Annotated in this window: 209 protein-coding genes, 2 tRNA genes and 1 other RNA gene (2 of these 212 only partly in view); 127 read left to right on the top strand and 85 right to left on the bottom strand. The window is 62.5% G+C overall.

Annotation, left to right across the window (positions count from 1 at the left end):
* The 3 genes in view from mltG to VGM51_16820 are tightly spaced (at most 1 nt apart) and all read left to right on the top strand, a layout consistent with a single transcriptional unit that may run on beyond the window.
* A protein-coding gene (mltG, locus tag VGM51_16830; GenBank protein ID HEY3414705.1) for an endolytic transglycosylase MltG crosses the window boundary here: on the top strand, window positions 1-389 show its 3' portion. 631 nt of this gene lie to the left of the window's left edge; 389 of the gene's 1,020 nt are visible here — the last part of the coding sequence; its start codon lies off the left edge, out of view; the stop codon is at window positions 387-389.
* A 1-nt stretch (window position 390) separates the two neighbouring features.
* Window positions 391-939, top strand: coding sequence for a YqeG family HAD IIIA-type phosphatase (locus tag VGM51_16825; GenBank protein HEY3414704.1), 549 nt, complete (start codon window positions 391-393; stop codon window positions 937-939).
* The gene (locus tag VGM51_16820) at window positions 932-1,663 is read left to right on the top strand and encodes an SDR family oxidoreductase (protein ID HEY3414703.1); all 732 of its coding nucleotides are present in this window, start codon (window positions 932-934) and stop codon (window positions 1,661-1,663) included. Before VGM51_16825 ends, VGM51_16820 begins: the two co-directional genes overlap by 8 nt.
* A gap of 267 nt (window positions 1,664-1,930) precedes the next feature.
* On the opposite strand, the gene VGM51_16815 is transcribed toward VGM51_16820, so the two are convergent.
* The 7 genes from VGM51_16815 to rsmH all read right to left on the bottom strand — a co-directional run bounded on the left by VGM51_16815 (window position 1,931) and on the right by rsmH (window position 10,115).
* Window positions 1,931-2,248 (bottom strand): Fe-S cluster assembly protein IscX, encoded by a 318-nt coding sequence (locus VGM51_16815; protein ID HEY3414702.1) that lies wholly within the window; start codon window positions 2,246-2,248, stop codon window positions 1,931-1,933.
* 21 nt (window positions 2,249-2,269) lie between these two features.
* Window positions 2,270-4,705 carry a sodium-translocating pyrophosphatase gene (locus VGM51_16810; protein HEY3414701.1) on the bottom strand — a complete coding sequence of 812 codons (2,436 nt, stop codon included), beginning with the start codon at window positions 4,703-4,705 and terminating at the stop codon, window positions 2,270-2,272.
* 168 nt (window positions 4,706-4,873) lie between these two features.
* A complete protein-coding gene (locus VGM51_16805; GenBank protein HEY3414700.1) occupies window positions 4,874-5,581 on the bottom strand; it encodes a PIG-L family deacetylase in 708 nt (235 codons plus the stop codon).
* A gap of 79 nt (window positions 5,582-5,660) precedes the next feature.
* The gene (locus tag VGM51_16800) at window positions 5,661-6,569 is read right to left on the bottom strand and encodes a DMT family transporter (protein ID HEY3414699.1); all 909 of its coding nucleotides are present in this window, start codon (window positions 6,567-6,569) and stop codon (window positions 5,661-5,663) included.
* Between the two features lie 78 nt (window positions 6,570-6,647).
* Entirely contained in the window at window positions 6,648-8,543 is a 1,896-nt protein-coding gene (locus VGM51_16795; protein HEY3414698.1) for a penicillin-binding protein 2, read from the bottom strand.
* Window positions 8,544-8,552: 9 nt separating this feature from the next.
* A complete protein-coding gene (locus VGM51_16790) occupies window positions 8,553-8,966 on the bottom strand; it encodes a hypothetical protein (protein ID HEY3414697.1) in 414 nt (137 codons plus the stop codon).
* Window positions 8,967-9,152: 186 nt separating this feature from the next.
* Entirely contained in the window at window positions 9,153-10,115 is a 963-nt protein-coding gene (gene rsmH, locus VGM51_16785; protein ID HEY3414696.1) for a 16S rRNA (cytosine(1402)-N(4))-methyltransferase RsmH, read from the bottom strand.
* Window positions 10,116-10,404: 289 nt separating this feature from the next.
* On the opposite strand from rsmH, the gene VGM51_16780 reads away from it, so the two are divergent.
* Complete coding sequence (locus VGM51_16780) at window positions 10,405-12,114, top strand: hypothetical protein (GenBank protein HEY3414695.1); 1,710 nt, start codon at window positions 10,405-10,407, stop codon at window positions 12,112-12,114.
* 83 nt (window positions 12,115-12,197) lie between these two features.
* Here the strand turns inward: VGM51_16780 and VGM51_16775 are convergent, their stop codons facing one another.
* Window positions 12,198-13,391 carry a type IV pilus twitching motility protein PilT gene (locus VGM51_16775; GenBank protein HEY3414694.1) on the bottom strand — a complete coding sequence of 398 codons (1,194 nt, stop codon included), beginning with the start codon at window positions 13,389-13,391 and terminating at the stop codon, window positions 12,198-12,200.
* Window positions 13,392-13,440: 49 nt separating this feature from the next.
* Window positions 13,441-14,619 carry a type IV pilus twitching motility protein PilT gene (locus tag VGM51_16770; protein HEY3414693.1) on the bottom strand — a complete coding sequence of 393 codons (1,179 nt, stop codon included), beginning with the start codon at window positions 14,617-14,619 and terminating at the stop codon, window positions 13,441-13,443.
* Window positions 14,620-14,716: 97 nt separating this feature from the next.
* Between VGM51_16770 and VGM51_16765 the strand changes: the two genes are divergently transcribed.
* From VGM51_16765 to VGM51_16755, 3 genes are all read left to right on the top strand, one after another.
* Window positions 14,717-14,814: transfer RNA gene (locus VGM51_16765), tRNA-Sec, on the top strand.
* Between the two features lie 150 nt (window positions 14,815-14,964).
* Window positions 14,965-15,246 (top strand): hypothetical protein, encoded by a 282-nt coding sequence (locus VGM51_16760; GenBank protein ID HEY3414692.1) that lies wholly within the window; start codon window positions 14,965-14,967, stop codon window positions 15,244-15,246.
* Between the two features lie 72 nt (window positions 15,247-15,318).
* Window positions 15,319-16,140 carry a glycoside hydrolase family 19 protein gene (locus tag VGM51_16755; protein ID HEY3414691.1) on the top strand — a complete coding sequence of 274 codons (822 nt, stop codon included), beginning with the start codon at window positions 15,319-15,321 and terminating at the stop codon, window positions 16,138-16,140.
* Window positions 16,141-16,161: 21 nt separating this feature from the next.
* Here VGM51_16755 and leuS read toward each other — a convergent pair whose 3' ends face one another.
* Window positions 16,162-18,627: a leucine--tRNA ligase gene (leuS, locus tag VGM51_16750; GenBank protein ID HEY3414690.1), complete on the bottom strand. Its 2,466-nt coding sequence runs from the start codon at window positions 18,625-18,627 to the stop codon at window positions 16,162-16,164.
* 174 nt (window positions 18,628-18,801) lie between these two features.
* Here leuS and VGM51_16745 point away from each other — a divergent pair, with 174 nt between their 5' ends.
* On the top strand, window positions 18,802-19,146 hold the full coding sequence (locus VGM51_16745; protein HEY3414689.1) for a hypothetical protein: 345 nt from the start codon (window positions 18,802-18,804) through the stop codon (window positions 19,144-19,146).
* 63 nt (window positions 19,147-19,209) lie between these two features.
* Here the strand turns inward: VGM51_16745 and VGM51_16740 are convergent, their stop codons facing one another.
* On the bottom strand, window positions 19,210-20,268 hold the full coding sequence (locus VGM51_16740) for a PilT/PilU family type 4a pilus ATPase (GenBank protein ID HEY3414688.1): 1,059 nt from the start codon (window positions 20,266-20,268) through the stop codon (window positions 19,210-19,212).
* A 226-nt stretch (window positions 20,269-20,494) separates the two neighbouring features.
* On the opposite strand from VGM51_16740, the gene VGM51_16735 reads away from it, so the two are divergent.
* Window positions 20,495-21,463 carry an MraY family glycosyltransferase gene (locus tag VGM51_16735; GenBank protein ID HEY3414687.1) on the top strand — a complete coding sequence of 323 codons (969 nt, stop codon included), beginning with the start codon at window positions 20,495-20,497 and terminating at the stop codon, window positions 21,461-21,463.
* 14 nt (window positions 21,464-21,477) lie between these two features.
* Here the strand turns inward: VGM51_16735 and VGM51_16730 are convergent, their stop codons facing one another.
* Complete coding sequence (locus VGM51_16730; protein HEY3414686.1) at window positions 21,478-22,191, bottom strand: response regulator transcription factor; 714 nt, start codon at window positions 22,189-22,191, stop codon at window positions 21,478-21,480.
* A 102-nt stretch (window positions 22,192-22,293) separates the two neighbouring features.
* Between VGM51_16730 and VGM51_16725 the strand changes: the two genes are divergently transcribed.
* A tRNA-Ser gene (locus tag VGM51_16725) sits at window positions 22,294-22,383 on the top strand.
* A 52-nt stretch (window positions 22,384-22,435) separates the two neighbouring features.
* Here the strand turns inward: VGM51_16725 and VGM51_16720 are convergent.
* The 7 genes from VGM51_16720 to VGM51_16690 all read right to left on the bottom strand — a co-directional run bounded on the left by VGM51_16720 (window position 22,436) and on the right by VGM51_16690 (window position 30,883).
* Complete coding sequence (locus VGM51_16720) at window positions 22,436-25,891, bottom strand: polysaccharide deacetylase family protein (GenBank protein HEY3414685.1); 3,456 nt, start codon at window positions 25,889-25,891, stop codon at window positions 22,436-22,438.
* Between the two features lie 84 nt (window positions 25,892-25,975).
* On the bottom strand, window positions 25,976-26,971 hold the full coding sequence (locus VGM51_16715) for a glycosyltransferase family 9 protein (GenBank protein HEY3414684.1): 996 nt from the start codon (window positions 26,969-26,971) through the stop codon (window positions 25,976-25,978).
* Between the two features lie 33 nt (window positions 26,972-27,004).
* Window positions 27,005-27,541 (bottom strand): ACT domain-containing protein, encoded by a 537-nt coding sequence (locus VGM51_16710; GenBank protein HEY3414683.1) that lies wholly within the window; start codon window positions 27,539-27,541, stop codon window positions 27,005-27,007.
* Window positions 27,542-27,601: 60 nt separating this feature from the next.
* On the bottom strand, window positions 27,602-28,501 hold the full coding sequence (miaA, locus tag VGM51_16705) for a tRNA (adenosine(37)-N6)-dimethylallyltransferase MiaA (GenBank protein HEY3414682.1): 900 nt from the start codon (window positions 28,499-28,501) through the stop codon (window positions 27,602-27,604).
* A gap of 91 nt (window positions 28,502-28,592) precedes the next feature.
* On the bottom strand, window positions 28,593-29,258 hold the full coding sequence (locus VGM51_16700; GenBank protein ID HEY3414681.1) for a hypothetical protein: 666 nt from the start codon (window positions 29,256-29,258) through the stop codon (window positions 28,593-28,595).
* Between the two features lie 93 nt (window positions 29,259-29,351).
* A complete protein-coding gene (ispH, locus tag VGM51_16695; GenBank protein HEY3414680.1) occupies window positions 29,352-30,203 on the bottom strand; it encodes a 4-hydroxy-3-methylbut-2-enyl diphosphate reductase in 852 nt (283 codons plus the stop codon).
* Window positions 30,204-30,283: 80 nt separating this feature from the next.
* Window positions 30,284-30,883 (bottom strand): MarC family protein, encoded by a 600-nt coding sequence (locus VGM51_16690; protein ID HEY3414679.1) that lies wholly within the window; start codon window positions 30,881-30,883, stop codon window positions 30,284-30,286.
* Between the two features lie 99 nt (window positions 30,884-30,982).
* Between VGM51_16690 and VGM51_16685 the strand changes: the two genes are divergently transcribed.
* From VGM51_16685 to VGM51_16650, 8 genes are all read left to right on the top strand, one after another.
* Window positions 30,983-31,501: an HIT domain-containing protein gene (locus VGM51_16685; protein ID HEY3414678.1), complete on the top strand. Its 519-nt coding sequence runs from the start codon at window positions 30,983-30,985 to the stop codon at window positions 31,499-31,501.
* Window positions 31,498-32,148 (top strand): uracil-DNA glycosylase, encoded by a 651-nt coding sequence (locus tag VGM51_16680; protein ID HEY3414677.1) that lies wholly within the window; start codon window positions 31,498-31,500, stop codon window positions 32,146-32,148. The genes VGM51_16685 and VGM51_16680 overlap by 4 nt, the downstream gene beginning before the upstream one ends.
* 200 nt (window positions 32,149-32,348) lie before the next feature.
* Complete coding sequence (locus VGM51_16675; protein HEY3414676.1) at window positions 32,349-32,522, top strand: hypothetical protein; 174 nt, start codon at window positions 32,349-32,351, stop codon at window positions 32,520-32,522.
* Between the two features lie 75 nt (window positions 32,523-32,597).
* Entirely contained in the window at window positions 32,598-33,872 is a 1,275-nt protein-coding gene (locus tag VGM51_16670; GenBank protein ID HEY3414675.1) for a hypothetical protein, read from the top strand.
* 8 nt (window positions 33,873-33,880) lie between these two features.
* Window positions 33,881-34,717 carry a hypothetical protein gene (locus tag VGM51_16665; protein ID HEY3414674.1) on the top strand — a complete coding sequence of 279 codons (837 nt, stop codon included), beginning with the start codon at window positions 33,881-33,883 and terminating at the stop codon, window positions 34,715-34,717.
* A gap of 189 nt (window positions 34,718-34,906) precedes the next feature.
* Window positions 34,907-35,344: a hypothetical protein gene (locus VGM51_16660; protein HEY3414673.1), complete on the top strand. Its 438-nt coding sequence runs from the start codon at window positions 34,907-34,909 to the stop codon at window positions 35,342-35,344.
* Between the two features lie 274 nt (window positions 35,345-35,618).
* Window positions 35,619-36,380 carry a phytanoyl-CoA dioxygenase family protein gene (locus tag VGM51_16655; protein ID HEY3414672.1) on the top strand — a complete coding sequence of 254 codons (762 nt, stop codon included), beginning with the start codon at window positions 35,619-35,621 and terminating at the stop codon, window positions 36,378-36,380.
* A complete protein-coding gene (locus VGM51_16650) occupies window positions 36,371-37,102 on the top strand; it encodes a SprT family zinc-dependent metalloprotease (GenBank protein ID HEY3414671.1) in 732 nt (243 codons plus the stop codon). Before VGM51_16655 ends, VGM51_16650 begins: the two co-directional genes overlap by 10 nt.
* A 39-nt stretch (window positions 37,103-37,141) precedes the next feature.
* Here the strand turns inward: VGM51_16650 and pgl are convergent, their stop codons facing one another.
* From pgl to gnd, 4 genes are read right to left on the bottom strand one after another with little or no spacing between them, the layout of a single operon-like run.
* On the bottom strand, window positions 37,142-37,876 hold the full coding sequence (pgl, locus tag VGM51_16645; protein ID HEY3414670.1) for a 6-phosphogluconolactonase: 735 nt from the start codon (window positions 37,874-37,876) through the stop codon (window positions 37,142-37,144).
* Between the two features lie 6 nt (window positions 37,877-37,882).
* Complete coding sequence (locus VGM51_16640) at window positions 37,883-38,980, bottom strand: glucose-6-phosphate dehydrogenase assembly protein OpcA (protein ID HEY3414669.1); 1,098 nt, start codon at window positions 38,978-38,980, stop codon at window positions 37,883-37,885.
* 3 nt (window positions 38,981-38,983) lie between these two features.
* Window positions 38,984-40,522, bottom strand: a complete 1,539-nt coding sequence (zwf, locus tag VGM51_16635; GenBank protein ID HEY3414668.1) for a glucose-6-phosphate dehydrogenase — start codon at window positions 40,520-40,522, stop codon at window positions 38,984-38,986.
* Entirely contained in the window at window positions 40,522-41,436 is a 915-nt protein-coding gene (gene gnd, locus VGM51_16630; protein ID HEY3414667.1) for a decarboxylating 6-phosphogluconate dehydrogenase, read from the bottom strand. Before gnd ends, zwf begins: the two co-directional genes overlap by 1 nt.
* A gap of 268 nt (window positions 41,437-41,704) precedes the next feature.
* Between gnd and VGM51_16625 the strand changes: the two genes are divergently transcribed.
* Both VGM51_16625 and eno read left to right on the top strand, forming a co-directional pair.
* On the top strand, window positions 41,705-44,263 hold the full coding sequence (locus VGM51_16625) for a choice-of-anchor Q domain-containing protein (GenBank protein ID HEY3414666.1): 2,559 nt from the start codon (window positions 41,705-41,707) through the stop codon (window positions 44,261-44,263).
* Between the two features lie 132 nt (window positions 44,264-44,395).
* Window positions 44,396-45,703: a phosphopyruvate hydratase gene (gene eno / locus VGM51_16620; protein HEY3414665.1), complete on the top strand. Its 1,308-nt coding sequence runs from the start codon at window positions 44,396-44,398 to the stop codon at window positions 45,701-45,703.
* Window positions 45,704-45,824: 121 nt separating this feature from the next.
* On the opposite strand, the gene VGM51_16615 is transcribed toward eno, so the two are convergent.
* The gene (locus VGM51_16615) at window positions 45,825-47,294 is read right to left on the bottom strand and encodes a hypothetical protein (GenBank protein HEY3414664.1); all 1,470 of its coding nucleotides are present in this window, start codon (window positions 47,292-47,294) and stop codon (window positions 45,825-45,827) included.
* Between the two features lie 554 nt (window positions 47,295-47,848).
* Between VGM51_16615 and VGM51_16610 the strand changes: the two genes are divergently transcribed.
* Both VGM51_16610 and VGM51_16605 read left to right on the top strand, forming a co-directional pair.
* Window positions 47,849-49,651, top strand: coding sequence for a 2-oxoacid:acceptor oxidoreductase subunit alpha (locus VGM51_16610; GenBank protein ID HEY3414663.1), 1,803 nt, complete (start codon window positions 47,849-47,851; stop codon window positions 49,649-49,651).
* A gap of 25 nt (window positions 49,652-49,676) precedes the next feature.
* Window positions 49,677-50,561 carry a 2-oxoacid:ferredoxin oxidoreductase subunit beta gene (locus VGM51_16605; protein HEY3414662.1) on the top strand — a complete coding sequence of 295 codons (885 nt, stop codon included), beginning with the start codon at window positions 49,677-49,679 and terminating at the stop codon, window positions 50,559-50,561.
* A 151-nt stretch (window positions 50,562-50,712) separates the two neighbouring features.
* On the opposite strand, the gene VGM51_16600 is transcribed toward VGM51_16605, so the two are convergent.
* The gene (locus VGM51_16600; protein HEY3414661.1) at window positions 50,713-51,351 is read right to left on the bottom strand and encodes a prepilin-type N-terminal cleavage/methylation domain-containing protein; all 639 of its coding nucleotides are present in this window, start codon (window positions 51,349-51,351) and stop codon (window positions 50,713-50,715) included.
* A gap of 105 nt (window positions 51,352-51,456) precedes the next feature.
* The gene (locus VGM51_16595; GenBank protein ID HEY3414660.1) at window positions 51,457-51,936 is read right to left on the bottom strand and encodes a hypothetical protein; all 480 of its coding nucleotides are present in this window, start codon (window positions 51,934-51,936) and stop codon (window positions 51,457-51,459) included.
* A gap of 576 nt (window positions 51,937-52,512) precedes the next feature.
* Here VGM51_16595 and VGM51_16590 point away from each other — a divergent pair.
* From VGM51_16590 to VGM51_16520, 15 genes are all read left to right on the top strand, one after another.
* Window positions 52,513-55,647, top strand: a complete 3,135-nt coding sequence (locus VGM51_16590) for a lamin tail domain-containing protein (protein HEY3414659.1) — start codon at window positions 52,513-52,515, stop codon at window positions 55,645-55,647.
* A gap of 263 nt (window positions 55,648-55,910) precedes the next feature.
* Complete coding sequence (locus tag VGM51_16585) at window positions 55,911-56,675, top strand: prepilin-type N-terminal cleavage/methylation domain-containing protein (protein ID HEY3414658.1); 765 nt, start codon at window positions 55,911-55,913, stop codon at window positions 56,673-56,675.
* Window positions 56,676-56,989: 314 nt separating this feature from the next.
* Window positions 56,990-58,696, top strand: a complete 1,707-nt coding sequence (locus tag VGM51_16580) for an AAA family ATPase (protein HEY3414657.1) — start codon at window positions 56,990-56,992, stop codon at window positions 58,694-58,696.
* 87 nt (window positions 58,697-58,783) lie between these two features.
* Entirely contained in the window at window positions 58,784-59,599 is an 816-nt protein-coding gene (locus VGM51_16575; GenBank protein ID HEY3414656.1) for a carbon-nitrogen hydrolase family protein, read from the top strand.
* Window positions 59,600-59,667: 68 nt separating this feature from the next.
* Window positions 59,668-61,167 (top strand): proteasome accessory factor PafA2 family protein, encoded by a 1,500-nt coding sequence (locus VGM51_16570; GenBank protein ID HEY3414655.1) that lies wholly within the window; start codon window positions 59,668-59,670, stop codon window positions 61,165-61,167.
* Between the two features lie 105 nt (window positions 61,168-61,272).
* Window positions 61,273-61,458, top strand: coding sequence for a ubiquitin-like protein UBact (locus VGM51_16565; protein ID HEY3414654.1), 186 nt, complete (start codon window positions 61,273-61,275; stop codon window positions 61,456-61,458).
* Between the two features lie 26 nt (window positions 61,459-61,484).
* Window positions 61,485-62,303, top strand: a complete 819-nt coding sequence (locus VGM51_16560) for a proteasome subunit alpha (GenBank protein HEY3414653.1) — start codon at window positions 61,485-61,487, stop codon at window positions 62,301-62,303.
* Window positions 62,304-62,346: 43 nt separating this feature from the next.
* Window positions 62,347-63,102 carry a hypothetical protein gene (locus tag VGM51_16555; GenBank protein ID HEY3414652.1) on the top strand — a complete coding sequence of 252 codons (756 nt, stop codon included), beginning with the start codon at window positions 62,347-62,349 and terminating at the stop codon, window positions 63,100-63,102.
* A gap of 165 nt (window positions 63,103-63,267) precedes the next feature.
* Window positions 63,268-64,038: an enoyl-ACP reductase gene (locus tag VGM51_16550; GenBank protein HEY3414651.1), complete on the top strand. Its 771-nt coding sequence runs from the start codon at window positions 63,268-63,270 to the stop codon at window positions 64,036-64,038.
* A gap of 92 nt (window positions 64,039-64,130) precedes the next feature.
* Window positions 64,131-64,445, top strand: a complete 315-nt coding sequence (locus VGM51_16545) for a YbjQ family protein (GenBank protein HEY3414650.1) — start codon at window positions 64,131-64,133, stop codon at window positions 64,443-64,445.
* Window positions 64,446-64,503: 58 nt separating this feature from the next.
* Window positions 64,504-65,973 carry a proteasome accessory factor PafA2 family protein gene (locus VGM51_16540; GenBank protein HEY3414649.1) on the top strand — a complete coding sequence of 490 codons (1,470 nt, stop codon included), beginning with the start codon at window positions 64,504-64,506 and terminating at the stop codon, window positions 65,971-65,973.
* Between the two features lie 140 nt (window positions 65,974-66,113).
* A complete protein-coding gene (locus VGM51_16535) occupies window positions 66,114-66,593 on the top strand; it encodes a hypothetical protein (GenBank protein HEY3414648.1) in 480 nt (159 codons plus the stop codon).
* Window positions 66,594-66,607: 14 nt separating this feature from the next.
* Window positions 66,608-66,820, top strand: a complete 213-nt coding sequence (locus VGM51_16530; protein HEY3414647.1) for a hypothetical protein — start codon at window positions 66,608-66,610, stop codon at window positions 66,818-66,820.
* Between the two features lie 135 nt (window positions 66,821-66,955).
* Window positions 66,956-67,339 carry a proteasome accessory factor PafA2 family protein gene (locus tag VGM51_16525; protein HEY3414646.1) on the top strand — a complete coding sequence of 128 codons (384 nt, stop codon included), beginning with the start codon at window positions 66,956-66,958 and terminating at the stop codon, window positions 67,337-67,339.
* Between the two features lie 203 nt (window positions 67,340-67,542).
* Window positions 67,543-68,790 (top strand): DEAD/DEAH box helicase, encoded by a 1,248-nt coding sequence (locus tag VGM51_16520; GenBank protein HEY3414645.1) that lies wholly within the window; start codon window positions 67,543-67,545, stop codon window positions 68,788-68,790.
* 97 nt (window positions 68,791-68,887) lie between these two features.
* On the opposite strand, the gene VGM51_16515 is transcribed toward VGM51_16520, so the two are convergent.
* Window positions 68,888-69,361 carry a hypothetical protein gene (locus tag VGM51_16515; protein HEY3414644.1) on the bottom strand — a complete coding sequence of 158 codons (474 nt, stop codon included), beginning with the start codon at window positions 69,359-69,361 and terminating at the stop codon, window positions 68,888-68,890.
* A gap of 175 nt (window positions 69,362-69,536) precedes the next feature.
* Window positions 69,537-70,463: a dockerin type I repeat-containing protein gene (locus tag VGM51_16510; GenBank protein ID HEY3414643.1), complete on the bottom strand. Its 927-nt coding sequence runs from the start codon at window positions 70,461-70,463 to the stop codon at window positions 69,537-69,539.
* A gap of 149 nt (window positions 70,464-70,612) precedes the next feature.
* Here VGM51_16510 and VGM51_16505 point away from each other — a divergent pair, with 149 nt between their 5' ends.
* From VGM51_16505 to VGM51_16485, 5 genes are all read left to right on the top strand, one after another.
* Entirely contained in the window at window positions 70,613-70,879 is a 267-nt protein-coding gene (locus VGM51_16505; GenBank protein HEY3414642.1) for a hypothetical protein, read from the top strand.
* A 126-nt stretch (window positions 70,880-71,005) separates the two neighbouring features.
* Entirely contained in the window at window positions 71,006-71,713 is a 708-nt protein-coding gene (locus VGM51_16500) for an ABC transporter ATP-binding protein (protein HEY3414641.1), read from the top strand.
* Window positions 71,707-74,262 carry an FtsX-like permease family protein gene (locus VGM51_16495; GenBank protein ID HEY3414640.1) on the top strand — a complete coding sequence of 852 codons (2,556 nt, stop codon included), beginning with the start codon at window positions 71,707-71,709 and terminating at the stop codon, window positions 74,260-74,262. Before VGM51_16500 ends, VGM51_16495 begins: the two co-directional genes overlap by 7 nt.
* Window positions 74,259-75,410, top strand: coding sequence for a lipocalin-like domain-containing protein (locus VGM51_16490; protein HEY3414639.1), 1,152 nt, complete (start codon window positions 74,259-74,261; stop codon window positions 75,408-75,410). Before VGM51_16495 ends, VGM51_16490 begins: the two co-directional genes overlap by 4 nt.
* A 77-nt stretch (window positions 75,411-75,487) precedes the next feature.
* The gene (locus VGM51_16485; GenBank protein ID HEY3414638.1) at window positions 75,488-75,844 is read left to right on the top strand and encodes a hypothetical protein; all 357 of its coding nucleotides are present in this window, start codon (window positions 75,488-75,490) and stop codon (window positions 75,842-75,844) included.
* Window positions 75,845-76,066: 222 nt separating this feature from the next.
* Here VGM51_16485 and VGM51_16480 read toward each other — a convergent pair whose 3' ends face one another.
* Window positions 76,067-76,648, bottom strand: a complete 582-nt coding sequence (locus tag VGM51_16480) for a Maf family protein (GenBank protein HEY3414637.1) — start codon at window positions 76,646-76,648, stop codon at window positions 76,067-76,069.
* On the bottom strand, window positions 76,645-76,845 hold the full coding sequence (locus VGM51_16475) for a hypothetical protein (GenBank protein ID HEY3414636.1): 201 nt from the start codon (window positions 76,843-76,845) through the stop codon (window positions 76,645-76,647). The genes VGM51_16480 and VGM51_16475 overlap by 4 nt, the downstream gene beginning before the upstream one ends.
* A gap of 154 nt (window positions 76,846-76,999) precedes the next feature.
* Between VGM51_16475 and VGM51_16470 the strand changes: the two genes are divergently transcribed.
* Window positions 77,000-78,496, top strand: coding sequence for a sulfatase (locus tag VGM51_16470; GenBank protein HEY3414635.1), 1,497 nt, complete (start codon window positions 77,000-77,002; stop codon window positions 78,494-78,496).
* A gap of 20 nt (window positions 78,497-78,516) precedes the next feature.
* Here the strand turns inward: VGM51_16470 and VGM51_16465 are convergent, their stop codons facing one another.
* Both VGM51_16465 and VGM51_16460 read right to left on the bottom strand, forming a co-directional pair.
* A complete protein-coding gene (locus VGM51_16465) occupies window positions 78,517-81,516 on the bottom strand; it encodes a family 10 glycosylhydrolase (protein ID HEY3414634.1) in 3,000 nt (999 codons plus the stop codon).
* 27 nt (window positions 81,517-81,543) lie between these two features.
* Entirely contained in the window at window positions 81,544-82,302 is a 759-nt protein-coding gene (locus VGM51_16460) for a class I SAM-dependent methyltransferase (GenBank protein HEY3414633.1), read from the bottom strand.
* A gap of 136 nt (window positions 82,303-82,438) precedes the next feature.
* Between VGM51_16460 and VGM51_16455 the strand changes: the two genes are divergently transcribed.
* The 15 genes from VGM51_16455 to VGM51_16385 all read left to right on the top strand — a co-directional run bounded on the left by VGM51_16455 (window position 82,439) and on the right by VGM51_16385 (window position 95,047).
* The gene (locus VGM51_16455) at window positions 82,439-82,999 is read left to right on the top strand and encodes an HAD family hydrolase (GenBank protein HEY3414632.1); all 561 of its coding nucleotides are present in this window, start codon (window positions 82,439-82,441) and stop codon (window positions 82,997-82,999) included.
* Between the two features lie 219 nt (window positions 83,000-83,218).
* On the top strand, window positions 83,219-83,947 hold the full coding sequence (locus tag VGM51_16450; protein ID HEY3414631.1) for a metallophosphoesterase: 729 nt from the start codon (window positions 83,219-83,221) through the stop codon (window positions 83,945-83,947).
* 2 nt (window positions 83,948-83,949) lie between these two features.
* Window positions 83,950-85,947, top strand: a complete 1,998-nt coding sequence (locus tag VGM51_16445) for a hypothetical protein (GenBank protein ID HEY3414630.1) — start codon at window positions 83,950-83,952, stop codon at window positions 85,945-85,947.
* Between the two features lie 13 nt (window positions 85,948-85,960).
* Window positions 85,961-86,488: an LPS export ABC transporter periplasmic protein LptC gene (gene lptC / locus VGM51_16440; protein ID HEY3414629.1), complete on the top strand. Its 528-nt coding sequence runs from the start codon at window positions 85,961-85,963 to the stop codon at window positions 86,486-86,488.
* A gap of 38 nt (window positions 86,489-86,526) precedes the next feature.
* Entirely contained in the window at window positions 86,527-87,129 is a 603-nt protein-coding gene (locus VGM51_16435) for an LptA/OstA family protein (protein ID HEY3414628.1), read from the top strand.
* The gene (lptB, locus tag VGM51_16430) at window positions 87,129-87,848 is read left to right on the top strand and encodes an LPS export ABC transporter ATP-binding protein (protein HEY3414627.1); all 720 of its coding nucleotides are present in this window, start codon (window positions 87,129-87,131) and stop codon (window positions 87,846-87,848) included. Before VGM51_16435 ends, lptB begins: the two co-directional genes overlap by 1 nt.
* A gap of 80 nt (window positions 87,849-87,928) precedes the next feature.
* Window positions 87,929-89,020 carry an LptF/LptG family permease gene (locus tag VGM51_16425; protein ID HEY3414626.1) on the top strand — a complete coding sequence of 364 codons (1,092 nt, stop codon included), beginning with the start codon at window positions 87,929-87,931 and terminating at the stop codon, window positions 89,018-89,020.
* Window positions 89,021-89,159: 139 nt separating this feature from the next.
* On the top strand, window positions 89,160-90,512 hold the full coding sequence (locus VGM51_16420) for a DUF3084 domain-containing protein (protein ID HEY3414625.1): 1,353 nt from the start codon (window positions 89,160-89,162) through the stop codon (window positions 90,510-90,512).
* 1 nt (window position 90,513) lies between these two features.
* Window positions 90,514-91,326: a peptidoglycan editing factor PgeF gene (gene pgeF, locus VGM51_16415; GenBank protein HEY3414624.1), complete on the top strand. Its 813-nt coding sequence runs from the start codon at window positions 90,514-90,516 to the stop codon at window positions 91,324-91,326.
* Window positions 91,313-91,744, top strand: coding sequence for a pre-16S rRNA-processing nuclease YqgF (locus tag VGM51_16410; protein ID HEY3414623.1), 432 nt, complete (start codon window positions 91,313-91,315; stop codon window positions 91,742-91,744). The genes pgeF and VGM51_16410 overlap by 14 nt, the downstream gene beginning before the upstream one ends.
* Before the next feature lie 97 nt (window positions 91,745-91,841).
* Window positions 91,842-92,519, top strand: coding sequence for a YggS family pyridoxal phosphate-dependent enzyme (locus tag VGM51_16405; protein ID HEY3414622.1), 678 nt, complete (start codon window positions 91,842-91,844; stop codon window positions 92,517-92,519).
* 45 nt (window positions 92,520-92,564) lie between these two features.
* Complete coding sequence (locus VGM51_16400; protein HEY3414621.1) at window positions 92,565-93,020, top strand: cell division protein SepF; 456 nt, start codon at window positions 92,565-92,567, stop codon at window positions 93,018-93,020.
* A gap of 9 nt (window positions 93,021-93,029) precedes the next feature.
* Window positions 93,030-93,326, top strand: a complete 297-nt coding sequence (locus VGM51_16395) for a YggT family protein (protein ID HEY3414620.1) — start codon at window positions 93,030-93,032, stop codon at window positions 93,324-93,326.
* 33 nt (window positions 93,327-93,359) lie between these two features.
* A complete protein-coding gene (locus VGM51_16390; GenBank protein HEY3414619.1) occupies window positions 93,360-94,784 on the top strand; it encodes a CPBP family glutamic-type intramembrane protease in 1,425 nt (474 codons plus the stop codon).
* The gene (locus VGM51_16385; GenBank protein ID HEY3414618.1) at window positions 94,781-95,047 is read left to right on the top strand and encodes a DUF167 domain-containing protein; all 267 of its coding nucleotides are present in this window, start codon (window positions 94,781-94,783) and stop codon (window positions 95,045-95,047) included. Before VGM51_16390 ends, VGM51_16385 begins: the two co-directional genes overlap by 4 nt.
* 183 nt (window positions 95,048-95,230) lie before the next feature.
* Here VGM51_16385 and VGM51_16380 read toward each other — a convergent pair whose 3' ends face one another.
* On the bottom strand, window positions 95,231-95,422 hold the full coding sequence (locus VGM51_16380; protein HEY3414617.1) for a hypothetical protein: 192 nt from the start codon (window positions 95,420-95,422) through the stop codon (window positions 95,231-95,233).
* 318 nt (window positions 95,423-95,740) lie between these two features.
* Between VGM51_16380 and VGM51_16375 the strand changes: the two genes are divergently transcribed.
* The 6 genes from VGM51_16375 (at window position 95,741) to tsaD (ending at window position 102,359) form a co-directional block, all read left to right on the top strand.
* Complete coding sequence (locus VGM51_16375; GenBank protein ID HEY3414616.1) at window positions 95,741-96,202, top strand: hypothetical protein; 462 nt, start codon at window positions 95,741-95,743, stop codon at window positions 96,200-96,202.
* Entirely contained in the window at window positions 96,199-99,051 is a 2,853-nt protein-coding gene (locus VGM51_16370) for a LamG-like jellyroll fold domain-containing protein (protein ID HEY3414615.1), read from the top strand. The genes VGM51_16375 and VGM51_16370 overlap by 4 nt, the downstream gene beginning before the upstream one ends.
* A 297-nt stretch (window positions 99,052-99,348) precedes the next feature.
* On the top strand, window positions 99,349-100,017 hold the full coding sequence (locus tag VGM51_16365; GenBank protein HEY3414614.1) for a winged helix-turn-helix domain-containing protein: 669 nt from the start codon (window positions 99,349-99,351) through the stop codon (window positions 100,015-100,017).
* Between the two features lie 53 nt (window positions 100,018-100,070).
* On the top strand, window positions 100,071-100,724 hold the full coding sequence (locus VGM51_16360) for an L-threonylcarbamoyladenylate synthase (GenBank protein ID HEY3414613.1): 654 nt from the start codon (window positions 100,071-100,073) through the stop codon (window positions 100,722-100,724).
* Between the two features lie 77 nt (window positions 100,725-100,801).
* Window positions 100,802-101,293: a ribosomal protein S18-alanine N-acetyltransferase gene (rimI, locus tag VGM51_16355; GenBank protein HEY3414612.1), complete on the top strand. Its 492-nt coding sequence runs from the start codon at window positions 100,802-100,804 to the stop codon at window positions 101,291-101,293.
* Between the two features lie 64 nt (window positions 101,294-101,357).
* Window positions 101,358-102,359, top strand: a complete 1,002-nt coding sequence (tsaD, locus tag VGM51_16350; protein HEY3414611.1) for a tRNA (adenosine(37)-N6)-threonylcarbamoyltransferase complex transferase subunit TsaD — start codon at window positions 101,358-101,360, stop codon at window positions 102,357-102,359.
* Window positions 102,360-102,402: 43 nt separating this feature from the next.
* Here tsaD and VGM51_16345 read toward each other — a convergent pair whose 3' ends face one another.
* The 20 genes from VGM51_16345 to VGM51_16250 form a co-directional block, all read right to left on the bottom strand.
* A complete protein-coding gene (locus VGM51_16345; protein HEY3414610.1) occupies window positions 102,403-102,873 on the bottom strand; it encodes a hypothetical protein in 471 nt (156 codons plus the stop codon).
* A 167-nt stretch (window positions 102,874-103,040) separates the two neighbouring features.
* Window positions 103,041-104,429, bottom strand: a complete 1,389-nt coding sequence (locus VGM51_16340; protein ID HEY3414609.1) for a CehA/McbA family metallohydrolase — start codon at window positions 104,427-104,429, stop codon at window positions 103,041-103,043.
* Between the two features lie 146 nt (window positions 104,430-104,575).
* Entirely contained in the window at window positions 104,576-106,006 is a 1,431-nt protein-coding gene (locus VGM51_16335; protein ID HEY3414608.1) for an ammonia-forming cytochrome c nitrite reductase subunit c552, read from the bottom strand.
* 31 nt (window positions 106,007-106,037) lie between these two features.
* Window positions 106,038-106,592, bottom strand: a complete 555-nt coding sequence (gene nrfH / locus VGM51_16330; protein HEY3414607.1) for a cytochrome c nitrite reductase small subunit — start codon at window positions 106,590-106,592, stop codon at window positions 106,038-106,040.
* A gap of 60 nt (window positions 106,593-106,652) precedes the next feature.
* Window positions 106,653-107,255: a class I SAM-dependent methyltransferase gene (locus VGM51_16325; GenBank protein ID HEY3414606.1), complete on the bottom strand. Its 603-nt coding sequence runs from the start codon at window positions 107,253-107,255 to the stop codon at window positions 106,653-106,655.
* Window positions 107,245-109,215 carry a RecQ family ATP-dependent DNA helicase gene (locus VGM51_16320; protein HEY3414605.1) on the bottom strand — a complete coding sequence of 657 codons (1,971 nt, stop codon included), beginning with the start codon at window positions 109,213-109,215 and terminating at the stop codon, window positions 107,245-107,247. Before VGM51_16320 ends, VGM51_16325 begins: the two co-directional genes overlap by 11 nt.
* A gap of 6 nt (window positions 109,216-109,221) precedes the next feature.
* Complete coding sequence (locus tag VGM51_16315; protein ID HEY3414604.1) at window positions 109,222-109,584, bottom strand: type II toxin-antitoxin system PemK/MazF family toxin; 363 nt, start codon at window positions 109,582-109,584, stop codon at window positions 109,222-109,224.
* Window positions 109,571-109,825, bottom strand: a complete 255-nt coding sequence (locus tag VGM51_16310; protein HEY3414603.1) for a hypothetical protein — start codon at window positions 109,823-109,825, stop codon at window positions 109,571-109,573. Before VGM51_16310 ends, VGM51_16315 begins: the two co-directional genes overlap by 14 nt.
* Before the next feature lie 75 nt (window positions 109,826-109,900).
* Window positions 109,901-110,860: an NAD-dependent epimerase/dehydratase family protein gene (locus VGM51_16305; protein HEY3414602.1), complete on the bottom strand. Its 960-nt coding sequence runs from the start codon at window positions 110,858-110,860 to the stop codon at window positions 109,901-109,903.
* An 8-nt stretch (window positions 110,861-110,868) separates the two neighbouring features.
* The gene (locus VGM51_16300; GenBank protein HEY3414601.1) at window positions 110,869-111,822 is read right to left on the bottom strand and encodes a glycosidase; all 954 of its coding nucleotides are present in this window, start codon (window positions 111,820-111,822) and stop codon (window positions 110,869-110,871) included.
* Between the two features lie 213 nt (window positions 111,823-112,035).
* A complete protein-coding gene (locus tag VGM51_16295) occupies window positions 112,036-112,665 on the bottom strand; it encodes a cyclase family protein (GenBank protein ID HEY3414600.1) in 630 nt (209 codons plus the stop codon).
* Entirely contained in the window at window positions 112,662-114,260 is a 1,599-nt protein-coding gene (locus tag VGM51_16290; protein ID HEY3414599.1) for a glycosyl hydrolase, read from the bottom strand. Before VGM51_16290 ends, VGM51_16295 begins: the two co-directional genes overlap by 4 nt.
* Window positions 114,257-115,657, bottom strand: a complete 1,401-nt coding sequence (locus tag VGM51_16285) for an amidase (protein ID HEY3414598.1) — start codon at window positions 115,655-115,657, stop codon at window positions 114,257-114,259. The genes VGM51_16290 and VGM51_16285 overlap by 4 nt, the downstream gene beginning before the upstream one ends.
* A complete protein-coding gene (locus VGM51_16280; GenBank protein HEY3414597.1) occupies window positions 115,647-115,991 on the bottom strand; it encodes a hypothetical protein in 345 nt (114 codons plus the stop codon). The genes VGM51_16285 and VGM51_16280 overlap by 11 nt, the downstream gene beginning before the upstream one ends.
* Window positions 115,992-116,120: 129 nt before the next feature.
* Window positions 116,121-116,963 (bottom strand): plastocyanin/azurin family copper-binding protein, encoded by an 843-nt coding sequence (locus VGM51_16275; GenBank protein HEY3414596.1) that lies wholly within the window; start codon window positions 116,961-116,963, stop codon window positions 116,121-116,123.
* Window positions 116,964-117,008: 45 nt separating this feature from the next.
* Complete coding sequence (locus VGM51_16270; protein HEY3414595.1) at window positions 117,009-117,311, bottom strand: hypothetical protein; 303 nt, start codon at window positions 117,309-117,311, stop codon at window positions 117,009-117,011.
* A gap of 8 nt (window positions 117,312-117,319) precedes the next feature.
* Window positions 117,320-118,576, bottom strand: coding sequence for a hypothetical protein (locus VGM51_16265; protein ID HEY3414594.1), 1,257 nt, complete (start codon window positions 118,574-118,576; stop codon window positions 117,320-117,322).
* A gap of 182 nt (window positions 118,577-118,758) precedes the next feature.
* Window positions 118,759-119,043, bottom strand: coding sequence for a zf-HC2 domain-containing protein (locus VGM51_16260; protein HEY3414593.1), 285 nt, complete (start codon window positions 119,041-119,043; stop codon window positions 118,759-118,761).
* A complete protein-coding gene (locus tag VGM51_16255) occupies window positions 119,040-119,555 on the bottom strand; it encodes a sigma-70 family RNA polymerase sigma factor (GenBank protein HEY3414592.1) in 516 nt (171 codons plus the stop codon). The genes VGM51_16260 and VGM51_16255 overlap by 4 nt, the downstream gene beginning before the upstream one ends.
* Before the next feature lie 181 nt (window positions 119,556-119,736).
* The gene (locus VGM51_16250) at window positions 119,737-121,026 is read right to left on the bottom strand and encodes a TldD/PmbA family protein (protein ID HEY3414591.1); all 1,290 of its coding nucleotides are present in this window, start codon (window positions 121,024-121,026) and stop codon (window positions 119,737-119,739) included.
* Window positions 121,027-121,417: 391 nt separating this feature from the next.
* On the opposite strand from VGM51_16250, the gene VGM51_16245 reads away from it, so the two are divergent.
* Entirely contained in the window at window positions 121,418-123,391 is a 1,974-nt protein-coding gene (locus VGM51_16245; protein HEY3414590.1) for a dockerin type I domain-containing protein, read from the top strand.
* A 124-nt stretch (window positions 123,392-123,515) separates the two neighbouring features.
* On the opposite strand, the gene VGM51_16240 is transcribed toward VGM51_16245, so the two are convergent.
* The 3 genes from VGM51_16240 to VGM51_16230 form a co-directional block, all read right to left on the bottom strand.
* Entirely contained in the window at window positions 123,516-124,256 is a 741-nt protein-coding gene (locus VGM51_16240) for a class I SAM-dependent methyltransferase (protein HEY3414589.1), read from the bottom strand.
* Window positions 124,257-124,402: 146 nt separating this feature from the next.
* Entirely contained in the window at window positions 124,403-124,609 is a 207-nt protein-coding gene (locus VGM51_16235) for a heavy-metal-associated domain-containing protein (protein HEY3414588.1), read from the bottom strand.
* 48 nt (window positions 124,610-124,657) lie between these two features.
* A complete protein-coding gene (locus tag VGM51_16230) occupies window positions 124,658-127,075 on the bottom strand; it encodes a heavy metal translocating P-type ATPase (GenBank protein ID HEY3414587.1) in 2,418 nt (805 codons plus the stop codon).
* Window positions 127,076-127,226: 151 nt separating this feature from the next.
* Between VGM51_16230 and VGM51_16225 the strand changes: the two genes are divergently transcribed.
* Both VGM51_16225 and rsmI read left to right on the top strand, forming a co-directional pair.
* Window positions 127,227-128,750, top strand: coding sequence for a peptidylprolyl isomerase (locus VGM51_16225; protein HEY3414586.1), 1,524 nt, complete (start codon window positions 127,227-127,229; stop codon window positions 128,748-128,750).
* Between the two features lie 90 nt (window positions 128,751-128,840).
* The gene (rsmI, locus tag VGM51_16220; protein HEY3414585.1) at window positions 128,841-129,683 is read left to right on the top strand and encodes a 16S rRNA (cytidine(1402)-2'-O)-methyltransferase; all 843 of its coding nucleotides are present in this window, start codon (window positions 128,841-128,843) and stop codon (window positions 129,681-129,683) included.
* A 2-nt stretch (window positions 129,684-129,685) separates the two neighbouring features.
* On the opposite strand, the gene VGM51_16215 is transcribed toward rsmI, so the two are convergent.
* The 4 genes from VGM51_16215 to VGM51_16200 all read right to left on the bottom strand — a co-directional run bounded on the left by VGM51_16215 (window position 129,686) and on the right by VGM51_16200 (window position 134,966).
* Complete coding sequence (locus tag VGM51_16215) at window positions 129,686-131,152, bottom strand: hypothetical protein (protein ID HEY3414584.1); 1,467 nt, start codon at window positions 131,150-131,152, stop codon at window positions 129,686-129,688.
* Window positions 131,153-131,203: 51 nt separating this feature from the next.
* Entirely contained in the window at window positions 131,204-132,385 is a 1,182-nt protein-coding gene (locus tag VGM51_16210) for a glycine C-acetyltransferase (protein HEY3414583.1), read from the bottom strand.
* 81 nt (window positions 132,386-132,466) lie between these two features.
* The gene (tdh, locus tag VGM51_16205) at window positions 132,467-133,513 is read right to left on the bottom strand and encodes an L-threonine 3-dehydrogenase (protein ID HEY3414582.1); all 1,047 of its coding nucleotides are present in this window, start codon (window positions 133,511-133,513) and stop codon (window positions 132,467-132,469) included.
* Window positions 133,514-133,550: 37 nt separating this feature from the next.
* A complete protein-coding gene (locus tag VGM51_16200; GenBank protein ID HEY3414581.1) occupies window positions 133,551-134,966 on the bottom strand; it encodes a sodium:calcium antiporter in 1,416 nt (471 codons plus the stop codon).
* Between the two features lie 333 nt (window positions 134,967-135,299).
* Between VGM51_16200 and VGM51_16195 the strand changes: the two genes are divergently transcribed.
* The 4 genes from VGM51_16195 to VGM51_16180 all read left to right on the top strand — a co-directional run bounded on the left by VGM51_16195 (window position 135,300) and on the right by VGM51_16180 (window position 138,465).
* Window positions 135,300-136,481 (top strand): 1-deoxy-D-xylulose-5-phosphate reductoisomerase, encoded by a 1,182-nt coding sequence (locus VGM51_16195; protein HEY3414580.1) that lies wholly within the window; start codon window positions 135,300-135,302, stop codon window positions 136,479-136,481.
* Between the two features lie 31 nt (window positions 136,482-136,512).
* Window positions 136,513-137,577, top strand: coding sequence for a M50 family metallopeptidase (locus VGM51_16190; protein ID HEY3414579.1), 1,065 nt, complete (start codon window positions 136,513-136,515; stop codon window positions 137,575-137,577).
* 6 nt (window positions 137,578-137,583) lie between these two features.
* Complete coding sequence (locus VGM51_16185; GenBank protein ID HEY3414578.1) at window positions 137,584-137,820, top strand: DUF433 domain-containing protein; 237 nt, start codon at window positions 137,584-137,586, stop codon at window positions 137,818-137,820.
* Window positions 137,821-138,111: 291 nt separating this feature from the next.
* Window positions 138,112-138,465, top strand: a complete 354-nt coding sequence (locus VGM51_16180; protein ID HEY3414577.1) for a KGG domain-containing protein — start codon at window positions 138,112-138,114, stop codon at window positions 138,463-138,465.
* Window positions 138,466-138,558: 93 nt separating this feature from the next.
* On the opposite strand, the gene VGM51_16175 is transcribed toward VGM51_16180, so the two are convergent.
* From VGM51_16175 to VGM51_16165, 3 genes are all read right to left on the bottom strand, one after another.
* Complete coding sequence (locus tag VGM51_16175) at window positions 138,559-139,518, bottom strand: peptidyl-prolyl cis-trans isomerase (protein ID HEY3414576.1); 960 nt, start codon at window positions 139,516-139,518, stop codon at window positions 138,559-138,561.
* 177 nt (window positions 139,519-139,695) lie between these two features.
* A complete protein-coding gene (locus VGM51_16170; protein HEY3414575.1) occupies window positions 139,696-140,463 on the bottom strand; it encodes a FliA/WhiG family RNA polymerase sigma factor in 768 nt (255 codons plus the stop codon).
* 20 nt (window positions 140,464-140,483) lie between these two features.
* On the bottom strand, window positions 140,484-141,635 hold the full coding sequence (locus VGM51_16165) for a polysaccharide biosynthesis/export family protein (GenBank protein ID HEY3414574.1): 1,152 nt from the start codon (window positions 141,633-141,635) through the stop codon (window positions 140,484-140,486).
* 265 nt (window positions 141,636-141,900) lie between these two features.
* Here VGM51_16165 and VGM51_16160 point away from each other — a divergent pair, with 265 nt between their 5' ends.
* The 35 genes from VGM51_16160 to VGM51_15990 all read left to right on the top strand — a co-directional run bounded on the left by VGM51_16160 (window position 141,901) and on the right by VGM51_15990 (window position 186,365).
* A complete protein-coding gene (locus VGM51_16160) occupies window positions 141,901-146,787 on the top strand; it encodes a translocation/assembly module TamB domain-containing protein (protein ID HEY3414573.1) in 4,887 nt (1,628 codons plus the stop codon).
* 208 nt (window positions 146,788-146,995) lie between these two features.
* Complete coding sequence (locus tag VGM51_16155; protein ID HEY3414572.1) at window positions 146,996-148,927, top strand: BamA/TamA family outer membrane protein; 1,932 nt, start codon at window positions 146,996-146,998, stop codon at window positions 148,925-148,927.
* 92 nt (window positions 148,928-149,019) lie between these two features.
* A complete protein-coding gene (locus VGM51_16150; protein ID HEY3414571.1) occupies window positions 149,020-149,685 on the top strand; it encodes an OmpH family outer membrane protein in 666 nt (221 codons plus the stop codon).
* Window positions 149,686-149,701: 16 nt separating this feature from the next.
* Window positions 149,702-150,742 (top strand): hypothetical protein, encoded by a 1,041-nt coding sequence (locus tag VGM51_16145; GenBank protein ID HEY3414570.1) that lies wholly within the window; start codon window positions 149,702-149,704, stop codon window positions 150,740-150,742.
* A complete protein-coding gene (gene lpxD, locus VGM51_16140) occupies window positions 150,739-151,773 on the top strand; it encodes a UDP-3-O-(3-hydroxymyristoyl)glucosamine N-acyltransferase (protein ID HEY3414569.1) in 1,035 nt (344 codons plus the stop codon). Before VGM51_16145 ends, lpxD begins: the two co-directional genes overlap by 4 nt.
* Window positions 151,774-151,809: 36 nt before the next feature.
* Window positions 151,810-152,634, top strand: coding sequence for a UDP-3-O-acyl-N-acetylglucosamine deacetylase (gene lpxC, locus VGM51_16135; protein HEY3414568.1), 825 nt, complete (start codon window positions 151,810-151,812; stop codon window positions 152,632-152,634).
* A gap of 37 nt (window positions 152,635-152,671) precedes the next feature.
* A complete protein-coding gene (fabZ, locus tag VGM51_16130; protein ID HEY3414567.1) occupies window positions 152,672-153,151 on the top strand; it encodes a 3-hydroxyacyl-ACP dehydratase FabZ in 480 nt (159 codons plus the stop codon).
* A gap of 2 nt (window positions 153,152-153,153) precedes the next feature.
* Complete coding sequence (lpxA, locus tag VGM51_16125) at window positions 153,154-153,957, top strand: acyl-ACP--UDP-N-acetylglucosamine O-acyltransferase (GenBank protein HEY3414566.1); 804 nt, start codon at window positions 153,154-153,156, stop codon at window positions 153,955-153,957.
* Between the two features lie 15 nt (window positions 153,958-153,972).
* A complete protein-coding gene (locus VGM51_16120) occupies window positions 153,973-155,109 on the top strand; it encodes a hypothetical protein (protein HEY3414565.1) in 1,137 nt (378 codons plus the stop codon).
* Between the two features lie 38 nt (window positions 155,110-155,147).
* On the top strand, window positions 155,148-155,705 hold the full coding sequence (locus VGM51_16115) for an isoprenylcysteine carboxylmethyltransferase family protein (GenBank protein ID HEY3414564.1): 558 nt from the start codon (window positions 155,148-155,150) through the stop codon (window positions 155,703-155,705).
* Entirely contained in the window at window positions 155,672-157,438 is a 1,767-nt protein-coding gene (locus VGM51_16110; GenBank protein ID HEY3414563.1) for an ABC transporter ATP-binding protein, read from the top strand. The genes VGM51_16115 and VGM51_16110 overlap by 34 nt, the downstream gene beginning before the upstream one ends.
* A gap of 80 nt (window positions 157,439-157,518) precedes the next feature.
* Window positions 157,519-158,187, top strand: coding sequence for a lysophospholipid acyltransferase family protein (locus VGM51_16105; protein HEY3414562.1), 669 nt, complete (start codon window positions 157,519-157,521; stop codon window positions 158,185-158,187).
* A 62-nt stretch (window positions 158,188-158,249) separates the two neighbouring features.
* On the top strand, window positions 158,250-159,515 hold the full coding sequence (locus VGM51_16100; GenBank protein HEY3414561.1) for a 3-deoxy-D-manno-octulosonic acid transferase: 1,266 nt from the start codon (window positions 158,250-158,252) through the stop codon (window positions 159,513-159,515).
* On the top strand, window positions 159,512-160,606 hold the full coding sequence (gene lpxK, locus VGM51_16095) for a tetraacyldisaccharide 4'-kinase (protein ID HEY3414560.1): 1,095 nt from the start codon (window positions 159,512-159,514) through the stop codon (window positions 160,604-160,606). The genes VGM51_16100 and lpxK overlap by 4 nt, the downstream gene beginning before the upstream one ends.
* Window positions 160,576-161,529, top strand: a complete 954-nt coding sequence (locus VGM51_16090; GenBank protein ID HEY3414559.1) for a lysophospholipid acyltransferase family protein — start codon at window positions 160,576-160,578, stop codon at window positions 161,527-161,529. Before lpxK ends, VGM51_16090 begins: the two co-directional genes overlap by 31 nt.
* On the top strand, window positions 161,526-162,602 hold the full coding sequence (locus tag VGM51_16085; protein HEY3414558.1) for a glycosyltransferase family 9 protein: 1,077 nt from the start codon (window positions 161,526-161,528) through the stop codon (window positions 162,600-162,602). The genes VGM51_16090 and VGM51_16085 overlap by 4 nt, the downstream gene beginning before the upstream one ends.
* A complete protein-coding gene (locus VGM51_16080; protein ID HEY3414557.1) occupies window positions 162,599-163,735 on the top strand; it encodes a glycosyltransferase family 4 protein in 1,137 nt (378 codons plus the stop codon). The genes VGM51_16085 and VGM51_16080 overlap by 4 nt, the downstream gene beginning before the upstream one ends.
* Before the next feature lie 32 nt (window positions 163,736-163,767).
* The gene (locus VGM51_16075) at window positions 163,768-166,659 is read left to right on the top strand and encodes a malectin domain-containing carbohydrate-binding protein (protein ID HEY3414556.1); all 2,892 of its coding nucleotides are present in this window, start codon (window positions 163,768-163,770) and stop codon (window positions 166,657-166,659) included.
* 75 nt (window positions 166,660-166,734) lie between these two features.
* Window positions 166,735-167,550, top strand: coding sequence for a M55 family metallopeptidase (locus VGM51_16070; GenBank protein HEY3414555.1), 816 nt, complete (start codon window positions 166,735-166,737; stop codon window positions 167,548-167,550).
* Window positions 167,551-167,574: 24 nt separating this feature from the next.
* A complete protein-coding gene (locus VGM51_16065; GenBank protein HEY3414554.1) occupies window positions 167,575-169,401 on the top strand; it encodes a S9 family peptidase in 1,827 nt (608 codons plus the stop codon).
* 15 nt (window positions 169,402-169,416) lie between these two features.
* Window positions 169,417-171,435 carry a beta-galactosidase gene (locus VGM51_16060; GenBank protein HEY3414553.1) on the top strand — a complete coding sequence of 673 codons (2,019 nt, stop codon included), beginning with the start codon at window positions 169,417-169,419 and terminating at the stop codon, window positions 171,433-171,435.
* Window positions 171,414-172,562 (top strand): cobalt transporter CbiM, encoded by a 1,149-nt coding sequence (cbiM, locus tag VGM51_16055; GenBank protein HEY3414552.1) that lies wholly within the window; start codon window positions 171,414-171,416, stop codon window positions 172,560-172,562. The genes VGM51_16060 and cbiM overlap by 22 nt, the downstream gene beginning before the upstream one ends.
* A complete protein-coding gene (gene cbiQ / locus VGM51_16050; GenBank protein HEY3414551.1) occupies window positions 172,519-173,463 on the top strand; it encodes a cobalt ECF transporter T component CbiQ in 945 nt (314 codons plus the stop codon). Before cbiM ends, cbiQ begins: the two co-directional genes overlap by 44 nt.
* Window positions 173,463-174,284: an ABC transporter ATP-binding protein gene (locus VGM51_16045; GenBank protein ID HEY3414550.1), complete on the top strand. Its 822-nt coding sequence runs from the start codon at window positions 173,463-173,465 to the stop codon at window positions 174,282-174,284. Before cbiQ ends, VGM51_16045 begins: the two co-directional genes overlap by 1 nt.
* Window positions 174,285-174,367: 83 nt before the next feature.
* Window positions 174,368-175,291, top strand: a complete 924-nt coding sequence (locus VGM51_16040) for an NAD-dependent epimerase/dehydratase family protein (protein HEY3414549.1) — start codon at window positions 174,368-174,370, stop codon at window positions 175,289-175,291.
* Window positions 175,292-175,443: 152 nt separating this feature from the next.
* The gene (locus VGM51_16035; protein HEY3414548.1) at window positions 175,444-176,568 is read left to right on the top strand and encodes a sugar-binding protein; all 1,125 of its coding nucleotides are present in this window, start codon (window positions 175,444-175,446) and stop codon (window positions 176,566-176,568) included.
* Between the two features lie 127 nt (window positions 176,569-176,695).
* Window positions 176,696-177,736, top strand: a complete 1,041-nt coding sequence (locus VGM51_16030; protein HEY3414547.1) for an ABC transporter permease — start codon at window positions 176,696-176,698, stop codon at window positions 177,734-177,736.
* Between the two features lie 650 nt (window positions 177,737-178,386).
* Entirely contained in the window at window positions 178,387-180,114 is a 1,728-nt protein-coding gene (gene ilvB, locus VGM51_16025; GenBank protein ID HEY3414546.1) for a biosynthetic-type acetolactate synthase large subunit, read from the top strand.
* Window positions 180,115-180,117: 3 nt separating this feature from the next.
* The gene (locus VGM51_16020) at window positions 180,118-180,729 is read left to right on the top strand and encodes a hypothetical protein (protein ID HEY3414545.1); all 612 of its coding nucleotides are present in this window, start codon (window positions 180,118-180,120) and stop codon (window positions 180,727-180,729) included.
* Window positions 180,730-180,794: 65 nt separating this feature from the next.
* Window positions 180,795-181,325, top strand: a complete 531-nt coding sequence (gene ilvN, locus VGM51_16015; protein HEY3414544.1) for an acetolactate synthase small subunit — start codon at window positions 180,795-180,797, stop codon at window positions 181,323-181,325.
* Complete coding sequence (locus tag VGM51_16010; protein HEY3414543.1) at window positions 181,326-181,535, top strand: hypothetical protein; 210 nt, start codon at window positions 181,326-181,328, stop codon at window positions 181,533-181,535.
* A gap of 45 nt (window positions 181,536-181,580) precedes the next feature.
* The gene (gene ilvC, locus VGM51_16005) at window positions 181,581-182,603 is read left to right on the top strand and encodes a ketol-acid reductoisomerase (GenBank protein ID HEY3414542.1); all 1,023 of its coding nucleotides are present in this window, start codon (window positions 181,581-181,583) and stop codon (window positions 182,601-182,603) included.
* A 267-nt stretch (window positions 182,604-182,870) separates the two neighbouring features.
* The gene (locus tag VGM51_16000; protein HEY3414541.1) at window positions 182,871-184,424 is read left to right on the top strand and encodes a 2-isopropylmalate synthase; all 1,554 of its coding nucleotides are present in this window, start codon (window positions 182,871-182,873) and stop codon (window positions 184,422-184,424) included.
* A 52-nt stretch (window positions 184,425-184,476) separates the two neighbouring features.
* Entirely contained in the window at window positions 184,477-185,787 is a 1,311-nt protein-coding gene (locus VGM51_15995) for a 3-isopropylmalate dehydratase large subunit (GenBank protein ID HEY3414540.1), read from the top strand.
* Entirely contained in the window at window positions 185,784-186,365 is a 582-nt protein-coding gene (locus VGM51_15990; protein ID HEY3414539.1) for a hypothetical protein, read from the top strand. The genes VGM51_15995 and VGM51_15990 overlap by 4 nt, the downstream gene beginning before the upstream one ends.
* Before the next feature lie 21 nt (window positions 186,366-186,386).
* Here the strand turns inward: VGM51_15990 and VGM51_15985 are convergent, their stop codons facing one another.
* Window positions 186,387-187,301 (bottom strand): DNA-formamidopyrimidine glycosylase family protein, encoded by a 915-nt coding sequence (locus tag VGM51_15985; protein ID HEY3414538.1) that lies wholly within the window; start codon window positions 187,299-187,301, stop codon window positions 186,387-186,389.
* 100 nt (window positions 187,302-187,401) lie between these two features.
* Between VGM51_15985 and VGM51_15980 the strand changes: the two genes are divergently transcribed.
* From VGM51_15980 to leuB, 4 genes are read left to right on the top strand one after another with little or no spacing between them, the layout of a single operon-like run.
* Window positions 187,402-188,307, top strand: a complete 906-nt coding sequence (locus VGM51_15980) for an ATP-binding protein (protein ID HEY3414537.1) — start codon at window positions 187,402-187,404, stop codon at window positions 188,305-188,307.
* 3 nt (window positions 188,308-188,310) lie between these two features.
* Complete coding sequence (locus tag VGM51_15975) at window positions 188,311-188,874, top strand: 3-isopropylmalate dehydratase (GenBank protein ID HEY3414536.1); 564 nt, start codon at window positions 188,311-188,313, stop codon at window positions 188,872-188,874.
* 9 nt (window positions 188,875-188,883) lie between these two features.
* A complete protein-coding gene (locus tag VGM51_15970; protein HEY3414535.1) occupies window positions 188,884-189,375 on the top strand; it encodes a GNAT family N-acetyltransferase in 492 nt (163 codons plus the stop codon).
* 15 nt (window positions 189,376-189,390) lie between these two features.
* Window positions 189,391-190,464: a 3-isopropylmalate dehydrogenase gene (gene leuB, locus VGM51_15965; GenBank protein HEY3414534.1), complete on the top strand. Its 1,074-nt coding sequence runs from the start codon at window positions 189,391-189,393 to the stop codon at window positions 190,462-190,464.
* Window positions 190,465-190,527: 63 nt separating this feature from the next.
* Here the strand turns inward: leuB and VGM51_15960 are convergent, their stop codons facing one another.
* The 3 genes from VGM51_15960 to radC all read right to left on the bottom strand — a co-directional run bounded on the left by VGM51_15960 (window position 190,528) and on the right by radC (window position 193,314).
* The gene (locus VGM51_15960) at window positions 190,528-191,259 is read right to left on the bottom strand and encodes a helix-turn-helix domain-containing protein (protein HEY3414533.1); all 732 of its coding nucleotides are present in this window, start codon (window positions 191,257-191,259) and stop codon (window positions 190,528-190,530) included.
* A gap of 136 nt (window positions 191,260-191,395) precedes the next feature.
* On the bottom strand, window positions 191,396-192,550 hold the full coding sequence (locus VGM51_15955; GenBank protein ID HEY3414532.1) for a C39 family peptidase: 1,155 nt from the start codon (window positions 192,548-192,550) through the stop codon (window positions 191,396-191,398).
* A gap of 38 nt (window positions 192,551-192,588) precedes the next feature.
* Window positions 192,589-193,314, bottom strand: a complete 726-nt coding sequence (radC, locus tag VGM51_15950; GenBank protein ID HEY3414531.1) for a DNA repair protein RadC — start codon at window positions 193,312-193,314, stop codon at window positions 192,589-192,591.
* 381 nt (window positions 193,315-193,695) lie between these two features.
* Here radC and VGM51_15945 point away from each other — a divergent pair, with 381 nt between their 5' ends.
* Complete coding sequence (locus tag VGM51_15945) at window positions 193,696-194,514, top strand: PEP-CTERM sorting domain-containing protein (protein HEY3414530.1); 819 nt, start codon at window positions 193,696-193,698, stop codon at window positions 194,512-194,514.
* Window positions 194,515-194,524: 10 nt separating this feature from the next.
* On the opposite strand, the gene mutL is transcribed toward VGM51_15945, so the two are convergent.
* From mutL to smpB, 8 genes are all read right to left on the bottom strand, one after another.
* Window positions 194,525-196,363 carry a DNA mismatch repair endonuclease MutL gene (gene mutL / locus VGM51_15940; protein ID HEY3414529.1) on the bottom strand — a complete coding sequence of 613 codons (1,839 nt, stop codon included), beginning with the start codon at window positions 196,361-196,363 and terminating at the stop codon, window positions 194,525-194,527.
* Window positions 196,364-196,467: 104 nt separating this feature from the next.
* Window positions 196,468-196,962 carry a CAP domain-containing protein gene (locus VGM51_15935; protein ID HEY3414528.1) on the bottom strand — a complete coding sequence of 165 codons (495 nt, stop codon included), beginning with the start codon at window positions 196,960-196,962 and terminating at the stop codon, window positions 196,468-196,470.
* Between the two features lie 395 nt (window positions 196,963-197,357).
* Window positions 197,358-198,029 (bottom strand): glycerophosphodiester phosphodiesterase, encoded by a 672-nt coding sequence (locus VGM51_15930; protein ID HEY3414527.1) that lies wholly within the window; start codon window positions 198,027-198,029, stop codon window positions 197,358-197,360.
* Window positions 198,023-198,850 (bottom strand): glutamate racemase, encoded by an 828-nt coding sequence (murI, locus tag VGM51_15925; protein ID HEY3414526.1) that lies wholly within the window; start codon window positions 198,848-198,850, stop codon window positions 198,023-198,025. Before murI ends, VGM51_15930 begins: the two co-directional genes overlap by 7 nt.
* Window positions 198,847-199,476 (bottom strand): GerMN domain-containing protein, encoded by a 630-nt coding sequence (locus tag VGM51_15920; GenBank protein ID HEY3414525.1) that lies wholly within the window; start codon window positions 199,474-199,476, stop codon window positions 198,847-198,849. The genes murI and VGM51_15920 overlap by 4 nt, the downstream gene beginning before the upstream one ends.
* The gene (locus VGM51_15915; GenBank protein ID HEY3414524.1) at window positions 199,476-200,924 is read right to left on the bottom strand and encodes an N-acetylmuramoyl-L-alanine amidase; all 1,449 of its coding nucleotides are present in this window, start codon (window positions 200,922-200,924) and stop codon (window positions 199,476-199,478) included. The genes VGM51_15920 and VGM51_15915 overlap by 1 nt, the downstream gene beginning before the upstream one ends.
* 498 nt (window positions 200,925-201,422) lie before the next feature.
* Window positions 201,423-201,859: a transfer-messenger RNA gene (ssrA, locus tag VGM51_15910) on the bottom strand.
* A 131-nt stretch (window positions 201,860-201,990) separates the two neighbouring features.
* Entirely contained in the window at window positions 201,991-202,458 is a 468-nt protein-coding gene (gene smpB, locus VGM51_15905) for an SsrA-binding protein SmpB (GenBank protein ID HEY3414523.1), read from the bottom strand.
* 95 nt (window positions 202,459-202,553) lie between these two features.
* Here smpB and folK point away from each other — a divergent pair, with 95 nt between their 5' ends.
* From folK to VGM51_15835, 14 genes are all read left to right on the top strand, one after another.
* The gene (gene folK, locus VGM51_15900) at window positions 202,554-202,994 is read left to right on the top strand and encodes a 2-amino-4-hydroxy-6-hydroxymethyldihydropteridine diphosphokinase (protein HEY3414522.1); all 441 of its coding nucleotides are present in this window, start codon (window positions 202,554-202,556) and stop codon (window positions 202,992-202,994) included.
* A gap of 24 nt (window positions 202,995-203,018) precedes the next feature.
* On the top strand, window positions 203,019-204,281 hold the full coding sequence (locus VGM51_15895; protein HEY3414521.1) for a type II secretion system F family protein: 1,263 nt from the start codon (window positions 203,019-203,021) through the stop codon (window positions 204,279-204,281).
* A 7-nt stretch (window positions 204,282-204,288) separates the two neighbouring features.
* Window positions 204,289-205,413 carry a DnaJ domain-containing protein gene (locus tag VGM51_15890; GenBank protein ID HEY3414520.1) on the top strand — a complete coding sequence of 375 codons (1,125 nt, stop codon included), beginning with the start codon at window positions 204,289-204,291 and terminating at the stop codon, window positions 205,411-205,413.
* A complete protein-coding gene (gene panB, locus VGM51_15885; GenBank protein ID HEY3414519.1) occupies window positions 205,410-206,318 on the top strand; it encodes a 3-methyl-2-oxobutanoate hydroxymethyltransferase in 909 nt (302 codons plus the stop codon). Before VGM51_15890 ends, panB begins: the two co-directional genes overlap by 4 nt.
* Entirely contained in the window at window positions 206,315-207,181 is an 867-nt protein-coding gene (panC, locus tag VGM51_15880) for a pantoate--beta-alanine ligase (GenBank protein HEY3414518.1), read from the top strand. Before panB ends, panC begins: the two co-directional genes overlap by 4 nt.
* Complete coding sequence (gene nadC, locus VGM51_15875; GenBank protein ID HEY3414517.1) at window positions 207,178-208,029, top strand: carboxylating nicotinate-nucleotide diphosphorylase; 852 nt, start codon at window positions 207,178-207,180, stop codon at window positions 208,027-208,029. The genes panC and nadC overlap by 4 nt, the downstream gene beginning before the upstream one ends.
* Before the next feature lie 9 nt (window positions 208,030-208,038).
* Window positions 208,039-209,109, top strand: a complete 1,071-nt coding sequence (locus VGM51_15870) for a hypothetical protein (GenBank protein ID HEY3414516.1) — start codon at window positions 208,039-208,041, stop codon at window positions 209,107-209,109.
* A complete protein-coding gene (locus tag VGM51_15865) occupies window positions 209,106-209,678 on the top strand; it encodes a DNA-3-methyladenine glycosylase (GenBank protein ID HEY3414515.1) in 573 nt (190 codons plus the stop codon). The genes VGM51_15870 and VGM51_15865 overlap by 4 nt, the downstream gene beginning before the upstream one ends.
* A 13-nt stretch (window positions 209,679-209,691) precedes the next feature.
* Window positions 209,692-210,912 (top strand): DegT/DnrJ/EryC1/StrS family aminotransferase, encoded by a 1,221-nt coding sequence (locus tag VGM51_15860; protein ID HEY3414514.1) that lies wholly within the window; start codon window positions 209,692-209,694, stop codon window positions 210,910-210,912.
* Entirely contained in the window at window positions 210,909-212,129 is a 1,221-nt protein-coding gene (locus VGM51_15855) for a neutral/alkaline non-lysosomal ceramidase N-terminal domain-containing protein (protein ID HEY3414513.1), read from the top strand. Before VGM51_15860 ends, VGM51_15855 begins: the two co-directional genes overlap by 4 nt.
* A gap of 22 nt (window positions 212,130-212,151) precedes the next feature.
* Window positions 212,152-214,239, top strand: coding sequence for a CARDB domain-containing protein (locus VGM51_15850; GenBank protein HEY3414512.1), 2,088 nt, complete (start codon window positions 212,152-212,154; stop codon window positions 214,237-214,239).
* Window positions 214,236-214,718 carry an SAM-dependent methyltransferase gene (locus VGM51_15845; protein HEY3414511.1) on the top strand — a complete coding sequence of 161 codons (483 nt, stop codon included), beginning with the start codon at window positions 214,236-214,238 and terminating at the stop codon, window positions 214,716-214,718. The genes VGM51_15850 and VGM51_15845 overlap by 4 nt, the downstream gene beginning before the upstream one ends.
* 64 nt (window positions 214,719-214,782) lie before the next feature.
* On the top strand, window positions 214,783-215,733 hold the full coding sequence (locus tag VGM51_15840; protein HEY3414510.1) for a GNAT family N-acetyltransferase: 951 nt from the start codon (window positions 214,783-214,785) through the stop codon (window positions 215,731-215,733).
* 157 nt (window positions 215,734-215,890) lie between these two features.
* Window positions 215,891-216,574 carry a hypothetical protein gene (locus tag VGM51_15835; GenBank protein ID HEY3414509.1) on the top strand — a complete coding sequence of 228 codons (684 nt, stop codon included), beginning with the start codon at window positions 215,891-215,893 and terminating at the stop codon, window positions 216,572-216,574.
* 71 nt (window positions 216,575-216,645) lie between these two features.
* On the opposite strand, the gene VGM51_15830 is transcribed toward VGM51_15835, so the two are convergent.
* The 9 genes from VGM51_15830 to VGM51_15790 all read right to left on the bottom strand — a co-directional run bounded on the left by VGM51_15830 (window position 216,646) and on the right by VGM51_15790 (window position 227,772).
* Entirely contained in the window at window positions 216,646-217,350 is a 705-nt protein-coding gene (locus tag VGM51_15830) for a hypothetical protein (protein HEY3414508.1), read from the bottom strand.
* Between the two features lie 219 nt (window positions 217,351-217,569).
* Window positions 217,570-218,688, bottom strand: a complete 1,119-nt coding sequence (locus tag VGM51_15825) for a M20/M25/M40 family metallo-hydrolase (GenBank protein HEY3414507.1) — start codon at window positions 218,686-218,688, stop codon at window positions 217,570-217,572.
* A 163-nt stretch (window positions 218,689-218,851) separates the two neighbouring features.
* The gene (locus tag VGM51_15820) at window positions 218,852-219,874 is read right to left on the bottom strand and encodes a Gfo/Idh/MocA family oxidoreductase (protein HEY3414506.1); all 1,023 of its coding nucleotides are present in this window, start codon (window positions 219,872-219,874) and stop codon (window positions 218,852-218,854) included.
* A gap of 108 nt (window positions 219,875-219,982) precedes the next feature.
* Window positions 219,983-221,101 carry a DegT/DnrJ/EryC1/StrS family aminotransferase gene (locus VGM51_15815; GenBank protein HEY3414505.1) on the bottom strand — a complete coding sequence of 373 codons (1,119 nt, stop codon included), beginning with the start codon at window positions 221,099-221,101 and terminating at the stop codon, window positions 219,983-219,985.
* A 170-nt stretch (window positions 221,102-221,271) separates the two neighbouring features.
* Entirely contained in the window at window positions 221,272-222,336 is a 1,065-nt protein-coding gene (locus VGM51_15810; GenBank protein HEY3414504.1) for an SIS domain-containing protein, read from the bottom strand.
* A gap of 5 nt (window positions 222,337-222,341) precedes the next feature.
* Window positions 222,342-223,175 (bottom strand): sugar phosphate isomerase/epimerase family protein, encoded by an 834-nt coding sequence (locus VGM51_15805; protein ID HEY3414503.1) that lies wholly within the window; start codon window positions 223,173-223,175, stop codon window positions 222,342-222,344.
* A gap of 248 nt (window positions 223,176-223,423) precedes the next feature.
* Entirely contained in the window at window positions 223,424-224,383 is a 960-nt protein-coding gene (locus tag VGM51_15800) for a transketolase C-terminal domain-containing protein (protein ID HEY3414502.1), read from the bottom strand.
* A gap of 6 nt (window positions 224,384-224,389) precedes the next feature.
* Entirely contained in the window at window positions 224,390-225,256 is an 867-nt protein-coding gene (locus VGM51_15795) for a transketolase (GenBank protein ID HEY3414501.1), read from the bottom strand.
* A 107-nt stretch (window positions 225,257-225,363) separates the two neighbouring features.
* Entirely contained in the window at window positions 225,364-227,772 is a 2,409-nt protein-coding gene (locus VGM51_15790; GenBank protein HEY3414500.1) for an endonuclease MutS2, read from the bottom strand.
* A gap of 577 nt (window positions 227,773-228,349) precedes the next feature.
* Here VGM51_15790 and VGM51_15785 point away from each other — a divergent pair.
* Window positions 228,350-228,799 (top strand): hypothetical protein, encoded by a 450-nt coding sequence (locus VGM51_15785; protein HEY3414499.1) that lies wholly within the window; start codon window positions 228,350-228,352, stop codon window positions 228,797-228,799.
* 51 nt (window positions 228,800-228,850) lie between these two features.
* Window positions 228,851-229,816: a nucleotidyltransferase domain-containing protein gene (locus VGM51_15780; GenBank protein ID HEY3414498.1), complete on the top strand. Its 966-nt coding sequence runs from the start codon at window positions 228,851-228,853 to the stop codon at window positions 229,814-229,816.
* 92 nt (window positions 229,817-229,908) lie between these two features.
* On the opposite strand, the gene VGM51_15775 is transcribed toward VGM51_15780, so the two are convergent.
* Window positions 229,909-230,686, bottom strand: the 3' portion of a protein-coding gene (locus VGM51_15775) for a hypothetical protein (protein ID HEY3414497.1). The gene runs 251 nt beyond the window's last position; only the last 778 of its 1,029 coding nucleotides appear in the window; its start codon lies beyond the right edge, outside the window; its stop codon occupies window positions 229,909-229,911.

Here is a 230,686-nt window from a genome sequence, read left to right as displayed (position 1 = left end):
AGGTGATCACGATGGCCAGCCTCATTGAGCGCGAGGCGAAGGTCAAATCGGATCAGCCGCTGATCGCCGGTGTGCTGTACAACCGGCTGAGCAGGAAGATGCCGCTGCAAGTGGACGCAACCGTGCAGTATGTGGTTGGCCACAAGGAACGCCTGCTCTACAGCGACCTGGAGGTAGATTCGCCCTACAACACGTACAAGGTGACCGGATTGCCGCCGGGACCGATCTGCAACCCCGGCCTCGGCGCGATTCGGGCCGCGCTTCACCCCGCCACAGTGCCCTACCTGTATTACACCGCCAATCCGGACGGGACACACGTTTTCACGCGGACCCTCGAAGAGCATGTCCTGGCGACGCAGGAGTCGCGGGCTGAGGCAAACGGAGGCTGATGTGAGCCAATCGCTGGACATCTTCAAGCCCGACCTCCACTTCGACAAGACGTCGTCGGTGGACCTGAATGCTCTGTGGGACCGGGGCATTCGCGGGCTCATCCTGGACTTGGACAATACGCTTGTTGCGTGGCGCTCGTCGGACATCCCTCCGGACGTCCTTGCCTGGGCGCACCGAGCGAACGGGATGGGTTTTGCGCTCTGTGTTGCCAGCAACACCCGGCGCTATGCGCGCCTGTCCAAGATTTGCGATGCCATCGGCGCAACGTACGTCTCAGGCGTCTCCAAACCGCGCAGGGCGGGCTTCCGTAACGCCGTGTGGAAGATGAGCCTCGCGAAGTCGCAGGTGGCCGTAATAGGGGATCAGCTGCTTACGGACATCCTCGGAGCGAGGCGGTTGGGGCTGATGGCAATCTACGTCGACCGCATCGCCCAAAGGGAGTTGTTCATCACGAAGTTCAATCGCCGCATAGAGGGGATGATACTGCGGCGGTTGGCCAAGGCAGGCAAGATGCCTCCACGCCAGACGGGACGGGAAGAGCATGGCTGATCGCTACGCGCTCGTCACCGGCGCTTCGCGAGGAATAGGCGCCGCGATAGCATTCCGGCTCGCGAGTGACGGTTACAAGGTCCTGGCTCATTGCTCGCGCTTAGGCGCGGGAGCACGGTTGATGGCCGATCTTCCCGGCGAAGGGCACGGCGTCGTGGCGGTCGACCTGCTCGAATCGAAGGCCGTGGAAGGCCTGTCGGCGGCGGTGGAGGAGCCGCTGTCACTCCTGGTCCACAACGCAGGGATCTACCAGCCGAGTCCGTGTGATGGCGCAGACCTGACCGTGTGGAGAGAGGCGTGGCGCCGGCAGTTCCAGGTGAACCTCTTTTCGGCGGCGGACCTTACGTTCGCGTTCCTCGATCGTTTGGAGGAGGGTGGGGGATCGGTCGTCCACATTGCCAGCCGTGCCGGCCACCGCGGGGAAGCGGGCTTTTCGGCCTACGCGGCGTCCAAGGCCGCGATGATCAACCTCACGAAGAGCCTGTCCATCGAGCTCGCGCCGAGAGGAATCGGAGTCTTTGCCGTAGCACCCGGATGGGTGCGTACCGATATGGCGGCGGAAGCGTTGTCGGCGCGCGGTGACGCGATATGCTCGGAGATCCCCCAAGGGCGCGTGGCTGAACCGGAAGACGTCGCGAATGTCGTCGCGTTCCTCGCACAGCCCGAAAGCCGATACCTGAGCGGTATCTGCGTGGACGTTAACGGCGGGTCATATCTTCGGTAAGGCTTGAGTATTGAGAAGTCGTCATGTTGAGCGCGGCGAAACATCGCGACGTTAAGTTGAGATCCTTCGCAGTTATGAAAACAGCGCTACCGACCGGGCACTGAAGTACCCGTCTGAAGGGCCTTCGGCCAATCGTCCTTCGGACGACAGAGAGGGTGGCTGTCACCGCTTTCATCTGTTGTGGTGCGGCTTGCCTCATGGAGTCTTCGCTCAGGATGACACACGGCACACACTCACACCTCAAAACTCAACACTCAATACTCAGCCCTACTCCTTGCCCCAGCCCCAGGCGGATTGGATGCCTTCCAGTTCGTAGTCCTCAATATCATCATCCTCATTGCCGTTGAATTCCGGCACGGTGAGGGTGCGCGCTTTGAGGTCCTGGAATGACATCGTCCACGGGTCGTCGTCGGGATACATCTGGGCGAGGATACGGCCCACTTCGAGGTGATCGGTCCAAGTGTACATAGTAAGCAGGATACTGAAGCCAGGAGGCGGGAGGCAAGGGGCGAGGGTGCGGGGACGGGAGACGAAGAAACAGGAGGCAGGCAGTGGGATATCCCACTGCCTGCCTCCTGATTTCATACCACCGTGATCCGCGGATCACTATGACGCGATGATGTCATCTCCGGCGCGCTTGCTCCAGAAGATGGCGCCCAGCAGGAAGATGCCGGCGACAACGCAGACGACGATCTGCGTCGTGTGATTGCCGGAGGCATTTGCCGCCCGCTCGATCACCACGATGACCGGCGCCATCAGGACCGCCACAAGGTTCATAACCTTAATCAACGGGTTCAGGGCCGGGCCGGCGGTATCCTTGAACGGGTCGCCAACCGTGTCGCCGACGACGGCGGCCTTATGGGCATCGGTGCCCTTGCCACCCAGGAAGCCGTCTTCGATCTTCTTCTTGGCGTTGTCCCACGCTCCACCGGAGTTGGACAGCATCACAGCGAGAAGCTGCGCGCTGAGGATGGCGCCGGCGAGGTATCCACCTAGCGCTTCCGCACCGAGGCCGAATCCCACGATTACCGGAGTGGCGACAGCGAGGATCCCCGGGGAGATCAGTTCCTTCTGCGCGGCGGCGGTCACGATAGAGACGCATTTCGCGTAGTCCGGCTTCTCGGTGCCGGCCATAATGCCCGGCTTCTCGCGGAACTGGCGGCGCACTTCAAAGATGAGTAGCTGGGCCGCGCGGGAGACCGCGTTGATGGCGAACGACGAGAAGAGGAAGGGAACCGAAGCGCCGATGAGGGCGCCGACGAAGACGATGGGAATATCGATTCGGATATTCGTGAGTTGGGCGTCCGTCATAAACGAGCGGAACAAGGCAACGGCGGCGATGACGGCGGTGGCGATGGCGAAGCCCTTAGTGAGCGCCTTGGTTGTGTTGCCGACCATGTCGAGGCGATTGACGATCTTGCCGGGGTTGAAGTTGCCCTTGGCTTCTTCGTCCTTCAGCGCGCCGGACATCTCGAAGATGCCGTTTGCGTTGTCGGCGATCGGGCCGTAGGTGTCTTCCGCCAGGATGAAGCCGGTGGTCGCCAGCAGGCCGAGGCCCGTCAGTGCGATACCGTACATGGACATCTCGGCGTTGCCGTGGAAGAGGACGGTGCTGGTGATGATGGTTACACAGATGGCGAGCGCGCTCCACACCGAGGACTCGAGGCCCTGCGCGAAACCCGTGAGGATGATCGTCGCCGGGCCTGTGCGGGCCGCGTTGGCGATATCGGTGACCGGGCGCTTGTCAACGCCGGTGAAGTGGTCGGTGATCTTCTCAATCACGAAGGAGAGCGCAATTCCCAGACTGTTGGCGAAGAAGAACGAATACCACGGGAAGACCACGCCGGTGCTGGATTTGATCGCTCCGGACGGGTCCGCGCCACCCATGTAGAAGTAGGACACGATGGCGAAGCCCGCAAGCGACGCGATGATGGCGATGAGGAAGCCACGGCTGATCGGCTGCATCGGGTTCATCTTGATGTCGTCTTTGCCGTGTACGGAGAAAATGCCGATGATGGAGGCGATGACGCCGACTCCGCGGACCATCAGGGCGTACATGACGAGTTTCAAGGCCATCTGGCCGCCGATTACGCCGCCGCCGAATACCGAAGCGGCCGTCGCGGCGCCGAGGATAATGGCGGCAACCAGGGTAACTTCGTAAGATTCGAAGACGTCCGCCGCCATACCGGCGCAGTCGCCAACGTTGTCACCAACGTTGTCCGCGATCGTCGCCGCGTTGCGCGGGTCGTCTTCCGGAATGCCGGCTTCAACCTTGCCGACCAGGTCGGCGCCAACGTCCGCGGCCTTCGTGAAGATGCCGCCGCCGACGCGCATGAAGAGGGCAGCCAGAGAACCGCCGAAACCGAAGCCGACCAGGACCTTCATCGCGTCCTGCTTGAAGATCATAAAGATGATCGCGGCGCCCGCCAGACCCATTCCGACGGTGACCATTCCGGCCACGGCGCCGCTCTTGAACGCGGTCTCAAGAGCCAGCTTGAAGGATGTGAGCGCGGCATTCGCCACCCGGGCGTTGCCCTGAACCGCCATCTTCATACCCGCGAATCCGGCGATGTAAGAGCACGTAACGCCGAGCAGGAAGGCGATGGCAACGCCGAAGGCCAGGAACAGGCCGTAGCCCTCGCCCTGACCGGACTTGACGGCCTGTTCGATATAGACAGGCTTGTACATGAAGAACAGGCCGATCGTGATGATGACCACGAGCGGCAACATCGCTTTGATCTGCTGGCCGAGGTACGCCATCGCGCCATCCTGGATGGCCTTCTGGACTTCCTGCATGGCCGGCGAACCGGCCGAAAGCTTCTTCACGCTGGCGGCGATGCCCCAGCCAACGAGCAGCGCGACGATCGCGCATCCGAGGATCAGAAGCAGGACATTGAAGTTGCTTCCTTCAATGGGAGGCAGAGTTACGTCGGATTCCCCGGCGAATGATTTGCCTGTCGCTGCAAGCAACAGGAAGAAACTGACAAGCATACTCAGCGGACGGAGCATGCCGGTCAGGGGGAGGGTCTTGCGTTCAGTCACGGAACAGCAACCCTCATTGGGTCTAACCATTTTAATAAGGTCCCCCTTCAGAGTTGGGCTTCAAACGTTGGGCCAGATTACTATATCCCGCCAATGACGCGATGCGTCAACAGAGATTGCATTCATCACGCCACATTTTACCACAACGGGCGTCCGGACCCTGCGGACTCAGATCTCCGATACCCGGCGGCGGCGCGAAAGAGGGGGGAGGCCAAACGCCTGCGCCAGGCCGGTCGGCGACATGATCTCCAGCCCGCGGACGCGGGCCAGGCTGCGGTAGTAGGTGAGGTAGTCGAAATCGCTGACCCCGCCGTCGAAGAGCGCGTATTTCCGGCAGGCTTGCTCCCAAAGGTCGACGTCTTGCTGTTCGACCTCCGCAAAGAGCTCAGGCCTGAAATCGATGGGATCTTCCCAGTTCTCGGTGTAATAGGTGCGAACGACGCCGTGGGCGGGCAGGGGACGCTCAAAACCCCTGATAGCAGCGTAGAAAACCGCGTCCGGGATCACCTCGCCGGCCGCGGTATGGTCCTTGTGCATGGAACCGGTCCAGTGCGCCAGCAGGACCTTCGGTCTAACCTCGCGGATGATGTCGGCGATCTGGAACTTGAGCGCTTCGTCCGCCGGGAGTTCGCCGTCCTTATACGGGAGGAAGAGCGCTTCGCCGCCGAACGCTTCGGCCGCCGCCACGGCTTCCCTGCGCTTCTGCGCGGCGTAGGCATCCGGGGAAAGCGTCTTGTGGCCTTTCTCGCCCGGCGTGAGGTGCAGGAATACGGTCCGCTTGCCCAGGCGGGCCAGCTTGGCGACGACCATTCCGGCGCTGATCTCCATGTCTCCGCAGTGCGCGCCTACCGCCAGAACGTAGTTGTCAGCCATCATGCCTCCTCCGGCCAGGCGATGGGCTCAGCCCTCAGCCTTCAGCCCTCAGCCCTCAGCCCTCAGCCCTCAGCCCTGTAGATTATGTGTCGAGCGCGGGCAATCTCTCGTTTCGGCCATCGGCATGCGAAAGCAAGAACACCGCGCCCAGGACCATCACGCCGCCCAGGAACTGGATGGGCGTCAGGTGCTCGCCCAGCACAGCCGCCGCCAACACCACTGTGACTATTGGCTCCAGCGTCCCCATGGTAGAGGTTGTGACCGGACCAACCCGGCTTAGCCCGCCGAAGAACGACAGTATCGCGATGACTGTCCCAACGATCGCCGTGCCGGTGGCTGCCGCCCACCCGGCGGTGGTCGTGGGCGGTCTTACTTCCGTCACAAGCGTCGCGATGAGGAAGATAGCCGCCGATGACGCGACGACCACGGTCGTCGAGGCGAGAGTGGTGTACCTCTCTGTTATCCGGCTGCTGACCACTATATAGGCGGCATACCACGTGGCAGCGGCCAACGCCAGGAGACTTCCGACCGTCATTGCGCCTGGTCCGTGCCCGACGGCAAGCATCGCGCCCGAAAGAGCCACCACGACGGCAATCCACTTGAGCGCCGGTATGTGATCTTTGAGGAAGCACGCTGCCATGAGCGTGACGAGGGCCGGGTAAACAAATAGCAGGATCGCAACCGAAGCGGCTGGAGCCTTTGACAGGGCTAGAAGGTATAGCCCCGAATGCCCCATGTTGCCAAGGGCGCCCAACAGGACCAGCGCACCCAACGCACGACCCCGTGGGAAGGCCTCGCGTCGCAACGCCATCAACGCCAGCAGGCAGACCGCGGCAATGCCGTACCTGATCGACAACAGCGTCGCCGGGCCTGTGTTCGCACGCAGCGCAATCTTGACGAGAATGGGATTGCACCCGTACGCCGCCGCGGAAAGCGTGACGAGGACCATCCCGACCGCGCGCCGGGACATCAGATGGAAGGGCGGTGGCATAGTGCTGGAATCACGATGTCAGCCGCCCGAGATGGATTGTCAACCGGTCCAACCAAAGCCGGGCCAGGCCTGGCCCCGTCAGCGACGAGCGGTGCGCTTCCTGCCCGTTACCGGCCAGGTCCTTGGCTCGCTGCCGTCAAAGCGGTCGGATGGATCGTCCGGCGGGACGTTCAGGTACCACATCGTCTGGCGCGCCACTTCCCGGAACACCGGCGCCGCCGCGGTGGCGCCCCAGTGAGTACCCTTCGGCTCGTCCACCGTTACGAGGATCACGGCGCGGGGCTTGTCGCGTGGCAGGAAACCGATGAAAGAAGCGATGAACTTTCCGGATTCGTAGCGCCCGTGGACCACTTTCTGCGCGGATCCGGTCTTGCCGACAAGTTGATACCCCCGGATTTTGGCGGGCTTGCCGGTTCCGTCGGTCACTACGTTTGAGAGAAGCGCTGTCATCGTTCGCGCGGTTTCCGGTGTAATCACGCGGCGGACGCTTTGCGGCTTGCGCTCCTCGGATTGGGCCGGGGTGTTCGCGGTTGCGGGCCTCTCAATCCGCTTGATGATGCTCGGCTTCAGAAGGGTGCCGCCATTTGCGATTGCGCCGTACGCCATCACGAGCCGCAATGGCGTGAAACTGATGCTTTGCCCGAAAGCGATGGTCGCCGTAAAATGACGGGCCCAACTCGATGCAGGCGGAAGGCCCGAACGGCCTTCACCGGGAACCTCGATGCCGGTCCTGTCCAGCAGGCCAAACGCGTGGACGTATTTGTCAAGGCGGGCGGCGCCGAGACGCAATCCCACCTGTGACATGCCTACGTTGCTGGAGTGGGCGAGGATTCCGGCGAGGTCGAGCATGCCGAACGCGCCCGTCCCATGGGTAACGTCGTGGATGGTGTGCGATCCGATCCGGATCTGCTGCGGGCAATTGAAGCGTTCGGTCAGCGAGACGGCGTGTTCATTCACCGCCGCGGACGCCGTGATGCCCTTCATGGTTGAACCGGGCTCATAGTTGTCCGTAACCGCGTGCGCTTTCCACACCATATCGGGGCGCGGCCGGCCGTTCTCATCCTTTGCCGTCACCTTGTAGGGCTGATTAGGGTCGAAACGCGGATAGTTGGCCATGGCGAGGATTTCGCCGGTATTCGGGTCAACCACGGTGCAGGTTCCACCAATGGCCTTGTACTGGTCGCATGCGCGGCCCAGTTCGCGTTCCGCGACCTGTTGTATCCTCGCGTCGATCGTGAGGGTTACGCTTGCGCCGTCGAGGGGGTCCTTTTCCGAGCGGAGAGTGCCCGGGATGATACGCCCCTTGCGGTCGACTTCCTGCACTTCGGAACCGTCTTTCCGGGCGAGGAGTCTGTCGCACACAAGTTCCATGCCGTACTGCCCAACGCCTTCCGAGTTGGTGAACCCGAGGATATGGGCGGCAAGGCTTCCCATCGGGTACATTCGCTTCGGTTCATCGTCGATGCGCAGGCCCAGAATCTGGGCGGCATCGGCGCGGCGGATGTTGTCCAGTGACACGTGGCGTTTTAGGTAGACGAACTCCGTTCGCTTGTCCAGTTTCGGGCGCACCTCGGCGAAGTCCATTTGCAGGGTGTCCGCGATGGTCTTTGCGGCCGCATCCCGGTCGGGCTGGACGCGAGTCTCAACTCGCCTGCGGCCCTTTTTTCCGCCCTCAACCGGCTGCAAGCGTTCGACCGGCCATTTGGCGGGATTCCAGTAAAACGAAGGGTCGATGCTCACCGAACCGGCGTCGGCGTTGATGGCCAGCAGTTCGCCATTCCGGTCCTTAATCACACCGCGTTTGGCCGGGATGACGATGGTGCGGAGATGGTAACGGTCTGCGAGGGCCTGGTATGCGCCTCGCCTGACCACCTGGATCCAGGCGAGGCGCACACCAATGATTGAATAGCCCAGTGCGAGGAGGGCGAAGAGGATGCGTCCCCTTTGGCCGAGGCTGAACGACTTGCGCGCCATCGATCCCTCCTAGCGCTTGTGTGAGACGAGTTTGTTCAGCCATTCCGGCAGGAAGCCGGCGATCATCGGACGATCCGGGTTGGCGGGCTTCTGCGGCAGGGGCGCCAGGGCCACGAAGTCGGCGTCGGTTCGCTGGATCATCCCGCGCTGGCGCGCCAGATGATCGATCCTCTGCGGCCGCTCCAGTATTTCCACATCGGCGCGCAGGTTGCTGTTCTCCTGGGCCAGGGTGTGGATTTCCGCCCGCAGGCGAGCGCGTTCATAGCCCGCTTTCGCGACACAGGCGTACTGGAAGACGTGCACCATCAGAAGGGTACACGCGATCGAGGCGACGATGATGAGATCGCGCCTCAGCACCACGAGCGACCGGGCGTTGGTCCGCGGATGCCTTCGGGTTCCGGCGCGGCCGGGCGTCGGGGGCATCTTGGCCTGTTTGCGCTTTGAAATTATCCGCTGGTGTGTACGCGGGGCTATCACTTCAAACCTCTGTGTTACCGAATGAGACAGAATTTAACACGCGCCCGATGTATAAAAAGCCCCGCGGGCAAGGGGCATTGGGGCGCTCATCATCGTGCCCCCTGACCATCCAACCTGTTCCATCTTTGAGGTTCAAACCGGAAGTCTTTCCGCACCCCTTGCTTTCGCGCTCCGGGCTCTCGGGTTCTCCCGAATCTCCTCGTCGGTCGGAACAACCGGCTTCCTCGTCAATATCTTCACGGTCGCCGTGTGCCCGCACCGGCACAACGGCATGCGCGGCGGGCATATACAGCCCTTTGACCACTCCCGGAACGCGTTCTTTACGATACGGTCTTCCAGCGAATGGTACGAGATCACAACGATGCGCCCACCAGGCCGGAGCAGCGAAACCGCCTGTTCCAGGCCCTGTTCCAACGCTTCCATCTCGTCGTTGATCAATATGCGAAAGGCCTGAAACGTCCGTGTCGCAGGGTGTATGCGCTCACTCGCTCCCTGTCCGGGAACCGCTCGCTTCACCACCGCCGCGAGATCGGCAGTCGTCTTGATGCGATCCCGTTCGCGTACAATCGCACTCGCTATCCTGCCGGCGTAACGCTCCTCGCCGTATTTCCGCAACGCGTCCTTGATTTCGTCGGCGTCCCACGTTCGAACAATGTCTTCCGCGGTCATGGCGTCCCGAGCGTCCATCCGCATATCAAGCGGGCCGCCCGCCCGGAAGGAGAAGCCGCGACCGGCGACATCCAGTTGATGCGAAGACACTCCCAGGTCGAACAGCACGCCGTCCAGAAATGGTTCTTGCGGGTCACCCAGCGCTTGCCGCAAACCGGCAAACGATGCCCTTATGGCCTCAAACTTGTCCCCATATGGGTCCCGCCACCCCTTGGCGCATTCGAGAGCGTCCGCATCCCGATCAACGCCGATCAGCCTTCCACCGGGGCCAAGGCGGTCCAGAATCGCCCGCGCATGCCCGCCACCACCCAAGGTGGCATCCAGGTACACTCCGTCCGGCTTAATCGATAGCAGGTCCAGGCACTGCGCCAGGAGAACCGGGATGTGATAGCCCTGGACGGCTGCGGGTGTTTCAGAATAAGACAATCTTGAATTTACGACATCATCGGCACGGCGGACAACGATTTGTAGGCTTCGCCGCAACCAATTTGTAAGGTCGCCAAAAAAGCGCTCAATTTCAGCCGCGCGCCGCTTCCCATACCGCCCAAATCGGTAGAATAGGGAAGGGCTTCCAAGTCTGGGTGAAGGCGATCCTTAATATTGATTATGGCCCCTCATGACGAACGCGTCGTTCGCCAGAGTAAATTAACACCCGGATTTTTGTACTTTTTTCGGAGCGGCAAACGCCCCCACCCGCAACCATTCTGCACTGCCTATGAAACTCGCTCGAATCTGCCAGATAACGCTTCTACTCACGCTTTCGCCCATCGCGGCGGCGGCGCATCCGATGGGGAATTTCACGATCAACCACTACGCGCGACTCCGCGTTGAGAAGGGGTCTCTGCGACTCAGATACGTGCTCGACATGGCTGAACTGCCGACCATGGTGGAGCGGCAGGTGATGGATCTCAATTCGGACAACGACGTTTCCGATGCGGAAGTCAAGTCGTACATTCGGTCGCGGACGCCCCGCTGGCTTGGCAACCTCCCGACAAGCGTGGATGGAACCGCGGTAAGCTGGACTCTCAAAGGCGCCGACGCCAGGTTCACGCCGGGTGTGGCCAACCTGGCAACGATGAAGGTGGAATTGGACGCGGTGGCTCCTCTCCGTCCGGGCATTCACCGGATAGAGTTCAAGGATGCGAACTACCCCGAACGTCCCGGTTGGAAGGAGATGGTCGTCGAAGCCGCGACCGGCATCCCGCCGATTGCGGGAAACACGCTGAACAAGGAAATCAGCCGCGAGCTTCGAGCCTATCCGCCCGATCGTCTTTCGAATCCCCCTCAGGATTCCTCCGCCGATTTCACAGTCAACATACCGGCGGCGCCGCCCGCGCCCAAGCCCGTACAGAGAATCGCGGCAACGCCAGCCCCGGTGAAACACGCAACCGTCTCAACACCTCCCGTCGCAGTGCCCTGGGCGCCGTTAATCGACGTTCCGGGAATCGATACGAGCCCGGCACCGAAGGCGACAGCGTCATTGAAACCCACGACCAAGGTACGGCCGGCTCCCGCGCCGGGCGCCCGACCGGCGCCGGCGGCCGTTGCTCTTCCCGCGCCCGCGCCCACCCAACCGCCGGTGGCATCCGCGGCGCCACCACCATCCCGCTGGGCGAGAGCCTTTCACTCACTGGTGGCTGTCAAGCGAATCACCCCGGCTGTTCTGCTGATGTCGCTCCTCATCGCGTTCTGCCTTGGGGGAATACACGCGCTGCAACCTGGACACGGAAAGACCCTGGTCGCGGCTTACCTCGTGGGCCAGCGGGGAACGGCCCGGCACGCCATCCTGCTCGGGATAACGGTCACGCTCAGTCACACCTTCGGCGTTTTCCTGCTGGGCGCGGTGGCGTTGTATGGCTCGCAGTTCGTTCTGCCCGAGGTTCTCCAGCCCTGGTTGGGAGTCGCGTCCGGTGTGCTGGTCGCCCTCATCGGAGGCGGCATGCTTCTGGCGAGGCTGCGGGAGATCGGGCGGGAACGCGCCCATAGCGCCGCGCACTCTCATCACGGTGAGCACACACAGCACCATCATCACGACCACGCCGTCACGCATTCCCATGGTGTCGGGGGTGAACATACCCACTCGGTGCCGAACAGCATCACGGTAGGCAGCCTCCTGGCGTTGGGGATAAGCGGTGGCATCGTTCCCTGCCCCGATGCGCTGATCGTCCTTCTGGGCGCCATTGCGATCCACCAGACGCTGTATGGCATGGCGCTCATCGTGGCATTCAGCGCCGGACTGGCCGTAACGCTCACCGCGGCCGGACTGGCAGTCGTCTGGGGTCAGCAGCGCACGCCACTGGCCCGGCTCACGCCGCGGGGAGTGCGGGCAGTCTCAATCGTCGGGAACGCCATCGTGCTGGCGATCGGTATCGCCCTCGCGCTTCAATCCCTCGCCGCCACACGCGTCCTTACGGGGCGGGGATAGGGCAGGCACGCTCATCCCGAATCCGCAACCGGGCCCGCATTTCAGGACGAATAGTGCTTGCGGACAGCGGCTCCCGCCCCGCGCTACCTGTTTCGGGCCGCCTGGGCCGCCGCCATCTGGTCCTGGCTCACAGACTCGCCGTAGATGTTCATGAATTCCTGAAGATTGCCCGCTTTGGCAGCAGCGTCCTCGAATTTCACTACCCGCCGCCGCGCCAATTCGGCGAGATTCTGGTCCAGGCTCATCATGCCCTGACGGGCGCCTGTCTGGATCGCGGAGTTGATCTGATGGGTCTTGGCCTCGCGGATCAGGTTGCGGATTGAGGGGATGGCCACCATTGTCTCAAAGGCGGCCACGCGCCCCTGGCCATCCGCGGTCTTCAGGAGGGTCTGCGAGACGACGCCGATCAGGTTAACCGACATCTGCATGCGCACCTGCTGCTGCTGGTGCGTCGGGAAGACGTCGATGATTCTGTCCACCGTCTGGACGGCGTCAGTGGTGTGCAGGGTTCCAAACACGAGGTGGCCGGTTTCGGCGGCGGTGATGGCAAGCGCGATGGTTTCGAGGTCGCGCATTTCGCCGACCAGGATGATGTCGGGGTCCTGGCGGAGGACGAATTTCAACGCGTTGGCGAAGGAGAGCGTGTCCGTTCCCAACTGGCGCTGGTTGATCAACGCCTTCTTGTCCTCGTGCACGAACTCAACTGGATCCTCGACGGTCATGACGTGGACCGCCATCCGTTCGTTGATGTAGTTGATCATCGCTGCAAGGGAAGTGGTTTTGCCGGAACCGGTCGGCCCGGTGACCAGGACCAATCCGCGCGGACGTTCGCAGAAATACCGGCACACCGCCGGCAGGTTCAGCTGCTCCATCGTTTTGATGTCCAGCGGAATGGCGCGGAAACACCCGGTTACGGCGTTGCGCTGGAACATCAGGTTGACCCGGAATCGAGATACGTTGGCGATCTCGTGGGCCACGTCCAGTTCCAGGCCCTTTTCAAAGGACTCCTTTTGCCTGTCCGTCACGATGGAGTAGCAAAGCGTCTGGACGTTATCCGCCGTGAGCCGGGGAAACTGGGTCGGAAACAGATCCCCGTGGATTCTGAACAGCGGAGGCGCGCCCTCTTTGAGGACCATATCGGAGCCGGAAGCCTTCACCATCTCGGTGAGAAGGTAATCCAACGTCTGACGCGGATTCCGCATCATGGTTTCGCTAACCGACTCGGTCGTTACCACGGCCGGCTGCTCCGCGGGCGCTAGTTGTACGTTATTGCTCATTCTGTTTATGTTTTCTCGTATCCCCGCCTGTCGAACGAGGAAGGGTCGTTTAGCGGCGCACCCCGTGGGTCGCACTCATCTCCGCCATCATCTTCTGGGCACGCTGCTCGAAGTCCTTCGGGTTGCTCGACTTTGCGAGGGCGTCCTCGTACTTGATCACCCGGTTGCGGACGAGATCCAGCAGGTACTGGTCCAGGCTGATCATTCCGTGTTCGGAGCCGGTCTGGATGTCGGTGTACAACTGGTGCGTCTTGCCCTCCCGGATCAGGGCCCGGATAGCCGGAGTGCAAACCATCACCTCGAACGCCGCAACGCGCCCCGATTCGTCGGCTCGCGGCATAAGGGTTTGCGAGATAACGGCCAGGAGCGTGACCGACAACTGCATGCGGATTTGCTGCTGCTGGTCCGGCGAGAATACGTCAATGACCCGGTCAACGGTCTGCGGGGCGTCCGTTGTATGCAATGTCGCGAACACGAGGTGGCCGGTTTCCGCCGCGGTGATGGCCAGCGATATCGTCTCAAGGTCGCGCATCTCACCAACGAGGATGACATCCGGATTCTGGCGCAGCACGTGTTTCAGGGCCTCGTTGAACGAGTGGGTGTCCATTCCCAGTTCGCGCTGTTCGACCGCGCAATTGATGTCGTTATGCAGGAACTCGATGGGGTCCTCGACGGTGATGATGTGCTTGCGCGTCAGGGTGTTGATGTGGTGGATCATCGCCGCGAGCGACGTGGATTTGCCGGACCCTGTCGGCCCGGTAACCAGTACCAATCCGCGCGGGCGAAGGGACAAATCCTTGGTCACTTGCGGCAAGCCGAGATCGTCAATGGTCTTAATCTTGATGGGGATGGCCCGCATCACGGCGCCCACGTGGCCCCGCTGGCGGAAGAAATTCACGCGGAATCGGGACACGCCGGGGATGCTGTAACTGAGGTCCGCCTCCAGGAATTCATCATATCGCTTCCGGCGCTCCTCGTTGAGAAGCTGGTCCGCGATCGCCTCGGTATCTTCGGGGGTGAGAGCCGGATAGGTGGTTCGAATCAGGTCACCGTGGACTCGCATCACGGGCGGCTCACCGACGCGCAGGTGCAGGTCGCTCGCGTCGCGAGACACGAGTTCGCGCAAAAGGTCGTCAACCCGGAAACGGGTTTCCGCGACGGCGGGAACAGCCGGCGAAGCTTGAGCGAACGGGGCGGAATTCGTGCCGGTAGGCGGTTCAACTGTCATTCATATCCTCCGCAAATCAGTATAGCGAGCGCGCGAAGACCGCGTTGTCAGTGAGAGCGCCTGGCTTACACGTTGTGCTATGGTTTCGTATGTAAACGGGGGCGGATCGGGTCTGGTGGCCCGGGCGGTCTTCAAAACCGTGTCCGGGGCGGTTACGCCGTCCTGGGTGGGTTCGATTCCCACACGCTCCCGCCAATCCCGCCGGCGCGCGCCTCCCACATGTCCAGACGGTCCAAAGGCCTCCATTTGTTCAGTCTATCCGCCGCCACCCTAAAGAGGCGCCGTCATAGCTCCGATATTCAGCTTGCACGGTGTAACACTTTTTGGCAGCAGAGGATTACGGGCATGGCAAACCGTTACCTTACGATTGACGAAGCCGCAGAGCTGAAGGGCGTGGCCCCCGCAGCGATCCACGACGCCATTTGCAGTGGGAGCCTTCCGACGATCGTCTTGTATCGCGCCGGGCGAGACGAGCATCGGCTCGTCGGACGTTGGGAATTGGAGCAGTGGGCGGCGGGCATGGACTCCAACGGGGGAAGGCTCCGCCCATCCCATCGGGCGCCGCACGTCACCGTTCTGTCCATCAACGACCGAACGCCTTTCCGGCGAGACCCCGTCCTATCTTAGTGGAATGAGACCGCGGCCGCGAGGATGAGAATCCCCTCGCGGCCGCGGTTCCAAGCGTCGCGGAGGGGCGCCATGCTAACTGCGGAAGAGCTCTCCGGCATCATGCCGCACCTCAGGTCATCGCGCCGGGATACTTGTCTCCCGCATCTGGTCCTGGCGATGGACGAATTCCTGATCGACGCCCTACTCCGAAAGGCTGCCTTCCTTGCCCAGATAGCCCATGAGTCATGTGAACTCCGCTACATGGAGGAGATGGCCAGTGGGGAGCAGTACGAAGGCCGTAAGGACCTGGGGAACACCCGCCCGGGTGATGGTCGCCGCTTCAAAGGCCGGGGGCCGATCCAGTTGACCGGCCGCGCGAATTACGCCCGCTTTGGCGACCTGCTCGGGTTGGACTTGCTGGCTAACCCCAGAATGGCGGCGCAGCCCGAGGCCGGCTTCCGAATTGCCGGCCTGTTTTGGAAACAGCACAACCTCAACGAACTCGCGGACGCCGGGAAATTCGACCAGATTACGCGCGTGATCAATGGCGGAACAAACGGCGCGGCCGACCGCCGGGCGTACTACGAGCGGGCCAAACGCATCCTGCAACCGGACGTTCCCCCGCCTATGCCGATCCATGTGGTAGTGAACGGCAAGGAAGTCACCTCGGCGCAACCTTACCTTTACCAGGACAAGACTCTGATGGTGGCGCTTCGCCCCATGGCGGCAGCCGCGCGGCTGCGCATCATCGATGCATCAAAGGGGCGGGCCATCGTGCAGGACGGGGCGAAGGCGAACCACCGCGTGCCGATGGTGATGCGCAACGGCACGGGATTCGTTGCCCTTCGAGACTTGCCGGGCAAGGCAGGCTGGGACGGCGGCACCTGGACCGGCAGCCTAACCACGGGTTGACCCGCGGGAATCCACAGCGGATCAACCGATTACGACGTTCACCAGCTTGTCCGGCACGGCGATGATCTTCCTGATCTGCTTACCGTCCAGCGCAGCCAATACCTTCTCGCTGGAGCGCGCCATCGCCTCAAGGTCGGCCGCCGGCGTTCCCGCGGCGACGGTCAGGTGGTCGCGCACCTTGCCGTTGATTTGAAGGACGATCTCGACCTCGTTTTCCCGGCCGAGATCCGCGTCGAAGGCGGGCCAGGCGTTGGCGTAAAGCGTTTCACGGTGGCCCATCATCTGCCAGGCCTCGCACGCGAAATGCGGCGCCAAGGGGTTGAGCATCTGAACCAGCGCCGTCGCCGCTTCGCTCCAGGCCGCGCCGGAGAGGGACGCAGTGGACAGGGCGTTCATGAGTTCCATCATCGCGGCGATCGCGGTGTTGTATCGGAGGCCATCCATATCCTCGGTGACCTTCTGAATCGTTCGATGCAAGGCCCGCCGCACCGGTTCATCAGAATCGAGGAAGGCGCTGCCCGACGGCTTCGGCTGTGTCACGAAGCGCCATACGCGTGTCAGGAAGCGGAATGTGCCTTCCACGCCGGCTTCATTCCATTCGGTGCGTTCCTCCGGAGGGGCGACGAAAAGGATGAACATGCGGCACGCATCCGCGCCGTACTTGTCCAGGAGCTGGTTTGGCGGCGTAGCGTTCCCGCGCTTGCTCATCTTGCTGCCACCCTGGGTGAGAATGCCCTGGTTGAACAGCCGCGTGAACGGTTCATCGAAATCGACCAGCCCCATATCGTGCAGCGCCATGGTAAAGAAGCGCGCGTAGATGAGATGCATCGTCGCGTGTTCCCGTCCGCCGATATACATATCCAGCGGCATCCATTCCTTCACATCTGAGGAATCGAACGGAACGGTCTCGTTCCGCGGATTCAGGTAGCGCAGGAAATACCACGATGAATCCACGAACGTGTCCATGGTGTCCGTCTCCCGGCGCGCCGGGCCGCCACAGGTGGGACAGGACGTCATCAGGAAACTCGGGCTGGTCTGCAGCGGATTCTCCTGGCCGGTAAAGGCAACGTCTGTCGGCAGGGTAACGGGCAAAGCGGAGTAGGGGAGCGGCACGATCCCACAGGAGTCGCAATACACCATCGGTATCGGTGTTCCCCAATACCGCTGGCGGGAGATACACCAGTCGCGCAGGCGGAAGTTGACGGTAGCCTTACCCTTACCTTTCCCTTCCAGCCCGGCGACCACCTTACCTTTCCCGTCCGCGTTGGACAAGCCGGTAAACTCGGCCGAGTTCACCATCACGCCCGGGTCGGTATATGCGGCATCGAGGGCCGAAGACGGATGGCTGTCGGCTGACGGCGCGATGACCTCCACAATCGGCAGAGCATGCTGCTTCGCGAAGGCAAAGTCACGCTCGTCGTGCGCGGGTACCGCCATCACGGCGCCGGTTCCGTACTCCACCAGCACGTAATTGGCAATCCACACCGGGATACGGTCCCCGTTGGCAGGATTAATCGCGAAAATGGGCAGCGGGACGCCTTCTTTGGGCTTGTCCTCCGCCGTGCGATCGATCTCCGACTCCCGGCCGACCTTCTCCACAAATGCCCCGATCCGTTCTGCTTCGGCAGGGAAGGCTTCCTTTACCCGGGCAACCAGCGGGTGTTCCGGCGCCAGCACCATATAGGTGACGCCAAACAGGGTGTCCGGCCGGGTGGTAAAGACGGAAAGGCTTTCGCCCGCGAACGGGGCCTCAAGGTCAAAATCAATCAGCGCGCCGGTGCTGCGGCCGATCCAGTTCTTCTGCATCTCGATGACGGCCTGCGGCCAATCGAGTTGGGCGTGGTTTTCCAGGAGGCGGTCCGCGTAGTCGGTGATCCGGAAGAACCATTGGCTCAGTTCGCGCTTCACCACCGGCGTCCCACAGCGTTCGCAGCACCCGTTGAGCACCTGTTCATTCGCCAGGACGGTCTTGTCCTGGGGGCACCAGTTCAGCAGCGACTTTTTCTTGTAAGCCAGGCCGCGCTCGTGAAACTTCAGGAACAGGCACTGATTCCAGCGATAGTACTCGGGATCGCAGGTGTTCAGGGTGTGGTCCCAGTCATAGGAATAACCCATGCGCTTCAACTGAGACGTCATGTGGGCAATATTGGCGTGCGTCCACTCGGCCGGATGCACGTTCCGCTTGATGGCTGCATTCTCGGCCGGCAGGCCAAACGCATCAAACCCGAACGGGTGGAATACGTTTTTGCCCCGCGCCGTCTGGTAGCGGGCAAAGACGTCGCCGATCGTGTAGTTGCGGACGTGTCCCCAATGAAGGTCTCCGCTGGGGTACGCAAACATTTCGATGACGTACTGCTTGCTGTCCCCGCCCGGGTCCTTTCGCGCAAAAAGGCGCTCCGCTTCCCATCGCGCCTGCCATTTGGCCTCGATATCCGCAGGGTGGTATCGTCCGTCCGATTTGTGCTCGCGTTCCGTTTCGTCCGCCATAATCCCGTCCTTTGAGAGCGTGTGTATGCTTTCATTCTAAAGAACGGTTCGCGAGAGGGCAAACGTCGTGGTCACGGGCAGACGTGGAGTCGCCCGATCGTTGGTCAGATTCGGCGGGCTAAAGCTACCTTTGACTTTACCGCATCATATAGATTCAATTAGGAGAATGAATATATGGCCAGTATTGTGGTTGCTTTTCCCGTCCTGCACGGACAGACGGAGGCCGCCCGGCGGTTCGCTACGGAAGTGGCCGGTCCACGCCGTTCGGAGTTCCTGGATACCCTGGCTCGCGAAGAGATAACCCGTGAGGAATGGTATCTTCAGCAGACGCCGAACGGTGATATGGTTATCGTAACGTTCGACTCCCCGGATCCGGCAAAGTCACTGGCAAACTGGGCGACCGCGGACTCGGCGTACGAGGTGTGGTTCATCGCACAGGTGCAGCGAATCTGCGGCGTGGATTTGCGCGAACCTATGCCGGCTCTCCCGGAAAGGATCCTCTCCCACAACGGCCGCTGAAAGCGCGAGGGATGCCAAGGGCCGGGTTGCAGCGGATCCCGATGCAACCCGGCGGTTAGGGCGTCATTTACGCCGCAGCATCTGCCGAAGCTCCAACGCGTTAGGTGAATGAGACAGCGCATCGTCCTCGGAAACCGTGCCGGCGGCGACTAGTTTGTGCAGCGCCTCGTTCATCGTCTGCATGCCGTAGAACCGGTCCTCGCTGATCGCCTGCTGGATCGAGCCGGACCGCCCTTCTTCCACCAATTTGCTGATCGTCGGACCGGACAGCATGATCTCGATGGCCGCCGTACGACCGGTCCCATCCACAGTGGGAATCAACGCCTGCGCGAGACATCCACGAAGCGTCTTAGCCAGGCGCGTGCAGACGTCGATCTTCGCATGCGGCGGGAACATGTTGATCAGGCGGTCCACCGTTTCAGGGGCCGACGACGTATGCACCGTGCTGAGCACCAGATGCCCCGTTTCCGCTGCCGCCATCGCCACGGTCATCGTCTCAATATCGCGCATCTCTCCGATGAGGATCACGTCAGGGCTCTGCCGCACCACGTATTTGAGCGCGTCGGTGAACGATTCCGTGTCCGCGCCGACCTCGCGCTGGCTGACGATCGACAATTTGTCCGCGTGCACGAACTCGATCGGGTCTTCGACGGTCACGATGTTGCAGTTGCGGGTTGAGTTGATTTCATCGATCATCGCGGCGAGAGTGGTCGATTTCCCGCTCCCCGTCGGTCCACTCACAAGGATCAGCCCCTGCCGCAGTTTGGTCAGTTCACGGATCGGCGTCGGCATCTGGAGATCATCCAGAGGCTGCACATACAGGGGGACGAGACGAAGGACCATACTCCAGCTACCGCGCTGCTGGTAAATATTAGCGCGGAACCGGCTGACTCCAGGAATCGTGAACGCCAGGTCCATTTCGTGCCGCTTGTCGAAGCGCGCCATCTGATCGGACGTCATCACGGTTTGCGCGAACTGGCGAATCATCTGGCTGTTGACAGGCGGGTGTTCGGTCCGCACGATCCGGCCCGCCAACCGGACGGCGGGCGGTGTGTTTTCTTTCAGGAACACGTCCGACGCGTTCTGAGCGGCAGCTTCCTGAAGCAGTTGCGTAAAGTCCAAAATGCATTCCTCCTGCGTCCGTCTGTTTGAACGGCCACGCACAAGTCTTTATGCCATTTCGGAAGGTTGAACGCGGTGTACAAATTGAGGCGGCGGCGGCATGTTCAATGCCGCTCACGAACGCCAATAATAACTTGGTGCGGTCATCGCAACGTGACAAGCACGTTTCCCTTACGTTTGCCCTGTTGTCGGCGCGAAGCAATCGCCGTCGGGGCGGCAGGGTCTTATGCATGTAATGAATGGGCTGATACTATGTCTGGTGGCGTTCGCACTGGCGCTTTTTGGCTCCTACCTGTTGACACCGGTAGTGGAGCAGGTGGCCCGGGCGGCGGGGGCAATGCGCGTTCCGCGGGTTCGCGACGTCCATACGAAGGACATGCCGCTCTGGGGAGGCATCGCCATCGTGTGCTCCACGATACTGGCGATCCTCCTTACGGTGCCGCGCGGACCGCATGAGGACAAGGTGGCGGCCATCCTCGGCGCGGCGTTCCTCGTGGCGGTCTTCGGCGTGCTGGACGACAAGTTCGACCTGTCCGCGCTCGCGCAGATGGCCGTACTGCTCTTCGCCGGATGGCTCGTAACACTGCAGGGCGTGAAGATATCCTTTGTGACCAACCCGCTCGGGCCCGGAACGTGGGATCTCGATAACCTCCACCTGGCCGTGCCCATCACCATGGCGTGGATCTTCTTCACGACGAAAGCCACGGACATCATCGACGGGGTGGACGGACTGGCGGCCGGCGTCAGCGCAATCAGCTGCGCAACCCTGGCCCTCATGGCGCTCCAGACTCACAACGTGGTCGCGGCCGTGATGGCAGCCACGGTTTGCGGCAGCGCCATCGGGTTCCTGCGCCACAACTTCAATCCGGCCCGGATCTTCATGGGGACCGCCGGCGCTCAGTTCCTGGGCTTTATGCTCGCCTGCCTGTCCATCCTGAGTCTCACCAAGATCGCCACCGTGGTAACGCTCAGTGTGAGCGTGCTGGTGATGGGTGTGCCGATCCTGGACGCCGTTTTCGTGGTGATCCGGCGCCTGGTCACAATGCAGCCGCTCACCCAGGCGGATAAGGGCCACGTACACCACAGGCTGCTGAGAAGCGGGCTGTCGCAGCGTGAGACGGTGCTGATCCTGTACGCCGTCACGATGTGCCTGTGCATTGTGGCGCTCGGCGTATTCACGTTCAGCCGGCGGTAGGCGAAGGGTTCGCGCTACAGGGTATCCGGGGCCACGAAGCGGTAGCCCACATTTCGCACGGTTCCGATCAGCGAATCGTGCTGCGCACCGAGTTTGAGGCGAAGGCGCCGGACGTGCACATCCACCGTTCTCGTGCCCCCATAGTAGTCCTCGCCCCACACACGGCTAAGCAGCATATCGCGCGTGAATACCCTGGACGGATTCGCCGCAAGGAAACGCAGAAGCTCATATTCCTTGTACGTCAGGTCCAGCGTGACGCCGGCGATATTCACTTCGTAGGAACCGCTGTCAATCGCCAGGTCGCCGAAGACCATGATCTCCGGCGGCGCCGCCATCCGGGTCTTCCAGAGGAGATTACGAACGCGAAGGGCGGCTTCGGCCTCAAGAAATGGCTCGACGAGGAGATCGTCGATCACCGCGCTGGGATTAAACCCGGGGAGGGAATCCTGTCCGAGAACGGCGATGAGCGAACCCGCAAAGCCGTGGGGCCAGTTTTCGGCGACAGGAAGCAGGTCGCGGGTGGAGCGGGCGGTGGGCAAGTCAACGATAAAGAGGCGGTCCCGTGTGCTGCCAAATTCGGCTTTTCGCCATTCATCGGGCGATATCACGCGAAACGGGGGTCCCTGGCGCAGAGCACGTCGACACAACTCCCTCAACTCCGCGCGATCGGTGACCAGCACAACGCTTTCCAAATTACTGACGTCCCCCTTGCCCGGTGATATCGCCATCCTAGGGGATTGCCGTTGTGAGCGTCAAGGCGGGCCGCCACGGCCGCGGCGCATGACCGCCTTGACACCTCCACGCTTGTGAAGTATCATAACGATGGTTCGGGAGAGATGTCCGAGCGGTTCAAGGAGACGGTCTCGAAAACCGTTGTAGGGGTAACTCTACCGTGGGTTCGAATCCCACTCTCTCCGCCATTCCTCAGCATCCGGCATCCGGCACTCTGGCCGGATGCTGAATGTTTGGATGCTACCGCGCCGCGGTCGCCGTCCCTTTGCGCTGGAGTTTCCCCCATCCGACGTGGTGCCCCCGGAACGCGGCCATGACGCTGCGGAAGATCACGTAGTACATCACCTGGCGGTAGACAAACCGCTGCCAGAACATCCAGAGCAGCAGGCGCCAGTCCTCATCGTCCAACCACACGGCCATCGCAGCGCCGATCAGGTCCACGAAGAAGAACAAGCCGTAATAGAACAGGACGGTGGGAAAGTTTCCGCTCCAGATCGCGACGAGGATCATCAGGTCCACCACCGGCGAGACGGCCTGGAACACCATCTGGAACAGCCAGAGTGTGGGCAGCGCAACGAACCCCAGCGCTCCGTACTTGCGCCGGAACAACACCTTGCGATGTTTCCACAGGCATTGGAGGGTGCCGAACGCCCAGCGGAACCTCTGCTTGGCCAAAGCGCGCACGTTGTCTGGCGCTTCGGTATATGCGAGGGCATCGTTTTCCGTCTTGAGCACGTACCCCAGTCTTCGCACACGCAGCGTCAGGTCCGTGTCCTCCGCCAGCGTGTCCGCCAGGTAGCCACCGGCCTCAAGAATCACGCTTCGCCGCCAGGCGCCGATGGCGCCCGGCACCACCGTGATGCAGTTCAGCGCCGCATACGCGCGGCGGTCGAAGTTCTGGCTCGCAATATACTCAAGGCTCTGCCACAGCGTCCACAGGTTCACGCGATTTCCGACCTTCACATTTCCGGCAACGGCCGCAACGCGGGGGTCGTGGAAATGGCGCACCAGAAGCGAGATAGTGTTTGGCGCGAACAACGTGTCTGCATCCAGGCCAATCGCTATCTCGCCACGAGCATAGTCGAGGCCTGTGTTCAAGGCGCCGGCCTTCCCGCCATTATCCTTGCGAAGCAAGGTAACACGCGGTTCGTGCTGAAACGCGCGGTGAACGACTGCGGAAGTGTCGTCTATTGAGCCATCGTCAACGACGATGATCTCAACGTCGTCATAGTCAGAGCCCAAAATTGCCTGAACGGTGCGCTCGATGACTTCCGCTTCGTTGTACGCCGCGATAACAACGGAAACCTTGGGATGGTATCGAGGGTCGAATACCTCCCGACGCGCGCGGCGCGCCTGGACGAGGGCGAATGCCGCGGTAAAAAGCACGCGGGATACCCCGAGCAGCAGAGTGAGGTAGAACACCCATTGAAGCGCCGATTTGGACCCGAATATCAGGTCGAACACAAATGAGTCCACACCCACCAGTTGGATGTCCCGGCCTGAGACCGGCGGCATGACCGCATCGCGAGACTGGCCCATCAGGCCGCTCACGGTCGTGAAAGTGAACCCCTCGGCGCGGAGACCTTCGATGATGTGCGGCAGAGCCTGGATGGTCTGCGTTCGGTCTCCGCCGTAATCGTGCAGGAGTACGATGTGCATGGAATCCGCGTTCGGCTGCAGCCCCAGCACCGCAGTCGTGAGGACGCCGTCGATCGTTTCAACGTCTTTCTCCGCTCCGGGGGCGGGATTGCCGCCGTAGAGGATGGCTTTAACGCCCGGCCGCGCCCAGTCGTTGGGGTCGATATTCGCACCCACCGTAACGTATCCCAGAGCCTGAGCGGTCAGAAGCGGCCTGATCTCGCTGGCCTTGGTCGGTGTGGTGTCAACGGAATACGGCGCGCGGAATAGTTCGGTGGAATGTCCCGTCAGGTGCTGGATCGCCCGTTGGGTTGCATCCAGTTCCAGGCGCACTCGCGTCGGGCTGGCGATGCTCAGATCGGGGTGGTAGAAGGTGTGATTGCCGATCTCGTGCCCTTCGGCATACTCACGGCGCACGAGGTCGGGGTGTTGTTCCGCTTGCGCGCCCTGAACGAAGAATGTGGCCGGCACGTGATAATGCTGGAGGATGTCCAGGATTTTCGGGGTCCACCTCGGGTCCGGCCCGTCGTCAAACGTCAGCGCTATCGATTTGCGCTGATCCCCCCCGCGCAGCCGAATCAGATACGGGGACGGGTATTTCACATACCGCTCGGTGCGGATATAGCCCGTTGGATCTGTCGAAATATCCCGATAGCCATCGGCCGGCTGAGAAGCGATGCTCAGGATTTCGCCCAAGCCTTCGGTGTCGACCTCCTCCTCGAACGATATCGCCCGGAGCCCGCGCGAGTCGGTATTAGTGGCCAGTTTGTCTCGACGGAAGAACGACCAGACGCTGGGATCCTCACTCCCAAGCACCCATAGAGCGGCGCCCAGCGGCTTCGCCTCGCGCTGGCTGCGCAGGTTGTTGTACATCGTGACCGCATCAAGGAACCAGACGCTGTGCGGCGCGCCCCGATCGTCCGTGTATGCGTAGTGCGGGTTAAGCGAGTTCTCATCGAACGCGATCTTCGCTTCCTCGTCGCGCGCCGTCACGACAGCCTCTTCGTACGTCATGCTGTGCGCGGTCGGTTGGCCGTTGCGCCAGTCATACCCGTATGATCCTAGGCCGAGGACCACCTTATTGGGCGGCACGAGGGTATAGATCTCCTTCGCTTTCGCCTCAAACCAATCCTGTCCCGCGATCGGCCCCGCAGTTCCTGTGGCATCGTGCTGATCGTACAGCATCGGCACGATGAAATCGCAAGCGTCGCCGAGCGCGGCGAGGTCATACGCCTGCTCCTCCAACGGCACGTCCATCGAAAGAAGCAGTCTGTTGGCGTGCAGCGCATCGGCCAGGCTGTAGACGAACCCGGACATCAAGTCGCGATCGGCATCAGCCGCACCTTCGATATCGAGGTTGAGCCCCTTGAACTTATGCTTCTTAAGGTACGCAACGATGCCCTGTGCAAGTTTGGCCTGGGCGGCGTCCGAGACCAGGAGTTTGTGGATTCGATCCGGCTCGAAGTCGCCCGCGTCCACGTTGTTGAGGAGTGGAAGGATCGGGAGGTTGTGCTTATCGCAGAAATCGATGACCTTCTTCGACTCCTCCGTTCGGAATGTCGATCCGTCCTTGCCCAGGTGAAGCCATTCGGGCATCAGGTGCGTCAGCGCACGGGCGTTTTGCGTGAGCGATGCATACGAAGTGGCATCCCAGTTCACGTAGAACCCCGCCACCACCGAAAGAGGTTTTCGGTCCCTCGCGCGGACTAGGGGAGCCGCCGTCAGGGCCCGGTGCGCGCGCATGTGGCGTTCCAGCGCGGCCTTACTGCGCGTCATCTTCAGGGCGAGCGCGTACCGCGTCTGCTCTTTGACCCTGGCGCCGACAACCGACGGCGGCCTCTGAGGGTCGGGGATAAACCCCGGGGCGGGGAGTTTCAGCGCGCGGAGCGGAGGGGCCCCGATGATTGTCGCCATGAAAACGGCAGACAGAACCGACAGAACCAGCGCCAGCATCGCCCACGCACGCAGAATCGCGGGCCATCGGCGACCGCGCTCGTCATAGAAAATAGGCTTCGGATGATGCTCCTGCTCCACGCGGTTCCCCCCGGTCTGCCGCAACCTGTGCGTTCCGGCATCCGTAAGAATAGCGTGTGAAGTGGAATTTGTTCAGATTCCGCGGAGGAGTGGCCGGGTGATGCGCTCCTACGAAATCACGGAGTGCACGCCCGCGAAGACTTCGTCCACTGTGACCGTCTCCATGCGGCCGTATATATCAGGGTCGGGGCCAGCCTCAGGGTGGTGAATCACCACTGCATTTTCCGTGTACGGCCCGGTGCGCGCGGGGTCCGTGGGGCCGTGCAGCGCTACGACGGGTGTGCCGACGGCCACGGCGACGTGCATGGGACCGGTATCTCCGCTCACGAAAGCGGCGCACCGAGTAATCGCGGCGGCCAGGCAGCCCAGCGAGAGCTGTCCCTGCAGCGAGGGCAACGGGCATGACGTTGCGGACTGTATCAGAGCCGTAAGGTCGGCATCGCCCGGACCGCCGAAAAGCACCGGCTGACACCCGCTAAGGGTCAGGCGGCCGGCGAGGTCCGCCCACCGTTCGGGCGCCCATTTCTTACGGTCCACCGTGGCGCCGGGATTCAGCGCTATGATCGGGCGACCGCCCGGAAGAGCCAACCCCGCAAGAGCCCGGTCCGCCTCTTCGCGCCAGGCCGGCATGAGCGGCATTTCCATCGGGAAGTCCCGCCGGATATCGGCGAGCAGCGCCACCTGGTCGAGGTGATCCACCGCGTGGTGTTGTTCGACGTCGTGAAGATCAACGGAATGGGTCATGAACCGCTGTGTCGCCGGGTGGTTGAAACCGATTTTCACCGGAGCACCACTGAACCTCGCGTACACACCGAACAGGGTGGAACTGGCCGAGAACGAGACGACCGCGTAGAAACGAGCGCGCCGGATCCTCAAGGCGTAAAGGGGGTAGTCCGAAACCCGGGCGGTGGGGCGATCCCAACGCTCCGAGAGGTGGGGATTGGCCGCGAAGACAGGTTCGATGCCGGACACCGCCGCGTTTACGATTGTCGCGTCGGGCAATGCAGCCCGCAGGGCGGCAATAGCGGGTGTGGTGAACAGGGCATCGCCGATATGGTTCTGATTGAGCAGGAGTATGCGCATGACGAAACTAATCGGGGCCAACCCGGGGCCTGCTCACGTTAGAACCAATCCATGTCATTCCGGCCGCATCTCAACATCCAGGCATTGAGCCCGCGCGACGGCGGCCAGCGACGCGCGCACGGCCTCGACCGCCACGCCGTCCGGAATATCGACCCGCGCGACAAGGCTGAACAGCTCCGTCCCCGTGACGGGAGCATTCCTGACGGTGGTTTCAAGTGATACGATATTGATTCCCGCTGCGTAAAGCGCTTCCGCAACAGCCTGAACGATGCCCTCGTGATCCAGCGCGTTTGCTTCCACGCGATAGGGGAGCGCCCGCGAACGGCGATGGTCCTCGGGGCTCACCGTCGGGCGGGTCTGAAACTGGAGGCCGGTGGCCTCTACCAGTTCGGCAAGATCCTCCTGGACCTTTGCCACAGCGGCCGCCGTTCCGGATGCGAGCACCATCAGTCCGAACTCGCCGCCGAGAACCACGGCGCGGCTGTCTTCCACATTGGCGCCGTGTTCGGTCAGGTAGCGCGTCGTCGCCGCTACGATGCCGGGGCGGTCCGGCCCCAGGCCGCTGACAACCAGGTATTGTTGTTCCGTCATTCACGCTCCTCCTGACTACATGGTAACGCTGCGCACCCCGTGCGACAAGCCGGCCCGCGATCACCGCGCGGCGTCTATGGCGTCCACCGCCCGCTCTGCGGCGAAAGCGTCGTCAACGTCTATCCAGATTGTGTCCTGCTGCTGCCGAAGCCACGACAACTGGTGTCGCGCGTGCCACCTCGTGTTCCGCTTGAGCAGATAGACGCCGCGCTCGAGATTGTACTCGCCCCGGATGGCGCCGGCGATTTCCTTGTACCCGTGTCCCTGAATAGCGGTCGGTCCCAGGCGTCCCTGGCCGAGGAGCCCGCGAACCTCATCCGCAAGCCCCGCGCTCATCATCGCATCCACCCGTGTATTGATCCTGTCGTACAATCGCTCGCGATCCATCGTCAGGCCGAACAGCAGCCTGCTGTAGGGCGACGGCGCGGCCCGGCTGTCCGCCTGCCAGGCGCTCATGGGCCGCCCGCTCAGTTCCAGAACCTCCAGGGCGCGGACGGTTCGCCGCAGATCGTGGGGATGCAGTCGGCCGGCCGATTCGGGATCCAACTCCTCAAGCCTGGCACGGAGCGCTTCCAGCCCTTCGGATTCGAGCCTCTCCCGAACGTTGGGGTCGCTGGGTGGGGCTTCAATAAAGCCCTTTGTCAGCGCGTCGATATACTGCCGCGTGCCTCCCACCACGATGGGCAATCGACCGCGCGCCGCAATGTCCGCAATCGCCGCCGCGGCCAGTTCACGGAAATCGGCGACACTGAATGGCTCGCTCACGTCCACCACGTCCACGAGGTGATGCGGCGCGGCGGCCCGCTCGGACGCGTCCGGCTTGGCTGTGGCGACTTCAAGCCCGCGGTAGACCGCCATGGAGTCGGCGGACACGATCTCGGCATCGAGTCGCCGCGCAACCTGTATCGATAGAGCCGTCTTTCCGACGGCAGTGGGCCCGCAGATGAGAGGTAGAAGCATATCAGATTCGGTGGCTGAAGTCTGCAGTCAGTATAACGGCAATCGGCCCCCCGACTACTTGCCGGGAGGCCGATGATGATTCCTCTTATGGTCACGCCCTGCGTCTTATACTGCCGAGCAGCGCCAACGGCACTGCTGAGGCGAGTAACGCCATCGTGCCGGGCTCGGGAATCGCGCCGGCCGGCACGGTGATGAACTTCACCATTGCGTTATCAGGCGCAAAGTCCGAGATATTGGTCGCAGGACCGCCCGGGATGCGCGGCCAGAGATTCCACGTGAACTCATCGTCATCGAATCCACCGGGCACCGTTGGCAGGAACGCTGAGGGGATGATAGCGGTCACGGTCGACCCGCTGAACCCGAACAGATCCGGCGTCAGGACGTTGACCACGCTCGTATCGAAGAGGCGGACGGACGCGGTGCCATCGTGGGTGTTGTAGCTGAGCACGGAGTCGAATTTGACGTTCGGTTCACCGGGAAACGGCGCGACGGCCGCCGTTGACCCGCGTCCGAAGCCCCAGACGTAAGCCGCTTGCTGAGTCGGATCGATGGGGCCATCCATCGTGGCGGTAACCCGCCAGCCCGCGCCATCCGCATAGATGCCGTCGGCTGTGCGCACATCGAGATCGGGACGATGAGTGGCGACGTTGGGGGAGTACCAGTCGCCCTGTGGATCAATCACCTGTGCGCCGGACGGTGGCGCCGCGAGGCAGTAGGCAAGGCCGGCCACGATGGCAGGCCGGAATTTTCGGAGCATTAGAACCTTCCTTTCGTTGAGCGCCGCCCGAGGCGGCAATTATGCACCAACCACGCGGCTCAACGAACGAAACCCTTCCTTTGTTCCCCGATTTCAGGCCTGCATTTCGCCGATTTCGCGGATTCGCTGACAGACCTGATCAACCACCCACATCGGCGTGCTCAACCCGCTGGTTACCCCCACGCGCGCCACGCCCTTGAACCACTCGGGGCGCACCTCGTCCGGGATCTCCACCTGGTACGCGGCGGTGCCGGCGCTGACGCTCAGATTGGCGAGATGACGCGTGTTGCTGCTGTTGTGGCCTCCGACGACGATCATCACGTCCACCTCTGCCGCGACCTGCCGGGTTTCTGTCTGCCGCTCGATGACGTAGGGGCAGATCGTGTCCGACACCTTCAGGTCGGCCCGCTCGCGCAGGGCGTCGGCGATGGCGTGGAATTTCTCCGGCTGTTTGGTCGTCTGGCAGATGAGACCGAGGCGCTCTCCGGGCCCGATCCGCAGTTCTCTCGCCGCTTCGAGGGACGGCACGACTTCCGCCTCCCCGTCCACGGCCCCGACAACGCCGATGACTTCCGGGTGCTGGGGGTCGCCGTAAATGAGCACGCGCCGGCCGTCGCGCCTCAGAGTCCGCGCGGCTCGCTGCGCCCGGGTGACGATGGAGCACGTGCCGTCCTTCACGTTCAGGCCGCGCTCGCGGGCTTCATCGAACTCCTTGTACGGGATCCCGTGGGCTCGCACTACAACGGTACCGCCTTCGACGTCTCCAAAGCTGTTGATGACTTTCAGCCCCTTGCCGAAAAGGCGGCCCATCTCCTGCTGGTTGTGGATGAGCGCCCCAAGTGCGAAGACCTGCCCGTCCGCCTTGTCCAACTCCGTGTTGGCCACGCGCAAGGCGTGCTCAACGCCGGGGCAGTACCCCAGTTCCTCAACAAAGACGATTTCCACCCGCCGCTCCTCTCACAATACCGCGGTACTATTAACAAGTACTATTATACCACCGATGCCGCCGTCCGAGTTCCCGTACTTCAATGCTGCGCCGCGGCGAGGATGTGGACCACTCCCTGCCGGATGAACTGAACCGCGATGGCCGCCAACAGGATGCCCATCAGGCGGGCGACCACACCGGCGCCGGTTTCACCCAGAATTCGGTACAAACCGTTGGTAAAACGGAAGACCAGCAGCACGAGTGCAAATGCGGCAGTGATGGAAATCAATGTGACCGCCAGGCTGTTACGGTCCAGGATCAGGAGGCTGGCGAGGATCGCTCCTGGACCGATAAGCAGGGGACAGGCGATGGGCACGATTCCCATGCCGTGGCCGCTGAACCCCTCGTCCCAGTGCCGCTGGTTAATTGTGTGCAAAGCGATTCCAAACAGGATGATGCCACCGCCGATTTGGAAATCGGCCTCCTCGATGCCGTACAATTTGAACACGGATTTGGCTGTGAAAGTAAGCACCAGCAGCAGCAGGAATGCGACCACTCCTGACTTGTAGAGCATCGCCTGCCGTTCGCGCGGATCCTGGCCGGCGGTGAGCGCCATCACGATGGGCAGGAGACCGATAGGGTCGAGGATAATCCACAGCGCCATGGTGGCACGGACGATATCGGTGAATACGTGGGGCATACTGGACCTTCCGCTTTCTAGCCGCGCAGCGGTGCGGCGTCTCTTCTGTATTCTGTCTTGCGGACTCGAAGCAGTCTAGTGGCCCCCCGGGAGAAGTGAGTGTCTGATCGCTTATTTGCGCCATGGCGTATGGAGTTTGTTTCGAGGGATTCGAAAGACGAGGCATGTCTGTTCTGTCGCGTACGCGATCAGGCCACAGACACCGATAACCTCGTCCTGGCGCGCTCGAAGCACGCGCTGCTGATGCTCAACGCGTATCCGTACACGAACGGGCACCTGATGGCCGCGCCTCTGCGGCACACAGCAGATTTCACCACTCTGACCCCTGAGGAAATGGGGGACTTGATGGCTCTCGTTCAGCGCGGGATCACGGCCCTCCAGGCAGTCTACCACCCGGACGGTTTCAACGTTGGCGCCAACCTGGGCTCGGCCGCCGGCGCAGGCATCGCGGACCACCTACACATGCACGTCGTACCGCGCTGGGTGGGGGACACGAATTTCATGGCGGCCGTAGGCGACGTTCGCGTTCTGCCCGATAGCCTCGCGGAGACCTACCGCAAAGTCTCCTCGGCCCTGTCCGCCATCCTCGCTGATGCAGCCGGAGCGGAAATGGAATGACCAGGATCGAGCTCCTGCAACCGATCGCCGAGGAGGCATCACGGTGCACGCGCTGCGGCCTGGCCGAAAGCCGAAAGAACGTCGTTTTCGGTGACGGCAACCCTGATACGCCGATGCTCCTGATTGGTGAAGGCCCCGGCGAGCAGGAAGACGCTACCGGCACGCCGTTCGTGGGGCGCGCAGGCGTCCTGCTGGACAAAGCGCTGCGAGAGAACGGCATCACCCGCAAACACATCTACATCTGCAACATCATCAAATGCCGCGCGACGCTGCTGGAAGACGGCCGAGTCAGCAACCGGCCCCCGCGCCAGGAGGAAGTGGATGCCTGCAATCCCTGGCTGGCACAGCAGATCGAGATCATCAACCCGCTGGTCATCGTGTGCGTCGGGCGCCCTGCCGCGGAATTAATGATCCACAAAGGCTTCGCGATCACGTCGGAACGCGGCAAGTGGTTCGATTCTCCATACTGCCGCTCAATCACCGCTGTGCTTCACCCGGCGTATATCCTCCGCCAGCACGGCCCGGCCTTCGATTCATCGTACGGGCTCCTCGTTGGCGACCTCGGCGCGGCCCGGCGCAAGGTCATCGAGCTGAAGAAGCAGCCGGCCGCCCCAGCCCCGAGCCCCACACCCCTTTCCCTCTTCTAACGCAGCGTGGAGGGTGGAACGAAGCCGCCAGGCGGCCCGTCTAAGGGATGTAGGCGATCGAGACGGTTTTGCCATTATCACCGCTATGCCGAAAGGAACACTGCGCCGCACACGTCATATATGTGTGAGAACCAGCCGGACAGTGTAGAATACAGGTATCTGATGATTGGTCCTCGGCTCCAGCCGACGGGAGGTCCGCTATGAAGTACATTGTGAAATCGATTTTGATGTTGAGCCTGTTTGCCGCGCTGACGGCACTGGCAGGGCAGCGGATATCTGTGGATCAGTCGCGGCACGCATCGTGTCCGACGATCCACGCCATGGTCGCCGACGGTGATATCGGTGACGGAACGTCGCCCTCCAGGAAGGGCTGACACGGTCCCGGGTTCGGGACCGGATTCTCGGTTTTGGTTCTCCGGTCTTGTTGAAGGTTCCTGGAGGCGCCGATTATGCCAAGAGTAATAGATTACTGGCGAGGGCTGGTGGCGGATATCGCGGGGGCTGAAAGCAACAGTCCCGCGCACCTGCGGGCAGTTGGAGATCTGTGGTATCCCGTGATGCGCATGCGCGTCCTCTCCGCGGTTCACGATGGCGCAGAGCGCAAACTCGGGCCATGCGACCTCCCGGCGGACCACGCGGAACAGGTTGCGCGCCGCGTATGGGAAGATCTCCTTGCGGCGATGCATAAGCGCGCCATGCCGGAGATGTGGCCGGAATACGCCGCCGTCATAGCCGCTATGAAACCGTGGCTCGCCTCCCGATTGGGCTGTGACGCCGCCAACATCTCGAAGCGCCTCGCGAAATTGTCCCCCGCTGAACTGGCGGATCTCGGCGAAGCAGCGTATGACGCGCTCTACCCGAAACCACTGCCGTCGCGCGACGAGCACGTCGCCCGCGGCGCTATCAACGCGTTCCTGTTCAGCGGGCGCGCGTGGCCGGACCTCGGGACCTGGGCGCCGTTCACGCTTTATTCGATCACCGCCCGGTATTTCGAGCAGGGGCACTACCTTGGTCCAAAGCTCTGCTCCTCCGAAACCGAAATCCTCGACCTCGTGGAGTTCGCGCCCTATGGAGCGGAATGGGCCCGTTCAGTGGTGGCTCGCCGCGCCCAATCGCGCACAGTGGCTTCCTATCTGAGCGTGCTTGACCGTATTCTGAAGCACGAACCTCTGCCGCAGGACGCCAGCCTGGTGTCACGGCGTCTGACGTTGGTTGAATGGCTGGCCGATCCTGAGGCTCGCCTGGCCCGTATGGCCGCTGTACAGGGCGCAACGGTCAGCGATGGCGTGGTGTGGCGGGCCTTCCGTGGCGAAGAGCGGCGCGTTATGCTGCAGGTTCTGCACGCCGCCACCGGCGAGGCGGAGTACCCCGGCGACTTGCCCGAAGCGCAGCGACGCGCGGCGCTGGAGCGCCTCGTGGAAGCCATGGAAGCGCTGGCATTGCGAACCGAGCTTGTGGTAACGGTCACCGAACGAAACGGCAAGCGGGGAGTCGAGTGGGCGCGTGCAGTGGTTGAAGCCAGAGCGCCGAAGGCCCTCAAGAGCCTCCAACTGGGCCTGCTGACGGCGATGGCCACCCGCAAAGAAATCGCCCTCAGCGCCGGACCGGCCAAACGCAACCGAACCCTTCGTTCTCTTTACCGGACGCTGGAAATCGCCGCGTCCCCCGATGCCGGCGTATCGTTGCTGGCCGCCGCCCCGGCGGCGCTTGCGCAGGGAGAGTGAGGCGTTCCATGTCCCCAAAGGGACCAGGCAGTCTGCCGCGGCTCTTTGCGCACGATAACGCGCTCCAGCCCGTGTTTGGCCGCGCCGCCCGCGCCGGCGGCGTGGGCAACGACGTACTCGATGTCAAGGACAACAAGTCGGCTGTCATCACGCCGGCCGACTCCATCCCGGAAGCAGCGGATGCGCATGCGCGCGCGTGGAAGGCGTTCAACGCTCAGGATTTCGATGGCGCGGTCAAGTGGTTCAAGCGCGCCATCGCCGTCGCGAATGCGCACGACATGGTGGCTTACAAGAGCGAAAACACTCTCGGGCTGGTGTTCACGGCGATGGCCGACTGGGACGCGGCCCTGAGACAGACTTCCCGCATGAAGCGGTTGATCGCCGGCGCGGAACCGGCTCTACAGGTCCGTTTCCGGCTGGCCCTGCACACTAATCGCGGCACCATCTACTCGCGGCGAGCATCGCGCGAAGCGGACGCCACCCGCAGGGACCGCTTTTTGCGCTTCAGCTACCGCGAGCACCGCATCGCCGCGGCAATCTGCCGCATCTACACCGGTGACCTGGACACAGAGCGGGCATGGAACCTCGCCGATAGCGCGTGCCGCCTGAAGCGATGGGACGAGACGGCACGGGTGCTTGGTACCTACTTGCCGCGCAACCCTCAGTTATCGGGGATACTCAACACGAACTCCCACCACAGCGAGTGGCCGACCTTCCTGTCGCTTTATCACGAGGACGCCGCCCAATTCATCCGGTCGAACCCTGAGGCGTACCGGACGGGCGGGAACCAAATCGATCGAACAGCCTCCCCATGTCGGGAACGGGATGCGAAAACGGAGTGTTAGCCGCTTATCCTTGCGTCATTACAGGAGGCCGTTTGTTCGGGCGAACCGCAGGCGGATCGTTGGCGCCGGGTCCCAGATACTTACGACCCCTGAGGCGAGCGAAATGCGACTATCGGACGGGGCGAATTCCCAGTGTCGTTGCTACGATGAATACAGTCGGCAGCATGAGCTTGATTTAGAACAGACCCGATGGCAAGCAAGAGACCACCCACAATCGAAGAGTTCCGCGTGACCGTGGTGGAGGAACCCGGCCTCATACGCGTGGGCCTTGCCGGCCCCGCATCCGCAGCGGGGGCGGCCCGCATTCGCGGCGCGCGCGACAGCGTCAGCGGGTCAAGCCTTCCCATTCTCGTCGTGGACGACGGCCTTGCGGAGATGGACACCGTCACGTACGGCGCACTCGTCCAATGGGCGCTTGCGGTTCGCAACCGCAATATCGGGTGGATTCTAGCAACACATCTCCAAACGGCCGGTCGTATGTTCCAGATTGCGGGCTTGAACCCCGAGGAACACGTGCAAGCCCTGGAGGAAAGCGCTCGAAAAGCGTTGGACCGCGGACGTGCCGGGCAGCGCGTCACGGCGGCATCTCCTCACGCGATGGCCCTGGAGGGGCTTCGCAGGAAATAGGGCCGCGGGGCATCACTTCGCGGTTCAATTATCCCCGATTCAATCAAGCGAAAACACCCCTGTTTTACGCCCGCTCCGGCCCGCAGGGCCAATCCGCCATGGAGGCCATTGTTCGCTACGGCTAACGTCGCTCCATCTGGCGTTCAGACACGCCTCCCTTCCGGCGCACGGCACAGTGGACAGCCGGTCCTCCACCCAGGCTAATCTGAGAGAGGGTCACCGGCCGTCGCGATTGAGTTGACCGGCTGAAGTGGTCGAAGGCAGCAGGGGAGACATGCTCTCAATTTCGGACGTGGATTTCTACCGGGCTAACGGGTATCTTCATCTCAAAGGCGTGTTCGGGCCCGGCGATGTTGCCGCCATGCGAACCGCGGCCGACTGTGTCATCGTTCGCGCGATCGAAGCCAAGCAAAACCCCTCGTTTCTCTGGCAAGGAAGGTTTCTTTCCGAAGAGGAACGCTCCCGTCTCGACATCACCGGCGTACACGACGCTCAGTTCCACGATGCCGTGTTCAGCCGCATGCTGCTCAACGAAGCCCTCCTGTCCTCCATCGCCGCCTTGATCGGCCCCAACATTCAGCTTCATCACACGAAGCTCGTGGTGAAGCCGCCGGAGCGCGGCGCGCCATTTCCCATGCATCAGGATTACCCGTACTTCCCGCACGAACGCCATACGATGCTCGCGGCCAGCATCCACCTGGACGACACCAATGTCGGGAATGGGTGCCTCCGGGTTGTGCCCGGCAGCCACCTCGCGGGCCCGCTGGAACTCGATTCGTCCGGACTCTTTCTCCGGCCGGAGGACTACCCGGTGGACGACCAGCTGCCCTGCCCAGCGTCGGCCGGCGACGTTATCGTGTTCAACTACCTCACCATTCACGGATCCGGATTGAATACTTCCAGCGGGCCGAGGCGTAACTGGCTCATCCAGATGCGCGATCCGACCGACCACCCGACCATGGACGTTCACGTGTCCAGGGGCCAGGGAATGATGCTGCGCGGGCTGAATCCGGAGTACATCCCGACATGGGCATAAACGAATCCAGCGGCGACGACACCGCGCGCCAGCGCCTGCCGGAATACACCGTCCGGCGCAGCGCACGCGCAAGGAAGGTGCGGCTGCGAGTCGATATGGATGGATCGGTGACAGTCGTCGTGCCCCACCGGGCCCGGATCACCGGATATGACGAGTTCGTTCAGCGCCACGCGGATTGGGTGACGAAGCAGCAGGAACGTTTCGCCAAGCTTCGCAGCCAGGCGCGCCCCGTTTGCGCTGACGGTAAGAGCGCCATCCCGTATCGCGGCAAAGCGGTGCCACTTGCGATCCAGCCTTCGGCGGATGGCCGCATCAGCCTGCGGTACGACGGCGATGCCTTTATCCTGCATCAACCGGAAAGCGCCACGGAAGAGCATCGACGATCCATCTTCCGCACGTGGTTCCGCCAGGTGGCTCGCGCGGTATTCGAGGAACGCGTCCTGACGCTGAACGCTACCACGCGGTACTCGTGGCAGCGCATCCGAATCGGCGAACAGAAGACCAAATGGGGAAGCTGCTCATCGCGGGGAACGCTTTCATTCAACTGGCGCCTGCTGATGGCTCCGCCAGCCGTGCTTGACTACGTCGTGATCCACGAACTCGCTCACCTGAAAGAGCCAAACCACTCGCCGGCGTTCTGGACTCTCGTTGAGGATCAATGCCCGGACCACAAGGCCTATCGCAAATGGCTCAACAAGAACGGCATGCTGCTGGCTCTGTAGAGACGGCATCCCTCCGCGGGGAGCGGTGTCTGGCTCGTCTCAACCCACGGCGGCGGAATCGACCATCCAGATGACGGAACCCGTCACGGGATTCACCCCGCGCGCGGGCAGATCCTCCACGGTGCGAAGCCCGCGCAACACCGCGCCCAGCGCGGCGTTCTTCCCCGAACCGCTCACCAGGAAGGCCACGCGAACGGCGTGGTTCAGAACGGGATACGTCAGAGTGATGCGCTCGACGCCCAGTTTCTCGACCGGGTTCGCGATCACCCAGCGCTCTTTCTCACGCAAGCCGGGTGAGCGGGGGAACAGGGACGCGGTGTGTCCATCGTCGCCCAGCCCGAGCAATATCAGGTCGAATTGCGGGAAGCCATCGGGGCCCAACGGCATCGCCGCTTTCAATTCCTCCTCATAGGAATCCGCGGCTTCCGCCGCCCCCAGCTCCGCCGGAATCCGGTGAACGTGTGCCGGGGGCACCGGAACACGTTCCAGCAGCGTTTCCCGCAGAAGGCGGTAATTGCTGTCCGGACTGTCTGGGGGAACCGGCCTCTCATCCACTTGAACGATCTGGACGCAGTCCCACGGAACGCGTTCGCGCCGGGGAAAGCCGGCCAGGGTCTCGTAGAGCCGGCGCGGCGTCGATCCTCCGCTCAACGCAATCCACGCGTCGCGGCCGCGGGAAAGCGCCGTCTGCACCGTCTGCACGAAGACCGCCGCGGCGGCGGCGCTCAAGGAATCGAGATCGGGATAAATCTGAACGACAGGTTCGGTCATCATTTTGCCTCAGGCGGGCGCGATGCCCGCAATGACGTTCAATGCGTCCTCCCAGTCGCGAAACGGGGTCCGAATTTCCAGGGCGTTGCAGAGCAACTCGTGCGTCTGCCAGATCGCCGGGCTGTACGCCGGGCCGGTTTGTTCATCACCGGAACACATGATGCTCGATCGAACGGCGCCCAGTGGATCGTCCTGAACGCGGCTTACGCGGAATTCGACCTCGCCGGCCTGCATCGTGATCCCCAGCAGATGGCCCCGGGCCGCCGGCGGCCCCTCGGCCCACGTCACCTCGATGGCGCCTTCGGGGCCTTCAAATGCAGCGCCCTCCGTGCCGTTGGACGAGACGGCCTTCCAGCCCAACCGCGCCGCGAGCCAGCCCGTCATCACGAGGGAACGGTCTGATGGTATACCCGCCGAACGAGCGCTCGTCATCCGGACTTTTTTGATGCGGGGCAGAAACTCCCTGCTTGGCATAGGATCGAACAGCTTACCCACCGCTTCACGCCAGGTACCCATGCGCGTCCAGGTCATCTCGGTGAAAACACAACTGCCTGTGTGCCGGCGCACGAGGTCGGCCAGCGCGTGAAATCTCCGCAACGGGTCCGTGAAGGTGTGGCTATCGGTCACAACGCGGTCCGCGAGCCCCAGTAGACGCTCGATCCCCGGGTCCGACAGCGGCGGGTCGCCGACAAACCAGAGGTACACCGGCAGATCGGTCACCGTCAGGGGCTCGACAAGCGAAGGGATGGTGCGGGCAAGATCACCGGGCGCGTGTATCACGATTTCTTCAAAGCACACGTGGTTCACACCGGTGAGGCCGCAGCGAAGAGACGCCTCGGCATCCGCGGCCCCGCCGGCCTCGTCGGCAACGACAACGATGCTCCGAACCGGCCGAACGGCATTCAGGCGCGTGACGACCCGGGACGCTTCGTCGCTTTCCTCGCGGGTGCGGCAGAACGAGATGAGGTTGGCCAGGCGGGCTCGCGCAACCGGCACGCCCGCTTGCTGGGCGCGGTACTCGCGCCAAAGGTCGTCCAGAATCTGCTGAATCCGCAGCGGGTCCAGAGGCGCGGCGCGCTGAACGGCGGATGCTCCCGATTGCTCCATCGGTTAGAGCCTCCTCCAGTGAGCGCCGACGTGGGCCGGCAGGGCGTCCGCATCCGCCGGTCCCCAGGACCCTGCTTCGTAGTTCGGAAAGCCGGACGCGGGTGAACTCGCCCACTTCTGAAGGATTGGGGTCACCACGCGCCATTCCGCCTCGACCTCGTCCCCGCGAGTGAACAGAGTCTGATCTCCAACCATCACGTCATGCAGCAGCCGTTCATAGGCGTCGGGCGGATCGGCTCCGAATGCCGACGAGTAATCAAAATCCATCCGCACCGGCTGCATCTGCATCACCGCTCCCGGCAATTTCGCATCGACGAGCATCGTGACGCCCTCGTTCGGCTGGATGCGAAGGCTCAGCACGTTCGGGCTGGGCGGCGCCGGCGTGCCTTCGAACAGGTTCAGCGGCACCCCCTTGAAATGGATCGCGATCTCCGTTACGCGTTTCGGCAGCCGCTTGCCGGCCCGGATGAAGAACGGCACCCCCGCCCATCGCCAATTGTCCACATAGAGCTCCAGCGCCGCGTAGACGTCCGTGCTGGATGGGGCCGTTACCCCCGGTTCGTCAGCGTAACCGGGCACGGCGGCGGCGCCGATAAACCCTGAACCGTACTGGCCCCGCACCGCGTAGCGATCAACCTGATCGCTCGAGATCAGTCGGATCGAACGGAGCAGCTTCAGTTTCTCGTCCCGGATAGCGTCCGCCCCGAGCGAAATAGGGGGCTCCATGGCGATCATCGCGAGCAACTGCAATCCATGGTTGGTGATGATATCCCGCAGGATGCCTGTTTCGTCGTAGAAAGCGCCGCGGCCTTCCATGCCGAGGGTCTCCGCGATGGTAATCTCAACGCGGTCGACATAGCGCTGGTTCCACAACGGCTCGAACAGCCTGTTGCCGAAGCGAAGAACCAGGATGTTCTGAACGGTCTCCTTGCCGAGATAGTGATCGATCCGGTATATCTGGCGCTCACCGAGAAGCCGGCTGATCTCGGCATTGAGGGCGATCGCGGAATCCAGGTCCCGGCCGAAAGGTTTCTCGATGACCACGCGCGACCAGTGCGCATCGCCGTCGTCGGCGTTCACCAGGTCCTCCTTCTGGAGGTTTTCAACAATGGGGCGAAACGCTTTGGGGGGCACTGCAAGATAGAAGAGGCGGTTTCCCTCCGTATGTCGAACCGCATCCGACTGCTCCAGCAGCGGCCTCAGCCGCTCCTCGGAAGAAACGTCAGTGAAATCGGCGGACAGATAACGCATCCCCTCGGCGAGGCTGCGCCAGACCGTGTCATCGACCGGCCGGCGGCGGGAATCACGGTCCGCGGCCTCCCGCATCGCGTTGCGGAAATCATCGTCGGACCATTCCGACCGCGAGACTCCAATTAGCGAGAACCCTGCCGGCAGCATTCCTTCGGCCGCCAGAGAGTAGATCGCCGGCATCAGTTTGCGCTTCATCAGATCGCCGGTGGCGCCGAACGCCACCAGCGCGCAGGGCTGCGCCCGCTTCCGGACGGCCGATTCGGAGCGGAGCGGGTTCTGCCGAAGATCCATCACCGCTCCTCCCCGGCGGATTTCACCGCGTGACCACCGAACTGACGCCGAAGGGCCGCGACAACCTTGGCGCTGAAGGAATCTTCCTGGCGGGACCGCTGCCGGGCCAGCAACGACAGCGTGATGACCGGAGCCGGCACGTTCTCGTCAATCGCCGCCTGAACCGTCCAGCGCCCCTCGCCCGTATCGTCCACGTACCCGGCGATCTCAGCGAGGTCCGCGTCGGCCGCGAAAGCCCGCCCCGCCAGTTCCAGCAGCCAGGAGCGCACAACGCTTCCCTGATTCCAGAGTTCGCACAGGCCATGCAGGTCGTAGCCGAATTCCGATTTTTCCAGAATCTCGAGGCCCTCACCATATGCCTGCATAAGCCCGTACTCGATACCGTTGTGCACCATCTTGCTGAAATGACCGGCGCCGCTGGCGCCGACGTAGCGATATCCCTTATCGTTGGGCGCCAGCGTTTTGAGCAGCGGTTCGACGTGGCGGAACGCGTCCTCGTCGCCGCCGACCATCATACAGTAGCCCTCCGTCAGCCCCCAGATCCCGCCGCTGGTGCCACAGTCCAGGAAGCGAATTCCGTGCTCCGCGAGGCGTTTCGACCGCGCCTGGGAGTCGCGGAAGTTGCTGTTGCCGCCGTCCACGATGATGTCGCCGGAAGCGAGCAGGGGAATGAGATGGGTGACCGTATCGTCCACGATCGGCCCCGAGGGAATCATCAACCAGATCGCCTTGGGCGAGCCGGATTGCAGAGCCGCCAGAGAGGGCAGATCCGGCGCCGACAGGCCGCCCTGTTCGCGCAATCGCTCCCTCGCCTCAACGCTGGGATCGAACCCCGAAACGGAATGTCCACCGCGGATGGCCCGCGTACACATATTTGCGCCCATCCGACCTAATCCAACGAATCCGATTTCCATGGCATGCAAAGCTCCTTTGCTCTTTCCAGAATGATAGCCTGAGCGTGCTGGCGGGGGCGAGGTTGGGGCAGGCGACTCCCGTACCGAGCGGCCAGGCGCTTCGAAGCGGGGACGCATTGAATGACCCGATTTCGCGCACTTTTCCGGGAAAATCAAGCACACAATGAACGCGAAGCGGCCTCGCGAGCGCGAATCAGGGTTAACTCCGGCGCCAGGCGATCGCCGTTCGACAACCATAAGCCATAGCTGTGAAAAGAGGGCCACTATTGTGCGACGAAATGTATTCGGTCTTACAATCCTGCGGCACGGTTTTGCGATACTGACTGTCGCGACACCCCTCCTGGTATTACCCCAGCCTGCCATTGCATCCGTGATCCGCGCGAGCCAGAGCGCAACGGGCCCACAACACGACGGCGCAAGCTGGCTCACCGCCTTTGTGACGGTTCAGGAAGCCATTGGAGCCGCCCACCCCGGAGACGAGATCTGGGTCAGCCATGGCACGTATGTAGAGAACATTATCCTTCCCTCGGGAATCTCCATGTTCGGCGGATTTGGCGGCGCCGAGGTAACCCGCGAACAGCGAGACCCCGCCCACAACCCTTCGGTGCTGGATGGGAACCAGGCCGGCTCCGTCATTACAGTATCCGCGGGAACAGAGCCTACCACGATCGACGGGTTCACCATCGGCAATGGAACCGGCAGCGGGATCCGTTGTTCCACGGGTCCGGTGACAATAACAGGGAATCAGATCACGGGAAACAGCAATATCGCGGGAGACAACCTGCGCGGCGGTGGAATCTCCGTGTCGGGCCCCGCCACAATTGCCCATAACACGATTGTGTCCAATTCGGCAACCTCCGGCGGAGGGATCTGTACAGCTGTGAGCGCTGTGATTGAAGACAATGTGATCGCCAGTAACGTGGCAGCGGTGAAGGGAGGGGGCATTGAAGTGCTCTCCGGGACCGCAACGATCCGTCGAAACAAATTGAACGCGAACTCGGCCGGGACCGGCGGAGGCATAAGCACCGAAGGGTCATACTCAGCCGCCCTTGGAGGGATCGTTATCGCAGAGAACGTCATCACCGGCAACAGCGCCAGGAGCGGAAATGGAGGCGGTATTTGCGTAGGGGGTTACTACCACTCCACGGGTTCGACGATCGTCCTGGGCAACACGATTGTCGCCAATTCCGCGCGAGCCGGAGGTGGAGTACAGGCGGATGGCGCCGCCGTTCTGACCAACACAATTGTAGCCTTCAATACTTCCAGAGTGTGCCAAGGGACATTCGGCTCAGCACAATTGACCTACTGCGACGTTTACGGCAACGACGCGTACAGCTTCAGCGGTTTGACCGATCCCACGGGCCAAACCAACAACATCTCTGCCGATCCGGGACTTTCAAGCATCTACGATGACGTTCACCTCCAGCCAAACTCGCTATGCATCGACAAAGGTGATGACACAGCCGATGCGGGGGTGAGCGATTTCTACGGCAATCCCAGGATCATTGGTGATCACATCGACATAGGTGCCGACGAAAGCGATGGCACTGCGTGGACTTCCACCGCAAAGACCTGGCACGTTTCGCCATCCGGCAACGATTCAAACGACGGTTCATCGTGGTCACTGGCCAAGCTGACCATAGGGGCAGCCGTCGCCGCCGCCGCGGGTGGCGACGAGGTGTGGGTGGCCCAGGGGACCTACTTCGAGCACCTCCTCATCCCAGCGGGCATGGGGCTGTACGGGGGATTTGCGGGATCTGAAGAACAGCGAGGCCAGAGAGACTGGAACACAAACGTTACGGTGATCGATGGAAGCCATCCGGTTAACGGCACCATGGCACTATGTGTCGCAGCGCCGAATTATGGCGTGACAATCGACGGGTTCACGATTCGGAACGGGTACGGGGGAATTGCCGCCTCACCCGCTTCCATCGTTATTGCCAACAACCTGATTTCCGGCAACCAGGTTGCGTACAGCGGCGGGGCCATCCTGGCTGAGTACGGAGCGGCAACAGTGCGAAACAACACTCTGGTTGGTAATAGAGCGTCCTACGGCGGCGCAGGGGGAGCGAGCTTCAAGAACTGCGATCTGACGTTTACCAATAACACCGTGATAGGAAACAATGGACCCAACGGGGGCGTGCTGATATCAAACCCAGTGTCCGCGCTTGTTTCCGGCAATCTGATCACGGCCAATTACGGAAGCCAATGCGGCGGAATCTATGTGGGAAGCGGGTCGGCAACCCTAAGTAACAACTCGATCGTGAGCAATTCCGGGCACGGAGTCGTGTCGGCGGGAACCCTCAACATCGTCAATTCGATCATTGCGTTCAACACCTCGGGAGGCGTCGTAACCGCCTATACGGGATCCACGGCTGTTGTCAACCACTGTGACGTGTACGCAAATTCGGCTGGGAATTTCAGTGGACTGACAGATCCCACGGGTCAGTCCGGGAACATTTCCTCAGATCCCTTGTTTCAGGATCGGCTCCGCACCGACTATCATTTGCAGTCCGGCTCGCCGGCCATCGACGCGGGAGACGATTTCTTCGTGCAGTCGGGAGCATTGGATCTCGATGGCCACGCCCGCGTGATTGGGGCGCACGTCGATCTGGGCGCGTACGAGTATGGCACGCCGGCGCCAATCCAGATAGCATTGCCGGACGTATTCAGGGCGCTGTCCCTGGCGGCCGGGATCACATCGGCCACAGAAGGCGACCTGGCAAGACTAAATCTGGAGAAAGGCGCTGTTTCGGCCGCCAGGATAGACGTCGCGGACGCCGTCCGTCTCGCACGCATTGTAGCGGGGCTCGACAGCAACCCGTGACGGCGCCCCGATCGAGGTTTCCTTGTCCCTTAAGCTCCATCGGAGTCACAATGCATTGACTACGTTGGTAGGGCGCGTCACGCATGATTCGTCGCGTCACCCAACCACCTGTTTTTACTGAAGGAGCATATTATGCCTGCGATCAAAGACATCATGGCGCGCGAGATCCTGGACAGCCGCGGCAATCCCACCATCGAGGTGGACGTTGTCCTCGAAGACGGATCCTACGGCCGCGCCGCCGTGCCCAGCGGCGCCAGCACCGGCGCCTACGAAGCGGTTGAACTCCGCGACGGCGACAAGTCCCGTTACGGCGGAAAAGGCGTCCTCAACGCTGTCAACAACGTGAACGAGGACATCGCCGACGAACTCATCGACTTCGAAGCCCTCGACCAAACCGCCGTTGACAAGGCGCTCATCGAACTGGACGGCACCCCGAACAAGGCCAAACTTGGCGCGAACGCCATTCTGGGGGTTTCGATGGCCACCGCGAAGGCCGCCGCGAACAGTGTTGGCCTGCCGCTCTACCGCTATCTGGGCGGCTTCAACGCCTGTACGCTGCCCGTGCCGATGATGAACATCCTCAACGGCGGCAAGCACGCGGACAATAGCGTAGACCTGCAGGAATTCATGGCCATGCCGGTTGGCGCCGAATCGTTCGCGGAAGGCCTTCGCATGGGCGCCGAAGTCTTCCACGCGCTGAAGAAGGTCCTCAAGGGCAAGGGATACAGCACCGCCGTTGGCGACGAGGGCGGATACGCGCCGAACCTCAAGAGCAACGAGGAAGCGCTGGACGTGATCGTCGAAGCCATCAGCGCCGCTGGATACGAGCCCGGCAAGCACGTGATGATCGCCACCGACCCCGCCTCCACCGAACTCTGGGACGAAGCCAAGAAAAAGGGCGAGGAGGGAAAGTACTACTTCTGGAAGTCCGACAAGCTGATGACGCCGGAGCAGATGGCGGATTTCTGGGCCGAGATGGCGGAGAAGTACCCGATCATCTCCATCGAAGACGGAATGGCCGAAGATGATTGGGACGGTTGGAAACTGATGACCGAACGCCTCGGCGGCAAGGTCCAGTTGGTGGGCGACGACCTGTTCGTGACCAACACGGAGCGCCTGGAAAAGGGCATCGCCCTGGACGTGACGAACAGCATCCTCATCAAGGTCAACCAGATCGGCACGCTCACAGAGACGTTCAACGCCATTGAAATGGCGAAAGTCGCCGGCTACACCGCGGTTGTCAGCCACCGAAGCGGCGAGACCGAAGACACCACGATCTCGGACATCGCCGTGGCCACCAACGCCGGTCAGATCAAGACGGGCGCGCCCAGCCGCACCGACCGCGTGGCGAAGTACAACCAGTTGCTCCGCATCGAAGAGCAGCTGGAGGACAGCGCCATCTACCCGGGTATGAAGGCGTTCTACAACATCGCACGGTAGGCCCGAGGGCTGAGGCCCAACGGCTGAGGGATTCGGGGGCGCGGGCACTGGTGTCCGCGCCCCTGCCTTCATCTGGGGGATGGAATCGCGGGGCCGCCGGCGGCCCCGCTGGCCGGCTTCGCTACGGTGACACCATCACGTCGTATGTGCCGGGCAGCACGGAGATGTTAAACGCTCCCGAGGCGTTGGTCTTGCCTTGCGCCACAACGAAGAAGCCGCTCGTCGGAGTGCTGGTGGTATGCGTCATAAGCGTCACATTCGCGCCACTCAGGACCGCCCCGCCAGGTCCCTTCACGACACCGCTGAACACCACAGTCGACGCCAACGCCGGCACCGTGAAGTCCTTCACCGTGTCTACCAGGGTGAAGACTGCCTGGGTGATGAAGTACACTGACATACTTGACGTCGATGTCGCGATGGGGGCCAGTACCACGGTCAGAGGGTATGTGCCGGGCGGAAGCGCTAGGCGATATGCGTTCGGGGTGGCTGTCTGGATCAGGTACGTCGAGGTATACTGATCGGTCGCGGCCGATTGTCCGACAACGTAGTTGCCGGCGAAGACACTGTCTATACTCGTGCCGGAGGGCGGCGTGACCGTTCCGTGAATCGTCCCGAGCGCCGGGATAGTGATGTCGCGTGTGAGTGTGCTGCCGGATACGACCGTAAGGGGTGAAGCAAAAAGATATGCGGCGACCGACACATTCGAGTCGGCTGCGTAATCATTATGGACGGAGAGATAGCCCGCCCCGGGCGGCGCCGTAACCGTATACGCGCCAACGTCAACCACCCCAGAGCCCGATCCAACCCCGGCGCTGAGCGTAAAGTCGACGGATTGGGGCACGACATCCGCGCCCGCGACGGCGCCCGCAACCATCCCGGTTACAGGCAGATCGGGCCTGACGAAGTTCTGCGTCTTGTCCGCGCTGATGGAAACCGTTGAGGGCGTCGCAGTCTGCTGCAGCGTGTAATTCGAAAAGGCTCCCGTCTGAATGTCGAAGTTGATGACCTGGGACATGACCTTGACGTTGTACGTTCCTGCCGCGAGCACCGTGGAATAGTTGCCCGTGGTGCCCGCCACCGAAGCGGCGCCGGAGCTTGAAGGGCTGCCGCCGTTCACGAAACTGAGAGAGCCGGTTGTCATGGGGAGGCCGGCCTGATTCGTGATCGACAATCCGGCGGTGGTTTTGGCGGTACCACTGAGCGTGAATCCGCCGGGAAGCGTGTAATTGCGAACCAGGTTTGACGGGATGGCGACGGAGGGGTCATTGAGTGGAAGGGCCTTCGACCCGGAAGCCGAGCCTCCGAGATTATCAAGTCCATTGATGGCGCGGAGGATGCGCGCCGCATCCAGGATGGTAATGCGTCCGTCCGGCGTATTACCGGTCGCCGATGCAACGTCGCCGGCCGCGACGTTGGACGCCATCGCTTTGAACAGCCCACCCGATATGCTGACGGCCAACCGGACATCGTTCAGCGTAACCTGCGTATCGCCATCAACATCGCCGGGAACCGTCGCCGACGCGGGTGGGCATGACCCGCAACACAGAGCCAGGAATGATACCAACATCGCCAAAGACACATATGTACGCATAGATTTCCCTTTCGTGGCGCTAAGCGCACGACCGTGCGCCCGAGATCGCCCAGTCTGCCAGTTGACACAGACCAAGCATGCCAAGGAACCATAGAAACGGACCACATTGCAGTTGAAGCCCGATGATGGAGGAGGTGACCGGCACAGGGAATGGTCAGCTGTCCCTGGCCCCACGGCCCAGCGTGTGTGCTCAGCAGTTGAGTCTTAATGGACGACAAGCACGACAGCCGACGCCTGATTCCGGCAGCTCCCCCGCGTTGAAATGTATCTGTAACATTATTTGTGCTAATGCGTTCATAGTGGTATAATTGGTACAACAGTTCAAATCCTCTTGGGGCGGGCCCGGCGCCGGGTTCTGCCGACGGATCCAAAAGGTGGTCATGTCTGTGCTGGTAACCTGGTCCGGTTGGTGAGTGCCAATGGATTGTCGCCCGCGATTTCATCAGTGAAATTGCGGGCATCGTCGCAAGTATGGGTGCACATTAGTAAGGAATGCGCCCATGCCGGCTCCCATCTATAACCGGATTTCATCAACGTGGCTGAGGAAGGCGATTATGGCTGGTAAATTCGATCTAACAATTCGTGTGGGCGGTGAAGGCGGCGAAGGCGTGATGTCTGCCGGCGAACTGACGGCGCTCGGTTTTGTGCGCCTGGGCATGAACGTCTATACCTACCGGACAAATCCGCCGGAGATCAAAGGCGGGCCGGCGATGTTCCAGTTCCGGTTGAGCGACGGTCCCGTTCTATCTCAGGGAGACGCCGCGGACTTCCTGCTCTGCTTCAACCAGGAGGCGTGGATCCTGAACGGCGATTCACTGCGGGAGGGCGGCACGCTGATGTATGACCCCGCGGAATGCGAGCCCCCCGCGGTAACGCAGGCGGGCAGGGTAATCCCGCTCCCCCTCACCCAGATCGCGAAAGACGAGGTCGGTTCGGCCCGCGCGAAGAACGTGGTGGCGGTCGGCGTGATGGCGGCGTTTGCCGGAATGCCTATGTCGAACATGGAAGAGCTTGTTCGCCTGAAATGGGGTAAGCGCCGCGCCGAGGTCCTGGATTCGAACCTGAAGGGCCTGGCGTTGGGCTACGAATACGTTCGTCAGCACATCACGGAGCACGAGGAGATGCGGCTCCCGGTCATCGAAAAGACCGAGGATCGCATCATCATGAGCGGCAACGACGCAGCGGCGTTCGGCGCACTGGCGGGCGGCCTTGAGTGTTTCTTCGGCTATCCCATCACACCGGCCACGGACATCATGGAGTGGCTGGCGAAACGCCTCCCAATGGTTGGCGGCACTGTGGTACAGACGGAGGATGAGATCGCGGCGATCACGGCGTGCTGCGGCGCGAGTTTTGCGGGCGCGAAAGTGGCCACGTCCTCATCCGGCCCCGGCGTATCGTTGATGGTCGAGGGCCTTGGCCTGGCAGTGATGGAAGAGTTGCCACTGGTAGTGTTTGACGCCATGCGCGCCGGTCCAAGCACCGGCATGCCGACCAAGACCGAGCAGGGCGATATCAACCTCGCCATCCTCGCGGCTCACGGCGACGCGCCCCGGATCGTCGTCGGCCCGAAGGACGTGGAATCATGCTTCTATACGGCGGTAGATGCGCTCAACCTCGCCGAGAAGTACCAGACGCCGGTCATTTACCTCACCGACCAGACGCTTTCAACACGCACCCAGACGTTCCGGACGCCGGATGCGACCAAACTTCAGATCGTGTCCCGCCGCCGCCCCGCCATGATCGAAACAGACGAAGCGCCGGACTACAAGCGCTATGAGCTGTCGCCCGACCACATCTCTCCGATGGCGATTCCGGGCCGCGACAATCTGCCGTATGTAGCAACGGGCCTCGAACACAATGAGCACGCCCACATCGACCAGACCCCGGCAGGGCACACCATCATGAGCGACAAGCGGGCGCGCAAGATCGAGTCCGCGGCTCAGGAGCCGGGCTGGACCGAGGAACTCGGCGACCAGAAGGCTGATATCGGAATTCTGTGCTGGGGAAGCACGGCCGGCCCTGCCAGGGAGGCCCTGGAGATACTGCAGGAGCGTGGTGTTTCCGCGAAGATGCTCTTCGTGAGGATGTTGTGGCCGATGCGCGAAGCGGAGATACGGAAGTTCATAACAGGCTGTCGCGCCATTGTTCTGCCGGAGTTGAACGGCAGCGGCCAGTATGCGCAGTTGGTGCGTTCACGCCTTTACGGCACCTCTAATGTCCCGATCGTGCGATATAACAAGGTGACAGGCCTGCCGTTTGGCGCGCACGAAATCGCCGACTTCGTCGAAGAAGTCAGCGTCCAGTACAAAGCATCCAGCATGCAGGTCTCGGCCACGATGCTGCATTCCGAATCGTGACGGCTTAAAAGCCCTGGAGGTTGATATGACGGAAGTTTTGGAAATAAAGCGGGCGGTGAAGGACTATCGGAGCGAGGTCAAGCCGACCTGGTGCCCGGGATGCGGCGATTTCGCCGTGTTGAACGCGCTGTACAAGGCGTTCGTAACGTTGAACCTGGATCCGAAGGACGTGGTAGTCGTCAGCGGCATCGGTTGCAGCGGGCGGCTTCCGGAGTTTGTGAGCACGTACGGGATGCACGTGGTCCACGGCCGCGCGCTTCCGACGGCGCTGGGAGTTAAGGTTGCGAACCCGGAACTCACGGTGATCGCCGTGGGCGGCGACGGTGACGGATTTGCCATTGGCGGCGGCCATGTCCCACATGCCGTACGCCGCAACGTGGACATCACCTACATCGTCATGGACAACGAGGTCTACGGACTCACAAAGGGCCAGCCCAGTCCGACCACGCCCGCCGGAATGAAGGCTGTACAGAACTCGTCCAGCATGCCCAAAATGGCGCCATGGGGCATCATGGACACTCCGCTGAACATCATGGGCATGGTGCTGACGTACGGCGTTTCGTTTGCGGCGCGCGGGTTCTCCGGCAAGCCGAACGATCTCAGCGAGCTCTACGTGAAGGCGCTGACCCACAAGGGATTCAGCTTCGTGCAGGCAATGAGCCCCTGCGTCACCTTCTACGACACCTATCAGGACTGGAAGACGCTGGTCGGACCGATGCCCGAGGGCTACGACTCCACTGACCGATTCTCGGCCATCCAGTTGGCCATGACCGAGGAGCTTTTCCACTGCGGAGTGTTCGTCGAGGAGGACCGCCCGACTCTGGGCGACCTGACCCGTTCGATTGCGGAGCGCTCCAAGTCGCCGAGCCGGTTGGCGGCGATACAATCGATCCTCGAATCGGTGGGCTAGGGGAGTGGTGAGGGTTGAGAATTGAGCCGTGAGAATTGAGGGTTGAGATTCGAGGATTGAGGCGGCGGCGAATGGTCCTCAAGTCTCAATTCTCAAGGCTGAAGAATGGGGCTGCGCGACGAACTCGCGCGGCCCCATTGCCGTCCGGGCTCTAGTGCGTTCCAGCGCCGGTGGCGTAGTTGTAACCTTTGATGAACTTCACGTGGCCGTCCGAAAGAAGGACGTTGCAGCCCTTCCCGTGGCGCTCGTAATCGTCGTCAACCCCGTTATGGTTACGGTCCTGGCCGTGTCCGGCCCATTCGTCCAGTACGTAGATCCCCTTGACCGTTCCCCATTTCGGGTCGCCAATGATCGGCGTACCCGGGACCCTGTCGAGTTTGTACGGCTTCTGGCCCGACCATGAGAACAGGTTCCAGTCGTAGCCGTAGCTGTACTTCTGGTCGCGGCCGGGGCGGGGGTCGCTGGGGCAGTAATAGATGCCGGTGGAGTTGACGTAAGGCCATATCGGCCCTCCGTCCGTGCTGCCTGCGCGGGAAAGGCGGGAACCCGGCTCCGGAACGCCGCGCCAGTCATGAGGCATATAGCCGTCTGAGTCGTCGGCATAGGTGCGAAACGCAACCCCGAACTGCTTCAGGTTGTTGAGGCATTCCGTCTGTTTGGCGCGTTCGCGGGCTTTGGCGAAAACCGGGAAGAGGATCGCGGCCAGGATCGCGATGATCGCTATGACCACGAGCAGTTCAATCAGTGTGAAACCACGGCAGGGCGCCGTCCTTCCGCGCGGTGACAACATGGTGTGATCCTTTGGCCGCAACCAGGCGGCCCCGATCTATTGTATCACACGCGGAGGCCGGGTGGCAGGCCTTATAAGCCTGTCACCCGGCGCTGTCTTCACGGGTTACTGCCAGGGCCAATCGTTCCGATCCTGGCGGTCGTTCGGGGCGCGTCCGAACGGTGAGTAATCCCGGTCGTCGTAGCCGCTGTTGTTGTCGCGGCGATTACCGTTGGGGCGGTAACGCGGTCCTCGGTTGCGATCGCCGCCGAGAATTTCGCGGAGGCGGTCTTTTTGGTCACCGGTCAGCACGTGGATTACGCGGCCTCGAAGTTCGGTGCTAACGTCGGCCAGGCGCTCCTGCCGCTCGAACAGATTGAGATGCCGGTTGCGTTCGATATCCCTGGCCTCGTTCCTGGCACTGCCAATAACTTCGTAGACTTTGTCGCGCTGAGAGCGCCCAAGATCGAGGCGCGTAAGCACAATACGCACGGTCTCGGCGGTCCATGTGATATTGCCCAGTGGCCCGAGGTCCCGGCTCGGCCGGGCGGATGCCGGAATTGAGAGTGCGACCGCGGCGCCAAGCAGCACTGTTAAGGTTTTCATTCTCCTGTCCTTTCCACTGAGCGCCAAGACTGTGTCATCGCCCAGTGCACGGGTCGTTCATGGATTAGGACTCCGCGTCACGGCGAGCGGTTCAGGTATAGCGGCGCAAACGTCAATGCGCGGGAGAAAGCAGGCGTGGGTCCGGGTGACGAATCGGCGGGGCACAGGAAAAGTTGACACACCACGTTGCACAAGATATAGTGTCTGTGGGCGAACTTGCCCCCAGATATTGTGTATTTTGTGCCGCATTTGGACTTCGGACCTGGCTTCAGGATGGCGCCGCGCTCCGCTCCCACAATGATTCGCGCTGCAACGCCGAATTGAGGTGAAGTGGACGCTCCCCGGACGCGGTCCTCCGCGCTCCCGGCACGCCAGCCTAAGGGCAAAATGGGGCAACCTTAAGGCGCCGTTCTCCTTAGCTTCACCGGGGAGCGATAGACTAGCATGGTCGCGGCGATCGGACCGACCGGTGGCAGGTCAACCGGCGGCGTCTCGTGCCGCGAGAGCGACTTTTCGGGCCGTCCTGGGGCCCCAACATGGCCCGTCCGGGCCAACGACCCACGGGAGACATCAGCTATGATTTCCGAGAGATGGTTGAGGCGGGCCGCAGTATGGGCCTTCGCTGCAACCGCCATTTCCTTGATGGGGCTGCGGCCGGCAAACGCCGTGAGCACCACGATTGTGATCAGCCAGGCATACGGCGGCGGCGGAAACAGCGGCGCAACGCTGAAGAACGACTTCATCGAGTTGCATAACGTCGGCACCGCTTCGGTAGATGTTACGGGGTGGACGATCCAGTACTCTTCTGCAACGGGGAATTTCCCAGCAGCGTTGGTCTACTCCGGAACGAATCCGTCGACGAACGCAACCCTGCTGTCTGGGACCATACCCGGCGGGGGCTACTACCTAGTTCAGGAGGCTGCCGGCGCGGGCGGTACGACAAACCTGCCAACGCCGGATGCCACTGGCGCCATCGCGATGAGCGGCAGCAACTTCAAGATCGCTCTCGTGAGCGACGCCAACCCCCTGGGGGCCGTGGCTTGTCCTACTGGAAGCAGCATCGTTGACATGTTGGGGGTCGGCTCGGCCACCTGCTCCGAAACCGCAGCAGCCCCGGTGCTGAGCAATACGACCGCTGCTTTGCGCAAATCAGACGGGTGCCAGGATACAGACAACAACAGCGCCGATTTCATTACCGGACCGCCCGCGCCGCGGAACAGCAGCAGCCCGCTCGTTATATGCGGCGTCGTCCTTACCGGCCCGACGGTTTCGGACGTCGTCATCAATCCCGCGAGTGGCGTCCCGGGCGCCACGGGAATCGCCATCACCGCGACCGCGGTCGCCGGCACTAATGGCGCCGTGGCAACCGTAACCGCCGACCTGACACCGATCGGCGGAACGACCGCCACGCTCACCAATACCACCGGCAATTCATACGCCGGCACCTTCACCGTTCCGGCCGCCGCTCCGTTCGGCCAGGCTTCCATCGTGGTAACCGCCACGGACAGCGGTAGCCCCGCCAAGACCGGCGCCGGGACCACCACATTCACAGTTATCGACCCGAACGCCCCGATCACCGTCGGCGCCGCGGTAGCGCTCCCGCGGCTGACCGTAGCGAAGGTACGCGGCATCGTCACCGCGATCAGCAACGGAAACGCCTACATTCAGGACCCCGACGGAACCCCCGGCGCCCGGGCGGCCACGCTGTTCGACGGATTGACGATCGATGGCACTTCCATCGATGCCACCGGTCTCCAGCTTGGCCAGGACATTACGTTCATGGGAACGATGGACGTCTATCACGCCGAAAACGAGATCACCACGATGTCCGGGCTCACTATCAACGCCTCCGGCGTGGCCCTTCCCGCGGTCAAAACCGTTACGCTGGCCGACCTGTTGGCAACGCCATCGCTGAGCAGCGACCTGGTGAAGGTCGATGAGTTGACGGTTGTATCCATCTCTACAACGGGAGCCCCGGCCAAAATCAGCGGGGGAGGCAACAGCGCGTTGATTACCGTCGCCGACGCGAGCGGTAAGCAGGCGACCGTCTATCTGCACCGCAACGCAACCGCGGGCGCGGCAATTCCATATCCTGGCGTTCCCGCGAATCCGATCCCTGCCACCGTAGTGGGAACAGGGACAACCAGCGTCGTAACGTTTGATGGCATCAAGGTCGGGGACATCTATTCGGTGACCGGCCCCGCGGCGATCACGGACTTCACGCCCTCGATCAACTTCCGCCCGCGCGATGCGAATGACTTCATCCGCACGGGCGTTGGCCTTATCTCCGCGACATCAGCGACTCCGCCCGTGGTAGCGCGCGGGTCCATCACCACACTGGGTGTAACCACCAGCGTGCCTGTCGGTCCGACCGTGACCGTGGACCTGACGCCGCTCGGCGGTTCCGCCACTCAGCCTCTGACCAACGACGGGACCGGAAACTTCACCTATGACCTCCTGGTCTCGGGAAGCGCGCCCCTTGGACCGGCCAAACTGAACGTTACCGCCACCAACGGCACGAAGGTTGGCAATGCCGTGATCAGCCTCACGGTCGTAACGCCCGTGGTTGAGGTGACCAATATCGCCCAGGCCCGCGCGGTGGCGGACTACACGCAGGTACATATCATCACCGGCGTGGCCACGGCGGTCGGGACAACCGGCGCCGGCCAGTCCTACATCCAGGATTCGTCGGGCGGCCTCTACCTGTTCAATAACTTGGCTCCGCTGGCAGCCAACATCGGCGACCCGATCGATGCGACGGGCTTCAAAGTGACGTTCAGCGGCAGCGTCGAGGTGGACTGGTCCTACACTGGGGCCTCCGCGGCTTCCACCGGAAACGGAACGCCGTTGACGCCCGCGACGGTGACCACCGCCGGTTGGCCTTCCAAGGTAGGCCAGTTGGTTGTGAACACCGGCCTCTACGTCATCTCCGGCACCGCAACGTCCGGCACTGCGTCCTTTACGGTAAGCGACGGAACATCGGTAGGCCAGTTGTTCGTCCATACCAACGCCAAGCTCACCACCTACCCGGTGGCCGGCCATACGTACAGCGTTACGGGAATCTCCGACTACTACAAGACCGCCTCCGCCGATGCGTGGCAGCTAAAGGTTCGGATGCAGAGCGACCTCGTTGAGGCCGGCACGGCTCCGGCGGCCATCCCCGTGAAGCTGGCATTCACGGCACAACCGGTGGGAACCCCGCCGGGCGTCACATTCGCGACGCCTCTGGCCGTAACCGTTCAGACATCCGCCGGCGCGACGGCTAGCGCCTTCACCGGCCCGGTCAACCTGGTCATCAAGAGCGGGACCGGCACGGCCGGCGCCGTTCTGAGCGGCGCCGCCAGCGTAAACGCAGTCAATGGCGTGGCCACGTTCAGCGGGCTCTCGATAGACCTGGCCGGCACCGGCTACGTGCTGACCGCGACGAGCACCGGCAAGGGCGCAAGCCTGTTGACACCGGCCAACAGCACAGCGTTCACCATTGGGCAGACCGTTCTGTACGGCGATATTGACAAGAGCGGTGCGGTGACCGAAGCGGACGCCGTCCTCGCGCTGAAGGTCTACGCCGGCCTCGTGCCGGGCAACGACCCAACCGTGAGCATTGTGAACGGCGACGTGTTCCCGACGACTACGACGCCCGACGGCAAAATCGACCTGCTGGACGTGATGCGAATCATCCGGACGGTCAATCACCTCGACACGCTGCAATAACCAGACGGGAATCGGGAGCCGGAAGACCGGAGGAGGGTTCGCATATGGCGTCCCAGTTCGGTCCACCGGCTCCCGGCTCCCGACGGTTGATCGCTTCGCTAGCATGCTTGCGGGAGAGCGAAGGATTTCGGTATAATCACGGGGGACCGATGGACATTTCCGGAACCACGCGGGCTTGCGGCGAGGGCCGTAGTCCGGGGGTTGGACTTGAGGAGCGGGAGCACCGTCTCCCCGTTGCTTGAGTTGATAAGGAGAACACTGACTTGAAGAAACACCACTCGGCGGGCTTCACGCTGATTGAGTTGCTGGTTGTGATTGCCATCATTGCGATTCTGGCCGCGATCCTCTTCCCGGTATTCGCGAAGGCCCGGCAAAGGGCACAGGCGACAACGTGCGCATCGAACCTGAAGCAGTTCGGCACGGCGTTCATGATGTACGCCGACGATTACGAGCAGCGCTTGCCCAGCCCAGGCGGTCAGGCCAGTTGGAACGATGTTTGGGATCAGAACAACGGAGCCACGTTGAACGCCTACGTTTCGCGGGGCGCCAGGGCTCAGAAATCAGCGGCGGGTATCTGGACCTGCCCCGGTTACGAAGCGAAGGGGCTTTCGACAAAGCAGGCCAACGCCGCGAACGGCTTCGCGCCTCGCAGTTACGGCATGAACTCGTACTTGCGAAGCACACCGGACGTGGAATACCCCGCGTGTAACAACATCGACGGCGGTATAGTCATCACGCAGCTCAAGACCTCCGCCGGCACGGTTCTTCTCTACGAGGGAATCTACAACCGCGCCACCGGTTACGTTGGGCGCGCCGGTTCCATCAACCAGGTCATGGGCTATTACGACAACCCGGCGAGCGACGATGAGAAAGCCTGGTCCGAGGGCTGGCACAACGGCATGAACGAGTATCTGTGGTGCGACGGGCACGTTTCATCGATGAAGCCGGAGAAGCGTTCCGAGTTCTCGTCCGGATTCCCGGGCTGGGATGAAAAGAACCGCTGGTACGCGCGCAAGAACCGGCACTAACGGTTTCGGAACCCGTATTCCGGCGCGGGTGTCATCCTAAGCGGGGCCTCTCTTCAAGAGGGGTCCCGCTTTTGGATGTGGGAAGTGGGATGTGGGAAGTGGGAAGTTGGAAGTGAGATGCGGTGTTTATGCACCACTAATGTAGGTTTGACCGGTAGTGTCGGCGTCCTCGCCGACAGCCGACCCAACGGGCCGGCCAACGCAGGCGGACGCTGCGCGCCCGTTGTCGGCGCGGACGCCGACACTACCGCGACGCGGGCGGGTATTACAGGCGTGTCTTTGTGGTCGAGTTCGGGCGTGCGGAAAGGCGGGGGATGATGGCGAAGCGTGACAAGTTTGAGATGGACGATGATTTCGAGATTCCGGAGACTCAATTGCGGGCAAGCGCGCTCATGGACGAGATTCTGTCGTCACCCTCTGCGATGGAAGACCCGCGCATGCTGCGCCAATTGCTGATGCTGCGGCACCAGGTGGAAGTTGACGAAAAGCAGTTGGACGAGGCTCAGGGCGTGCTCTCGGAGTATGAGGAAGCGTATGAGAAGCTGACGCAGCCGGCGAACCGCCTGGGAACCTATCTGGGTGTGGCCGATGATGAGGGAAACGTTTTGATCAGTGTCGGAGACACGGAATTCGTGTCCAAGGTCGATCCCAAAATGCAGGACCCTCACCTTCGCGTGGGTACACGCGTACGGGTAAACGAGGCCTACGCGGTCGTGGGCGACATGGGGCCGCATACCGCCGGACCGATCGTGAAAGTCTCCGACGTGCTGGAAGGTGACCGCCTTCGCGTGGCAACAGACCCCCAGGGCCAGTCGGGCCGCATCGTTCAGCGCGGCGCGACGCTCACGGACGTTGGGCTGAAGAAGGGTGACGAAGTCCGGCTGGAGCCATCCATGCGGGTGGCGCTGGAGCACTTCGAGCAGACCGAATCGCAGGACTATTTCCTGGAGACGGTGCCGGAAATCCCGTGGATCGCCATCGGCGGCCAAGACGAGGCGATCCGTCTGATCCGCGATACCATCGAGGGTCCGCTGCTGCACCCGGAGATTTACGAACGTTTTGAAAAGAAGCCTCTGAAGGGCATCCTGCTATTCGGACCTCCGGGGTGCGGCAAGACGCTCATCGGCAAGGCCACCGCGTACAACCTGACACGGGAGTACAACAAGCAGACGGGCAAGAACATGAAAGAGTACTTCATGTACATCAACGGCCCAAAGATTCTGAACATGTGGCTGGGCGAGACCGAGCGGATGGTCCGCGAGATCTTCAGCACTGCCCGCGAAAAGGCATCGACCGGACACCTGGTGTTCATCTTCATCGACGAGGCGGAGAGTATTCTGCGCACGCGGTCGAGCGGGCGGTATCTGAACATCTCGAATACGGTTGTGCCGCAGTTTTCCGCGGAGATGGACGGCCTGGTAAAGCTGGAAAACGTGGTGGTTCTGCTGACGAGCAACCGGCCGGACTACATCGACCCCGCCATCCTGCGGCCGGAACGCATCGACCGGAAGGTGAAGATCAACCGGCCGGACAAGCGCGCCGCCAAGGACATCCTGGGCATTTACCTGCACCCGACCATCCCGCTGGACATCAGCGCGCTTGAGGCGAACGATTGCGACAAGGAGAAGGCGCGCAAGGCGCTGGTGGACGGCACGCTGGCGTATATCTTCCGGCGGGAGGATGAGACGCGGTTCCTGGAGGTATTTTTCCGCAACGGGAGCTCGGAAACCCTCTACTGGCGCGACCTGCTCAGCGGGGCGCTCCTGATGAGCGTTGTGGAGCGGGCTAAGGACTACGCCATCAAGCGGGCCATCGAGAGCGGCAACCCGGACACCGGCCTGACGCAGGAGGACCTGGAGCGCGCGGTGAAGACGGAGTTCAAGGAGAACGAGATCTTCCCGAAGAGCGACACCCAGGAGGACTGGTTGAAGCTCCTGGATTACGAGCCGGAGAACGTGGTGAACGTGCGTCCGATCCGGACGGATGGCGGCGGCGGGCGAGGGCGCCGGAACGTGATCTGAGAGGCGAGAACTGAGACTTGAGACTCGGGAATTGAGACCGGACGGAGCGATCCCTCAATTCTCAATACTCGATACTGGGGGGCTTCGATGGCTGAAACGACAAAGGTTGCGGCGGTTCAGATGGACGTGGCATTCTCGGACGTGGACTGCAATCTGGACCGCGTCCGTAGTTTCCTGCACAAGGCAGCGTCGCGGGGGGCACGGCTCATCGTGTTCCCGGAGTGCGCGCTGACGGGGTATTGCTTTACGTCGAAGGACGAGGCGATGCCGGCCGCTTACGAAGCGCAAGCAGTCATCCCGGACCTTGTTGACGCGTGCCGTGCGTACGACGTGACGGCCGTTGTCGGCACACTGCTGCCCGACGGTGACGCACTGTACAACGCGGCCCTTACCGTAACGCCGGACGCCGCCGAGCCTTCCGTTTACAGGAAGACGCACCTGCCGTTCCTCGGTATCGACAAGCATACCGCAAAGGGCGGCTGCCTGGAGGTCGTGGACACACCGGTCGGGAGAGTGGGCACGATCATCTGCTACGACCTACGCTTCCCGGAGGCGGCACGCACGCTGGGCCTGAAGGGCGCAGACATCATCTGCGTGCCGACCAACTGGCCGGAAGGGGCAGAGTCTTCGCCGGATTTCGTGGCGCGAACGCGGGCATATGAAAACCGGGCCTGGCTGGTCGCGTGCAACCGGGTAGGGACGGAGAGAGGCTTCACGTTCATCGGCCGGAGCCAGATCTGCGATCCCGGCGGCGCGAAGGTCGCCGAGGCGGACGGTTCAAGCGAGACTATTCTCTACGCCGACGTGGACGTATCGCGTTCGCGGGACAAGCGGGTAATCATCCGCCCCGGCGAATTCGAAATGGATCTGTTCGGGGACAGACGACCGGAGATATACGGCTGAAGCATCCGGCATCCAGGATTCAGCATCCAGGCCAGACGCCGGACCGGGGACTGAATGCTGGATGCCGAATGCTGGATGCTCTCACTATGTACGGCATCGAAACCGAGTACGGTATTCACGTTGACGGTAAGGGCGCTTCCGATATGCTGGCGGAAGCGCGGGGAGTTGTTCGCGCGTACAAAGGGCGGTACGCTTCACCGTGGAACTACGGCGCGGAGAATCCGCGGCGGGATATGCGCGGATTCGATGTCAGCCATCTGACGCGCGACGCGACGGACGCTCAGTTCGACAAGAGCAGCGCGCATTTCAGGAACCAGAGTGACGAGCGATCGGACCGCGTGCTGGCTAACGGCGCCCGATTCTACAACGACCACGGGCACCCCGAGTATGCGACCCCGGAATGCCGTAATCTCTTCGACCTCGTCGCGCACGATAGGGCAGGGGAACGCATCGTGTGGGAGTGCGCACAGACCCACGCGGAGACCGGCGAACCGGTAACGATCTACAAGAACAACACCGATTTTCACGGCGCATCCTACGGGTGCCACGAAAGCTATCTTCTCTCGCGTTCCGTCCCGTATCTGGAGATGGAACGCGCGCTGATACCGTTTCTGGTTACGCGACAGATATTCGCCGGCGCGGGCAAAGTCGGGCTGGAACCCGCGTCGCGCAGCGATTGCGTGTACCAGTTGAGCCAGCGGGCGGATTTTGTCACCGAGGAGGCCAGCGTCGATACGTTGGCGAAACGGCCCATCGTCAACACGCGGGATGAACCGCACGCGGACGCCGCCAGGTACAGGCGGTTGCACGTTATCGTTGGTGACGCTAATATGTGCGAAACCTCCACAGCGCTGAAGGTGGGCAGCATGGCGCTGGTCCTGCGTCTGCTGGAGACGGGGTGGCGCCCGGCGATAACTCTCCGGGACCCGGTGAAGGCCATCCGCGATGTTTCCAGAGACCCCTCGCACAAGTGGCTCGTCGAACTGGATGGAAAGCGCACGATGAGCGCGGTCAATATCCAGAGGGTCTACTGCGAGGAGGCGCTCAAGGCGCTCACCGAACTGCCGGACGACCTTTGCTGGGTGGGGCGTGAATGGCTGCGCACGCTCGACGAACTGGAGCGCGACCCTATGGGTCTGGCGGACCGCCTGGACTGGGTTGCCAAGCTTCGCCTCCTGGAGGAGTTTCGGGAATCGGAAGGCCTGGATTGGGACGACCCGCTGATGCGCAGCCTGGATCTTGCCTACAGCGATGTGGATCCGGAAAACGGATTGTACCAGGGGTTGGAACAGGATGGCCACGTGACGCGTTTAATTGATGATGGCCGAGTGTCACGCGCTATGCTCGAACCGCCCGCGGATACCCGCGCGGCGGTACGTGGAGCCTTTGTGCAGCGGTTCGCGGAGAGCATCGAGAGCGTCTCGTGGGGTGGAGTGGTACTGAACCTGGGAGCGGAACGGGTAGTCGTAGAGTTGGGGGTGTCCGGACCGCGGACAAGCGCCCGCTGCGCCGAGGCCGTTCTGGGGGCGGCGACGGAAGAAGAGGCAGTGGCTGCGCTGGCTTCCTGAGCGAGAGTCCGAAACACCCTTTGTTACATGGAAACTCGGCGCATCCATCAGGATGGCGATTTCTTGATTCGGTCTGCTATGAGGCAGGCGCCTGGGAGGTCTGAGATGGCAGTGCAATTTGAGGAGCGACGCGTGCTTCCTGGTCCGGAGCCCGCCCGGAAGCTGGGAGATGGCGGTGGAGGACCGGGCCGTCCGGATGTGAAACGTCCGGACACACGCCGCCTCATGGAACGCATGAAACGCGTGGACCCCGACCAGGCGAAACGATACCGGCAGCGGAGCGGAGAGTAGCGGTACGACGAAGGCGGAAGGTGCTTATGCGGAACCAGATCGAAGAGCGACAGCAGCAACCATTTGACGGCGCCGGCAGGGCAGGGGATTTTCTGGCGGTGCTGGAGAGAACCGGCCACCCGATCGCGAGGCCGGGGGCTATATCCGGACCCGGCGATGTGACGGAGATCCACGGAACCACCGTCATCGCGGTGAAGTACAAGGATGGCGTCCTGAACGTCGGGGACCGCCGCGCCACAGGCGGCACGGCGATTCTGTACGACCGCGCGGAGAAGATCGTGCCCCTGGACACGCACACCCTCATCGCGATCAGCGGATCCTACGCCACCGCCACGAATATCATCCGGTACCTCCAGCACTCCTTCAAGTACTTCGCGCGCACGCAACTGCAGGAGATGAGCCTGGACGGAAAACTGAGCGAATTGGGACGGATGATCGCCCAGAATCTGCCGAATGCCATGCAGGGCATCGGCGCGTTTCTGCCGGTGCTGAGCGCGTGGGACGCCACGAATGATGAAGGGCGGATCTACTTCTACGACGGTATGGGCGCCCGATTCGAAACGCGGGAGTTCGGCGCCGCAGGCAGCGGCAGCGGTCCCATCCGCGGCGCCTTCGACTACATCGTGCGGACCAAGGGGCCGTTTCACGAAATGAGCCGGGAACAGGCGCTGAAGGAATGCCTCACTCTCCTGGACATAGCAGCGGACCTGGACAGCGCCACGGGCGGCTATTCCAAGATTCTGCCCATCGCGAAGGTCGTCGAACGCGCCGGGGTGGTGGCTATCAGCGACGAGGAAATCACGGCGGCGCTTGGCGGGATTTCGGAAGCCCAAACCGGGGCGTAAGGGCTCCCCTTCAACTGTGCGTTAATGGATAGATCGGAGAGCGATGGTTACACCTTACGATTTTAACGAGGCGGTTCAGCAGCGAAGCGAGTTCGTGGAGGAAAGGCTCCGGGCGGGCAGCCCGGTTGTGGGCCTGCGGTATCGCGACGGCCTGTTGCTGCTGAGCGCCCGGCGGACCCAGCGAAAGGTCTTTGAGATATACGACCGGCTGATGATGTCCGCGCTGGGCAACCAGGCGGATATAGAGGCCATCCGCATCGCCGCGCTGGATTTCTCGCACCAGGAAGGATTCGGGCGCAGCCCGGACGATGTGACCGTGAATCGCATTGTGGGCTTCGCGTTGAGCCCCGGCCTGAAAAAAGCGTTCGGCGATTCGTGGAACGCGCCCCTGGCCTTCCGCGGGGTTTTCGCGGAAATGGGAATCTCGCCGGAGAACGATCGGTTTGCGACGCTGAATTTCGACGGCGATTTCGCCTTCTTTGAGGATTTCGCAGTCGCGGCCGGCACAGCGGCGGCAGAGGAAGCGATGTTGGAACGACTGCGTCGGGCGGGGCCGGGGCTGTCTCTGGTTGAGGCGATCGACGTGGCGACGGAGACCTGGGCGGTTGGCCACATGCAGGCAGGCCAGCCGGATCGGCCCGCGGACGCTGACGCGGAGGAAACTGCGACCCAGCCCGACGTAGAGGCGTACACGAAAGAGCAGTTGTCCACCATGACACTGGAGGCCGGCGTACTCGATCGCACCCTCCCGATGGAGGGTAAGTTCCGCCTGCTGGCCCCGGACGAGTTGAAACGTTAGCCCGTTATCCATCACACTGAGCGCAGAGATGTAGAAGTCTCCACACCACTGTAATCGCGATGAGCGGAGTCATTCTGAGTTTGAGGAAGGATCTCAACGTGACGTCGAGATCCTTTGCTTTGCCCGGGAAGACAGCGGAAAGGCGTGGGGAAGAACGAGGAGTTTATGTCAGGACTTTTGGCGGGCAAAACGGCGCTTGTGATGGGCGCCAGGAACAAATGGAGCATCGCGTGGGCCATTGCGCAGGCCTATTCCGCGCAGGGGGCGAAACTGGCGCTGACGTACCAGGGAGATCGCGAAGAGAAGCCGGTGAATGAACTCGCCGAGTCTCTCGGCGGTGCGCTGGTTATGAATTGCGACGTTACTGATTCCGCCCAGGTGGAGGCGGTGTTCGCGCAGATCCGATCGGAATACGGCAGGCTGGACGCGATGGTTCACGCCATCGCTTACGCAAAGCGCGAGGACCTGACCGGAACGTTTCTGGATACTTCCCGCGATGGATTCCTGCTAGCGATGGATGTGAGCGTATACTCTCTCGTCGAAACGGCCAAGCATGCGGCAGCACTCATGACGGATGGCGGCAGCATCCAGACGCTCACTTACCTTGGCGGGGAACGCGTCGTCCCGAATTATAACGTGATGGGCGTGGCCAAGGCAGCCCTGCAAGCGAGCGTTCGCTACCTCGCGGCGGATCTCGGCCCGAAAAACATTCGGGTGAACGCGCTCAGCGCGGGACCCATCAAGACGATGGCCGCGCGCGGGATTTCCGATTTCGACATTATGCTACACGCCGTGGAAGAACGCTCACCGCTTCGCCGAAACGTGACGCAGCAGGAGGTCGCCAATGCGAGCGTTTTCCTGGCCAGTGACCTGGCGTCCGCGGTTACGGGCGAAACATTCCACGTGGACTGCGGGTATCACATCACAGCACTGTAAATGAGCGCTGATAGGGGTTGGGGGTGGGACCCAGGCTAACAGGAACAGAGCGCCTGGAACTGGGATGCAGGCGACTTCCAAAGGAGAAAAACGTGATTGTAACGACTGGAAACGACGTAGCGGGACACACGATTTCGAGTTACATTGGAGTCGTTCGCGGAATCGTGGTGCGATCACAAAACGTGGCGCAGGGCTTTGTCGGCAGCATCAACCAGATCTTCGGCGGGAACATCGAAGTCTACACACAGGTCTGCGAGGAAGCCAGGCAGCACGCGTTTGACCTGATGGTCCAGCATGCACAGGCGATGGGCGCCGACGGCATTATCGCGATGAGATACGACGCCACCGAATACACCACCGGCGCGACGGAGGTCCTCGCCTACGGGACCGCCGTAAAACTGAGTTGAGTGGCGGCGTCCGGCATTCGAGTTCCGAACTGGATGCTGAATGCTCTCGGAGGTAGATATGGCAGACCGGATTGTGGGGATAGAGACGGAATTCGGCTGCCTGGTGCACGACCGCTCTATCGGGCGGCCGGAGATGGTCGTCGAGGCCGTCAAAGACCACGCCTTCTACGAAATGGGGCTGGGGCTGATCGACGTCCACGCCCGCAATTACGCCTTCGAGCCCGCCCGCAGCGGCGGTTTCCTCGCCAATGGCGCGCGGCTTTACGTTGATGAAGTCGGGAGCCATGAGGAATACGCCACGCCGGAATGCCGGAACCTCTTCGACCTCGTGGCCCACGACCGAGCCGGCCGGGCATTGCTCCAGAGCGTTGTCAACGCGTTGGGCTGGCAGGGGGTCGTCTCTTTTCACAACAACAGCATCGACCACTTCGGCGGCCACACGTTCGGCTGCCACGAGAACTACCTCGTTACCGGGGAGGATCGTTTCTTCCGCGAGGGCCTGAACGATCTCCTTCCGTTTCTCGTCACCCGTCAGATCTTCGCCGGTGTTGGGCGCGTGGGCGGTCATCGGCTGACGAGGCAGCGCAGCAACAAGAACGTGATGAGCGTCGGCGAATACGAGGTCGATTACGTCTGGGTGGACAACATCTACGGCGTTGAGCTCGACGACTCCGTTCCGTATCAGTTGAGCCAGCGCGCGGATCACATCCTGCGCGCCGTTTCCAGCCGCGTCCGCTTCAACAGGGCGATCATCAATCCCAAACGCGAGTCATTCTACGATTTCAGCGATCATCAGCGCCTCCACCTGCTCTACGGAGAGGCGAATATGAGCGAATACGCGCTGGCGTTGAAGGTAGGGACGACCTGGCTGGTTCTGGACCTGGTGGAAATGGGCGCCGTGCCGCCGGAGGTCAGAATACCGGATGCGCTCGGAACGCTAAAATCTGTCAGCCGGGACCAGACGTGGAAATGGCCGGTAGAGCGCAGCGAAGGCGGCTCGATCGGCGCGGTGGACCTTCAGCGGCTCTACCTGGAGGCAGCGCGAACGTACTTCAGCGGGCGGGACGAGCAAACAGATTGGGTCTTGCGCGAATGGGAGGAAACCCTGGACGCGCTGGAGCGGGACCCCATGATTCTGGCCGACCGGTTGGACTGGGTGGCCAAGCGATCGATGTTGGAAGCATATATGGCGGACCAGCACATCGGATGGAACGACGACACTCTGCACAGTCTCGACATGGAGTATCACAACATCGACCCGGAGAGCGGCCTTTACTACGGTTTGGAGCAGGAAGGCGCGATGCGCCGGGTGGTCGCCGATTCCGACGTCACGGCCGCGTTGGAGACGCCGCCACAGAACACACGGGCCAAGGGGCGCGGAGCGGCGATCAGGGCCCTGCAGGCGCGCGGAACGGCGGAGTACATCATCGACTGGGATGGCGTTTACCTCAGCCGCGAGCGCGCGATCCACATGCACGATCCGTTCGAGACCTATATGCGGGACGTCGAAAGCCTAAGCGAGGAGTGAGCGGGCGACCGGAAGACTGAGCGCGCTCCGGGTAGTGGAAAGAAAGCAACCTCGCCGTGTACAATAGCGTCAGTCTTCATTCACTCTGCCTGAAACGCCGCCGAAGACATCTTTAGGTTTCTGCGAGGAGACAAAGAAAAATGGAGATGGGTTACGGTTGGAGAAGGACGGTCGCCACCGTCGTCACGCTTGGCATCCTTTCGCCCATGTTGGCAGGCTGCGGCGGGCGGAAAGACGAATCGAACCAATCGGGCAACGCGCCCGGCTCGGGACCATCTACAAGGCAGGGATTGACTCGCGGCCAGAAAACGGCGCTCCTCGTCGGAGCGGCTGCGCTGTACTATGTCTACCAGCACCGCCAGAAGGCTCCGGAGACGGCCAAAACCGCTGGTGCAACAGGCCAGTTGTACCGTTCGGAAGCCACGGGTGGCATCTATTACCGGGACGCCCAGGGCAATGCGCATTGGGTTTCGCCGCCAAAAGGCGGCATCCAGGTACCTCAACAGGAAGCGCAGTCGTTCCAGACGCGGTATCGGGACGAGATTTCCCGCACCAAGTTCAAGGACAATTACCAACCTCTAGCGCTTTCCCCGGATGAACAGGGACAGTCAGCTCAATAGTAGGAGGCGGAACAATGGCTTTGGAAGATATTCTGAAAACCGTGACGGACCTGCTGGGCAAGAAGGATGAAGAGGAGCCTCAGCAGGAGGTCGAGTCGTCCGACCGTGATTCTCGCGGCGATGCCGGCCAGGAGATACTTTCTTCGGACCAGGATCCCCGTGGCGATCCCGGCGCCGACATCGAGTCGTCCGACAACGATCCCCGTGGCGATCCGGGCAGTCGTTAACCGCACCGTCACTCAAGATCACCTGTTACATCCGAAGGGCCTCTCAGAATCTGAGAGGCCCTTCGTCCACTGATCCTGCAGAACGCACCCGACCGGGACGCCGCACACCCACAACCACCTGCGTCCTTTGGAGATGTGCTTGCCATTGGATTTGAAGGGGTCGATGTCACGCTCCAGCATACAGATCGGAACGACGACACTCTGCACAGTCTCGACATGGAGTATCACAACATCGAACCTGAGAGCGGCCTTTACTACGGTCTTGAGCAGGAAGGCGCGATGCGCCGGGTGGTCGCCGATTCCGACGTCACGTCCGCGTTGGAGACGCCGCCACAGAACACACGGGCCAAGGGGCGCGGAGCGGCGATCAGGGCCCTGCAGGCGCGCGGAACGGCGGAGTACATCATCGATTGGGATGGCGTTTACCTCAGCCGCGAGCGCGCCATCCACATGCACGATCCGTTCGAGACGTACATGCGTGAGGTGGCAGGGCTGACGGATGCGGGGGAGCTCGGGTAATAGAAGCCCCATTACTACGAGGCGGACCGATTCACGACGCCGCTGTGCGCAACTTCGCGATTTGTGTTATAATACCTATGTAAGCGGTCCTGCCGTCGCAGCCGCGCTCCATTCCGGAAGCGCTTCAGGTACGGCCCGCACTTTACCATTTCCCGGACGGGCTGAGAGTGCGACTTGGCTTGGACAAAGCTAAAGGACTCTCAGTGACATTCGAATCGTTTGATTTCCACCCCCACATCGTGGCGGGCGTGAAGGCGGTCGGCTACACCACGCCGACCCCGATCCAGACCCAGACTATCCCCCCCATCCTGCAGAACAAAGATGTGATGGGCCTTGCGCAAACCGGCACCGGCAAAACAGCCGCGTTCGCCCTTCCTATCCTCCAGCGCCTGATGAACGGACCGCGCCGAAAACTCCGCGCGCTCGTCATCGCCCCAACCCGCGAGCTTGCCGAGCAGATTTGCGAGTCGTTTACCGAACTCGGACAGAAGACCGGCCTGCGCGCGATGACCGTTTACGGCGGAGTCGGCATGGGGCCGCAGCTTCGTGGACTCCGTGACGGCGCCGAAATCGTCGTCGCCTGCCCGGGGCGCCTGCTCGACCACATTCAGCGAGGCTCGATCAACCTGACCGGCGTGGAAGTCCTGGTACTCGACGAAGCGGACCGCATGTTCGATATGGGCTTCCTGCCCTCGATCCGGCAGGTCATCAAGAGCCTGCCGGCCCGTCGCCAGACCCTCCTGTTTTCCGCCACCATGCCGGATGACATCCGCCGCCTGGCCAAGGAGATCCTCCACGATCCGGTGACGGTGGAAATCGGCCTCACGGCGCCGCTGGAAGCGGTATCGCACGCCCTCTATCCGGTGGAGCAGGGGCTCAAGACCGGCCTGCTGATGGAGCTGTTGCGCAACACCGACACCGAATCCGTGCTAGTGTTCACGCGCACCAAACACCGCGCCAAAAGAGTTGCGCAGCAACTCAGCGCCGCGGGCCACGGGGCAACCTGCCTTCAGGGCAACCTGTCGCAGAACGCGAGACAGACGGCGCTGAATGGCTTCCGCGACGGCACGTTCCAAATTCTGGTCGCTACAGACATCGCGGCGCGCGGCATCGATGTGTCCACCATCTCCCACGTGGTCAACTATGACATGCCGAACACAGCGGACGACTACACCCACCGCATCGGACGCACCGGCCGCGCCGCGAAGACCGGGGACGCGTACACGATGGTGTCGCCGGACGACGAGGCTATGGTCCGGTCCATTGAGCGCGTGATGGGCTGCCGGTTGGAGCGTCGCCACGTGAAGGGGTTTGAGTACACGGCTTCCGCTCCGAAGGGCGAGTTCAACCGCGCGCCTCGCCCTCCGCGCCCCACAAGCCAGCGGAGCAAGCCCGCGGCGGCAGGCGTGTCTCCGTGGTCGCAGTCGCGCCGAACCCGCTCGGGACGCTAAGCCCGCGGGACAGGTCAGTGAGGAAGGGGCATCGTTTGCGCACTGCGCGAACGATGCCCCTTTCGACCAAGCGTCCGACGGAATCCCGCAGATCCCGCTAGAAATACATCTCGTTGTCGCCGTAGAGCGTCTGGATGAAACTGATCTGGCCGAGGTGGTAGGTCATATTCCAGAGCGGGTAACTGGCCACGTCGGTCATCCGCCAATCTCTGTCGCCAAACGGGAGCGCGATAGGCTTCTTCAGGTCCTCGTCGGAGTAGTCCCGGAGGACGGCGAACAGCTTTTGGGATTCGTCGCGGCAGATCTTCTCGCAGTCGGCGAGCGTCCAGGCGGCGCTCTGTTTGCCCATCTCCTCCATGGCGCTTTCGTCCATCGGGGGCATAGCCTTCGCCTTCAGCATCTCAGTGGTCATCGGGATCATTTGTGCACATTCCGCGCACAGGCTGAGGGCCGTCCGGCCCTTGTCATCCACCTTCCAGGTGAGCTTATCCTCGGGCATTGCGTGGGCCGCCTTGAACAGCGAGTCAATGGCAGCCTGGGTGTCGTTGATCAGTTGGTCCTGGTATCTCATCTTTCCTCCTCAGGTCAGGTGTGGGTTCGATCCGGCGAGCTCGCAAGATTGCGTCAGGGCGATTATATCACCTCCCGCGGCGCCTGGACGAACACGGAACATCTGTTCGCTGGCGCCGGTTCCGGCCGTTTCGCCGGCCTTCGATCGGCGAATCGTTCACCGCGGCGCCCCGCGATCAGGGGTACAGGACGCAGTGGTTGTTGGCCGAAACCAGGGCGAGTTCCGGCATGAAGGAGGTCGTCGTGCCCCCCTGTGTCTCCGAGAAGCCGGTCATCACCAGCCCCACAAACGCAACGTGCCAGTAGACCGCGGTATACGAGTAACCGGTCCCCACGCCCGAGACGGTGATTTTGTAGGCGTTGTCGAAAGCAAGCCCCGTGGGAAGGTTGACCGACATCGGACCTTCGGTCCTGCCCGTGTACGTGAGGTCAATCCCGACCCCGTCAAACGTGGCGCGCATCGCATCAGGCCCCCATTGGATCCCGTTCTGGACTGGATATTCAAGCACGAGTTCGGGTGGCGAATACGATTCCGTCGAGCCATCCGAGTACGAGGCGCCGAGCCTCGCCACCGCGCGTCTGCTGTTCTGCGGATCCATGGTGGGCGCGACCCTCAACTGCTCGATGGGGGAGAAAAGAGTAAATGCGTCATAAGTGATCCCGGCGACCACCTCCGGTGAATGGCTGCTCGCGGTGAACGTAATATCGGGATTGCCCGTTCCCGGCCCTGTGATGGGAGTTCCGGCGGAGCTGTAGGCGCGGAAAGTGGACGAATTGCCTATTTCCAGCGGGAAGTACGTCGGACGGGCCGGCCATTCAGGCGGTTCCAGCGCATGCAGATACCGCGCCACGCGGATAGCGTCCAGCACCGTGATCTGTCCGTCGCCGAAACTACCGGCTTCGTAATCGTTCAGGGGAGCGACGTCGCCGTTGCGACGTATTCCGTCGGTGATCGGGGCCAGCCCGCCCGCAACGCGCGCCAGGAGTGTTACGTCCGCGGGCGTAACCTGTCCATCGCCGGTAACGTCGCCGTATACCGTTGCGGCGAGTGTCATGCCGCCAGTCAGGAACAACCCCCATGCCACCGCGATAAAGTGCTTCATGGCCAGCCTCCGAGAGAAGCAGCCCTGGTTGGGAATCCGAGGACGATCCCGATTTTAGCCCGGAGATGCGGAATCGGTCCAACTGTGCCTGGGAAAGCCGGGCCGCTGCGCCTCTCTCCGCACATGCACCGTTACGGTCAAACTTGAGAATGAAGCGCCTTGAGCGGCTCGTTCGAGACTCCCTGCCGGAAGCGCGCCCCGAGGAATTCCCGACCGAGTGCATCATTGAAGGCCACGCTCAACTGATGCGCTGGGGCGACGGCGGGAGCTACGGCATCGAGGGCTCCGCGGGCTGCATGCGAAGCTGTTTCAACTACCTGGAGAAGAAGGGCAGAATAGAGCAGACGTTCCACGGCGGCGAGTTCATCAATCGGCCACGTTGGCTGCTATCGTCAGGTGGACAGGACGCCGACTGACAAGAGCCCGGACAAGGAATCTGACGCACGAAAGGCACGAAGGAGAGACTCTTCGTGCCTTTAGTGCGTTATAACAGGGGAAGCGATACCGTTCGTTGATCGTGATGGCCGGCAGGGAGGCAAGGTTTGATCCGTTTACAGGGTGTAACGAAGGAGTATCTGGGCGAAGGCGACGATGTGTTTGCCGTGCGGGACGTAAGCCTGCACGTTGCCGCTGGAGAGTTCGTGGCGGTGATGGGCCGCAGTGGGAGCGGCAAGAGCACGCTATTGAACCTTATCGGCGGGCTCGAAAAGCCGACATCGGGAGTGGTGCAGGTGGCGGGTAAGCGGCTGGACCAACTCGGCGACACCGCACTCACCGAATTCCGCCGCGAGGAGATCGGTATTATATTCCAGTTCTTCAACCTGCTGCCTACGCTGACCGTCGCGGAGAATGTAGCGCTGCCGGCCAGACTGGCCGGGAGAAAGAACGGATTATCGACGCGTGTCGCCGAACTCCTCGATCGGGTTGGCTTGACGGACCGGGCGCATTTCCGACCGCACAAGCTGAGCGGTGGAGAGATGCAACGCGCGGCCATCGCCCGGGCCCTGGTCAACGAGCCGAGCCTGCTTCTAGCCGACGAGCCGACCGGCAACCTCGATACGCGTCTCGCCACCGAAGTGCTGGAAGACCTGCGGGCGACGGCCGATGAGCGAGGCTGTACCGTGGTGCTCGTCACGCACTCGGCGGATGCGTCCCAGTTCGCGGACCGTTGCTACTGGATGCACGACGGCAGCCTCGGCAACACACCCTACGAGCAGGCCTTGCCGCACGAGGAGGCAGCGGCTTGCTGACGCTCTTCCGCTTCATTTCGTGGCGGCACCTGGCCGGCGAGCGCTTCAAGACAGCGGTCGCCGTACTGGGTGTAGCTTTGGGCATCGCCGTATTCCTGGCAATCCGGCTCGCGAACGGAAGCGTGCTGGCGGCGTTCCGGTCGACGGTCGATGCCGTGAGCGGAAAGGCCCAGTTGCGGGTCTACGGCGGGCCGCAGGGTCTGGCGGACGGCGCGTATCTGAAGGTTCGCGGCGCGCGTGAAGTCGCGGCGGTTGCCCCGATCGTTGAGGCGGCGGTTGTGGCGCCTGATTGGCACAACATGCCGGTGACCGTGCTCGGCGTGGATCTATTCAGCGAGCCAGCATTTCGCAGCTACACACTGGAGGGTGGTAAAGGCGGACGCGCGGCGGCGGACTTCCTGGGAGATCCACACGCAATCGCGGTCGGCGAACGCCTGGCAAAGGAACGCGGGCTGCATCTCGGCAGCCATCTGCGACTCGCGTACGGTACTGAAAGTCGCGAGTGGCACGTCGTTGCGATCCTCAAATCGGACGAACTCGGGCAGGCTTATGCCGGGCGGATCGCGGTGGTCGACATCGCCGCCGCACAGGAGGCGTTTGGCAGGCTGGGGCGCCTCTCGCGGATCGACGTGCTTACAGCACCGGATGCTTCGGTAGGTGAGGTGCGAGCGACTCTCCAGCGGACTCTTGGTGGCGGGGTGTCGGTGGAGCGGCCGCGGGCGCGCAGCGAGCAGGTCGAAAGCCTCCTGGCCGCGTTTCAGTTGAACCTGACGGCGCTGAGCGCGATCGCCGTGTTCGTGGGCATGTTCCTCATCTACAACGCGATGAGCATCGCGGTCGTTAGGCGCCGCCGGGAGATCGGCATCCTGCGAGAACTGGGGGTGACGCGGCGGCAGATTGCAGGTATGTTCCTCGTTGAGGGGGCGGCGTACGGCGTCGCGGGATCGGCCGTTGGCGTGGCGCTTGGAATCGCACTCGCAAAGGCGGCGCTGGGAACGGTATCCGCCACGGTCACAGCGCTTTACATCCGCGTTGAAGCCGAGCATCTTGCCATCAGCGCGGCGATAGTGGCACAGGCGGTGGCGGTGGGATTGGTGACAGCCGTGATCGCGAGCGTCGCGCCGGCGATTGAGGCGGCGGGGACTCCCCCCGGGCAGACGGCGCGGGAAGGCAGTCGCTCCGGCACGTCCGCGCGTACAATCGCTCTGGTTTCTCTGGCAGGCGCCCTCATGCTGGCTATCGCGGGAACGTTGAGTTGGGCGGCGACGGTGTACAGACAGCCATATGCGGGAATGGCGGCGGCGTTTGCGATCATGAGCGGATTCTGCCTCCTCACGCCTGCAATAACTACCGGGCTCAGCCGTATCGCACGTCCTGTATGGGACCGGTTGTTCGGCGCGGAAGGCCTTCTGGCGGCCGGGTATCTGTCCGCGTCTCTGGATCGGACGTCCATCGTCGTCGCCGCGCTTATGGTCAGCCTTGCGATGTTCGTGGGAGTGAGCGTGATGGTCGGTTCGTTCCGGAGAACCGTGGAGGCCTGGGTCGATCAGACGATTCGTGCGGACCTGTTCCTTCAATCGAGCACCCGCGACGTCAGCGGCGCAGACGCAACGGTGCCTCCTCGCGTGCTCGAAGGCCTGAAGAATCTGCCGACGATCCGGGCGATCGACGAATACCGTTCAGTTGATCAGACTTACCGGGGGCGGCAGACAGTGCTGTTCGCCGCCACGTTTGACGTTCTGGCGCGGGAAGGCCGGCAGTTGTTCCGTCGCGGCGAAAGCCGCGAGGTCATCGCGCACGCGAAACAGGCCGGCGAGGCGATCGTTACAGAGGGGTTCGCCCTCAAGTTCCGGGTGAATGAGGGTGACGCCATCACGCTGGAGACGCCAACCGGCCGGCACACGTTCCGGATTGCTGGGGTCTTCTACGACTACGAAACGGGCGGCCCAATGATCTCCGTGGACCGCGGCCTGTACCGCAAGGTATGGCGGGACGATACCGTCGACAGCATGGCGATCTACCTGAAGCCGGGGATGGATCCGCTTGCGGTCAGGACGCAGATCGAGCGTCGATTCGCGAAGGACAGGCTGGACATCACCGCCAACCGCGAACTGCATGACCTGGTGCTTCGCATCTTCGACCAGACGTTCAGTGTAACCTACGCGCTGGAATTCATCTCGGTGCTGGTGGCGGTGCTGGGGATCATCAATACGATGACGGCGCTGATCCTTCAACGCGGGCGCGAGCTGGGCATCCTGCGCGCCGTCGGGGCCACCCGCCGGCAGTTGCAGCGGATCATCCTGCTGGAATCCGCACTGATCGGCGGAATCGGCTACGTCATCGGCGCCGCTTGTGGAAGCGCGCTCGGATTGCTGTTGATCTATGTCATCAACAAGCAGTTCTTCGGGTGGACGGTGCAGGTTCACTGGACGCCGGACGTATTCGTCCAGGGCGCGGCGATCATGATCGCAACGTCGATTCTGGCCGGGTGGCTGCCGGCTCGTCAGGCAGGCAACCGCCGCGTTATCGAGGCGGTGAGAGCGGAGTGAGGAAGTTGGTAACAGGTTCCGGGTTTCGGGTTCCGGGTTTCGGGTGGCCAGTGGTAGCCATCGCTGTCTTGTCGACTGCGAGTTGCGGGAAGAAGGAGGCGGCGAGGCCGGAGCCGGTAACCCTGACCGCGTCTGCGGGATACCTTCCGGCTGTGGCGGGGTGGAAGTACGATTTTCCGCGCGATCACGGATCGCACCCGCCGTTCGCGACGGAGTGGTGGTACTACACGGGCCACTTGAGGGACAACTCCAACCATACGTTTGGATACGAACTGACGTTCTTCCGTGTGGGTGTCTCGCCGCACGGGGCTCACCGCAAATCGGCGTGGGCTGTGCGAGACATATACATGGCGCACCTGGCGGTGACCGATGAGACCGCTGGCACATTCACATACTTCGATGAGATCAGCCGCGGCAGCCTTGGCGATGCCAGCGCCGCTGTTGGGCGGCTCGCCGTGCATCTCGGCACGTGGAGCGCTCGGGAGAAGGATGGCTCGATCCTCCTGAAGGGCGTGAAGAACGGCTACGGGGTGGAGTTGTCGGCCTTGCCAACGAAGCCGCCGGCGATCCATGGCCAGGGCGGAATCAGCCGGAAGGGACCGGGCGTCGGGCAGGCCAGCCACTACTATTCGCTGACACGGATGAAGACGACCGGACGCATCTGCCTGGCCGGCAAGTGGGCGGGCGTACGGGGCGAGTCGTGGTTCGACCACGAGTTCGGCAGCGCATCGTTGAGCGCGGGGCAGGTCGGCTGGGACTGGTTCAGCCTGCAGATGGACGACGGAACCGAAGCGATGCTGTACCTGATGCGGAGCGCGAACGGCAAACCGGGCAGATACTCAAGCGGTACGCTTGTGGACGTATCCGGGAAGACCACATACCTGCCGGCTGACGATTTTCGCGTGGACAACCTGGCGCACTGGGATAGCGCCGCGAGCGGAGCGAACTACCCCTCCAAATGGCGCATCACAATCCCGAAAGCCCGCTGGGACGTGACGGTGGAGCCGACCGTAGCGGACCAGGAGTTGCGCACTCTGCATTCGACCGGTGTGACGTATTACGAGGGCAGCGCGAGGGTCAGCGGACAGGCTAACGGACAGGCGATGAGCGGCAAGGCGTATGTGGAGTTGACGGGGTATGGGGGCTAGCAGTCAGGAGACAGAAGCGCGTGGGCGATTTGCGCTATTCTGGTGGTTAAGAGTCCAATTCAGCGAGGTGAACGACCATGGCGGGTAAACGTGCTGTTACGGCGAAACTACGGGAGTTATCCAAAGCGCTGACTCCGGAGGAGATGGTGCAACTGGCGCTCTTGCTGACCGAGGAGGCGGAAAAACCGCGGTTCGACAAGAAGAAGTACGCGCAATTGGTGAAAGCGGTTGGAAATCTATATGGCAAGCTGCTGTTGGCCGAGGACGCGCTGACGGCTTTCCTCGTGGATGCGGGTCAGACGAACGCCGAGATCAACACCGTTATCAGCCAGGCCCGTATGGAGGCGGAGCGCAAGGTGATGCCCGCTCCGCCGGTGAAGAAGCGCGGCGGCGGCCGGAGGAAGAAGGAACCGGTCCAGTTGGGGTTGGAATGACGCGGCGACGGGGCGAGGGGGCGATAGGGCCGCCCACCGACCGAGGCCGGTGGCTGTAAACGCCCAAAGCCGCCTCCGGAGGCTCGTACGTCGGTTTCAGCCGACATATCTCCATGCTGCCAACGACTTCCGTCAGTTGGATCCGCCGCGACCGGCGCGGCGGCCAGCCGGGGGGAGCGGACCCGGCAATGCAAAATGCAGATATCAAATTGGCGGCGGGGCTCAGGGGATTCGTGCGAGTATTTTGGCAAGCGTGAAGAGAGGGAGGCCGACGACGTTGAAGTAGTCGCCCACGATACCCTCGATAAAGACGCTGCCGCGGCCCTGGATGGCGTAGGCTCCGGCTTTGTCCAGGGGTTCGCCGGTGGCTACGTAGGCGCGTAACTCGTCTTCCGATGCTTCTCGCATCGTGACGTCGGTGGCAACGTGCTCGACCACATTCCGGACCGTCTGCCCATTTCTGACTTCCAGAACGGCCAGGCCGGTAATGACCTGGTGGGTCCGGCCCTGCAGCATGCTCAGCATCCGCAGCGCATCGGCTTCATCGGCCGGCTTGTTCAAGATCTGCTCGTCCAGCACGACGATGGTGTCGGCGCCGATGACGATGCCGTCGGATATCCCTCGGCCGATATCCACAGCCTTGTGCTCAGCCAGCGTTCGCGCGTAAGTCTCGGGATGGTGCTCGGGAGGCGTGATGTCCTCCTCGATGAGGCTAACGCGGACCTCGAAGTCCAGGCCGATCTGGCGCATGAGTTCGAAGCGGCGCGGAGACGCGGAAGCCAGAATGAGTGGCAGAGGCGTCATCGGCCGGGTGATCCGACGTCGTGCGTGATGATGCCCGGGTCGGTGGGCTGGAGGATACCGGTTTCATAAAGCGGGCGGCGCGCGGCGCGGACGGTGACGATCGCCACCGCGAGGCACAGTAGAAGCACGGCGATGGCCGCGTGCCACTGCCGGCGGCCTCGCGGCAACGGACGGTTGTGTTGGCGTCTGAAGGACATTTCATAGGTATTATCGGCGCTCGGCGTGGAGAGGTTAGGTGTTATTCGCCCTGACCGCGGTCCAGGATGCCTGGACGGGTGGTACTATGGTATAGGATGCACCACAAGGGCCGCGGCGAAACGGCGGGCGGCCCGTCCCTTCAGGGAGATCAGCATGAACTCGGGGCCACCAAACGGGGCCGGACGGCCACCCAATCTCATCTATGTCTTCGCAGACCAGCTCCGCCACGATGTCTTTGGGTTCCGTGGAGACACGAGAGCGATCACACCGAATTTCGATGCCCTCGCGTCGGAAGCCACTTCGTTCCGGCACGCCGTTTGCGCGACACCGGTGTGCGCCGCCAGCCGGGCTTCACTGCTGACGGGGAAGTACACAACCTCCACCGGGATGGTGATCAATCAGTGCTGCATCAACCCCAATCACCGGGCGATCGCCTACGTTCTGCATGACGCCGGGTACCGGATGGGATACCTCGGCAAGTGGCACTTGGTCGACGGATCCACGCGTGCGCTGCCGTCGGGGCCCGGGCGGCTCGGCTTTCAGCACGCCGACCTCTTTCGCGCGTACAGCTTCAACCATCGGAATTACCACGGATTCTACTGGGAAGACGACGCCGACGGGGTTCCCTGCAAGCACGACATTGATGGCTACCAGACGTTCGCCTGGACGGATATGGCGATCGAGTTCATTAAGTCGTCCTCAAACCAGGACCGGCCGTTCGCTCTGTTCCTCTCGTATTCGCCGCCGCACGACGATTGGACGCAGGAAAACGTGCCTCCGGAGTATTACGAGGAGTTCCGAAATGTGGCTTTTCCGCATCCGCCCAATTTCCGCGAGGTCCCGGATCCGTACGCCGATCGCCTGAATACTCAGGCTTTCTGGGACGAAGCGGCGCCCCAGATGGAGGAATGGCGCCGCTGCTACTACGCCATGGTGCATCTGCTGGACGACGAGCTGGCACGCCTGACGGCGGCGATTCGCGACGCCGGCATAGATCGGGACACGGTCTTCGTCTACTCGTCGGACCATGGCGAGATGCTCGGCGCACAAGGCCGGATCCAGAAAACGACGTTCTACGACGAGGCGGCCCGCATCCCATTCCTGGTCCGCTGGCCGGGACGCATCCCGGCGGGAGCGAACTGTGACGCGTGCCTCAATACGCCGGACATCGCCCCGACGCTGCTGGGACTGCTGGGATTGCCGGTCCCGGAGGAGATGGAAGGACTGGATCTGAGCGCGCGGGCAATGGGGCTACCCGGGCCCGAACCGGACTTCGCCATGCTTCAAGGCACCGGACATACGTATCTCTGGGAAGATGGCCACGAGTGGCGCGCCGTCCGCACAAAGCGATATACGTATGCCCGCTACCTGAAGGACGGATTTGAGCTGCTCTTCGACAACACGGAGGATCCGTACCAGTTGCGCAACCTCGCGGGTGAGCCCGGATCCGCCCCTATCCTGGAGTCGCTGCGGACATCGATGGCGGAGAAGATGCGGAGCCTCGGCGACGATTTCAGGCCCTGCACCTGGTACCGCGACCACTGGATGGCCCTCGACGATCCGCTGTCCGTGATCGCGAGCGCCCGTGGGCCGTTCACGGGCCCGTACGAACCGCTGCGGTCATGGGTCCACAACCCGCCCACCGGGTAGCGATCGCCGGGCGCGGCGTGTCAGAACGTCAGATTGCCGAAGCGGTCTGGGTTGTGGTAGCTGCCGTAGGGCGTCGACCAGGTGATGAACGACGGGCCGTCCGGGCGGCGATTGCGGGCAAAGTTGGCGCGCCACGGCCCGGCCGGCGAGGCGTTCAGCGAGCTGAACGGGATGGCGATCTCGACGGTCCATGCTGATGCGTCCCTGGTTACCATCGACGTCCATCGCGCGTTCCAGGCCCTGTCCCCGGTTCTGTCGTCCCAAGTTCCGCCACCGGCGCCGACGACGAAATGATAGTACGGCAGCCCGACGGCATTGGGCGCGAGGAATACTTCCACGGAATCGTCGTTGTAGACCGCGCCGTCCCGGTCTGTGACACCCGCGGTCAGCGCCGCCATATTCGGTTCCGGGCACGTGAACCCGATATAGAGTGTCGTCGCATCCCTGAGGAGCTTGACGACGGCGCCGACCTTCGCGCGAGGTCCATCGCTCGTATGCGTCAGGTCGGCGGTCGCGGCGCTTTGCCAGGCGGGCTCGTCGAGTTTTCCGTCAACCGTGATCATTGCGGTGGTCATCGGCACGTAAACGGCCGGCAGAGGGTTGGGATTCGCGACGGTGGTGATGGGCGGCGGGGAGGGCTTGAGCCCCGCTTCGGGCGCGAGGAGGAGTGATGCCGCCACGATCCGCCGCGCGTCCTCCAGCAGGTTCCGAGCGGGGCTGTAACGGGCGTCGGACAGCGCCTTGTCCCGAGCCTCCGGCGGCGACGCCGCGGCCTTTTGTCCAGCGGTCCCGGCGGACCAAGCTGTGATGGCGCTGGCTGCGTTCCGGGCGGCCGTGGCGGTGGCATCGTCGGGCGCCGCCTGTGCGCCGAACATCTGGGCGGATGCCGTGGCAAGGGCGGTGGCGGCTCTGCCCGGATCCTTCCAAGGTGTCATCGCCGCGGATCGGAACGCCCCGATACGCAGGCTGCGAAGCTGGTCATCGGTCAGGCCGCTCGCAGAGAAAATCGCTATTCCCTGGGCCGGCACGGACCGGGCGGCGGCGATCTGTGCGCTCAGGGCCAGCGGGTCGCTCGCGGCGCCTGCGTCGAGACCGGGGACGAGGTGGGCGGAGTCTTTCGCGGCGGCCTCATCGGCGGTAAGCCACCGGCTCAGCTCCGAAGCATCCAAGGTGTACGTCATCGGCGCCACCCAATCCAGCCAGCGATTCTTCAACCAGAAGGCCCAGTCCTGCAAGCGGTCGCGGCGCGCATCGTCAGGCGTTTGATACACAGCGGCGCTCAGCTTCGTACCCGGCCTGACGGAGGCAAGGTCGCTGTGGATTTCCCGAACGAGTGTGTTGACCTGTTCTTCGCGCCACAAGTGCCACTTAACGTACGCCGGACTGACTGACGAGATGCCGGATGGGTCTTCGCCGGTTGCCGCTTTGTAGGCGGCTCGCGCATCGTCCGAGTAATCGAACCAGGGGCTGTTGTAGCGGAGGTAGTCCAGGTGGATGCCGTCAATGTCGTAGCGCGCCGCGAGCTCGCGGATGACGTTTCGCATGACGGTGCGGGCAGCCGGAACGGCGGGGCTGAGCCAGAACGACCGGTTGCCGTCCGTCATCGTGCGTCCGGCCTTGTCGCGAGCAGCCCATTCGGGGTTTGAGCGCAGAATGGGCCCTTGTTCGCCGGAGTAGCCCACGCACAATGTCCAGACCCACGGGTGTACTTCCATTCCGCGTTTATGGGCTTCATCGATCAAAGAGCGGAGAGGGTCGAAGCCGGCGAATCGAGAATCCTGCTGGTACACGCTGCCGGGGTAGGCAGTGCGCCCCCGGTACACGACCTCGGGCAGAATCACGTTGAAGCGGGCGTCCGCCAGCCGACCGACGAGGCGGCGGATGTCGTCCCGTGATTTCGTGAGGGCGCTCTGCTCTATCCAAACGGCGCGGGCTTCGACGGTGCGGGATGGGGTCGATTGCGCCGACGCATCGGCCAGAGCGTGATCAAAGATGTCCAGAGCTTTCTGAACGCCGGTCAGATCCATCGCCTTCCCCGCATCAGCCAGGGCGGTTGTGGCGGCATCCAGCGATGTCTGCGCTTCGTTGAACGGCGCATCCACTCCCTGGGCCCGGGCGGCGGTGACGGCGGCGCGGGCGGCATCGAGGCGCGACTGTGCGCCGGTGAGCAGGGCCTGTTTCGCGGGAAGACGCAGCGCTGGAGCCACCGTGGTAGCAGCGTTGGCGAACCAGCGTCGCACCTCCGGCGAATCGTTGCCGCTTGCGAAGATGTTTTCCGCAATCCAGATTGTCGCAGCGGTCTGGACGACGGCGGTGTCCTTGTCTCGAAGCGGCCGGCCATCCTGTTTAACCCATCGCCCGGCCACGAACGGAGGCAGCGAGGGCGCGATGGGGAGGGGGGCAGAGGGAGCGACTGGCTGTGCGGGGGGCTTTCCGGCCTGCGGGCCCCGCGTCGTGGCGCCGGACTGAGACGGCGGTATGAAGGTGGCGACAACGGTGTATCCCCGACCCAGATAAAGGCGCCCCGTTCCGTTGAAAAGCGGCTTGCCCGCGCCGACCCCAGCGATATAGTTGTTTCCCTTGCCGCTCCAACCGGTCACATTGACGCTCAGCAGGGAGGAGAGCGGCGCGGCGACAGCCGTCTTGATGCCCGGAGGGCCCCAATATGTCGCCAGAATGCGGCCGCCCCTGGCAGTGTAGGCCTTCAGCGCGTCAACCGTGTCCGTCCGTCGTATCTCCTGCGCCGGCAGGACGACCAGGGTGGCGCCGTCCAATGCCGCGGGCAGTTGTGTCTCCGTCACCACCTTCGCCGGGACGCCGGCGGCAGAGAGCCAGTCGGCAGCCTTGCGCTCGACGAGTACAACCGCGTTGGGCGGGGGCGCCGGCGCCTGAGCCGCGGACACCACGGCCGGCTGACCGGGGGGCAGCGTCACCGGGGGCGGCGTCACCGGTGACGTCTGGACGGCGGCGCACGGTCCGGCCGCGGCGAATAACAGGACTATGGAACGGACTCGCAGCACTAGCGGAAACCTCTCAGAATTCAGGAGTCAGATTCGGGGCCGCCGGGCCACAATGTGCGCCCGGTCGGTTGAAGCGCGCGGCTTCTTCAGTGTGAACGCCTCAAAGGTGTCGAGGACGTCTAAACCGGCAATCGCCAGCATCTTATGGATCTCGGAAACCGCATACGCTCTCTGAAAGTGGGTCTCCTTCACGGTAACGCGGGTGTCGCCCTGTTTGACATAGAAGGACATATCCACCGTCGTCAGGCGCTCCAGAGGGTTATACTTGCTGATCCAACTGTATTTGGGTTCGCCCCTGGATTTCAGGTTGTTCTGCGTGAACATCTCCATTTCGAGCGCAAAGGGTGTGTTCATGTCGAATATGAACAGGCCGCCGGGCTCCAGCACCGTGAAGACCGCCTTGAACGCGCGCTGCAGATCCGTCGGGTCCGTGACGTAATTGACGGTATCGAAGAGGCTGATGGCCGTATCGAAAGGAGACGGAGTGGAGGAGGAGTTCAGTTCCTCCATGCGGGAAACGAAGAACGACGGGTTGCGTCGGCCGCCGGCCTTTCGCCGGGCCACCTCGATCATCTGCGGCGAAGCGTCGAAACCGACGACCTCGCAGCCACGATCGGCCAGGAGATAAGCGGCGCTGCCGGTGCCGCAGCCGACATCGAGCACTCGATGGACGGTGTGGTGTTCCAACGCTGCGAGTTTGAGCACGTAATCCACCCAATGCTCATACGGTATCTCCGCCATCAGGGAGTCGTACAGCGGCGCCAGGTCTGTGAATTGGGATTGCATCAGTGCATTATAGGGCTGAGGCGGAAGCGATGAATGATGAACGATGAATCCGGAGTCAGCGCGGAGATATCTCAAGTCTTGTAGCATAAATCCCGGATCTCAGCCCTCTTCGCGGGCTTTGCTATGCTAAGAGCGTATGCAAACTTCCGATGACGTTCTGGCGCGGGCGCGCCGGATCAAAATGGTAGCGATGGACGTGGATGGCGTTTTGACGGACGGCGCCCTCGTGCTTGGCGACGGCGGAGAGTCGAAGGTGTTCCACGCGCGGGATGGCCTGGGCGTGAGTGTGGCTCGCCGCGCCGGGCTGAGTTTCGCGATTGTGACGGGACGCGATTCGGTGGCGGTGCGCACTCGCGCCGAGGAATTACGGATCGAGGTTCTGTTGCAGGGTTGCCGCAACAAGGGCGATGCGCTGCGGCGGATTGCGGCGGATCACGGCTTGGACGTCGATGAGATCGCGTTTGTGGGGGACGATTGGAACGACCTTCCGGCGCTCCGCATCGCGGGTCTGACGGCGGCCCCCGCGGACGCCCCGTTCGACATCCGTCGGCGATGCGATTTCGTGGCGTCGATGAAGGGTGGGCACGGCGCGGTGCGGGAGTTCCTGGAGTGGCTTCTGGACGCGCAGGGCGGCTGGGCCAATGCGGCGGAACGCTGGGTGGAGACGCTGGAGGCCAATGGCGAAGCCCGGCAGTGATTGCGGCAGCGGACGGGCAATGCAAAATGAAAATTGCCAAATGCAAATATCAAAATGCCCGCAACCTGATTCCGGCGACTTCAGACCGCAGCGAACGTATTCGCGGCCACAATGAGCACAAAGTCCGCCTTTACGGACTGTGAATTCGGAGCGCGCTTCAAATCGGCCTGGATGCCGAATGCCGAATGCTGGATGCTGACTCCCGACTCCTGACTCCTGATGCTGACGATAATCCATACGGGCGATTTCCACAACCGGCTCGGGGATGGCGAGGCGGGGCGCCTGGCTGCTCTGCGCGACGGCAGTGGGCCGTGCCTGTTGCTTGATGCGGGCGATGCCGTCGGCGCGGGCAACCTGGGATTCCGGCCGGCCGGGGAGCCGATACTGGAGCGCATGAGCTCTCTTGGTTACGCCGCGATGGCCCTGGGAAACCGGGAAGCCCACCTCTGGCGCAGCATCGTGGAGATGAAGATCAAATCGGCCGGTTACCCTGTACTGAGCGCCAACATCACGGCGGGTCAACCTATCTCCGGGGTGGAGCCGTTTGTCGAGCTCGATGTTGCCGGCATCCGGGTCGGGGTTGTGGGTGTGACCGTTCCGATGATCACCAAAGCGATGTGGACACACCACCTTTGCGACCTGTTGTTTACGAACCCTCTCGAAGCCGCTCGAGACGCCGCGGCGGAGCTCCGGCCGCGCGTTGACCTTCTCGTCTGCCTGTCACACGTAGGCATCAAAGACGATCGCCGGATCGCCGAGGAAGGCCTGTACGACATCGTGCTGGGCGGCCACTCCCACACAGTAATGCCGGAACCGGAACGCATCGGCGGGACCTGGCTCTGCCACACAGGCAGTCATGCGCGCTATGCGGGCGTGTGGACGGTGGAGCGGGGTAGCAACGGCTGGAAAGTGATCGGCCAGTTACACTCGCTGCGGGAGGAGGCGTGACCATGCCGGAAGCGATCTTGAGTTTCGGTCTCCTCTTCGTCGTCGTGCTTTCCGGGTTTTGGGTCGGCGGCATCCTCCTGACACGCAGGGTGCCGGCCCTGCGTCCGGAGGGGTTAGCTTATGTCGTTATCACAACGGCATTGGGCTTGGGGTTGCTCGGCTATGGGATTGGGCTCATGGGGTGGGCGTATCGCTTTTCGCCCGGAAAGGACCTGCTATGGGTGCTGATTCTGGGCCTGCTCGCATCTCCGATCAGGCAACTCCCGCATCCACTACTGGAGAGACTGCCGAGACTGTTGGCGTCGTCGAAGGCCTGGCGACCGGACGCGCTCACGGGTGCGCTAACTTTCGTCACCGCACTCTTCGCCCTCTTGACGTTGACGGGGGCTCTCGCGCCCCCGACCTCCAACGAATGGGACACGCTGGCCTACCATTTCGCGGTTCCCAAAGTGTGGCTCCACGACGGCCGGATTCATATGTTGCCGTACGACAACCACGCGGGCTTCCCGATGCTGACCGAGATGCTGTACTCCGTTGGCTTGTCGGTGGGGAATCTCGGAGCGGCGAAACTCGTCCACTGGTTCTACGGCATGCTTTGCGCGCTGACCTGCTACTGGGCCGCGCGGCGCTGGGTGAGCCGCAAGGCGGGGCTGCTGGCGGCGGCGTTATTCCTGGCCGTCCCGGCGGTCGGCTGGGAAGCGACGACGGCCTATATCGACCTGGCGGCGGCGCTTTATGTGAGCCTCGGCGTCTTCGCGTTCGCGCGATGGATTGAGAGTCAGGGAGCGGGAGACGGGGGGAGGGAGAGAGGGGGCGAATCCGCCTCCCCCTCACCCCCTCACCCCCTGACCCCCTCCTCGGGCTGGCTGGTGCTGGCGGGCATATGCGGCGGCCTGGCTTGCGGCGTAAAGATGACGATGATTGCCACCTCCGGGCTTCTGGTGCTGTGGGCTGCCGGGCTGGCGCTCAAACGTCGCGCGGCGTGGAAGCAGGTGGGGCTGCTCACGGGGCTGATGCTCGCCATCGGCGCGCCATGGTACATCAAGACGTGGATCTGGACCGGAAACCCTTTCTACCCGTTCGCGTACAGTCTCTTTGGAGGGCGGTGGTGGGGCGCGGCGCAGGCGGCGCAGTACGCGGCGGAGCAGGGGCGTTTCGGCATCGGCAAGACCCTGTATGCGCTGTGGGTGGCGCCCTGGAGCACGGCGTTTCAGTCGCAGTATTACGCAAACCCGCCGGCGGCGTTCCGGGGAGCGCTGGAAACGGCGTCCGGAAACAACGTCTTCGCGGCGGTCTTCGGAACGTTGGGTATCGGGGTGATCGGCTTCCTGCCGTTATGGTTATTGGCGCGTCCAAAGGGCACGTCAAGCCGTGCGCCGGGATGGTTCGCGGCCTACGGTGGCGCGTTTGTTCTGGTATGGTTCGCGCTGACGCACCAGACGCGGTATCTGATCCCAATCCTCCCGATTCTGTTGATCCCGGCGGTGGCGGGGGCGCGCGCATTCTGGCACGAGGGTCGGCTGTGGCGGGCCGGGATTGGAGCGTTCTGTGCGCTGGCCATTCTCTGGGGGCTCGCTCCTCTGAATGCGCTGGTCGAGCCATGCTGGGCGGTTGCGTGGGGCGGTGAATCACAGGACGCGTATCTATCACGGACCGAACCGACCTACAATGTATGCAAGGCCGTCAACGCGCAATTGCCCGCGAACACCAGGTTGTTGCTGCTGAACGAAGTGCGTGGATTCTATCTGGACCGCCCATACGAGTGGGGAGATGGCGCACAGAGCACAGTCATCCCCTGGGAAACGCTGCGGTCCGCCGAGGATATGAACCGGGTTTTGAAGGAGCAGGGGGTCACGCACGTTCTAATCAACTGGGGCCCCGCGCCGTCGCCGAACGAACGATGGCCGGATCTGGCGAAGCAGGCAATCGACTCCGGCGCATGGCGGGAAACGATCCGGGAAAAGGGGTTCGCGGTGTATGCGGTTGGGCCATCACAATAACCGGGGTTGGGCGATGCGGATCGCTTTGGCGAGCTGTGCCGGCATGTGCGGGTGCGGCGGGCCGAAGACCGCCCCAAGACCAACCCTCAAGCCTGAGGTCCTGCCAACGGTCACCGGACTGGCGAAAGGCCTGGAACTGATCGGCAGCGACGCAAAGGGGCGCAAACTCTACTCCATCCGAACGCTGAAATCGACCCAAAGCGCCGCAACGGCAGACGCGACCCTAACGCACACGCGCGTGACGCTCTATCATGAGGGGACGCCCGACGTGGTGATCGAGGCGCCGAATGCCCGCGTGGATGTGAAAGCGAAAGATTTGATCATGTGGGGCGGACTGACCGCCCGCGCCGTACGGACGAAGGCTTCGTTTCGCGTGGACCGTATGACATGGAACGCCGGCACCAAGGCGTTTAAGGGGACCGGATCGGTGCGGTATGAGCGCAAACCGGTGTACATGACGTCCGACCGCGTGACGGGCAAGACCCCGTTAACAAAGGTTAACCTGGACGGCAACGTGCATTTGGCCGTTAAGCCCGAATGAACCAGGGCGGACACGCAGGGTATGGAGTGGCACGAAAGATGACGAAAAAGACAATTGCCGGCCGGCTGGTCGCTTCGATGCTCGTGTTCGGCGCCTGCGGCGCGGTGAGCGTATACGGGGCAAAGCAGGCCAAAGCCCAGGGCATGCACCTCGGATCGGCCACCGCTCTGGCGGACCATTCCGAAGTTGACATCAGCGGGAAGAGCATCCTCCTGTCCGGCGGTGTGAACGTTGTGACACCGGATGGACAGAAGATATCGTCCGATACGATGCGCTTGACGATGGGCCCCAACCCGGCGACGGGGAAAGATGATCTGTCGTCTGCCGTAGCCGAGGGGCACGTGGTGTTTATCGCCAAACAGGCCATCAGCGCGACGAATGCCCCGGCGCAAAAACGCACGATCCAGGGCTCTTCGGACAAGATCACGTGGGACCGCTACGAGGGCAAGGCGGTGCTGACCGGACATGTGACCGTGTCGTCCGATGATCCTGTCCGGAAAATGACGTGGCGCGACGCGGGATCGGCGACCATCGATCTGTTGGCCGGGAAGATTGTGGCGGATCGGGCCCCAAATGGCCCGCAGATGACGATTGAGGCAAGCTCCAAGGCCGCGCCCGCTGCGAAGAAGACAACGAAGTAGTGGAGATAACCACCGACAACCTGGTGAAGGCGTATCACGGCCGCAACGTTGTGGATGGCGTTTCCTTCCACGTGAAGCAGGGCGAGGTAGTGGGTTTGCTCGGGCCGAACGGCGCCGGCAAGACGACGTCGTTCTATATGGTCGTGGGGCTCGTGAAGCCGCAGACCGGCACGGTGATGCTGGACGATATGGAGATCACGCGACTGCCCATGTACAGGCGAGCGCGGATGGGGATCGGCTACCTGGCACAGGAACCAAGCGTGTTCCGCAAGTTGACTGTGGAGCAGAACATCAATCTTGTTCTGGAAATGATGCCGCTGACGGCCGCCGTTCGGCGGAAGCGGCTTGTGGATCTGATGGAGGAGTTCGAGATAGCCACGAAGGCGCATCAGTCCGCCCAGTCGCTTTCCGGAGGGGAGCGGCGGCGACTGGAAATCGCGCGCTCACTGGCGACGGACCCGAAGTTCATCCTGCTGGATGAGCCGTTCACGGGCGTCGACCCGCTTGCCATTCAAAGCATTCAAGAACACGTGCGCACGCTGAAGGACCGCGGCATCGGCGTCCTGATAACGGATCACAACGTCCGCGAGACGCTGGCGATCACGGACCGCAGCTATATCATGTCGACCGGCAAGATCGTGACCTCCGGGTCGTCGGACGATCTGGTCAACGACCCCATCGCCAGGAAGTTCTACCTTGGAGACCAGTTTGAAATGTGATGAGTAGGGCTGAGGTGCAAGGGCTGTGGGCTGAGGGATCGGCCGATGAATAGCCCGGCCCTCAGCCCTCAGCCCTGCCAATGAAACTCGCATACCGCTACATATTCCGGGAACTGCTGGGGCCGATGGTCTTCGGGGTCGCGGCGTTCGTCACCATCCTGGTGGCCGGGCGGCCGCTTCAGGACATCATGAAGCTGGCGTTCCAGGGCGTGGAGCCTGCGCTGCTGGTGAGGCTGTTCCTCCTCCTGCTTCCGCCGATCGTCGTGATGACGCTCCCGATGAGCATGCTGCTCGCGACTCTCATGGGGTTCGGCCGGCTCAGCGGGGACAGTGAAACCGTGGCGATGTATGCAGGCGGCGTGAGCCTGTACCGCCTCGCGATACCCGTGGTGGTTCTCGCGCTGGCAGTCATGGCGCTGACCATCGCGGTGAACGAGAAGGTTGCCCCATGGTCGATCGATCAGTCGGACAGGCTGCGGGACCAGATCGAAGGGCAGGTGAGCCAGCAGACTCACGTAGCGCTGAAATTGCCGCAGTATGCCGGCAATCAGGTTTCTGGCATGGTGCTGGCGGACGTTTTCACTCCGCGAACCGGCATTCTGGAAAACGTGACGGCCCATGAGTATCGCAATGGAGTGCCCACACGCGTTCTCTGGGCGAAAAAGGCCGTTCACAAGACGGACAACCACTGGAAGTTGATCGACGGATGGTATCAGAACGTCGGTCCGAATGCGAAAGGCTCACCGCTGGCCGAATTCGCCGAGTGGGACCTCACGATTCAGCAGTCGGCCGCCGAGATTGAAGCGGAAGGCAAAAAGCCCGCCGAAATGAGCATGGCACAGCTGATCAGAAAGATCGCCAGCCTGAATCGGGACGGCCGGGGGGCGGAGACGCCGGAATACGAAGTCGCGTGGTGGAACAGGCTTGCGATGCCGTTTGCCAGCGTGGTTTTCGCGCTGGTTGGCTTGCCGCTGGGACTGCGGCCGCATCGTACGAGCGGCGGGCTGGGACTGGGCCTCAGCATCGTGATCATTTTCCTGTACTGGGTGGTGTGGTATTACACCGGAAACCTGGGGGCAAAGGGTGTGGTGCCACCGTTCGTTGCCAGCTGGTTTGCGAATTTCCTGGGCATTGGAATCGGCACGGCGCTGCTTGTGAGGGCGCCGAAGTGAGAGGTTAGCACCGGGTTCCCGGTATCGAGTTTCGACCTGGCAAAGGCTAGGAACTCGAAACCCGGAACTCGAAACCCGAAACCCGGAACTCGGAACTCGAAACCCGGAACTCGAAACCCGGAACTCGGAACACGCAACTATGACACGACTTGCGATTATCTGCATAACCTGGATGTTCATCTCGGCGGTTACGGCTTACTACGCCGACATCTGGGGCCGGCGGCTCGGCAAAAAGCGCAAGACGATCGGGCGTCTCCGCCCTAAGCACACGGCCATTGTCATCATCACATCGGCCGGCGCGGTAATCGCGTTGTTGTCGTTCGTCATTCTGCTGACTGCCGACGCCGGCATCCGGCGCGCGCTGCTGAACTGGGACCAGACGGTTGCGGAGAAGCGCGCCCTGGAGACCCAGCTTGCGCAGCAGAAGACCGACCTGGAAGCGCAAATTGCGGCGAAGCAGGACCAGGTAAACAGGAATACGGCCCTCATCGCATCCGCCGAAGGCAGAGTGAAGGAAGCAACACGACGCCTTGCCTCAGTGCAAAAGGACCTCGCTGCAACTCAGGCCGAACGCACCGCGGCGCAAAAGCAGCTCGCAGACTCGAAAACGCAGTTGGCCAGCGTCCAGGCTTCACTGAAACAGATTGCCACGGAACTGGCCACGACCAGCAATCGCCTGAAGCAGACAAGAGTGACCCTGAGGGCTCAGCAGGAACAGCTCAAGAACGGTTACAGAGTCTTGAGCCGAATGTACCAGGCCGGAGAGCAGGCGAACGCCGCCGTTGCACGCACCCTTCAAGGGGAAGTGGCGGCCCGCAAGGGGGATGAACTGGGCCGAATCGTGGTTCCGCGCGGGGTTAGCTTGACCCAGGCGCGGGAGGCGCTCCGGCGCTTGTTGAACGATGCGGGCCGCCTGGTGCAGCAGCGCGCCAAGTCTTCGAAGTATGAAGGCAACCCGTTTGTGGCGGTTCGCCCCAAGATGGTATACCAGGCCGTGAACGGGCGTCCGAAGCAGGTGTGGCTCAGCGGCCAGAAGAGTATGGACCTCGCAGCGGCGGGCCTCGCGGGCGCCAACGTGCCCCCCGGCGGGACGGTGGTCCGGGTTGTGGCGAAGGCCAACGCGATGGGCGGCGATACGGTCCCGGTCGACTTCGAGCTGTTTGAAAACCACGTCATCTTCGACAGGAACCAGGTGATAGGCTCCCTGGAGATCAAAGCGTCCGACGGCAAGCCCGCCGTGATGAATGCGCTCACCGGCGCGCTCAAAGACGTTCGGGCGAAGGCGCTTGAAAGCGGTCTCATCCCGGCCGCGGACGGGTCCGTCGGCTCGCTGCCCGCCTATCAGCTTCCGGACGTGTTCAGCGAGATCATGCGTGCGCGCCGCGAGGGGCAGCAATTGATCGCGGTACGAGTCATGGCCGCCAAGGAGACCTGGACATCGGACGAACTGGAGCTCAAGTTCGAGGTGCAGCGTTACACGAGAGGCGGGTAGCGTGGCCCTGGAACTGTCATTTGGTTGCGCTGTGCAGGAGAAGGCGGGTGTCTCGCTCCTGCAGTGGGCATCCTGGCTGCGGGAGGGCGTTCCCCACGGCATCACGACGCGCGATGGCGGTGTCTCGCGCGCTCCGTACAACAGTCTCAACCTCGGCGACAACGTCGGCGACGTTCCGGGTGCGGTGATTGCCAATCGCGCGAAGTTGGGCGCGGCATTGGGCGACATGAGCCGGCCCCGCGTTTTCCCAAAGCAGGTTCACGGGGCCACGGTTGTCACCGTGCGGGACCTCCCAGGCCGGGGAGACCCGCCGCCGGAAGCCGATGCCCTCATCACCGACCGCACCGATATCTTCATCGCCGTAACCGTGGCGGATTGCGTGCCGGTTCTATTCCTGGATCCTGTTCGGCGGGCGGTTGGAGTGGCGCACGGGGGGTGGCGCGGCCTCGCAGCAGGCGTACTAAGAAACACTGTTGAGGCCATGCGACGCGAATACGGCACCGACCCGGCGACACTACAGGCAGCGATCGGACCGCACATCGGAGTCTGCTGTTACGAAGTTGGCGCGGATGTTGCGGCTGGATTTGCATCGATTCCACGGGCGATCCGCGAGGATAAGGAGGGCCGGCGCTACCTGAATCTCGCACGGGTCGCGCGCGCCGACCTGTCGTCGGCGGGACTGGACCCCGAATACGTAAGCATCTCGGCGCCGTGTACAAGCTGTTTCGTTGATGCGTATTTCTCCCTTAGGGCCGAAGGCGTCACGGGGCGCTTCGCGGCCATAGTAGGACTGGCGGACCGTGAAAATGAATGATGGGTGTGTTGTCGCGGTGGATCCGGGCCTCAGCAAATGCGGTGTCGCGACCGTCTGCGAGTCCGGCGCCGTGCTGGACCAATGCATCGTACCGCGCTGCGATCTCGTAGCGTCCGTTCTGAACACCGTGGCGCGCCATTGCCCGGTCGCCGTGGTGATCGGGGATCGAACGGGCTCGCGTGACGCCCGCCTGGAACTGGAGAAGGCGCTCCAACACCTACTGGTGCTCGTGGAAGAACACGAGACCACGATGCTTTCTCGGGCGCGCTATTATCGAGACCACCCGCGTCGAGGGCTGGCAAGATTCCTGCCCGAGGGATTGTTCACCCCGCCAAGGGCGCTGGATGACTACGCGGCGGTTATTCTGGGCGAACGGTATTGGGCCGGAAAACGGACAGGAACCCAGGGAACGGGGTGACTGGGAAACGACGAAATGAGGAAATGAGGAAACTCACGGGGCCGGTCATTACCTCGTTACCCCGCTTCCTCATTTCCTTTTCTGTGGGGAGCCGGGTTTGATTGCCGATAACGTGAAACGAATTCGAGAGCAAATAGCCGCCGCTGCGGAGCGGAGCGGGCGCTCCGCGGATGATGTGACGCTGGTTGCCGTGACAAAACTTCAGCCGGCCGCCGCAGTCCAGGAGGCGTTGGACGCAGGCGTGCGGCATATCGGCGAAAACTACGTACCCGAAGCGGAGGGCAAATTCCCTCATATCCAGTGGCCGGACGGCGTGACGCGCCACCTGATCGGCCATTTGCAGGGAAACAAGGCGGCTAGGGCGATAGGGACGTTCGACCTTATCCAGAGCGTGGACAGCCTGAGACTGGCCAGAAAACTGAATACGGTGGCCAGCGACCGGGGAATCATAGTGCCGGTCCTGGTGGAAGTGAAACTCTGCGACGAAGAAGAGAAGACAGGTTTTAACCCGGATGGGGTTCAGGAGGCCGTTGGCGAGATCGGTGAGATGGCGCATTTGAGCGTGCGTGGGCTAATGGGAATGGCGCCATTTACATCTGATGAAAAAGCTGTGCGAGATTCATTTGCAAACCTGAGGAAACACATTCTAACACTACATAATGACAGTGTCAGGACCCTCAGCATGGGGATGACAAATGACTTCGCGGTAGCCATCGAAGAAGGCTCGACGATGGTTAGAATCGGCACCGCGATTTTCGGCTCGCGGTATACATAAATCTCGCAGAAGGGACCGGCCTCCACGGCCGGGGAAACGGCAATCATGGATCGAACGGAAATGCTTGAGGAAGAGGAATACGAGCGCCGCGGCTGGATTGAAAAATTCAAGAGCATGTTCTCTCACGACGAGTTTGAGGACGAGGAAGAGGCGGATGCCGGAGTGGCGACGCGCACCGCGCCGCGACAGGCGCCCGTGCTGCGCATGGATCACGGTCGCGCCAATGCCATTTACACCCGGCTTTCGTTCCGCTCAATGCAGGATGCGCAGGCGGCAGCCGACCGATTGAAGGAACGCCGCGCCGTTGTGGTGAACTTCGAGCGGACCGACGAGGACGTTGCCCGTCGGGGCATCGATTTTATCAGTGGAGTCACTTACGCTCTCGACGGGTTCTATGAGAAGGTGGGCGAGAAGGTCTTCCTGTTTACGCCGGCCAATACCGCCATTGTGGTAGATGATTCAGAGCCTGCGTCGGCCTACGGGGCATACGAAGGCCGATAGGGAGGGTTGATGCATCCTGTTGCGTTTGTACTGGGTTGGGCGCTTGGGGCCCTGCAACTCATCCTGTTTGTGTACATTATCTTGAGTTGGCTGCGCTTCTGGCAGCAATCGTCCAGATCGGCGCCGCGATTCGACCTCGACAACCCGGTGGTGCGATGGATTGAGAGCGTAGCCTACACCATCCTTCATCCCATCCGCGGGGTGATCGACCCATATCAACGGAATACCGGTATCGATTTTTCCGCCATCATCGCCTTCCTCATCCTGGGGCTGGTGCAGGGGTGGGTTCAGAGACTGCCGTTCTGATCGCGCGCGGCGCGATCACACAATCTCATTACGATGACCGCTGAGCAGCCGCCGGAACCCGTGGTATTCGCAGCGCCGTCCGATCCCCATCGGGGAAGGACGGCGCTGGCGTTCGTTTTGGCCGCCATCTTCCTCATAGGCGGTGCGCTTGCCTACCGCTCGGTTGGGCAAAGCAGCAACAAAAGCGACAGCGGTCTTTCGTCCGTGTTCAAGGGGGACTTGCTCGCCCGCAGCGCGCTGGGGGTCCCGACTGTGAGCCGACCGGGAAAGGGATCGCAGTGGCGCGAGGCCGAAGCGTGTTACCGCGCCGCGGTAAAGAGCAGTCCCCGAATGGCCCGGGCGCGGCGCAGCCTGGCGGCGGTTGCATGGCTGCGCGGAGACCGCAAGCGTGCCGCGGAAGTGATGCAGGCGCCCGTTGACATCCCGCCGGGCAGGCGCGATGTATGGCTCGCCACCCAGGCCGCCTACGGGGCGATCCCGCGGCCGGCCGATGCGAAGACCTTGATCCAGTTCAAATCGGCGTTACGGTCCAAAGACCTGGGATGGTCCCGATTCGTCGCGTTGCAGGCGCTGGCGTCCACCGCGGCCGAATCGCAGCGCGTCGGCAGAGAAATGCAAGAGTCTTCGCGGCCGATGCGAACGACCTACCTCGTCCTCGGGTTGATGGCGCTGCTGGGCTTCATGGTGGGGCTGGTCTTCCTGGGCTTCTTTATCGCCCAGCCCCAGTGCGATCGCCTTCCGAGGCTGAATGTGCCGGCATGGTCCTTCGGCGCCGCGTTCCTTCTCGGCATCGCCGCTCAGAACGCGGTGGGATATCCGATGCGGTCCTTGATGGGCAAGCACCTCGATTCCGGCGGGGAAGGCGCTGCCTTCGCGGCGCTGCTGGCCGTCTACACGCTTGGGGCAGCGGTGGCAGCCGGCCTCGCCCACTTGACCCTTAAGCGGAATGGATCGGCGCTGAGCGCGCTCGGCTGGGCGCCCCGCGGAGCGGTTGGCCATGCGATCAGCGGCTACCTGGCCCTCCTGCCCGTTCTGGCTCTTGCCGGAGTCGTTTCAACACAGGGCGCACGACTATTCCCGAACGTCGAAACGCCGATGAACTCAGCGGAGTGGATGGCCGCCGGCGCGCACGGTTGGAGCCTGGTCCCGCTTTTCCTGACGGTTTGCGTTGTAGGACCGTGGGTTGAGGAACTCCTTTTCCGCGGGCTGCTGTTCCGGGCGCTTCAATCATCGTTCGGATTCTGGGGCGGCGCCATCTTGAGTTCGGCGGCATTCGCGGCGCTCCATCCCCAGCTCCCCCTCGGGTTTCTGCCGATCTGGTGCATCGGAATCGGCCTCTGCGTGCTGTACCGCCGCTCCGGCTCGCTGACTGCGTGCTGGATCCTCCACGGCATCAACAACACGGTCGCGCTGGTCTTCTCGGTCGCCACTTTCGGCCACCTGGGTCCGCTGTGGTGAGCCCTCGCCTGAAAGTGAGGCTTCAGCCGCGCGCCTCGAAGAACGAGGTGCTGGGATGGCAGGATGGCGCGCTCCGCGTGCGCCTGACAGCCCCGCCGGTTGAGGGCGCCGCCAACAAGGCACTGATCGATTTCATCTCCGAAACGCTGGGCGTGAAACGCGCGGAAGTGCACTTGGTCAGCGGCCAGAAGAGCCGGGACAAGGTGCTGGAGATCGAGGGCCTGAGCGGGGAAGACCTGCTGCGAAGGACAGGTGCCGCCTGATAAAAAGGGCGCTCGATGTTCGGTTCATTCGAGGCGTCGCGCCGTCAGTCAGGACCTAGAGAGCGCCTGAGTGTTTTCGCGGGAGTTGGCCCCGGAGATCAAGGAATCGCAAAAAAACGGGAGCGGGGGATTCCTCCCTCGCTCCCGATGGCCCAGTGGATGTGGCTGTGCGGAGTAGACTGTTCAGGCGGCTTCGGCGAGGTCATCCATCTTGTGCGCCAGATCCGTGAGGGGCGCCAGGATGCTCCGGTCTTTCGGCACGTTTACCGGTGTTGCGGAGGCGTTTGAGCAACGGTTGCACCGCACCGTAACGCGCGAATCCTCAAGCCATTGGGGCCAGTTGCCAACGATTTTGCCGCAGTCAATGCACTTCATCTGTGTGATCCCTCATTGAGATCGGCGCTTCCGCGCCCGTCTTCGCGCTGCCACGCACCTTCAGAAGGTGTATCGTCCGAAAGCCCCGGCGCCTGAACAAATTGTTGTGAGGCCGGGGCGCTGGATTCCGTTCTCCCCGCAATCCAGCGCCCCGAAAAAAACATAACGAAGGGCGAACCTTCTTGAAAACTCCAGTGTTGAATCGGCGTCACGCGGCGAATCGCCGGCGCAATGGACCATTGTCTCCTTCGATAGTCTCTGTGGTGCTCCACCCCCGGCGCTGTTTGCGTCGCGTCAGATCACACAAAGGAGACGAAGATGAACGTTTTGCAGTTCCAACGCTTCGGCGCGTTGTGCCTCATATTCACGACGACTGCTTTCGCACCAGTGACGGCCGGCGATACCAAGCCCAAAACGGCTTCCGCCCCCGTCCCCTACACTTCAACCGGCATGCCGGGTATTTCTGTCCGATTCGTACCATCCGCACCGAGTGCCGGAGCGGCCCGCCAGATATACCTGAAGCCCGGTGGGTCCATTTCCTCGGCGCTACCGTCGACGCGCACCAAGTCCGTAGACCAGAAGTACACGCAGTCATTCCCCGGCCCGTTCAACACGACCATCCTCATGGTCGATCCGGCCCTGGTCGTTTATGAGACCGCGCGCGTCTCTCCGAAGGCCGACGCGAAGAAGGCGGCCGGCAGGTTGTCCACGGGGCATGCCAAAGCCATGGCCTCCCGCACTCATCATTCGATCGCGAAGACCAGGGAGGGCGTGCGATGAGGCAGTTTCAATCGACCACCTTGCGCCTCGTTTCGGCGATGGCCATCCTTTCACTTGCCCAGCTCACCGCCTGGGCCGTACCCTTCGCCGTCACGTATACGAATGCCGCTAACGTGGGGTTTAATGACCCCGTCCTGGGTCCCGCACGACGCGCGGCGTTCCAGGCAGCCCTTCTCAACTGGGGCGGCAAGCTGGAGGGCAACGTGCCCATCACAGTGAACGCCTCAATGGACTCGCTTGGCGGTACGGCCACCTCCGCGATTCTCGGACAGGCGCATACCAACTACGTTGTGCAGCTTAACTCGCCTCCCGCCGGGTACTACTCCGGCACCTGGTACACGGGATCACTCATTTCAGAACTTGTGGGCTCGGACATCGCTCCGGGCACCCCCATGATCATCGCCCAGTTCAACTCCGACGTGGATAACTCGACGGTGCTCGGCTCCGAGAACTGGTACTACGGGACCGACGGAAACGCGGGGTCCAACGTGGACTTCTACGAAGTGGTGCTCCACGAACTATGTCACGGGCTCGGGTTCTTCAGCCAGATTCAGTCGGACGGGAGTTATCAGAATGCCGCGCCGAACAACCTTCCGTCGATCTATGACCAGTTCCTGGCAACGGGGCAAGGGTTGGCGTCGGATCGTCTTGTAGTACTGACCCAGGCGCAGCGCGCCGCAGCCTTGCTTAGTGGATCCCTCTACTTCGACGGCAATAACGCGCGGGCGGCCAATGGCGGGCCGAACGCCCGCATCTACGCGCCAACCACTTACCAGTTAGGCTCCAGCACATCCCATCTCGACCAGGCGACCTACCAGAATGGCCCCAACGCCCTGATGTGCCCGGTCTACAGCATCGACATCCACGAAGCGGGTCCGGTGGGATATGCGGTGCTGAAGGATATGGGCTGGCCCTTCACGACCAACCAGCCGCCGGCAGCCGCCAACAGCTCCGCCAGCGTATTGTACAACACGCCGACGAGCATCACCATGAGCGCATCTGATTCGGAGAACGACCCTCTTACCTACCAGGTCTTAAGCGGGCCGAGCCACGGCGTCCTGTCGGCGGGAACCGGCGCTCAGCGCACCTACACGCCGGCAGCCGGCTACACCGGCACGGACTCATTCACGTTCAGGGTCAACGACGGGCACTGGGACAGCAACGTTGCCACGGTTTCTATCGCAGTGCTTCCGCCGGCGCCCGTCATCACGAGTTTCACTCCGACCAGCGGCCCCGTGGGCACCGCCGTTACGATCACAGGGCAGAACTTCGGCAGTCTGATCGCGTTCGTGAATTTCAACGGAGTACAGGCGCTGGTGACGCAGTTGAGCGACCCGCAGATCACCTGCACGGTGCCGGCCGGGGCGACGACCGGCAAGATCACCGTCACCGCATCGGGAGGCAGCACCACTTCGGCCAATGACTTCATCGTGTCTGGTCCGGCAACGGGCTCAACCACGTACGCTACGAGCGTAACAGACACCAGCGCCACGCTCCACGCGAACATAAACCCATCGAGCCAGAGCACCACTGTCCACTTCGAGTGGGGGCCGACCACGTCGTACGGCACTCTCGGTACGGACGTGAGCATCGGCAGCGGCAGCGCGGCCGTGGACGCGTCCCTCCCCATCGCCAGCCTGGTGCCGGGGACGGTCTACCATTACCGCGCGTCGGCCACCAATGGCGCCGGGACGGTTACGTTCGGTGACTCGTATTTCGTCACGATGCAACCGGATGGCGGAACGGCGCTGCAATTCGACGGCGGCGCCTCCTACCTCCAGCTGCCCGCCTTCACGGCCAGTGCGCGGCCCGACGAGATCACGGTCGAGTTCTGGCAGAACGTCCCCTCTCTCAGGCAGCAGTTCCAATTCATGATCACGCCGGACGACCAGAGTAACCGCCTCAGCGCCGCGGTCCCATGGGACGACGGCAACGTCTACTGGGACTTCGGCAACCTCAACGCGACTGGCCGCCTCGTCTATACGCCGCCGGCCGATCAGCCGGTGACGGGGCACTGGGAGCACTGGGCATTCGTCAACAGCGCGGCAGGCAACTACATGAAGATCTACCGCAACGGCATCGAGGTCGCCTCAAAGACGGGCTTTGGTATCTTTGTTCCGCCGCTCGTTCCGCAGGACATGATCCTCGGGACCAACTTCGCCGGGCAGCTCGATGAGTTCCGCATCTGGAATCGCGCCAGGACAGCGACCGAGATTTTCCACGACATGTACGTCCGCTCGACCGGAACCGAAACGGGCTTGCTGCGGCTGTTCCATTTCGACGACGGCGCCGGTATCACGGCGGTTGACTCCAGCCCTTCGAACGTGCCGGGCTCCCTCCAGAACAACCCCTTGTGGGTAGCCTCCACGGCGCCGATCGGGTATCCCGTTTGCATAACGCTACCGGCCACAAACGTGGGGATCACAACCGCCACGCTGAACTCCATTGTCAATATCAACGGGCATCCCTCGCTCGTGGGCTTCGACCTGGGCACCACCACCTCCTACGGCCAGCAGATGTTCATCGGCACGCTCGGTACGGCGGGTGACAGCACGCGGTCCATCAACATCGAGAGCCTCACCCCCAACACGACATACCACTACCGCATCGAAGGATCGAACTACGCCGGCGGAATTACCTACGGAGTGGATCAAACGTTCACAACAACTCCCATCTATTCCGTGGCCGACGCCATAGGCGCACTTCAAACGGCGGCCGGACTGCACGCAGCAACCGCGGCCGAAGCGGCCCGATGGGATGTGGTGCAGGACGCGTCCGTCGGCCAGGTGACCCTCGCGGATGCAGCTGAAATCGCCAGAAAGGCAGCGGGACTGGATCCGAATCCGTAGCGGCGTAACCGCGCCGTGACGACAAGATGATGCCGCCCGGGCAGTCCCGGGTGGGCTGAACCGGAAGGGGCCTCCTGCGGTGGGTGCAAATGGAACAGCTCCACCGCATTGGAGGCCTCTTCGCGTGCACGGGATGCGCGTCCGGATTGTGCCCGAAATAACCCTCTCGGGAAGCATTGGACCGCGCGCGAATCCCGCGGCGCGTAGTTCATCGGGAGGTAACTGTCAGGAAATACGAGCGTAACAATGCACTGCTAGGATAGAAGCACTTCGGGAAGGATCACCTTGGTGCAACCAATGCTGATAGGATTCGTGGCTGAACAACCGGATGAGTATATGGCGCTGGCGGATGGCCTGCGCGCTGCAGGTCATGTGCTGAGGCTCTTGCCCGGCGCCATCGACGGTCCACTGGACATAGCGGAAATGCAGGCCGTGATAGTCGCGAGCGCATACTGCCCACCGGAAATTCAACGGTACAGCGAGATGGATCCGCAACGGTGCACGTTGGCGCTTATTACACCCGAAGAACTGGGGTCTCTCGCGGCCGGGAGCCCGTTCACGGACTTCGTGGTTGCTCCGCACCGCGCCGCGGAGGTGGCGGCCCGGTTGGCGCTTCACAGCAACCGCCAGAAAGCCAACGACTCCGAGGTCATCCGCAGCGGCGACCTTGTCATCGACGTCAGCAACTACAGCGTTGAGGCGCATGGCGAGCGCGTTGCGCTCACATTCAAGGAATATGAACTCCTGAAGTTCCTCGTGACCCACTCCGGCCGGGTATTCTCACGCGAGTCACTGCTGGAACAGGTCTGGGGGTACGACTACTGGGGTGGCAGCCGGACAATCGACGTCCATATCCGGCGCATCCGCAGCAAACTCCCGGCCGCGACCGCCAGCCGCATCGAGACGGTCCATCAGGTGGGATATCGATACAGCGTCGCTAAGGGCGAGCAACCGGGCGCATCGTAACGGCCGCGACTTTGGCTTTGCGGCCTATCGAGGGCTTATGATATGCATTGAAGATGCATATATCTGAGTCCAATTCTCCCCGGATGGTGACGGTTGATCCCGCGAGCCCGGACGAGTCCGTACTTCGGGAGGCCGGGCGCATCCTGGCCGGCGGCGGCCTGGTGGTCATCCCCACGGAGACTGTTTACGGCATCGCCGCGTCCGCCCTTTCGTCGTCGGCGGTTTCGAGGCTGCGCGCGGCGAAATCGCGGCCCGAAACGAAGCCGCTGCCGGTGATGGTAAGCGGCGCTTCCGATATGGACGCGCTTGCCGCCGCCGTACCGCCCCTTGCACGGGAACTGGCGCGGCGATTCTGGCCCGGCCCACTGACGCTTGTCTTGGTCGCGGCCAGCGGGGTGGGGGAGTTCGTTCACGCAGGCACCGGCAAAGTCGGGCTTAGAGCGCCCAACGATCGCGTAGCCCAGGGCGTGCTGGCCGAAGCCGGCGTGGCCCTGGTTCTCACAAGCGCCAACCGTTCGGGAGCGGCGCCGGCGACGACCGCCCAGGAGGCCTTTGAAGCCCTGGGGGACCGCGTAGACCTCTATCTGGATGCGGGGCCATGTGCGTTGGGCGAACCATCAACCGTCCTGGACCTGACAACAATACCACCGACTGTCCTTCGTGCAGGCGCGATCAGCGCCGACGACCTTCGAGCTGCGACCATCTGATGACCATGTCCATTTTTGCGAAACCCCCGCCCGTCAGCAGCGAGGATGAGCGCCCGTCCGCCGGGGACGCCCCTCCGATGGCACTTCGCCCGCTGCGCGAGGCAGACATCGATCTTGTGATGAAGATCGAGGAGGTCTGCTTCACCACCAATTGGAGCCGCGAGGCGCTGATGAACGAACTGGGGAACCAGTGCGCCTATTATGCGGTCGGAGTCGCCGAGGGGTGCGTCGTCGGATACGCAGGCGAGTGGATCATCATGGACGAAGCGCACATCACGACCATCGCGGTTGACCCCGCTCACCAAGGCAAGCGCTTTGGGGAACGGCTGCTGATCGCGCTTCTACGGGAAGCCCGGGATCGCGGCGCCCGGAGGGCGACCCTTGAAGTCCGGATGAGCAACAATGTCGCGCTGCGATTGTACGCCAAGTACGGGTTTGAGACGGTGGCGATCCGGCGCAAATACTACCAGGACACCGATGAAGATGCGCTGATCATGTGGTCCAATGACCTTTACGAACCCGGCATCTCCTGGCTTTTGGAACAGGAGTTCACGGTCGAGGGAAAATGAGCGGGCGCGAAAAGCGGGAAACCGGTGAGCTTGAAAGCCGGGAGATGGGGGAGATGGGTACCGGATGCTGATTCTGGGGATTGAAACAAGCTGTGACGAGACTTCGGCCGCCGTGGTTCGCGATGGGCGCGAGGCGCTGAGCAACGTCATCTCGTCGCAGGCCGATCTGCACGCGCTTTACGGCGGCGTGGTTCCGGAAATCGCCAGCCGCCGCCATGTGGAGGTCATCAACCCCGCGCTGGAGCAGGCCCTGGCCATCGCCGGAGTCGGTTGGAGCGATATCGATGCGGTTGCAGTGACCCATCGCCCGGGCCTGGTGGGGGCTTTGCTGGTCGGTGTCGCCGCCGCGAAGAGCATCGCTCTCTGCCGCCACATCCCGCTTGCCGGCGTTCACCACCTTGAAGGCCACATCTACGCCAACTTCCTGGCGCACCCTGACCTGGAGATGCCGCTTCTATGCCTCGTTGTATCGGGCGGGCACACGGATTTCGTCCTCGCGCACGAGTATGGTCGGTACGAAATGCTCGGGCGGACACGCGATGACGCCGCCGGCGAAGCGTTCGACAAAGTGGCGCGTTTGTTGAAACTGCCTTATCCCGGCGGGCCGAACGTCCAGAAACTGGCCGCCGATGGAGACTCGAAGGCGTACCGCCTTCCGCGCGCAGACCTCGACGGCTCACTTGACACCTCGTTCTCCGGGCTGAAGACTGCGGTATTGCGCCTGCTTCAGCAGGAGCCGAACGCTAATCTGGCGGATGTTGCCGCCTCGTTTCAGGCCGCCGTGGTGGACGTTCTGGTGACGAAGACCATTCGCGCCGCAGACCGAACAGGGCTGCGTACCGTCGCAATCGGGGGCGGCGTCGCCGCGAACGGCCCCCTTCGCGCGGGGCTGCTGGAGGCGGGTGAGGAACACGGCATCCGAATTGTCTGGCCACCACCGATCATGTGCACGGACAACGCGGCGATGATCGCCACAGCCGGCTACCACCGCCTGCTGGCACACGGCCCTGATGGACTGGGCTTGGAGACGATGGCAACATGCAGCCTGGCCGACGTTGGAAGATAGCAGACAGAAGTATGATGTTGGAGATTCGACGGAGCCCGATGGCTCAGTAATCCCGGGGAGTTATCTCAGGCGGCACCGGGAGACCCATACGTCTTCGCATGTAGATGAACCTGCGGAGTTTTCGTTCGCCAAGCGCGGTCGTACCGCGGCAAGTGGCTGTCCTGGCGACCGCGGCGCCGATTCCGATCAGCATCGCCAGTACTACCCATGACATCTCGGGACCGGCCGTGTCATGGGCGCCGCGCAGCCCGACGATGAAGAAGAAGACGAGCACCACCGGCAGGATCGCCATCAGTTTGCGCAGGCGATACACACGATAGGCAGCCCAGAACTCCCGGGTCTCGGCGTTCCGGCGGTATTCGGCTTCCGCCGCCTCGAGTTGTTCCGGGGTAACCCCAACCTCGGCGGCCGTCTGCACCAGCTGCTCGTGCGTCATGTCCCCCGGCAACGGCAGGTTCTTTACGGCGTGACCGAGGATCGCATTGGCCTCGTCGGGCGTGTAATGCTGTTTCATAGCAACTAACCTTTCAGCCCGTCCCGTGGCGACGGGCATCATCCGATAAGTTAGCGCGGGCGGAACGAATTGGCAATGCAATGATGAGACGGCATTCGGAGTCACGATACCGCTGCTGTCAAAGAGCATACGCGCCCAGGTGACACCGGGTTTCGGGCCCTGAAACGCTAGATGTTGAAGTAGATCGGGTTGGTGAGGGCTGCGACATCACCGTTCGGACGGAGGACTTCGACCCGGAAGTAATCGCCGTGCAGATTCGGGACGATGGCGTGCTCTACGAGGTGGTCATCCGAGGTCACGCGCTCCGAATGCTCGGCGAATCGGGAGATCAGACGCAGCGTGCATCCCGCAGCCCTCTCGACTCGAACGATGATACCGACCGGTGCGTCCGGGGCGGAATCCACAGAATCGCCAGCCATTGCGCGCCCGTCCGCGGTATTCAGGTAGATCACCGGCCCTTCCGGGCTTTCGCTTAGGAAGACGCGCCCTTTGAGCAGGCCCTCCCTTACCCCATCCAGCGACAGCTCACGAACGTGAACCCACGTGGCGGGGACGATCGGCGCATCCCCTCGATGGTAATCGGCCCCGCCGATGGCGGTGATCCGGCGGCCTTGTTTGAGGAGCCCGTCCCACATGTCCACGGCTTCACGATTGGTGTCCATCCACGGGCGGTTCCAAACCTCGATCGCGTCGGCCTTGTCCCATTCGTGTTCGGGGAAGCGCCAGGTACAATCGGCGTGGCGCTGGAACGGGTGGTTCACCACCATCAGCGCGCCGACGGCGTGTATCTGATCGGCGATATCCGGCAGTCTGCCGTCGCCGGGATCGATGCGGAAGTCGAACGTCGTTCCCGGCGGCACAAAGAGGGTGTTCGAGTGGCCGTGCAGCGTGGTGATCTCGTTGCCCAGGATGAGAAGCGTGTCCGGATTCTCGAGTGCGGCGGCGGGCGCATCCATGTGGGAGCGGGGCTGGTTGTGGTCGGTGATGGCCAGGAAATCGAAGCCGGCGTCGGCGTACTTTCGCATGAGGCCTGACGGTGAATATGGCGTGCCGCCGATCTGGGCGTCGTAGGAATAGAGCGTGTGGTTGTGGAGGGCGCCAACATACCATCCACGCTCGGGGTTCACAACACCGGGGTTATATGCCGGCCATTCGAGGGAGGCGGCGCGCGTTGGGCCGAACGACAGCGTGATCGTGTACCGATAGTGGAGCGTCTCTGTGATGGCGCGGACGAACCAGTGTCCGATGTGCCAGGTTCCCGGTATCAGCGGGCCGGGAATATACCAAGAAGTGGTGGTCCCGGGATCTGCCGTGATGGTGAAATCGGTAGCGATGTTGACCTGCCCCTGATACCCGCGGAAGCCATGCACGATGCCGCGGGCATCATACAGCATCATCGCGACGACGTGCTTCTCGCGAGGCTCAACGTCACGGTGGACCTGAATCGCGCAGACGCCTTCTGGCACCTCGAACGGGAGGTAGGAGATCGAGGCGGTCGTCCACTCAGCTGCGGAGGCCGGCTGTTCGCCCTGCAGGATAATGATCTGGTCTTTCATGGTCAGGAGGCGGGGTCAGCAGTGACGTCACTGCGGTCCAGCGCCATTTCATTATGGCACGGCAGGGTCGGACCGATGGAGCGACCGGGCGACACAACGGGGGCGCAACCGTGGTCCGCCGATAAGCGGGCCCGGGTGGGGCCCCGTCAGATCCTGGCCGGCGCGGCGGCTTTGGCTTTCGCGGCGTCGATGAACGGCTTCGTGTACGCTTTCGCTTTCTCTTCGGTGGAAATGTCCGGCATCGTGACCGGAGCCAGCACGCCGTGTTTTGCGAGGACCCGCTGTGTCTCCATGCGGGCCTGACTCCCCAGGAAAATCGCCTTGCCCAACACACGCGCGCATTCCTGCGGCGCGTGAAAGCCCATACCGTTGTTCGCGGCCACATAGTCCCAATACAGCTGGGCTCGGCTCAGCAAGTCGCGCGGTTTCGCGAGTTCGGCGTCCGTCGCGCCATGCTTAATCGCTTCGGCGATCTCAATATGGGCCGGCGCGATGGAGTCTTCGGCTTCATCCAGCATCTGCCGGTTCTTGTCCTGTATCCCGTTAACCCGCGCCGTGACTTCCGATTCGCTCCAGCGATGGCAGACCTGGCATGAGTTGGCGATGTTGTAGAGCGGGCTTCGGATCTGATGGTCGGTATATTTGATGCCGCCCTCGGCCTTGTACGGCATGTGGCAGTCTGCACAGGAAACGTTCCGGAAGGAATGGACCCCTTGGCTGAATACCTCATAGTCCGGGTGGCGCAGTTTGAAGATCGGGGTGCCGGAGAGGACGTTCACGAAATCGGGGTGAGCCTTCGGCGCCTCGAAGTAGTACTTCTCGAAATCATCCGCGCGGAGGCCTTTGTCCCACGGGAACGTGAGGTAGTTGGTGACTTTGTCCTTGAAGTAATAGCTCACATGGCACTGCGCGCACACGAGTGAGCGCATTTCCTGGTGGCTGGCCGTTCTGATATCCTTGCCCTGGCGCCTGAATGCCTCGATGAGTGCCGGACGGGAGATCTGGAGAGCCATCGTCTTGGGATTGTGGCAGTCGGCGCACCCGATGGGGTTCTTGATCTCAGTGCGAAAGTGATCGAAAGACTCCTTGTAGAAGTTAGCCGGCCCGCCAACCTTCTGCATCATTCGCGGGACGTCCGGTGATTTGCAGGTCCAGCAGGTGGCCGGGTTCTTTCGGGTGACACGCTTGGTGGCGGTGACGTCCTCAACCGCGTGGTAGTGGCCGCGCGGCGCATTGTAGTCAACGGCGAAAGCATAGCCGGCCCACATGATTACCAGGCGTGGATCTGCTTTGAGGTAGTTCCGCACACCGGAACCGGCGTACTTCGTGTTCTCGTTCATCTGTTTCGTGCTTTCCCACGAACCGTACTCGCGCGGGAAGCTCACGCCCCATTTGCTGTTGTCCGCCTCCCAGTCGGCGATGGGCTGGACGATTTGAAGCGTGGCGGTCTTGCGTTCGGCGCGACGCTCATTGATGGAGCTGGCCAGAAGTCCGAGAAGCAGGACGCCCAGCGCACAGCCGAAAAAGATGAACCATCCGATGCGATTGGCGCGTCCGTTGACTGATGTGTTACTCATCTGAACTCCCATTCCCGACCCAAGATCGGCGTTACTTCTTCCCGATGACCCAATCCGGTGCGACAGGCGAGAGCGGCGGCACGGCTGCATTGGGCGTCGACGTGAGGCTGTGGACGCGACCGTGTGGGACCTCGCGGTGGCAGTCCGTGCAGGAACGATCGAAATCCGCGTGCGCGGGCGACACTGCCTCGAGAACCCGCTCATGGCACCGCAGGCAGTTCTCCTGAATGACCTTGCGCGACTCGGGGATCGCCTGGATGACCTGGTGCTCCCGGCGCAGCGTAAAGAGGTAGGAATGGCGCGAGCCATCCTTGCCTTTGAAATAGTACTTGGCGATGAGGCTGGAGTGAGGAACGTGGCAATCGTTGCAGTTGGTGACTCGGCCGTGGCTGGAGTGCTGCCACGAGGCGTACTCAGGCGTCATGATGTGGCAGTTGATGCAGGTGTGGGGATCGTCCGACAAGTAGGAGGCTCCCTCGGAGATACGCGCAAGATAGGGGACCATTCCCACAAGCGCGCCGGATGCGCCCATCACCGCCAGTCGGGTCCCAGGAGTGAGATATCGGAGCCAGCCGAAGACGTCCATCGATGTGATCTCCACGGTGTGAGAATCGCTTACTCGCTGTCTCGATTATAGGGTGCGCTGTTACCTGTCGGCGAGGGGCTTAACCGCAGTGGTTTGGATGACGGCGCTCATCCCGGTGTGGTAACGGCCCTCGAGCACGACCCGGTCGATTTCCTGTGCGTGGATGAAACGCAGGCCATCCAGTTCGGCCTGCAGTTCGGAAAGCGATGGCAGCATGTCAGGGTTACTCGGTCCGCCGGAGCCATACTCCGGCTGTCGAGGGCCGTACGCCTCGATAATGAGGACTCCGCCTGGCTTGAGGCCACCAATGCATCCCCGAAGGACGCGGTGACGAAGTTCGGATGGCATAGGGACCCAGATGATGATGATGCCGTCCCAAGCGCCTTCCTCTATCGAGTAATCACCCAGTTCCGCAAGTTGACAGGTCAACGGAACACGATTGCGGTGCGCCAGAGCAGCGGCCTTCCGGAGTCCCACGGCCGAACCGTCCATGGCGGTAACGACGAAGCCTTGTTGGGCGAGCCAGACGGCGTTTCGGCCTTCCCCTTCGGCAAGACTGAGGACGGCTCCGCCTGCCGGTATGTGGTGAGCCATCTCGCGCAGATAGTCGTTGGGTTCGGTTCCGTACGCAAACCCCGGCTCACTGTAGCGGTCATCCCACATCATCAGTGCTTTCCTCCCGACAGAAAAAGGCGCGAGGAGCTCCATTTGGGCGGGCGCACCACGCCAGGATCTCGGCAAACGGGTACTCATCGAGCGCGCCGAAAAGCGGGTCGCGCGTCAGTTTGGCCTTTGTGGTGGCCGGGCTGGCGAGACCGCAGAGGAAGCGCGCGGCCTGGCGCGGGCGGCCGAGCGCCGCGGGGTTCGCATCGCGGAGGCTCCGGAGCACTGCGGCCTCCACCCCAGCCTCGATGGCAGGCAGCGCTTTCGCCGGAGGGAGTGTCTGCGCAGTGCCGGTAACGCAATGCGAACAGTGCCCGCACGGCTTTGACCGCTTCTCGCCGAAATACCCCACCAGGAACGCCACCTGGCAGCCGTCGTGCGTGACGAGGTCGAGCACCATCTGCGTGCGGGCGATTTCCTGGCTCTCGCGTCGTGCGAATCGAAGGATCAGGCCATCCGCAAGGGAGCCGGCATCTTCCTCAGGGCGAAGACGGGTGTAGCGCTGGCGCACGTCTGCGGCTCGGAGTTCGACCATGCCGCGCTCCTCCATCACCTCGAGTGCCCGAATGACGCGGCGGCGGTCCACATTCAGGGCCTCGGCCGCCTTGTCCGGGTTCAGGCCGTACCAGATGCGCCCCCTCTTCGCGAGATCAAAGAGGCCCTGCACAAACCGACCATGAACGCCCGGAAACGCGGCGACGATCTCCGTCAACGAAACGAGAGGCTTGGCCTCATAACCGGCATAGAAAGGAGTGCCCTGCTTGAAGACACCGTCGAGTTCGAGGTATGTGAGGGCGGTTCGAAGGACCAGTTGGCGGATATCGTGACGGTCGGAGAGTTCGTACAGGCTGACGTCGAACTCCGGGCCGGAGCCCAGCAGGTCGTCAACGAGGTCGCGGATGGCTTCGGGGTCGGGCGTGTCGCCGTACGCGAAGTTGTCCAGTGTATTGACGTCGTCCGGACACGCCAACAACTCCACGATGGACGGCTCGCCATCGCGCCCCGCGCGGCCGATCTCCTGGCTGTAACTCTCAAGGCTCTTCGGCAGGCTGAAATGGTATACGTACCGAACGTCGGCTTTGTCGATGCCCATACCGAAGGCGATCGTCGCCACGACGATGCCGTCCGAGGAGGCCATCCACCATTCCTGGACGGCGGTGCGGTCCTCGGTCTGCATTCCGGCGTGGTAGGCGCGCGCGGGCAGCCCGGCCTTGTCGAGGTAGGAGGCCACGCGCTCGGCGGTGCGTTGCAGCGTCACGTACACGATCGCCGGCCCCGGCTTGCGGGCGCGGAGGCGCTGGACGAGGAGATGGATGCGCTGGTCGTCGGCAACCGGCGTCGTACAGAGCTTCAGGTTCGGGCGATAGAAACCGGTGACGATGGCCGCCTCTGAGGGTACCGCGAAACCGCGGCAGATGTCGGCCACAACGGAGGGTGTGGCAGTCGCGGTGAGGGCAAGCACGCGCTCAACACCAAGTTCCCTGGCGGTTTGGGCGAGCTTCAGATAGTCCGGCCGGAAATTGTGGCCCCATTCCGATATGCAATGCGCTTCGTCGACGGCGAAAAGCGCGATGTGCGCGCGGCGAAGATCGCCAACGAAACGCTCATTGTTGAAGCGCTCCGGCGCGACGTACAGGATCTTCAACGTGCCGTCACGGATAACGTCGCGGAGATCGCCGGCTTCCCGGGGCGACATGGAGGAGTCCAGCCGTGCGGCCGGGATGCCGTGCGCCTGGAGAAACTCGACCTGGTCCTTCATCAGAGCGATGAGCGGCGAGACGACCACCGTGAGGCCGTCATAACTCAGCGCGGGAAGCTGGTAACACAGGGATTTGCCGCCGCCGGTCGGGAAGACGGCAAGCGCGGCGTGGTGTTCGTTCAGCGCGTTGATGACGTCCTCCTGCCCGGGGCGGAAGGCGTCGAAGCCGAAGTGGGATTTGAGCAGGGTGGTGGGGGACATGGGGCGCTATTCGATGGCCAGCATGCGCTTAAGGGCATCGGAGACCTTGGCCATAGTTTCCTCTGTAACGTGGCCGATTCGGCCTGCAAGGCGATCCTTGTTGACGGTGAGTATCTGCTCGCACTTCGCGTAGGAGCGCTCGCGAAGCCCGTTTCCTGGCGCCGGGTCGATAGGCACATGCGAAGGGACGTCACGACCAGATCGGCTGATGGTCACCACGATCGTATTCGGGTAGGTGGTGTTCCGGTTGGCAGGATCCAGTTGCACAATCAGCGCCGGGCGCCGGCCGCTCTGCTCCGAACCGGGAGATGGGGACCAATCAACCCAATACAGGTCGCCCCTTCGCAGGCAGCCGCTATCCGGCGGCATGGCCCACGATTTCGGATTGCGCCTGGAGGGCGAACTCGACATCCGATTCCGCATCCTCGCCGAGGAGGGAAAACGCGTCGTAAAGCACCTCATCTTCGTCGTCCCGGACTGTGCGCTTGATGCTTTCAATCACCAGAGCGTTTACGCTCTTTCGCTGGCGCGCGGCGAGGGCCTGGGTGGCTGACAGCAGATCCTCGGGCAGACGCAGGCTTGTTGACTTGATGCTTGTGCGGCTCGGCACGACCGGGCTCCGTGAGCGGTATGCATATATGATACCGCATCATGGCGTCAATCGACCATCTCTTTGGGGGGGCGATTATGCTTGCCCGCGTTCCCACTCGATGGTCTGAGTGAGCGCCTCAGCCAGCGTCACTGGCTCGGTATAGTCGAGTTCACGGCGGATTCGGGTGGCATCAATATCAAGGTGATGGCGATAGTCCGAAGTGTCTTCCGCGGGCCTTTCCGTGTCCGGCACGATGCTTACCTTGCCTGTCCAACCGGCCGCGGCGCCGATCGATCGGACCCACGAGGCTTCGTCCAGCGTGGGCTCGTCGGCGACGTTGTACACTCGGTTGCACGCCCGCTGGTCGAGGACGGCCAGTGCGATGGCGGCGGCGGCGTTCTCGACGTAACCGCGGGCGGCGCTAAATGCTGCCTCTGATGACGGAATCGCGATTTCAGTGACGCCGGCGTCCATCCGGCTCAGGTACGGCTTCAGGCGTCTCTGGTAGTCATCAGGGCCGTAGACCATAGGAAGGCGCAGGATCGTCCAGGGGTGTTCCGCCTGTGCCTGCAGCGCCCGTTCCACCAGAATCTTGTCGTAGTCGTCCATGGGTCGCTTCGGGTCATCCTCGGCCAGAGGGGCATCACCACGGTATGGATAGAGGCGCTGGCGGAGCGGTGAGTCTTCTGTGAGAGGATTGGGATCCGGTTCACCGGACTCGATTCTCAGAAGCCGTCCATAGCTGGCGTAGACATCGCAACTGCTGGCGGCCACAATCCGGCAATCGACGCCCTGCAATACGTCCAACAGGTCCACCGCGTTGCGCTCAGTGATGAGCATCATGTCCAATACGACGTCCGGCTGCACGCCGCGGATAGCGACGGCGTGGTTCGGCAGGTCGTGGCGATTGCCGAAGATGTGGCGCGCCGCTTCGGGAACGGTGTGCGTTGAGGGGCCGCGATGAAATGCGGTGACTTCGTGCCCTGCGCCCAGAATCCGCGCGATGACGCGCGGCCCCATGAAGCGGGTTCCGCCGATAACGAGCACACGCATACGGCGCCTCAGCAGTAAAGCGGTGGAACGCCGTCGCGCTTCAACGCTTCGACGAGGCCGCTTATGCTGGCAAACGCAAGGCACATCCGGGAGTCGGCGGCGCCGTAGTAGATGTGAAGGTCGTCGCCGTGCTCGATGCAACCGGCAGGGAACACCACGTTCGGGGCGTCGCCCTGGGTTTCGTACGGCTCCGTCGGGCTCATGATCCAGTACGGGAGACGGGCGATCACGTTGTCCGGGTGGTCCAGATCGAGAAGGGCGGCGCCGACCCGGTAGATCGGGCTGCCCGCAAGATACTTCACCCCGTGGTACAGGATGAGCCAGCCTTCAGGCGTCTCAATAGGCACAGTGCCCGCGCCGATCCGGGCGGCGTCCCAGCGGGGGCCGGAAGCCTCCAGGAGAACGTATTTGTGATGGCCCCAATGGTGCAGATCGGGCGAAAAAGCCAGCCACATGTGCTCGGCGTCACCGGACACGGGACGGTGAAGCATGACCCATTCGCCGTTGATACGCTTGGGGAATACGCAGGCATCCTTATTGTTCGGAGGGAAGATCAGCCCCAGGCGTTCCACGGTTTCCCAGTCGCGCGTCTTGGCGAGCGCGACTCCGGCGCCTAGGAACGAATACGCGGTGTAGGTTATGAGATAGTCACCGGTTTCGGGGACGAACGTGATGCGCGCGTCTTCCACCCCGAATGCCTCGTACGGATGCTCCGGGAGACCCGGCACCATAAAGGGGGTGTTACGTACGTTCCAATTGCTGATGCCGTCCTTGCTTGTGGCCACGGTGAGGTGTGAATACCCTCTGCGGTCCTCAATGCGGAGCAGCAGGAGGGTTTCACCCCGGAAGGTCGTCGCTCCCGCGTTGAACATCGTGTTGCAGAGGTAGGGGACGTCTTTCCCTTCCAGAATGGGGTTATTTTCGTATCTTCGGACGAGATCCATAGTGTTGTTCGGGGTCATATATCCAAGGCCGGGAGGCAGCAGCCGGCGCTCACCAGTTCGATTATTCGATGCAGGACAAAGCCCGCTTTTTCTAGTCTAGTGTATTGGCGGCGGCATGTCACGACTTTTCGACATTTCGAATGCGGGAGTTAGCCGGAAGGCCGCCCAGCCTTCAGACCTATTCCGCATGCCGTCCGTCGTTTGAGACGCCGATTGCCCGGGGGAGACGGGCTAGATGCGGCGGATGAGGGTGCGGCAGGGGGAGCCGTCGCCGTCGCGCCAGGGCAGGGGAGCACAGACCATCTCGTAATCTCCCGCGGGCAACTGCGCCAGCGCCAATCCTTCGATGACGACGATACCGGCGCCGAGGATTCGGTGGTGGACCGGATGGTTCCCTGCGCCGAACGGCTCGATGCTCGGCGCGTCGATTCCAATGAGGCGCACTCCGGAGCCGACCGCCCATTCGGCGGCGCTTTCGGACAGAGCTATGAAATCCGCGTGGAAGACGCCGGGGTCTCTGAACGAGTTGCGGGTCTTCAGCAGAATCCGCTCAACGCCCTTGCAGGAGGCAAGGTCACGCTCGGACACGTGGTCAGCCCGTTCGGCGAAATCCAGCACCCGGCAAGGTCCGCACAGCGCGTTCAGGTCCATGGCCGGCACGGGGGCGCCACCGGCAATGAAATGCAGCGGCGGGTCAACATGGGTCCCCGTGTGAGATCCGAAGGTCCACTGCGTTACGTTGCAGCCATCGCCATCCGCAATGCGGGAGATGGCCCGCTCCGAAACGGCCGGGTCGCCGGGCCAGACCGGCATGCCGGGGTACAACGGACGCGTCACATCGATCCAGGGGCTATTGTTCATCGGGTTACCTTCACAGTCCAGCCTCCTCCGGCGATGAACCGGCCCAACGCATCGTAGAGGAGGAGCGAAACGCGATGGGAGCCGGGCTTCTCGGCAGCAGTGTTCCACGTCCACGCGGCAGCTCCGGGACGAGCGGTTGCATGGCGGATGCGGCCATCCACCGCCCAATAAGATCGCGTTCGCACCGGCGCCTTGGTCCAGGCGCTGAGTCTCACGGTTCCGGACAGGCCCGCGCCATTGCCTAGCCGGTGTTCGGCCACGTCCGCCGATTCCCCGTACCGACCCAGGAACCACGGGTCGTTCACCGCAGCCCGGTACGCCTCAAGGACGATACGGTCGTCGGTGATTTGATAGTTGTTCAGCCGTCGGCCGGTCAGCGCCTCGCGGAGGTTATTGGCATCGTACCAGTTGACCATTTTGACGCGCGGAAAGACCCGGGGAAGCGCGGCGTAGAAGCGGGCGATCTTCTCGGCGGCGAACGCCGGACGGGCGACCCCTTCGCACGCGGCGAGGTGCGTGGCGGCCCACTCTCCGACCGCGATGGGCTTGCGGGCTGCGTATCGATCGTAGATGGGACGCAGGAGATCCGTGGGGTCTTCCATCGCGGGGCGGCGCCGGTCGTTGTCGTAGAAGAGAACGGAATAGAAATTGACACCCACCCAATCGACGGCGTCATCGCCAGGGTAGTACGCCGCAATCGTGTCGACCGGAATAGCGTTCGGGCACCAGATCATCGCCGCCTTCGGCGCCGCACGATGAATGGCGTCTGCCACCTTTCGGAACGCGCGGCGATACGCATCGGGTCTGCCATTATACGGCGTCCACTTCCCGTTCATCTCAGCCGCGAATCGCAGGAAAATCGGGTAATTGAACCGCGCGCATTCACCGGAGAATTGTCTAAGGTATGCTTCGTCATCAACCAGGTACAGGCTCGCGGGTTCCCAGGCGATGTGAGGAATCTGCCCTTCGCGCTTCAACGCGTTGGCCCAGCGCCAGGGAAACGGACGGCCATAGGACATGTACATGAAGTACGTGGCATGCGGACGTCCGGTGATCTCCTCGAACGGCCCGGTTCGCTTATGTGACTGCGAATTCTCGTCCACGTACGCGCCGGGCAGCCTGTCGTCGCGATCGATATACGCTCCGAGATAACACCCGAACGCCGGCTCGAGGCGAGCCCGACCCCGGCCGGCGCTCACGATCGGACTGCGGACGAACGCGGCAATCGCCACCTGGTAGCGGCCGGCCTTGGTGAGTTCTGCGCGCGCTCCCTGGACGTCGCCATTGCGCAGATACACCGCCGCCTCGCGGCGGTAGGCGTCTGCGGCGATGGCATACTGGCGTTCACTTACACCTGCGTCCGCCGTCTGACGCCAATTGGGGCCGTATGGCCGGGCAATGGCGCGCGCACGAAGCCCCAGTAAGCGCGCTGAAGGGCGCGCGGCAACCGGCGGCGCAGGCAGCCGCAAGGGCAGGTCCTCGGACAACACGACGGTTCCGGCCAGCGCGAAGACAGCGCAGACTCCGGCCTGGACCGGACCAGGTGCGCGGATGTATTTTTCCCATCGCCGGAGACTCGCGAATGCGCGTCTCATAGGAGACCCGTCGGAAGGTCTTTGTGCCAGTGGGTGTGCTGCTGGAAGGCGCGCGCGACTTCCACCATGGCGCGCTCATCGCCGGCGCCGGCGCAGAACTGGAGCCCGCAGGGAAGAGCATCCTTCGCGTAACCCATCGGAACAGACATGCAGGGAATGCCGACGCAGTTCCCTGCGGCCTGCAGTAACCCGCCGCCGCCGGAGAACCAAGTGTCCAAGTTCGCGTCAATCGGCGGCGCAACGTCCATCAGGCTAGGGGCGACGAGAACATCAAAATCGTTAAAGACACGCGCTATCGCGTTCCGGCAGCCCTCCCGAAGCCGCATCGCATGCAGATAGTCAACTCCGGTCATGGCAAGGCCGGCCGCGAACCCCGCGCGCTGCTCGGGAGCGTTGAGTTTGGCGAGGTCCGGGCCGGTGATCATGCCTTCGAAGGAAGCGCTGCCTTCAATGGTTACCAGCGCGGCCGCGACGGTGCCGTAGGGGCGGTCGGGGAGCACCGTGTCCTTGAGGGCCATACCGGCTCCGGACAGGACCTTCAGGGCGTGGTTGTATGCGTTCTCGATGGCCTTGTCGCCGCCCTTGCTGAAATCCTCGCGCAAGACGCCCACACGCAGCGGTCCGCGATTCCGCGCAAAGTGACGAAACGGTCCGACGACCGATGAGGGATCGGCAGGGTCGGGACCGGCGATGGCCGCCAGCACGAGCGAAGCGTCATTCGCGGAGCGGGCGATCGGGCCGAGTTTGTCAAGCGTCCAGGAAAGCGCCATGGCGCCGGTACGAGGGACTCGGCCGTAGGTTGGCCGAAGGCCGGTCACCCCACAGAAGGAGGAGGGAACGACGATGCTGCCCCAGGTCTCCGAACCGATGGCGAATGGGACCAGTGCGCCGCCGACGGCCGCGCCCGATCCGCTGCTTGAGCCACCCGACCATCGACCGGGATTCCACGGGTTGCGGCCGGGGCCGGTGAGGGAGGTTGACGCATATCGGTAGCTCCCACCGCCAGCCAGCGATACCATCGCGAGTTTCGCAACCAGAACGGCCCCGGCGGAATGGAGGCGTTTGATGACTGCTGCATCCTGCTCCCGGACCCGGCCTTTGTGCGCGAACGATCCCCATTCGGTGGGGGCGCCCCGGGCATCCAGCAGATCCTTCGCACCATAAGGGATGCCGTGCAAAGGGCCCCGGTCGTGACCGGACTTGAGTTCCTTGTCGGCTGCCCGAGCCTCCGCGACCGCGCGCTCCCGCATCAGCGCCGCAACCGCGTTGAGGGCCGTCCCGTGCTCCTGGAGGCGATGGAGCGCCAACTCCGTGAGTTCGAGCGATGACGTCTTGCCGGAGCGGAGCATCCGGCCAAGGACGGGGATACCGAGGTTGAAGGCATTTTCAGCGAGCATCGGCTGCCCCCCTGGCGGCGCGGAACACGAAATCCGGTTCGCGGCCGTCCTCCACCTTCAAGCCGCGAAGGGTCTTTGCGAGGTCCAGGACGCCCTTAAGCTGGGTTTCCAATTCCTTGCGGTCGCCTGACGGCAGACCAGGGCATTGAGCCAGGATCTGGGAGATTGCCGGGTCCATGGGCGAAGGCTCCGTAACGGGAAGAGGCTGAGGCGGTGCGGGCTCCTGCGCGGGCGCGACGCCTGCCACGAGGATACCGGCGGCCGCGACTGCCGCACGGCGGGAAAATGCGCGGCGCGTCAGGCGAGTGTCGCGCGGTGCAGAAGGCTCAGCCATCGGTCACCTCCAGGTCAGACGTTGATAACACGGGAATTGGTGGTATTCTAGCACGCCTGTGAGGAGGACGGGGGGGTTGAGCTGCGAATAGCGGCGCCCCCCCATAACCCTGACGGATGGTACCGGTGTTTACAGCGGGGTTGTGTCCGCGCCGGCGACGAAACGGAGGATGCGAGTCGCATCGTTGAGGTCAACGATCCCGTCGCCAAACTGGTTGGGCGAGACGTCGGCCATCGCAAGGGCGCCCGGCGCCAGAGAGGTGAGGCCGGCCCAAATACGCAAGGCCTCCGCCGCATCCGACGCCGTCACCTTGCCATCGCCATTGACGTCCCCGTAAATCGGCCCGGAAACGGAGACCGCCGATACCATTCCGCAGCAGACGGCATGCGGGCTGCAATAGTACGGGTAGAGGCCCGGCTTGCTGAATGTGAACGTGAACTTGGTGGATATCGTCGAGAGGTTTCCGTTGAAAAGCCCATCCGGGGTCTTGATGCCGGAGATAACCGTGCCGCTGGTGACGGTGTGGCTCCCGTTGACCCAGTTCCATTGCACGGTGTCGCCGACGTTGATGTTCGTGGTGGCGTTAGCCGTCCCGAAACTGGTGTTTTGAACGGTGACATTGACGGTTTTCGGGGGCGCAGGGTTAACGATGATGGAAGAGACCATGCTCGAGTGGAATTCGCAGAAATAGCCGAACGTACCGGCGCGCCGGAACGTGACGCTGAACGTGTCGTTCTGGCTCAGGGCGCCGGAACCGAATTTGTGGTCCGGCTGGCCCCACGCAGGGCCGCTCGTGACGGTGTGCTGGTCTGGATCGTTGTTCGTCCAGCGCACGGTGTCGCCCAGGTTGATCGTGACGGGAGCGTTGGCGGCGCCAAACTGGAAGTTGGCGATCGGTATGTCCACGGTCGCAGCCCTTGCGGGGCCAATGTAAGCCGCTAACGCGGCGATTATCAAGTACGGTATTTTCAATTGTCTGGTTCCTGTTTGGTGTGTCTGGCGGCACCGGCCATCAGCTCATTTAGCGGGCTTATTGTGCCACGTTACGTAAGCGACGATCAGTTTCTGGTCGTCTTTTGAAATGGTTGTGGTCTTGCGAGCCATACGGGCGATCAAGACCTCGATCTGCTTGGGATCGGTGTACTTGGTCCCGTAAACCCGCTCGGGGTTGTGGCACTGGGCGCAGCGCACAGACCACGTCTTGAACGGTTTCAAGAGCTCCTTCGGCAAGTTGTCGGGCTGCTTCGGTGCGTCCGCAAACGCGGCGCCCGTCGAAGCGGCAAACGCGAGGGCAAAGATATATGCGGCTGGATGCTTCATGTTCACTCCTAGAAAGACACTACGCTGCTGACCTTGAGGGTCGTGACGTCGCCAAACTCCGTGCCCTGTGGAGCGTTTGACGCGTTGCCAATGAAGCGCCCGATAAACAGGCGCCCGATTTCGGTCTTGATGGTGGTTGAGTCCGCCAGGCGATAGTCCGCGCCAAGAGTCAGCCGCGCGACGTGGTTTACGTTCGCCGTCGGGCGTTCGGACAGCGTGCTGTACATCGCCACAGCGGTCCACTTCTGGCCCACCGGTTTCTCGGCCATTGCGTACCATCCATGGCGGTGGATCTTGCCGCCGTCCGCCGCCGAGCGACCGATGGGATTGGTGGCGTATTCTGCGCGCAAGGTCAATCCGCTGCGCATCTGCCAGGTGGCGTCCGCACCGGCGATGTCATACCGATACTTGTTTTGAGGGTCCCATTTGCCCCCTGTCCACGAAGCGCCAAGGGTGAATCCGCAAGGGGTTGATGCAGCGATGCGCGCTCCGAGGCTCTTGGAGGTGTTATTGTCCTGTGAAGACCTGAAATCTATCCAGGCGTCCGGATAATCGCCGAACTGATCGGCAAATCCGTTGGACACATAGCCGTCCCACTTCACGATCGCCGACTTCCCTTCGGAGCGGCCGCTCAGCAGCAGGCCAACATCGGAATGCTCGTCATTCAGGATCGGGCGGGGGCCACCCTGCAGCACAATCCCACGGTCTTCATGCCCCAGGTACATGAGCGGACGCGAAACCGATTTGAACATCGCCGCATTACTGATGGGATTCCACGCGCCGAACGGAAGCAGGAACCGGCCCATCTTCGCATCCAGCCGGTCGTTTGGGGCGTGCTCAACGTATGCCTCGTAGACCTCGGTAGAACCTTCGTGCGTTGTGCATAGCGTCAGCAACGCCGAGGTCTTCTCATCCAGAGTCGCCCGGATTGAGGGGTGGACGTGTGTGAGGATGAAATCGGCGTTACCGGATGGCGACGCGAAGATAGGCTGCTTCAGGCTCCCCGAGGCGGCAAGGGTAAACTGCGTTTCCATCATACCGCCCACGGTCACGGTCGGCGTGAACGTCGCGGCCGGCGCCGGGGCAGGGGCCGGCTCCGACGGCGGAGTCGCCGGGACAGCGGCGCGCAGATCCTGCAACTGTTTCTGTAGCTGGGCAACCTGCGCTTCCAGTGCACTGATTCGCGCTTGCACGTCGTCCTGCGCGAACGCCGGCAGAGCGGATATGGCGACAATCACGATCGCAATCAAAATGGTTCTTGGCATTGGACACTCCCTGAATCGTTGACGATGTACGGGAGGCGCAACGACCCGCCCCTGCGATTAGTTCCCCGGGCCGCCTCCCTGCACTCCGAGTTGTACCCGGCGGGCCGCAGATGGAAACGGGACCCCGACGCGTGTCGGGGTCCCGTTGGAATTGATATGCACGATTTCCGGGAGAGCGCTTGTCAGGCGCATTCTGCGCGAAGGCGCGCGAGGATAGAAGCGCGAAGGGCGTCGGGGCATTTCTCGCCCTGGAGTTTACAGCGCAGGGCGTCCTGGGCGGCGCTGCGAAGGCCGAACTCCTCGGTGCAATGGTCGCACAACTTCAGGTGCGCTTCCAGCTCCGCTTTCAGGTCCGGGGTGAGGTCCCTGTCAAGGTAGTCGTCCAGCCGTGCCATCGCCTCCTGGCAATGCCCCAGCGAAAGGTCGCCGCACGGACGAGGCCGGGCGTTTTCGTTCTTGTCTGTCATTCCGTTACCTCCGGAGCAACCATGTGTGACAGGGCGCTCCTGAGCAATCTCCTCCCGCGATGGAGGCGGGATCGCACCGTACCGAGCGGGATGCCAAGCGCGTCAGCAACCTCCTGATAGTCCATGCCTTCCACATCCGCCATCTGCACCGCGGCGGCGAAATCCTGGGGCAGCGAATCCATAGCGCCGATGATGTCCTCAACACTGAGTCTCTCCAGCACGGCAGCCTCCGGTGTAGGCGCTTCGTCGGCGATATGATCGTACACCCCGGCGGCGTGCTCTTCATCCACTGACTCGATGACCGGCTGCCGGCCCATCGCTCGCTGGCGGTTGATAAACGTTGTCGTCAGGACCCGGAAAATCCAGGCCCGGAAGTTGGTTCCCTTCTGGAACTGGGCGAACGCGCGGAAAGCGCGCACGGCGGTATCCTGAACAAGGTCTTCAGCATCGTCCACATTACGCGTCATGCGGCGGGCGGTGCGGTATAATGCGTCGAGCTGCGGGGCTAACAACGCCTCGAACTCGTCGGCGGCGGATATGGTGCGAGTTATGGTTGCACGCCTCCTGACTCTGTAACAACAGCGACCCGGCCGCAGGTTCCCGCAAACGGGGAACCAACCGGGTGAACGCAGCTTCTGCTAACCGGAAGATGGAACATGGACAGCCCTCGATAAAACGCCTGGACGGCTGACCTCAAAACCGGGTGACCGACGTGAAATGGAAATCGTTGATCAGCAGGGCAGGGGCGACAACCTCTTCACGTGTTGCGACGGGCGTGCCGAGAGCCTTCACGTTGGCAAGCATGCGGAGCGGGCTCTCATTGAAGCGCATGTTCAGCGCCGCGCCGGCAATCTTCCCGTCTTCGATGCGGTACACGCCATCCCGCGTCATCCCTGTAAGCAATTGCTTCATCGGGTCGACGGTGCGGATGTACCAGAATCGCGTGACCAGGAGGCCGCGCTCGACTCGCGCGACGAGATCCTGTGTAGAGGCGCTGCCACCATCCATGATGACGTTTCCGGGCATGCCGACGCGCTCGCGTCCGGTTTTCTGAGCCCAGAAACGGCTCGTTTTGAGGCTCTTTACGGTTCCGGCGTCGAGCCATTGGACGTCCGATGCCGCGGCGCCATCGGCGAGGAAAGGGGATCCGGGAACGAGCGGATGGGCCGGTTGGGACCGGACCGTGATCTCGGGTCCCGCGACCCGGGTTCCTTCCTTGCCGGTGAAGACGCTGCGGCCTTCGTCGGCTGCCTTTGCGTCCATATCCCAGACCAGGTATTCCAGCAGATCGGCAACCGCCTGCGGTTCGAGGATGACCGTGGTGGGGCCCGCCTCGACCTCAACCGGGTTGCGGGCGTCCTCTCCCTTGCGGAAAGCCCGCTCCGCGATCTCGTCAATTGAAATGGAAGCGAGGTCGTACGATCCCGCGCCGGCCCAACCACTGGCGCCGTCCGCGATAACGGTGCAGAGGACGCGCGCGTTGGTATACGGGTGATACGCGCGGAGCCCGGTGGACGTGCCGATGGCATCGAAGTTTTCGGATACTGTGACGCTGCCCGCCGCGCGGTATCCGGCATTGCGCGGCGCGCCGGTCAGCGCCGCGACAATGCGCGCGCGATCCTGCGGGCCGGCCGCCGCGGTATCGGCCGAGTGCCCGTGGATTTCGGGGTAATCCTGAGCTCCGAGCGGGGGCAAGTATTCCAGATCCGGATCGGAGGCCCTGGCGGCGTCTTCCGCTCGCTTGACCGCATCCGCGAGGGAATCCGCATCGAGTTGGTTGGTTGTCGCGATGCCAACCTTCTGCCCGAACGCGGCGGAAACGCGGAGCGTTATCCGGTCAGCGGCAACATTTTGCGTGATGATGTTGTTGGCGTAACGGGTCGCTCCCTCTCTGTTGGCGGAAAGGCTCACGGTAGCGGTGTCCGAGGACACGAGAGCGAGGGTTTGCTCGACCTTATTCAAAGCGTCATTGCGGTTCATCATGGTATCAGTCCTTTGCCGGTTGCGGATTGGAACGCCCGCCCGGTACGCGATGTTTCGAAGATAGAGGGACGCGGCCATTATAGCAACGCCTGGGCAACGAGAGTCCTGGTTTCACGCCCGGCTGCCAAATTCCGCCGGCGGGCGGTTGCGGCACGTATCTTGCACGATGTAGAATGATGGGGTTCCATTCGCGTTGTTACGCGCTGGACAATGGATTTGCTGGCTCTGCCTCCAACCCGTGCGACTGGCCGGCGCGCGGGCGGGAATGCGATTGCGCGTTCACGACGGAGGTCCTTTTCACTGGCCGGAGTAGCCGATGCACTCTATGAACCACGCCAGGCGTAGAAATCAGTTCACAGTCCCAATGCCGCAACCCGCGTACACACGACGCATGCGAGTCGCCGCTGCCGTTTTGATGATGGGCGCGGCGCTCCTGCGGGGTCCACAAGCGCGGGCAGACGTAGACCTCTTTCGCGCAAACCTGCACTCGCACACGGCGGCGTCCGACGGAGACGTGTTTGGAGCCGGTGGACCGACCGCGGCCTCGCTCACCACGGCGGCAGCCGCGGCCAAAGGGGCAGGACTGACGTGTTTCGCCACCTCGGATCACGGCGAGTATCTTACCTCCTCCGTGTACCAGTCGATCATCAGCCAGTCTCGCGCGGCGACCACGCCGGGGCCTTCCAATCAGCCCGGCACGATGATCGCCCTGTGGGGCTTCGAGTGGACCAACGCCGCTTCGTATACGACCGTGAAAGTCGCCCAGGGCGCGGGCCATCTCAGCGTGTACGGCGCATCGGACCGCGCAGGCGCCGCAGACCGCGGCGGAGGATGGACCGAGGCGACGAATACGAAGGCCATCTGGTGGCATAACTACGGACCCGGGCCAACAACAACGCAGTCGCTTTGGCAATGGGTTCTGGACCACTCCGTCTCGCCGTTGGGCGGAACGGTGGTTGTTCAGATTAACCACCCGAACCTGTACCCGGGCTGCGCGCTCGCGGATCCGTGTATGTGGTGGTACGACAACTGGTGGCGGAAGCTCGAATGGGTTCCCGTAATGGACCCGTACGTAACCCTCATGGAAATGAGCAGCCGCTCTGAACCCGGCACGACCGCAGGGTTCTACGGCGCGAAATACAACGAACCGTATTTCCAGTTGGCGCTGGACAACGGGTGGCATCTCGGCCCCACCAATGGCGAAGACAACCACTCCGACCGTTATGGCTCGCTCCGTTCTCCGGATGGGATCCTCACCGATACCGGGATATGGGCGACCTTCATCCAGTACCTCTCTCCCGCCAGCGCGCAGGCATCGATGCTGGGCGCGCTCCGGGCCCGTCGCGTGTTTTCTTCTGAAGACAAGGTGACCGATCCCATTAACCCGCACGCCAAGGCGATCTCGCTGAAATTCACGGTGTCCGCCGTTTCACGCGGGCTGCGCTGGATGGGCTCGCGGGACTTCGACCCGGCCGATGTTCAGAACAACCGGTGCCGGTTGGAGATCTCGCGCGGCGCCGGCCTGCTGCTGGATAACACAAGCGTTCAGGTCATTACCAACCGCGGCGCAGTCGTCAAGACGCTGCCCCTGTCCAAGGCAACCGTTACCGGCAATACGGCGGTATGGAATTTCAGCCTCCTCGGCGATCAGCCGGCCGCTCAGCTCCGCGCATCGAACATCACCACCCCGTACACCTCAACGCAGTTCGATGCCCCTCCGATTCCTGCTCCGCAGGGGACCGCGCCGGCGACCCTATGGTTTGACGCGACCGGCAGCGGGCGCATCGAACGGTATTACTACATCCGCGTTCAGCAGACGGACGGCACAGTCTCCTTTACTGCCCCGATCTGGATGCATCGCGACTTCCAGGTCGCCGGCGGCACGGACGGCTATCACGCACCGCGCGCAGCCAATGTGGTCTCGTACAAATGGGACTTCGGTGACGGCGTGGTGGAGACGGAAGCCAACTCGGATGCCAACGCGCCGGATGGCCAGTTCGACGGGCAGACCAAACACGTTTATACGACACCGGGCGAGTACTACCCGCGCGTGACCGTTACCTACGCCAACGGAACGCAGGACGTGTCCATTACACGAGTCTGGATCGGTGCGGGCGCCCCCGCCACACCGCTATACGGCGATGTCAACGGCGACGGTCAAATCAACGCCGAAGACGTCGCCTGCCTGTCCCGAGTGGTTGCCGGGTTGGCGCCTTCCGACAGTGCGCAATTGACGCGCGCGGACGTGTTCCCGCCCGCCGCCGCCGACCCGGTGAAACACCTTCCGGGCGACAAGCAACTGACCATTCTGGACGTGCTGCGCCTTCAGCGGTTCCTCGCCGGAACGATCAAAACCTGGCCGTAGGGGCCCCGTTCACAGATGCAGCGAGGCACGAGGGGCTGCCCCTCGTGCCTCGCTTTATTGTTCAGGTTGAGCCCACGTCAACCGAAAAGTCTGCGTGACTGCCCTTGCGGGGCAGCTTTCCCGCTCACGCCTTCCGGAACACGAAGTCCGTAGTACAGGGGAGCAATGCTCGGAGGAGTCGGGAGCGTTGCAGCACCAAGTAATACACCGTTTCGATCGGGTTGCGACTTGTCGTGGTTGGGTCCCGCCGCAACTCCACCGAGAATCCCGCATCCCGGGCAAGCCTCCGCATTTCCGAACATTTCAACACGTCTTCAGGGACTGCCGGTCGCTTCGCATTAACGCGGGCGCGCGCGAGCCTGTGAATGAATGGGCAGCACGCCGGCTCATGAAGGTAAAGACCCGCGCCTCCGGGCCGCAGGACTCTGCGAAGCTCGGCGAACGTGCGCCGATGCGCGACGAAGTGGTGAGCCGCTTGAAAGCACCAGACGAGATCGATGCTGCCATCATCGAAAGGCATCTCGTAGCTGCGACAGGCAACCGTTTTGTCAAGCTTCGTTTCGAAGAAGCGCTCCCACTTGGGGACCGACCGAACGGCGTATTCGCTGATGTCGGTGGCGATAACCGTGGCCCCCGGGTAGAGACGCTTGACGAAGCACGACGCCCAGCCCTGACCCGCGCCGAGCTCCAGGATCATACCCCCACGGAACAGTTCATCAAAATGCTGTAGTTTGGCCAGCAGAACCCTCGATTCGCTGAACTTGTTGACGATGTTGCGTATCGAATCCGCACCCGGGCTCTCTTCCCGAGAGTCCCTCCAGAAATCGATCTCGATCTGTTCCTTCGCCGAGAGCGGATGGTCCATTTGCGTCCCCGGAATAGCGGTTATTCGGCGCGATCGCGGGCGGGTTCCGCTGCGCCAACGGACCTCACCCGATTAACGATGGCGCATCACGACGTCACTATGCAACTCCTGTTCGCAGCGACGGCGGTTGGAGGCGGGACCCTCATCTATTCGGCCGGGAAGCCCGAATCGGCCAGGGCGGTTTTCAGGGTGGTTCCCGAGACAGTGTCCTCATCGTATTCGACGGTGACGACCTTTTCCGGGATATCGACCTTGACGTTGTACACGCCGGCTATGCCGGACAGCGCGCTGGAGATTGTCTCCGCACAGCCCTCGCATTTGATGTTGGGGGCCACATATTTGATGGTTGCCATTTGAATTGCCTTTCGTTACGGTTTGCGGCGATCCGCCGCGGTGTTCGATCACTTGTCTCGAAAACGTCTCAGCCTGAGGCTGTTGGAGACCACGCTGACGCTGCTTAGACTCATCGCCGCGCTGGCCAGCATCGGGTTCAGGCGGATGTGGAACGCGGGATACAGGACGCCGGCCGCGATGGGGATGCCGATCACGTTGTAGACGAACGCCCAGAACAGGTTCTGCCTGATTGTGCGCATCGTGGCCCGCGCGAGGCGCACGGCAGTGGCGACGCCCTGCAGGTCCCCCCGCGACAGCGTAACGTCCGCGGCTTCGATAGCCACATCGGCGCCGGCGCCGATGGCGACTCCCACATTGGCCTGGACCAACGCGGGGGCGTCATTGATGCCGTCGCCGACCATAGCCACCTTGCTGCCCTCCGCCTGAAGACGCTGAACCTCCGCGGCCTTGTGATCCGGAAGAACGCGGGCAAGCACGCGGGCGATCCCGACGCGCGACGCCACCGCGCGGGCCGTCGCCTCGTGATCGCCCGTGATCATCACCACGTCCATACCCATTCGCTTGAGATTCTCAACAGCCGAACGGCTGGACGCCTTCTCGACATCGGCGGCGGCCACGATGCCGGCCAGGCGGCCATCGACGGCGATCAGGATCGGGGTCTTGCCTTCTGATGCGAGCGATTCTACGCGAGTCCCGGAATCGCGGGCCGGTATGGATTCGCCCTCAAGGTAGCGCGCCGTTCCCGCGAGAACGCTCGATGTTCCGACCATCGCGCGGACACCCTGGCCAGGCGTGGCGACAAATTCGGAGGCCGCCGGAACGACAAGACCGCGCTCCGCTGCGGCTCTCACGACCGCCTCGCCAAGCGGGTGTTCAGATCCGTGTTCAACGGCCGCGCCCAGGCTCAGAAGCGCATCCTCGGTCAAGTCGGGGATCAGGGGGATGATGTCGGTCACCCGCGGTTTGCCCTCGGTGATGGTGCCCGTCTTATCCAGCACCACCGTATCGATTCCGGCCATCGCCTGCAGCGCGTCCGCGCCTTTCACGAGTATGCCGTGCGTGGCGCCGACGCCGGAGCCGACCATCACCGCCGTTGGCGTCGCAAGGCCGAGCGCACAAGGACATGCGATGATCAACACCGTGACCAAGGCGGTCATAGCGTCATTCAGGCGCGTCTCGGGCGGTCCGAACACCATCCACGCCGCGAACGCGACGACCGAGATCGCAACGACCACCGGCACGAAAATGGCGGCGATCTCATCCGCCAGATGTTGAATCGGCGCGCGGCGTCCCTGAGCCTGGCGGACCATTCCCACGATACGCTGCAAGGCCGTGTCGCGACCGACTCTGGTCGCCCTAAATTGGAACGCGCCGGTGGTGTTGAGCGTCGCGCCGTAGACCTCGTCGCCGGCCCCTTTGGACACGGGGATGCTCTCGCCCGTGAGCATCGCCTCATCAACCGCGGATGCGCCGGATACGACCACGCCGTCAACGGGCACCCGATCGCCCGGGCGGACGACAATGATGTCGTCCAGTTCCAAGTCCTCGACAGCGATCTCCGATTCCACGCCATCGGCGAGCAGTCGCGCCGTGTGCGGCTGAAGGTCGAGCAGTGCGCGGATCGCGGAGCCTGTGCGGCGGCGGGCACGCGCCTCCATGACCCGGCCGAGCAGGATGAGGGTGATAATGACCCCGGCCGCCTCGTAATACACGTGGACCATCGCTCCGTGAGCAGCGTGCGGCTGTACCGATTGCGGCGCAACCGTGGCCGCCACGCTATAAAGCAAGGCGGCGCCGGTGCCCAACGCTATCAAGGTGTTCATGTCCGCCAACCGGCGCTTTGCGGCGTGCCAGGCAGACGAATAGAAGCGGCCCCCGCTGTAGATCACCACCGGAAGTGTCAGCGCCAACAGCACCCAGTTGCGACCCGGGAACATGAGGTCGCCCATCGAAATCACGAGGGTCGGCAGACTGAACGCTATGGCGACAGTGAGCCGTGTGCGGAGTGCGCGGAGTTCGTCGTCCGTTTCGTCCGCGGGCCGGGTCTCGGAATCCCGCGTAGCGCGGACGCCGCTTTCGCGCAGTGACGCGCGGATGTCGCGCGGCGCGACGATCGACGGCAGGTAGGTGGCCGCAAGGTGGTCCGCCTCCAGGCTGGCGGACAGAACGCCGGGAATGGCACGCACCATGGTGAGGGTGTCGGGCGTGGCGCCTTCGAGGATGAAAGTTACTTCGTTCGGCGCTTCGGCCCCGTATCCGGCTTCTTCAACGGCGGCCACAAAATCGGTGATCGGCGTTCCGGGAGCGGATTCGATAGTGGCGTAGCCGGACGCGTAGTTGACCGAGGCGTCCGCGACGCCCGGGACGCCCTTCAGCGCCTTCTCAACGTGGCGCGCACATGCCGCGCAGGACATGCCGGTAATAGGCAGTTCCAGCGTCTTCGTCTTGTCTTCCGTTGGTGTCATCACTCTATACAATGCTCAATTTCGCCCGGGGCGTTCCCGATGCGAGCGCGAAAGGCTTCGTCCATTGCCAGCCTGCCTTCTCAATTGACACTGGGTCCGATGCGAAGTATCATGAGATAGCCCGACACGGGCGTTAATCTTGGAGGAATCAATGGGTCTGACGAGTTTGCGGACGAAATTCAGAGATAGCAGCAAGCACACCTGGTGGGGCATACTGTCGATCTTAGGTTTGGCACTTATGCTCCCGATCTTCTTCGCGGGCGGAATCGGCGGCGGGCGAAAGCCTCCCGAGGCCGATCAGCGCGCGCAGGCGATCGCGGAACGCGATCAGGTTGCGGCGACTGTAGGGAGCGAGAAGATCACGCGGGGACAATTGGATGACTTCGAGAGAAAGTATATCTCCCAGATGTCACAGCAGGCTCCCAATCCGTTGATGCTGCACAATCTCGCGCCGCAAGCGCTGACGATGCTTGAGGACCAGGTCATGCTTGTCGCCGCGGCGAAGAAGCAGGGCATCGATGTTGGCCGCAGCGAACTGAAGGCCGAAATCGATAAACGCGTGCGGGACGAGGCACAGAAGTCTGGCGTGTTCGATCTCGTCAAGGAACAGCAGCAGCAGATGCTGGACCAGATGCAGGCCGGATATGAGGCTCAGAGCGATCAGATCAAGACGGAGCTGATCACGAAAAAACTGCAGGACAAATTGCAGAAGAACGTGGACGTCAACTCTCCGTTGCTGAAACCGGAAGACGTGGAGATCAACGCGCGCCACATCCTCATCCAGTGGAAAGGCCTGAAATCCGCCGAGAAGAACCCGAAGATCACCCGCACCAAGGAAGAGGCCAAGGCGCTGGCCACGAAGCTGACCGCGGAGGCGCAAAAGGATCCGTCCGGCTTCGCCGTCCTGGCGCAAAAGAATTCCGATGAGCCCGGCGCCGACAAACGGGCCGGCGACCTCGGCTGGTTCGGCAAGAACATGATGGTCAAGCCGTTCTGGGACGCCGCCTACGCCGCCAAAGTGAACACGATCGTGGGCCCGGTGGAGAGCGCGTTCGGTTACCACGTGATTAAGATCGAGGACCGCCGCGTTTCGCAAGCGCGACAGGCGCAGGAAGTGCAGAAATTCCTGGAGGCCGAGCGGAAGAAGGTCAAGCCGGTTATCGTGGCTTCGGACCTCAAGGCCGCGGAGGCCCTCTCGGACTACCGGCAGAACATGAGTAACAAGGACAAGAAGGTGGTCGAGTCCAAGCGCAACGCCGCCATCGCCGCTTACGAAGCCGCAAGCAGGGACCGGCCGCACGATTCCGCGATCTTCGGATTGATGGGCACTTTGTACCGTGACGCCCATCAGAATGACAAGGCTATCGACGCGTTCCAGAAATCAGCCGCCATCGATCCCAGCGCTGAGATTCACCTCGCGCTAGGGGAGATGTACCGCACCAGCATCGCATCGGCCAAGACGCCCGATGACCGGAAGCGCTATCGCCAGGAGGCGATCGACGAGTTCGTCAAAGCGGGCCGTTTGGACAGCACGAACATCCAGATTCACCAGATGATGTTGATGGCATTCCAGCAGATGGGTGAAAAGGAATTGGCCGCGCAGCAGAAGCAGTGGGTGGACCGCGCAAACAAGAATACGGCAACCCAGCGGCCTCCCATCCGCGTCGGCGGATAGGATTCGCCATACGTTGCAGAGTCATGGGGCGCCCGCATGGGCGCCCCATGGCTTTTTGGGGGACAATGCGCGGCGTGTTATCCTGTGCTTATGAGCGAAGGAACACAAACCGGCACGCTGTTCGTGGTTGCCACACCGATCGGCAACCTGGAGGACATTACCCTGCGGGCGCTGCGGGTGCTGAAGGGAGTTGACATCATCGCGGCGGAAGACACCCGGCACACACGGAAACTGCTGTCTCACTTCGACATCCACACGTCAATGACCGCGTTCCACGAACACTCGACCGAGGCCGAACGCAACCGCATCGTTGACCGCCTGATCCGCGGCGAAACCGTCGCGCTTGTGACCGACGCGGGGACGCCCGGCATCTCCGACCCCGGCGAGGCGCTTCTGCGTGACGCGGTGGCAGCGGGGGTGCCGATCACCCCGATACCGGGAGCAAGCGCCGCGTTGACGGCCCTGGTAGGAAGCGGCCTGCCCCTGGATCGCTTCCGCTTCTGTGGCTTTCTCCCTCGCAAGGGGCCTGAACGCAAGCGCGCAATTGCCGACCTCCGCGCTTGCGGTGAGACGACGGTTCTGTATGAATCACCAAATCGCGTTGCGAAAACCGTGAGGGACCTGGCCGAGGCGCTGGGGGCGCGGGCCGCTTGCGCGGCGAGAGAGTTGACGAAGATTCACGAGGAGTTTATTCGCGGCCCGCTGGTGGAACTCGCGGACTTGCTTCCGGATGCGCCTCGCGGTGAATGGACCCTAGTCATCGGCGGCGCCGATACTACCCCCGACGAGAAGAATGCCGTCGGCGACTGGCAAGCGGATCTCCGCGCGCGACTGGCGGCGGGGGAATCGCGGAGGGACGCTGTGCGGGCCGTTTCCGAGTCCTTCCAAGTCAACCGGAAGGAAGTCTACGCCGAGAGCCTGCGGGACGAGTGAATCTATCCGGGCGAAGATTTGAGCGGATTCCATTTCGTGACGCTGATCTTCCTGATGGTGGCGTTGCCGCCTGACACAATCAGCCGCAGGTCTGCTTTGCCCGGCAGCGCCCCGGCAAAACGCGCGTCCGGGAGGAGGAACGAGAACGTCTCGTCCTCGCCCCTGACGGCCGCTATGGGCATATCTCCCGCCACGGTGGGTTTGGTCGCACCCCAGGCGTCGTACTCTAGGCGGATGCGCGTGGCGCCGATGTTTGTGAGCCCCACGGTCACCCAGGTTGGCGAAACGCAATCCACGGGATCCGATACGGCGAATTTGTCGGGCACATCCAGCGAGAGGATATGCTCGCCGGCGGCTGCGTCCGCGAACGAAAGGCCGCCGGTGTCCAGAGATGTCGGCGATCCCGCAGCAAGGCGTTTGAGGCCCTTTTCGCTCAAAGCACCGGCGTAGTTGGCCGTGGCGCACACCACCGGTGTGTATCCCATCCGATATCCATTGAGCGTCACCACCACCGGCACCGCGATCTGATCGGACGGCGCGGCAAGTCCGGCGATCCCGGCCCTTGCATCCGGATCTTCCTCGGCATCGCCCTTGATGAGGACGGGATCAGGCGGTGAAATAACCCACGCGGTACCCACAGGCTTCCTCACCTCCACCGTCGCCGTCCCGAGGCCGGCAGGCTTGAAGCGGTTGATAAGGCGTACGGCAAACCGGTCGCCTTTCTCCGTCATCGCATAGCGGCGATCGATGGGGTCCTGGAGCGTGACTTCAATGTTGTTGTGGACGGTGACCGGCTTGCCTCCGGCTTCGAAACGGAGGAACGCCACCAAAGTGCTCGGTGTGCCCAGCGCGGCCCCCGACGGGATACGCGCCGTGAAGGCCGTGAGGGCGGACATTCCCGGCTTGAGCACCTTCAACGGCTGCCCTTTGCCGTCAACCAACGGGGCTACGGCCGGCGCCACCGCCCAGTTGTCGGGAGCGAACAAGCGAACCCGCGGGGCCTTCCATACGATTGCCCCGTCGTTTCGAACGCGAACGGACACCGGCAGTGCGCCCACGGGATAGGCCCGGAAGCGACCCGGCGCGTTCTGCCACGCAGGCACCTCCCTCGGGTGGGCGGGATCAGGCAGCGCGTTGACCACCACCGGGCCGATAGCAATGCGGGGAAACGCGCCGTACTGCGCAGCACGGGCGAATGCCTCTTCCTTATCGGATATGAGCTCCGACCGGGACCATAGCTCCACCTTGGCACGGGGCGGCGCCGGGATAATGAGGCCCGTCGCCGTTTCGTGGAACGGAAGCGCCCGGACCGGGCGACCGTCAGGGCCAATCTCCAGTACGACGGGACCTTTCGGGGCGGGCGAAGCGGCGATCTCCAGCGTTTCGGTCCCCGAGTTGGTCCATTCCTTCGGCGAGGCCATGGCGGCCGGGGCGAGCAAAGACAGTGCAAGCACAGCGATTCTATGCATCGGGATGCTCCGCGGGGCGCTTGGGAGAGGCGCCCCGCCAGGTTGGTCCGGCTAGATGAGCCCCTGTTCGCGACCGGCAGCCTCAAACGCATTGAGTGCGAACTGTAATTGTTCGGTTGTGTGGGTGGCGGTGACGATGGTCCGCACGCGCGCGCGGCCCTTCGGCACCGTTGGGAACCCGAGATGCTGGGCGAACACGCCCCTGCGGAACAGGCTCTCGGAGAATTTGACCGCGTCCTCGGTTTCACCGACGATGACCGGCGTGATGGGCGATTCGCTGGCGCCCGTGTCGAAACCGAGATCGGAGAGGCCCTTCTTGAAGAAGCGCGTGTTCTCCCACAGACGCTCGATGCGTTCCGGCTCGTTCTCCAGGATATCCAGCGCCGCGAGGCACGCGCCCACGACCGCCGGCGGGTGGGACGAGGAAAACAGGAATGGCCTGCCGCGAACGTACAGCCATTCAATGAGATCCTTGCTCCCGGCCACGTAACCGCCGAGCACGCCGACGGCCTTGCTGAGCGTGCCCACCTGGATGTGGACGCGGCCGTGGAGACCGAAGTGATCGACGGTTCCGCGCCCGTTACTGCCCATCACGCCGCTCGCATGGGCGTCGTCCACCATGATGGCCGCGCCGGCCTCTTCGGCGGCCTCTACCACGCCGGGAAGGGGTGCGATGTCGCCATCCATGCTGAACACGCCGTCCGTGACTACAAGGGTGCGGCGGCCTTTGGTCTCGGCCAGTTTTTCGCGCAGGCTGTCAATGTCCGCGTGTTCGTAGACCTTGATCTCCGCCCGGCTGAGACGCGCGCCGTCAATGATGCTGGCGTGATTCAGCCGATCGGAGACGATCACATCGTCCTTGCCGAGAATGGCCGCGACGGTGCCGGCATTGGCGGTGAATCCGCTCTGAAAAACGACGACGGCCTCGGTCTTCTTGAAAATGGCCAGGCGGCGTTCTAACTCCATGTGGATGTCCATCGTGCCGGCGATGGTCCGCACGCTGCCGGTGCCGGCGCCGTGTGTTTCAATCGCCTTGATGGCGGCCTCATTGAGCCGAGGGTCGTTGGCGAGCCCAAGGTAGTTGTTTGAGGACAGGTTAACGACGTCCTTGCCGTCGAATCTGGCGGAGGCGCCCTGGGGTCCCTGTAGTTCCCGCAACGGGCGATAGGCGCCGCTGTCCTTGATGGCTTGGAGCTCGGTGGTGATATAGGAAAGTGGGTTGGTTGTTGACATTGTACAATTCTCAGACGCGTAAGTTGAACACTCGTGCCGGGCGTACTTAGACGGCCCGGCACGGAAGCGCGAAACACCGTTCTACGGCGAGACCACTATCTTGCCGGACAGGCCGGATTTCATGATGTCCATCGCCTTGTCGAAATCCGACATCGGAAGGCGGTGGGTAACGAGAGGGGACAGGTTCAGGCGTTCCGTCTTCAGGAGAGCGGCGGTCTGGTACCACGTTTCGAACATGCGCCGGCCAGACACGCCCAACAGACGGATTCCCTTGAAAATGATCTCATTGAAATCAACCGTAACCGGCTTCGCGGGGATGCCGAACGCAGTGAACCTGCCACCGAGACGCAGAGAATCGAGACCCTGCTGGACGCATGTCGGGTGCCCGCTCATCTCCAGGACAACGTCAACGCCGTTACCATTCGTTCGTCGCTTCAACTCGGCGACTACATCGATTTCGTTAGGGTTGAGGGTGGCGTAGGCGCCCATGCGCGCCGCAAGGTCCAAACGGTAGGGGTTTATGTCCACCGCGACGACGAGGCTTGCGCCGGCGGCTTTCGCAACGGCAGCGGCGCACAGTCCCACCGGGCCGCAGCCGAAGATCGCTACGCTTGCGGCGGTGACGGGCTCAATCAGCGTGGCGTAGACGGCATTTCCCAGTGGCTCCTGCGCGGAGGCCAAGTGCGCCGGCAGGCCGACGTCATTCACCCACACGTTGTTTTCGGGGACAACGGCATACTCCGCGAAGCACCCGTCCGTGTCAACGCCCAGGATCTTGACGTTCTGGCACGTATGGTACTGCCCGAGGCGGCACTGGAGGCACTTTCCGCAGATAACATGCGATTCCGCGCTGACGAAATCTCCGGGCTTAACGCGGGAAACGTTTGAACCGACCTTGACGATGACGCCCGCCAGCTCGTGGCCGATCGTGAGCGGGGGGTGCATCCGCCCGGAGGCCCAGGCATCCCAGTTGTAAATATGGACATCCGTCCCGCAGATGCTGGCGGCCTGGATCTTGACGAGCACGTCGTCAGGGCCGCATTTCGGCACAGGGACTTCCTTGATTACCACGCCCGGCGCGGGCGTCGGTTTGGTGACGGCCATCATGGTCGTCGGCAAATCACTCAAAGCGTTCACCTCCGTTCAGCATGTAGTATAGAGCGTGTCAATCTCTCGGGTGCGCTGCGCCCGGCAGTGCAGGCGGCAAGGTCGTTTGACAAGTACATTGCGCCGCCCCTGAGACCGCGGATTGCGCCCCCGGACCGCGGTGGCGGGATGCGATGGCGGCCTGACGATACGGGCAGTCCAGGCAATGGGCGGTGCGGAGATCCTTGCTGATAGGGCGGAACAGCGGCAACGCGGGCCGCAAACCGCGCCACAGCATCCTGATCCGGTGGGGGCTGTTTGCGAGGACCGTGATGCCCGACGTGATATAGAGCAGGGAGAACACCTGGTGGATGCGGTCTCCGGTTAGCCCGTCCGGCAACAGGCGGGGGAACCATGACGCCACACCCGGCGCCGCGAATTGGCCGAGAAACAACCCAAGGAGCAGCATCGCCTGCCATACCGACAGCCGAAGGGTTGCGAGAAGCACAATGCCGAGGAAAGACTGCGCAGCGGTCAGCAGTATCTCGTGCATCTGGAATGAGTTCATCGGAATCGGGTGCTGAAGGCTGCCGTGCGAGATCGCATAAGCGCCAGGGATCATCCCGATGAGCAGGGTCCACTGATTGAGTTTCGCCGACAGAAGGCTGCCGAGCGCAAGGCCGGCCTGGCCGCGGATCGCAAACGTGATGGCCACGATGAACTCGGGCGCTTCGGACGCGATGGGAGCCAACCACTGAACCAGCAGGAATTCGTTCATGTGGAACACTTTGCCGGCGCCGACAAGCCCCTCGCTGAACGGGCCGGCGTTCAAGCCGATGACGACGGCGGAAAACGTGAACAGCGCCGCGGTCGCAATGCGTCTCTTCGCCTGTGGGAGCCGCAGAAGCACTTCGGCGACGCCCTGGGCTTCGGAATCTTCACACGGGCGGCGCGCAGCGAGGACGATGTACCAGCTGTACAGTCCGAGGAAGACGATGCCGTCGAACCAGTTGAGACTGCCCTTGAGCGGAATACAGAACGCATACACCGTTGCCATCGCGAGGAAGAGCAGTTCCAGCCTTCGGTCCTCGCCGATGCGAACGGGACGCTTCGTCTTGATGTAGAAGATGAACACGATCAGTGACCAGGCCACGCCGATGAGCAGGCGGTTGGCGCCGGTCATGTTCGCAACGGCGTATTGGGCGTAATGGCTCTCGGGGTGTTTTCCTGCCATCCAGGTGAAGTACATGTCCACGGCGTATTCCGGAAGCACTGCGATCAGCGCAACGACCGCAAGCGCCATCGCCTGGGAGATGTCGGCCTGGGCCGCGTCACACGCCCACAAAAGGAGAAAGGAGGCGCCGAGAATGGCGAGGCCCGAGACGAGAGCGGTTTCGGGGGCGGACAGGGACAGATGGGTGAATCGGGCAATGAGCGCGGGCAAGGCCAGCAAGGCCGCCATCGACAGTAGCGCGATTGACTTCTTCGGGGACATTTCACCTCCGGGCGTGTGGCGGACATTTGGCCACGCGCAGCTTACGACGCGTAGTCAAAGGTCTCACACCCGGACCGGGTCCGGCTCGGCAGACCAGAAGTAAACTTCGGGATTGTTGGCCTGCCGTGCGTCCCGCGTGGACGCTGCTACTCCCCTTTGGCGAACAATACCATTCTGGCACAGATGGCGGCGTGATGGCCAGAAATGGGGACCGGAGTCCGGAAAAGCGCGGCCGGATCCCGCCGAATCGGCGGTACCGCGCCTCATCCGTACGGCGGCCCCGGGTTATGCTTGTTTCGCGTGGCGCGCGTGGCGTAGCATGGTTGTACTCTTATGAATCGTGAACCACTTGGGATAGCGGTGCTTGGGTGCACCGGCTCGATCGGCACACAGACGCTGGATGTAGCGCTGCAATTCCCCGACAGGCTGCGCGTGGTCGCGCTGGCCGCGGACAGCAGCGGGGCGATGGTGGCCGAACAGGCGGCCCGGCACCAACCGTGCCTGCTGAGCATGATGCAGCCCGAGGCGGCGGCATCGTTGCGCGGCTTGTGCCCGCGCGCCACCGTTCTGGAGGGGATGGACGGCCTCATCGCGGCGGCCACACACCCGGATGTCCACACGGTGGTCGTGAGCGTAAAGGGCTCGATCGGACTGCTGCCGACCCTCGCCGCGCTGAAGGCGGGCAAGAACGTTGCGCTGGCGTCCAAGGAAGTTCTCGTGGCCGCCGGCGAACTGGTGATGCGGACGGCCCGCGAGAACGGCGCCGCCGTGCTGCCCATCGATTCGGAACATAGCGCGCTTTTTCAATGTTTGAATGGTGAGGCGCCGGATACGGTTGAGAAACTCATTCTGACGGCGAGTGGGGGGCCGTTCAGGACGTGGCCGGTCGAGGACATCGCAAGTGTGACGCCCGAACAGGCGCTGGCGCACCCGACGTGGAATATGGGCCCGAAGATAACGGTGGATTGCGCCACGCTGATGAACAAAGGCCTCGAAGTTATCGAGGCGCACTGGTTGTTTGACGTACCCGCCGAACGGATCTCGGTTGTCATCCATCCGCAGAGCGTGATCCATAGCATGGTGCAGTTTGTAGACGGTTCCGTGATAGCCCAATTGGGCGTACCGGATATGCGGTTGCCGATCCAGTATGCGCTGTTCTACCCGGAACGGGCGGCTAATGACCTCCCCCGTTTAGACTTGGCGGCAATCGGCCGATTGGCATTTGAATCGCCGGATACGGACCGGTTTCCCGGGCTTGGCCTTGCGTTTGAAGCGGCGCGCATCGGTCAGAGCCTCCCGGCTGTGTTTTCCGCCGCTAACGAGGAAGCGGTGGCCTTGTTTTTGAGCGGCCATATGGCCTTTACGGGTATAGTGGATGTGGTCCGGAAGACCATGCGGTCGCACACGGCTGTGCCGCTCGACACGGTGGAATCCGTGCTGGCAGTGGACGCCTGGGCGCGGCAGTATGCCAGAAGCGCGGGCGAAGGTCTGAACGTGGCGCCTGCCAATGGCTGAGTCGCCGTGGGCGAGTTTGTAGGGAGAAAGCATGATTCACTTAGTGGATATTCTGGGGAATGCGCTGGCGTTCCTGTTCGCGGTTGGCGTGCTCATCGTGGCCCACGAATGGGGACACTACGTTATGGCGAAGCGCGGCGGAGTGCCCGTTGAGGAGTTTTCCGTGGGCTTCGGCCCCGTGGTCCGCTGCCTTGGCCACAGCCGTGAAACCACTTTCAACCTGAGAGCCCTGCCTGTGGGCGGCTTCGTGCGTATGGCAGGCATGGAGCCCGGCGACGATGCTCCCGACGGCTACAATACCAAACCGATGTGGACGCGCTCGAAGATCATCGTCGCGGGCGTGGTTGTCAACCTTATCCTGGGATTCCTGATCTTCGTTGTGCTGGGTGTGACGGTGGGGCTTCCCAGCGAAAACCGGGCGACGGTCAGCGTTGGACCGGTGGGACGGGGAAGCGCGGCCGAGCGCGCCGGCCTTCGTGAAGGCGACCGGTTCACCGCAGTCAACGGAGCGCCGGTAACCGATCGCCCGATGCTTACGGACGTGATCCGCAGCAGCGCCGGAAAGACCGTCACGCTGACGCTGCTCCGCCAGGGGCAGACGCTCACGCTTTCGGCGGTTCCCACCGCGGTGGACGAAGGCGGGACGAAGATCGGTCGGCTTGGGTTCGAAGTGCTTTCGGACCCGCTCTGGGAACCCCAGACGCTGGTGAGCAGCGTAACCGGCGGCGCCACCCGGACATGGACAATGGCAACCGGCATCATTAGGATGGTGTTCAGCAAAGCGATGTTCACGAGGGGCCAAGTCGGCGGCCCCATCGCGATCGCCCAGGCTGCCGGACAGACAGCAAGGCATGGCGCGCGGGACTTCGCGTTCTTCATCGCCATTCTCAGCATCAATCTTGGCGTGCTGAATGTCCTTCCGATACCCGCTCTCGACGGCGGCCACCTGCTGCTGCTGGGAGTTGAGGCTGTGCGCCGCCGCAAACTGCAGGCCAATACCGCGATGTGGATTCAGGGCATCGGGTTTGCCCTGCTCCTGTTGTTCATCTTTTTCGCAACCGGTGGAGACCTCTTGCGCATCCTGCACAAAGGGTAAAGCGCGATGACAAACGACCGAATCGAAATGACACCTCACGTGCGCGGCGGCAAGCCGGTGGTGAAGGGGACCGCGATCACGGCGACCAGTATTCTGGCCGACTGGGAGAAGGGCCTCAGCATGAACGAGATTCTGACCGCGCACCCGGAGATCACCGAGGAAGACGTACGCGCCGCCATAGACTTCGCATTGCACTTCCTCGCCCAGAAACGCGCCGCGGATCATTACGTGGGCGACTCCTAGAACGCTTTCAAGGCGCCACCTGAATCGGGCCCACGGTGGACGAATTCACGCGCCGAGCGAACTGCGCGCTGGGCGCTATTTCGGCTCTGTCCGGCACCGCATCCCTCACCATCATCTACCGCCCTTGTTTTTCTATCCACGGTGCAATCCGAGGGAATCGCCATTGTACCGCCCGTGTTAAAAAAGTAGTGGGGACAATGAAGCGCTCGACCGTTTGAATCGCGTTGGGATGGGGTAAGCAATAACGACGGTTGAACGCTACAATAGCGGCAGTGCATAAAGGAGGGTGTAATGGCCACCGACAAGCAGACTCCGGGACCTAGACCCGGCTCAGACGGTGCTCGTCGTATAAGCGAAGCGCACACAGGGTCCAAAACTCACGACCAGCGAGGTGGCTTCGCAGCCAACCCCGAACTGGCGCGGGAAGCCGGCCGAAAGGGCGGAGAAACCGTACGCACACGGTATGGCGCCGATTTTTACCAGGAGATCGGTAAGAAGGGCGGCGATACCGTTCGGCGCGAACGCGGCTCCGCGTTCTTCGCGGAAATCGGGCGGAAGGGCGGACAGAACAAGGGCGCCGCGAGGCGAGCCGCCTTGGCTGAGGCTAAGATTGCTTCGGAAGCTGGCACCAAGCCAAAAGCCTGAACGACGCAAATTTGAAACTGCAAATGGAACAAAGAAGGCCCCGATCCGCGACAGGATCGGGGCCTCTCCATATTTGTCCTCAGTGCGCTCCGACTACTGCATCGGGACGCCCCCGGGATTTGGCAGCAACGATTCAGGCTTCGAGAGATCTTTGAACTGATCGGCCGCGATCTCGATCTTGGCATTCCTGATCAGTTCCGGATAGGCGTCCTGTTTGGTCTGATTGTTCTGGACCGCGATGCCGTAGGCGATCTGCGGCTTTACCTCTTCAAGCGGTAATTTCCCACCTGGAACGCGGGTCTTCACGTATATAACGCTCATGCCCGGACGGCCAGGAGTGCCGATGGGAGGGGCTGCCGAGCCTGCCTTCGTTTTGAGAATCGCAGACTTGATGGCCGGCGACAAGCCTGTGAGGGGCTTTCGCTGGTCGTTGACAATCTCGCCCTTATGGATGCCCAGCCAAATATAGTTGAAGGGCTGCCCTTTGGCTTCGGGGGCGGTGAATTTACCGTGCACGATCTGGAAGTCAACGCCTTCTTTGATGGAACTGATGGCTTTGTCCGCATCACCGCGGTCTTTGGCCACCATGACGCCAATTTGAACCCACTCCGGCTTCGTGAACATGCCGTTCTGGTCCGCGTCGTAAATCTTCTTGATGGATTCGTCCGAAACCTTGGCGCCCTGCATTTCCAGGCCGATTCGCAACAGGTCTTTCTTGGCTTCCCGCTGGACTCGGGCCGGAGTGGCCCCGGCTTTGGCGTAGAGCTCATCGAGGATGCTCGGCGGATACTGGTCCCTCTGCGCCTGAAGGTACTGGTTGACCTCTTCGTCCGTAACCTTGACGTTGTCTTTTTTCGCCTGGTCCACCAGGACGGCTTCCTGGATCAGGCTCTTCAGGGCATTCTTGGCTTCCGGCCCCTGCATCATATAGGCCGAGACCTGTTCTTCTGTGATCTTCTGGCCGTTGACGGTTGCCAGGTCTTTCTTGGACGGGGAACAGCCGGCTGTGAGTATAACGGTGGCAAACAGCGCGGCGCCGAAGGTAGGTTTCATGTGCTTTATTCCTTGAGACGGGCGATTGTGAACACGGGCGCCGTGCCCGCACGACACACCCATCGTAGTGTGGCCGAAGGCCGTGCGATGAGGCAAACGCCCGAAGCGCCAGGTGGGGTATCCCAGCCCCGGCGCGCGTTCACCTACCGGAACTCTTGTATCCGCCCGCTTGCTCCGTCAAAAGAGCGTTGCGTGTTCCGTAAGGTCTTTGCGCATCCGGGTGACGGCCTGGCTGTGCAACTGGAAGGCGCGCGACTCCGAAATCACCAACACCTGCCCGATTTCGCGGAATGTGAGCCCGTCCTTGTAGTACAGGCAGATGACCGTCTTCTCCCTGGGCGGGAGTTTGCGAATGGCAGCGGCCAGACGGCGGCGACGCTCCGAGCGCTCGACACAGGAGATCGTGCTCGATGAAGCGTCGGCGAGGGCGTCGCCCAAGTGAACGCCGTCTCCATCCTCGGCGCCCACCAGGATGTCATCCAGGGAGATAACGGTGGTCCGGCCTGTTTCGCTCAGGATATGGTGATAGTGGTCGAGCGTCACGCCCATCTTTTCCGCTATCTCCGAGTCCACCGGCGGCCGGCCGAGGTCCAGTTCGCACGCCGCCAGGGCGCGTTCGACGGACTTGATATGGTCGCGGATACTGCGGGGGACCCAGTCCTGGTCGCGCATCATTTCCAGGATGGCGCCTCGAATAAGCGCGATGGCGTAGGTCTCGAATTTGACGCCGCGGTCCAGGTCGAATTGATCGACGGCCTTGATGAGCCCCATGCTGCCGGCGCTGACGAGGTCTTCACGGTCCAGGTATGCCGGAAAATTCGCGACCACCCGCCCGACGGTGATGCTCACCAGATGGGCGTACCGCACGATGAGTTCATCGCGCGCCGATGCGTCCATGTTGGACTTGAGGCGATTCCAGGTATCCTGTAATTGCAGAATGGCCATGGCTGGATTATGAGGGCAGGCTAGGGACGCCGGAGCAGGCTGTAAAGCGAGATGCCGACGCCGAGGAAGCTACTGAAGAGCTGTCCCGCGTTGTTTCTCTTGCGGTGCGGAACCTCTACGAAATCGTTTGCCCGAAGGCGTATCGCGCGTCCTTCCACCGTTTCGAGATTGGCCTGAATGACCTTGACTTCTCCGCCGTCGGCGGAACGATGGATCTTCACACGTTTGAGATCGGCATCGCCGGCAACCCCACCGGTCCAGACGATGGCGTCTTCCAGGGTGTCGCGATAGCCGGGGATGAATCGATAAGTGTCCGCTTTGCCCACGGCGCCGGTGATGAGGACCGGAACCGCGCGCACGTCGATAACGTCAACCTGTACAATGTCTCCGGGCTTCAGGATGACGTCCTTGGTGGGGTCCGCGGTTATCTCGCGGAGGTTCACGACGGTTGTATCCGGGCCGCGGCGAATCTGTACGCGCTCAACGTCCGCGGTTTCGCGAACATCTCCAACGGCGGCGAGCGCCTGCCGAAGCGTGAGGCCGCGGCGGAGGGCCACTTTGCCCGGAGCGCCCACCGCTCCGATGAACGTGACAAGAGCCTGATCTATGGACACAGTATCGCCAGGTTTGAGCATGATGTTCCTGGCGGGGTCACCTTTCATGGCGGCGGCGAGGTCAACCGGGATCCGCTCGCCATTTCGGAGGATGGTCGCGGACTGGTCGTCAGCGTCCAGCGTGAGGTCCCCGGCGGCAACGATCGCCTCGCGGATGCCGGTCGGCACCAACAGGGGGAACCCGCCGGGTTTGGCGACTGCACCGGTGATGTAGTACTTTTCAGCGTTGGACGAAACCAGCGTGACAACCACCTTCGGACCGGCCTTGTTATTCTTAGGATCCCTGACGAATTTCATCAGGCCCAGCGAGATAATGTTGCTCAACGAATCGGGGGTGAGGTCGATGACGTAGATATCGCCAATCGTTGGGAAGGATATTTTGCCGTCCGGGCGGACGGGTATCGGGCCCACAGAGAAGTCTTTGTAACCCCAAACGTCAATACTGATGGTGTCGCCGGCTCGAAGTTTATACTCCGTGCCGGGTGTCTGCGCTCCACTTGCCGCGGCGAACACCGCGAGAGACCAAAGCGTTACCACCCAGCGCAAACGACGAATCATGGACTATCCTCCTGGGGTTTCTGACGGGATTATATCACTATATGACACGAAAAACAAACCGATTCTTGACCGATTTGCGAAGCGGTCATAACATTACATTGCCACTTTTTACAACGTCCTCCGCCGCCCATGCGCCACGCCTTGGCGCCTGCGATCCAGGGAACGGCCTTCGCGCTGCAAGTATTGCCATGATACCTTAACAGATGATGCGCTGTGAACTATCCAAAATGGCTGCCGGAGATTCGGCGGCGGGACGGGCGGCCCGGTGATTTTCAGGCCTGCGCGGCGCCGAAAGAAAGGACCGCTTGCGCGCGTCGCGGGCGCGGCCTCGTTTCTGTGTTTCCTTGCCCTTCTCTTCATCTCCGTGGCATCCGTCCGAATCCTGCTGACCCGCGCCACCGCCAATCTCCACGTCCTCTTGAAACAGGGGCTTGAGGCGGCGCTGCAGCGCGAGGTCCGAATCGGGAGCGTCAAGGTGTCCCGCCCGGGCGTCATCCGATTTTCCGGTATCGCCATCGCAGACGGGAAAACCTTCAAAGACGGTGAGCTCTTCACGGTGCAGGAGGCCGTCGTTGTCGTCCGGCTCAGCGATATGCTGAGAGGCAAAGTGGACCCGGTGGGCAGCGTGCGGTCGATTACGCTGGAGAAGCCGACGCTTCTGGTCATCCGGCGTGCGAACAACCGCTTTAACCTGCAGGACTTGTTCAAAAAGCGCAAGAAGCCTCCCCAGCCATCGCCGTTTCGCGCCTTGGTGACGCTTCACGACGGGCGCGTCACGTTCAGGGACTTCGCTGTGCGAGACCTTCCCGTTCCGCAGACAAACTACGTGACGGTGAAAAGCGCCCAACTGGATGCGGGCGGCCCGCCCCTGATGACCGTCACGGCTTCCGGATACGGCGAAAACACCCGTCTCATCAGCGCGACCGGCGAGGGCAGCATCAACCCGGGTGAAGGCTCGATGGGCTTCCGCATCCGAGCGAACACGGGCGACGCCGCCTACTGGATGAAGTACTTCGCCCGCCTGAACGGGATGTCGGTCCTCCAGGGCCGGGGTTTGGCGACAATCGACGTGATCAAGTCCGGGCCGTTCACCAGGGCGTCCGCCGCGGTTCGTGTCGATGTGCTCGACGGCGCGGCAACCACGCGCTACACTCGTGTGCCGATCCGCGATGTTGCGGGGACGGTGCGAATTGTTACCGGTCGGCCCATCAGCATTGGACTGGACCTGAGGGGGCGCGCCGCCGGAATCCCGGTATCCGTCACGGGCAGCGTGTTTCCGGGGACCACCCAACGGGTTGCGCTGAGGGCGGCGGCGAACGGCGTGACCATGCCGGCTCTCCGCCGCGCCGTGTACGGGGTGCCGGATCTCAATTGGCTCTCGCCACTCACCCCCGCCAGCGTACAGGCGCAGATCTACGGTCCGCCAAAAGCGCTGGAGGTTATCGGCCAAGTTCAAGTTTCTCGTGCAAAATTATACACGGCTGTGTTGTCGAACGTTCGCGTTGCATTAAGGTACAGCAATGGGGTCGCCGACCTGCCTTCCATTCAGGCGATGGCGGGCGGGGCACGCGTGGCCGGCAGCGGAACGATCGATCTGAAGGGCAAAACGCTGCATTTCGTCGCCGGCGGAGCGGGGATCGAAGCGCGTGACATCGTACCCCCCGCGCTCGCTCTACGGGGCCCGCTCACCACTCGAGTCGTCCTGTCGGGCTCAACGCAGCGCCCGTCTGCCGAGGTGCAGATCAAAGCCGGCAGAGGTCGGTTCATGAGCGTGCCGTTCGAGCGGGTATCGGCCCGGGCTTCGGTCGCGGGAAGACAGATCACGATTCGCGACGGTGTAGCGGAACTGCCGGGCGCAACGCTCATTGCCTCGGGGACGGCCACGCTGGATGGGGGACTGGGGCTGAAGGTGCGCGCGGCGAATGTTCGGCTTGGGCGTTTCCTGCCCGCTGTTGGTGTGGGCGAGGTAACCGGAACGGCGTTTGTAGACGGTCGGGTGGGAGGCACTGTCCGACAACCCCTCGTTCATGGTCGCGTTGAGGTCTTCAACATGCGCGTTCGCGGCCAGCACCTGGATGTCGCGGCCGGGCCCGTGGCGTTAAGTGGACGAACAGTCCACTTGAACAGCCTCGTTGTGGCGCAGTATCCGGCGCAGGGCATTGTAAGCGGGTCCGCCACGATCGGCACTTCGAAAGGCACCACACTGAACCTTATTGCGCGGCTCCAAACGGGGCGGCTGGAAAGCCTGCTGGCCGACGCGCATGTTGATATGGATGCGGAAGGTGATGTGCGCACGACGGACGATATCAGGATCGGCGGCACGCTCACGTCGCCGAAGGTATCCGGGCGCGTAGTCATGACAGACGCCACCATCGCCGGATACCCGGTGAACACAGCATCGGCGCATTTCAAATACGAAAGCGGGCTCATCCAGGCGACCGAGCTGGAAGCGCACAGCACCGTGGGCGGCGACGGACAGATGACAAGCGTTCGTGCACCGCTGTTGGAGCTGCGAGGAGACAAATTGAAGGCCCCGCAAGGGTGGGAGGCCCGTGGCATCCGCCTGGATCGGTTCGGGGGCCTCGGCGCCCCATACGCCAAATTGACCGGCGTTGTGGACATCACCAATGGGGCGCTCTCCGGCACGCGCCACGATCCGATCGCCGCCGCGGACATCAGTATCAGCGGCCTTCGCATCAACGACCTGCCCTTCGATTCGGCGTCAACTCACGCGGCGTATGCCGGAACCGAGGTATCGCTTTCAGATTTCTCCCTCGCCCGGGGCGGCGCCGCCGTGTTCCGGTTGCCGCATCTGTCGTACGATCGTGACAAGAAACTGGGCCACGCTCAAGTCCAGGTTTCGAGCCTGAAATTGAACGATATTCGGAAAGCTCTGACACAGAGCGAGTGGTACCTTTCCGATGAAGCCAAGCCGGTTCACGACCTTGTTGCCCGCCTGCCCGCGCAGTCTGATGCCGCTGTGATGACAGTCGAGGGTCCGCCGGGTACGACGGGGCAACCGCTCAGCGTGGACGGTACGCTTCAGGACTTGTCTGTCGCGGGCACCGTGGCAGTGGCGGGGGTACAGGTAGAAGGCGAAAACCTCAGCAAGGTTTCGATCGGTGGAACAGCAGACAAGCTGAAAATCGAGGGCCGCCGCCTTGTCGCTGGAACGATAGAGATTCCGGAGCGCGGCCTGGTGGCCGAATCGACCGACCGGATTGACGTGTCCGGCCACCTGAAGGGTGAGATCGGCGGATCGGTAGTGGCCAAACTAGAGGCCTTCAACGTACCGCTAAGCGTGGTGAGCGCGTTTGTGCCTACGCTCAAGAATGCCGATTACACGCCGCATGGCGAAGTCTCCGTTACCGTTGATGCGTCCGGCAAAATCGATGCGCCGGATCTCGCTGCATCCATCAAGGCCGAGAATATAACCTTCGGCAAGGTTCAGGTGCCGTTCACTATTCGAACGGGCGAGATCGACCTGACGAATGAGGGTGGGTCCGCGATGATCACGGCGAAGAGCTTCCGCGTATTGACGAAAGATCACGCGGTGGTGCTGAACGGCGCGGTTCCGTTCTCCTGGAAGCGGTTCGACATACCGGCTGATGAGCCATTGAACTTCACCGCTGACATGCACGAGCAGGGCTTGGACATCCTGGAGGTGGCGTTCGGACAGGAGCAGCGCGGACCGGTCCAAAGCGCAAAAGGCACGGTGACGGCCCACCTCAGCGTTGCCGGCACTAAGGCGCACCCGAACTGGTCCGGTTACGTGAGAGTGCAGGATGGAAGCGTTCAGTTGCGGCCATTCAAGTCGCTGCTGAAGGACATCGCCGCGGACCTCGAATTCGATGCTGCCTCTACCGCGATCCGCGTTAAAACCCTCAGCCTGAATTCCTCCACCGGCGGCAGCATGACGATGCTGCCGGGCAGTTCGTTGAAACTGGTTCCCCATGTTGACGGACCATCGACCCTGGAGCCGGACATCTCCATCGCTCTCAAGGACCTTAACGTTGATGAGGCGACAAATGGCTTCGGGTTGGGCGGTGAACGATTCCGGGGAACGCTGGACACGGCGCCAACAACGCCGCTGACCATCAAGAAGGGGAAAACCGGACCGCTGGTGGCCGGCTCAATCCTGCTGTCAAACGTCGATTTTACGCCTCCAAACGACATTGCCGCCGCTAAGCAGTCGGCGCAACCGCCCGCCGTGAACCCGTCATTTGACCTGAAACTGGTGACCGGGAAGAATGTACGGGTAGGGAACGCCTTGTATCGCCTGGTTGTGGATGAAAAGCGGCCCGAGACGGACCGTCGTCTCCTGATCAGGGGCGATCTGGAACAACCCAGGCTGGACGGGCGATTCACGGCGCGGGATGGAAACTTCAACTACCCCACCGCCAGATTCCGGCTGACGGATGCCGTGGTGGTGGTGCATTACCCGGCGTTCTCGGCAACCTCGAACACGGTTCGGCCGGCTAACGGCATCGGTGGGGATTCGTCGCCGATTTCGGTGGCCGCCAACGCGCAGGCCCGCCTGATGGCGACGGTGAACGGCCGGCGCGAACCGGTGACGGTGTACATGCAGGTTGAGGGGCCAAGCAGCGGCACGGCCGCAACGGCAAGCCAGGGCGCATTCCAGTCGCTTGCTCCGTACAAGATTACGCTGCGATCGTCGCCGTCGCTTCCGCAGCGCCAGTTGGTAGCGCTGATATCACGTGAAGACGCGTTGCAGGCGCTAGCCGGAGGCACCGGCACCCCTGAAGAGGTGCTGAGACAGGAGACTCTGAATATCCTGCAGGCTTCCGTGTTGCCTGGCGCGCTGCAGGGCATTGAGTCCCGGATCGGGGCGGCGTTCGGCCTGGAGACGTTAAGCGTGGACTATCTCACGCTGGACCATCAGGTTTCGGTGACCGCCGGAAAACGATTTGGCGATCGACTGCTGCTCACGTACACGAAGCCGGTTGGGGCGACAACGTCGGGGGACGCGTATACAATATCGCTGAGTTATGATCTTGGCGCCCGGCTTCGGTTGACGTTGCAGCAACAGAAAGGCGCGATCCTGTTCGGAACGCAAGCGGCGTTGGCGCCGATCGGCCAGCCCAGCGTAGTTGAGACGCAGTTGTTATTGGAGGGCTCAATGCCGTTCTAGGTCCCCGTTGATGTTTCTACACTACGCGTAGAACGGCACGCAGGTTCTGCGTCGCGCTCCCAATCACAGCGCGTTACATTTCAGGAGTGGTATGCGGGACGCCAGGTTACAAGGGTTCACTAACTTATTCACGTCGATTACTGCCCCCTGTTCTCCCGTACTACAATACGAAGGGCCGCGCTGACCGGCCACGGAGAGGAAAAGACTCATGACAAGGATTCGCCCCTGGGCGATGTGTGTGGCGATGGCGCTGTTGATGCTGGCTGCTCTATGGGGACGCCCGGCTTCGGCGCAAGGGACAAATCCGCTGGTGAGTGACGTTGCTGTGGTTGGCAACGTGAACATATCGCGAGACGCGATCCTGGGGGTCACCTCCATAAAGGCGGGCTCACCCTTCACGGTGGAAGCCGTCACGCGAGACGTCGCGGCCATCGGGGACCTCGGCTACTTCACCAATGTGACGCACCACGAGGAAGACACGGGCAACGGCATCCGCGTCATCTTCGAGGTCACCGAGCACCCCAAGATCACCGGCATGCACATCACCGGGAACACCAAGTTGACCAACGAAAAGGTCATGGCCGCGATGACGACCAAGGTGGGGGACGTCGTAAACGCTCTGCGCTTCAACAAGGACCTCGATCGCATCCAGCAGGCGTACAAGGACCTTGGATACGCGGCGTTCGTGGACGTGAACGCGGAAAACTACATCACCGCCGATGGAGTGCTCAACATCCCGATCGTGGAAATGAAGATCGAGCGCTTCGAAGTGCAGAAATCGAAGAAGACGAAGCCGTACGTCCTGCTCCGTGAAATCCGCACGAAGCCCGGTGAGATCTACGACGGCAATAAGCTCATCGCAGACATGCGCCGGATTTTCAACCTCGGCATCCTGGAGGATATCCAGTACCGCACTGAGCCGGGCTCAACCCAGGACAAGCTGATCATCGTTCTGGAGCCCACCGAGAAGAAGACCGGACAGGTGGAACTGGGGTTCGGCTACAGCAGCCAGCAAGGGCTGATCGGCCGGGCGGGACTCAGCGAATCCAACCTCAAAGGCACCGGAACGTCCGTTGGCGTCTCCGCGGAAATCGGTGGCCGATACCGCTCGGCCGGCGTGCCTTCGCTGAGCCTTGAGGCGAACTATTTCCAGCCGTACATCGACAAGCAGCGGACCAGCATGAGCCTGAGCTTGTACAACAAGACCACGTACCGCTTCTCCAGCAGCGTGGTCGGTTCCACCGGGACCGGGCAAGCGTATGAGGTTCGACGGGGTGGGTCTGTAGGATTCGGCCGCCCAATATCCAACTACTCGCGCCTCCAGTTGTCCCTTCGCGATGACAACATCAAGACTTACTCACCGCAGGACAGCACCCTGACCACGGACCTGTACTCGCTCGACACGCAGCGGGGCTCGAACGTAGCGAGTGTGGGACTGAACCTGGTTACCGATACCCGCGACGACCAACTGGCCGACCCCGCCAGCGGATTCCTGTTCAACCTCGGGACCGAATTCGGTCATACCCGCCTCGGCGACAATCCCACGGTATCCGGCACGAACGAATCGAGCAGCGGCACCTTCTTCAAGCCCGCTGTTGACTACCGGCGCTATTTTGCGCTGGCCAAGCGCAAGGCTCTCAACGTACCGACCAAGGTGCTGGCGTTCCGCGTGAAAGCGGGAAACATCCAGGGGCCGGTGACGTTCTTCGACCAGTATTTCGTGGGTGGCGCAGACACGCTTCGCGGCTTCCAGGAAGACCGGTTCTGGGGCAAGAACCAGTTGCTGGGAAACGTGGAGCTGCGCGTTCCGTTCGCGAACAGCATCCAGGGCGTTCTGTTCGGCGATTTCGGCGACGCATGGGGATCTGGCCTTCGCGGGAACGCCAAACGATACGCCGAGTACCTGAACTGGTTACAGAACAGCGGAGACTCCAACGGCGACGGTATTCAGGATCCGCGGCCGCTGTACTCCGTCTACGACGCGTATGAGTACCGAATGCCACAGCACGACTCTTTCAAATTGCACTCCGGATATGGTTTCGGCGTTCGTGTGAAGACGCCAATCGGCCCGCTGCGGCTGGACTATGGCATCAGCAAGGAAGGGAAACGAACCCACTTCAGCATCAGCCAGACGTTCTAGAGAACGACGTGAGGCGCACAACGGGCCGTACCGAAAGCCCGGATCCGTTGTGCGCCGCGCATCAATTTGAGACGAAGGAGATTCTCAGAAATATGAAGCACTTTGGTTCCGCGATGATGATCGCGGCAGGACTGTTGGCTCTGGGCGCGATCGCGCCCGCCGGCGCTCAGTCAAACGTAACGGTCGGGTATATCGAGATGGAGAAGGTGTTCAACGGCGCCGACGCCAAGAAGGCCGGCGAAGACAAGGTGAACAACCTGGCGAAGACCCTCACGGATCGCGAGGGCCTCCTTAAGGACGCCGCGTTCCTTCCCCCCAAGACCTGGCTGGAATACCGTGGCCTGTTGGAGAAAGAGAAGCCCGAAGGGGCAGACACAACGTCCCTCACAACGATCAAGGGGCAGATTACCGCCCTCGACACTGAGCTGAAGACCCTGCAGCAGACGACCCCGGCCCTGACGGATGCCCAGAAGGCGCGCCTGAATGAACTGAACGGGAACGCGACAGCGAATACCGGCAATCTTCAACAGGTTGACGCCGACTATGCGGCGCAGATTTCCAAGCTTCAGCTGGACCTGCGGGGCTCGATCATCAAGGAAATCCAAACGGCCGCGGCGCAGGTGATGAAGAACAAGAGCATCTCCGTCGTGCTCAACAAGCAGGCAGCAGCCGGAGACGACGGCCAGTTGCTGGTGGTGGCAGGCGGCGTGGATATGACCGATGACGTGCTCAAGCAGGTCAACGCAAATCACAAGTAGTTCGATCGTTCTAGCGATGGGCGTCGCCCTGCTGGCGTCGGGATGCTCCCGAATCCCGGCAGGGCGCAAGCCCGCCGCCGTGTACGTATCCGCGGACAAGCTCGTCGCGGAGCAACCGCAATGGGACGATGAGGTGGCGATGGACCGCCAGATCGACTATTTGAAGCGTTTCACCGTCCGCCAACCGCAGCAGACCCTCATCTCTGCGGTCAGATTCCCCCCCAGGCCCGTCGTCGAATCAACCAGGAATGTATCGGCTCTGGAATCATCAATCGAAAAGCGCCTGAACACGGTCTATGAGCACCAGAAGGCGGCGCTGGCAGCGCGGTTGGCGCGGCAGCACCGGGAAACCAGGGCGGCCGGAGTCCTCGCCGACCAGAACGCGATTCTCGCGTCGGGCGACGCCGACATGAAACGTGTCCTTGATGTAGAGGGCGTGAAGATCCGCAACCTCGACATCCGCCTGCAAGCGTATGACGCCCTGCTTCGGGCATACGCCGCGCAAGGCTGGGATACGAAGGACCTGCCGAAGGCCCGGAAGGCGGTCGCCGATGATCTGGTTGCCGCGAACGACAAGGCGTGGGCGCAAATGACCGATATCCTGCAGGGCCTGCGGACGAAACTGGGGGCGAGAGCCGACGAAGAAACCGCCGCCACACTGAAGTGGATGCGCGAAAACAGCCAGGCTCAAACCGATCTGGAGCTCGAAATCGGCCGTCAAAAGGCCCTCCTGCTGGCGGCGCTGAACAATATCGGCAAACCTATTGGGATCGATGCCGGATCGGGGCCTGCCGCTGAAGCCATCAGTAAAGCCGTTCCGGCAGTGCCGGTTAAACTGCCTCAACCGGAGCTGCAGAACACTGTGCAATCGATTGAGGATCGGCGCGCCGCTCTTGTCGAGTATCTTGGACGCGCCACCCGCGCGACCGTTCAATCCGCCGCGGGACGTCGCGGATTGAAAGTGGAGTTTGAGCCGCGCCCCGGACTACCTGACAAGACCGAGGACTACCGCGCGGTCGTTCGTATGGCGCCGACGCGCCCAGGGGTAACGCCATGAGCCTGCGACTTTCCGCGATTGCGTCCGCTTTATCCCTCGAACTGGACGGTGAAGATATACTGGTGACCCATCCGGCTCTCGTGGAAGATGCCGGACCCGGGACGCTTTGCCTCGCGACAACCGCGGAGTACGCCCGCCAGGCTAAAGAGCTAGGCTCTTCAGCGGTGCTCGCGAAGCCGGGCATCGAAGCAGGCCTTCCCACGCTGCTGTCGGACAAGCCGCGGGTTGCATTTGCCAGGGTTCTGGGCCTGTTCGATGATCGCCCGACACCGCCCGCCGGCATTCACCCGGCTGCCGTGGTGTCGGAGACGGCCACAGTGAGCGCCACGGCATCCATCGGCCCGCGAGCGGTGGTGGAGGCCGACGCGTCCATCGGTGACGGGACCGCGATCGGTGCAGGGACATACGTGGGGCACGGAACTCAGATCGGCCGCGATTGCGACATCGGGCCCGGTGTGGTGATTTACCATCGCTGCACTTTGGGCGATCGCGTGCGACTGGCGGGCGGCACGGTGATCGGCGCCGAAGGCTATGGCTATGAATGGGATGGCGCCGAACACGTTCGCGTGCCGCACATCGGCACAGTGGTACTCGAGGACGACGTCGATATCGGTGCGAACTGCTGTGTGGACCGCGCCAAGACGGCCGAAACGCGCGTCGGGCGAGGCACCAAGATCGACAATCTCGTGCAGATAGCGCACGGGGCGATCATCGGCCCGTTCAGCCTGATGGCAGCGCAGGTCGGGATTGCGGGTTCCGCGCACGTGGGGGCTGGTGTCGTGATGGCCGGGCAGTCGGGTGTGGTTGACGGAGCCACCGTTGGCCCGGGCGCCATCGTTGCCGCGCAGAGCGGGGTGATGGGAAGCGTGGCGGGCGGCAAGACCTATATGGGAACCCCGGCGCGCGAGGTTGCAGAAATGCGCCGCGTAATCGCCGCGCTGCCGCGTCTTCCCTCGGTTCTGGGGCGTATCCGCGCGCTGGAGCGAAGGTTCGGCCGGGACGAGGAACAGGGCCATACCGAAGAACCTTAGCTTTCAAAGGCCCGCTCCCGTGCTATAATCCTAACGATGTTATCGCGTCCACAGTTTACGGTGGCTTCGCACGTTTCACTGGAGGGAGTCGGACTCCACACGGGCCAGCCCAGCCGCCTCACGATTTCTCCTTCCGAGCGAGGTCGAATCGCATTTGTCCGTGACGGGGAGCGTATCCCCGCTCATCTGGATGCCGTTTCCCGTACCCAGCGTTGCACCACCCTTGGGTCCGCAGAAACCGGCGTTTCCACCGTAGAACACCTGTTGGCCGCCCTTAGCGCGATGAACGTTTGTGGCGCGGACCTTCACCTGGATGGGCCGGAGGTGCCGATTCTGGATGGGAGCGCGGCCTGCTTCGTTCGCCTGCTGCAAGGGGCGGGGCTGCGGGAACTGCCGGGGCAGCGCCGCGTACTCCGTCTCAACGAACCGGTCTGGCTCGAGGACGGACTGTCAAGCCTTCTCGCTGTGCCCAGCGAGAGATTTCGGGTGACGACCGCGATCGAGTACACACACCCGATGGTGGGACGCCAGGTTGCGGACATTATCGTTGACCCGGGCACTTTCGAGCGTGAGATCGCACCGGCCCGCACGTTCGGGTTTGAAGAGGAACTGAGCGAACTGGCGCGGAACGGGCTTGCGCGAGGTGGCAGCGTGGACAACGCCGTTGTCTTCCTGAAGCAGCACACTTCCAGCCCTTTACGGTTCCCCGATGAACCGGTTCGCCATAAGGCTCTGGACGTTATCGGCGACCTGGCGTTGCTGGGGGCGCGCCCCCTGGTCCACGTGTGGGCAATACGCCCGAGCCACCGGTTGAATATTGAGTTTGCGCGACTGCTGGCGGCGCAAGGAACGCTGGCTTGACGGTCAGTCGAACGATCGAGGAGGGAGACACAGCATTTTGTCACTTGACATTGAAGAGATTCGAAAGATCCTGCCCCACAGGTATCCGTTCCTGCTGGTGGACCGGGTCCTGGAGTTGGAGCCCGGGCGCCTTGCCATAGGGCGGAAGAACGTAACCGCAAACGAACCGTTCTTTCAGGGGCACTGGCCGCACCGTTCGGTTATGCCGGGCGTGCTGATATTGGAAGCGCTGGCGCAGGTCGGCAGTGTGATGATGTTGACGATGCCGGAACACCGCGGCTCCACCGGTTATTTCACGGGAATCGACAAAGCCCGCTTCCGCCAACAGGTGGTACCGGGCGATACCGTAGAGCTGCGAACGGAGTTGAAACGGACACGCGGACATTTTGGAATAGTGTCCGCACAGGCAAGCGTGGATGGTCAAGTGGTGGCCGAGGCGGAGTTGATGTTCGCCCTGATCGCTGATAGCGATGGGGCATCCTCCGAAGCCGCAATCTCAGTTGACACGGAGGCATAGGGATGATTCACCCAAGCGCGGTGATAGACGCAGGCGCGGAGTTGGCCCCGGACGTTGAAATCGGTCCGGGCGTGATTTTGGAATCGGACGTAAAGATCGGCGCCGGCACCATCATCGGCCCGCACGTGACGATCAAACGTTACACGGAGATTGGCGCGAACTGCCGCATCGAGAGCGGAAGCGTTCTGGGCGGCGAACCGCAGGATTTCAAATTTCACGGAGAGCGGTCGTTCCTGAAGATTGGGGACAACAACAAGATCCGCGAGTTCGTGACGATCCACCGCGCAAGCGGAGAAGACCGGGCGACCCAGATCGGCGACAGCAACATGATCATGGCGTACTGCCACATCGGTCACAACTGCCTGCTGGGCGATAACATCACGATGGCCAACATGGTCGGCATCAGCGGCCACGCAGTGGTTGAAGACCGCGTGGTGTTCGGCGGCATGGTCGGCATTCACCAGTTCGTCCGCTTCGGCAAACTGGCGATGGTTGGCGGATTCAGCAAGGTTGTTCAGGACGTCCCTCCGTTCATGATGGCGGACGGCCGGCCAACCCGCGTTTACGGACTCAACGTTCTCGGCCTTCGCCGCGCCGGCGTGCCCACAGCGACCCGAAGCGGACTCAAACAAGCGTACAAATACATCTATCGCAGCGATATGAACCTCAGCCAGGCCATCGAAGCGATCGAGGGAGACGTGGAACCGAGCGCAGAACGGGATTATCTGCTCGAGTTCCTCCACAACGTTCGGCTGGGCTTTGGCGGACGCCAACTCGACCCCAATCGACCCAAAACCGGTGAGTAGACGGGCAGGCCGCTGATGGCGGACGTATTCATCGTGACAGGCGAGGCCTCCGGCGATGCGGTTGGCGCCGGACTCGCGTCGGAGCTTCGGCGACTGAAGCCGGACGTGGTGATTTCCGGTGTCGGCGCGGCGCGTATGCAGGCCGCGGAGGTCTCTCTGTGGGCCAACAGCCGGCAATGGGCGGCCATGGGCATCATGCAGTCCGTCCCGATCGCCGGAAGCCTCCTGCTGCTGTTGAAGCGCTTGAAACGTCACCTCCTGGCAGCGCGTCCCGACCTGCTTGTTCTGGTGGATTTCGGCGCGTTCAACGTCCGCCTGGGCCGATGGGCTGTTGAAGCCGGCATCAGGACCGTGTATCTGATGCCCCCGGGCTCGTGGAGGAAACAGACACGCGAGGATCGGCTTCGGCGACTGGCTGCATCCGCGGACTTCTTCTTCTGCCCGTTTGAGTGGAATGCACGCAATCTACAGAGCGTTGGCGCGAACGCCGAGCACATTGGGCACCCGGTTCTGGATCTGGCGGCGCCGACGGAAAACCTCCCGGCGTTGAAGGAAAGGCTGCGGCCCCGCAACGGACGTCTCATCGCCCTTCTACCCGGCAGCAGGCGGCAGGAGGTCGGGTCGCTGGCGCCCCTGATGGCGGAGATCATCGCGGCGTGGCCCTGCCCGGAAGATCGATTTGTGATGGTGCGGGCGCTGTCATTTCGCGAAGACGAATTTGCTGCCTGCTTGCCGGAGGGCCTCGATTCGAAGATGACGATTGTTCCCGGAGGCACGGCCGATCCGCTCCACGCCTCGGATATGGCGGTTGTCTGCGCCGGCACGGCCACGCTTGAAGCCGCAGTCGCAGGCAAGCCGATGGTGGTGGTGAATCGCGGTCCGTGGCTGATGCACGTGGAGTGGCAGCTCCGAAAGCGGAGCATCCGGGCCAGGTACGTGGCTATGCCGAACATCATCGCGGAGCGCGAGGTGGTTCGCGAGTTTGTGGACACCGATGCCACAACGGACAATGTCTTCGCCGCGCTTAAGAGCCTGGCGGATGATCCCGCTGCCTATGCCGAGACGGAGCGAGCACTGGCGGAGGTTCGGAACGCGTTGCGCCCGGCGGGCGCCCTTCGCACCGCCGCCACGCGAATCGCCGCGCTGCTCTAAGCGCGCACTGAGAATGAAACGAGATTGATTTGAGCGATGTGCCGTTAAAACGTTGGGTGGTGCGCAAGCGGACGATGTTCTCGCTTCTGGTACCGCTGGTCTTCGTGATCTTCGCACGGCCCACGGCCACACTGCTGGCAACGGGCGTTGCGCTGGTGGTGATCGGCGAGTTGATCCGCGTCTGGGCTGCGGGATGCATCAGCAAGAACGCCGAACTGGCGTGCAAGGGGCCGTTCGCGCATGTACGAAACCCTCTGTACCTGGGCAGCCTCTTCATCGGCGCGGCCTACTGCGTCATGAGCGGCCTCTGGTGGTCTGTGCCGGTCTCGGTGGTGATGTACTGGTTCTTCTACTGGGGCACCATCGTGAACGAAGAGGAGCACCTTCGGGGCGTTCTCGGTGACGCGTATCTGACGTATTGCCAGGCAGTTCCGCGCCTGCTGCCCCGCCTATCGCCTTACCAGTGGGATGGGCAGCCGTTCTCATGGGAGCGGGTATGGTATAACCGCGAGTATCAGTCGATCATCGGTGTGGCTCTCTTCACGGCGGCGTTTTTCATCAAATGGCTTCTAGTCCTGCAACACGTCGTCCGCTGATCAGCCCGGTTATAGGAAGGCTGTGGGCCTTCCTGCATCCGCACCGCGCACCGCTTTTCGCCGGGTTGGCTTTCACGGGGGTCGTGTCGCTCCTGAACCTGGTTACCCTCGCGCTGCTGAAAGGGGTCGCCGACACCATCGGAGGCCATTCCAAACTCACGCTCAGTCAGTTGGGCGTGCTCATTGTGGCTGCGTTCAGCGCCCGCGCGGTCATGAGCTTCGGGCAGTCGTTTTTCGTGAGCGACGCGATGCAGAAGATGACGCGGGACATCCGTACAGCCGTGTACGCCCACGTTCAGAGCCTCCCGCTTAAGTTCTTTGAAGACCGGCGTACCGGGCAGTTGATGAGCAGCATCACCTCCGACGTGCCCGTGATGACAGAGACATTCCAAAGCGGCGCCATAGACTCAATCACCGCGCCGATCATGGTGATCGGCACCGTCAGTTACATGGTCCACCTGAGCCTGCGACTCACGTTGGCCGTCATTCTGGTGGTGCCGCTGATGCTGCTGGTGATCCAGTTCGCCGCAAAGCGCATGAGAACGGCTTCGTGGCAGATGCAGCAACGGGCGCTCGAGATATCGGACATCCTGCAGGAAACGTTTGCCGGCGTGAGGGTGATCAAGTCGTTCACCGCCGAGGAAACGGAGACCAGGCGTTTCACCGAACGCAGCCAGGACGCATTTCGATCATCCATGCGAGCGGTTCGCGTGCGCGCCATCCTCGGGCCGTGCATAGAGCTCATTGCGACAGGCGGATTCGTCGCGGTGCTGGTTCTGAGCGTCGGAATGGTGAAGCGTGAGGAACTGACGACGGGCGGCCTCGCGGCCTTCCTCCTGGCGCTGAACATGCTCGGGCAGAACGCCAAGAGCCTCGGTAATATACAGCTCACGCTGCGCCGGCTCACCGCCTCCGCGGAACGGGTTTTCGCGCTGTTGGATACGAAATCCGATCTCGTGGAGAAACCGGATGCGGTAACGCTGGAGCGGGCAGAAGGCGACGTCGAGTTTCGCGACGTATCGTTCGCCTACGGAGACGGGCCGGAGGTGCTGCATCATGTTTCGTTCCGCGCCGCGCGGGGCGACGTCGTTGCCCTGGTAGGGGAATCAGGTTCCGGAAAGTCCACCATCGTGAACCTGGTGCCCCGGTTTTACGACGTGACCGCCGGTTCGGTGTACGTAGATGGCCGCGATGTGCGGGAATACACGATCCATTCGCTCCGACTCCAGGTGGCGATGGTGCCTCAGGACACGCTCCTGTTCTCCGGGACCATCCGCGATAACATCCTGTATGGAAGGCCGGGGGCGTCGGAGACCGAGATGCGCGCCGCGGCCGTCGCGGCCCACGCCGATATGTTTGTTCAGGCGCTGCCTGATGGATACGAGACATTGGTAGGAGAGCGGGGCGCGAAATTGTCCGGGGGGCAGAAGCAGCGCGTGGCAATCGCCAGGGCACTATTGAAAGACCCCAGAATACTCATCCTGGACGAAGCGACTTCGGCGCTCGACACCGAGAGCGAAAGCCTCGTGCAGGACGCGCTCAACCGGCTGATGCAGGGGCGGACGACACTGGTCATCGCGCACCGCCTGTCAACGATTCGAAACGCGGACCGCATCATCGTGCTTCGGGCGGGCGAGATCGTGGAAGAGGGATCCCACGATTCGCTGCTCGCGCGCGGCGGCGTATATGCCAAACTGTACGAAATGCAGTTCAGGGAGAGGCCCGAGGCCTGAGGGGCGACCGGGTGCGAGGACGCCGGCAAGGTGTGGAGATTCCATCCTCATCCCTCGACCCTTAGCCCCCGATTCCAATTATGCGATTACGGCTGCCCGGCAAATGGGAGATCAACGCTTTCGCGAACACCGCCATCCTGGTAGTGGGCGCGATTGGCCGTACCATGCGCGTCACAGTCGAAAACGCACACGTGATGGAAGACCGACTCGCCAGCGGTTCGGGCCAGGTATTGGTGACGTGGCACGGGCGGACGCTGGTTGCGCTGGTCCACTATCGCAATCGAGGATTGTTCACGATCATCTCGCCGTCGCGCGACGGCGAGATCCAGTACCGGCTCTACCGGAAATTCGGCTGGGACGCAACCCGCGGTTCCACCGGGCGCGACGCCGCCAAAGCCGCTCTCGCCTGTGTGCGCAAACTCCGAGAGGGCGCCACGCTCGCCCTTGCCCCGGATGGGCCCAGAGGGCCATCGGGCGTGGTTCAACCCGGCACGTTCTACTTCGCCAGGAAAGCCGGCTGTCCGATCATACCCGCCGGGGTAAGCGCCACGCCCGCCTGGACGATGAAAAGCTGGGATTCCTTCCAGTTCCCCAAGCTGTTCGCCAGAGCCGCGATCGTATATGGCGAGCCCGTCGTTGTGCCCTCGGACGCGGATGACGAAACCCTGGCCAGGCTGTCCCGCGAACTGGGCGAGACCATTAACGGCCTCCAGCGCCGCGCGGACGTCATCATTGGGGTGAAATCGTGAGCGCAGGCGGTGACCGCCGGCAGGGCCGGACAGCCCGGGATGAGAATGATCCGCGTTCGGGAATGTGGCCGTGGATCGCGTATAACGCCGCGCTCGGGGCTCTTGTGCCTGTATGGGGACCGTACGCCGCGTGGAGGTTAACGCGCGGTAACAGCCGTGCCGGCCGGAAGGAACGGCTGGGGCTTGGGCCGGCGCTGCCGCCGTCCAATCGGCGGGTGTGGATGCACGGGGCTTCCGTGGGTGAGATGGTCGCATTGCAGCCGATTGCCCGGCGGTTTCACGCGATCCGCCCCGATGCGAAGGTCGTAGTTTCCACGATCACACCCACCGGACAGGAAGTAGCGCGGCGGGCCTTCGACTGGGCGGAGCAGGCTCGCTATTTCCCTTTGGATATGCCTGGGCCTGTGGCGCGCAGCGTGAATGCCGTGGGGGCGACCGTGGTTGCGCTGCTAGAGACCGAATTGTGGCCGAATTTCATCCACGCTGCGTCGATCGTTGGCCCGGTGGTGTTGCTGAACGGCCGGATTTCGGACCGCACGTTCCGCTCGGCGCAGAGATTCAGGCCGCTCTACCGCTGGATGCTGAATCACCTCACCATGATGGGGATGCAGACGGAGGGCGATGCGGAGCGTATCCGGGAACTGGGCGCGCCGGCGGACCGGGTTCACGTGATGGGCATCTCGAAATTCGACGAATCGGTACCGAGCCTCAACGAGGCGGCCAAACGAGAATGGCGGGACAAACTAGGTCTGGGCGACGCAAGGCTGCTCATCGCAGGGAGTACGTTTCCGGGCGAGGATGAAGCCGTCCTGCAAGCGTTCAGGGTGTGCCGCAGTGTGACGCCGAATCTCCGCCTGCTGATCGCGCCAAGGCACATTGAACGCGCCGCCGCCATCCTCGCGCTGGCGGCTTCTGCCGGCTTCTCAGCCGGGCTGCGAAGCAACGGGCCGGCCGCCGATGTGGACGTGGTCATCGTCGATACGTATGGTGAGCTTGCCACCCTTTATGGACTCGCCGAGGCGGCATTTGTCGGACGGAGCCTGGGCGCAAACCGGGGAGGGCAGAATCTGATTCAGCCGATGGCGCATGGAGTTCCGGCGATCCACGGACCCAATATGCAGAATTTCCGTGACGTGGCGGGACAGGCCGACAATTCGGCGGCCGCGCAAGTTGTCACGGACGCGGAAGGTCTGGCCGACGCGTGGCTGCGTATCCTCACCTCGGAGGAATGGCGCCGGGCGATGGGCGAGGCAGGTCGCTCGGAGGTGAAGCGGAACAAAGGGGCGTCCGACCGGTACGCCCGGGTTATGGCGGGGCTGCTTCCGTGAGCAACCGTACCGACCGCGTGCTGGCCATTATGCGCGACGAGGAGCAGGGGGCAGGGGCCTCCGCCGCGCGATTCGTGTTGTGGCTGGTCTCAGGCGTCTACACGGCGGTCATCACTCTATACTGGCTGATGTACCGTGCCGGAATGCTGAGGAAGGTGCGCCTGCGGGCGGTAGTACTCAGTGTCGGCAATGTTACTGTCGGCGGCACCGGCAAAACGACGACGATTCAGTACCTGGGAAGCCTGCTGGCCCGCAACGGGACGCGCGCGGCCGTGTTGAGTTACGGATATCGGGCCGGTGATAAGGACGCCGTAAATGTGGTTTCGGATGGCGAGTGCGTCCGCATGACCGCGGCGGCCGCCGGCGACGAAGCGGTGCTTCTGGCCCGGGCGCTGCCTGGAACACCGGTTCTGATAGGGCGGCGGCGCGTGCTGTCGGGCGCAGAGGCGGAACGGCGTTTCGCGCCCGATGTGTTGTTGTGTGACGATGCATTCCAGTACTGGCGGCTTCACCGCGACGTGGACCTGGTGCTCGTCGACGCCGTGGAACCTTGGGGCTACGGGTATGTGCTGCCGCGGGGCCTGCTTCGTGAACCGAAGCGCCAATTGCGCCGAGCCGATGCGATCCTGATCACGCATTCGGATCTGGTGACGCCTCAAAGGCTGAACGCGCTGAAGGCCGAAGTGGGAGCGATGGGCGCGCCGGTCTGGACCGCGCGCCACGCTCCCTGCGGCTTGACGGACCTTGAAGGCGGAAACCCGGCGCCCGCGGACGCTCTGAAGGGCGCCGCGGTTCTGGCAGTGTCATCGCTCGGCGATCCGGCGTCGTTCGAAGCGACGCTGACGATGCTGGGGGCGGCCGTAACGCCGTGCCGTTTCGCCGACCATCATCGCTACACACAGGCCGAGGTGGCGGAAGTCGAGGAAAGGGCTCGCGAAAGCGGCCTCCGTATTGTGACGACGGCGAAGGACGCCGTGAAACTGGAAGGACTGGCGAGCGCCGAATCCTGGCGCGTACTTGGCGTCACCCTGGCCGTGGATGACTCTGAATCGTTTGATACATGGATTCTTCAATACACAAGAAGGGATTGAGCCGGAAGGGGGCCGAGTTGTGGCTGGGCCGTACCGCCTTGATGGGTGTTTCGCGGCTCGCTCTGGCTCTTCCCGAGAAGACGGCGCTGCGCGTGGGCGCCGGGCTTGGGGCGCTGTGGTATCGATCCTCGCGGAGGTACCGCCTCGTGGCAGTGAACAACCTGAGGCAGGTATACGGCAATGAGTGGGACCATGCGCGTATCGAGCAGACGGCGCTGGACATGTTCCGTCATCTCGGAATGAACCTCATCGAATTCCTGCGGTTCAGCGGAACGGATCTCAGGCGTCTGGACACGCTGGTAAGTGTAGAGGGCGAGGAGTATGCGCGGGAAGCTCTCTCCCGCGGCCACGGCATCCTGGCGATAACGGCGCATTACGGGAATTTCGAATTGTTCGGCGCGACGTTCGTCCGGAAGGGATATCCCCTCAGTGTCATCGCGCGCGATGCGGACGACGCGCCCACGAACGATTTCATCAACGGCATCCGTGAGCGGATGGGTTACCGCGTGTTTTCCAGGCGCAACGCCGCGCGGCAAAGCATCGGGGTGCTCCGGCGGAACGAAGTGCTGGGAGTCCTGCCGGACCAGAACGACACCCAAGGCATCTTCGTACCGTTCTTCGGGCGCCTTGCCGCCACCGCGAGTGGCCCCGCGTATATGGCGATACGGACCGGCGCCACCGTGCTCCCGGCGTTCATCCACCGTGAGCCGGACGGCAGCCACATCGTGAAGATTTTCCCTCCCATCGAGTACGTCGTCTCCGACGATCTACAGGCGGATGTCAAGGCACTGACCGTTCAGATAAACAAGGCAGTTGAAACCGCCGTGAAAGAACACCCGGAGCAATGGCTCTGGCTGCACAATCGTTGGAAGACACGCCCACCCGAAGAGCTTGAGGGCGGTTGCGGAGACCCGGTTCAATGACGGACCTGACGCAAAAGAGATTTGACCGCATTCTCGTCGTCAAGCTCAGCGCTATCGGCGACGTCATCATGGCGACGCCGTTCGCGCGCGGGCTAAAGGACCTGTATCCGGATGCGCAGATCGACTGGGTTGTCGAGCCGTTGAGCGCGGACATACTCCGAGGCAATCCGTATCTGAGGGATGTTATCGTCTGGAATCGCGCAAAGGGTAAGGCCGCCAAAGGCCTGAAGGGCGTCCTGTCGTTCGCGAAAGACACCTTGAGCCTCCGCCGGCGCCTCCACGGCCGCTACGACGTTGCATTCGACATCCAGGGGCTTGGTCGAAGCGCCGCGGCGATGTGGGCGGGCGGGGCGCCTATCCGGGTCGGGAAGGACGACGCTCGCGAGGGGGGGCGATTGCTGCTGACGCATGCGTTCCCCGTACCGGAACCGACCTACCGCGCCGCCATCCAGTACACCGGAATCCTGCGTTTCCTCGGGCATCAGAACCCGCCCATTGACCTGGAAGTCTTCCCGGATGACGGCAACCGGGCGAGGGCGGACGCCCTGCTCGCCGGGTTCGACTCACCCCGCGGTTTCGTATCAATCACGCCCGCGACTACCCGCCCCTACAAACATTGGACCAATGAGGCGTTCGCGGAGACGCTCGATCTATTGAAGGATTCGTTCGGCCTGGAGGCGGTGATCCACGGCGGTCCCGCGGACGTCGAAATGGCGGAGGGTATCGCGGGGCTATGTCGGAGCGTCCGTCCGCGCATCGTCGCAGGCCAGACCACGCTCCGGGATGCGGCGGAGGTGATTCGCCGGTCCAGGCTGCTCGTGGGCGTTGATACCGGGCTGATGCACTTCGGTATGGCGACGGGAACGCCCACGGTCGCGATCTTCGGGCCTACAAACCCGCATCGGCTGCGGGACGAACCCCACGTTCGCGTGCTGCGGCAGAGCGCCATCCTGCGCCAGGACAACATCGTCAAGAAGCGGGATTGGTGGGAAGACCGTTCCATCGACCTGAACACTCCGGCCGACGTGCTGGCCGCGGCGAGCGACCTGTTGAGTGAGGTAGCGGCGGCGTGAAGATTCTGCACATCGAAACCGGCAGGCATTGGCTGGGCGGCCCCGCGCAGGTCTTATATCTGATGCAGGGGCTCAAAATGCGCGGGCACGGCGTTTGCCTCGTGTGCCCGAAATCGAGCGCGTTGGGCCTTCGCGCCGCCGACGCGGGGCTGGAAGTTCAATTCACGGCCTTCGACAGCGACGTCGATCCGCGTCTCTTGTGGGGCGCGACGAAGGCGATCCGGGCATTCGATCCGGATATCGTCCACCTGCACAGCCGGCGCGGCGCGGATACGCTGGGAGCGGTCGCTGCCCGCCTCTGCCACAGGCCGACAGTCTTGTCCCGCCGGGTGGATTATCCGCTTCGGGATGCGCCGTTGGTGCGCTGGCGCTACGAAAACCTCTTCGACCACATCATCGCGATTTCGGAGGCGATCCGCCGGGTTGTCATCGCGGGCGGGGTTGCGGCCGAGAACGTGACCACCGTCCACAGTGCGGTGAATATCGAGCAGTTCCACCCTGATGCCGAGCGGGCGGCTGCTGCGCGCTCCGAGCTGGGCGTAGCCCCGGACGCACCCCTGTTCGCCATCGTCGCGCACATGATCCCACGAAAAGGGCATGACGTCTTGTGGAACGCGGTGAAACGGCTGTCGGACGAAGCGCCAGAGCTCCGTGTCGCCGTATTCGGCAAAGGGGATTCGGAGCAGCGGCTTCGCGACCGCGCCGCGGAGTTGGGCATCGATGGACACCTGGTCTGGTGCGGCTTTCGGGAGGACCTGCCGGATGTGCTTCCGGCGATCGATTGCCTCGTGCACCCCGCGAGGATGGAGGGACTGGGGGTGGCCATCCTTCAGGCGCTCGCGTGCGCCAAACCGGTGATCGCGTGTCCGGTGGGCGGCATTCCCGAAGCGGTCAGCCCCCCGGAGGACGGCTGGCTGGTTCCTGTCGATGATGACGCCGCTTTGGCCGACGCCATGCGGAGCGTTATCGCCGATCCCAGCGCGGCAGCGCTCAAAGGCGCCGCGGGCCGCATCTTGATGGAGCGATCCTTCAGCGTGGACGCCATGGTGGAAGGCAACCTCGCCGTCTACGAGAAGGTGCTGCGGCGCGATCCCCGCACCGGCGTGCCCGTTTCCGCCGCCGGTCCCGCGTAGCGTATATCAGGCTTGTTGTCGAGGTAGAGGCGATGAAGAAGCGCGTGAGGTCTGTCATCCCGGTGCTCCTTGCCCTGGCGGCACCCTGCGGCGCGCGCGTGGCGGTTGTCTGTCCCCGCGGGGCCTCGCCGATGGAGCGACTGGGCGCGTTGGAAGTGAGGCGCTATTTCTACCTGCGCACCGGAGAAATGCCGGAGATTGTGGAAATTGCGCCGCGGACCGGCGACGTGGTAACCGTGGCAAATGCCCCCAACCCCTCGCGGCTCGGGCTGAAGCCTCAACAGTATCTCCTCAAGACCTCAACGGAGCGAAATAGAAGGCTCGTGACCGTGGCGGGCGGTGACTCGCCCGGAACGCTGTACGGGGCGTACGCCCTCTGCGAGCGGCTGGGGGTCCGGTTCTACCTCCATAGCGATGTAATTCCGGATAAGCGCATCCCCGCGCGACTGCCCATCATCAACGAGCGCGGGCGCCCCCTGTTCGCTCTTCGCGGTATCCAGCCGTTCCACGATTTTCCCGAAGGTCCCGACTGGTGGAGCGAGGACGCTTGCCGCGCGGTCATCGGTCAACTGCCCAAATTGCGCATGAACTTCATCGGCCTGCACACGTATCCTGAGCCTATCGCCGAACCGGCCACGTGGATCGGGCAGGTTTCGGATATGGACGCGAACGGACGTGTCAATGCCGGCTACCCGGCCGCGTGGTTCAACACCGCGCTCACGACTTGGGGATATACCGCAAAAAAGACGTCCGATTACTCTTTCGGGGCCGATCTCCTCTATGACCGCGACGACTACGGCTCCGATGTGATGCGGGGGCTCACACCTCGCCCCGCGACGGCACAACAGGGGGCTCAAGTCTTCAGCCGTGCGGCCTCGATGCTGCGAACGGCGTTTACCGATGCGAAAGCGCTGGGGGTGAAGACCTGCATCGGAACCGAAACACCGCTCACCGTCCCGTCACAAGTCAAGGCGAGGCTGAAGGCGGCCGGCAAGGACCCCGCGGACGCCGGGGCTGTTCGTGAGTTGTACAAAGGCATATTCCTACGGCTGATGCGGGCGTGCCCGGTTGATTTCTACTGGCTCTGGACGCCCGAAGGCTGGACGTGGGACGGCGCGTCCCCGGAACAGGTCTCGGCAACTTTGAACGATATGAAAGCAGCGGATGCCGCCGCGCGATCTGCGAAGGCGCCGTTCAAAATGGCCGCTTGCGGTTGGGTGCTGGGGCCGCAGAATGACCGCTCGCTGCTCGACCGCGAACTGCCCCGGGACTGGAGCCTCAGCGCCATCAACCGCAGCGTCGGAATGTCGCCGGTTGAACCGGGCTTCGCCGACGTGAGAAAGCACGGCAAATGGGCCATCCCCTGGCTCGAAGACGATCCCGGCCTGACGGCGCCGCAACTGTGGGCAGGCCGAATGCGGGCGGACGCCGCCGATGCACTTGATTACGGCTGTAATGGGCTGATGGGCATCCACTGGCGGACGCGGGTGGTTGGTCCCAATGTCAGCGCGTTGGCCAAAGCCGCGTGGGACCAGAGTCCCTGGCGTCGCGCGCTGCCGAAGCAGGTGGAAACCGTGCAGGGGCAGGTATCGAGTTTCCCCGGCGCAGCCATCGCGGACACCACGGAGGCGCCGGTCTACCGGGACGTTCGGTATGAAATGAGCGCGTACCGCCTGGCGATCCCGAACGGCACGTATACGGTGACGCTCAAGTTTTGCGAGCCGTATTACAGTGAGGCAGGCAAGCGGGTTTTTGATGTCTCCATCCAGGGTCGGCCGGTTCTCGAGAACCTTGACGTGTTCGCCCGCGTCGGCAAAGACCGTGCGCTGGACTATACCTATCCAGGAGTAAAGGTTAACGACGGGAAACTTAACATCGCATTCGGTAAGCGCGTCGAATTCCCCTGCATCGCGGGCATCGCCGTGGAAACTCCGGGGTTCAGCCGAAAGATCAACTGCGGCGGGCCGGCATGGAGAGACTATGAGGCAGACATCGTGGAGGCACCGCGCGATCGACCCATAATCGATTTCTACCGGGATTGGGCGGCGGTGGAGTTCGGCCCGGAGATCGGGACAGCGGCCGCTGCGCTGTTCGCGAAACTGGACGGAAAACTGCCGAGACCCGTGGGTTGGATCGATGGGCCGGGAGGGCTGGGTCCGGATAACCGGGCTTGGAGTGAAGCGGCGCCCGAATATGCCTTCGTAGATGAATTTGCGGCGCTGGGTATCCGCGTAACGGGCGCCGGCGAGCGCGACCGGTACGGCTACTGGTTGGCGCAGTTCCGGTATCTTCGCGCCACGGCGCGCTTACGGTGTGACTGGGGAACCTTCGAGCGCGCGATGGGCGAGGTGAAAGCTGTGCCGGGTGCGGACAAGGCGCGGATGGCCGTAGAGCGGGCGCTGCCCGCGCGTGTCGCTATGGTCAAGGATCTGCGAGAGGTTTATACGCAGATGCTTCGTTTCGTGAGCAGCCCGGGCGAAATGGGTACCATCACGAATTGGGAACAGCATATAGGCACGGGCCTCATGGGGCGAACGGGCGCCGACCTTGCGGCTGCCCTTGGTAAGGCTCTGCCGCCGGAATCATTGCCCGGTAAGGGATACGCCGGCCCGCTGCGTGTGTTCGTACCTGTGGTCCGGACTTCCGCGATGCGCCACGAACGCCTGAAGTTGCAGGCGACCGTTCTGTCGGCAGCCAGTCCCGCTTCTTTCACACTGTGCTGGCGGCCGATGGGGCGTGGAAGTTTCCGCACGGTCCCCGTACGGCATATTGCGCGCGGTGTTTACAGCGTGGCATTGCCTTCCGCGACCGAGGATTTCGAGTATTACGTTAAGGTTGTTGACAAGGCAGGTGAGAAGGCCGTGTGGCCCGCCTCGGCGCCGGCAATCTGTCAGACGGTGGTCGTGTGGGGGAATGGGAAGTGAGACCGGAGGCCGGCGTCTGGGTTCGCGCCTCATTGACAGGCCTCAGTTCTCGATGCCCGGGGAGGGCAGCAGACGTTGAAAGTATTCATCAGTTCGGACCTGGAAGGAACGGCCGGGATCGTTGCCTGGGATCAGACAAATCCGTCAGACAAGAGCTATGACCATGCCGTCGCGCTGATGCTCGGAGAAGTGAACGCCGCCATCGAAGGCGCGCTCGCGGCCGGCGCCACCGATATCGTGGTCTGCGACAGCCACAATTCCATGCGCAACCTTGAACCCATGGGGTTGCACCCGGCGGCCCTGCTCAATCAGGGTGGCGGGAAGCCATTGAGCATGATGCAGGGAATCGACGACTCGTTCGACGCAGTCTTCCTCACCGGCTACCATGCCCAGGTCGGTGAAGCGGGAGTTCTGAACCACACTTACTGGGGCAGCGTGGTGAGCGGAGTGCGGCTCAACGGCCAGGCCGTCGGCGAAACCGGCATCAATGCTGCGGTCGCCGGGTATTTCGGTGTGCCGGTAGCGCTGGTCACCGGCGACAGCGTCCTGGCCCGGGAAGCGGAGGAGCTTCTTGGCAACGTCGAGACCGCCGCAGTGAAGACGCCGACCGGGCGATTCAGCGCCACAGCGGTCCATCCTACGGTGGCCAGGGAAAGAATTCGCGACGCGGCCGCGCGCGCGGTCATCCGTGCAAGCGATATGGAGCCATTCTCCCTTGAGACCCCTGTCACACTGGAAATGAGCGTCCTCCAATCCTCGCAGATGGATCGCATTGCGCTGATTCCCGGTGTGGATCGGATCACCCAGCGGACCATGCGATTCACCCACGATGACTACATCACGGTATTCAAATGCTTTCTGGCGGCCTGTGTGCTCGGCCAGTCAGCCTGACGGCACGGAAATGAAAGGCCTCGGATGCCCCCAACACTGATCCCGAGAGAAACCCTGTTTGGCAATCCCACCTTCACCCGGCCCGGTTTGTCACCGGACGGCCGCTGGCTTGCCTATATCGCGCCGCTGGATGGCGTGCTGAACGTCTGGCTGCGTGCGGCGGAAGGCGGAGATGCGGAGCCACTGACAAACGACACTGGGCGCGGCATCCGTGCTTATGCTTGGACGTACGACCGCGAGCACGTTCTGTATGTACAGGACAGGGATGGTGACGAGAACTGGCACGTCTACGCGGTCCGCATCACCGATCGCGCCGTACGCGATCTCACGCCGGCGGACGGCGTGCAGGCGCACTTGGTAGCGGTCGAGCGAAACACGCCGGATCGCATCCTGGTGGCGCTCAACCAGCGCGACCCGGCATTGCACGACGTGTATGAAGTCACGCTCTCGACCGGAGAGTCGCAGGTAGCCCTCGAAAACCCGGGTGATGCGCTGGCGTTCGTCGCGGACGCATCGTTGCAGGTGCGATGCGTGGCGGCGCAAACGGCTGACGGAGGATGGGACATCCGGCTCCGAGGTCCGGAAGATGGCGAGTGGAAATCGGTCCATACCGTCGGCCCCGAGGACGAGGCCGGGCCGCTCAGCTTCTCCGAGGATGGCGCCGGACTGTATATCGTGACCAGCAAGGACGCGAACGCGAAGCAGGTGGCGTTGCTGGATGCAGCCTCCGGAAGCCTTCGGGTGCTCGCCGGGCGCGAAGATGTCGACTGCGGAGACGTGGTGTTTCACCCCGTCTCGCGCGAACTCCAGGCGGTTTCGTTCGATCGCCACCGGACCGAATGGGAGGTATTGGACGAGTCCCTGCGCGCCGACCTCGAAGCGCTCAAAGCGGTCAACGACGGCGACCTGGGCATCGGAAGCCGGACCGATGACGACTCGCGATGGATCGTGGAATACACGCGCGACATCGGCAGCGTGGGATACTACTTGTATCATCGCACCGAAAAACGGGCTGAGTTCCTGTTCTCCGCACGGCCGGAATTGGACCGCTACACGCTCGCCCCGATGAGCGCGGTGGACATCCGCTCGCGCGACGGTCTCACTTTGCCATCATATCTCACGCTTCCGGTTGGCTCCAATGGCAAGAATCTGCCGATGGTGCTGAATGTCCACGGCGGACCGTGGGCGCGCGACCAATGGGGATACGATCCGGAGGCGCAGTGGTTCGCGAACCGCGGTTATGCGTGCTTACAGGTTAACTTCCGTTCATCAGAGGGCTTCGGCAAAGCGTTCACGCACGCGGGCGATCGCGAGTGGGGCCGCAAGATGCTGGACGACCTGATCGACGCTGTTGACTGGGCCGTTGAACGCGGAATCGCCGACCCGGCTCGAGTGGCGATCTTCGGAGGCAGTTACGGCGGCTACGCGGTCCTCTGCGGGCTGGCATTCCAACCGAGAGTCTTCTGCTGCGGCGTGGACATCGTTGGGCCAAGCAATTTGCTCACTTTCCTGAACTCCATCCCTCCGTATTGGGAAGTCATGCGCAAGATGCTCGATGACCGGGTGGGCCGCGCGGTGGAGGATGAGGATATGCTCAAAGAGCGTTCGCCTCTGTTCCACGTCGAGAACATCGTAAAGCCGCTCCTGATTGCGCAGGGAGCGAACGACCCGCGCGTTCCACAGGCGGAAAGCGACCAGATCGTCGCCGCGATGGAAAGCTCCGGCAAACCGGTTGAGTATATGGTTTTTGAGGACGAAGGTCACGGTTTTGCCCGACCGGAAAACAGGCTCAAGTTCTACGCCGCCGCGGAAGCGTTCCTCGCCAAATATCTCGGTGGACGAAGCGAGTAGACAGAAAGGGACACGATGATAAACCCGAAACTGCCGTGCATCTGGTATGGCGCAGACTACAACCCGGACCAGTGGCCTGAAGAGGTATGGCAAGACGACGTCCGCCTCATGAAGAAGGCCGGCGTGAACATCGCTACGCTGCCGGTTTTCAGTTGGGTCAAGCTGCAGCCGGAGGAGCAGAAGTTCAACTTCGGCTGGCTCGACCGGATTCTGGATCTGTTGTACGAAAACGGGGTCTATTCCTGCCTTGCGACGTCCACCGCCGCGCAGCCGGCCTGGATGTCCGCCAAGTATTCCGATGTCCTGCCGGTCGATCGTGACGGCCGGCGTAGGAAGCATGGCTGGCGGCAGAATTACTGCCCGAACAGCCCCAATTTCCGCCGCCTGTCCCAGGGCCTCGCCCGGAAGATGGCGGAGCGGTACAAGAAGCACCCCGGGCTGGCCATCTGGCATGTGAGCAACGAATACGGCCCGCAATGCTATTGCGAGAAATGCGCGCAGGCCTTCCGCGAGTGGCTGAACGAACGGTACGGGTCTCTGGACGAAGTGAACCGCAGGTGGTACACGGCGTTCTGGTCGCACGCCTTTACGGATTGGGACGAAATCCAGTCTCCAACCGAGCACGGTGACCAGAGCGTGCCGGCAATGCTGCTGGACTACGACCGCTTTCAAAGCGAAAGCTGCCTCGCGTGCTACCGCGGCGAGGCAGACATCCTGAGGTCTATCACACCGGACGTGCCGATCACGACAAACCTGATGGGCACATTCAAACCTCTGGACTACTTCGCGTGGGCTAAGCACTTGGACGTCGTCTCGTGGGACTCGTACCCGCAGAGGACCGACCCCATATGGCTGCCGGCCATGCGCCACGACCTGATGCGGGGGCTGAAGGACGGGAAGCCGTTCATGCTCATGGAGCAAACGCCGGACCAGACGAACTGGGGCGAACGCAACAGCCTGAAGGCGCCCGGTGTGATGCGCGCGCAGAGTTACCAGGCGATTATGCACGGCGCCGACACCGTGATGTTCTTCCAATGGCGCCGCGGGCAGGGAGGCTTCGAGAAATTCCACGGGGCATTCGTGGACCATTCCGGCAGCGACGAAACGCGAACCTACCGGGAATGCGCAGCGCTGGGCGCGGAGTTGAAATCGCTCGGCGACACGTTGATCGGTTCGACGGTGCCAGCCCGCGTGGCCATCCTGTTCGATTGGGAATGCTGGTGGGCTCAAGAACATGCGCCGGGTCCAACGAAGGATCTGCGATACCTCGACCAGGTGCAGAAATGGTATGCGGCGGTGCATGCCATGAACGTGCCGGTGGAACTGGTGAATCCGAGCGCCGACCTCGAGCGGTTCGACGTGGTGATCGTGCCGACGCTGTATATGGTGCGGCCCGGCGTGGCGCAAAACCTGGAGGGCATCGCACAGCGCGGAGGCGCCGTTATCGGGAGCCTGTGGACCGGCATCGTGAACGAGAACGACCTCGCTTTCTTGGGAGGCTATCCCGGCCCGCTGCGCAAACTCTTTGGCATCTGGAACGAGGAAATCGACCCCATGCAGCCAAACGATGTCCAGAAAGCGTGGCTTCACGCTCCCGAAGCGGCCATCGACGCCGAAACGTTCACGGCGCCGTTCACCTGCAGCGTGGCGGTCGAGAGATTGAAACTGGAGACCGCGGAAAGCGTTGCTTCCTATACGGAAGGCTGGCACAAGGGCGAGCCCGCCATCACGCGCAACGGGTTCGGTCAAGGCGAGGCGTGGTACGCCGGGACCGACCTGGATTCCGAGGGGCGCGGTTACATCCTGAACGCCGCGTTCCGTCCGCGCGGCATTCAAGCGCCGTTGGACGTACCGGCGGGCGTGGAAGTGGGGCAGAGGGTGAAGGATGGCAAGACCTTCACCTTCGTCGTCAACCACGGTCCGGCGCCTGTGAAAGTGTCGGCTCCCGCGGGCAAGGAACTGCTCAGCGGCAAAGCGGTTGGCGGAACGAATGAGTTGGCGTCGCAGGGGGTGTGGATTATCGAGGAGGGGTAGGAACGCCCGGCACGCAGAGCCGGCGAATGGTCGTGGTGAGAGAGGGATATCGCGTGCACATTCCGGATGGTTATCTTGGGCCGCAGACGTACGTTCCGGCGTACGTGGTGATGGCGGGATTCTGGGCCTCGGCGATTGCGAAGCTCAAGAAAACCCTGCGGAACCGCCAGGTGCCGATGCTGGCGCTTTCGGCCGCCTTTACCTTTCTCATCATGATGTTCAACGTCCCGATTCCGGGAGGGACGACCGGACACGCGGTGGGCGGCGTTCTGGTGGCGGTTCTCCTCGGCCCGTGGGCGGCCATGGTGGCGGTGAGCCTCGCGCTGATCCTGCAAGCGCTTCTCTTCGGTGACGGTGGAATCACGGCCTTGGGCGCGAATTGCCTGAACATGGCCGTGATCATGCCGTTCACGGGGTGGGGGGTATACCGCCTGATATCGGGAAAGGCGCCGGCTAGTTCGCGATTGCACGCTATCGCCGGCGCCGCCGGCGGTTACGTGGGACTGAACGCCGCCGCGCTTTCCGCGGCGGTGATGTTCGGTATTCAGCCGCTGTTGGCGCACGATGCAGCCGGTCACGCCCTGTACAGCCCGTTCGGGTTGAAAGTCGCCATCCCGGCAATGGCGGTAGAGCATCTGCTCGTTTTCGGAGTGGTGGAAGGGCTGGTTACGGGCCTCGTGATCGCGTATTTCCAGCGCACTTCGCCGGAATTGATACCCACCCGTGAGCGTACTTCAACAGACGCGGGCGTGCCGCTGGAGCGTCGGCTCATCCGCGCTCTGACGGTTCTGGCCATTCTGACACCGCTTGGACTGTACCTACCCGCGAGATTCGGCAGTGGTTCCGCGTGGGGGGAGTGGAGCGCGCAGCAAATCGGCAAGATGGCCGGCTACGTCCCGTCCGGCCTGGCCGGCGCGGAAGGGCGCTGGCATTCCGTACTGCCGGACTATGCGCTGCCGGGTCAGAAATCGGCGCCGCTGCTCGCGCTGAGCCTATCATACATCGTATCGGCTTTCGTTGGAATCGGCCTGTTGTGGCTGCTCTCCGCGGTTGCTGGCAAACTGATGAGAGGGAAGGAGCGCGATGGCTGCGATACCGGAGTGGCTGGCGCCTCAGGCCGGCGCTGATAGATGGACCGAGTCGCCGTTTCCGCGGAGGACTGAGCGGCGGGCCGGCGCATCGTCGGGACCGCTCCGAAAGGCTATCGCCGGCATCGGTTCCCTGGTCGCCGAAATGGCGTCGGGACGGGAGATCTCCGAAGCGGGCGGACTGCTCCAGCGCATTGACGCGCGCGCCAAGGTCGTCGGCATTCTCGCTCTGGTCATCGTGGCGACGCTCATTCGGAGACCGGAAACTCTTGCGGGGGCGTATGCGATCTGCCTGCTGCTGGCGGCGGCATCACGGATACCGGCACGACGCGTGGCGCGCGTGCTGCTCGCCATCCCCCTGTTTTCCGCGGCCATCATCCTGCCCGCCACCCTGAACGCAGTGACCCCGGGCCACCCGGTGTGGATCCTGGTACGGCCGGGACTCCTGACGCCTGGGACTTGGCATCTGCCGCCCTATCTGGCCGTGACCGATTCAGGGCTCGTGGTTGCGGCAAGATTCGTGCTCCGCACGGCCGTCTGCGTGACACTCGCGCTACTGCTGACCCTGACCACCCGCCCGGACCGGCTGTTCCGTGGGCTCCGCGCCATCGGCGCGCCGCGCCTGTTCGTGATGCTGCTGAGCATGATGGAACGCTATCTGCTCGTTCTGCTGCATGTCGCCGAGGAGATTCACCTCGCCAAGCGAAGTCGTTCCATCTCGGCGGGCACTCTGCGTGAGGAACAGGCCTGGGTGGGCGCCGGGGTCGGCTCGCTGTTCCGCCGCACGCAGTCGTTGGGAAACAACGTGTATCTGGCGATGCTGTCGCGCGGGTACACGGGCGAAGTGCGTCTGTTGGACGATCCGCCGCTTCATATGCGCGACTGGGCTTTTCTCTTTGCCGTCCTGGGTGCGGGCTCGGCCCTCTTTCTGCTGAGGTGATGCGCTTGCCGGTACTCTATTCCATCGAAGACGTTCATTTCGCATATCCGCGATACCCCGAAAGCCTGAGCGGCGTGACGTTCAACGTACAGCCAGGTGAGCGAGTGGTCCTTCTCGGCGCGAACGGCAGCGGCAAGTCAACCCTGCTGCACCTGATGGATGGTCTGTACTATCCCACCCAAGGGCGCATCACGGTGATGGGCGCGGCGCTGACCGAACAGGCGTTGGAACAGTCTGATTTCGGGCCCCGGTTTCGCAAGGAAGTCGGTTTTCTGTTCCAGAACTCCGACGCTCAGCTCTTCTGCCCGACGGTGGAAGAGGAAATCGCGTTTGCGCCGCTGCAATTGCGATTGCCGAAGGATGAAATCCGCACTCGCATCGAGGACACGCTGAAGCTGCTCAATCTGGAGGATCTCCGCGACCGGCCTCCGCAAACGCTCAGCGCCGGGCAGAAAAAGCGAGTAGCGCTGGCCTCGCTCCTGGCCGTCGGCCCGTCGGTGCTCCTGCTCGATGAACCAACTGCAGGGCTGGACCCTCGAAGCCAGCATGTATTGCTGGATCTGCTCGGCCAGTTGGCGGCGGCCGGCGTAACCCTCGTAACGGCAACGCACGACCTGGCCCTCGTTCCGCACCTGGCCGACCGCGCGCTCGTGCTCAGCGAAGAACACTCCCTTGTCGCCGACCGCGATGCGATTGATATTCTGTCCGATACGGAACTGCTGCTCTCGGTGAATCTCGTTCACGCTCACGCCCACGAGCACGAAGGCCTGGTCCACGTTCACCCCCACCAGCACGTCATCGCGCATGACCACGAGCACTAATCACGTACGCCGCATCCTATGCGTTATTGATCCCGGTGCTAGAATAGCGATGGACCATCGAGAGTTCAGGGAAGGATCAGATCGTGACTATCAAACGAGCCGTAGTAACCGGCGGAGCGGGCTTCATCGGCTCGCATATTGTTGACGCGCTTCGCGCCAAGGGCGCGGAAGTGGTTGTTATCGACAACCTCGTATCGGGGAAAGCCTCCAACCTGCCGAAGGACGTGCGCCTTGAGACGGTGGACGTGCGGGATCCCGCCGTCGAGTCTATCATGCGCAATTTCTCGCCCGAAGCCGTTTTCCACCTCGCCGCACAGATGGACGTCCGCCGATCGGTTGAAGACCCGCTCTTCGACAACCATGTCAACGTGTACGGAACCGTAAACGTGCTGCGCTCCGCGTTGGCCGCGGGCGCGCAGCGATTCGTGTTCAGTTCCACCGGCGGCGCAATGTACGGCGATGTGGACGAAATTCCCACGCCTGAAACCGTGCCGCCCATGCCGATCGCGCCCTACGGGATCAGCAAACTGTGCGCGGAACGCTACATTCACTACTATCACGCGAATGGCCTTCCCGGAACCGTGTGCCGGTTCGGAAACGTATACGGTCCGCGCCAGGATCCCCACGGTGAGGCGGGTGTGGTGGCGATCTTCGGCAAACGCCTGTTGAACGGTCAGCCTTGCACCGTGTTCGGTGACGGTTCCCAGGTCCGGGACTACGTACACGTCAGCGACGTGGTGAAAGCGTGTCTCGCTGGGGTGGAAGCCCCCGGCGGCACCTTCAACATCGGAACCGGCGTGGGCACATCCGTGAACCGCCTGTACGAAATCCTCGCACAGGCTGCCGGCGTGAGTGATCCTCCGGTGTATGCGGAAGCGCGCAAGGGCGAAATGCAGACGAGCATCCTGAACGCGGGCCTGGCGGCGAAGGTGCTGGGGTGGAAACCCGCCGTCACGATGGAAGAAGGGCTCCCGCACTACATAGAATACCTGCGCCAGGCCGGCTGAATGTCCGGTTCGGTTCGCACAGTTTTACTTTGAGAGGGCGCCGGGGGCATGATTCTATCAAGCCGCCGGCGCTTTCTGTGTGTCCGGCCGGTATACACCGTGCTCCACGCCGTCACGGGACGGCAACATTGATCGAGCAAAGGAGACTGCCGATGTTCCGCGTGTCATTGCGCCACTTGTCTTCCGTTGGCCTGGCTCTGATATCGGCCGCAATCATCTCGTCCTGCGGCAACAAGACCGCCACCCCTGCCGGCAGCGGGGCGGGAGGATCGGGGCCGGCCGCTGACCTCCAACCGCCCGCCGCCGCGCAACCCCCGTCCGCCGAGGTGACAAAGCTGTTCGAAGCCCCGCGCAAGCCCAGCGGCCCGCTCAAATTCCAGATTATATCCAACGCGCAGTCGGCGTTCTGGGAAGCGGCGCGCACCGGCATGAAGGACGAGGCGCGCGCCTTGGGCGTGGAAGCCACATTCAACGCGCCGGACAAGTCCGAAGTGCCGCAGCAGCGCCGCCTGCTGGAAGACGCAGTGTCCAAGGGCGTTGACGGCATCGCGGTTTCCGCGATGGATCCGGAGGCCCTTGAGCCGATCATCAACGAACTGATGATGAAGGGCAAGCCACCCGTGCCGATCATCACCATCGATTCCGACTCACCGGCCTCGCACCGGTTGGCTTACATCGGCACGAACAACTTCCAGGCCGGCAAAGCGGCGGGCGAAGCGGCGCTGAAGTTCCTTCCCAAGGGTGGCGACATCGTCGCGTTCGTGGGGAACAAGGGCGCCGCGAACGCAACTGAGCGGGTTAACGGCTTTCGAAGCGTCACTGAGCCGCACGGCATCAAGGTCATTGCCGTCATGGAGGACCGGACGGACAAGACGCTGGCGCGCAAGAACGTTGAAGACGTGATCAACAAGTATGGCGACAAGGTCGCGGGATTCCTCGGCGTGTGGGCATACAACCCGCCCGCGATCGTCGCGGCCGTGCAGAGCGCACACAAGCGGGCGCAGTATAAGATCTTCTGCTTCGACCTTGAACCGGGTACCATCGATGCTCTGAAAGCCGGGCAGGTGGACTACACCATCGTTCAGAAACCTTACAAGTTCGGCTCGCTGGGTATCCAGTTCCTCACCGAGATCAACCGGAAGGGCCTGGCCGCCGCGCAGGCGGAATTGAAAATGCCAGCAAACGGCGTCATCGACACCGGCGTGACCGTTGTGACGAAGGACAACGTGGATAAGTTCGTCGCCGACCTCAACAAACTGGGCATCAAGTCATCGTGATGGCGCGCCTCCCTACTGCGCCGGTTGGTTCGCAGCGCCGCGTTTCGCTCCATCGACCGAAGTCGGGGGCCGTGATCGCCCCATTGGCTGAAGCCGATGGGGCGAGCCGAGACACGGGTGGTAACCAATGACCGCCCCGTCCAGCACGAAACCGCGCGGCCGCCTCGCCGGCCTCGTCGGATCGCGGGAAACGAGCGTCCTCCTCGCGGTGGTCCTGCTGTGCGTGGCGCTGTTCTTCTCGGGAGCGCGGGACCAGTTCTACAGCCAGAGCAACCTCCAGAATCTCAGCCGGCAGATTTCGCTGCTCTCGATCTTCGCGATCGGCGAAGCCGTGGTCATCATCGCCGGAGGGATCGACCTCAGCCTCGGGTCGTTGATTGCGTTCAACGGAGTGTTGACCGGGCTTCTGTTCACGCAGATCACCAAAGGGATGCCTTTTCCTGCGGCGTTCGCGATCACTGTCGTGTGCGTACTGGTGATGAGCTTGCTGGTGGGAGTATTTCACGCATCCCTGGTGCATTTCCTCAAGATGCCGCCGTTCGTGGTGACCCTCGGCACGCTGGTAATCCTGCGCAGCCAGTCGCAGCTTTACACGCACGCCGTTCCGGTCCAGTTGCCGGACAGCCAGTTCCATGCGTTCAACTTCCTCAGCAACGGCCTCCTGTTCGAAGGGCATCCGTGGGCGACCACCGTTCCGGTCATCGTGATGCTCGTTGTCGCGATCACTTACGATTTGCTCATGCGGCGGAGCCGGATCGGGCGATGCGTGTTCGCCGTTGGGGGCAACGAGGAAGCCACGCGACTGTCCGGCGTGAGCATCTTCAAGACCAAAGCGTTCGCCTATTGCAGCAGCGGCCTTCTGGCCGGGCTGGCGGGTCTTCTCTACGCTGCGTACAACCGCCAGGGCGATCCTTCCGCCGGCAACGGCTACGAGTTGAATGCCGTGGCCGCCGCGGTCATCGGCGGCGCGTCGTTGATGGGAGGGCAGGGGAGCATCGTCGGAACGGTCCTCGGCGCCTGCCTGTTGCAGATCATTCTCAGCGGCATCAACCTGATGCCTTCGCTCAGCAACCCCTCCGAGTGGGAAGGGACCGTGGTCGGCAGCATCGTTCTTCTAGCGGTTCTGTTCAACGTCATCCGGCAGCGCCGGCAGGAGCGGAGGGCGTGACGTTGAGAGCTTTCTCCGGCGAATGATCGGGAACGATGGCCGTTGCCGCTCCTCAAATCCGGCAAGAATTAGGAGAGCGCTGCGGCGCTCAAGGTGAGCCGGTTTCAACCGGCTTCGTCAACCAGGCGTCGGCTTCAGCCGATGGCGCAAAGAGCCTTCGTTGAATCGGACACGCACCGCCCGGCAGAACAATCCGATTTGACGCGGCGGGGGATTGTGCGGTATGATACGAACAATTGCATAAAACGCGTTGATGAGGAGAAGTAAGCGGGACGGGCGCGGCAAAGAGAGCCGGGCTGAAGCTGAGAACCGGTCCCACCCACCGCTGAACGCTCGCCTCGGAGCAGGGATTCTGAACACCGCACAACGCTCACAGTAGGACAGGCGTCTCTGCCTGTCTCATGGAAGACCGGCATGGAGGCCGGCCCTACAGTGAGAGTGGATGCGGCAAAGTAGGTTTCCCCGGTAGTCGCCACCGATATGGCGTCTTAACAAGGCAGGCCCGCTTGCGGGTCGGCGAACTTGGGTGGTACCACGAGCAACCTCTCGTCCCAAAGCGGACGGGGGGATTTTTCTTTTTGGTTCCGAGTTCCTAGTTCCGAGTCTCGGAATGCGGAACTCGAAACTCGGAACTGGGAGCGGAGCGAGTTATGAAGATGAATGGGGCCGAGGCCCTGGTGGAACAACTGAAGCGCGAGGGCGTCGAGATCATCTTCGGATATCCGGGCGGCGCGGCGTTGCCGATCTACGACGCGCTTTACGGCACCACGGGCATAACACATATTCTCGTCCGGCACGAACAGGGCGCCGGGCACATGGCGGAAGGCTACGCCCGGGCATCCGGCCGCGTTGGCAGCTGCCTTGCGACGTCCGGGCCGGGCGCAACCAACCTCGTCACACCCCTCGCGGACGCTTTGATGGATAGTACGCCGATCGTGGCGATCACCGCACAGGTGGCGTCCCCGATGATCGGCAAGGACGCTTTCCAGGAAGCGGACGTGACCGGCATCACCATGAACTGCACGAAGCACAACTATCTGGTCAAGGATGCCACCAAGGTCGCGGATACCGTGGCGCAGGCCTTCACGATATCCCGCACGGGGCGCCCGGGCCCGGTGCTGATCGACGTCCCCAAAGACATGCTGCTGACCGAGGTCGATTACGACCCGGAAAAGGTCGTCACACGTCCTCGATCCTATACCGTGGACTATCCGGTCGACCCGGAGAGCATTGACGCGGCGGCCGAGCTCATCGCCAAGGCGGAGCGACCCGTACTGTATGTGGGTGGCGGCGTCATCAACGCCGGAGCGGCCTCGGAAATCGATGCGCTGGTGCGAAAGACCAACATTCCGATCACCACGACGCTGATGGGCAAGGGCGCTTTCGACGAAACCGACCCGCTGAGCCTGGGTATGCTGGGAATGCACGGCAGTGTGGCCTCGAACTGGGCTGTTCGGGATTGCGACCTGCTGATCGCCATCGGGGCGCGCTTTGACGACCGTGTAACCGGCAAAATCGACGAATTCGTACCGCACGCGACCATCATCCACGCCGATATCGACCCGGCCGAGTTCGGCAAGGTCAAGAACCCGCACCTGCAGTTGCTGGGTGACGCGAAGGCTGTGGCAGGAGCGCTGGTGCAGGCGGTTGCCCTGCGCGACCGCTCCGTCTGGAACGATCGCGTTGAAGGCTGGATGGCGGAGCACCCGTTCGACTACCCGCGCGACGACGGCGCCCTGCACAGCCAATATGTACTGGACGAACTCTGGAAGGCGACAAACGGGAATGCGTTGGTCGTGACCGACGTGGGGCAGCACCAGATGTGGGCCGCCCAGTTCTACAAGGTGAAGCGGCCGCGCCAGTTCATCACATCCGGCGGCCTCGGGACCATGGGTTACGGCCTGCCGGCCTCGATCGGCGCGCAGTTCGCGTGCCCGAACGACGAGGTCTGGCTCATCACCGGCGACGGCAGCATTCAGATGTGCATCCAGGAACTGATCGTGGCGGTGGTCAATAAACTGCCCATCAAGATCCTGATCTTGAACAACAAATTCCTGGGAATGGTGCGCCAATGGCAGGCAATGTTCCTCGACGGACGCTACAGTGAAACGGATATGGAGCAGGCTCCGGACTTTGTGAAGCTGGCGGAAGCGTACGGCGCGGCAAGTTTGCGATGCGACAAGGCGGAGGACGTGGTCAGCACGCTGGAGGCGGCGCGAAATATCACGGACAGGCCGACGGTTATCGACATGCAGGTTCTGAAAGAGGGAAACGTCTTTCCGATGATTCCCGCGGGAAGCACCGTGCACAACATGATTCTGCGCGCGCCGACGGCGTTGGAGGCAGGGGATCTGGACAAGGCCAATATCCCCGGATAACGGATGAATTCCTGGGACGACATCGACAGGCATATGGGGCCGGCTGGGCCGGCCCCGGATGCGGGGACGGAAACGGCGCAACCGCCCGGTTTCGACGTACCGACACCGCTTCAAGCGGAAGGGGCCCCGTCATCGTCCCGGACGTATGAGCCGTTGCGAGCGCCCGAACAAGAGGTTCTGCCTGCGTTGACGCCGAAGGCGGAATCAGAGTCCGATGAATGGACGGCGGAGGACGAGTTCAACCCGCGCTACTGCACGGTGTGCCACCGGAAAATACCGTTTATCGTGTCGGAGCGGCAGGAGATGTGCAACACGTGTTTCGCGACTCGGAATGTGGCGGTGCAGCCGCTGCCGGTAAGCGGCGTGCCGTTTATGGATACCGCTCCGATCGTCCATTGCCCGATGTGCGCGGGTACAAACGTTGAGCGCCAATGGAAGAACGACTGGGTATCGACCGCCGTTGACATCGTATCCGATGCCGCGGCGTTGGGCACCATGTTGTTTGGCACCATAGGAATGTACCGCACCAATCGCGTGGACTGGAACCGCGATGTCGGCCGCGTCAAGGTCATGCGTCACCGCTGCTTGGATTGTGGGCACACGTGGGTGGAGTGATAACTCAGTGTCGGGCGCCTGGGACGGGGTTTCCGGTCCGTGGCAACTGTCAAGATGGGAGCAATATGCAACACACGATAACCGTACTGGTCGAGAATAAGCCGGGCGTGCTTGCCCGCGTGGCGTCCCTGTTCGCGCGCCGCGGATTCAACATTGCCTCGCTGGCTGTCAGCATCACCAACGATCCGACCGTGAGCCGCATCACGCTGGTAGCGGAAGGCGACGACCAGACCCTGGCGCAAATCGTCAAGCAGACGGACAAGCTCATAGATGTCGTTCGTGTCGCGGACTACACGGACAAGGAAGTGCTGCAGCGCGAACTGGCGCTGGTGAAAGTCTCGGCGCCGCCGGAGTCGCGCCAGGCAATCATGCAGATCGCCGATGTATTCCGCGCAAACATCGTAGACATGAGCCCCGAAGACACGTTCACGCTCGAAGTGACCGGCGAACCGGACAAGATTGACGCCATTGAGCGTCTCCTGCACCCGTATGGTATCAAGGAAACGGTTCGGACGGGAGCCATCGTCATGGCTCGCGGCGCCACGACGGCGTATGGCGAGCGCGGGATTCAGGCGCCGATGCTGGAGGGCCGTTAGATGCAATCTGCTTTGCGTGAAACGCTGCTGTTCCTGGTGGGTTTGGGCGTTGGCTACACCATCGCCGTTGCCACCCGCGCGGGCAATGCCCCGTTCCTGGAACCGGTGCGCGCGTACGTTAAGACGCATCAGGTGGAGAGTTTTGTTGGCCTGATCCTGGTGGGCACTATCGTCTACCTGGCAGGCGGGAAAAGCAAGGGACGGCGCTAAAGCCTCCCGGTTGGTACACTGATCGCAGGAAAGGATCTTACAGACATGGCGGCGAAGGTTTATTACGAAGAAGACACAAATCTGGGCATTTTGAAGGGCAAGCAGATCGCGGTGATCGGCTATGGCAGCCAGGGACATGCGCACGCGCAGAACCTGCGCGATTCCGGCTGCAACGTGATTATCGGGCTACGCCCGGGCAAGAGCCAGGTGAAGGCCGAGCGCGACGGCTTCGAGGTCGTCAGCGTGGCGGAGGCAACCAGGCGTGGCGACGTGATCATGATCCTGATCAACGATGAAGTCCAGGGCGCCGTCTATAAGAGCGAAATCGCCCCCAATCTCGCCGCCGGCAAGGCCATCGCGTTCGGGCACGGTTTCAGCATCCATTTCAGCCAGATCGTTCCGCCGGCCGATGTTGACGTCTTCATGATCGCCCCGAAGGGACCGGGGCACCTCGTCCGGCGTACATACACGGAAGGTTCCGGCGTTCCGTGCCTCATCGCGGTACTCCAGAACCCGACGGGCAATGCGCACGAGATCGGCCTGGCCTGGGCGGCCGGCATCGGCGGGGCGCGGGCGGGCGTGCTGGAAACTACGTTCCGCGAGGAGGCGGAAACCGATCTTTTCGGCGAGCAGGTTGTGCTTTGCGGCGGGCTGACGGCGCTGACCAAGGCAGGATTTGAGGTGCTGGTTGAAGCTGGGTACGAGCCGGAGAGCGCGTACTTCGAGTGCCTGCACGAACTCAAACTGATCGTGGACCTGATGTACGAGCATGGCCTCGCTGGTATGCGCTACAGCATCTCGGACACGGCGGAGTACGGTGACCTCACCCGCGGCCCCCGCATCATCAACGAAGGCGTCAAGGCGGAGATGAAGAAGTGCCTGAAGGAGATCCAGAGCGGGCAGTTCGCGAAGGAATGGATCCTGGAGAACCAGAGCGGCCGGGCTTCCTTCAACGCGATGCGCCGCGCCGAAGCGCAGCACCCCATTGAGAAGGTCGGCAAGGAACTGCGCGGCATGATGAGCTGGCTCAAGAAGGGCGAGCAGGGAAGCGCCAAAGACCTGCAGTGATTCGATAGGGCTGAGGGCTGAGGCGCGGAAGGGCTGAGTGATTCCTTTCTCAGCCCTCCTCCCTCAGCCCACAGCCCTCTGCAAAGGAGGAGATAATGCAGCACATAACCGAAAACCAGTACCGCTCGATGCCCCTGGGCGGACTCCTCCTTACCTTGCCCGAAAGGGCGGACAAGGTTATCCACAGCGTGTAGTGTGGATATGTTGAAAAGTGGCAAGTGGACCGGCGGGCTTGACTCCGCCGAAAAACAATGAGGGGCAAAAACAATGGCTGATACCGTAAAGGTTTTCGATACGACGCTGCGCGACGGCGAACAATCGCCCGGCGCCAGCATGAACCTGGAAGAGAAACTGGAAGTCGCGAATCAATTGGCGCGGCTGGGCGTTGATGTGATTGAGGCCGGCTTCCCCGCCGCAAGCATCGGTGATTTTGAGGCGGTGCGGGCGATCGCGGAGCGCATTCAGGGGCCGACCATTTGCGGCCTGTGCCGGGCAAGCGACGGCGACATCGACCGCTGCTGGGAAGCGATTCAAGGCAACAAGAACGCGCGCATCCACACGTTTCTCGCCACAAGCGATATCCACCTGAAATACAAGCTGAAGAAGACGCGCGAGGAAGTGCTGGCGATGGTGGACAAGGCGGTCCGCCGCGCCAAGAGCTACACGCCGGACGTGGAATTCAGCGCCGAGGACGCCACGCGGAGCGACATCGGGTTTCTGTGCGAGGTCGTCCGGGTGGCCATCGCCGCCGGGGCAACCACGATCAACCTGCCGGACACGGTGGGCTACACCACGCCAACCGAGTATTTCGAACTCATCATCGTTGTTCGCGAACGCGTGCCGGAAACGTCCGGCATCACGCTGAGCGTACACTGCCACAACGATCTGGGGCTGGCGGTTGCGAACAGCCTGAGCGCCTGCACCGCGGGCGCGCGACAGGTGGAGTGCACCATCAACGGCATCGGTGAGCGTGCGGGAAACGCAAGCCTCGAAGAGATCGTGATGATCCTCAAAACGCGCGGAGACGCGTTTGGCCTGGAGACTGGCATCAATACGCGCGAGATCGTGCGGGCGAGCCGGCTTGTGAGCGACGTCACTGGTTCAGCCGTCCAGCCGAACAAAGCCATTGTCGGCGCCAATGCCTTCGCCCATGAGGCCGGCATCCACCAGCACGGCGTGATGATGGAACGGACCACTTACGAAATAATGGATCCGGCCGACGTAGGTCTCGCTGAGAGCCGCCTGGTACTGGGCAAGCACAGCGGCCGGCACGCTTTCGAGAAACGACTGGTGGAACTGGGCTTCGAGCTGGACCGGGACGCCTTGAATCGCGCATTCGCCCGATTCAAGGACATGGCCGATCGCAAGAAGGACATATATGACGCCGACCTCGAAGCCATTGTTTCCGACGAGGTGTACGCTGTCGCGGAGCAGTGGGCCCTCGACCACATGACCGTCTACACGACACTGGACGGCTATCCCACCGCCACGGTCGTGTTGAAACACGAGGACAGCGCCGTCCTGGAGACGGGGACCGGGGTCGGCGCCGTGGACGCCGTCTACAAGACAATCGACAAGATCGTGAATATCCCGTACACTCTCAAGGACTACATGGTCCACGGCGTCACGGGCGGCACCGACGCGCTGGCCGATGTGACGGTGCGTCTGCAACTGGACGGACACGTGTTCACAGGGCGTGGAAGCGCACTGGATATCGTCGAAGCAAGCGCCAAGGCATACATCCAGGCCATCAACAAAATAGCCGCGCGCTGCGGCGCCGGCAAGCCCGCGAGCGAGGAAACGGTTACAGACCGGGTATAACCAGACGGGCGTCCCACACGGGCCGCCCACAATGACGGAAGAGCGTTTTGATATGTCTATGACAATGACGGAGAAAATCCTGGCGAAGCATGCCGGTAAGGCAAGCGTGGAACCGGGTGAAAATATCTGGGTGGACGTGGACGTGCTGATGACGCACGATGTGTGCGGTCCTGGCACGATCGAGATCTTCAAAGAGCAGTTCGGCGCAGAGGCAAAGGTCTGGGACAAGAGCAAGGTCGTCATCATCCCGGATCACTACATCTTCACAGCCGATGAAAAGGCGCACCGCAACGTCGACATTCTTCGCGACTTCGTGAAGGAACAAGATCTGCCGTACTACTACGACGTCAACTCGACGCGCTACAAGGGAGTGTGCCACATTGCCTTGCCCGAGGAAGGTCACACCCGACCGGGCGAGGTGCTCTTCGGAACGGACAGCCACACGTGCACGGCGGGCGCTTTCGGCGAGTTCGCGACGGGCATCGGGAATACGGACGCGGGCTTCATCCTGGGCACCGGCAAGCTGTGGCTGAAGGTTCCTCCGACGATGCGGTTCGTCTTCGAGGGCGAAATGCCGCCCTATCTCATGGCGAAGGACCTGATCCTCCAGGTTATCGGCGACATCGGCGTGGACGGCGCAACCTACCGCGCGCTTGAGTTCGCCGGCCAGGCGATAGGTGACCTCAATATCGAAGAGCGCATGACGCTCTGCAATATGGCGATCGAGGCTGGCGGCAAGAACGGCATCATCGCGCCGGACCGGAAGACGCTGGACTTCGTGGACGCGCGAACCAGGAAAGCGGGAACCAAGTCCGACTACGAAGCCATGGCGAACGACGCCGACGCGCAGTTCTATTCCGAGCGCCACTACGACGTGAGCAAGCTGGAACCGACGGTCGCGAAACCGCATTCGCCGGACAACAAGACAACCGCCCGCGAACTGAAGGGCACAAAACTGGACCGGGCCTACATCGGCTCGTGCACCGGCGGCAAGATCACCGACTTCATCGCGGCGGCGAGAATACTCGAGGGGCAAACGGTCAAGATGGACACGTTTGTCGTGCCTTCCACCACGGAAGTGGCGGCGGCGCTTTGGACGGAGAAGGTGGACGGGAAGAGCCTCTGGCAGATATTCCAGGAGGCGGGGGCCCAGATTGGCCAGGCCAGTTGCGCCGCATGTCTCGGCGGGCCTTCCGACACTTTCGGGCGGCTGAACAGCGCGCTATCCTGCATCAGCACGACGAACCGCAACTTCCCGGGCAGGATGGGCAGCAAGGAAGGTAAGGTTTACCTTGCCAGCCCGATGACCGTCGCCGCCAGCGCCCTGAATGGCTACATAACAGACCCGCGGGAGTATGTGTGACGAGGCCGATTCCTCACGATACACAGATTGCCGGGATTGAAAGGTCCACCGTCGGGGATTTCTGGTCCTGGGCGTATTCCGACGTGGTGAGCAACGGGATTCGCAGCGTTTTCGCCGAATACCTGATAGGCAAAGCTCTGGAAGTGGTGGATTGTGCTCGTATCGAATGGGATGCCGTAGATCTCCGCTATCGAGACTGCGGCATCGAAGTGAAGTCGTCCGGCTACGTACAGAGTTGGCCACAGTTTGGCCCAAGTCGCATTGTCTTTGACATCCGGCAGCGTCTTCCCTGGGATGCTCAGACGAATACGCTTGGCGATTCGCTGCAGAGAGCGGCCGACTGCTACGTATTCTGTGTTCATACGGCAAAATGCCGCGAGGAATGTCACATTCTCGACGTCGCCCAGTGGGAGTTCTACGTCTTAGGCAAACTAGAAATCGAAGCCGCTCTTGGCCTCCAGAAGAGCATTGCCCTTTCGCGACTCCGGAACCTATGTCTCGATGTCGGCTGCGGCCCCATTCCGCTAGACAGGGTACGGGATGCCGTTGACGGGGCACTGGGATTCGACCGGAAGTAAGATAGCGGACGTTGCGGTCCTTCAGGGTCCGGAGCCTGGGGTTCGGCGCAGACCTTCCAGTTCATCCAGAGTCCGCGGCCAGTCGGATCTGAGGAGGCGGGATAGTCCGCGGTCTGCGAGGAGCTTCCCCCCAGTCTGGCAGGTGACGCAGTAGTTCATCTCGTTCTCCGCGTATACGACGCGCTGGACTGGAGAGCCGCACACGGGACACGGCTTCCCGTACTTGCCGTGAACGGCCATTTCTTCGCGAAACGCGGTCACCTTTTCGGGAAAGTCGTCGCCCGCTTCGGCGGCGAGGCGATCGATCCATTCGGAGAGCACATCCCGTGCGGATGCCAGAAGGCGGGCTATGTCCTCCTCGGTCATCGTGGAGGTGAGCGCGAAAGGTGACATGCGGGCGCGGTGCAGAATCTCGTCCGAATATGCATTTCCGACGCCCGAGAACAGGTGTGGATCGGTGAGGGCGCGCTTGATGGTGTGGTTCTCGGAACGCAGCCGATGGCGGAACTGCTCTTGCGAGCAGGCAAACAGGTCCAAGCCGTCAGAGCGGTAGGCAGCGAGAGCATCCTTGCCTCGGGCAAGGTGGAGCGATGCGCGCTTCTTCGTCCCGGCTTCGGTAACGAGCAGGCACCCGGTATCGAAGTCAAGCGCCGCCAGCGCCACCTTCCCGCCGATTTTCACGGAGGCGGGCTTCCAGTGGAGCCTCCCCGCGATCATCAGGTGCAGAATGATGAACCGGTCGTCCTCGAGTTCGAACACAATGCGCTTGCCGAGGCGGTGCATGGCGACGACGGAGCGCCCTGTCAGGTCGGAGACAGGCGGAGTTACGGTGCGCAGAAAGAATGGGCCTGAGAGGCGCAATCCGAGCAGGCGTTTCCCGAGTGTCCGCTTCTCGATGGCGCGGATGTAGATTGTAATATCGGGGAGTTCAGGCATCTCGGCACTCTGACCTTCCGGAAAACATACGATGAGGATAGCCGATACCGGCGCCGTTTGGCCGTCACGATTGGTTTGACTGCCGGGATGATGCGTTTGTATGGTGAACGGTGAGGACGTTGTGAGTCTAGAGGCCACAGACAACCTGGCACGCGCAATGGATGCGTTTGTAACCCGCGTGGGGTGCCTGATGAGCGCCCAGGATAACGCTCTGGCGCCGCCGGACTTCGATTCGTTCGCCGCGTTCCGGTACCGCGTCAGGGTAGATCGTGGCGTATTTGAGGCCGTCCGCCATGTGGACCCCGTTACGCGGCAGGATCTCGTAGGGGTGGACTCACAGTGGGCAGCATTCGACCGCAATGTGCGGCAATTGATGAGCCGACTGCCGTGCAACCATGTGCTCTTGTGGGGCGCGCGGGGCACCGGTAAGTCGTCCATCGTGAAGGCGGCGCTGAACGCTCATTGCGCTGAAGGGCTCAGGCTCGTTGATGTGCGCCGCTCGGGACTGCTGGACCTGGCGTCCGTTGTGGACCTCCTCGCGGATCTGCCGTACACGTTTATTGTGCTGCTGGACGATCTTGCGTTTGAGGACCACGATCCGCTGGCGCGCGAACTGAAGGCGATCCTGGAAGGCGGCGTGCAGGCGATGCCGGCGAATGTGCGCGTGGTGGCAACCGCCAACCGCCGCCATCTCATGCCCAAACGGGCCGGCGACAATGCATGGACCGACGATGACGATTTGCACGTGCGTGACGCGGCCGAAGAGAAGGCCTCTCTCGCGGACCGGTTCGGTCTGCGCCTTGGATTCCCCGCACCGACCGAGGCCTGGTATCTCGCCGTTGTAGACGCACTGGCGCAACGCGATCGGCGGGCGGGGGATCCGGCCGAAGTCCGGGCGGCCGCGGCGGCCTGGGGTCGAAGCCACGGCCGCAGCGGCCGGTCCGCCAGGCAGTTTGTGGATGATTGGATTGGGCGCCACGCTCTCGATGGCGCCGCCGAGGAGTAGATAATGGAAACAAGCATCGAAGGTAAGGTATATGTATTGGGTGATGATATAGACACGGACCAGATCATCCCGGCGGAACACCTCGTGTTCAGCACAAGCATCCCCGAGGAACGACGAATGTTTGGTGTCTACGCGCTCTCCAGCGTCCCTCCGGAAGGGGCGGGTCTTCCCGGGGGCCATGTGCCGTTTGTGGACAGCGAGTCCGGCAAGAGCGATTACACCGTCATCATCGGCGGGACGAACTTCGGGTGCGGGTCGTCCCGCGAACACGCTCCCCTGGCGCTGGCGGAGGCTGGGATCAAGGTGGTGATAGCGGAGTTCTATGCACGGATATTTTTCCGCAATTCCGTGAACGGCGGATACCTGATTCCGTACGAAACCCCCGAGCGTCTTGTGGACCGGGTGCGCACCGGCGATACCGTTCGCGTCGATCTGGAATCCAATACGCTGTACGATATCACCACGGGCGAAGAGTTTGCGCTGAAGCCGCTGGGCGATATTCTACCGATACTTGAAGCCGGCGATGTATTTGAATACGCGCGTTCCGCGGGCATGCTCGGAGCCTGATAATCGCTGATGGTGAACACTCAGCCTGCTGTATTGGTGCGTGTGGCCCGCGTTCAGGACCTGCCGGCGGTGGCCGACCTCTGGGAGGAGCTGATGGACTATCACCTCCGCCTCGACGCGCGGTACGAGCGCAGCACCGGCTCGCGCGAAGTATTCTTACGCCACCTGAAGTCAACGGCGATGCGCTCACCCGACCATATGCTCTGGATTGCCGAGTCGGAAAGGGCCATCGCCGGATTTCTAGCCGCTCGAGTGGAGTATGGTGGCGCGGTGTTTGCGCATCCGGATTTCGGGTACATCACGGACGCTTGCGTGTCCCCGTCGTACCGGCGATTGGGAGTGGGCCGCCGCCTCTTCGCCGAAGCGCGCGCATGGTTCGAAACGCGTCATCTGAAGAGCATCCGGGTGAGCGTTTCCACAGACAACCCCGCGGCAATGGCGTTCTGGCGGGAAGTGGGTTTCCGGCCGTTTATGGAGCGCTTGTGGTATGATCTTGGCTGAAGGCGAAAGGGAGTTATGAACAAGAAGATTGCGATACTGGCGGGCGACGGGATCGGCGCCGAGGTCGTGGGGGAAGCTCGAAGGACCCTGGACGCGGTAGCGGCAAGGTTCGGGCATGCGTTTGCCTTCGAAGAAGCCCTGGTAGGGTGGGCCGCGTTCGATGCCACGGGTTCTGCTCTGCCGGACGAAACCGTCAAGGTCTGCCGCGACAGCGACGCGATCTTTTTCGGCGCTGTGGGTGATCCCGCGCGCGACAGCACCGTGCCCCCCGCACAGCGACCGGAAGTAGTCGCACTCCTTACCCTGCGCAAGGGGCTTTACGCTAACCTTCGCCCGGCGTCCATCGACGCCGAATTGGCGGGCCTCTCCGTTCTAAAGCCGGAGGTGGTAGGGAAGGGAGTAGACATCCTCATCGTACGCGAATTGACAGGCGGCCTCTACTACGGTCGGCCCAAGGGCCGCGAGGGCGATTCCGCCGTGGATACGATGGCCTATTCGGCACCGGAAGTCGAGCGCGTCGCCCGGGTCGCGTTCGAGGCGGCCCGCAGGCGGAAGAGCAAACTGACGTCCGTCGACAAGGCCAACATACTCGCGTGCAGCCAACTGTGGCGCGAAGTCGTCATCGACGTGTCGAAGGAGTATCCCGACGTGGCATTGGACCACATGTACGTGGACAACTGCGCGATGCAGCTGATCCGGAATCCCGCACAGTTCGATACCATCGTCACCGAGAACACGTTCGGGGATATCCTTTCCGACGAGGCATCCATGCTTGTCGGCAGTCTGGGCATGCTGCCCTCGGCAAGCCTGGGGGACGGCAGCCTTCCCGCCTTCTATGAACCCATCCACGGCTCCGCGCCGGACATCGCCGGCAAGGGCATCGCCAACCCTATAGCGGCCATCCGCTCCGCGGCGATGATGCTGCGCTATTCCTTCGGCCTGAACGAAGAAGCGGACGTGGTGGATGCCGCGGTCTCTTCCGTGCTGCGCCAGGGGCTTAGGACGGCGGACATCATGCAGCCGGGAAAGACGCTGGCGTCCACATCCCGGATCGGCGCGGCCGTCAGCGCAGCGATCGCCGAAGGTTAAGCGGGGCCGGTCAGCCTGAAACCGTGGAAGGGGGAGCCGGCCGGCTCCCCCTTTTCGACATTTCTACCTGCGTTCCACGCGGCAGTTGCGCAGGGTCTCCTCGAATTCCGGTCCGAACCATCCCGGGCCGCACGCGGTCCCCCAGAGGACCTCCCGCTCCGCACCGAGCGCCCAGATGTACACGAGTTCCTCGGCGGGCGCCGCCCAAACCGCCGTGTCCGACAGGATGGCCTGAACCAGCGCGGCTACATCGGAAGTGTCCGTGACTTCCGTTCGCCAGAGAACGGGGCGCCCCCAGAGAACCTTGATCGTGCACAGCTCGATACCAGAGATCCCCTCGTGACGCGCAGACTCCAGCGAGGTTTGCAGGGCGGAGGTTACGGTGATGGCTTCGACGCCCATCACCTCTGAAGATGGCCTTTCCGCTGCGTACAGGGGCGCCTTCCCCATAGACGCGGAGAGGAGGTCGGTAAGCCGACAGATTTGCTCGCGCAAAAAGGCCCGCTCACCTTCCCACGATTCCGGTTCCGGACGTTCGGTCGACGGCGACGGCGCGGGTGGGGGAACAGAGAGGCGGACGCGGCTGACCGGGTTGTGCCGGGGCGACGACTGTCCCGCCTGATAGGCCGCCAGCGAAGCCACTTCGACGCGCCATTCCGCGCCATGGGAACCCGGGCGCTTGTACGCTTCCAGAGTACCCTGCGAAATCAGCCTGCGGATGACCTTGTGGCTCACCCCAAGCCGTTCCGCCGCTTCGCGGATGCTGATCGATTCCAACCTGGTTCCTTTCGCCATTTGGGGGACTGTTTGCTTGAGTATGTCCCCACGACATCCTGTATCTCAAGTACAGTGTTCCATGACGGGTAACCTTGATTGAACCAGGGAAAGCAAGGTCGCGCCGTGCCCACCGTTCCCGGCGAGCACGGGGTGGCTAGTCGTAAGGGTGGAACACCATAATCGGGCCGCCCTTCCGGGCTTCAAGCAGTTCCTTCCGGTCGTAGATAACCCGGCCACCCTTCTCGGTGCGGCTGGCCGGATCGTTGCAGATGACGTCGCCGTCCTTCGTGAACCCGCGCACCAGGATCAGATGCCCGTCCGTCTCATCAAGCGGGCCACCCCTCAGGACGCCCTTGGCGAACGCGAGGCTGATGACAACCGGGTTGCCTTTGAGGATTTCGTCTTCCACAGGCTTCCATCCGGGAAGCCAAGACACGTACGCGTGGCATACCTTGCGCTTGCCCGGGAGCGAAGGAATGGAGTCGAGGTTGCGGCGCATCAGGTCGCTTCCGGCGGCAGTCAGAAACGGCCAGTTGCCGTATATCCGGTTGACGTTGTCCCACGCTGCACGGGCAACCTCGGCGGTGGGCAGCTTCACCCCGTGAGAGGTCAGCGCCATGCCCATGGAAGTCGGGCCGCAGATGCGCCATGAAATGTCGCCGGCCTCCCAGAGCTGAGACCGGAAATCGGCCGCCACCTCCTTGCCCCACGCGGGGCCGGGTCCGTCGTCCGGGGTAACCTCGTGCGTTTTATCAACTACGGTGACGGCAATCAGGGAGACCACCGGCGTGACCGCCGGGTATTCCGTATGCAGGCGCACGCGGTAACGCAGGCGCGTTGCCTTGGCGGCCAGTTCCAGCGTATCCTCGTTGACCTTGCCCTCTTTGCCCGCCTTGACCTTGCCCGAGGGGAGATCTTTGTCTACAAAGACAGGGTCGCCCCACATGGCCATCTCGAACCACGGAGACCAGTCGGCGCCGTTGTCTGTACTTGTCTGCAATTCGACCTTTACCCAGGTTCCCGCGGGGCAGTCCGCGTTCCACGAGGCGACGGCGGTATTGAAGCCGAAGCCGTAGTGGAGGCCTTCAGAGATCACGGAACCATCCTTCACATAGCCGCCGGCGGGGTCATCCAGAAGGCGAAAGCCCCCGGCGCGTTCGTCATATCGCGCTCCGGAGTCCTGGATATGGGCGAATTGGGCCGCGGTTGCGAACACGTCGGTCTTGCCGAAGTAACTGGTTGCGTTGGCTGTCATAGTTGTTACCGCCAGGATGGCGAGGGCCGCCATCGCTCTGATATTGATGGGCATGCTATCATCTTCCCTCGGGCACGGTCCCTGAGCCGGGCCTACATCAGGCCGCGATCGCGAAGCGAGACGACACGCCCTGAACCAATGATAACATGGTCCAATACCTGGATGTCTATCAGTTTGCCCGCCTCAACAAGCCGGCGGGTAATGGCAAGGTCATCATCGCTCGGGGAAGGGTCGCCGCTCGGGTGATTGTGCACGCAGATCAGCGAATTGCTGCCCTGCGAAATCGCGAAGCGGAAGACCTCTCGCGGGTGCACCAGGCTGCCGTTGAGGGTGCCGCGGCTGATGGTCCGCTGGCAAATAACCTGGTTGCGCGTGTTGAGGAGCAGGATCCGGAACTCCTCGACAGGCAGTGTGACCATATCAAGGACTTCGGCCACCACGTCCTGGGCCTTGGTAATCGTCCTCCGCGCCTCGTCCGTATGCCCGGCGAGGCGCCGCCCCAGCTCCAGCGCGGCCTTCAGCTCGATGGCCTTCACCGGGCCGATTCCGTGTGTCCGCGCCAGCTCATCGATTTCGGCATTCGAGATGTTCTTCAGGCTGCTGAATTCACGCTCCAGGCGCTCCGCCACATCCAGGACCGAGAGGCTGGCCGTCCCGGTGCGCAGGAGGATCGCGAGGAGCTCGGAGGTTTTCAGCGGTCCGGGGCCGAGGCGCTTGAGGCGTTCGCGCGGGCGCTCGTCGGCAGGCATCTCGCCAACGCGGCGCGCGGTGAAGAGGGGATCGTCCTGATTGATGGCGTCCTGACGCTGGTGTGACATCACAACGGGCGGAACGGTGCGCTGACGCAAATCGTCAACACAGTGGATGCTAGCACGCTAACTTGGCCCGCGCCCAGTCGCAAGAACCCGGGGCGGCCCTCGCCCGATTGGCGCTTATCGCGAAAGGAACGAGCGATGCGGATAATCTCTACGCTGTGTACATTCCTACTCCTGTCAGCCGGCGCTCACGCGGCTGCGCCGTTATACTCACTCCTTGACCTCGGTCCAGCCTCTATTCAGAAAGCCGCTGTGAATGAACTGGGGCAGGTTGCGTACGTTCGGGACGGGTCAGTTATCCGGTACTCGGACGGCTTTGGATCTGAGGCTCTTGCTTCTGGCTATGGCCGCGTCACCTTGGGAGGAATCAATGATCATGGCCAGGTGTCCTTTGCCGATTCGGCGTCGACTTACGGCTATGGCCTTGCATCTGTCTTCCGCTACTCCGACGGGGTGGGCGTGGTAAAGCTAGGGGAGGAGCAGACTGATCCGGCTATCGGCGCGACCGTAACTCGCCCAAACAGTCGAGGCGACGTCGCATATGGCGGCCTGGGGACTGTGACGTACGTCTCGGACACTGGTTTCCAGCAACTCATATCGTCTGACCCTTGGCTGGACCTTGCCGTAGTCAACGGTATCAACGACGCTGGGACGATCATCTATGGATACACATCTTCCTATCGCGGCTACCAAGGCTACACCGTTGGAGGCGCCTGGAACTTCGACAACGGACCGGTCGATATGGCCCCCATGCGATGGGGCAGCGCGCTGAATAACCGTGGAGACATTGCTGGAACGGGGTCGGGATCCTACGCAGCCATCCGGTGGGCGGATGGGACTGTGACGAAGATCGATGAACCCGGTTTTGCCACCGCGCTTAACGACCGCGGTGTGGCGGGGGGTGCGGTTACTGTCGTGACAGCCCCCGATGGCCTGGAGTCTTATCGAGACCCGTGGGTCTTCGATACGACCGGTGGGCGAAGACTGAATGACCTGATCGACCCGGCGCTGGGTTGGACGCTGTGGTACGCGAGCGATATCAACAACGCCGGTCAGATCGCCGGAACGGGATTCGTGAATGGGCAGCGCCATGCATTCCGTCTTACTCCGGTGAACGCGGTTCCGGAGCCGGGGAGTCTCTCTCTCTTCGCAACAGCGCTGGTGCCGCTGGTGATCTGGCGACGGCGCGCGAAGACCTGCTGACTTCCCACGTTCACGCTCTCTGGAACCGCTTCATCAGCTCGTCCACCGAAAGGTGGAGGATGATGGGGCGGCCGTGGGGACAGAGATAGGGATTCGCGGTCTTGAACAGCGCTTCCATCAGGCCGGCCATTTCCTCGGGCTGTAACGGTGCGCCGGCCTTGATGGCGGCTTTGCATGACGCCGTGCTGAGGATGTGGTCGCGCAGGTCGTGGTTGCGCTGGCCAACCGCCCCGCCTTCCGCCAGATCGTTCAGGAGGTCGCGGAAATCGCGCTCGCTGAATCGTGCGGCCAGCAGGGCGGGCACGGCGCGGATGAGCACTGCCTCCGGGCCGAACTCCTCCATCTCGAAACCCGCGGTCGTCAGCGCGTCGTGATGGAGGTTCCAGGCGGCGAACTCGCGGGGCTCCAGCGTGACCGTGAGCGGCAGCAGAAGGTGCTGCTGTTCCGGCGCGCCGGACGACATCTGGCGGTCAAGTTCTTCGTACAGCACGCGTTCGTGGGCCACGTGCTGATCGACCAGCATCAGCCCGCGCTCGCCTTCCACCACCAGGAACGTGTTCTGGATTTGACCGAGCACGCGAAACGGCTTGGAAATCGGTGTCGGCGTCGCCGTTTCGGGCGCCGGTGGCGCGGCATCCGCTTGTGGTGTAGTGCCCGCGAAAGGATCGGTCTCTTCGTCGAGGCGATCGTCGTCATCGGCCCGCTGCACCGGCATCAGGCTCGCGGTTGGAGCCGGCGGGGGAGGCGTGAACGACAGCGGGGCGCCCTGGAACGGCAGAAGCGGGTGCATCTCGCCGAATCCGGGCGCAGGCAGCAGGGGCTCGGTGTCGAAACCGGGCTTGAGGTCGGCAGCCAGCAGCCCATCCCGCACGGCGTGGTAGACCGCTGAATGAATGGCCTGCTCGCGCTGAAAGCGAACGTCGGCCTTGCGGGGGTGAACGTTCACGTCCACCAAACCCGGCGGCACGTCCACCATGATGACGCAGTAGGGGTGCCGGTCGGTTGGCAGCACCGCGCGGTAACCGGCGTCAAATCCGTGCAACAGCACGCGGTTGCTCACCGGGTGGCGGTTGACCCAGAACGACTGGCCGGCCCGCGTGGGACGCGTCAACGTCGGCCGGGAGACAAATCCTGTCACCTTCACCTCATCCGTCTCGGCCCGGATGGGAACGAATTCGCGGGCGACGGCGGCGCCGAGGACTTCGGCGACCGTCTCGTCAATACGGCCGGATCCGCTGGTCCGCATCGCCTCACGACCATCGACGGTCACCCGGAACGCGATCTCAGGGTGCGCGATCGCCAGCCTGGAAACGATCTCCATGCTCTGCGCGTTTTCCGTGGTCAGCGATTTTAGAAACTTGCCGCGCGCCGGTTGATTGTAGAACAGGTTGTGGACCCAGACATCGGTGCCGCGTTCGCGGACGGTGTGGAAGACATCCTCGATCTCGCCGCCCGAGGCTCGCAGTTCCACTGCTTCGCCGCCGTCCGCGCATGATACCAGCCGTAGATGCGAGACCGACGCGATACTGGGAAGCGCTTCGCCGCGAAATCCGAGGGTCAGAACCGTGTCCAGGTCCTCGGCCGTCCGTATCTTGCTGGTGGCGTGGCGTTGCAGGGACAGCGCCGCTTCCTGGGGGTTCATCCCGTGGCCGTTATCGCCAACGTGCAGCATCTTCGTGCCGGAGGCTTCCCATTCGACGTCGATGCGCGTCGCGCCGGCGTCAATCGCGTTCTCCACGAGTTCCTTGACGGCGGATGCCGGACGTTCGACGACCTCGCCGGCCGCAATGCGGCTGGCGGTGAGGTCGTCGAGCAGGACGATTCGGCAGCTTTCAATGGTTTCGATCATAGGCAGGGGGAAATGCACAACGGGTGCGGCGCCCGCCTTTCTTGGCGATGCCCGCACCTCATCATGTTGCCCCGGGTTGAAAGCCCGTCAAACATTGTGCGCGTTCAGCCCACGAACATCTCCGTAACCCACATTTCGCCGCTTGCCGAGACATATATCCCGACCCCCATGCGCGTATACCGCGGATTTAGCAGGTTGTCCCTGTGCTCGGGGCTGTTCATCAGCGAGCGATGCCCCCACGTTACGTCCGCGACGCTCCCGTAGAAGATGTTCTCGCCGATGGTGTACTCCTCGGGGACGTTCGGGTTGACGGCCTCCCAACGGTCCGCGGGTGATGTCAGACCGCGAACCGGGGAGTGGTGGTCGAAATAGGAGAGTGCAGCCATTTCCCGGCTGTGCTGCCGGGCCGCGCGACAAAGGGATTCGTCCCACCGCAGAGGCCGCGCGCCGTGAGACGCGCGCTCGCCGTTCGTAAGCGACAGGAATCGCGCCTCGCCGACCGCGGGGGCGCTGACAACCGCAGCGTCTGTATGCTGAGCCTGCGCCCCGGGCAAGAGCGCGGCGATGGCGATGACCGAAGATATCCAATTCCGGACCATGGAACCGAGCGCCTCCCCTGACAAGCGGCGCGAGATAATCTGGCGCCGTTGCCTCCCGCCTTAGCGGGCAATCTCGCACGCATCCTCATTCCACATAACTCACGGTAAGCGGACGAGCGTTTACCGGAGTTCCATTGAGGGTGACGGGCCCCAGGGTTGGCCTTCGATTCATCGACTCACATTCAGCGGCAAAATCGCGGCCAAACGGTCAACAGGGCTCCAACCATTTCGTTAGATTCCAGCATAACATTTCGTTAGCCAGGCACGGCTGCGGCTGGGAGTCGATGGAGCGGGGGCGAGCGGGGCGCGGGTAAGAGTGGCTCAGGATGCCGATAAAAAAGCCGGCTGCAGAGAAGGGAAACGCGCCGGCCCGTGCAGGTGGGACCGGAGAGCAGCTAGAGGCTGGCGAGCAGGTCGGCGCGGTTGCTGATCAGGCCATCGACACCCATCCCTGCCAGGCGGCGGAGAGCCGGGAGGTCGTCGACGGTCCATGCGAAAACGCGGATGCCGCGATCATGCAGCAGCACGACACGTTCGGCGGTTACCAGGGAGTGATGCAGCGTGACGGCCCCGGTATCGATTCCGGGCAAGCCCTCTGTGAGGGCTTGCTCACCGCCGGGGCCGACGGAAAGCGACAGGGGGAGCCGCGGGAACAGATATCTGAAGCGCGCGCGGCTCAACGCGGAGGCTCCCGGGGCCAACACGTCGGATACGGGAAGCGGCGCCAAAGCGAGGCCGATTTCCGCTTCGAAGCCTTCGCATTTCACGTCGGCCATGACGCCGCAGCGCCCCGTAGCCCAGGACACCAGCTCGGAGAGGCTGGGGACGCCTTCTCCATTGCCGAGGTCAAGGCGGGCAAGCTCCTGGGCAGAGTGTTCGGAAACGGTGAGGACACGGCCGCCGGTATCGGTCACTGCGGCGTCGTGCGACAGGACGATTACGCCATCATGGGACGGGCGGCAGTCGCATTCCACCCAGTCGCAGCCCAATTCCACCGCCGCACGGAACGATGCCATGGTGTTGGCAGGCGCGATTCGAGGCGCGCCGCGATGGCCGACTCTCAGCACGACAGCGCAACACGGGGCTCGGCAAGCGTCTCCGCGTGGTCCCACACGGCGCAATGGCGGGCTTGAAAGGGCGTTTGCAGGAGACGGGACCCGGCGTCGGCGAACGCCGCGGGATTCGCGGTTGACTCGAAGATGTGGCGCGGCGTTTCCGATGCGGGCGCAAAATCGACGATGTGTTCCATCTCGAGAGCGACGGCGCAAGCGGGGTCGACGAGACGGATCGGGTAGGGGAAGGCTGCCCGGATAGCGTCCGCAAGGAAGGGATAGTGCGTGCAGCCCAGGATCACGGTCTCTATTCCCGCGTTAATGAGCGGCGCCGCACAGTCGGCGGCGGCGGCATAGGCGTCCGGCGAGTCCCAGAGGCCGGATTCAACGAGCGGCACGAAGCGGGGACAGGCGACCTCGAGGACGCTGCCATTGGGGCGCAGGGCGTTGAGCGCGCAGGTGTAGGCGCCGCTGCGGACCGTTCCTTCCGTCGCCATCACGCCGTAGCGCGGGTCGGACGAAGCGGTCACCGCGGCGCGGGCCCCCGCATCCACCATGCCGAAGACCGGGACGGGAAGGGTACGGCGGGCATCCTCAAGCGCAACCGCCGACGAAATGTTGCACGCCATGACCACGGCCCGGCAGCCACAGCCGACGAGGTATTCGGCCAGGCCCATCGCGAATCCGTGGACCTCGTGAAGCGGGCGGCCGCCGTAAGGCACGTGAACCGTGTCGCCAACCACCCAGAGGGAATCGTTCGGGCGACGGCGCATGAGTTCGCGAGCGACGGAGAGGCCACCCAGGCCGCTGTCGAAGAGCCCGATCGGCGTTCTCACTGGGCCTGCTCCACCAGGGACGGGTCGGGCGTCAGCGGGCTGCTGAGGTCAATATGCCCGGCGAACTCGTCCAGTGTGCGGCCCGCAATGGCGAAGCGCACGCCCTGCACGCCCTTCACAGAGCCGACCGTGTTCACGACGGCATAGAGCGTCACCTGTTCCTCGCGTGCGCCGCCGTTGAAGTTGTCCCGGAATTGGGGAGACAGGTCCACAGTGGCAATCCCGGAGTTGTCTACGTGCACACCCAGGACCTTCGTGCCGTCGGGCAGTGGATTCTGCAGCGCCCCGCCGCGCGGGAAACCCGCCATTGCCGTCAGCGCCACATGCGCCTGGCGCCAGACCGACACCGATCCTGCGGCATTGAGCGACGTGGTCTCTTCCACCAGGACCGGATCTGTATTTGTCTGCTTGATAACGTAATAGGGGATAGAAATCGATCGTACCTTTCCGGCGAGCGGTACCACGCCGGCAACCTGCGGGGCGACAGGAGCGGTGGGCGCGGGCTGCGCTTCCGGAGGCGCGGGCCGGCCGATCACGGCGTTCAGAGCGCCGGCGTGGTAAGCCGCGGCGCCGCCCGCGAGCGCGGCGATGACAGCACCCAGAATGACGGCGGAATTGGGACGCATCACTGTATCCGCCCTTCCAGGAATCGCGCGATCCCGCCCGCCAGAGCTTCCACGGCCTTGCGACGCCATTCCGGCTGCGCGAGGGCCTTGCCCTCCACAGGATTATTCACGAACCCCAGTTCAACCAGTGCGCACGGCACCGTGTTGTGCTTCAAGACCGCCAGTCCTCCCATCGGGGCGCGCGACTCCGGCTTTACCCCCCGTCCATAGAAGCCCGTCGCCGCCTTATATGTCTGGTAGAGCGCAACCGCCAGTCTGCGTGATTCGGCCGTGTCCCGCCGGTGCCAGATTTCCACGCCGCGGTAATTGGAGGGCGCGTAGTTACAGTGGATGCTCACGAACGCGTCCGCGTGGGCTTCCATCGCGATCGCCGGCCGCCTCTGCAAGGGGATCAGAGTGTCGTCGTGGCGCGTGAGGATCACGTGGGCCCCGTTGGATGTTAGCACGCGCTGAAGGCGCAGCACGACATCAAGAGCGACTTCCTTCTCGATGACATACGGCCCACGCGTCCCGGTGTCTCGACCCCCGTGCCCCGCATCGAGCACTACGACCTTTCCGGCAAGTGCCTTGAGGTTGGGAGGCGCTTCGACAATCGGTTCCGGCGCCTGAAGGTCGAGGTTGACGACGAAACCGTTCCCATCGTCGGTCGGACCGATTGTGTACTCAACCCGGCGGGTGAAATCGATCACCAGTGCCGCGTGCCCCGACTCTCTGGCTGAATAAGCCCGCAGGCACAACTCGTCATTTACCGGCGCGATCCGCTCGGTTCCGGGTTCGAGATCGGGAAGGTTCAGGACCAGATGGGTCTCCCGCCATTCAGGCGTGACGGCGGTTGCGCGACCGGTTTTCACAACTATGCGCTGCGGACGATTGTCGTCGCCGCGCTCTACCACGATATCCTCGATTTGATCGGAAAGGCCGGGACCCGGCGCCGGAGTGGCTGCATCATCCGTTGCCGGATCCGGAACCGGGGGTGGAGGACCCGGGTTGACCGGCTTTTCGGAGTCATCCGGGGAAGGCGTCGGCCTTTCGGCGGACGCCGGCGCGACCACTTTCACGGTAGCGGCAGGGCGCGCGGGCGACGCGACGCGGATCTCAATGAGGTCGGTCGGAGGGCTGGAAAGTACGACCGGCGCGAACCGATCGGTAAGATCGAGTACAACCCTCGCGGTGTCCGGCTTGAACTGCGTCCACCTTACTGCCTTGATCCTGGACGCGTCCACGGGAAGCGTCGAAACTCGGGTCCCGGCGTCGGTGGCGGAAATATCTACGATGAACCGATTCGCGGAACGCCACGAAGTGGTGCGCCACGTCGTCGCATCCGTCAATTGGATGCGTACAACGCCGTCCTTGAAATCCACGCCCTTCAGGCGGGCCGACGGAGCGTTCACCGCGTAGGAAAGGGATGCGCAGAGCGCCAATATCAGCAGGGTAATTGTTCTAAGCACGATATTTGTTGGCCATATAACCGGCGGCAAGGCGCGGGCCGGGACGTTTCAAATCCATTATTCCGCGCATCGCCTCCAGAGTGCACCGGTCTTCTGCAAACATGGTTTCGGCTGAAGCGAACCGGCTCCGCAGGGAGCGGTGCAACTATGGCGCGAATCGCAATTCGGTTGCCCGCACCGTGGCCTGAAAGACGCCCATGCTGTCACTATAGTCCCCGCGGATGGGACGAACGACCAGGGACGGGCACAGGTAAGACGAGGTAAAGGTCCATCGCGTTCGCGCCGCGGCCGACAGAATAGGGGACCCAAGGTCTATAGCGAAGACAAAGGGGTTGTCATCGTTCCGAAGCGGGAAGCGTCGTGCGCACAGCGGAACGTTTGGAGAACGGCGCCATCCCGCCGTCCGGGGGGTACGCAATTCACGCTTGTGAGAATGAAAAGGAGGCTGGACGCCGGATTTGCATCCAACGTCCAACCTCCAACTTCTCACTTCCAATTTGGTGGAGACGCCGGGAATCGAACCCGGGTCCAGAGAGGTAAGACAGAACCCACTACACGCTTAGTCCGCGTTTTCTTTTTCTCACGAAGCGCTTTCCCACGAACGGGAGGCGCTCTCGCCAGCCCACTAAAGTCCCGGTGGTCCCGTGAGCGGTTGACCTCCAGCAAGCCCTACCCGGGCCGGGTGGCTGCATCCAGCAGCTTCGGTGCCCTACCGCCGTAGCGGCTATTTAACAGCATCCGGGACGGACGCCGGCGCTAAGTCTAAGCTTAGGCAACCGCAAGAGCAGGACTGGTCGCAAAAGAGCGATCGATCATGTTCTCAGCGGTCTTCATCGTTACGTTGCCAGTTATGGCTTTGCCGCTTTTAACGAGGCCAACGGCGCCTCGGCGTGCGTTCTCTGCCGATCCCTTCCCTGTCGAGACCTTTCGCCCCCATAAGTGTCACAAGAGAGTGACGACTGAATTATACCCTAAGTTCCGGTTCGTATCCAGCGAATGAACCACAAAGACACGAAGACACGAAGGAGTGATGAGATCAGAATTCGGTTCTTTGTGCCTTCGTGGTTCAATCTCGGCGCGAGAGCTCACGCTCCGCTTCGCGGCTTCGGTCTCGATTGGCGATGTCCTCGCGCTTGTCGTAGATCTTCTTGCCTCGGCCGATGCCGAGCTGAACCTTGGCATATCCGCGCTGGAGGAACACCGCCAGCGGGATCACCGTGAGGCCTTTCTCGTTGATACGGCCCGTAATGCGGTTGATCTCGGCCTTGTGCAGAAGCAGTTTTCGGGTCCGGCGGCTCTCGACGTTGAAACGGTTGCCCTGTTCGTACGGCGCGATGTGCATATTCTGGAGCCACATTTCGCCATTCTCCGGGCGCGCGAACGAGTCCGACATACTCACCTTGCCGGCGCGCACGGATTTGATCTCAGTGCCCGTCAGTACGAGGCCAGCGTCGAAGGTCTCCAGTATTTCGTATTCGTGACGCGCCTTCCGGTTCTGCGCCACGTATTTGCGTTTCTTCTCTTCTTCGGCCATTATCGTGTTCCAAACCTGCCTAATATGCCACGTTCACGCAGGCAACGGGTAGCGAGGCTTCGTCAGCAGTCATTGCGGCGTGGTACCATGATTATATGAACACCGTGCGAACGTACCTTGGACTGGGTACGAACCTTGGCGATCGCGAGGCAAACCTGCGTGAAGCCGTCCGCCGATTGCGCGAACTCGGGACCGTGGTCCGACAGTCAAAGGTACTGGAGAGCGCGCCGTGGGGTTACACCGACCAGCCGGATTTCCTGAACATGGTGGTCGCGCTCGATACGATTCTGCCGCCCCTGGACCTGCTGAGAGCGGTGAAGGCGATAGAGTCGATCATGGGTCGCGTGCCTGCAGTGCGATACGGCCCGCGGCTTATCGACATCGACTTGCTGCTGTATGGCGATGTGACAATGGATACTCCGGAGTTGACGCTCCCGCACCCTCGGATGGGGGAGCGCGATTTCGTGATGGTACCCTTAAGGGAGTTGGGGGTTGGAAGTCAGGAGTTGGTAACTCGCCCGGCTTCTGAAGCCTGAATCCCGAATCCTGGGGGATTTGCTATGCCAATGTACCACTATGAGGCGACGGACCGTTCGGGAAAGACGGTCGTCGGCTCGATGAGCGCGAAAGACGAAGGGTCCGTTCAAGCGCGCTTGATCCAGGGCGGCTACAAACCGACGCTTATTGAAGCGCCGGGCGCGGGGTTGCCGGCCCAATCACCTCCCATGGCTGCGGCGGCGACCTCAGCAAACTCCGGGGCTGTACAGTCGCCTCCGGTTCAGCATCCCGCGGAGCGAAGCCTGGCGCGCAAGTCGGTCACCGTTCCGGACCGCGAGTTGGCTCAGTTCTACCGGCAGATGGCCGGCATGCTGAAGTCCGGCGTTCCGCTGCCGCAGGCCCTCTCGCAAATCGTCGCATATACGAAGAACGCGGAACTCAAGCGCGCGATTGAGGACATGGAGGGGGCTGTCGCCCGCGGACGACCGATGAGCGAGGCGATGGACCGTCACCCACGAGCGTTCAGCGCAGGGCACATCGGCCTCATCCGGTCAGGCGAAGGGGCCGGGTTTCTGGACCGTGCGTACGGAGAACTAGCGGCTCAGGCCGAAGCGGACTGGGGCGTCCAGGCGATGGCCCGGTTCAATCCGCTCCTTTTCATCATCAAGGCCATCGGCATCCCATTTCTGGTGATGTGGCTTTATTTCATGTCCTCGATGCCTGCGTGGCAAACGACTCCGGCACTCATCGGCACATACCTGGGCCGCGCGGCGATCGCCGCCGGCGGCGCATTTGTCATAGTCATCGTGTTTTTCCCGACCCTGTCCCACCTTATTCGGTTAACGCCACTCGGGACCGCGATGAGGAATCTCGCCTCCGTAATCCCAGGGCTCAGCGCCCGCGCCAAGCGCGTGGACCGGGTGAAAGTCCTCGGGTCACTTGCTTCTTCCCTCACGTCGGGGATCCCCCTGAGCGTGGCGTGGGAGCTTGCCGCCGAGGCTGCGGACAGCGACCGGTTTCACCGGCTTATGTATGAACAGCTGTCCGGCATCAAACGTGGCGGCACCATCCCGGACGCTATGTACAATACCGGCCTCTTTACCGAGCAGATCCTTCAGATGGCGCGCTCCGGTGAAATGAGCGGCAATCTGCCGGAGATGCTGGGACAGGCGATCGTGTTTGAGCGCGAAGAGGCAAAGCACCTTGGCGCGCTGCTGCCGTGGGTCTTCGCCGTGCTCGCATATCTCGTGTTCCTGCTGGTGGCGGGATCTCTCGTGGTAAAGTTCGCCGGGTCTGTATACGGGGGCATGGTTAACAGTCAATAATGATGGCGTGGACTCGCCAGACTACTACGCCATACTGGAAGTGCCCTTCGATGCCGACGCGGCGGCCATTCGCCGCGCCTATCGTCGCAAGGTCAAAGAACTCCATCCGGACGTGGCAAAGGATAAGGCGAACGCCAACGAGGCGTTCCTGATCGCCAAGGAGGCCTACAACGTCCTGTCGGACCCCCAGCGACGTACGAATTACGATGTCACCTACACGGGCCGCCGCACCCGCTCTCAGACCACAGGACGCCGGCCGGAATCGGCGCCGCAAGCACCCGCCGCCGATACATGGACGAGGCATCAGAAGAGCCTGACGGTCGCGGAACTGCTGCAACGCGCCATGCGGGAGTTGGCAACCGGACGGAACCCGTACGCGCGTCGTGATCTCGGCGAGGTCCTAGCCAGGGAGCCCGAAAACCCGGACGCGATGCTCCTGATGGGCCGGTTGTACCGCTCGGAAGGTCGGACGGAAGACTGGATCGGTGTGCTGGAGGAGGGACTCCGGAAAAACCCGTCGAACGTAGCGATGCGCCTTGCATTGAACGACGCGCTCAGGAGTCGAAAGGAAAAGCCGTTTGTCCGCGAGTCACCGGAAACACGCCTGGAGCAGCGACGGCGCGCCTACCTCGCGACCGGCCTGATGGGGGGCGCGGCTGCGATCATGTGGGGAACATCGCGTACCGGACCGCCAATCCCGATCATCGAGTTCGCGGTCGCCGTTCCGGGTCGTCTGATGTATTCAACTGCGTTCGCGGCCGCGCTCGCGGGATGGACGATGGCGGCGACGGGGTACATCAGCAAGATCGACGATGAACTGTTCTGGCCGGACACGCGCGGCAGAAGTCTCAGCCGTCCGATTCATCGCAATGACGCGCCCCTTGGGTTGGCAGTCCCAGTCATGGCGCTGATACACTATTTCTTAGCGGTCTCCGTGATGGCGGTGCTGATGCTCACGCGTGGCGTTTTTAGCCGCTCGCTTGGCATTGTATCCGCCGTTGCATTGGGATTTGCCGCCGCAATGGCGATGGCCTATCCGGCCGATGCGGGTGGCATCTTCTTCTGGTGCCCCGGCTGGCTTCTATTTGCCGAGTTTTGCGGCTGGTATATCGGAGAGTTTTTTAGATCATGAGTTCCAATGGTACTGGACCTACACCGAAGCGCGTTACGGTTCCCTGGCTGCGAGAGGCTCGCGCCGAGGACCGTCGAATCGCCATGGTCACCGCTTACGATGCGCCATCGGCGCGTCTGGCGGATGCGGCAGGCATCGATGCTATCCTGGTGGGCGATTCCATCGGGAGCAACGTGCTGGGATTCGCGAACGAGCTTCCGGTGACGATGGACGATATGGTTCGTGCGACCCGCGCGGTATCCGGTGCGGCGTATCGCGCGCTCGTGGTGGCAGACATGCCGTTTGGCTCCTACCAATGCAACGAGGACGAAGCCGTGGCCAATGCGGTCCGCTTGGTCAAGGAAGGCGGCGCACAGGCGGTCAAGTTTGAGGGGGCCGGGCGTGCGTTAGCATTGATTGAGCGCCTTTCGCACTGCGGCATCCCGGTGATGGGCCACGTTGGATTCACGCCACAGTCCACGCACGCGCTGGGCGGAGCGAGGGTGCAGGGCAAGACGCGCGCGTCCGCGCAGGCCATCCTGGACGCCGCGCGCGAAATCCAGTTCGCCGGCGCGTTCAGCATCGTGCTCGAACTCATCCCGGCGCCGCTGGCGCGAACGATTACCGGCAGCCTGACCATCCCGACCATCGGCATCGGGTCCGGGCCGCACTGCGATGGCCAGGTTCAGATCTGGCACGATATCCTCGGGCTAGGGGGTGAACGCACCTTCCGCCACGTCCGCCGCTACGCGAATCTAGGACCGCTGATCCGCGACGCGATCGCGTCGTATGCGCTGGACGTTCAGGGTGGGCAGTTCCCGACGATGGAACACGCTGTATCGATGGACCTTGACCAGTTGGACAACCTTGACGGCGACGAGCGTTTCCCTTCTGAAGCGCAAAAAGAGGAGAGCGGCGAGGGATGAGGGTTTTCGACGATGTGAGCAAAGCGCGCGAATGGTCGCTTGCGGAACGGTGCGCCGGCCGGCGAGTCGCCCTGGTGCCGACGATGGGCGCCCTGCACAACGGACACCTCGCGCTGGTAGAGCTCGCCCGGTCGCTCGCGGACTCCGTCGTCGTGAGCATTTTCGTCAACCCGACCCAGTTTGGCCCTAACGAAGACTATCAGCGCTACCCACGGACCGTTGACGCGGATATCGCGGCATTGGAGGAAGCCGGCGTAGCCGCTGTGTTCCTGCCTCGCGCCGAGACGATGTATCCGGATGGGTTCCGCACGATCGTTGAGGTCGAAGGCATTTCGGACGTTCTGGAAGGGGCGATCCGCCCCGGACATTTCCGAGGAGTGACCACCGTGGTCGCCAAACTCCTGAACGTCGTGCCTGCCCAGTTTGCCGTGTTCGGCCGGAAAGATTACCAGCAGTTAATCATCGTGCGACGGATGGCCGAAGACCTGAATCTGGGGGTGGAGATCGTCGAACGGCTGACTGTGCGGGAGGCGGACGGGCTCGCGATGTCGTCGCGCAATCGCTACCTCAGCGCGGAGGAGCGTGCCAGCGCACTTGCGTTGAGCAGGGCGCTGGAGGCCGTTCGAAGCGAGGTTCGCGGCGGGGAGTATGACCAGACGGAACTCGAAACCGCCGCATGGTCGATCCTTGACGCGGAAGCCGGCGTTGTGCCGGACTATGCCGTGGTGCTGGATCCCGCGACCCTTAAGCCTCTCAAGCCGGACTGGCAGCGCGCCGTGTGCCTCGTGGCGGGCCGCCTGGGGCGTACGCGGCTCATCGACAATTCCGTGTTTGGGCGCGATGGCCGCGAGGAGGACTCGTGATCTCCGAACGACTCAAGGGACTCGTGGCGCTGGCGCTCGCCGAAGACGTGGGGCACGGCGACGCGACGTCGCTCGCTACGATTTCCGCGGACGCGACCGCCACAGGCAGAATCGTGGCGCGTTCTCCGCTGGTTGTGTCAGGTATCGAGGCAGCCGAGGCCGTGTTCAAGGCGGTGGACCCGGAGTGTGTGTTCACGGTGATGGCGGGAGATGGACAGTCGATCGCGGCGGACGCCGTCATCGCCACCGTCTCCGGCCGTGCCCGCGCCCTGCTGACGGCGGAACGGACCGCGCTTAATTTCCTGCAGCATCTGAGCGGCATAGCGACGATGACGGCCAGGTATGTCGCCGAGATATCCGGGACGGGGGCGCGCATCGTTGACACCCGGAAAACCGTACCGGGTTTGCGCGACCTCGCAAAGGCCGCCGTGCGCCACGGCGGTGGTCGAAACCACCGGGTGGCGCTTGACGACGGGATCCTCATCAAGGACAATCACGTTGTCACCGCGGGCGGCATCGCCCGGGCAATCCTGTCCGCGCGCTCAAACGGCGGCTATCTCCTGCGCGTGGAGGTCGAATGTGACACTCTACAACAGGTATCGGACGCAATCGATGCCGGCGCCGACATGATCCTGCTCGACAATATGGCGCCCGATGCCCTGCGCGCAGCGGTGACCCTTTGCCGTCGCCGGGCACAAACCGAGGCCAGCGGCGGCGTGAGCCTGTCCACGGTGCGCTCCATCGCGGAGACCGGCGTGGATTTCATTTCCGTTGGCGCCCTCACTCACAGTGCGCCGGCGGCGGATATCGCTTTGGACTTCGACGCGGAGGCCAGGGGTACCCCCTGATCCACAAACATGAACTGCCCGCACTGTTTCCAACCCATATCCGGAACAGATGCCTTCTGTCAGCACTGCGGCGCGCGTCTGGCCGAACCCGGCGTTCTGACGGCTTCTGAAGCGACGGAGGACCCGACCTACGGCGCGCTCGCGCACGCGAACCTGCTGCGTCTGCGCGGCGACTGGGAAGGCGCCCGTGAGAAGACGGTGGCCGTGATGCGCGAGTACCCGAACAGCGGTACGGCGCACTCCTTGATGGGAGACATTTTCGCCGATCAGCAGTTGTACGACGAGGCCTCGCAATGGTACCGCATGGCCCTCGATCTTGAGCCGAACAACGTGGCGGACTCGCGCAAACTCGCCGGCGCTTCAAAACACCTGCAGGAAGCGGTCGAGGCTGCGGACAACGCCCCGGACACGCCCCCGCGGTTCAGTGTTGTGCGAGTGGCGGCCGTGGCCAGCATGGTCTTCCTGGTATTCGCCATCTCGCTGGGTTTCTACGTGAAGACGCACACCGTGCCCCTGACGGACCTGGGGCCGACCTGGAAGAGGCCCGCGCCATCGGTCGCGGGACCGAGCGCCGGACCTCCCGGCGAGACCCAGCCGCCTGCGTCGCCGGGCGCCACGACGCCGCCGGCCCTCTCGCCCGCCATCGGCGAAGGCCTGGTCCACAGCGACCGCGAGAACACGCTTGTCTACGCGATCCGGAAGGACCTGCTTCAGTCACAGGCGCCCGTTTCCCTGGTTGGCGCTACGATAGATCCCCGGTTCGACAACTGCACTTTGACTCTGGACGCAAGCCGCCTCGCGGTGTCTGCCCGAAATTGGATGGCTCAGTTGCACGCATTCGCGCTGAGCGTTGCCGCGAGTGCTCTGAAGGCGGATACCGCCATCAAGACCGTCACCGTCCGGGTCCTGATGCCGTTGCCTGGTTTCAATGGCAACACCGATGATGTGGCGTTCATTGGGGACTTGGACGCGCCCGCGCCAACCAATTTGTCCGTGCCGCCGGCCCCGACAGCCTTCACCCGGCGCTGGTGGAATCGCGGGCTGACGCCACCCGCCGGAATGGCGGACACCGCGCTGTGAGTCTGCCGGATTTCCTCGTGGGTGATGCGCTCGTCGCGGCGCGCCTCCTGCTCGGCTGGATCGTGGTTCACGAGGCCCCGGATGGCGTTTCCAGCGGGCGGATCGTGGAGACCGAGGCATACACACAGGACGACCCCGCGTCGCATTCCTACGGACGGCGGACGGCTCGCAACGGCGTGATGTTCGGCCCGGCCGGCCACGCTTACCTGTACCGGATCCACCAGGAAACGTGCCTGAACGTGGTCATAGGGCCCAAAGGCAGCGGCGACGCCGTGCTGATCAGGGCGTTGGAACCGGTCGCCGGGCTTGAGCTGATGAGGAAGCGCAGGGGAGTCGACGAGGAACGCGTCCTGTGCGCGGGACCGGGGCGCCTCTGCCGGGCGCTCGGGATCACGATGGAATCCAACGGAATGCCCCTTGAGGGTGGGGCCCTCCGGCTGGAACCGGGCGAACCTTTGACGGACGAGCATATTATAACGGCAACGCGTGTCGGCATCCGGTACGCATCGGATTGGCCGCGCCGCTTCTACGACGCGCGGTCCAGGTGCGTATCACGCCGAGCGCGATAGCACGGGAGGCTCGATGAGCGAGGAACTCGCGGTACTTGGCGGCAAGGCGATCCGGTCGGATCCATTTCCTCAATGGCCGGTCCATGGCGACGCGGAACGGGCCAGCCTTTTGGAGGCCTTGGACAGTGGACGTTGGAGCCTTGGCAACGAGGCTGTAGAACGCTTCGAGGAGACGTTCGCCCGGCTTCACGGCTGCAAGTACGCCGTAACGGTCACAAGCGGCACGGTGGCCCTGCGGACCGCGCTGCTCGCCGCGGGGATTCGCGCCGGCGACGAGGTCATCATGCCCGCGTACACCTTCCAGGCCACCGCTACGGCGATCGTGGAGGCAAACGCCGTCCCGGTCTTCGCGGACGTTGACCGCGCTACTCTCACCCTTTCCCCGACCGCATTTGAGGCAGCCATCACTCCGCGCACGCGCTTCGTGCTGCCGGTCCACTTCGCCGGGCTTCCGTCCGATATGGACGCGATCCTCGATCTCGCCGCCCGGCACGGCATTACAGTCATCGAAGACGCTTGCCAGGCCCACGGCGCTTCGCTGGATGGGCGTCCCGTCGGTTCCATGGGCGCCGCCGGCTGCTTCTCGTTCCAGTCGTCCAAGAACCTGAATTGCGGGGAGGGTGGAGCGATAGTGACATCGGACGAAACGCTGGCCCGCCGTTGCCGGCAGGTGCGCAACTGCGGACGCGGCGCCACAGATCCGGAGTCGGACCTGGGAATCGCCGGAAACTACCGCCTCACCGGGTTCCAGGCGGCCGTCCTGAACGCCCAACTCACCCGTTTCGAGGGGCAATTCGCCACTCGCGAGCGCAATGCCGCCCTGCTGACGGAGATGCTGGCGGACGTTCCGGGCATCATCCCGCAATATCGGTCGGACCGCGTGACCCGTCACGCATACCATCTGTACTCCTTCCGGTACGACGCGTCGGTTTACGGCGTATCACGCGAAGTCTACCTGGCGGCGCTCATGGGGGAGGGCATCGCCGGCACCGCCGGGTATACCGAACCGCTCTACCGGATGCCCCTGTTCGCGCGCGAAGCGTACGGCCCTTACACCGCGGCCAGGCGCGAACGGTTGAACGCCTGCCCGGTGACGGAGGCCATCTGCCACGGCGAGGGCGCCTGGCTCTACCAGAAGCTGTTGCTGGGCTCGGACGAGGACACCCGGGACATCGGCCATGCGTTCGCCAAGCTCTATCGCCTGCGGGACCATTTGAGAGAGGTGCGGCTATGAGGTGCGGGACCGCGGAGACTGACATAACGCCCGAGCCCGGTGGAGACTTGGCAGGCTTCGTCGCCCGTACGCAACCGTCGCTGGGAATCCACGATCGGTTGGCGGCCCGGGCGCTGTTCCTCGAGGGGGACGGGCGCCGCGTCCTGTGGCTCCACGCGGACGTCATTGCGTTTGAGCGGGAAGACGTTCAAACGGTCAAAAAGAGGTTGTTCGATCGCTTCGGACTACATGGCCATGAGGTTGTCATCAGTGCCACGCATACCCATTCGGGGCCGACAACGGCTCGCCTGCTGGAATGCGGGGAGTACGACGCGTCGTTTGTCGCCGGCCTCGTCGAGACTCTGCTATCGCTTTCCGGAGAGGCGCTACGGAATGCCAAGCCCGTGAGCCCTGTGTTCGCCGAGGGAAGCTGCGAAGTAGGATCCGACCGGCGCGGCCAGCCGGGCGCGCACGCCGATCATCGCGTGCCGGTTTTAGGCTTCAGAAGACCCGACGGCAGCTACGCCGCGGTGCTGGCTGCATACGCCGTGCACTGCGTCGCGATGGGCCCCGAGAACAGGCTGGTCTCCGCTGACATCCTGGGCCATGCGGCACGTGTGCTGAAGCAGCAAATGCCCGGTAATCCGGTAGTATTGTTCGTTAACGGCGCCGCCGGCAACATCAACCCACCGGGCGTCCAGGACGATTTCGCGGTGATGGAAGGGTGGGGCGGCCAGGTCGCCGCCGCCGCCCTGGAGGCGCTGGGACGGGCCAAGGCAGTGCCGGACACCATTGGGACCGGCCGCCTTGCGACAATGCTCTGCGCGCCGGGACACCTCTCCGATGCGGAAGCGCGCGCGACCGTCGCCGGCAGCCTGGGTGGCAACGAACGCTTCCTCAAGGCGCAATCGAGGTGGTTTGCCCTGCTGGCCGGGGATGATCCGCGTCTGGAAGCGCCGGTCGACGTGCAAGTGGTGGAGATCGGCGGGGTGAGATTCGTGTGTTTCGGCGCTGAGGTTTTCAGCAGAATGGGGGAGGGGCTTGGCGACCGTGCGTACCCGGTCGGCTATGCCAACGGCGATGGGGGCTACCTGTGTCCGGAATATGCGTATTCCGAGGGTGGCTATGAGCCCGAGGTAGCCTGTCTGTTCTACGGTACGAATCCTATCCGGCGGGGCGCGTTCGAAAGCCTACGCGGCCTCGCTAAGGAACTCATCCAAACCGGTGGCGCCGTCTGAGAACGGCGCTCAAGGAGAATCCATGATGTTGGGACGCTATGTGATGGCGGCGGGATTGGCAATGGCGGCACTGGCCGGCACAACGGATGCGGACACGCTCCTGCTCAAGGATGGCACGACGCTCGACAACTGCTTCGTTCGAGATGAAGGAATCCGATTTCTCGTCTGGGAGAAGATGGCAGACGTTGGAACGCCAAACTTCAGGATCATCCCCCGCAGCCAGGTGAAGAGATTCAGCGACGCGCAGGAGTACAAGCTCGATCGCGCTCCGGATTGGGACGTTCACCCCAACCTCCCCGACCTCTCGGTCACGTTTATATCCATGACTCCGCGCCTTGCCGGCCTGCACGGACACGTGGACTATGACAACCTGGGCCGTCCGGTGCTGAAAGGCGCGGGCCTGCCGGACCTCGGCGATCGGGCGATCATGAACCCCGAGGAGGTGGTCAAGGACGTCAAGCTGTCTTACAAGCCGGGCGAGGAGATCACGCTGACGGCACACGTGAAGAACCTGGGCTTCGCCACGGCGGCGCCGTTCACCATCACATGGCTGCTGGACGGCCAAGAGATTGGCAGCGCAAAGACGAGCAAGCGCCTCGGAGAGATGGAAGAGACGACCTTCGAGCGCAAGTACAAGTGGAAGGAGGGGATGCACTCCATCACCTTCCGCGTGAACACAACGCAAAGAGAGATCGCCTCCATCAACAACGAGATCACGGATCCTCTTTGGGGCTGGTCGTACTACTTCGTGGTGAACCCAGGCCGCGTGGCAGCCTGGCATCAGAATCGAACGGCCTATGGGACTTTCTCTTTCGAAGACTTCTACCGATGGCACGTGGACCTGATGAACACTCTGTTCGCGGCATCGAAATACCCCGCGGCGCCGGACGGGATCAAGGCACGCGTCCGCCTGGATCGCATCGTGTATGCCGATGACGTCGATGCCGGCGTCAAAGCCCAGAACGGCCCGGATGGGCTGGGCTATCACCAGGGCGGCTGGACCTGGATCGACGACGATGATAAGAACAAGACGTGGAAGCCCGCCGAGCATACATGGCGGAATTCCACCGAATGGTCCCTGCCGCACGAACTAGGCCATCAACTGGGCCTCGTGGACTACTACGCCCTCGACGATGGCGGTACCAACTCCCTGGTCTGGGGCGACAACGGCGAAAAGGTAACGCATTTCCAGAACCACCCGGATACGATGATGCACTGGCACGGCCCCCAGCTTTACTCCGAGGCGGACGCAGGCTACTTCAATATGCGATGGGACAAGCCCGGCGGCTATTTCGGCGATTACTATTTCGCGATCCCGGCCCAGAACTACCTGCGCATCACCGATATCAATGGTCGCGCTCTGAACGATGCGAAAGTCGAGGTATTCCAGCGAGGCGTGGAAGTAGACACCAAGGCGCCCACCAGCCTGGACCAGGGCGTCAAATTCTACGCGGTCGTTGAGGATGGCAACTTCGATCACCCGATTTCAAAGGATCCCGTCATCGCCGGCACGACCGACGCGCAGGGCGTGCTCCGCCTCCCGAATCGTCCCGCCGCGCCGGTTCGCACGCTGAACGGATTTGAGCGCAAGCCGAACCCGTTCGGCAACATCAACGTGGTCGGCAATCGCGGCGACATGCTCGTGAAAGTGACGAAGGACGGCCAGACGGCGTTCTTCTCGCTGGAAGTCGTCGATTTCGTGAACGCCTGGTTCCGCGGCCAGAAGGACAGCTACACCACCGTCCTGAAGACTCCGTTCCGGTCGCTGGAATCGCCGCTCCCGCCCCGCGACGTAAAGTTCGAGCGGGTGGATAACGACCACGTAAAGGTCACCTGGAGCGCGCCGGAGGTCGCAAACGAGCGTCAGTACATGCAGCAATCCATGGGCTTCCGCGTCTATCGCCGCATATCGGACGCCGCGCTGAATGACCGGCCGTGGTTCCCGGTGGCAACCACCTCGAAGAACACTTTCGAAACCGTGGTCGATCTGCGCCAGTACCAGGACGATAACTACTGGTTCACCCGGACCGACCGGTTCGCCGTCTCGAGCGTCGGAGAACTCGGTCTCGAAAGCGAACTCGTGAGCGTTGTGCTCCCGCCTAAGAAATGAGCGGAGACGGCACGATTACACTGCGACCCATCGGCGTCGTTCGGAACGGGAGAACCGATCCGGACGACGATCGGTGGGGCGGCGTTGAGTCCACGATTGAGCTGGACGGCCGGCAATTTGGTGAGGAGGCGCTGGCCGGCCTCGCCGGGTTCAGTCACGTCGAAATCGTCTTCCATTTCCATAGGCTTGGGGTGCGAGACGAGACGGCGGGGGCACGCCATCCGCGCGGCAATCCGGAATGGCCCTTGGTTGGGATCTTCGCACAGCGCGGCAGTCCGCGGCCGAATCGCCTCGGCGTTACGCGATGCCGCCTGCTGGGTATTGATGGGTTGAACGTCCGGGTCGGCGGCCTCGATGCTCTGGACGGTACACCGGTCCTTGACATCAAGCCGTGGTTCGCCGAGTTCGGCCCCGACGGGCCGGTCGAGCAGCCGGAATGGGTTGCCGATGTCATGCGCGAATACTGGACGGACGTTTAGCAAACCCGCGGCTTCGCTCGTATTAACCCTTGCTGCGTCACCCGTTTCGTGGCAGGAGGATATTATGAACGTAACCATTCGCCGGCAAACGCCGGACGACTACCCGGTTCTTGCGGACATATTCAACGCGAGCCTGCCGGACTACCCGACGACAACCGAGCAGATTCGGCGGTACGACGAAGTGCGCGACCCCAAATGCTTTCATGAACGCCTGATCGCGGAATGCGATTCGCAACCGGTCGGGGCTGTCACTTTCGGCAACACGGAGTGGATGTTCCACCCGAGGCGATTCGCCATCGAGGTGCACGTGCTTCCCGCACACCGTAACGCCGGTGTCGGGACACAATTGTATGGCGCGATGGAAGCCAATCTCGCGACGCTCGAACCGGAGGTCCTGCGCTCGCTCGCGCGCGAGGATATGCCGGAATCCATCCACTTCCTGGAGAAGCGAGGTTTCCACGAGGAAGACCGTAACTGGGAGTCGCGACTGGCCGTTGCTGCCTTCAACCCTGGACCGTATGACGGCATCGAGGATTGCCTGCGTACCATCGGCGTGGACATCGTGACGTTCGGCAGCCTGGCGAGCGATCCGGATCGTGACAGGAAGATGTTCGAACTGGAGACGGAACTCGTGCATGATCTGCCGGCGCCGGAACCGCTTACCGACCTGTCATACGAGCAGTACGGGAAGCATATCCTGGACAGCCCGAATCTGTTGCCGGAAGGCTGGATGGTCGCCACTCACAACGGTGAATACATCGGCGTGAGCGTAGTCTGGTTAGCGCCGGGGCAGGCATACCTGAACACGGGCCTGACCGCCGTGAAGCGTGAATGGCGCCGAAACCGAATCGCCCTCGCGATGAAGCTGAGGGTCATCGAGTACGCACGGCAGCGCGGCATCCCGCAAATTCGCACCGACAACGAGTCCAACAACGTCGGCATGTTGTCCATCAATGAGCGGCTAGGCTTCGTGAAACAGCCGGTGTGGATAGGGTACGTGAACAAACTGAGATAACCACAAAGGCACGAAGACACAAAGACGGAGTGATGCGTTAGGAATGATGAGCGATGAATGCCGGCGATTCAACGCTCATCATTCTTGGCATATGGTGAACCCTGGCCGGCGGTCGAAGCATCTGCGGAAGTATCCAGGTCGAAACGAGGAGAGCCCGATGGACCCAGTTCAACCGCCGCCTGTTATATTCGATTCGTCCGGGTCCCGCAGTGGATTCTGTGAACGCGGAGTGATCTTCGCTCTCATTGCCGCAGCGGTCGTTCCACTTTATGGCTATGAGTTGCTCTCGGCCGGAGGCATTGTTATCTCGATCAACGTCGCCGGTGCAGCGCTCTTTGCGGCCGCTTTCGCCCTCCCAGTCCCGGTGGCGGTGATGTTGTCACTAGCCACAGCGTACATGCGGCGCAGGCGCACCAACTACACCGTTCCTTCATCACCAAACGCCGTGATCGCCTCCGCCGCCATTCTGCTGTTCTGGATAGGCGCGCTTGGTTGGCAATATCACAAGGACTCCGTGTTTCAACGCAACTTGGAAGCGCGGATCCAGCCCTGGGCTGAGAGTATTCTCTCCCGACCCCGTGGGGAAGTGGTGGACAAGGGCACGAAAACTGTTCGGAAGGACCTGGTCCCGCCATTCATTGGGCACCATGCGCGACGAGGAGTCGAAGTCCAAGATGCCGTAACGTCCCGTTTTGGCGCCTCAGAAACGACCATCGTTGTATACTACGGCGGAGGTTTGATCTCTACGCACGGCTATGTCATCGGCCGCAGTACGCTCAAGGTGGATCCATGGCCGCGCAAGGTCAAGGATGGCCTGTACAGCTTTCAGTTGGCGTATTGAGCGCCGCTGCGCGCAGCGTAGCTCCCTCCGGTGCGCCTAGATTCATTCCCGATAGGCAACGCCGAACGGATTCACATTCGCTCTACGTGCCGGGCATAGACGCCCGGCATCAATTTGAGCGTCTGGTCCATCTCATCGTTGTCTATCTGGATATCAAGCGTGCTGGCGCCAAGATAGTACGCTTCCACGTCGAACCATCTGTAGCTGACCACCAGGTAGCGCGCCTTGGGATCTTTATCGTCATGGATGCGCACTCCCGTGTAGTTCCCACCCTTGAGATACGACGGGACTAACGTCTCCTTGACAAAGACACCAACCTTATCGGTATGGGGATCAACGCGCTTTGGGTCGAGAAAATAGCTATATGGGCGGGTAAGAAGCGATTCAGCCCAGCGTTGAGCACGCGGGCCGAGATCCCGCCTGAACGCCAGCGACCGAAGCGCCTGGGCCTGCGTGATGGTATGCGTCTGCGACAGACACAGGCATGCAAAGAGGAGCGCTGCGACCCCGATGACCCTGCTTCTTGCGGACTTGAACACCACCAGGTTCCACAACGATTCGAGGACGATGCCAGCGGCGAGAAATAGGAAGGCGAATAAGAAGAGAAATCCTTCTCCCAACACCATCCCGAACGGACTGTACGCACCGAAGCGCCAGACGTATGCGAGGTGGAATAGAATCAGCGTTACGAGGATGATAACGGAAACGGGAATGCCCTCCCGCCGCCTCGGAGTGATACCTGTCGTTGAGGGGGCACCGAACACAGTTTCGTGCATCGTATAACCTCCACATCGGAGCCAATCAAGCCAACTCGCCCTTTCGCTATCGCTATCGACGCGCGAGACACCCTCCGGAGTTCATGCCGTGAGAACCACAAAGGCACAAAGGAAGCGATGAATTCAGAAGTCAGAATTCAGATTTCATAATTCGGGAATTCATCATTCTGCACTCTGACTTCTGCATTCCCTTGTGTCTTCGTGCCTTTGTGGTGAATCTCAGCCCTTGGTCGCTTCGCGCATGATCGCCTCAACAACGCGGGCGCCAATCACGAAGTCGGCAACGGGTATGTACTCATCAACCGTGTGGATGTCCCCGTAGCCGCAGCCGATGACGGTACACTTCATGCCCTTCTCGTGGAAGTAGTTTGCGTCCATGCCGCCGCCGGTGGAGTGGATTTCCGGTTCGAGGCCCAGTGTGCGCATCGCCGCCGCGGCGACCTTCACCTCGTGCGAATCCTCGGGAAGCTGGAAGGCATTGAAGATGCGTTCGACATTGATCTCCGCGCGGGCTCCGAACTTCGCCGCAGCATCCTCCACAGCCTTCACCATCGCGGCCGTCTGGGCGGCCAGTTTCTCCGTGCTGTGGCTGCGCGCCTCGGCGTCAAAGTGGCACAGTGGAGGCACGATGTTCGTGGCCTGACCGCCCGTAATGACGCCTACGTTCGCCGTCGTTTCGGTGTCCAGGCGGCCCTGCGGCATCGCGGCAATGGCAGTCGCGGCGACGGTGATCGCATTGATCCCTTCCTCGGGCCGCGCTCCCGCGTGGGCGGCCTTACCGTGGATGGTGGCGTGGATCTGGTCCTGTGACGGTGCGCGGGTAATGATGGCGCTTAGAGGCTGGCCGCTATCCACGACCCAACCGGATCTGGCGGTGACCCGCGCAGGGTCAAGCAGGCGCGAACCGTGGAGGCCGATCTCCTCGCAGATGGTGATGATGACCTCGGTGGGAGCCGATGGCGCGTTATCTTCGGCAGCGCTTTCGAGAGCTTCGAGGATACAGGCAACTCCGGCCTTGTCATCCGCGCCAAGGATGGTCGTTCCGTCCGTCTTGATGATGCCGTCTTCCTGAACGACGACGATACCGGCGGTCGGCTGGACCGTATCGATGTGGGCGTTAAAGAAGACGGGAGGCGCTCCCGTTGTGCCAGCACGGCGCGCGATTATGTTGCCTGTGTCGCCGCCCATCTTCTCGCCCGCGTCATCGCGCTGGACAGTAAAGCCAAGCCGCTCCAACCGAGCCTGTACGGCGTCCATCGCGGCCTTCTCGTGTAGTGAGGGGCTGTTCAGGTGAACCAGTTCCAGAAATGTGTCCACGAGGCGTTGCTGGTTAATCATGTTGTCTGTCTCCTTTGCGCTATGTCGTCATTGTAGGAGCGACGCCCCTCTAACGTCATCCTGAGCGAAACGAAGGATCTCAACGTGAGGTTGAGATCCTTCGTTTCGCTCAGGACGCTGTTGAGGGGCGATCGGTGCTCTGAAGCCCCTCCGAATCAATGCGTTACGCTTCCGGCAATACCCGCTCCAGGGCGCGCAGTTCGTGCTCGCCGGGCCCCAGCGGGAAGACGATTTGCTTGCGCTCCACCGCGGAGCGGATCAGGCCGCACATGATCTCCTGGTCCTTGAAGGCGCCTTCGCCGTCACAGGGGTGAACCTGCGTACCGTCCAGCCAGAGCGCGATGTCCTCAATGTACGGGGCCTGCTCGTGATCGCCATCCCAGGTGCCTTCGCCGGAGAAGACTCCGTCTTTGGTTACCGCGCGATAACCGCCACCGACGAAACACTCCGCGAACCCTTCGGTTCCCTGGGCGCCGATCCGGACCTTGCGCCACCAGTATTCCACTTCCGGAACGTCCGGGGCCAGGCTGCCGCACTCAAGGATCCCGCGGACGCCGTTGGCAAACTGGATGAAGCCGCCGAGGTAGTCTGGCGACGGATGGTTGTCCGTCAGCTTCTCGCGGCCGTGCGCCTGTCCGATGACCCATTCCGCGTCGGCTCCGCCGTTGAAGAAGCGGAGGTAGTCGGCCAGGTGGGTCGCCATGTGCATCATCCAGCCTGTCGAGGTGGCGTAAACGGTCTGGACCTTACCGATGGCGCCGCTGTCGATGATCTTCTTGGTTTCCTGGAACTGAACGTTGTACTTGCGCTGGTGGCTCTGCACGGATTTCACTCCGGCGGCCCGCAGGCAATCGCGCATTTCGAGGGCCTCGGTCATGTTCGTCGCCATCGGCTTCTCATAGGCGATCAGTTTAACGCCGGCGTCGCAGCCAAGCTTTATTAGGGGAAGGCGGACGGTTGGCGGTGTGCAAAAGCAGAAAACGTCCGGCTTCACGGCCTTCAGCATTTCGCCCGCATCGGCAAACCCGTCCGGATTTCCGCAAAGCGCCTTCGCGGCCTCCACGCGCTCGGCGTCCACGTCGGCGACTCCCACTACCTTGAAGCGTGGGTTCTTATAGAACAGGTCCGCATGGACCTTGCCGCGCTTGCCGAGACCGGCAATCGCGACGGTGTATGTGTCTGGCATTACTCTGGGCCTTCCGTGTTGATATGGAAATGAGGAAACGAGGAAATGAGGAAATAGCGTTCACTTCCCCGTTTCCCCATTCCCTCATTTCCCCATTCTCATCCGGGATTACTGCTTCGCGTCCCACTCCATTACGGCGTCGGCCACGTACTTTACCTCTTCGGCTGTCAGTTCAGGATAGATCGGAAGCGAGAGGCAGCCGGCCGCGTTCTTCTCGGTTTCCGGCAGGACCGGCTTCGGGTCGCCCCCGCCGAACGGGAAGCCTTCCTGCTGGTGGATGGCGATGGGGTAATTGGTCAGCGCGATGATGCCTTTATCCTTCAGGAAGGCCTGGAGCTCGTCGCGATGCGGGGTCTCTATGACGTAGAGATGGTACACGTGGCGATAGCCCGGCTTGCCTTTTGGCAGCTTGATATTCTTCACACCCGCGAGGTATTGGTCATACAACTTGGCGTTGGCGATGCGGGCATCGTTGAATTCATCGATATGCTTCAGCTTGACGCCCAGGATCGCTGCGTGGATTTCGTCGAGGCGGCTATTCCAGCCCACGCTGTGGTGGCTGCGCTTGTTGGAGCCGTGGTTGCGCATCTTGATGATGGGCTCAATAAGATCGTCGCGATTGGTGAAAACGGCTCCGCTGTCGCCGAAGGTGCCGAGATTCTTGGCGGTGATGAACGATGTGCAGACGGCGTCGCTGAGTTCACCGATCTTGAATGTATCGCCCCTGGAACCCATGGCCTGTGCGCAGTCTTCAACAACCCAGAGATTGTGCTTCTTGGCGATGGCGGCGACAGCGGGCATATCGGCCGGCTGGCCATACAGGTGAACGGGCACGATGCCCACCGTCTTGTCGGTGATCTTGGCCTCAACCTGCGAAACGTTCATGTTGCGAGTGTCGGGGTCGCAGTCGACGAACACCGGGATGGCGCCAACAAGCCAGACCGCTTCGGCGGTGGCCCAGAATGTGTTGGACGTAGTGATGACTTCGTCGCCGGGCTTGATGCCCAGGGCGAGGAAGGCGAGCCAGAGCGCGTCGGTGCCGGAGTTCAGGCCCAGGGCATGTTTCATGCCCATGTATTCCTGCAATTCGCCCTCGAACCGCTTGCCGACGGGCCCCAGGGTATAGACGCCGCTCTCGAGGACGCCGGTGATGGCCGCGTCCAGCTCGGCCTTGTAGTTGTGATACTGTCGCACATGCCCGTAGAACGGGACTTTCACTTCCGCCATTACGTATCCTCCTCAGAATCTTCGCGTACCGGTGGGGTCCGCGTTTGCACGCTGAGCCATCCGGAACTTCGATGCGGTATTATATAACCATTTGCGCCGCCAAGTGACACCGTCAACTTGACGGATTGCATCATTCCTGATGCAAATGCTCAAACATTGCGATGCATTGTTCAGACTGTTTGTGTGATCTTTTTCAGGCCCCGCGGCGTATCCGGGTCGAAACCCTTATGGCGCGCCAGGTGGAACGCGAACAATTGCGCCGCAACGATATACACAAGCGGTGATACACGCTCGGGAACCTGGACCGGGATTCGGATGGAGCGCTCACTGGCCCTGAGGGACGCGTCGTCGTGGGCGAACATCAGTCGTTCCGCGCCGCGGGCGCCCAGTCTTTCGGTCAGTTCCAGGTTCTGCGCGTGGGCCTTTCCCTCGGGGTTGAACAGCAGGCACGGGAAGCCGCGGTCTACCACGGCGATAGGGCCGTGCTGGAAGTCGGCCCCGCTATAGGCGTGAGCGACCACGTAGCACGTTTCCGACAGCTTGAGGCCGGCTTCAACGGCGGTGCATTGGTTGAGGCCGCGGGCGATGACCATGCAATCGTCCATAAACCGATAACGCTCTGAAGCGCGCTCGATATCGGGATCGATCGCGAGGGTGGCCTGGATCTGGCCCGGAACGCCGTGGAGTTCGGCCTCCAGTCCACGGTCGTGCGAGAGCAATGCGATGGTCAACGCCACGGCCGCTAGGCTGGAAGTGTATGTCTTGGTGGCGGCCACGCTTTTCTCGGCGCCGGCGTGAAGAAGCAGAACCTCGTCGCTGGCGTTCGCCAGCAGGGAATCGGGATTGTTGGTGATGCCAAGGGTGAGAGCGCCCTGGGTCTTGGCCATCTCCACGCACTCCACGATATCCGGCCCCATCCCGCTCTGGGACAGTCCGATCACGAGGCTGTCCTTAAGCTGCATCCTGGCGCCGTAAAGCGTCCAGACGGATGGCGCCGCGAGGGCCACGGGGATGCCGAGTTCCGTTTCGCACAGATACTTGGCGTATATGGCGGCGTTGTCCGACGTGCCACGGGCGGCAATCAGGAGAAACTTGACGTGCCGTTCGCGAACGTGCCTTGCGATGGACTCCGCGGCCTGTCGGTTTTCCTCCAGGCCGCGTGCGATCACCGCCGGCTGTTCCGCGATCTCCGCCAGCATCAGGTTGGCAGAAGGTTCGGTAGATCCCGAGTCCATTGGATTCACCCGTTCGCCAAGGACTTGGCGAACGCCACGCTGCGGGGCAGCGCCGTTTCGGGGTCCTCGACGCCTTCGTATTCAATTGTCAGAAATCCGGTATAACCGGCATCGCGGAGCGTTTGAACGACCGTGGGGAGGTCCACATCGCCCTCGCCGATGGACGTGCCGATGACCCGGCTGCCTTCGAGGCCCTCGTAGACGTGTTCCTTCTCCTCGGGCCTTGCCCAACGGAAGTCCTTGAAGTGGACGGAGCCGGCCAGCGGGGCGACGATCTTCATGGCGTCCACCGGGTTCTGGTTGACGCACATGAAGTTGCCGGTGTCCGGGTTGGCCTTCAGTGCCGGCGAGTTGACGGCGTCAAGGATGGCTTTGACCTGCTCGCCCTTGCCGGCGAGGGTCCCATGGTTCTCGAGGCACAATACAACGCCCTTCGACTCGGCGTAGGCGGCGCCTTCCTTGAGGCCCTCGATGATCCAGCCCAGCGCCTTCTCAAAACCCACTTCGTCGTGATGACCGGCAAACACCCGCACGCGGTTGGTGTTAAGGGTAACGGCCATATCGACGCCGTCTTTGATCACCTGAACCTGCGCGGAGCGCTCCGCCGCGTCTTCCGCGGTGAGGTCGTTCCCGATGGCGTACGCGCTGACCGGCATGTTCATCCCGGCTAGCTTTTCCTTGACCTTCGGCAGCTCGGACGCCTTGTCCTTCCAGAAATAGTCCAGCAATTCCACGCCGTCGACGCCCAGCCATTTGGCGGTGTCAACGAACGACAGCACATCCATTTTGCCCTGCTGGAAATGCGACACGTAACTCCACATCGAAACTCCGACTTTCATCCGTTCACTCCTTGTCACGGCAGTGGGCTTCTGCGCCCGACACAATTGCCTTGGAGGCCCACCGGGAACCCCCGCGCGCCCAAACGCACTCTGTCATAGTTTGGGCGCGTGACGGCGCACGGATTCAAGACCGTTATATAACAATGTGGGCGGGTGGAAGATTAAGTATTCTGGTGTCAAGGGTCCAGGATTCAGGATTCAGTTTTGCGAATACCGAATCCTGAATCCTGAATCCTGAATACTGAATCCTATCGGGAGAGAACGCTCTTGGCGGCGGTCACCACGTTTTCCGGAGTGAAGCCGTACTTCTTGAGCACGTCTTCCGGCAGCCCGCTTTCAGCAAAGGTGTTGTCCACGGCCACGAACGCCATGGGGGCAGGGGAGGTCTTCGCGGCAGCCATCGCCACGCGGCTCCCAAGGCCGCCGTCGAGCAGATGCTCTTCAATGACGACGATGCCCTTGGTCTCTTTCGCAGCCTTCGCCACCGCTTCTTCGTCCAGCGGTTTGACGGTCGCCATATCCAGCACGCGCGCCTCGATGCCCTGGTCCGCCAGCAGTTTCGCGGCGTCCAGCGCCAGCGCGACAGTCAGACCGCACGCAATCAGCGTGATGTCCTTACCCTCGCGAATCGTGTTGGCCTTGCCGAGCGTGAACGAATTGCCGTTCGCGTAGATGACGGGCGTCTTGCTTCGGCCGGTTCGAATGAACACCGGGCCGTCCAGCGCGGAGGCAGCTTGCACGGCGGCCTTCGTCTGCTCAGCGTCACACGGCACGATGACCGTGAAACCCGGCAGCGCACATGCGAGTGCGATATCCTCGATGCCCATCTGGCTGGGGCCGTCCGGCCCGATGCTGATGCCGCTGTGCGAGCCGCACAGTTTGACATTCAGCTTGGGGTACGCCACCGAGACGCGAATCTGATCGTATGCGTTTGCCAGCAGGAAGACCGAGAACGACGTTGCCCACGCTTCCTTGCCGCACGTCGCGAGGCCGGCGGCTACTCCGACCATGTTGCTTTCCGCGATGCCCACTTCGATGAAGCGGTCCGGGTAGGCCGTCTGAAACTTGCTGGCCATCGTGGAATTGGCGAGGTCCGCATCCACTACAACGATCTCCGGTTTCCTGCCGCCGAGTTCAACCAACGCCTCGCCAAACGCATCCCGCGTAGCCGGACCCAGCTTGAGTCCCGCGATATCTCCAATTGCCATCTCTGCCTATCCTTTCGCGTATTTCGCGGCCTCGGCGGTCCAGCCAAGTTCCAACAGTGCGCGGTGCGTTTCCTCAACCGTCAGGGCTTTGCCATGGTAATGGAAGTTGCCCTCCACGAACGACACACCGGCGCCCTTCTTCGTGTTGCAGATGAGGCAATAGGGGCCTTCGTGGTAAGACTTGGCTTCCTCGAGGGCGTCCATCACTTCGGCCATGTCCTGGCCGTTGATCTCGCGCACGTGCCAGCCGAACGCGGTGGCTTTTTCCGCCAGCGGGTCCATTGGCATCACGTCTTTGGTACTACCGGTCTGCTGGAAGCCGTTGCGGTCGATGATCCAGACGATGTTGGGCAGGTAGAACTTGGCGGCGCTGGCCGCGGCCTCCCAAATCTGCCCCTCCTCGATCTCGCCGTCACCGGTCATCACGTAGACCTTATAGTCTTTGTTGTCCATGTGCCCGGCCATGGCCATGCCGACGCCGATGCTGAGGCCCTGGCCGAGCGATCCGGTGGACGCCTCGGCGCCCGGGACGCGAAGATAGTTGGGGTGGCCTTCCAGTGGGGCATCGATTTCGCGCAGGTGGTCCATCCACTCCAGAGGAAAATAGCCGGTATTGGCGAGCGCCGCGTAAAGCACCGGGCAGGCATGGCCCTTGGAGAGGACGAAGCGGTCGCGGTCCGGCCATTTGGGTTCGGCGGGATTGTGACGGAGAATCCCGCCAAAATACAGCCCCGCAACCACTTCGGCCGCGGACATGCTGGAACTCGGGTGGCCGCTGCCAGCCTTGGTGGTCATCTCGATGATGTCCTTGCGCAGCAAGCGCGCCGTCTCTTTCAGCGCGGGGATATCGGCCCGCGCCTGCGTTTCCGTCATAGTGCTAACTCCTTTTTGACCACGGAGGGCACAGAGTTCACGGAGTAACACAGAGGACCAATTCCGATCTTCCTCTGTGCACCTCCGTGGCCTCCGTGGTGAATTCGCTATGCTAATTCTGCGATCGTGACGCCGTGGCCGCCTTCGCCGTCCTGCCCGAGGCGGAATCCCTTAACGTCGCGCTGTTCCTTCAAATACCGGTGCACCAGGTCGCGCAGAGCGCCGGTGCCCTTGCCATGTACAATCCGTATAGTATGTAACCCGGCAACCCGTGCGTCGTCCAGATAACGCTCCAAAGATTGCAGGGCCTCGTCCACGCGTTCGCCGCGCAAGTGGATCTCAGTTGAAACGTTCACCGCCGTCTCGAGGCCGATGTTACCTAACTGGGGTTTTGGCTTCGGCTTCTCGACCATCTCCTCCTCGACCTTTTGAAGGGTGGAGTAGGGGACCACCATCCGAAGCGTGCCCGCCTGAACGGTCGCTTGGTCCTTCTGGATATCCACAAGCTGCCCCGTGGCGCCGATGCCGGGGATCCACACGGAATCGCCTTCAATCGGCGACTCGTCTGACGAAATCCGGTGCGTCGGCTTCCTTTTCTGTTTCGGCCGCTTGGCGCGCACCCTCTCATCGAGTTCCTGCAGCGTCTTGCGGGCTTCCTCGGTGGCTTTCCCGTCCAGTTGTGCATCGCGCAGCGCTTTCAGGATCACGTTCGTTTGTTCGCGGGCTTCGCGGAGCAGCTCGGTCGCTTCGTCGTACGCCGCCTCCGTGGCCGCGCGGCGCTTGTCCTTGGCCTCGGAGAGTTCCTTCTCGGCATCACGACGTTGCGCTTCCAAACGCGCGGCTTCTTTCTCCGCCTCTACAGCGGCCCACCGCGCCTTGCGTTCCGCCTCCTCCAGTCGGCCGATCGCGTCTTCCAGCGCCAGGCGGTCGGTTCCCAGGTTAGCGCGCGCCGTGTCGATGACGGCCGGCGGGATCCCGAGCCGTCCGGCGATGACAAGCGCGTTGCTGGCGCCGGGAACACCGATGCGCAGGCGGTACGTTGGCTTGAGCGTCTCGACGTTGAACTCCACCGAAGCGTTGTGGAAACCGGCGTTGTTCCAGGCGAATTCCTTGAGCTCCGCATAGTGCGTGGTGGCGATGGTCAGCGCGCCGCGCTCTGCCAGGCTCAAAAGGATAGCCTTCGCCAACGCCGCGCCCTCGGCCGGATCGGTGCCGGCGCCGAGTTCGTCCAGCACGACCAGGCTGTCCTTGCCAGCGCCCTTGAGAACCGCCACGATGTTGCGGATGTGCCCGCTGAACGTTGACAGGCTCTGCTGAAGGCTCTGTTCGTCCCCGATATCCGCGTAGACGTTCCGAAAGATGCCGATGGATGCCTTGCGGGCCGGGACCGGCATGCCGCTCTGTGCCATCAGCACGAATAACGCGGCCGTCTTCAGCGTGACCGTTTTGCCGCCGGTGTTCGGGCCGGTGATGATCATCGTGTTGAAGTCTTTACCCAGCCACAGGTCGATCGGGACCACGGCATCTTCCATCGCGGGCACATCGGAGTTGCGCGGCGCGTTGCGCTGGGCCTCGAGCGCCTGCCACACCAGCAGCGGGTGGCGGGCTTCCATAAGGTCCAGGCTGGCGGCCGGCAAGAGGGTGGGGGACTCCGCGTGCAGGGTGTTTGCCATGCGCGCCTTGGCGATCACGAGGTCCAGATGGGCGAGCGCGGTCACCGTCGCGCGGATCGTCCGCTGTTCCTTCGCGATGATTTCCGAGAACGCGCGCAGGATGCGGTCCACTTCATCGCGTTCGCGCGATTCCAGTTCGCGGAGCTCGTTTCCGGCCTCCACGACCGCCTGCGGCTCCATGAAAAGCGTTTGCCCGGACGCGGACGAATCGTGGATCAAGCCGCCGAACGCGTTCTTGCTTTCCGGCTTCACCGGCAGGCAGTAGCGGCCGTTGCGCACGGTGATTACGGGATCGGTCAGCATGTCTCGAACGCGCGAGGAAGAGACCAGTTGCTGCAGAACGTCCTGGATGTGCCGGACCTGCCGGCGCATCGAATTGCGGATGCGGGCCAGGTTTTCGGAGGCGCCGTCCGCGACGAGCCCATCAGGTGTGATGCTGCGCTCGATCTTGGAGACCAGGGCGCTGTAATCGCCCATTTGCGAGCCCAGATCGGCCATCAGCGGCGCTTGGTCCGCCTTGTTCATCAGGATTCCGCGCAAGCGCTTGGCCGCGCTGAGCGTGGCGGCGACGGTCAGGAGGTCTTTGGGATCAAGGGCTCCGCTCACGGCGGCGCGCTCGATAAACGTGCGGATATCGTGAACTCCGCCCATAGGCAGCCCGCTGGGGAGGTCGAGCAGGGCACGGCACTCGGCGGTTTCGGCCAGCGCCTTGGTGACGTCCCGGCGTTCGGTGAACGGCTTCATCGCCAGGGCGAGTTCGCGCCCCAGAGAGGACGCGGCGTGCCCGGCGAGGACGTTCAGCAGCGCTGGATATTCAAGTACGCGGAGCGTTCGTGCGTCCATACCATTCCAGTATAGACCGAGGGTGGTTTGGTGGTAGATGGGAGGTCTTCTCGACTAAGCATGCGATTATAATGTTTGGGTGCCGTATGACTGTTTAGCCGGTAGTTTGCCGTGCTCAGGCACCGTCCTGACCCGCGCCACCTACAGGCACTCTGGCCAGGGGGATACTACGTTGCACAGGGAAATAAATACCCGCCACAGAACACCTCGTTGGATAAGGCGCATCATCACCGCTGCTATGCTGGTGATCCTGATGGTGGTGGCGCTATGGACGTCCTTGTATTACGTGGACAGAATGTGCTACGAGATACCCCACGATGGCGATCGCGCGGATGTGAAGAGTGTCCTCAAGCTCTTCAGGGAAACGAAGGTGAGTCGGGATGATATTCCCGTCGGATGGCGACAAGGCATAGATGGCCTTCCTGGCTACGAAGTGTATAGGTACGACTTCCTTTCTTGCCCGTTGTTCGCTATCCATATCGTATATGACGGGCACGGACAGGTTAAGCAGATCATACCAACCTACGAGTAAGGCTCATAGAGGTTTCGCCGGTAGAAATCCAGGGTGGATGCATCAATGCGTAAACGTCGGAAGCCGCGAATTGGAGCTTGGATGGGGATCCCGGTTGTCCTGGCCTTCGCTCTGTTGATGCCACTCTGGTTTCACCACCTGCCAAGTGCCTCGGATGCTCCCGGAGCGGCAAGCCGCGGTGAGGCGTTGATCAGGGCGGTTGAGCAGTACCGCCAGGACCACGGCAGTCTCCCCGCCACGCTCGACGAACTGAGACCGCGCTACCTGGATTTCGTTCCGTACCCCGGCACGTATTCTGACCGGCCATACGTGCTCAGACGGCCGGACGTGGAGTCGGACCGGATGTGGACCGCGGACTGTCCGTACGCCATCACCGTAGACTTGGCGCCTGCGGGCACTCTGGTGTACCGGCGCAGCCACGACTACAGCGACCTGAGCGCCAAACCGCCAGGCGGGCGGCCGATCGGTAAGTGGTACCTTTCCAATATCGACTGATGACGAATTCGACGTTGTACCGCATATCCACTTGGCCCTTCGATTTGGGTAATGATAATAACCCTTATCGTTACCTCAAGCGTGCCGATAGTGTTCTGGCAGGATTTTGCGACTTGCCTGGGACTCTGCTCCAATGGACAGCACTCGGCCTATCATTACGGTGAACAGACCTGCTTCAGCGCGCGCCGTACCTGTCAGGCGTGGCGCCATGTCGAAAGGCTCACCCATATGCACGAGCACCATCAACACATTATCGCGCGTCTGGTGGATCGATTCGCCGGAGACCCGCTGTATCCCGCGGTCATCATCGGCGGATCTGTCGCCAAGGGCCGGGCGCGGCCGGACTCCGACGTCGACATCATGCTCATCACCACGGACGAGGAATGGGCGCGGCGTCAGGCGTCCGGCGATCTCTGGTATGCTTCACTTGAAACCATCGGTGACACGCAGGTTTTCGTTGACGGCAAGATCTACGGCCTGGCGTTTCTCCAGGAAGTGGCCGCGCACGGCAGCGAACCGGCGCGCGCGGCATTCGACTCCGCCTTCCCGGCGTACTGCCGGATACCCCAACTCGAGGCCCTGATCGGCCGTATTCTGACGTACCCGGAGTCTGATCGGGACTCCAAGATGCGGTCGTTCTACAGCCAGGTGGCGCTTCTGGGCAGGTTCTTCGTCGGCGAGGCGGCCAAACGTGACGATCGGTACCTCATGTCACACGCGGTCTCCGATCTCGTGCTGTTCGGCTGCCGGCTTGTGCTGGCGTACAACCGCATCCTGTACCCTTACCACAAATGGCTGATGTGGGAGGTGGAGCGCGCGCCCGAAAAGCCGGAAGGTTTCATGCAACTGATTCAGGATGTGCTTGCCCGTCCTGGCGTGGATACCGCCGAGGCTTTCTGCCGTGGACTGGACGAATGGCACGAATGGGGTGTGAGCCTCGATCAGGCGGTCGGCAGCTTCATCGTCGATAGCGAGTGGAACTGGCGCTTCGGGGTCGCGCCGGTGTACGACCGCTGACCGCGCACCGTGCTCACGACAGCAGGGCCGAGCGTGCCCATCAAGCAAGCTCGGCCCTGCTGCTTTCAGACGGGGGGTGATCTCCCACCCTCTTATTTCACGGCGCTCATATCGAATACGAACAATCGCGGGGTGTAACCTTCCGAGATGACCATCTTGGCGACCACCTGGTCTTTCGCAACCTTCACCGGGAAGCGCACTTTTAGTTCCTTGCCAAAGGCAATATTCGCCTCGAGGTCTACATCGCGCGATGCCGCGAGCAGTCGCTGGCTGTTACCGATGTCCGCGCCATCCTGATCGGTGTATTTCAGCGTGATGCCGTCGTAGCGCAGGTGGTGCTCTTGCGGATCCGCGTTCTTGACGGTCGCGTTCACGACAAAATTGCGGGCGCCATTATCGAGGTCCTGATTGGGGAGCACGGTAGAGGAATAGGCGGCGCTGTCCAGCGTTACATCGTATACTCCAACCTGATATGTCTTGCCCATCTGCGCGGGCACTTCGCTCAAGGCGGTTGTGCCGTCCTTGTCGGCCGGATCCACCGCCGGCCCTTTCAGCGGTTTTACCTTGCCGCGGAGGTCGTAGCGGAGGACCAGATTGTCGCCGGACTTGATAATAAGTTTTGGCGCCGTCGCTTTCGCGGGCACGGGGATATACGTGTACGCGTTCACCTTCTGCCCCGGCTTCAACTGCATGTCAAGATTCTGCTGGGTGGACTCCGCACCCACCATCCCTCGACCCTCCATGTTGGTATCGGTTGAATCCACCGCTGTGAAGGCAAACGTATCGTACCGCACGCGTCGTTCCTCCCTCTGGGGGTTGTGGAGGGTGTAGTGAAGAACCAGGAATTTCTCGTTGCCGGCGGGGACTTTG

This window comes from Armatimonadota bacterium, from assembly GCA_036504095.1.
GTDB lineage: Bacteria > Armatimonadota > DTGP01 > JAKQQT01 > JAKQQT01 > DASXUL01.
This window is presented reverse-complemented; position numbering and strand designations above follow the sequence as displayed.

What these genes read in the sequence shown, in the direction of transcription:
- VGM51_16085 (HEY3414558.1), top strand. Translation starts at nt 161,526, where the DNA reads ATGACGGACCTGACGCAAAAGAGATTTGACCGCATTCTCGTCGTCAAG.
- VGM51_16675 (HEY3414676.1), top strand. Translation starts at nt 32,349, where the DNA reads ATGAAGTACATTGTGAAATCGATTTTGATGTTGAGCCTGTTTGCCGCG.
- VGM51_16655 (HEY3414672.1), top strand. Translation starts at nt 35,619, where the DNA reads ATGCTCTCAATTTCGGACGTGGATTTCTACCGGGCTAACGGGTATCTT.
- VGM51_16185 (HEY3414578.1), top strand. Translation starts at nt 137,584, where the DNA reads ATGACAAACGACCGAATCGAAATGACACCTCACGTGCGCGGCGGCAAG.
- VGM51_15985 (HEY3414538.1), bottom strand. Translation starts at nt 187,301, where the DNA reads ATGCCTGAACTCCCCGATATTACAATCTACATCCGCGCCATCGAGAAG.
- VGM51_16315 (HEY3414604.1), bottom strand. Translation starts at nt 109,584, where the DNA reads ATGCCGCCGGATAGCGGCTGCCTGCGAAGGGGCGACCTGTATTGGGTT.
- VGM51_16200 (HEY3414581.1), bottom strand. Translation starts at nt 134,966, where the DNA reads ATGTCCCCGAAGAAGTCAATCGCGCTACTGTCGATGGCGGCCTTGCTG.
- VGM51_16170 (HEY3414575.1), bottom strand. Translation starts at nt 140,463, where the DNA reads ATGGCCATTCTGCAATTACAGGATACCTGGAATCGCCTCAAGTCCAAC.
- VGM51_16510 (HEY3414643.1), bottom strand. Translation starts at nt 70,463, where the DNA reads ATGAAGCACTTTATCGCGGTGGCATGGGGGTTGTTCCTGACTGGCGGC.
- VGM51_16795 (HEY3414698.1), bottom strand. Translation starts at nt 8,543, where the DNA reads ATGGCGCGCAAGTCGTTCAGCCTCGGCCAAAGGGGACGCATCCTCTTC.
- VGM51_16285 (HEY3414598.1), bottom strand. Translation starts at nt 115,657, where the DNA reads ATGCTCGCTGAAAATGCCTTCAACCTCGGTATCCCCGTCCTTGGCCGG.
- VGM51_16245 (HEY3414590.1), top strand. Translation starts at nt 121,418, where the DNA reads ATGCGAGTCGCCGCTGCCGTTTTGATGATGGGCGCGGCGCTCCTGCGG.
- VGM51_16550 (HEY3414651.1), top strand. Translation starts at nt 63,268, where the DNA reads ATGTCAGGACTTTTGGCGGGCAAAACGGCGCTTGTGATGGGCGCCAGG.
- VGM51_16260 (HEY3414593.1), bottom strand. Translation starts at nt 119,043, where the DNA reads ATGACAGACAAGAACGAAAACGCCCGGCCTCGTCCGTGCGGCGACCTT.
- VGM51_16575 (HEY3414656.1), top strand. Translation starts at nt 58,784, where the DNA reads ATGGCTGAAACGACAAAGGTTGCGGCGGTTCAGATGGACGTGGCATTC.
- VGM51_15975 (HEY3414536.1), top strand. Translation starts at nt 188,311, where the DNA reads ATGGAAACAAGCATCGAAGGTAAGGTATATGTATTGGGTGATGATATA.
- VGM51_16735 (HEY3414687.1), top strand. Translation starts at nt 20,495, where the DNA reads ATGCATGTAATGAATGGGCTGATACTATGTCTGGTGGCGTTCGCACTG.
- rimI (HEY3414612.1), top strand. Translation starts at nt 100,802, where the DNA reads ATGGCACTTCGCCCGCTGCGCGAGGCAGACATCGATCTTGTGATGAAG.
- VGM51_16580 (HEY3414657.1), top strand. Translation starts at nt 56,990, where the DNA reads ATGATGGCGAAGCGTGACAAGTTTGAGATGGACGATGATTTCGAGATT.
- VGM51_16110 (HEY3414563.1), top strand. Translation starts at nt 155,672, where the DNA reads ATGGCTTCTAGTCCTGCAACACGTCGTCCGCTGATCAGCCCGGTTATA.
- VGM51_16730 (HEY3414686.1), bottom strand. Translation starts at nt 22,191, where the DNA reads ATGGCGATATCACCGGGCAAGGGGGACGTCAGTAATTTGGAAAGCGTT.
- VGM51_16365 (HEY3414614.1), top strand. Translation starts at nt 99,349, where the DNA reads ATGCTGATAGGATTCGTGGCTGAACAACCGGATGAGTATATGGCGCTG.
- VGM51_16505 (HEY3414642.1), top strand. Translation starts at nt 70,613, where the DNA reads ATGAAGCGCCTTGAGCGGCTCGTTCGAGACTCCCTGCCGGAAGCGCGC.
- VGM51_16390 (HEY3414619.1), top strand. Translation starts at nt 93,360, where the DNA reads ATGACCGCTGAGCAGCCGCCGGAACCCGTGGTATTCGCAGCGCCGTCC.
- VGM51_16180 (HEY3414577.1), top strand. Translation starts at nt 138,112, where the DNA reads ATGGCCACCGACAAGCAGACTCCGGGACCTAGACCCGGCTCAGACGGT.
- VGM51_15840 (HEY3414510.1), top strand. Translation starts at nt 214,783, where the DNA reads ATGAACGTAACCATTCGCCGGCAAACGCCGGACGACTACCCGGTTCTT.
- VGM51_16590 (HEY3414659.1), top strand. Translation starts at nt 52,513, where the DNA reads ATGATTTCCGAGAGATGGTTGAGGCGGGCCGCAGTATGGGCCTTCGCT.
- VGM51_16270 (HEY3414595.1), bottom strand. Translation starts at nt 117,311, where the DNA reads ATGAAGCATCCAGCCGCATATATCTTTGCCCTCGCGTTTGCCGCTTCG.
- VGM51_16210 (HEY3414583.1), bottom strand. Translation starts at nt 132,385, where the DNA reads ATGTCAACAACCAACCCACTTTCCTATATCACCACCGAGCTCCAAGCC.
- VGM51_16400 (HEY3414621.1), top strand. Translation starts at nt 92,565, where the DNA reads ATGGATCGAACGGAAATGCTTGAGGAAGAGGAATACGAGCGCCGCGGC.
- VGM51_16120 (HEY3414565.1), top strand. Translation starts at nt 153,973, where the DNA reads ATGGCGGACGTATTCATCGTGACAGGCGAGGCCTCCGGCGATGCGGTT.
- VGM51_16690 (HEY3414679.1), bottom strand. Translation starts at nt 30,883, where the DNA reads ATGCCCCACGTATTCACCGATATCGTCCGTGCCACCATGGCGCTGTGG.
- VGM51_16175 (HEY3414576.1), bottom strand. Translation starts at nt 139,518, where the DNA reads ATGAAACCTACCTTCGGCGCCGCGCTGTTTGCCACCGTTATACTCACA.
- VGM51_16595 (HEY3414660.1), bottom strand. Translation starts at nt 51,936, where the DNA reads ATGAAAACCTTAACAGTGCTGCTTGGCGCCGCGGTCGCACTCTCAATT.
- VGM51_16290 (HEY3414599.1), bottom strand. Translation starts at nt 114,260, where the DNA reads ATGAGACGCGCATTCGCGAGTCTCCGGCGATGGGAAAAATACATCCGC.
- lptC (HEY3414629.1), top strand. Translation starts at nt 85,961, where the DNA reads ATGCGGATCGCTTTGGCGAGCTGTGCCGGCATGTGCGGGTGCGGCGGG.
- VGM51_15870 (HEY3414516.1), top strand. Translation starts at nt 208,039, where the DNA reads ATGAACTGCCCGCACTGTTTCCAACCCATATCCGGAACAGATGCCTTC.
- VGM51_15935 (HEY3414528.1), bottom strand. Translation starts at nt 196,962, where the DNA reads ATGGTCCGGAATTGGATATCTTCGGTCATCGCCATCGCCGCGCTCTTG.
- ilvC (HEY3414542.1), top strand. Translation starts at nt 181,581, where the DNA reads ATGGCGGCGAAGGTTTATTACGAAGAAGACACAAATCTGGGCATTTTG.
- VGM51_16395 (HEY3414620.1), top strand. Translation starts at nt 93,030, where the DNA reads ATGCATCCTGTTGCGTTTGTACTGGGTTGGGCGCTTGGGGCCCTGCAA.
- ilvN (HEY3414544.1), top strand. Translation starts at nt 180,795, where the DNA reads ATGCAACACACGATAACCGTACTGGTCGAGAATAAGCCGGGCGTGCTT.
- VGM51_16600 (HEY3414661.1), bottom strand. Translation starts at nt 51,351, where the DNA reads ATGTTGTCACCGCGCGGAAGGACGGCGCCCTGCCGTGGTTTCACACTG.
- VGM51_16065 (HEY3414554.1), top strand. Translation starts at nt 167,575, where the DNA reads ATGCCCCCAACACTGATCCCGAGAGAAACCCTGTTTGGCAATCCCACC.
- VGM51_16435 (HEY3414628.1), top strand. Translation starts at nt 86,527, where the DNA reads ATGACGAAAAAGACAATTGCCGGCCGGCTGGTCGCTTCGATGCTCGTG.
- VGM51_16045 (HEY3414550.1), top strand. Translation starts at nt 173,463, where the DNA reads ATGCGCTTGCCGGTACTCTATTCCATCGAAGACGTTCATTTCGCATAT.
- panC (HEY3414518.1), top strand. Translation starts at nt 206,315, where the DNA reads ATGAGGGTTTTCGACGATGTGAGCAAAGCGCGCGAATGGTCGCTTGCG.
- VGM51_16540 (HEY3414649.1), top strand. Translation starts at nt 64,504, where the DNA reads ATGGCAGACCGGATTGTGGGGATAGAGACGGAATTCGGCTGCCTGGTG.
- VGM51_16535 (HEY3414648.1), top strand. Translation starts at nt 66,114, where the DNA reads ATGGAGATGGGTTACGGTTGGAGAAGGACGGTCGCCACCGTCGTCACG.
- lpxD (HEY3414569.1), top strand. Translation starts at nt 150,739, where the DNA reads ATGAGCCTGCGACTTTCCGCGATTGCGTCCGCTTTATCCCTCGAACTG.
- VGM51_16680 (HEY3414677.1), top strand. Translation starts at nt 31,498, where the DNA reads ATGACCAGGATCGAGCTCCTGCAACCGATCGCCGAGGAGGCATCACGG.
- VGM51_16515 (HEY3414644.1), bottom strand. Translation starts at nt 69,361, where the DNA reads ATGAGATACCAGGACCAACTGATCAACGACACCCAGGCTGCCATTGAC.
- VGM51_15830 (HEY3414508.1), bottom strand. Translation starts at nt 217,350, where the DNA reads ATGCACGAAACTGTGTTCGGTGCCCCCTCAACGACAGGTATCACTCCG.
- lpxA (HEY3414566.1), top strand. Translation starts at nt 153,154, where the DNA reads ATGATTCACCCAAGCGCGGTGATAGACGCAGGCGCGGAGTTGGCCCCG.
- VGM51_16000 (HEY3414541.1), top strand. Translation starts at nt 182,871, where the DNA reads ATGGCTGATACCGTAAAGGTTTTCGATACGACGCTGCGCGACGGCGAA.
- VGM51_16485 (HEY3414638.1), top strand. Translation starts at nt 75,488, where the DNA reads ATGGCGGGTAAACGTGCTGTTACGGCGAAACTACGGGAGTTATCCAAA.
- VGM51_15855 (HEY3414513.1), top strand. Translation starts at nt 210,909, where the DNA reads ATGAGGTGCGGGACCGCGGAGACTGACATAACGCCCGAGCCCGGTGGA.
- VGM51_16060 (HEY3414553.1), top strand. Translation starts at nt 169,417, where the DNA reads ATGATAAACCCGAAACTGCCGTGCATCTGGTATGGCGCAGACTACAAC.
- VGM51_16100 (HEY3414561.1), top strand. Translation starts at nt 158,250, where the DNA reads ATGTGGCCGTGGATCGCGTATAACGCCGCGCTCGGGGCTCTTGTGCCT.
- mutL (HEY3414529.1), bottom strand. Translation starts at nt 196,363, where the DNA reads ATGATCGAAACCATTGAAAGCTGCCGAATCGTCCTGCTCGACGACCTC.
- VGM51_16745 (HEY3414689.1), top strand. Translation starts at nt 18,802, where the DNA reads ATGGCCAGTATTGTGGTTGCTTTTCCCGTCCTGCACGGACAGACGGAG.
- gnd (HEY3414667.1), bottom strand. Translation starts at nt 41,436, where the DNA reads ATGGAAATCGGATTCGTTGGATTAGGTCGGATGGGCGCAAATATGTGT.
- VGM51_15835 (HEY3414509.1), top strand. Translation starts at nt 215,891, where the DNA reads ATGGACCCAGTTCAACCGCCGCCTGTTATATTCGATTCGTCCGGGTCC.
- panB (HEY3414519.1), top strand. Translation starts at nt 205,410, where the DNA reads ATGAGTTCCAATGGTACTGGACCTACACCGAAGCGCGTTACGGTTCCC.
- VGM51_16035 (HEY3414548.1), top strand. Translation starts at nt 175,444, where the DNA reads ATGTTCCGCGTGTCATTGCGCCACTTGTCTTCCGTTGGCCTGGCTCTG.
- VGM51_16340 (HEY3414609.1), bottom strand. Translation starts at nt 104,429, where the DNA reads ATGAAAGACCAGATCATTATCCTGCAGGGCGAACAGCCGGCCTCCGCA.
- leuB (HEY3414534.1), top strand. Translation starts at nt 189,391, where the DNA reads ATGAACAAGAAGATTGCGATACTGGCGGGCGACGGGATCGGCGCCGAG.
- VGM51_16815 (HEY3414702.1), bottom strand. Translation starts at nt 2,248, where the DNA reads ATGAAATCAGGAGGCAGGCAGTGGGATATCCCACTGCCTGCCTCCTGT.
- VGM51_16345 (HEY3414610.1), bottom strand. Translation starts at nt 102,873, where the DNA reads ATGAAACAGCATTACACGCCCGACGAGGCCAATGCGATCCTCGGTCAC.
- VGM51_15995 (HEY3414540.1), top strand. Translation starts at nt 184,477, where the DNA reads ATGTCTATGACAATGACGGAGAAAATCCTGGCGAAGCATGCCGGTAAG.
- miaA (HEY3414682.1), bottom strand. Translation starts at nt 28,501, where the DNA reads ATGCTTCTACCTCTCATCTGCGGGCCCACTGCCGTCGGAAAGACGGCT.
- VGM51_16250 (HEY3414591.1), bottom strand. Translation starts at nt 121,026, where the DNA reads ATGATGAACCGCAATGACGCTTTGAATAAGGTCGAGCAAACCCTCGCT.
- VGM51_16565 (HEY3414654.1), top strand. Translation starts at nt 61,273, where the DNA reads ATGGCAGTGCAATTTGAGGAGCGACGCGTGCTTCCTGGTCCGGAGCCC.
- VGM51_16020 (HEY3414545.1), top strand. Translation starts at nt 180,118, where the DNA reads ATGAATTCCTGGGACGACATCGACAGGCATATGGGGCCGGCTGGGCCG.
- VGM51_15810 (HEY3414504.1), bottom strand. Translation starts at nt 222,336, where the DNA reads ATGGACTCGGGATCTACCGAACCTTCTGCCAACCTGATGCTGGCGGAG.
- leuS (HEY3414690.1), bottom strand. Translation starts at nt 18,627, where the DNA reads ATGGCGGACGAAACGGAACGCGAGCACAAATCGGACGGACGATACCAC.
- VGM51_16800 (HEY3414699.1), bottom strand. Translation starts at nt 6,569, where the DNA reads ATGCCACCGCCCTTCCATCTGATGTCCCGGCGCGCGGTCGGGATGGTC.
- VGM51_16155 (HEY3414572.1), top strand. Translation starts at nt 146,996, where the DNA reads ATGACAAGGATTCGCCCCTGGGCGATGTGTGTGGCGATGGCGCTGTTG.
- VGM51_15980 (HEY3414537.1), top strand. Translation starts at nt 187,402, where the DNA reads ATGGTGAACGGTGAGGACGTTGTGAGTCTAGAGGCCACAGACAACCTG.
- VGM51_16790 (HEY3414697.1), bottom strand. Translation starts at nt 8,966, where the DNA reads ATGCCCCCGACGCCCGGCCGCGCCGGAACCCGAAGGCATCCGCGGACC.
- VGM51_16300 (HEY3414601.1), bottom strand. Translation starts at nt 111,822, where the DNA reads ATGACCCCGAACAACACTATGGATCTCGTCCGAAGATACGAAAATAAC.
- ilvB (HEY3414546.1), top strand. Translation starts at nt 178,387, where the DNA reads ATGAAGATGAATGGGGCCGAGGCCCTGGTGGAACAACTGAAGCGCGAG.
- VGM51_15850 (HEY3414512.1), top strand. Translation starts at nt 212,152, where the DNA reads ATGATGTTGGGACGCTATGTGATGGCGGCGGGATTGGCAATGGCGGCA.
- tsaD (HEY3414611.1), top strand. Translation starts at nt 101,358, where the DNA reads ATGCTGATTCTGGGGATTGAAACAAGCTGTGACGAGACTTCGGCCGCC.
- VGM51_16075 (HEY3414556.1), top strand. Translation starts at nt 163,768, where the DNA reads ATGAAGAAGCGCGTGAGGTCTGTCATCCCGGTGCTCCTTGCCCTGGCG.
- VGM51_16010 (HEY3414543.1), top strand. Translation starts at nt 181,326, where the DNA reads ATGCAATCTGCTTTGCGTGAAACGCTGCTGTTCCTGGTGGGTTTGGGC.
- VGM51_16235 (HEY3414588.1), bottom strand. Translation starts at nt 124,609, where the DNA reads ATGGCAACCATCAAATATGTGGCCCCCAACATCAAATGCGAGGGCTGT.
- VGM51_16335 (HEY3414608.1), bottom strand. Translation starts at nt 106,006, where the DNA reads ATGAGTAACACATCAGTCAACGGACGCGCCAATCGCATCGGATGGTTC.
- VGM51_15920 (HEY3414525.1), bottom strand. Translation starts at nt 199,476, where the DNA reads ATGCGTCCCAATTCCGCCGTCATTCTGGGTGCTGTCATCGCCGCGCTC.
- VGM51_16605 (HEY3414662.1), top strand. Translation starts at nt 49,677, where the DNA reads ATGACGGAAGTTTTGGAAATAAAGCGGGCGGTGAAGGACTATCGGAGC.
- VGM51_15820 (HEY3414506.1), bottom strand. Translation starts at nt 219,874, where the DNA reads ATGCCAGACACATACACCGTCGCGATTGCCGGTCTCGGCAAGCGCGGC.
- VGM51_16710 (HEY3414683.1), bottom strand. Translation starts at nt 27,541, where the DNA reads ATGACGGAACAACAATACCTGGTTGTCAGCGGCCTGGGGCCGGACCGC.
- VGM51_15825 (HEY3414507.1), bottom strand. Translation starts at nt 218,688, where the DNA reads ATGATTAACCAGCAACGCCTCGTGGACACATTTCTGGAACTGGTTCAC.
- eno (HEY3414665.1), top strand. Translation starts at nt 44,396, where the DNA reads ATGCCTGCGATCAAAGACATCATGGCGCGCGAGATCCTGGACAGCCGC.
- cbiQ (HEY3414551.1), top strand. Translation starts at nt 172,519, where the DNA reads ATGGCTGCGATACCGGAGTGGCTGGCGCCTCAGGCCGGCGCTGATAGA.
- VGM51_15895 (HEY3414521.1), top strand. Translation starts at nt 203,019, where the DNA reads ATGCCAATGTACCACTATGAGGCGACGGACCGTTCGGGAAAGACGGTC.
- VGM51_16455 (HEY3414632.1), top strand. Translation starts at nt 82,439, where the DNA reads ATGCAAACTTCCGATGACGTTCTGGCGCGGGCGCGCCGGATCAAAATG.
- VGM51_16225 (HEY3414586.1), top strand. Translation starts at nt 127,227, where the DNA reads ATGGGTCTGACGAGTTTGCGGACGAAATTCAGAGATAGCAGCAAGCAC.
- VGM51_15970 (HEY3414535.1), top strand. Translation starts at nt 188,884, where the DNA reads ATGGTGAACACTCAGCCTGCTGTATTGGTGCGTGTGGCCCGCGTTCAG.
- VGM51_16305 (HEY3414602.1), bottom strand. Translation starts at nt 110,860, where the DNA reads ATGCGTGTGCTCGTTATCGGCGGAACCCGCTTCATGGGGCCGCGCGTC.
- VGM51_16030 (HEY3414547.1), top strand. Translation starts at nt 176,696, where the DNA reads ATGACCGCCCCGTCCAGCACGAAACCGCGCGGCCGCCTCGCCGGCCTC.
- VGM51_16360 (HEY3414613.1), top strand. Translation starts at nt 100,071, where the DNA reads ATGCATATATCTGAGTCCAATTCTCCCCGGATGGTGACGGTTGATCCC.
- VGM51_16770 (HEY3414693.1), bottom strand. Translation starts at nt 14,619, where the DNA reads ATGACAGTTGAACCGCCTACCGGCACGAATTCCGCCCCGTTCGCTCAA.
- VGM51_15800 (HEY3414502.1), bottom strand. Translation starts at nt 224,383, where the DNA reads ATGGCAATTGGAGATATCGCGGGACTCAAGCTGGGTCCGGCTACGCGG.
- VGM51_16665 (HEY3414674.1), top strand. Translation starts at nt 33,881, where the DNA reads ATGTCCCCAAAGGGACCAGGCAGTCTGCCGCGGCTCTTTGCGCACGAT.
- VGM51_16530 (HEY3414647.1), top strand. Translation starts at nt 66,608, where the DNA reads ATGGCTTTGGAAGATATTCTGAAAACCGTGACGGACCTGCTGGGCAAG.
- VGM51_16195 (HEY3414580.1), top strand. Translation starts at nt 135,300, where the DNA reads ATGAATCGTGAACCACTTGGGATAGCGGTGCTTGGGTGCACCGGCTCG.
- radC (HEY3414531.1), bottom strand. Translation starts at nt 193,314, where the DNA reads ATGTCACACCAGCGTCAGGACGCCATCAATCAGGACGATCCCCTCTTC.
- VGM51_16150 (HEY3414571.1), top strand. Translation starts at nt 149,020, where the DNA reads ATGAAGCACTTTGGTTCCGCGATGATGATCGCGGCAGGACTGTTGGCT.
- VGM51_16295 (HEY3414600.1), bottom strand. Translation starts at nt 112,665, where the DNA reads ATGAACAATAGCCCCTGGATCGATGTGACGCGTCCGTTGTACCCCGGC.
- VGM51_15955 (HEY3414532.1), bottom strand. Translation starts at nt 192,550, where the DNA reads ATGCCCATCAATATCAGAGCGATGGCGGCCCTCGCCATCCTGGCGGTA.
- VGM51_16775 (HEY3414694.1), bottom strand. Translation starts at nt 13,391, where the DNA reads ATGAGCAATAACGTACAACTAGCGCCCGCGGAGCAGCCGGCCGTGGTA.
- smpB (HEY3414523.1), bottom strand. Translation starts at nt 202,458, where the DNA reads ATGGCCGAAGAAGAGAAGAAACGCAAATACGTGGCGCAGAACCGGAAG.
- VGM51_16450 (HEY3414631.1), top strand. Translation starts at nt 83,219, where the DNA reads ATGCTGACGATAATCCATACGGGCGATTTCCACAACCGGCTCGGGGAT.
- VGM51_16425 (HEY3414626.1), top strand. Translation starts at nt 87,929, where the DNA reads ATGAAACTCGCATACCGCTACATATTCCGGGAACTGCTGGGGCCGATG.
- VGM51_16640 (HEY3414669.1), bottom strand. Translation starts at nt 38,980, where the DNA reads ATGGAGCAATCGGGAGCATCCGCCGTTCAGCGCGCCGCGCCTCTGGAC.
- VGM51_15795 (HEY3414501.1), bottom strand. Translation starts at nt 225,256, where the DNA reads ATGACGGAAACGCAGGCGCGGGCCGATATCCCCGCGCTGAAAGAGACG.
- VGM51_16265 (HEY3414594.1), bottom strand. Translation starts at nt 118,576, where the DNA reads ATGCCAAGAACCATTTTGATTGCGATCGTGATTGTCGCCATATCCGCT.
- nrfH (HEY3414607.1), bottom strand. Translation starts at nt 106,592, where the DNA reads ATGGACGTCTTCGGCTGGCTCCGATATCTCACTCCTGGGACCCGACTG.
- pgl (HEY3414670.1), bottom strand. Translation starts at nt 37,876, where the DNA reads ATGATGACCGAACCTGTCGTTCAGATTTATCCCGATCTCGATTCCTTG.
- VGM51_15815 (HEY3414505.1), bottom strand. Translation starts at nt 221,101, where the DNA reads ATGGCGGAAGTGAAAGTCCCGTTCTACGGGCATGTGCGACAGTATCAC.
- VGM51_16670 (HEY3414675.1), top strand. Translation starts at nt 32,598, where the DNA reads ATGCCAAGAGTAATAGATTACTGGCGAGGGCTGGTGGCGGATATCGCG.
- VGM51_15805 (HEY3414503.1), bottom strand. Translation starts at nt 223,175, where the DNA reads ATGAAAGTCGGAGTTTCGATGTGGAGTTACGTGTCGCATTTCCAGCAG.
- VGM51_16475 (HEY3414636.1), bottom strand. Translation starts at nt 76,845, where the DNA reads ATGTCCTTCAGACGCCAACACAACCGTCCGTTGCCGCGAGGCCGCCGG.
- VGM51_16105 (HEY3414562.1), top strand. Translation starts at nt 157,519, where the DNA reads ATGCGATTACGGCTGCCCGGCAAATGGGAGATCAACGCTTTCGCGAAC.
- VGM51_16570 (HEY3414655.1), top strand. Translation starts at nt 59,668, where the DNA reads ATGCTGGATGCTCTCACTATGTACGGCATCGAAACCGAGTACGGTATT.
- VGM51_16370 (HEY3414615.1), top strand. Translation starts at nt 96,199, where the DNA reads ATGAGGCAGTTTCAATCGACCACCTTGCGCCTCGTTTCGGCGATGGCC.
- folK (HEY3414522.1), top strand. Translation starts at nt 202,554, where the DNA reads ATGAACACCGTGCGAACGTACCTTGGACTGGGTACGAACCTTGGCGAT.
- lpxC (HEY3414568.1), top strand. Translation starts at nt 151,810, where the DNA reads ATGTTATCGCGTCCACAGTTTACGGTGGCTTCGCACGTTTCACTGGAG.
- VGM51_15860 (HEY3414514.1), top strand. Translation starts at nt 209,692, where the DNA reads ATGAGCGAGGAACTCGCGGTACTTGGCGGCAAGGCGATCCGGTCGGAT.
- VGM51_16145 (HEY3414570.1), top strand. Translation starts at nt 149,702, where the DNA reads ATGGGCGTCGCCCTGCTGGCGTCGGGATGCTCCCGAATCCCGGCAGGG.
- VGM51_16470 (HEY3414635.1), top strand. Translation starts at nt 77,000, where the DNA reads ATGAACTCGGGGCCACCAAACGGGGCCGGACGGCCACCCAATCTCATC.
- VGM51_16320 (HEY3414605.1), bottom strand. Translation starts at nt 109,215, where the DNA reads ATGTCCCCCACCACCCTGCTCAAATCCCACTTCGGCTTCGACGCCTTC.
- VGM51_16805 (HEY3414700.1), bottom strand. Translation starts at nt 5,581, where the DNA reads ATGATGGCTGACAACTACGTTCTGGCGGTAGGCGCGCACTGCGGAGAC.
- VGM51_15785 (HEY3414499.1), top strand. Translation starts at nt 228,350, where the DNA reads ATGCGTAAACGTCGGAAGCCGCGAATTGGAGCTTGGATGGGGATCCCG.
- VGM51_16190 (HEY3414579.1), top strand. Translation starts at nt 136,513, where the DNA reads ATGATTCACTTAGTGGATATTCTGGGGAATGCGCTGGCGTTCCTGTTC.
- VGM51_15790 (HEY3414500.1), bottom strand. Translation starts at nt 227,772, where the DNA reads ATGGACGCACGAACGCTCCGCGTACTTGAATATCCAGCGCTGCTGAAC.
- rsmI (HEY3414585.1), top strand. Translation starts at nt 128,841, where the DNA reads ATGAGCGAAGGAACACAAACCGGCACGCTGTTCGTGGTTGCCACACCG.
- VGM51_15845 (HEY3414511.1), top strand. Translation starts at nt 214,236, where the DNA reads ATGAGCGGAGACGGCACGATTACACTGCGACCCATCGGCGTCGTTCGG.
- VGM51_16215 (HEY3414584.1), bottom strand. Translation starts at nt 131,152, where the DNA reads ATGCATAGAATCGCTGTGCTTGCACTGTCTTTGCTCGCCCCGGCCGCC.
- VGM51_15960 (HEY3414533.1), bottom strand. Translation starts at nt 191,259, where the DNA reads ATGGCGAAAGGAACCAGGTTGGAATCGATCAGCATCCGCGAAGCGGCG.
- VGM51_16380 (HEY3414617.1), bottom strand. Translation starts at nt 95,422, where the DNA reads ATGAAGTGCATTGACTGCGGCAAAATCGTTGGCAACTGGCCCCAATGG.
- VGM51_16325 (HEY3414606.1), bottom strand. Translation starts at nt 107,255, where the DNA reads ATGTGGGATGACCGCTACAGTGAGCCGGGGTTTGCGTACGGAACCGAA.
- zwf (HEY3414668.1), bottom strand. Translation starts at nt 40,522, where the DNA reads ATGGATCTTCGGCAGAACCCGCTCCGCTCCGAATCGGCCGTCCGGAAG.
- VGM51_16375 (HEY3414616.1), top strand. Translation starts at nt 95,741, where the DNA reads ATGAACGTTTTGCAGTTCCAACGCTTCGGCGCGTTGTGCCTCATATTC.
- VGM51_16780 (HEY3414695.1), top strand. Translation starts at nt 10,405, where the DNA reads ATGAAACTCGCTCGAATCTGCCAGATAACGCTTCTACTCACGCTTTCG.
- VGM51_16615 (HEY3414664.1), bottom strand. Translation starts at nt 47,294, where the DNA reads ATGCGTACATATGTGTCTTTGGCGATGTTGGTATCATTCCTGGCTCTG.
- VGM51_16650 (HEY3414671.1), top strand. Translation starts at nt 36,371, where the DNA reads ATGGGCATAAACGAATCCAGCGGCGACGACACCGCGCGCCAGCGCCTG.
- VGM51_16555 (HEY3414652.1), top strand. Translation starts at nt 62,347, where the DNA reads ATGGTTACACCTTACGATTTTAACGAGGCGGTTCAGCAGCGAAGCGAG.
- VGM51_16760 (HEY3414692.1), top strand. Translation starts at nt 14,965, where the DNA reads ATGGCAAACCGTTACCTTACGATTGACGAAGCCGCAGAGCTGAAGGGC.
- VGM51_16445 (HEY3414630.1), top strand. Translation starts at nt 83,950, where the DNA reads ATGCCGGAAGCGATCTTGAGTTTCGGTCTCCTCTTCGTCGTCGTGCTT.
- VGM51_16090 (HEY3414559.1), top strand. Translation starts at nt 160,576, where the DNA reads ATGGATTCTTCAATACACAAGAAGGGATTGAGCCGGAAGGGGGCCGAG.
- VGM51_16660 (HEY3414673.1), top strand. Translation starts at nt 34,907, where the DNA reads ATGGCAAGCAAGAGACCACCCACAATCGAAGAGTTCCGCGTGACCGTG.
- VGM51_16460 (HEY3414633.1), bottom strand. Translation starts at nt 82,302, where the DNA reads ATGCAATCCCAATTCACAGACCTGGCGCCGCTGTACGACTCCCTGATG.
- VGM51_16480 (HEY3414637.1), bottom strand. Translation starts at nt 76,648, where the DNA reads ATGACGCCTCTGCCACTCATTCTGGCTTCCGCGTCTCCGCGCCGCTTC.
- VGM51_16420 (HEY3414625.1), top strand. Translation starts at nt 89,160, where the DNA reads ATGACACGACTTGCGATTATCTGCATAACCTGGATGTTCATCTCGGCG.
- VGM51_16230 (HEY3414587.1), bottom strand. Translation starts at nt 127,075, where the DNA reads ATGACACCAACGGAAGACAAGACGAAGACGCTGGAACTGCCTATTACC.
- VGM51_16240 (HEY3414589.1), bottom strand. Translation starts at nt 124,256, where the DNA reads ATGGACCATCCGCTCTCGGCGAAGGAACAGATCGAGATCGATTTCTGG.
- VGM51_16700 (HEY3414681.1), bottom strand. Translation starts at nt 29,258, where the DNA reads ATGCTCCGAAAATTCCGGCCTGCCATCGTGGCCGGCCTTGCCTACTGC.
- VGM51_16560 (HEY3414653.1), top strand. Translation starts at nt 61,485, where the DNA reads ATGCGGAACCAGATCGAAGAGCGACAGCAGCAACCATTTGACGGCGCC.
- VGM51_16820 (HEY3414703.1), top strand. Translation starts at nt 932, where the DNA reads ATGGCTGATCGCTACGCGCTCGTCACCGGCGCTTCGCGAGGAATAGGC.
- VGM51_15780 (HEY3414498.1), top strand. Translation starts at nt 228,851, where the DNA reads ATGATAATAACCCTTATCGTTACCTCAAGCGTGCCGATAGTGTTCTGG.
- VGM51_16610 (HEY3414663.1), top strand. Translation starts at nt 47,849, where the DNA reads ATGGCTGGTAAATTCGATCTAACAATTCGTGTGGGCGGTGAAGGCGGC.
- VGM51_16755 (HEY3414691.1), top strand. Translation starts at nt 15,319, where the DNA reads ATGCTAACTGCGGAAGAGCTCTCCGGCATCATGCCGCACCTCAGGTCA.
- VGM51_16280 (HEY3414597.1), bottom strand. Translation starts at nt 115,991, where the DNA reads ATGGCTGAGCCTTCTGCACCGCGCGACACTCGCCTGACGCGCCGCGCA.
- VGM51_16165 (HEY3414574.1), bottom strand. Translation starts at nt 141,635, where the DNA reads ATGATTCGTCGTTTGCGCTGGGTGGTAACGCTTTGGTCTCTCGCGGTG.